The 221062-nt window shown below is 70.4% G+C and carries 199 protein-coding genes, 2 tRNA genes, 1 other RNA gene and 2 pseudogenes; 77 read left to right on the forward strand and 127 right to left on the reverse strand.

The window, feature by feature from the left end; translation table 11 throughout:
- Positions 1-445: 445 nt before the first annotated feature.
- The 4 genes from BCF74_RS02465 to BCF74_RS02480 are packed head-to-tail and all read right to left on the reverse strand — an operon-like array spanning position 446 to position 4347.
- A complete protein-coding gene (locus BCF74_RS02465; RefSeq protein ID WP_106296382.1) occupies positions 446-814 on the reverse strand; it encodes a VanZ family protein in 369 nt (122 codons plus the stop codon).
- 29 nt (positions 815-843) lie between these two features.
- Entirely contained in the window at positions 844-2319 is a 1476-nt protein-coding gene (locus BCF74_RS02470) for an NAD-dependent malic enzyme (protein ID WP_106296559.1), read from the reverse strand.
- Between the two features lie 49 nt (positions 2320-2368).
- The gene (locus BCF74_RS17675) at positions 2369-3586 is read right to left on the reverse strand and encodes a lytic transglycosylase domain-containing protein (RefSeq protein WP_106296383.1); all 1218 of its coding nucleotides are present in this window, start codon (positions 3584-3586) and stop codon (positions 2369-2371) included.
- Entirely contained in the window at positions 3583-4347 is a 765-nt protein-coding gene (locus BCF74_RS02480) for a phosphate ABC transporter ATP-binding protein (RefSeq protein WP_106296560.1), read from the reverse strand. The genes BCF74_RS17675 and BCF74_RS02480 overlap by 4 nt, the downstream gene beginning before the upstream one ends.
- Positions 4348-4818: 471 nt before the next feature.
- Here BCF74_RS02480 and BCF74_RS02490 point away from each other — a divergent pair, with 471 nt between their 5' ends.
- A complete protein-coding gene (locus BCF74_RS02490; RefSeq protein ID WP_106296385.1) occupies positions 4819-5790 on the forward strand; it encodes a PstS family phosphate ABC transporter substrate-binding protein in 972 nt (323 codons plus the stop codon).
- Between the two features lie 368 nt (positions 5791-6158).
- Here the strand turns inward: BCF74_RS02490 and BCF74_RS17235 are convergent, their stop codons facing one another.
- Positions 6159-7328 (reverse strand): hypothetical protein, encoded by a 1170-nt coding sequence (locus BCF74_RS17235; RefSeq protein ID WP_170070108.1) that lies wholly within the window; start codon positions 7326-7328, stop codon positions 6159-6161.
- 304 nt (positions 7329-7632) lie between these two features.
- Between BCF74_RS17235 and BCF74_RS02510 the strand changes: the two genes are divergently transcribed.
- The 4 genes from BCF74_RS02510 (at position 7633) to BCF74_RS02525 (ending at position 11114) form a co-directional block, all read left to right on the forward strand.
- The gene (locus BCF74_RS02510; protein WP_106296389.1) at positions 7633-8157 is read left to right on the forward strand and encodes a hypothetical protein; all 525 of its coding nucleotides are present in this window, start codon (positions 7633-7635) and stop codon (positions 8155-8157) included.
- Positions 8158-8395: 238 nt separating this feature from the next.
- Positions 8396-9259 (forward strand): nucleotidyltransferase domain-containing protein, encoded by an 864-nt coding sequence (locus BCF74_RS02515; protein ID WP_106296390.1) that lies wholly within the window; start codon positions 8396-8398, stop codon positions 9257-9259.
- Between the two features lies 1 nt (position 9260).
- The gene (locus tag BCF74_RS02520; RefSeq protein ID WP_106296391.1) at positions 9261-9788 is read left to right on the forward strand and encodes an SLATT domain-containing protein; all 528 of its coding nucleotides are present in this window, start codon (positions 9261-9263) and stop codon (positions 9786-9788) included.
- 363 nt (positions 9789-10151) lie between these two features.
- A complete protein-coding gene (locus tag BCF74_RS02525) occupies positions 10152-11114 on the forward strand; it encodes a hypothetical protein (protein WP_106296392.1) in 963 nt (320 codons plus the stop codon).
- Positions 11115-11390: 276 nt separating this feature from the next.
- Here BCF74_RS02525 and BCF74_RS02530 read toward each other — a convergent pair whose 3' ends face one another.
- The gene (locus tag BCF74_RS02530) at positions 11391-12548 is read right to left on the reverse strand and encodes a hypothetical protein (protein ID WP_146132857.1); all 1158 of its coding nucleotides are present in this window, start codon (positions 12546-12548) and stop codon (positions 11391-11393) included.
- Between the two features lie 386 nt (positions 12549-12934).
- Between BCF74_RS02530 and BCF74_RS02535 the strand changes: the two genes are divergently transcribed.
- The 3 genes from BCF74_RS02535 to BCF74_RS02545 are packed head-to-tail and all read left to right on the forward strand — an operon-like array spanning position 12935 to position 14842.
- Complete coding sequence (locus BCF74_RS02535) at positions 12935-13594, forward strand: PIN domain-containing protein (protein WP_170070109.1); 660 nt, start codon at positions 12935-12937, stop codon at positions 13592-13594.
- Complete coding sequence (locus BCF74_RS02540) at positions 13591-14214, forward strand: SIMPL domain-containing protein (protein ID WP_106296394.1); 624 nt, start codon at positions 13591-13593, stop codon at positions 14212-14214. Before BCF74_RS02535 ends, BCF74_RS02540 begins: the two co-directional genes overlap by 4 nt.
- A 10-nt stretch (positions 14215-14224) precedes the next feature.
- Positions 14225-14842 (forward strand): hypothetical protein, encoded by a 618-nt coding sequence (locus BCF74_RS02545; protein WP_106296395.1) that lies wholly within the window; start codon positions 14225-14227, stop codon positions 14840-14842.
- Positions 14843-14858: 16 nt separating this feature from the next.
- Here the strand turns inward: BCF74_RS02545 and BCF74_RS02550 are convergent, their stop codons facing one another.
- The 3 genes from BCF74_RS02550 to BCF74_RS02560 form a co-directional block, all read right to left on the reverse strand.
- A complete protein-coding gene (locus BCF74_RS02550; RefSeq protein ID WP_106296396.1) occupies positions 14859-15740 on the reverse strand; it encodes a phosphatase PAP2 family protein in 882 nt (293 codons plus the stop codon).
- Positions 15741-15834: 94 nt separating this feature from the next.
- Positions 15835-16200, reverse strand: a transfer-messenger RNA (tmRNA) gene (gene ssrA, locus BCF74_RS02555).
- A gap of 158 nt (positions 16201-16358) precedes the next feature.
- Positions 16359-17249, reverse strand: coding sequence for an SDR family oxidoreductase (locus BCF74_RS02560; RefSeq protein WP_106296397.1), 891 nt, complete (start codon positions 17247-17249; stop codon positions 16359-16361).
- Between the two features lie 115 nt (positions 17250-17364).
- Between BCF74_RS02560 and BCF74_RS02565 the strand changes: the two genes are divergently transcribed.
- Positions 17365-17763, forward strand: coding sequence for a winged helix-turn-helix transcriptional regulator (locus tag BCF74_RS02565; RefSeq protein ID WP_245889177.1), 399 nt, complete (start codon positions 17365-17367; stop codon positions 17761-17763).
- 173 nt (positions 17764-17936) lie between these two features.
- On the opposite strand, the gene BCF74_RS02570 is transcribed toward BCF74_RS02565, so the two are convergent.
- Positions 17937-18872, reverse strand: coding sequence for a phosphatidylinositol-specific phospholipase C/glycerophosphodiester phosphodiesterase family protein (locus BCF74_RS02570; RefSeq protein ID WP_342747534.1), 936 nt, complete (start codon positions 18870-18872; stop codon positions 17937-17939).
- A gap of 222 nt (positions 18873-19094) precedes the next feature.
- On the opposite strand from BCF74_RS02570, the gene BCF74_RS02575 reads away from it, so the two are divergent.
- Positions 19095-22502: a pyruvate carboxylase gene (locus BCF74_RS02575; RefSeq protein ID WP_106296399.1), complete on the forward strand. Its 3408-nt coding sequence runs from the start codon at positions 19095-19097 to the stop codon at positions 22500-22502.
- A gap of 339 nt (positions 22503-22841) precedes the next feature.
- On the forward strand, positions 22842-23015 hold the full coding sequence (locus BCF74_RS02580; RefSeq protein WP_106296400.1) for a CsbD family protein: 174 nt from the start codon (positions 22842-22844) through the stop codon (positions 23013-23015).
- Between the two features lie 93 nt (positions 23016-23108).
- On the opposite strand, the gene BCF74_RS02585 is transcribed toward BCF74_RS02580, so the two are convergent.
- The 9 genes and pseudogenes from BCF74_RS02585 to BCF74_RS02625 all read right to left on the reverse strand — a co-directional run bounded on the left by BCF74_RS02585 (position 23109) and on the right by BCF74_RS02625 (position 31875).
- Positions 23109-23630, reverse strand: coding sequence for a type 1 glutamine amidotransferase domain-containing protein (locus tag BCF74_RS02585; RefSeq protein ID WP_106296401.1), 522 nt, complete (start codon positions 23628-23630; stop codon positions 23109-23111).
- A 141-nt stretch (positions 23631-23771) separates the two neighbouring features.
- Positions 23772-25778: a DUF2207 domain-containing protein gene (locus tag BCF74_RS02590; protein ID WP_245889178.1), complete on the reverse strand. Its 2007-nt coding sequence runs from the start codon at positions 25776-25778 to the stop codon at positions 23772-23774.
- 4 nt (positions 25779-25782) lie between these two features.
- Positions 25783-26277 carry an SsrA-binding protein SmpB gene (gene smpB / locus BCF74_RS02595; protein ID WP_106296402.1) on the reverse strand — a complete coding sequence of 165 codons (495 nt, stop codon included), beginning with the start codon at positions 26275-26277 and terminating at the stop codon, positions 25783-25785.
- Positions 26278-26405: 128 nt separating this feature from the next.
- Positions 26406-27782, reverse strand: coding sequence for a M23 family metallopeptidase (locus tag BCF74_RS02600; RefSeq protein ID WP_146132858.1), 1377 nt, complete (start codon positions 27780-27782; stop codon positions 26406-26408).
- 125 nt (positions 27783-27907) lie between these two features.
- Positions 27908-28810, reverse strand: a complete 903-nt coding sequence (gene ftsX, locus BCF74_RS02605) for a permease-like cell division protein FtsX (protein WP_106296404.1) — start codon at positions 28808-28810, stop codon at positions 27908-27910.
- Positions 28811-29031: 221 nt separating this feature from the next.
- A pseudogene (gene ftsE / locus BCF74_RS02610) lies at positions 29032-29706 on the reverse strand (cell division ATP-binding protein FtsE); the annotation flags it as partial.
- 260 nt (positions 29707-29966) lie between these two features.
- The gene (locus BCF74_RS02615; RefSeq protein WP_106296406.1) at positions 29967-30431 is read right to left on the reverse strand and encodes a TY-Chap domain-containing protein; all 465 of its coding nucleotides are present in this window, start codon (positions 30429-30431) and stop codon (positions 29967-29969) included.
- Complete coding sequence (locus BCF74_RS02620; protein ID WP_106296407.1) at positions 30428-31459, reverse strand: DUF6177 family protein; 1032 nt, start codon at positions 31457-31459, stop codon at positions 30428-30430. The genes BCF74_RS02615 and BCF74_RS02620 overlap by 4 nt, the downstream gene beginning before the upstream one ends.
- A complete protein-coding gene (locus BCF74_RS02625) occupies positions 31456-31875 on the reverse strand; it encodes a hypothetical protein (protein WP_106296408.1) in 420 nt (139 codons plus the stop codon). Before BCF74_RS02625 ends, BCF74_RS02620 begins: the two co-directional genes overlap by 4 nt.
- A 137-nt stretch (positions 31876-32012) precedes the next feature.
- Between BCF74_RS02625 and BCF74_RS02630 the strand changes: the two genes are divergently transcribed.
- The 6 genes from BCF74_RS02630 (at position 32013) to BCF74_RS02655 (ending at position 37329) form a co-directional block, all read left to right on the forward strand.
- Positions 32013-32348: a hypothetical protein gene (locus BCF74_RS02630; RefSeq protein ID WP_106296563.1), complete on the forward strand. Its 336-nt coding sequence runs from the start codon at positions 32013-32015 to the stop codon at positions 32346-32348.
- Positions 32349-32362: 14 nt separating this feature from the next.
- Positions 32363-32671 (forward strand): pore-forming ESAT-6 family protein, encoded by a 309-nt coding sequence (locus BCF74_RS02635; RefSeq protein ID WP_106296409.1) that lies wholly within the window; start codon positions 32363-32365, stop codon positions 32669-32671.
- A 59-nt stretch (positions 32672-32730) separates the two neighbouring features.
- Positions 32731-33081 carry a DUF6507 family protein gene (locus BCF74_RS02640; RefSeq protein ID WP_106296410.1) on the forward strand — a complete coding sequence of 117 codons (351 nt, stop codon included), beginning with the start codon at positions 32731-32733 and terminating at the stop codon, positions 33079-33081.
- Between the two features lies 1 nt (position 33082).
- Complete coding sequence (locus tag BCF74_RS02645; RefSeq protein WP_106296411.1) at positions 33083-35359, forward strand: DNA/RNA non-specific endonuclease; 2277 nt, start codon at positions 33083-33085, stop codon at positions 35357-35359.
- Positions 35356-36822 carry a hypothetical protein gene (locus tag BCF74_RS02650; protein ID WP_106296412.1) on the forward strand — a complete coding sequence of 489 codons (1467 nt, stop codon included), beginning with the start codon at positions 35356-35358 and terminating at the stop codon, positions 36820-36822. The genes BCF74_RS02645 and BCF74_RS02650 overlap by 4 nt, the downstream gene beginning before the upstream one ends.
- A gap of 96 nt (positions 36823-36918) precedes the next feature.
- Complete coding sequence (locus tag BCF74_RS02655) at positions 36919-37329, forward strand: SseB family protein (protein WP_106296413.1); 411 nt, start codon at positions 36919-36921, stop codon at positions 37327-37329.
- A 3-nt stretch (positions 37330-37332) separates the two neighbouring features.
- Here the strand turns inward: BCF74_RS02655 and eccCa are convergent, their stop codons facing one another.
- The 4 genes from eccCa to BCF74_RS02675 are packed head-to-tail and all read right to left on the reverse strand — an operon-like array spanning position 37333 to position 44055.
- On the reverse strand, positions 37333-41328 hold the full coding sequence (gene eccCa, locus BCF74_RS02660; RefSeq protein WP_106296414.1) for a type VII secretion protein EccCa: 3996 nt from the start codon (positions 41326-41328) through the stop codon (positions 37333-37335).
- Positions 41325-42404 carry a MinD/ParA family ATP-binding protein gene (locus BCF74_RS02665; RefSeq protein ID WP_106296415.1) on the reverse strand — a complete coding sequence of 360 codons (1080 nt, stop codon included), beginning with the start codon at positions 42402-42404 and terminating at the stop codon, positions 41325-41327. Before BCF74_RS02665 ends, eccCa begins: the two co-directional genes overlap by 4 nt.
- Positions 42404-43756, reverse strand: a complete 1353-nt coding sequence (locus BCF74_RS02670) for an EsaB/YukD family protein (protein WP_106296416.1) — start codon at positions 43754-43756, stop codon at positions 42404-42406. The genes BCF74_RS02665 and BCF74_RS02670 overlap by 1 nt, the downstream gene beginning before the upstream one ends.
- A complete protein-coding gene (locus BCF74_RS02675) occupies positions 43753-44055 on the reverse strand; it encodes a hypothetical protein (RefSeq protein ID WP_106296417.1) in 303 nt (100 codons plus the stop codon). The genes BCF74_RS02670 and BCF74_RS02675 overlap by 4 nt, the downstream gene beginning before the upstream one ends.
- A gap of 187 nt (positions 44056-44242) precedes the next feature.
- On the opposite strand from BCF74_RS02675, the gene BCF74_RS02680 reads away from it, so the two are divergent.
- Positions 44243-44698: a hypothetical protein gene (locus BCF74_RS02680; RefSeq protein WP_106296418.1), complete on the forward strand. Its 456-nt coding sequence runs from the start codon at positions 44243-44245 to the stop codon at positions 44696-44698.
- Positions 44699-44722: 24 nt separating this feature from the next.
- On the opposite strand, the gene prfB is transcribed toward BCF74_RS02680, so the two are convergent.
- From prfB to BCF74_RS02720, 8 genes and pseudogenes are all read right to left on the reverse strand, one after another.
- Complete coding sequence (gene prfB / locus BCF74_RS02685) at positions 44723-45835, reverse strand: peptide chain release factor 2 (protein ID WP_106296419.1); 1113 nt, start codon at positions 45833-45835, stop codon at positions 44723-44725.
- Between the two features lie 56 nt (positions 45836-45891).
- The gene (locus tag BCF74_RS02690; protein ID WP_106296420.1) at positions 45892-46341 is read right to left on the reverse strand and encodes a pilus assembly protein TadG-related protein; all 450 of its coding nucleotides are present in this window, start codon (positions 46339-46341) and stop codon (positions 45892-45894) included.
- A complete protein-coding gene (locus tag BCF74_RS02695) occupies positions 46338-46832 on the reverse strand; it encodes a TadE/TadG family type IV pilus assembly protein (RefSeq protein ID WP_342747535.1) in 495 nt (164 codons plus the stop codon). The genes BCF74_RS02690 and BCF74_RS02695 overlap by 4 nt, the downstream gene beginning before the upstream one ends.
- Positions 46810-47226, reverse strand: coding sequence for a TadE family protein (locus BCF74_RS02700; RefSeq protein WP_106296421.1), 417 nt, complete (start codon positions 47224-47226; stop codon positions 46810-46812). The genes BCF74_RS02695 and BCF74_RS02700 overlap by 23 nt, the downstream gene beginning before the upstream one ends.
- Entirely contained in the window at positions 47223-47438 is a 216-nt protein-coding gene (locus BCF74_RS02705; protein ID WP_106296422.1) for a peptidylprolyl isomerase, read from the reverse strand. The genes BCF74_RS02700 and BCF74_RS02705 overlap by 4 nt, the downstream gene beginning before the upstream one ends.
- Positions 47439-47458: 20 nt before the next feature.
- Entirely contained in the window at positions 47459-48391 is a 933-nt protein-coding gene (locus tag BCF74_RS02710; protein WP_106296423.1) for a type II secretion system F family protein, read from the reverse strand.
- Positions 48388-49257, reverse strand: a complete 870-nt coding sequence (locus BCF74_RS02715; protein ID WP_106296424.1) for a type II secretion system F family protein — start codon at positions 49255-49257, stop codon at positions 48388-48390. Before BCF74_RS02715 ends, BCF74_RS02710 begins: the two co-directional genes overlap by 4 nt.
- Positions 49254-50153: pseudogene (locus BCF74_RS02720) on the reverse strand (TadA family conjugal transfer-associated ATPase); the annotation flags it as partial. The pseudogene BCF74_RS02720 and the gene BCF74_RS02715, both read right to left, overlap by 4 nt.
- A gap of 70 nt (positions 50154-50223) precedes the next feature.
- Between BCF74_RS02720 and BCF74_RS02725 the strand changes: the two are divergent.
- The 5 genes from BCF74_RS02725 (at position 50224) to BCF74_RS02745 (ending at position 56258) form a co-directional block, all read left to right on the forward strand.
- A complete protein-coding gene (locus BCF74_RS02725) occupies positions 50224-51393 on the forward strand; it encodes a tyrosine-type recombinase/integrase (protein ID WP_106296425.1) in 1170 nt (389 codons plus the stop codon).
- Positions 51390-53753, forward strand: coding sequence for a tyrosine-type recombinase/integrase (locus BCF74_RS02730; protein ID WP_106296426.1), 2364 nt, complete (start codon positions 51390-51392; stop codon positions 53751-53753). The genes BCF74_RS02725 and BCF74_RS02730 overlap by 4 nt, the downstream gene beginning before the upstream one ends.
- A gap of 228 nt (positions 53754-53981) precedes the next feature.
- A complete protein-coding gene (locus BCF74_RS02735; protein WP_146132859.1) occupies positions 53982-54713 on the forward strand; it encodes a hypothetical protein in 732 nt (243 codons plus the stop codon).
- Between the two features lie 168 nt (positions 54714-54881).
- A complete protein-coding gene (locus BCF74_RS02740; RefSeq protein ID WP_106296428.1) occupies positions 54882-55076 on the forward strand; it encodes a hypothetical protein in 195 nt (64 codons plus the stop codon).
- A 153-nt stretch (positions 55077-55229) separates the two neighbouring features.
- A complete protein-coding gene (locus BCF74_RS02745) occupies positions 55230-56258 on the forward strand; it encodes a hypothetical protein (protein ID WP_106296429.1) in 1029 nt (342 codons plus the stop codon).
- 42 nt (positions 56259-56300) lie between these two features.
- On the opposite strand, the gene BCF74_RS02750 is transcribed toward BCF74_RS02745, so the two are convergent.
- Together BCF74_RS02750 and BCF74_RS02755 are read right to left on the reverse strand one after the other, a co-directional pair.
- Positions 56301-56801 (reverse strand): DUF6650 family protein, encoded by a 501-nt coding sequence (locus BCF74_RS02750; RefSeq protein WP_342747536.1) that lies wholly within the window; start codon positions 56799-56801, stop codon positions 56301-56303.
- Positions 56802-56898: 97 nt separating this feature from the next.
- Positions 56899-57273, reverse strand: coding sequence for a hypothetical protein (locus BCF74_RS02755; RefSeq protein WP_425432797.1), 375 nt, complete (start codon positions 57271-57273; stop codon positions 56899-56901).
- A gap of 481 nt (positions 57274-57754) precedes the next feature.
- On the opposite strand from BCF74_RS02755, the gene nagZ reads away from it, so the two are divergent.
- From nagZ to BCF74_RS02795, 8 genes are all read left to right on the forward strand, one after another.
- A complete protein-coding gene (gene nagZ / locus BCF74_RS02760; RefSeq protein WP_218279185.1) occupies positions 57755-59218 on the forward strand; it encodes a beta-N-acetylhexosaminidase in 1464 nt (487 codons plus the stop codon).
- Entirely contained in the window at positions 59215-60432 is a 1218-nt protein-coding gene (locus tag BCF74_RS17020) for a glycoside hydrolase 5 family protein (protein WP_146132861.1), read from the forward strand. The genes nagZ and BCF74_RS17020 overlap by 4 nt, the downstream gene beginning before the upstream one ends.
- A gap of 9 nt (positions 60433-60441) precedes the next feature.
- Positions 60442-61710 carry an alpha-L-fucosidase gene (locus BCF74_RS02770; protein ID WP_245889188.1) on the forward strand — a complete coding sequence of 423 codons (1269 nt, stop codon included), beginning with the start codon at positions 60442-60444 and terminating at the stop codon, positions 61708-61710.
- Between the two features lie 242 nt (positions 61711-61952).
- The gene (locus BCF74_RS02775; RefSeq protein WP_106296432.1) at positions 61953-62996 is read left to right on the forward strand and encodes an AurF N-oxygenase family protein; all 1044 of its coding nucleotides are present in this window, start codon (positions 61953-61955) and stop codon (positions 62994-62996) included.
- Between the two features lie 79 nt (positions 62997-63075).
- Complete coding sequence (locus BCF74_RS02780; protein WP_106296433.1) at positions 63076-64632, forward strand: FAD-dependent oxidoreductase; 1557 nt, start codon at positions 63076-63078, stop codon at positions 64630-64632.
- On the forward strand, positions 64629-65420 hold the full coding sequence (locus tag BCF74_RS02785; RefSeq protein ID WP_106296434.1) for a TetR/AcrR family transcriptional regulator: 792 nt from the start codon (positions 64629-64631) through the stop codon (positions 65418-65420). The genes BCF74_RS02780 and BCF74_RS02785 overlap by 4 nt, the downstream gene beginning before the upstream one ends.
- A 24-nt stretch (positions 65421-65444) precedes the next feature.
- On the forward strand, positions 65445-66353 hold the full coding sequence (locus tag BCF74_RS02790; protein ID WP_106296435.1) for an SDR family oxidoreductase: 909 nt from the start codon (positions 65445-65447) through the stop codon (positions 66351-66353).
- Between the two features lie 23 nt (positions 66354-66376).
- Positions 66377-67909: a flavin-containing monooxygenase gene (locus tag BCF74_RS02795; protein ID WP_106296566.1), complete on the forward strand. Its 1533-nt coding sequence runs from the start codon at positions 66377-66379 to the stop codon at positions 67907-67909.
- 71 nt (positions 67910-67980) lie between these two features.
- Here the strand turns inward: BCF74_RS02795 and glgP are convergent, their stop codons facing one another.
- A complete protein-coding gene (gene glgP, locus BCF74_RS02800) occupies positions 67981-70581 on the reverse strand; it encodes an alpha-glucan family phosphorylase (protein WP_106296436.1) in 2601 nt (866 codons plus the stop codon).
- On the opposite strand from glgP, the gene BCF74_RS02805 reads away from it, so the two are divergent.
- Genes BCF74_RS02805 through glgB form a run of 4 tightly spaced genes read left to right on the forward strand, consistent with a single transcriptional unit; the run spans position 70571 to position 78281 of the window.
- Positions 70571-72790, forward strand: a complete 2220-nt coding sequence (locus tag BCF74_RS02805; protein ID WP_425432798.1) for an alpha-1,4-glucan--maltose-1-phosphate maltosyltransferase — start codon at positions 70571-70573, stop codon at positions 72788-72790. The two genes, glgP and BCF74_RS02805, sit on opposite strands and share 11 nt — an antisense overlap.
- A 16-nt stretch (positions 72791-72806) precedes the next feature.
- Positions 72807-74522, forward strand: a complete 1716-nt coding sequence (treS, locus tag BCF74_RS02810) for a maltose alpha-D-glucosyltransferase (RefSeq protein WP_106296437.1) — start codon at positions 72807-72809, stop codon at positions 74520-74522.
- The gene (locus BCF74_RS02815; protein WP_106296438.1) at positions 74515-75987 is read left to right on the forward strand and encodes a maltokinase N-terminal cap-like domain-containing protein; all 1473 of its coding nucleotides are present in this window, start codon (positions 74515-74517) and stop codon (positions 75985-75987) included. Before treS ends, BCF74_RS02815 begins: the two co-directional genes overlap by 8 nt.
- Entirely contained in the window at positions 75984-78281 is a 2298-nt protein-coding gene (glgB, locus tag BCF74_RS02820) for a 1,4-alpha-glucan branching protein GlgB (RefSeq protein WP_106296439.1), read from the forward strand. The genes BCF74_RS02815 and glgB overlap by 4 nt, the downstream gene beginning before the upstream one ends.
- On the opposite strand, the gene BCF74_RS02825 is transcribed toward glgB, so the two are convergent.
- The gene (locus BCF74_RS02825; protein WP_106296440.1) at positions 78250-78546 is read right to left on the reverse strand and encodes a DUF1905 domain-containing protein; all 297 of its coding nucleotides are present in this window, start codon (positions 78544-78546) and stop codon (positions 78250-78252) included. The two genes, glgB and BCF74_RS02825, sit on opposite strands and share 32 nt — an antisense overlap.
- 61 nt (positions 78547-78607) lie before the next feature.
- Here BCF74_RS02825 and pgm point away from each other — a divergent pair, with 61 nt between their 5' ends.
- Entirely contained in the window at positions 78608-80272 is a 1665-nt protein-coding gene (pgm, locus tag BCF74_RS02830) for a phosphoglucomutase (alpha-D-glucose-1,6-bisphosphate-dependent) (protein WP_106296441.1), read from the forward strand.
- Between the two features lie 34 nt (positions 80273-80306).
- On the opposite strand, the gene BCF74_RS02835 is transcribed toward pgm, so the two are convergent.
- A complete protein-coding gene (locus BCF74_RS02835; RefSeq protein ID WP_106296442.1) occupies positions 80307-81509 on the reverse strand; it encodes a M12 family metallo-peptidase in 1203 nt (400 codons plus the stop codon).
- A 189-nt stretch (positions 81510-81698) separates the two neighbouring features.
- Between BCF74_RS02835 and BCF74_RS02840 the strand changes: the two genes are divergently transcribed.
- Both BCF74_RS02840 and BCF74_RS02845 read left to right on the forward strand, forming a co-directional pair.
- Positions 81699-81929 carry a type II toxin-antitoxin system Phd/YefM family antitoxin gene (locus BCF74_RS02840; RefSeq protein WP_106296443.1) on the forward strand — a complete coding sequence of 77 codons (231 nt, stop codon included), beginning with the start codon at positions 81699-81701 and terminating at the stop codon, positions 81927-81929.
- Positions 81926-82297: a type II toxin-antitoxin system VapC family toxin gene (locus BCF74_RS02845; protein WP_106296444.1), complete on the forward strand. Its 372-nt coding sequence runs from the start codon at positions 81926-81928 to the stop codon at positions 82295-82297. The genes BCF74_RS02840 and BCF74_RS02845 overlap by 4 nt, the downstream gene beginning before the upstream one ends.
- Before the next feature lie 22 nt (positions 82298-82319).
- Here the strand turns inward: BCF74_RS02845 and BCF74_RS02850 are convergent, their stop codons facing one another.
- The 14 genes from BCF74_RS02850 to BCF74_RS02915 form a co-directional block, all read right to left on the reverse strand.
- Positions 82320-83582 carry an ATP-grasp domain-containing protein gene (locus tag BCF74_RS02850; RefSeq protein WP_106296445.1) on the reverse strand — a complete coding sequence of 421 codons (1263 nt, stop codon included), beginning with the start codon at positions 83580-83582 and terminating at the stop codon, positions 82320-82322.
- A gap of 41 nt (positions 83583-83623) precedes the next feature.
- A complete protein-coding gene (locus BCF74_RS02855; RefSeq protein WP_106296446.1) occupies positions 83624-84370 on the reverse strand; it encodes an esterase family protein in 747 nt (248 codons plus the stop codon).
- Positions 84371-84375: 5 nt separating this feature from the next.
- Entirely contained in the window at positions 84376-85428 is a 1053-nt protein-coding gene (locus tag BCF74_RS02860) for an alpha/beta hydrolase (protein WP_106296447.1), read from the reverse strand.
- 1 nt (position 85429) lies between these two features.
- Entirely contained in the window at positions 85430-86479 is a 1050-nt protein-coding gene (locus BCF74_RS02865; RefSeq protein WP_106296448.1) for a tetratricopeptide repeat protein, read from the reverse strand.
- A gap of 41 nt (positions 86480-86520) precedes the next feature.
- Positions 86521-87516 (reverse strand): hypothetical protein, encoded by a 996-nt coding sequence (locus BCF74_RS02870; RefSeq protein ID WP_106296449.1) that lies wholly within the window; start codon positions 87514-87516, stop codon positions 86521-86523.
- The gene (locus tag BCF74_RS02875) at positions 87513-88145 is read right to left on the reverse strand and encodes a hypothetical protein (RefSeq protein ID WP_106296450.1); all 633 of its coding nucleotides are present in this window, start codon (positions 88143-88145) and stop codon (positions 87513-87515) included. The genes BCF74_RS02870 and BCF74_RS02875 overlap by 4 nt, the downstream gene beginning before the upstream one ends.
- A 154-nt stretch (positions 88146-88299) precedes the next feature.
- A complete protein-coding gene (locus BCF74_RS02880; protein WP_106296451.1) occupies positions 88300-88821 on the reverse strand; it encodes a MarR family winged helix-turn-helix transcriptional regulator in 522 nt (173 codons plus the stop codon).
- A gap of 44 nt (positions 88822-88865) precedes the next feature.
- Positions 88866-89552, reverse strand: coding sequence for an ATP-binding cassette domain-containing protein (locus tag BCF74_RS02885; RefSeq protein WP_106296452.1), 687 nt, complete (start codon positions 89550-89552; stop codon positions 88866-88868).
- Positions 89539-90393, reverse strand: a complete 855-nt coding sequence (locus tag BCF74_RS02890) for an ABC transporter ATP-binding protein (protein ID WP_245889179.1) — start codon at positions 90391-90393, stop codon at positions 89539-89541. Before BCF74_RS02890 ends, BCF74_RS02885 begins: the two co-directional genes overlap by 14 nt.
- A gap of 29 nt (positions 90394-90422) precedes the next feature.
- Positions 90423-93590, reverse strand: coding sequence for an FtsX-like permease family protein (locus BCF74_RS02895; protein ID WP_106296454.1), 3168 nt, complete (start codon positions 93588-93590; stop codon positions 90423-90425).
- A 171-nt stretch (positions 93591-93761) separates the two neighbouring features.
- Complete coding sequence (locus BCF74_RS02900) at positions 93762-94064, reverse strand: thiamine-binding protein (protein WP_106296455.1); 303 nt, start codon at positions 94062-94064, stop codon at positions 93762-93764.
- A gap of 150 nt (positions 94065-94214) precedes the next feature.
- Positions 94215-95903 carry an NAD(P)/FAD-dependent oxidoreductase gene (locus BCF74_RS02905; protein ID WP_218279186.1) on the reverse strand — a complete coding sequence of 563 codons (1689 nt, stop codon included), beginning with the start codon at positions 95901-95903 and terminating at the stop codon, positions 94215-94217.
- A 10-nt stretch (positions 95904-95913) separates the two neighbouring features.
- Entirely contained in the window at positions 95914-96825 is a 912-nt protein-coding gene (gene meaB, locus BCF74_RS02910; RefSeq protein ID WP_245889180.1) for a methylmalonyl Co-A mutase-associated GTPase MeaB, read from the reverse strand.
- 117 nt (positions 96826-96942) lie between these two features.
- Positions 96943-98148 carry an acetyl-CoA C-acetyltransferase gene (locus BCF74_RS02915; RefSeq protein ID WP_106296458.1) on the reverse strand — a complete coding sequence of 402 codons (1206 nt, stop codon included), beginning with the start codon at positions 98146-98148 and terminating at the stop codon, positions 96943-96945.
- Positions 98149-98273: 125 nt separating this feature from the next.
- On the opposite strand from BCF74_RS02915, the gene mce reads away from it, so the two are divergent.
- Both mce and ccrA read left to right on the forward strand, forming a co-directional pair.
- Positions 98274-98747: a methylmalonyl-CoA epimerase gene (gene mce, locus BCF74_RS02920; RefSeq protein ID WP_106296459.1), complete on the forward strand. Its 474-nt coding sequence runs from the start codon at positions 98274-98276 to the stop codon at positions 98745-98747.
- A gap of 124 nt (positions 98748-98871) precedes the next feature.
- Complete coding sequence (ccrA, locus tag BCF74_RS02925; RefSeq protein WP_106296460.1) at positions 98872-100212, forward strand: crotonyl-CoA carboxylase/reductase; 1341 nt, start codon at positions 98872-98874, stop codon at positions 100210-100212.
- A 208-nt stretch (positions 100213-100420) separates the two neighbouring features.
- Here the strand turns inward: ccrA and BCF74_RS02930 are convergent, their stop codons facing one another.
- The 5 genes from BCF74_RS02930 to BCF74_RS02950 all read right to left on the reverse strand — a co-directional run bounded on the left by BCF74_RS02930 (position 100421) and on the right by BCF74_RS02950 (position 107958).
- Positions 100421-101473: a hypothetical protein gene (locus BCF74_RS02930; RefSeq protein ID WP_146132862.1), complete on the reverse strand. Its 1053-nt coding sequence runs from the start codon at positions 101471-101473 to the stop codon at positions 100421-100423.
- A 192-nt stretch (positions 101474-101665) separates the two neighbouring features.
- Entirely contained in the window at positions 101666-102970 is a 1305-nt protein-coding gene (locus BCF74_RS02935) for an AI-2E family transporter (RefSeq protein ID WP_106296462.1), read from the reverse strand.
- An 84-nt stretch (positions 102971-103054) separates the two neighbouring features.
- Complete coding sequence (locus BCF74_RS02940) at positions 103055-105535, reverse strand: GcvT family protein (protein WP_218279187.1); 2481 nt, start codon at positions 105533-105535, stop codon at positions 103055-103057.
- Positions 105536-105665: 130 nt separating this feature from the next.
- The gene (locus BCF74_RS02945; protein WP_106296464.1) at positions 105666-107444 is read right to left on the reverse strand and encodes a 3-hydroxyacyl-CoA dehydrogenase family protein; all 1779 of its coding nucleotides are present in this window, start codon (positions 107442-107444) and stop codon (positions 105666-105668) included.
- A gap of 97 nt (positions 107445-107541) precedes the next feature.
- Positions 107542-107958: a hypothetical protein gene (locus BCF74_RS02950; protein ID WP_106296465.1), complete on the reverse strand. Its 417-nt coding sequence runs from the start codon at positions 107956-107958 to the stop codon at positions 107542-107544.
- A 64-nt stretch (positions 107959-108022) separates the two neighbouring features.
- Between BCF74_RS02950 and nucS the strand changes: the two genes are divergently transcribed.
- On the forward strand, positions 108023-108718 hold the full coding sequence (gene nucS, locus BCF74_RS02955; RefSeq protein ID WP_106296466.1) for an endonuclease NucS: 696 nt from the start codon (positions 108023-108025) through the stop codon (positions 108716-108718).
- 11 nt (positions 108719-108729) lie between these two features.
- On the opposite strand, the gene BCF74_RS02960 is transcribed toward nucS, so the two are convergent.
- Positions 108730-109353: a histidine phosphatase family protein gene (locus tag BCF74_RS02960; protein ID WP_170070111.1), complete on the reverse strand. Its 624-nt coding sequence runs from the start codon at positions 109351-109353 to the stop codon at positions 108730-108732.
- A 71-nt stretch (positions 109354-109424) separates the two neighbouring features.
- Here BCF74_RS02960 and BCF74_RS02965 point away from each other — a divergent pair, with 71 nt between their 5' ends.
- Positions 109425-110750 (forward strand): GNAT family N-acetyltransferase, encoded by a 1326-nt coding sequence (locus BCF74_RS02965; protein ID WP_106296468.1) that lies wholly within the window; start codon positions 109425-109427, stop codon positions 110748-110750.
- Positions 110751-110754: 4 nt separating this feature from the next.
- Here the strand turns inward: BCF74_RS02965 and BCF74_RS02970 are convergent, their stop codons facing one another.
- The 5 genes from BCF74_RS02970 to BCF74_RS02990 all read right to left on the reverse strand — a co-directional run bounded on the left by BCF74_RS02970 (position 110755) and on the right by BCF74_RS02990 (position 117716).
- Positions 110755-111657: a carbohydrate ABC transporter permease gene (locus tag BCF74_RS02970; protein ID WP_106296469.1), complete on the reverse strand. Its 903-nt coding sequence runs from the start codon at positions 111655-111657 to the stop codon at positions 110755-110757.
- Complete coding sequence (locus tag BCF74_RS02975) at positions 111654-112640, reverse strand: carbohydrate ABC transporter permease (protein ID WP_106296470.1); 987 nt, start codon at positions 112638-112640, stop codon at positions 111654-111656. The genes BCF74_RS02970 and BCF74_RS02975 overlap by 4 nt, the downstream gene beginning before the upstream one ends.
- Before the next feature lie 79 nt (positions 112641-112719).
- Complete coding sequence (gene ngcE, locus BCF74_RS02980; protein WP_106296471.1) at positions 112720-114138, reverse strand: N-acetylglucosamine/diacetylchitobiose ABC transporter substrate-binding protein; 1419 nt, start codon at positions 114136-114138, stop codon at positions 112720-112722.
- Between the two features lie 241 nt (positions 114139-114379).
- The gene (locus BCF74_RS02985; protein ID WP_106296568.1) at positions 114380-116425 is read right to left on the reverse strand and encodes a protein meaA; all 2046 of its coding nucleotides are present in this window, start codon (positions 116423-116425) and stop codon (positions 114380-114382) included.
- Between the two features lie 202 nt (positions 116426-116627).
- Positions 116628-117716: a heparan-alpha-glucosaminide N-acetyltransferase domain-containing protein gene (locus tag BCF74_RS02990; RefSeq protein ID WP_170070112.1), complete on the reverse strand. Its 1089-nt coding sequence runs from the start codon at positions 117714-117716 to the stop codon at positions 116628-116630.
- A gap of 40 nt (positions 117717-117756) precedes the next feature.
- Here BCF74_RS02990 and BCF74_RS02995 point away from each other — a divergent pair, with 40 nt between their 5' ends.
- Positions 117757-118440: a cob(I)yrinic acid a,c-diamide adenosyltransferase gene (locus BCF74_RS02995; protein WP_106296473.1), complete on the forward strand. Its 684-nt coding sequence runs from the start codon at positions 117757-117759 to the stop codon at positions 118438-118440.
- A 34-nt stretch (positions 118441-118474) separates the two neighbouring features.
- On the opposite strand, the gene BCF74_RS03000 is transcribed toward BCF74_RS02995, so the two are convergent.
- The 11 genes from BCF74_RS03000 to BCF74_RS17240 form a co-directional block, all read right to left on the reverse strand.
- The gene (locus BCF74_RS03000) at positions 118475-118903 is read right to left on the reverse strand and encodes a DUF2550 family protein (protein ID WP_106296474.1); all 429 of its coding nucleotides are present in this window, start codon (positions 118901-118903) and stop codon (positions 118475-118477) included.
- 15 nt (positions 118904-118918) lie between these two features.
- A complete protein-coding gene (locus tag BCF74_RS03005) occupies positions 118919-119188 on the reverse strand; it encodes a F0F1 ATP synthase subunit epsilon (RefSeq protein WP_106296475.1) in 270 nt (89 codons plus the stop codon).
- Positions 119189-119353: 165 nt separating this feature from the next.
- The gene (gene atpD, locus BCF74_RS03010) at positions 119354-120811 is read right to left on the reverse strand and encodes a F0F1 ATP synthase subunit beta (protein WP_106296476.1); all 1458 of its coding nucleotides are present in this window, start codon (positions 120809-120811) and stop codon (positions 119354-119356) included.
- A gap of 12 nt (positions 120812-120823) precedes the next feature.
- Positions 120824-121729: a F0F1 ATP synthase subunit gamma gene (locus tag BCF74_RS03015; RefSeq protein WP_106296477.1), complete on the reverse strand. Its 906-nt coding sequence runs from the start codon at positions 121727-121729 to the stop codon at positions 120824-120826.
- Positions 121730-121864: 135 nt separating this feature from the next.
- On the reverse strand, positions 121865-123502 hold the full coding sequence (gene atpA / locus BCF74_RS03020; protein ID WP_106296478.1) for a F0F1 ATP synthase subunit alpha: 1638 nt from the start codon (positions 123500-123502) through the stop codon (positions 121865-121867).
- A 108-nt stretch (positions 123503-123610) separates the two neighbouring features.
- A complete protein-coding gene (locus BCF74_RS03025; RefSeq protein ID WP_106296479.1) occupies positions 123611-124420 on the reverse strand; it encodes a F0F1 ATP synthase subunit delta in 810 nt (269 codons plus the stop codon).
- A complete protein-coding gene (locus BCF74_RS03030) occupies positions 124420-125091 on the reverse strand; it encodes a F0F1 ATP synthase subunit B (RefSeq protein WP_106296480.1) in 672 nt (223 codons plus the stop codon). The genes BCF74_RS03025 and BCF74_RS03030 overlap by 1 nt, the downstream gene beginning before the upstream one ends.
- Before the next feature lie 49 nt (positions 125092-125140).
- Positions 125141-125341: an ATP synthase F0 subunit C gene (locus BCF74_RS03035; protein WP_035902262.1), complete on the reverse strand. Its 201-nt coding sequence runs from the start codon at positions 125339-125341 to the stop codon at positions 125141-125143.
- 111 nt (positions 125342-125452) lie between these two features.
- On the reverse strand, positions 125453-126262 hold the full coding sequence (gene atpB / locus BCF74_RS03040) for a F0F1 ATP synthase subunit A (protein ID WP_245889181.1): 810 nt from the start codon (positions 126260-126262) through the stop codon (positions 125453-125455).
- A gap of 85 nt (positions 126263-126347) precedes the next feature.
- A complete protein-coding gene (locus tag BCF74_RS03045; protein ID WP_106296481.1) occupies positions 126348-126620 on the reverse strand; it encodes an AtpZ/AtpI family protein in 273 nt (90 codons plus the stop codon).
- Positions 126620-127051 carry a hypothetical protein gene (locus BCF74_RS17240; RefSeq protein ID WP_170070113.1) on the reverse strand — a complete coding sequence of 144 codons (432 nt, stop codon included), beginning with the start codon at positions 127049-127051 and terminating at the stop codon, positions 126620-126622. The genes BCF74_RS03045 and BCF74_RS17240 overlap by 1 nt, the downstream gene beginning before the upstream one ends.
- 127 nt (positions 127052-127178) lie before the next feature.
- On the opposite strand from BCF74_RS17240, the gene BCF74_RS03055 reads away from it, so the two are divergent.
- A complete protein-coding gene (locus BCF74_RS03055; protein WP_170070114.1) occupies positions 127179-128597 on the forward strand; it encodes a sugar transferase in 1419 nt (472 codons plus the stop codon).
- A 73-nt stretch (positions 128598-128670) separates the two neighbouring features.
- Here the strand turns inward: BCF74_RS03055 and BCF74_RS03060 are convergent, their stop codons facing one another.
- The 5 genes from BCF74_RS03060 to rpmE form a co-directional block, all read right to left on the reverse strand.
- Positions 128671-129945 carry a serine hydroxymethyltransferase gene (locus BCF74_RS03060; RefSeq protein WP_106296484.1) on the reverse strand — a complete coding sequence of 425 codons (1275 nt, stop codon included), beginning with the start codon at positions 129943-129945 and terminating at the stop codon, positions 128671-128673.
- Positions 129938-130693 (reverse strand): L-threonylcarbamoyladenylate synthase, encoded by a 756-nt coding sequence (locus BCF74_RS03065; protein ID WP_106296485.1) that lies wholly within the window; start codon positions 130691-130693, stop codon positions 129938-129940. Before BCF74_RS03065 ends, BCF74_RS03060 begins: the two co-directional genes overlap by 8 nt.
- 85 nt (positions 130694-130778) lie before the next feature.
- Positions 130779-131648 carry a peptide chain release factor N(5)-glutamine methyltransferase gene (prmC, locus tag BCF74_RS17525; protein WP_218279188.1) on the reverse strand — a complete coding sequence of 290 codons (870 nt, stop codon included), beginning with the start codon at positions 131646-131648 and terminating at the stop codon, positions 130779-130781.
- Positions 131645-132727, reverse strand: a complete 1083-nt coding sequence (gene prfA, locus BCF74_RS17530; RefSeq protein WP_106296486.1) for a peptide chain release factor 1 — start codon at positions 132725-132727, stop codon at positions 131645-131647. The genes prmC and prfA overlap by 4 nt, the downstream gene beginning before the upstream one ends.
- A 91-nt stretch (positions 132728-132818) precedes the next feature.
- Positions 132819-133040 carry a 50S ribosomal protein L31 gene (gene rpmE / locus BCF74_RS03080; protein WP_106296487.1) on the reverse strand — a complete coding sequence of 74 codons (222 nt, stop codon included), beginning with the start codon at positions 133038-133040 and terminating at the stop codon, positions 132819-132821.
- Positions 133041-133361: 321 nt separating this feature from the next.
- On the opposite strand from rpmE, the gene BCF74_RS03085 reads away from it, so the two are divergent.
- On the forward strand, positions 133362-134303 hold the full coding sequence (locus tag BCF74_RS03085) for a hypothetical protein (RefSeq protein ID WP_106296488.1): 942 nt from the start codon (positions 133362-133364) through the stop codon (positions 134301-134303).
- Positions 134304-134407: 104 nt separating this feature from the next.
- On the opposite strand, the gene BCF74_RS03090 is transcribed toward BCF74_RS03085, so the two are convergent.
- Positions 134408-135583 (reverse strand): trans-sulfuration enzyme family protein, encoded by a 1176-nt coding sequence (locus BCF74_RS03090; protein WP_106296489.1) that lies wholly within the window; start codon positions 135581-135583, stop codon positions 134408-134410.
- Positions 135584-135693: 110 nt separating this feature from the next.
- On the opposite strand from BCF74_RS03090, the gene BCF74_RS03095 reads away from it, so the two are divergent.
- The 3 genes from BCF74_RS03095 (at position 135694) to BCF74_RS03105 (ending at position 137630) form a co-directional block, all read left to right on the forward strand.
- Positions 135694-136197: an Lrp/AsnC family transcriptional regulator gene (locus BCF74_RS03095; protein WP_170070115.1), complete on the forward strand. Its 504-nt coding sequence runs from the start codon at positions 135694-135696 to the stop codon at positions 136195-136197.
- A 117-nt stretch (positions 136198-136314) separates the two neighbouring features.
- Positions 136315-137169 carry an LLM class flavin-dependent oxidoreductase gene (locus tag BCF74_RS03100; protein ID WP_106296490.1) on the forward strand — a complete coding sequence of 285 codons (855 nt, stop codon included), beginning with the start codon at positions 136315-136317 and terminating at the stop codon, positions 137167-137169.
- Positions 137166-137630 (forward strand): GNAT family N-acetyltransferase, encoded by a 465-nt coding sequence (locus tag BCF74_RS03105; RefSeq protein ID WP_106296491.1) that lies wholly within the window; start codon positions 137166-137168, stop codon positions 137628-137630. Before BCF74_RS03100 ends, BCF74_RS03105 begins: the two co-directional genes overlap by 4 nt.
- 215 nt (positions 137631-137845) lie before the next feature.
- Here the strand turns inward: BCF74_RS03105 and rho are convergent, their stop codons facing one another.
- From rho to BCF74_RS03140, 7 genes are all read right to left on the reverse strand, one after another.
- Positions 137846-139813 carry a transcription termination factor Rho gene (gene rho, locus BCF74_RS03110; RefSeq protein ID WP_281257166.1) on the reverse strand — a complete coding sequence of 656 codons (1968 nt, stop codon included), beginning with the start codon at positions 139811-139813 and terminating at the stop codon, positions 137846-137848.
- A 243-nt stretch (positions 139814-140056) separates the two neighbouring features.
- Positions 140057-140941 carry a homoserine kinase gene (gene thrB / locus BCF74_RS03115; protein WP_245889182.1) on the reverse strand — a complete coding sequence of 295 codons (885 nt, stop codon included), beginning with the start codon at positions 140939-140941 and terminating at the stop codon, positions 140057-140059.
- A gap of 40 nt (positions 140942-140981) precedes the next feature.
- Positions 140982-142070, reverse strand: a complete 1089-nt coding sequence (thrC, locus tag BCF74_RS03120; protein WP_106296494.1) for a threonine synthase — start codon at positions 142068-142070, stop codon at positions 140982-140984.
- Position 142071: 1 nt separating this feature from the next.
- Positions 142072-143382: a homoserine dehydrogenase gene (locus tag BCF74_RS03125; protein WP_106296495.1), complete on the reverse strand. Its 1311-nt coding sequence runs from the start codon at positions 143380-143382 to the stop codon at positions 142072-142074.
- Complete coding sequence (lysA, locus tag BCF74_RS03130) at positions 143379-144818, reverse strand: diaminopimelate decarboxylase (protein WP_106296496.1); 1440 nt, start codon at positions 144816-144818, stop codon at positions 143379-143381. The genes BCF74_RS03125 and lysA overlap by 4 nt, the downstream gene beginning before the upstream one ends.
- A gap of 11 nt (positions 144819-144829) precedes the next feature.
- Positions 144830-146476 (reverse strand): arginine--tRNA ligase, encoded by a 1647-nt coding sequence (gene argS, locus BCF74_RS03135; protein WP_106296497.1) that lies wholly within the window; start codon positions 146474-146476, stop codon positions 144830-144832.
- Positions 146477-146486: 10 nt separating this feature from the next.
- Complete coding sequence (locus BCF74_RS03140) at positions 146487-146918, reverse strand: response regulator (RefSeq protein ID WP_106296498.1); 432 nt, start codon at positions 146916-146918, stop codon at positions 146487-146489.
- Between the two features lie 76 nt (positions 146919-146994).
- On the opposite strand from BCF74_RS03140, the gene BCF74_RS03145 reads away from it, so the two are divergent.
- Positions 146995-147066 (forward strand) — tRNA-Arg (locus tag BCF74_RS03145).
- Positions 147067-147345: 279 nt separating this feature from the next.
- On the opposite strand, the gene BCF74_RS03150 is transcribed toward BCF74_RS03145, so the two are convergent.
- Both BCF74_RS03150 and BCF74_RS03155 read right to left on the reverse strand, forming a co-directional pair.
- Positions 147346-148395, reverse strand: coding sequence for a hemolysin family protein (locus tag BCF74_RS03150; protein WP_106296499.1), 1050 nt, complete (start codon positions 148393-148395; stop codon positions 147346-147348).
- On the reverse strand, positions 148392-149738 hold the full coding sequence (locus BCF74_RS03155) for a hemolysin family protein (protein ID WP_106296500.1): 1347 nt from the start codon (positions 149736-149738) through the stop codon (positions 148392-148394). The genes BCF74_RS03150 and BCF74_RS03155 overlap by 4 nt, the downstream gene beginning before the upstream one ends.
- A 158-nt stretch (positions 149739-149896) precedes the next feature.
- On the opposite strand from BCF74_RS03155, the gene BCF74_RS03160 reads away from it, so the two are divergent.
- The 3 genes from BCF74_RS03160 to BCF74_RS03170 all read left to right on the forward strand — a co-directional run bounded on the left by BCF74_RS03160 (position 149897) and on the right by BCF74_RS03170 (position 155914).
- Complete coding sequence (locus BCF74_RS03160) at positions 149897-150952, forward strand: ABC transporter ATP-binding protein (RefSeq protein WP_106296501.1); 1056 nt, start codon at positions 149897-149899, stop codon at positions 150950-150952.
- Positions 150952-151743: an ABC transporter permease gene (locus BCF74_RS03165; protein WP_106296502.1), complete on the forward strand. Its 792-nt coding sequence runs from the start codon at positions 150952-150954 to the stop codon at positions 151741-151743. Before BCF74_RS03160 ends, BCF74_RS03165 begins: the two co-directional genes overlap by 1 nt.
- Before the next feature lie 238 nt (positions 151744-151981).
- Entirely contained in the window at positions 151982-155914 is a 3933-nt protein-coding gene (locus tag BCF74_RS03170; RefSeq protein WP_106296503.1) for a multifunctional oxoglutarate decarboxylase/oxoglutarate dehydrogenase thiamine pyrophosphate-binding subunit/dihydrolipoyllysine-residue succinyltransferase subunit, read from the forward strand.
- A gap of 56 nt (positions 155915-155970) precedes the next feature.
- On the opposite strand, the gene BCF74_RS03175 is transcribed toward BCF74_RS03170, so the two are convergent.
- The gene (locus BCF74_RS03175; RefSeq protein WP_106296504.1) at positions 155971-156741 is read right to left on the reverse strand and encodes an SDR family NAD(P)-dependent oxidoreductase; all 771 of its coding nucleotides are present in this window, start codon (positions 156739-156741) and stop codon (positions 155971-155973) included.
- 82 nt (positions 156742-156823) lie between these two features.
- Here BCF74_RS03175 and BCF74_RS17245 point away from each other — a divergent pair, with 82 nt between their 5' ends.
- Together BCF74_RS17245 and BCF74_RS03180 are read left to right on the forward strand one after the other, a co-directional pair.
- Entirely contained in the window at positions 156824-157000 is a 177-nt protein-coding gene (locus tag BCF74_RS17245; RefSeq protein ID WP_170070116.1) for a DUF6104 family protein, read from the forward strand.
- 3 nt (positions 157001-157003) lie between these two features.
- Positions 157004-157699 carry a GDSL-type esterase/lipase family protein gene (locus BCF74_RS03180; protein ID WP_106296505.1) on the forward strand — a complete coding sequence of 232 codons (696 nt, stop codon included), beginning with the start codon at positions 157004-157006 and terminating at the stop codon, positions 157697-157699.
- Positions 157700-157720: 21 nt separating this feature from the next.
- On the opposite strand, the gene BCF74_RS03185 is transcribed toward BCF74_RS03180, so the two are convergent.
- Positions 157721-158692: a zinc-binding dehydrogenase gene (locus tag BCF74_RS03185; RefSeq protein ID WP_106296506.1), complete on the reverse strand. Its 972-nt coding sequence runs from the start codon at positions 158690-158692 to the stop codon at positions 157721-157723.
- A 47-nt stretch (positions 158693-158739) separates the two neighbouring features.
- Between BCF74_RS03185 and mmuM the strand changes: the two genes are divergently transcribed.
- On the forward strand, positions 158740-159624 hold the full coding sequence (gene mmuM / locus BCF74_RS03190) for a homocysteine S-methyltransferase (protein WP_106296507.1): 885 nt from the start codon (positions 158740-158742) through the stop codon (positions 159622-159624).
- A 37-nt stretch (positions 159625-159661) separates the two neighbouring features.
- Here mmuM and BCF74_RS03195 read toward each other — a convergent pair whose 3' ends face one another.
- Positions 159662-160843 (reverse strand): NAD(P)-dependent malic enzyme, encoded by a 1182-nt coding sequence (locus BCF74_RS03195; protein ID WP_106296508.1) that lies wholly within the window; start codon positions 160841-160843, stop codon positions 159662-159664.
- Between the two features lie 169 nt (positions 160844-161012).
- On the opposite strand from BCF74_RS03195, the gene BCF74_RS03200 reads away from it, so the two are divergent.
- Entirely contained in the window at positions 161013-161399 is a 387-nt protein-coding gene (locus tag BCF74_RS03200) for a S24/S26 family peptidase (protein WP_218279189.1), read from the forward strand.
- A 63-nt stretch (positions 161400-161462) separates the two neighbouring features.
- Positions 161463-161864: a superoxide dismutase, Ni gene (gene sodN, locus BCF74_RS03205; protein ID WP_106296510.1), complete on the forward strand. Its 402-nt coding sequence runs from the start codon at positions 161463-161465 to the stop codon at positions 161862-161864.
- Between the two features lie 67 nt (positions 161865-161931).
- Here the strand turns inward: sodN and BCF74_RS03210 are convergent, their stop codons facing one another.
- From BCF74_RS03210 to BCF74_RS17860, 3 genes are all read right to left on the reverse strand, one after another.
- Positions 161932-163212, reverse strand: coding sequence for an HD-GYP domain-containing protein (locus BCF74_RS03210; RefSeq protein WP_106296511.1), 1281 nt, complete (start codon positions 163210-163212; stop codon positions 161932-161934).
- On the reverse strand, positions 163209-164315 hold the full coding sequence (locus BCF74_RS03215; protein ID WP_146132863.1) for an HD domain-containing protein: 1107 nt from the start codon (positions 164313-164315) through the stop codon (positions 163209-163211). Before BCF74_RS03215 ends, BCF74_RS03210 begins: the two co-directional genes overlap by 4 nt.
- Before the next feature lie 142 nt (positions 164316-164457).
- Entirely contained in the window at positions 164458-164586 is a 129-nt protein-coding gene (locus BCF74_RS17860; protein WP_281257167.1) for a hypothetical protein, read from the reverse strand.
- Positions 164587-164761: 175 nt separating this feature from the next.
- Here BCF74_RS17860 and BCF74_RS17945 point away from each other — a divergent pair, with 175 nt between their 5' ends.
- Positions 164762-164836, forward strand: a complete 75-nt coding sequence (locus BCF74_RS17945; protein WP_009775747.1) for a 50S ribosomal protein bL37 — start codon at positions 164762-164764, stop codon at positions 164834-164836.
- Positions 164837-164937: 101 nt separating this feature from the next.
- On the opposite strand, the gene rsrA is transcribed toward BCF74_RS17945, so the two are convergent.
- Together rsrA and BCF74_RS03230 are read right to left on the reverse strand one after the other, a co-directional pair.
- Entirely contained in the window at positions 164938-165243 is a 306-nt protein-coding gene (gene rsrA / locus BCF74_RS03225) for a mycothiol system anti-sigma-R factor (RefSeq protein WP_106296514.1), read from the reverse strand.
- Positions 165240-165875, reverse strand: a complete 636-nt coding sequence (locus tag BCF74_RS03230; RefSeq protein ID WP_106296515.1) for a sigma-70 family RNA polymerase sigma factor — start codon at positions 165873-165875, stop codon at positions 165240-165242. Before BCF74_RS03230 ends, rsrA begins: the two co-directional genes overlap by 4 nt.
- A 180-nt stretch (positions 165876-166055) precedes the next feature.
- On the opposite strand from BCF74_RS03230, the gene BCF74_RS03235 reads away from it, so the two are divergent.
- Positions 166056-166595 (forward strand): ferritin, encoded by a 540-nt coding sequence (locus tag BCF74_RS03235; RefSeq protein WP_106296516.1) that lies wholly within the window; start codon positions 166056-166058, stop codon positions 166593-166595.
- Here BCF74_RS03235 and BCF74_RS03240 read toward each other — a convergent pair.
- Positions 166592-167230, reverse strand: a complete 639-nt coding sequence (locus BCF74_RS03240; RefSeq protein ID WP_106296517.1) for an alpha/beta hydrolase family protein — start codon at positions 167228-167230, stop codon at positions 166592-166594. The two genes, BCF74_RS03235 and BCF74_RS03240, sit on opposite strands and share 4 nt — an antisense overlap.
- Positions 167227-168069 carry an SOS response-associated peptidase gene (locus BCF74_RS03245; protein ID WP_106296518.1) on the reverse strand — a complete coding sequence of 281 codons (843 nt, stop codon included), beginning with the start codon at positions 168067-168069 and terminating at the stop codon, positions 167227-167229. The genes BCF74_RS03240 and BCF74_RS03245 overlap by 4 nt, the downstream gene beginning before the upstream one ends.
- A gap of 103 nt (positions 168070-168172) precedes the next feature.
- Here BCF74_RS03245 and BCF74_RS03250 point away from each other — a divergent pair, with 103 nt between their 5' ends.
- From BCF74_RS03250 to rsgA, 3 genes are read left to right on the forward strand one after another with little or no spacing between them, the layout of a single operon-like run.
- Positions 168173-168712 carry a DoxX family membrane protein gene (locus BCF74_RS03250; protein ID WP_245889183.1) on the forward strand — a complete coding sequence of 180 codons (540 nt, stop codon included), beginning with the start codon at positions 168173-168175 and terminating at the stop codon, positions 168710-168712.
- Positions 168699-170015 (forward strand): 3-phosphoshikimate 1-carboxyvinyltransferase, encoded by a 1317-nt coding sequence (gene aroA, locus BCF74_RS03255; protein WP_106296519.1) that lies wholly within the window; start codon positions 168699-168701, stop codon positions 170013-170015. The genes BCF74_RS03250 and aroA overlap by 14 nt, the downstream gene beginning before the upstream one ends.
- The gene (rsgA, locus tag BCF74_RS03260) at positions 170015-171055 is read left to right on the forward strand and encodes a ribosome small subunit-dependent GTPase A (RefSeq protein WP_106296520.1); all 1041 of its coding nucleotides are present in this window, start codon (positions 170015-170017) and stop codon (positions 171053-171055) included. Before aroA ends, rsgA begins: the two co-directional genes overlap by 1 nt.
- A gap of 50 nt (positions 171056-171105) precedes the next feature.
- On the opposite strand, the gene BCF74_RS03265 is transcribed toward rsgA, so the two are convergent.
- From BCF74_RS03265 to BCF74_RS03285, 5 genes are all read right to left on the reverse strand, one after another.
- Entirely contained in the window at positions 171106-172329 is a 1224-nt protein-coding gene (locus BCF74_RS03265; protein WP_106296521.1) for an ABC transporter ATP-binding protein, read from the reverse strand.
- Positions 172322-173353 carry an ABC transporter ATP-binding protein gene (locus BCF74_RS03270; protein ID WP_106296522.1) on the reverse strand — a complete coding sequence of 344 codons (1032 nt, stop codon included), beginning with the start codon at positions 173351-173353 and terminating at the stop codon, positions 172322-172324. Before BCF74_RS03270 ends, BCF74_RS03265 begins: the two co-directional genes overlap by 8 nt.
- 16 nt (positions 173354-173369) lie before the next feature.
- Complete coding sequence (locus BCF74_RS03275) at positions 173370-174290, reverse strand: ABC transporter permease (RefSeq protein WP_106296523.1); 921 nt, start codon at positions 174288-174290, stop codon at positions 173370-173372.
- Positions 174283-175212, reverse strand: coding sequence for an ABC transporter permease (locus BCF74_RS03280; protein WP_106296524.1), 930 nt, complete (start codon positions 175210-175212; stop codon positions 174283-174285). Before BCF74_RS03280 ends, BCF74_RS03275 begins: the two co-directional genes overlap by 8 nt.
- Before the next feature lie 299 nt (positions 175213-175511).
- Entirely contained in the window at positions 175512-177167 is a 1656-nt protein-coding gene (locus BCF74_RS03285; RefSeq protein ID WP_106296525.1) for a peptide ABC transporter substrate-binding protein, read from the reverse strand.
- Between the two features lie 217 nt (positions 177168-177384).
- Here BCF74_RS03285 and hisN point away from each other — a divergent pair, with 217 nt between their 5' ends.
- Positions 177385-178167 (forward strand): histidinol-phosphatase, encoded by a 783-nt coding sequence (gene hisN, locus BCF74_RS03290; protein WP_170070117.1) that lies wholly within the window; start codon positions 177385-177387, stop codon positions 178165-178167.
- Positions 178168-178173: 6 nt separating this feature from the next.
- Here the strand turns inward: hisN and BCF74_RS03295 are convergent, their stop codons facing one another.
- From BCF74_RS03295 to BCF74_RS03320, 6 genes are all read right to left on the reverse strand, one after another.
- On the reverse strand, positions 178174-179529 hold the full coding sequence (locus tag BCF74_RS03295; protein WP_106296526.1) for a M16 family metallopeptidase: 1356 nt from the start codon (positions 179527-179529) through the stop codon (positions 178174-178176).
- A complete protein-coding gene (locus tag BCF74_RS03300) occupies positions 179526-180812 on the reverse strand; it encodes a M16 family metallopeptidase (RefSeq protein ID WP_106296527.1) in 1287 nt (428 codons plus the stop codon). Before BCF74_RS03300 ends, BCF74_RS03295 begins: the two co-directional genes overlap by 4 nt.
- A gap of 9 nt (positions 180813-180821) precedes the next feature.
- A complete protein-coding gene (locus BCF74_RS03305; RefSeq protein ID WP_218279190.1) occupies positions 180822-182237 on the reverse strand; it encodes an NAD(P)/FAD-dependent oxidoreductase in 1416 nt (471 codons plus the stop codon).
- Between the two features lie 31 nt (positions 182238-182268).
- Complete coding sequence (locus tag BCF74_RS03310) at positions 182269-183063, reverse strand: N-formylglutamate amidohydrolase (protein WP_106296529.1); 795 nt, start codon at positions 183061-183063, stop codon at positions 182269-182271.
- Between the two features lie 200 nt (positions 183064-183263).
- Positions 183264-183337, reverse strand: a tRNA-Met gene (locus BCF74_RS03315).
- A 79-nt stretch (positions 183338-183416) separates the two neighbouring features.
- Positions 183417-186569 (reverse strand): UPF0182 family membrane protein, encoded by a 3153-nt coding sequence (locus BCF74_RS03320; protein ID WP_106296530.1) that lies wholly within the window; start codon positions 186567-186569, stop codon positions 183417-183419.
- Between the two features lie 94 nt (positions 186570-186663).
- On the opposite strand from BCF74_RS03320, the gene BCF74_RS03325 reads away from it, so the two are divergent.
- The gene (locus BCF74_RS03325; RefSeq protein WP_245889184.1) at positions 186664-187200 is read left to right on the forward strand and encodes a PPA1309 family protein; all 537 of its coding nucleotides are present in this window, start codon (positions 186664-186666) and stop codon (positions 187198-187200) included.
- A 143-nt stretch (positions 187201-187343) separates the two neighbouring features.
- On the opposite strand, the gene BCF74_RS03330 is transcribed toward BCF74_RS03325, so the two are convergent.
- Positions 187344-188534, reverse strand: a complete 1191-nt coding sequence (locus BCF74_RS03330) for a YlbL family protein (RefSeq protein WP_245889185.1) — start codon at positions 188532-188534, stop codon at positions 187344-187346.
- Complete coding sequence (locus BCF74_RS03335) at positions 188531-188986, reverse strand: molybdenum cofactor biosynthesis protein MoaE (protein ID WP_106296533.1); 456 nt, start codon at positions 188984-188986, stop codon at positions 188531-188533. The genes BCF74_RS03330 and BCF74_RS03335 overlap by 4 nt, the downstream gene beginning before the upstream one ends.
- An 87-nt stretch (positions 188987-189073) precedes the next feature.
- On the opposite strand from BCF74_RS03335, the gene BCF74_RS03340 reads away from it, so the two are divergent.
- Both BCF74_RS03340 and BCF74_RS03345 read left to right on the forward strand, forming a co-directional pair.
- On the forward strand, positions 189074-190531 hold the full coding sequence (locus BCF74_RS03340) for a zinc-dependent metalloprotease (protein ID WP_106296534.1): 1458 nt from the start codon (positions 189074-189076) through the stop codon (positions 190529-190531).
- A complete protein-coding gene (locus BCF74_RS03345) occupies positions 190528-191154 on the forward strand; it encodes an NUDIX hydrolase (RefSeq protein ID WP_106296535.1) in 627 nt (208 codons plus the stop codon). The genes BCF74_RS03340 and BCF74_RS03345 overlap by 4 nt, the downstream gene beginning before the upstream one ends.
- On the opposite strand, the gene BCF74_RS03350 is transcribed toward BCF74_RS03345, so the two are convergent.
- Positions 191151-191717, reverse strand: coding sequence for a M48 metallopeptidase family protein (locus BCF74_RS03350; protein WP_106296536.1), 567 nt, complete (start codon positions 191715-191717; stop codon positions 191151-191153). The genes BCF74_RS03345 and BCF74_RS03350 overlap by 4 nt on opposite strands.
- A gap of 266 nt (positions 191718-191983) precedes the next feature.
- On the opposite strand from BCF74_RS03350, the gene BCF74_RS03355 reads away from it, so the two are divergent.
- The 3 genes from BCF74_RS03355 (at position 191984) to BCF74_RS03365 (ending at position 194236) form a co-directional block, all read left to right on the forward strand.
- On the forward strand, positions 191984-192145 hold the full coding sequence (locus BCF74_RS03355; protein WP_106296537.1) for a DUF5679 domain-containing protein: 162 nt from the start codon (positions 191984-191986) through the stop codon (positions 192143-192145).
- 148 nt (positions 192146-192293) lie between these two features.
- Entirely contained in the window at positions 192294-192905 is a 612-nt protein-coding gene (locus tag BCF74_RS03360) for a TOMM precursor leader peptide-binding protein (protein ID WP_106296538.1), read from the forward strand.
- Positions 192902-194236 carry an ABC1 kinase family protein gene (locus BCF74_RS03365; protein ID WP_106296539.1) on the forward strand — a complete coding sequence of 445 codons (1335 nt, stop codon included), beginning with the start codon at positions 192902-192904 and terminating at the stop codon, positions 194234-194236. Before BCF74_RS03360 ends, BCF74_RS03365 begins: the two co-directional genes overlap by 4 nt.
- A gap of 124 nt (positions 194237-194360) precedes the next feature.
- Here BCF74_RS03365 and BCF74_RS03370 read toward each other — a convergent pair whose 3' ends face one another.
- A complete protein-coding gene (locus BCF74_RS03370) occupies positions 194361-194936 on the reverse strand; it encodes an HhH-GPD-type base excision DNA repair protein (protein ID WP_106296540.1) in 576 nt (191 codons plus the stop codon).
- Positions 194937-194997: 61 nt separating this feature from the next.
- Between BCF74_RS03370 and BCF74_RS03375 the strand changes: the two genes are divergently transcribed.
- Complete coding sequence (locus tag BCF74_RS03375) at positions 194998-196500, forward strand: fused MFS/spermidine synthase (RefSeq protein WP_245889186.1); 1503 nt, start codon at positions 194998-195000, stop codon at positions 196498-196500.
- Between the two features lie 69 nt (positions 196501-196569).
- Here the strand turns inward: BCF74_RS03375 and BCF74_RS03380 are convergent, their stop codons facing one another.
- The 6 genes from BCF74_RS03380 to BCF74_RS03400 all read right to left on the reverse strand — a co-directional run bounded on the left by BCF74_RS03380 (position 196570) and on the right by BCF74_RS03400 (position 201012).
- Positions 196570-196971, reverse strand: coding sequence for a rhodanese-like domain-containing protein (locus BCF74_RS03380; protein ID WP_106296542.1), 402 nt, complete (start codon positions 196969-196971; stop codon positions 196570-196572).
- On the reverse strand, positions 196968-197468 hold the full coding sequence (locus BCF74_RS03385) for a cysteine dioxygenase (RefSeq protein ID WP_106296543.1): 501 nt from the start codon (positions 197466-197468) through the stop codon (positions 196968-196970). The genes BCF74_RS03380 and BCF74_RS03385 overlap by 4 nt, the downstream gene beginning before the upstream one ends.
- A gap of 347 nt (positions 197469-197815) precedes the next feature.
- Positions 197816-197947, reverse strand: coding sequence for a hypothetical protein (locus BCF74_RS17865; RefSeq protein ID WP_281257168.1), 132 nt, complete (start codon positions 197945-197947; stop codon positions 197816-197818).
- A 51-nt stretch (positions 197948-197998) separates the two neighbouring features.
- Positions 197999-198286 (reverse strand): WhiB family transcriptional regulator, encoded by a 288-nt coding sequence (locus BCF74_RS03390; protein WP_106296544.1) that lies wholly within the window; start codon positions 198284-198286, stop codon positions 197999-198001.
- Between the two features lie 156 nt (positions 198287-198442).
- Complete coding sequence (locus BCF74_RS03395) at positions 198443-198673, reverse strand: hypothetical protein (RefSeq protein WP_106296545.1); 231 nt, start codon at positions 198671-198673, stop codon at positions 198443-198445.
- A gap of 140 nt (positions 198674-198813) precedes the next feature.
- The gene (locus BCF74_RS03400) at positions 198814-201012 is read right to left on the reverse strand and encodes an ATP-dependent DNA helicase UvrD2 (RefSeq protein WP_106296546.1); all 2199 of its coding nucleotides are present in this window, start codon (positions 201010-201012) and stop codon (positions 198814-198816) included.
- Between the two features lie 94 nt (positions 201013-201106).
- Between BCF74_RS03400 and BCF74_RS03405 the strand changes: the two genes are divergently transcribed.
- Positions 201107-201331, forward strand: coding sequence for a mycoredoxin (locus tag BCF74_RS03405; RefSeq protein ID WP_106296574.1), 225 nt, complete (start codon positions 201107-201109; stop codon positions 201329-201331).
- Between the two features lie 71 nt (positions 201332-201402).
- Here BCF74_RS03405 and nudC read toward each other — a convergent pair whose 3' ends face one another.
- Entirely contained in the window at positions 201403-202419 is a 1017-nt protein-coding gene (nudC, locus tag BCF74_RS03410; RefSeq protein ID WP_106296547.1) for an NAD(+) diphosphatase, read from the reverse strand.
- Between the two features lie 40 nt (positions 202420-202459).
- Between nudC and BCF74_RS17250 the strand changes: the two genes are divergently transcribed.
- A complete protein-coding gene (locus tag BCF74_RS17250) occupies positions 202460-204046 on the forward strand; it encodes a macrolide 2'-phosphotransferase (RefSeq protein ID WP_106296548.1) in 1587 nt (528 codons plus the stop codon).
- Here the strand turns inward: BCF74_RS17250 and BCF74_RS03420 are convergent.
- The 3 genes from BCF74_RS03420 to BCF74_RS03430 all read right to left on the reverse strand — a co-directional run bounded on the left by BCF74_RS03420 (position 204012) and on the right by BCF74_RS03430 (position 212083).
- A complete protein-coding gene (locus BCF74_RS03420; protein WP_106296575.1) occupies positions 204012-207338 on the reverse strand; it encodes an ATP-dependent helicase in 3327 nt (1108 codons plus the stop codon). The genes BCF74_RS17250 and BCF74_RS03420 overlap by 35 nt on opposite strands.
- 68 nt (positions 207339-207406) lie before the next feature.
- Positions 207407-210565, reverse strand: a complete 3159-nt coding sequence (locus BCF74_RS03425) for an ATP-dependent helicase (RefSeq protein WP_106296576.1) — start codon at positions 210563-210565, stop codon at positions 207407-207409.
- A 252-nt stretch (positions 210566-210817) separates the two neighbouring features.
- Positions 210818-212083, reverse strand: coding sequence for a ThiF family adenylyltransferase (locus BCF74_RS03430; RefSeq protein WP_106296549.1), 1266 nt, complete (start codon positions 212081-212083; stop codon positions 210818-210820).
- A 99-nt stretch (positions 212084-212182) separates the two neighbouring features.
- Here BCF74_RS03430 and BCF74_RS03435 point away from each other — a divergent pair, with 99 nt between their 5' ends.
- From BCF74_RS03435 to BCF74_RS03445, 3 genes are all read left to right on the forward strand, one after another.
- Positions 212183-212824, forward strand: a complete 642-nt coding sequence (locus tag BCF74_RS03435; protein ID WP_106296550.1) for a TetR/AcrR family transcriptional regulator — start codon at positions 212183-212185, stop codon at positions 212822-212824.
- Between the two features lie 70 nt (positions 212825-212894).
- Positions 212895-213119: a DUF3107 domain-containing protein gene (locus BCF74_RS03440; RefSeq protein ID WP_106296551.1), complete on the forward strand. Its 225-nt coding sequence runs from the start codon at positions 212895-212897 to the stop codon at positions 213117-213119.
- Positions 213120-213290: 171 nt separating this feature from the next.
- On the forward strand, positions 213291-213560 hold the full coding sequence (locus tag BCF74_RS03445) for a GlsB/YeaQ/YmgE family stress response membrane protein (RefSeq protein WP_106296552.1): 270 nt from the start codon (positions 213291-213293) through the stop codon (positions 213558-213560).
- Positions 213561-213684: 124 nt separating this feature from the next.
- Here BCF74_RS03445 and BCF74_RS03450 read toward each other — a convergent pair whose 3' ends face one another.
- Positions 213685-214437, reverse strand: coding sequence for a ferritin-like fold-containing protein (locus BCF74_RS03450; protein WP_106296553.1), 753 nt, complete (start codon positions 214435-214437; stop codon positions 213685-213687).
- 227 nt (positions 214438-214664) lie between these two features.
- Here BCF74_RS03450 and BCF74_RS03455 point away from each other — a divergent pair, with 227 nt between their 5' ends.
- Positions 214665-216293 (forward strand): DEAD/DEAH box helicase, encoded by a 1629-nt coding sequence (locus BCF74_RS03455; RefSeq protein ID WP_106296554.1) that lies wholly within the window; start codon positions 214665-214667, stop codon positions 216291-216293.
- A gap of 84 nt (positions 216294-216377) precedes the next feature.
- Here the strand turns inward: BCF74_RS03455 and BCF74_RS03460 are convergent, their stop codons facing one another.
- From BCF74_RS03460 to BCF74_RS03470, 3 genes are all read right to left on the reverse strand, one after another.
- On the reverse strand, positions 216378-217442 hold the full coding sequence (locus BCF74_RS03460) for an NAD(P)-dependent alcohol dehydrogenase (protein WP_106296555.1): 1065 nt from the start codon (positions 217440-217442) through the stop codon (positions 216378-216380).
- An 80-nt stretch (positions 217443-217522) separates the two neighbouring features.
- A complete protein-coding gene (locus tag BCF74_RS03465) occupies positions 217523-218305 on the reverse strand; it encodes a ParA family protein (RefSeq protein WP_106296556.1) in 783 nt (260 codons plus the stop codon).
- A 227-nt stretch (positions 218306-218532) separates the two neighbouring features.
- Complete coding sequence (locus tag BCF74_RS03470; protein ID WP_106296557.1) at positions 218533-220137, reverse strand: glycoside hydrolase family 68 protein; 1605 nt, start codon at positions 220135-220137, stop codon at positions 218533-218535.
- A gap of 253 nt (positions 220138-220390) precedes the next feature.
- Between BCF74_RS03470 and BCF74_RS17870 the strand changes: the two genes are divergently transcribed.
- Positions 220391-220780 (forward strand): hypothetical protein, encoded by a 390-nt coding sequence (locus BCF74_RS17870; protein WP_106296558.1) that lies wholly within the window; start codon positions 220391-220393, stop codon positions 220778-220780.
- Between the two features lie 18 nt (positions 220781-220798).
- On the opposite strand, the gene BCF74_RS03480 is transcribed toward BCF74_RS17870, so the two are convergent.
- Positions 220799-221062, reverse strand: a 264-nt coding sequence (locus BCF74_RS03480) for a transposase (protein WP_177426623.1), incomplete at its 5' end; no start/stop codon positions are given.

Below are 221062 nucleotides of genomic sequence, written 5' to 3' on the forward strand. Positions count from 1 at the left end.
CCCACCCCCGCCTGTCCCTAAGCGTCCAATTGGGTGACTTCGGGACGGGCGAGGAGGCGAGTGGCGACGAACCAACCGAGGCGTGCGCTGTCCCTAGGCGTCCAATTGGGTGAGTTCGGGACGGGTGAGGAGGCGAGTGGCGACGAACCAGCCGTGGGTGCGCTGTCCCTAAGCGTCCAATTGGGTGAGTTCGGGACGGGAGACGAGGCGGGTGGCGACGAGCCAGCCGTGGGTGCGCTGTCCCTACGCGTCCAATTGGGTGAGTTCGGGACGGAAGGCGAGCCCACGGCATACCCCACCCCCGCGTGCCTAAGCGTCCAATTGGGTGAGTTCGGGACGGAAGGCGACCCCACGGCATACCCCACCCCCGCGTGTCCCTAAGCGTCCAATTGGGTGACTTCGGGACGGAAGGCGACCCCACGGCATACCCCACCCCCGCCTGTCCCTAGGCGTCCAATTGGGTGAGTTTTTCACGGGGGAGGAGGCGGGTGGCGACGAACCAGCCGAGGGCGACTCCGACGAGGTCGGCGACGGCGTCCCACACGTCCCCCGAGCGCTGCGACAGCATCGTCCCCTGGACGATCTCGCTCACCGGCGCGTGCGCCGCCATCACCGCGACGACCGGAAGCCACGGCAGCCGCGCAAGGATCGCCAGCCCGACCGGCAGGGCGAAGATCACGACGTGGATCACCTTGTCCGCGTTCGGGAAGAGCGGCGGGCCGCCACTCGACGGGGCATAGACCAGTACCAGCTGCACGACCACCGCGACGACAGCAGCCGCGAGCCACGGCCACCGCAGGCGCGCGGCCGGCATTCGCGAACCTCGTTGCGCCACAGGCGCGCTCACGGCGCCGCGTCCACCGGCACCTCGACGAGCGGTTCCACGTCGGCCGCGACAGCCGCTGCCTCCGAGGTATTCGCGCCGGACGCCGCCGCAGCAGCCTTGACCGCGTCGGCGACGACGTCCGCGACGTCGGGGTGGAAGACGCTCGGGATGATGTAGGTCGCGTTGCGCTCGTCCTCCTTGACGACGGCGGCGAGCGCGTCGGCGGCGGCGAGCAAGACGTCCGGGGTGAGCACCTTGGAGCCGGAGTCGAGCAGCCCTCGGAAGACGCCCGGGAACGCGAGCACGTTGTTGATCTGGTTCGCGAAGTCCGACCGCCCCGTCGCGACGACGGCCGCGTGCTCGGCAGCCGCGACGGGGTCGACCTCCGGCGTCGGGTTGGCCATGGCGAAGACGACGGCGTCGTCGGCCATCGTCGCGATGTCGTCGCCGGTGAGGATGTTCGGGGCCGAGACGCCGAGGAAGACGTCAGCCCCGGCGAGCGCCTCGCGCAGCGTCCCCGTGAAGCCGCCGGGGTTGGTGTGCTCGGCGATCCACACGAGGTTCGGGTCCTCACCAGAGCGGACGTCCTCACGCCCCGGGTGGATGACGCCGTACATGTCGGCGACGACGACGTCGCGCGCACCGGCATACAGCAGGAGCTTGAGGATCGCGGTCCCGGCCGCGCCCGCCCCGCTCATGACGAGCCGCACGTCCTCGAGCTTCTTGCCGACGACGGCCAAGGCGTTGCGCATCGCCGCGAGCGACACGATGGCCGTGCCGTGCTGGTCGTCGTGGAAGACCGGGATGTCCAGCTCGTCACGCAGCCGCGCCTCGATCTCGAAGCAGCGCGGCGCCGAGATGTCCTCAAGGTTGATGCCGGCGAACACCGGCGAGATCGCCTTGACCGACGCGATGATCTCCTCGGTGTCGGTCGTGTCGAGGCAGATGGGGAAGGCGTCGATGTCGGCGAACCGCTTGAACAGCGCGGCCTTGCCCTCCATGACCGGCATCGCCGCGAGCGGCCCGATGTCACCCAGCCCCAGCACTGCCGTGCCGTCGGTGACGACCGCGACGGTGTTGCGCTTGATGGTGAGGCGGCGCGCGTCCTCGGGGTTCTCGGCGATCGCCTGGCACACGCGCGCGACACCCGGGGTGTAGATGAGCGAGAGGTCGTCGCGGTTGCGGATCGGCACCTTGGACTCGACGCGCAGCTTGCCGCCGAGGTGCATGAGGAAGGTGCGGTCGGAGACCTTGCCGATCTCGACGCCCTCGACGCCGCGCATCAGCTCGACGATCTCGTCGGCGTGCTCGGGGTCGCGCGTCATCATCGTCACGTCGACGCGGACGCGCTCGTGACCCGAGGCGGTGACGTCGAGTCCGGTGACGACTCCCCCGGCCTGCTCGACGACGCCGGTGAGCTCACTCACCGCCGTCGCGCGGGCCGGGACGATGAGGCGGACGGTGACGGAGTTCGCGGCAGACGGGATGGCCATGTGCATGATTCAACCGCCTACCGGTGAGTTCGCCGCAATCGGGACCGGCTCAGCTGTCGCCGGCCGCGGGCGCGGCCCCGTCCGTCACCGCACCTGTCGCCGCCACACCCGAACTCGAGGTCGCGTCCGTCGAGCCCGTCGACCCCGAGGCACTCGACGTCGGAGTCGGCGTCGGCGTCGGACTGGGCCCGGTGCTCGGCGTCCCGGTCGGCGTCGGCGTTCCCGTGGGCGCCGGGGTGCCTGTGGGCGTCGTCGTCGGCTCCGGTGTCGACGTGGTGGGGCTCGGCGTGGACGTCGGCCGCGGTGTCGGCGTGGTCGACGGCCGTGGCGCGGGCGTCGCAGGCACCCCCGGACGTGCCGGTCCCGACGCCGTCGGCGCAGGCACGGGCGCCGGCGTCACCGGTGGGGCGGCCGTCTTCGCCGCGGTCGTCGCGTCCCCGGCCACCCGGCCCGCGAGCGGCGCGATCGTCGCCAGCCCGTCGCGATACGCGACACCCCACCCGACGACCTTCGCGAGATAGTCGCTCGAGTTGTTGTAGCGCAGCACCGCGGCGGTGAGGTCGGCCTCGCGGCGCAGGTCCCCGCCGCCGGCGCACAGGTACCGGCCCGCGGCGAGCGCGGCGTCATACACGTTGTGCGGGTCGGCGACCCCGTCGGCGTTGCCGTCCGCGCCGTACATCGCCCACGTCCCGGGGAGGAACTGCATCGGCCCGACCGCGCGGTCATACGACCGGTTCCCGTCGAGGCGTCCACCATCGGTGTCCCGGATGGTCGCGGTCCCGGCGAGGCTGCCGTCGAGCAGCGGCCCGAGGATCTCGCCGCGCGTGCGTCCCGTGGCGTCGACGCGTCCGCCGGAGGCGTGCCCGGACTCGATCTTGCCGATGCCGGCGAGCAGCCACCACGGCAGTCCGCACCCGGGTGCCCGGTCGGCCATCGTCTGCGCTGCGCGTTGGTATGCCGGCAGGACCGTTGACGGTATGCCGCCCACTCCCGGCGCGGCGCGTCCGCGCAGGAGCGTCGTGGTCACCTGGGTGTCCGCGGGCTTCGGTGCCGTCGTCGAGATCGGTTGTCCCGCAGGCGAAGTCGCCGGCCACGTCGCGAGGACGGGCTCGAGGTCGGCGACGGCCGCCGCTGCCGCCTCCGCGGCGTCGGCGCGCGGCGCGTCGGGGTTGCGGGCGAAGCCGACGGCCTGCGTCGAGACGGCGCTGGCGAGGACGCCGAGGCCGACGACGACTCGGACGAGCTGTGCGGAGAGGGTGATCCTCATCCGAACCGGCCGTTGACGTAGTCGTTGGTCCTCGGGTCGCTCGGGTTGCCGAACATCTGCTCGGTCGGTCCCTGCTCGACGATGTGGCCCGGGCGGCCCTCGGCGGCGAGGAAGAACGCACACCGGTCGGAGACCCGCGCGGCCTGCTGCATGTTGTGGGTGACGATGACGATGGTGACCTCGCTGGAGAGTGCGTCGATCGTCTCCTCGATGCGGCGGGTCGACGTCGGGTCGAGCGCGGAGCACGGCTCGTCCATGAGCAGCACCTCGGGCCGCACCGCGAGCGAGCGGGCGATGCAGAGGCGCTGCTGCTGGCCGCCGGAGAGGGCGCCGCCGGAGCTGTCGAGGCGGTCCTTGACCTCGCGCCACAGGCCGGCCTTGGTGAGGCACTCCTCGACGAGCACGTCGCGCTCGTCGCGGGTGACGCGGCGGCCGATGAGCTTGAGCCCGGCGGTGACGTTGTCGGCGATGGACATCGTCGGGAAGGGGTTCGGCTTCTGGAAGACCATGCCGATCTTGCGGCGGGTCTCGGTGATCCGCTCCCCCGCGTCGTAGATGTCGATGCCGCCGACGCGCACCGACCCGGCGAGCGAGGCGCCGGGCACGAGCTCGTGCATCCGGTTGAGGATCCGCAGGAACGTCGACTTGCCGCAGCCGGACGGGCCAATGAGGGCGGTGACCTCACCGGCCTTCATGGTGATGTCGACCTGTTCGAGGACCTTGTGGTCACCGAACCAGGCCGAGATGCCCTCGGCGATCATCGTCGCGCCGGACACCGGTCCGGAGCGCTCCTCGCGGCGCGCCGCGACGGGTGAGAGCACGGTCGTGTCGTCGGCGACGGCGACCGCCGTGGAGGTGGCGGGAGCCGGTACGGCGGGGATCGTCGTCGTCGCGTCGACGGTATGCGGCATGGCCGCCGTCTCGGGAGCGCGCGGGGTCGTCGTGTCATCGGGAGAGGTCACGAGCGGTGAGGTTACGGAGCGTCGGAGCACGGCAGGGGGCCGCACCCTGAACGCGACATGAACCGCGCACCGGTCGCCGGTCGGCCCTGGTTTCCCTCGCTCAGGGTGCGGCCATGTCTCGTTCCCCGCGTCGTGGTGGTGACGTCTCCCGGCGCGGCAAGGGTGTGACGCGTCCCGCCTCGTCGGCCACGGCCGCCGAGGCGGGAGGTCCTGTCGGGCACGGCCGTGCCCGACGTCACGCAGCACACTCACGGAAGGTTCCACCAGCACATGAGCATCACTGCGAAGTCCCTCGCCGCCGCCGCCTGTGGTGTGGTCGCCCTCGTCGGCGTCACCGCCACCTCCGCGCAGGCGGACCCGCCGGCCGGCACGGTCCCGGCCCTCACCGACATCGTCGGCGTCGGCTCGGACACCACCCAGGACGCCCTGAACAACCTCTCCGAGGCCTACAACGCGACGAGCCCGGCGAACAAGGTCTACTCGTGGGACGCGACCGGCACCTCGCCGATCGTGACCAAGCAGGACGCCGCCCCGATCGAGCGCCCGAACGGCTCGTCGGCGGGGATCACCCTCCTGCAGAACACGACGACGAGCGTCGTCGACTACGCCCGCTCCTCGCGGGTGCGCAAGACCTCGGGCGCGGACGCGGGGACGATCTTCCTGCCGTTCGCCAAGGACGTGCTCAAGTACGCGTCGGCGACGACGACGAACGCGCCGCAGAACCTCACCAAGGCCCAGCTCACGTCGATCTACAACTGCACCGCGACCACCTGGAACCAGGTCGGTGGCACGAGCACCGCGACGATCCAGCCGAAGCTCCCCCAGGCCGGCTCGGGCACCCGGGCGACATTCCTCGGTGACCTCGGCATCACCACCCCAGGCAGCTGCGTCGACGACACGGTGCAGGAGCACGACCCGGCCGCCGTCGCGGGCAACCCCGATGCGATCGCACCGTTCTCGGAGGGCCGCTACAACGCACTGCCCGACCCGAAGACGGTCAAGCTCAACACCAGCGGCTACAGCCTGACCCGCAACCTCTACAACGTCGTCCGCGACATCAACGGTGGTCCCGTCGGAAGCGAGTGGGTCAACGGTGGCGTCGAGCCGCGCCTCCAGGCCTTCTTCGGCGACGGTCTCGGCACGAACCGCGGCTGGATCTGCGGCTCGGGTGCCACGTCGGCCATCACGGCTGCCGGCTTCGTGCAGCTCACCGCCGCCGAGAACTGCGGCAAGGGCGAGTGACCTCACGTCACTGACCAGCTCCTCGAGGAGGCCCCGGCGTGCACGCGCCGGGGCCTCTTCGCAGGCTGTCGTGCTTCTGCGTGCGCTCAGCAGCCGAAACGGAGCAAGACCACGACGCGGAGCAGCATCGGGGCGCTTCGTCGGACGTGCCGTCCGAGAGCGTCTCGACGACGTTCCGTGTCCACTATGGAACTCAAGGCCAGTGCGACCCTCCGGCTGGCTCGCGGTGCGAGTCACGCCTGATGCCGTCGTCACAGCACTGATTGCCGATTCCGTGCGCACGTCACAGCACTGATTGCCGGTTCCGTGCGCGCGAAGCGTGCATGGAACCGGCAATCAGTGGTGGTGCCCGCCTGGGGTCCGGGCGGTCAGGTGCGGCGGATCCTCAGGACGTGGCCGACGTCGCGCAGGAGCTGGCTGCCGACGACGCGCACGGGGTGGCCGGGCTGTCCGGTGACCAGACCGAACGGGATCCCGACGCCGGCGAGCAGGCCGGTGAGCAGGACGCCGGGGAAGACCCACTTCGTCCAGCCACCCTTCTCCCCGCGGGTCGTGCCCAGGCTCTCGGGCATCGCGACCGTCCGACCCTTCGGTGCCGCGCTCGGAGTCGTGCCCGCCGGGGCCGCGACCGCCGCGGCTGGCGTGCCCGCTGCGGCCGCCGGCGACCCGGCGCCCCCGCCCGGCGTCGTCCCGCCGGGGAGCGTCCCGCCCCCGCCCGGCCCAGCACCGCCGCCACCGCCGGTGCTGGGCGTGTCCGGGTTCTTCGGGTCGACCGGCACCACCGGCACAGCACCCTTCTGTGCCTGGACCGCGTCGGCGACCTTCGCCGCCTGCGCCCGGAACGCCGCCGGCAGCGGCACGTACCCCTCCGGCAAGGTCCCCGGCGCGGTGCCCGGGGTCTGGCCCGTCGTCGTCGCGTAGCGGACGAAGTCCGCGTACTTCGTGGCGAGCTCCTTGTCCAGGCCGCTCGTCGGCAGGGCGAGGTACTGCAGCATCGTTCCGGGATACGCCCCCGCAACCATCGACGAGTAGTCCTGCTTCAGCAGACCGGTCGCCTTGTCCTGGGTCATCGTCGACACCGCTGCGGCCATCGAGACCGGCGACGGCGCCGCGAAGGTCGCGGACCCGTCCTTGCTCGGCGCGGCCAGCTGCGCCACGTCCAGCCCGAAGCGGCGCGCCGACGCCAGGTCCGTCAGACCCATCGTCCACCGCTGCGACAGGTCCTGCGCGGAGTCACGGACGTAGTTGTCGACGAGTCGGCCGGACTCGGTCACCTCCTGCCTTGTCGTCGTCAATGGCCGACTGATGACGATCTGGTCGGCAATCCGGGACAGACTCTGCGACCGCTGCGCGTTCGCCTCGCCCCAGCTGCGACCGAAGAGCTTGCAGTGGGTGTACCACGTGGCGGTCGGGCCGTTGCTCGTGAGGAGGTCCTCCGAGGTGCAGGTATGGGTCTTGCCCGACTTGGCGTCCGTGACGGTCGACGGGAACCGGTACTGGTCACGCCACTCGAACTGGTCTCGCGGCGGTTGGCCCACCCATCCTGGGTCGGCACCGTGTGAATGTTCTTCTTGTCGGCCATCACAGTTCCCCTTCCGGCGCCCTCCGGTGAGGGAGCCATGGGCGCCATCATCGCAGTCCTGTCGGACCCGCAGCGGCATTCCGCGCGGGACGAGTGGGAGTATCGCTGAAGCCTCCATGGCTGCCTGTTTTCATCCTGGTGCTGTCACGCCGAGGCCACTACCGGGCACCGCGTGACCCACCGGCGGCGGGGACCCGACCCAAGACTGTCGGTCTCGCGTGAGACCATTTTCTCGCAATCGACCAGGGGAGAACAGCGCTGTGGGCAAGGGCTTCGAGATCAACAAGCAGGCAATCCGCAAGATGAGCAGGGAGATCGAGAGGGAGTTCGCCAAGAACCCCGTACGGGTCCCGTTGGAGGCGGACGCGAGCGGCGTGACTTTCCCCGCCGGCCCCATCACGAACAACTACCACGGTCCCGTCGTCACGGTTCACGGCGACAACGCTCAGCTGGCCTGGGACAACCAGACGGCGAACCAGACGCAGAACCAAGACATCGCTCCGGGCTACGAAGAGCTCGCGAAGTTGATCACCGGCCTACTTGCGTCGCTCCCAGCGCTGGGTCTCTCCGGGGACGACGAGCACGAGGCCAAGGCTACGGCCGAGTCGGTGCTCGGCGAAGTGGTCAAGGACGAGCCAGACCAGGGCCGCATCAAGCGCGGCATCACCATGCTCAGGGGCCTGCTGGCTCCCATCGCGACTGGAGTCGGAGTCACCGTCTCGGGCGAGGCCGCTGAACTTTCCAAGACGCTGATCGAGGGGCTCGGCAGCACGCTGCCGTTCTAGGCGAACTGAGCCCGGCGCCGCCGCGGAGCCCCCGCCCGCCCATTGGCGGGGTGGGTGAAAGCGTGTGGTACGCCCATGAAATGTCCGGCGGTCCATCGTCACGCGGGACGGCGCTCCAGTCAGGTTCCTCCTGCGCGGTGCCGGTCGGCACCTGTACCCTCGCATCAGATTGCCGACGCAGCATGACTCGGGACGGGGGAGCGGACGTGCAGGTTACCAAGGTTAAAGCGACAACCTGATGGCCGACGACGAACTCGTGGCGTTCGCCAAGCAACTCGCTCCGCAGCCATTCGACCGGTCCACCGTCAGCGAGCGACGCAACTCGATCGAGGAGCACATCAAGAAGCACACGTCCTCGGCCGGCTTGGTCGAGTCGGGCTCATGGAGCCACGGCACCGCAGTGACCGGGCACAGCGACGTCGACTACATGGCCTTTTTCCCCGACAGCTCCCGACCAGTCAGGCCGAGCACCGCGCTCACGAACCTCAAGGGCACGCTGGACGGAGCGCACTGGGGTATCACGAGCCGACACATCTCAAGCCCGACCGTCAAGGTCGGCTTTTACAGCGTGCCGAACTTCGAGATCGTCCCTGCCTACTACAAGGGAGAGAAGGACGAAATCGCGGTCTTCCGCATTCCCGGACCCGGCGACGAGTGGGCGGAATCCGTTCCCCTCGGGCACAACGGGTTCGTGTCCGCCGTGAACGACAAACACGGCAAGAAGGTCAAGCCCATCGTCCGTCTGGTCAAGGCATGGAAGTACCACGTGGGAGCGCCGGTCTCGTCGTTCTACCTCGAGATGCGCACGGCCAAGCACGCCAGCACGGAATCGGCCATCATCTATGACATCGACCTGCGCATGATCTTTCGCGAACTGGTCAACACCGGCATGCGAGCCATGAACGACCCACTCGGCATCGTCCCTCGCATCAACGCCACGTCCTCCGAAGCCAACCGGGTCACAGCGCTCAGGCAAGCCAAGGAGGCACTGGACTGCCTCGTCGCCGCCAACGAAGCGAAGGAAGCCAACGACCGCAGCGCCTACTGGACCAGCATGTACCGGGTCTTCGGTTACGACTTTCCCTACCCGAGTTGGGGCTGACGTGACAGACGTACGCAACGCCGTCGAGGATGAACTCAAGCGGCTCGAAGAGGACATCCTCTACACCGAGAAGGGTCACTTCTCTGCTTCCAACGAACATGGCCGGATCCACCTCGCCCTCGGCCTCCTCGCCACCATCACTTCCGCTGTCGCCGCCACGACAATCATCGGTAAGAGCGACCCGTGGATCCCCGGAGTCCTCGCCCTGATCGCAGCCGTCGCCTCCGCTGTCCTTACGTTCGTCAAGCCCGACGAACGCGCCGCACAACATCTTCAAAGTGGCCGAGCCCTCGGAGCGCTCCGAGTCCGGATCCGCCAAACGCGAACCATCGACCTACCGGCGGACCATGACGTGGACGCCGCCACGTGGAAGGCCACGATACAAGACCTGACTACCCTGAAGGCCGACGTGGACAACTCCGCACCGCCGGTGAGCGACCGGATCTTCAAGAAGGCGCAACAGAAGATCCAGCAGGGTGACTTCAAGCACGACACCGTCCCCGACGCCGAAGAACCACCACGGCCCTGATGCAGTCCAGTCCCTAACCTCGATCTTTCATGGGGCGCGGCTGGTGGGTTGTGATGGCGTCTCGGTGGCCGTCGGCGTCTGATTCTGGCAGTCGGGTACGACACAGAGTGGCCGGAGGGCGTTCCGGGGCAGGACGTCATACGGCACGACCCGCGACCGCTGAACATGAACAAGCTCACCCTTACCTTGCACGAAGACGTGCATCAACGTGATTCATGCGAGGTCTGGTGTGGATGGCTGTGCAACCTTCGCTGCATCTCGACATTGGCGCGGCGATGTGGATGGGCTGCTTGAGTTCGCGTGGGCCTCGCACCTGACTGTCAGTGACGCGATTTAGGCTCCGGACCTGTCATGGTTCCTACCATGATGGTCAACACCATGACTGCGACCAACCAGCAGCCCGCAAAGGACGTCCCGGGCGTCATTGAGGTCACGGAGGGCCTGCGCTACTGGGCGCGGACCTCCAGCGGTGACCCGACGGCGATCGCAGCTTCGAGGGCAATCACGCATCACAACTGGCATGCTGCCGACTCGATGCCCGCTCCCCGGCACTACGATTCATCGGCGGCGCGCTCTGCCCTGGAAGCCGTGAGAGCAGGCGTGCTCCCGCGCGAGGCCTTCAACGACGAAGCCGACGGCGACGTACCCCGCACCACCACCGGCATGCAGGCTGCCGTCACGCTGAAGCTGCTGCACGACGCGGGTGCTCCACTCGAGCTCATGAGCGTGCTGACCGACGCCTATGGCGTGGACATCCACGACGTGAGCCTGGTTTGGGTGCGGCCTGGGTCCGATGAGCACGAAGTCGTGGAGCAGAACCGGATCGAAGGGACCGGTTCGGATGGATTCCAGCGAGGCGGCAGGCCCTACGTGGAGCCCTCTCTTGAGGACGAGGACGAGGAGTCGAGCGCAGAGCCAGCGTTCGTCCCTTGGAACAGCGATGCGATCGACCGCGGCACCAAAGCGCACAAGAAACTTGAGAATGAGCTCGCCCAACTCGTCCGCGAGAGAGGCCTGCTGCCCCTCTCACCTCATGGCGGTGACGAGCCGTTCGACGTGGCGTGGGTGGCAGATGGGGTGCTGCATATCTGCGAGGTAAAGAGCCTCACCCAGGCGAATCAGGAGTCACAGCTGCGGCTGGGCCTCGGTCAACTGCTCGGCTACCTGTACAGGACGAAGGCCGAGCACTGGCCCGGCATCGACCGGAAGCGCGGCGTACTGGCAGTCGAGGGTGCTCCGAAACATCTCGACTGGGTGGATGTCTGCGCGGAGCACGGCGTCACGCTGACCTGGCCCGAGCACTTCTCCGAACTGTTTGGCGCCTGAACAGCGGCAGTGTCCGCGCTCCTGGGTCGCGACGGACTTTGCGCCAGCCAGCCAAGATCGCGGATATGCGCAAAGTGCCCCGCACGCGATCGTGCAGTGCTCGCTGCATCTCGACACGAGATGCAGCGAAGTCTGTAAGAAGTGCCGTTGATTCCATGAATTAGCCGACGTTATGCACTTCGTGCATGTTGCATCACGGTGTTTGGTCGACCTAGACCGTCTACAGGCTTGCGAGGATTGGGCTGGCGGCCCGGGGTGCAGGAGCCAGTTGGCGGCTTAGTAGTCCATGTTGTCGATCATCGCTTGCCGGTAGGCGTGCGCCTCGACCAACTTCTCCACGTCGCCCTCCGACTCGAGGCAGTCAGCCACCTGCGTCCTGAACTCTGCGTCGAATCGAACGTCGAGTCCGGAGTCGATCCACGCCATCGCGTGCGGAACCGACTTGGCCAGGTAAGCATCGATCTCGTCGAACAGCGCGAAGACGCCCTCGATGTCGGTCTCCGAAACCGAGTGGAACGAGAACAGCGGGCTGTCACGGATGCTTGACAGCCCGACTGGCAGCGCCCCGATGCCCGGCGTGTGCAGGTACACGGTTGCGCCGTGACCCTTCTCGAACCCGCCGTGCGAATAGGGGTTCCGCCACCGCTCGACCACCTCGGCCAGCCGCTCCCTCAGGCGCACCGCCTCCGGGTCCGAGTGGCCGATCACTCGCCGCCACTTCTCGCCCCAACGGTCGCCGATGATCTTGGTCAGGTCGTCCGCGGTCGGGTCGAAATTGAGGAAGGGCAGCGCCAGGACGAGGTCGTGCTCGAGCGAACTCAGGAAGGCTGAGATCGCAGCGACGAGGTCGTGGGATGCATTCAGCGCCATGACGTTCTTGCCCAGCAGGAAGGATGACCAAGTGCCGAACTCACTCGTCCCGCTCTCGCTCACGTCCTCGACCACGTCGGGGTTGGTGGCCCGCTCGCGGAAGTAGCTATACGCCCGACGCAATTGCCGGTGCTGATTCACAACCGTGACATTCCCTGCGTTGAGGGTGTCGCCCGCACTCTCTGCCAACAGCGCCTCGACGGTCCTTACTGCCGACACCAACTTCTTCCGCATCTGAGTAAGTAACTCGTCCGCCTGCTCTTCGGTGAGGTCACCGGCGATGCGTAGCCGGAGGCCGAACTTCTGGTGGGCGAGTTCGCAGGGATACCCCTTGTAGGTGAAGGTCATCCACCACGCGACCTTCTCGCCCGGCCCGTTGTGCCGTATCCCGATGAGCGTGAGCGCGTGCCGGAACAACACCGGGATCGGCGCCTCGTTGGGCAGCAGCGTCACTCGGTAGGACGGTTGGTCGTAGTTGCGCTCCTCGTGCGGGATCGGCTGGCCGAAATCCCGTAGCGCAGTCTTGGACAGGCGTTCGCCTGTCCCCTCTTCCGTTGTTGACACCCCCAGAGGATGCCAGGTGACGGTCCTGCGGACGATCCGCTTCCGGCTTTAGATCCGGTGGGTCGGTCACAGGAGGCAACCAGACGCACGCGGTCTGTTGAACCGTGTCTCGTCTTGCCCATGAGCGTTGGCGCAGTGGCGCTACGAATCTACGTCCTTGTGGGCGCAGTGACGCGTGCGCGGCCCGTGGCGCGCACAGCCCCACTCTTCATGATCGTCGTGAGAGACCGCTCCTGTGCAATGTGCAACGCCCGGGCTCGCGCAACCTTTGATGCATCTCGACAGATGCAGCCAACAAGATTGAACTTTGGCCCGGAGATGCCGACGAACAACTTTGAGCCGCCATGGACCCCGCGAGCCGGGAAGTGCGCAGCTAGGGTCAACCGATGCTGCATTTGCTCGTTGACACATCGACGTGGCTGGACCTGGCGAAGCGGCGCGACGGCCAGCGATGGATCGTGGCCATCCGCCTGCTCGTGCACCAGGGCGCACTGGAGCTGCTCGTGCCCTCGGTGGTGATCGACGAATACGAGCGCAACCGTGCACGGGTTGAAGCCTCCATGACGGCGAGCATCGAGCAGCGCTTCAAGCTCATCAAGCAGGACCTCGACGAGTACGGCGGCACCGACTACGAGCAGGCGCTAAAGCTCATCGACGAACTCGCCCACGAGGTGCCGCTCATCGGCGCCATGACCACGCGCAACTTCGACGAGGTCCTGGACTTGTTGCGCGCCGGTCGCCCGGTCCACGCGACAGACGATGCCCACCGGCGGGTCGTGGAGCGCGGCCTGAGCAAGCGTGCCCCCTTCCATCGCTCCCGCAACAGCGTGGCCGACGCCCTACTTATCGAGCTGTTCGCCTCTCACACTCGCAAGGCCGACCTCTCCAATGAGCCGCATGCCTTCGTCACCTCCAACAGCGACGACTTCTCCCTGACCAAAATACCGGGAGTCGGTACGCTGAACGCGCCATGGTCTCGTGCTGTGACCGGCACGTCTGGGCGTGACCTCGCCTACACTGCCGCGCCCGTAGGGTGTTCACCATGACCGACCACGTCGAAGTCACCGGCCACGGCTCCCACCTCGTCGTTCCCGACCTCGTCCTCGTGCGCGCCCGCGTGCAGGTGCAGGCGGACGATGTCGCGAGCGCCCTTGGGCAGGCGTCCGAGCGCACCGCCGCCGCGCTCCAGGCCGCGGCCGACCACGGCGTGGAGGCCACCGACCGGCGCACCGCGGACGTGGGCATCCACCCGCGCTACGACCGCGAGGGACAGGTCGTCGCGGGCTACACGGCATACCAGGCGTTCGTCCTCACGGTCCGCGACCCCGACCGCGTGGGCGACCTCATCCAGGCTCTCGCGGGGGCGGCCGGTGACGCGCTCGCCGTCGACGGGATCGAGATGACGGCGGAGCAGACGCCGGTCGCGAACGAGGCGGTGCGCGAGGCGGCCTTCGCCGACGCACGCGAGCGCGCCTCCTTGTATGCCCGCCTCGCCGGCGCCTCGCTGGGGCGGGTCCTCGAGGTGCGCGAAGGCGCGGTCGACCCGGGACTCCCTCGGCCGATGATGGCGCGGGCGGCGGCGTTCGATGCCGGCTCCATGCCGATGGAGGGCGGCACGCACGAGCTGACGACGACGATCACCGTGCGGTGGGAGCTGGTGTCATGAGTGGCGGCGCATGAGCTGGGTCGACGCGCTCGGCTGGTTCGGCTCGGCCCTGCTCGTCTTCTCGCTGCTCCAGGCGCGGATCCTGCGACTGCGGGTCCTCAACACGATCGCGTGCCTCATCCTCGTCGGGTTCAACGCCCTCGTCGGGGTGTGGCCGATGGTCGCGATGAACGTCGTGCTCGCCCTCATCAACCTGTGGTTCATCGCGCGGATGCTGCGAGAACGCCGTGACGAGAACGCCTTCCGCGTCCTCGAGGTCGAGGAGGACGACGCCTACCTGCAGCACTTCCTCGACGTGGAGCGGGCCGACATCGCCCGCTTCAACCCGGGCTTCGTCGGCGTCACGGAGTCGGCGACGCGCTACGCCTGGCTCGTCCTGCACGGCCACGAGACGGTCGGCGTCGTCATCGTGAGCGATGCCGGCGACGGGGTCGGACAGGTCGAGCTCGACTACGTCACGGAGCGCTATCGCGACTTCACGCCGGGCGAGTTCGTGTGGCGCTCCAGCGGACTGCTCGCGGGGCACGGGTGGCGCTCCATCCGCACTCCGGCGGGCATGGTGGGCGCGTACTACGAGCGGCTCGGGTTCCGCCGCGACGGCTCCGCCTGGGCCCTCGACCTCCCCTGACCCCGACGGGAGGGCGTCAGCGGTCGGTGCGGGCGCCGCGGTCGAGGGTGATCTTGACCCGGTGTCCGGTGATGACGGTCGCGAGCCACCCGAGGCCCACCGCCCAGCCAGCGATGACGTCGGTGAGCCAGTGGTGGCCGAGGAAGACGCGGGACAGGCCCATCCCGACGACGAGCACCGCGGCGACGGCGACGACCGTCACCCGCCACCACCTGCGCGTCAGCCAGATCACGAGCAGGTATGCCGCGATGCCGAGGACCACGGTCGCGTTGAGTGTGTGCCCCGACGGGAAGCTCGGTGAGCTCTCGAAGGGCGGGACCGCGAGCGCCTGCGGCGGCCGGGCCCGAGCCGTGAGCTCCTTGCCGGAGACGGTGATGGCGAGCCCGCCGAGACCGGCGATGGTCATGAGGACGACGGGTGTCCAGCGGCGCTTCCACAGCGCGAGTCCGACGGCGACGACGACAGCGATGACGGGCATGAGCACCTGTCCGCCGAGGTCGGTGAAGTCGGTCGCGAGGGCGTCGCGCATCGGCGTGCGCAGCGAGACGGCAGCGTCGAGGACGGGCTGGTCGACGGTGGCGATGCCGTCACCCGCAGCCACGTCCTCGTAGACCTCGGCCGCGACCGAGTTCAGCCCGACGGCGATCGCGAGGCCGATGCCGGCGGTGAGGACAAGCGCGACGTTGGCGATCGACCAGCGCACGAGCCGGGCCACCTGGGCCGCGGCGAGTGTCACGAGGCGGGCGAACGCGCGCCCAGCGCCGCTGCGCCAGTGCCCGAGGTCCCGTTCGCCGATCCACTCGTCCTCGTGGCGGTCCGCGGGACCGCGGTCCGCGGGGCCGCGACCCTCGGGGCCGCGGCCCTCGGTGACGGGCGGCTGGGAGGAGGCGGACGGCATACGCGATTGTCACACCGCTCCCCCGCGCCGAACGTGAGCGACCCCCGGGCGGCGCGGGGCCGACCGGGGGTCGTCGATCGTGGGATGGCCACGGTGGTGGAGGTGGCGGGAATCGAACCCGCGTCCACTGACGGGAAACCAAGGCTTCTCCGGGTGCAGTGCGCTATGGAGTTTCTCGGCCCCAGGGCTCGCGCGCACACGTTCCCTGACAGGCCCAGTCGCGTAGGAGTCCCACTGCGTCCCGCGACGTGACGCAGCAGCGAGTTCTCTAGCTGATGCCAGGCACTGAGTCGAGAACTAGCTCAGGCTGACAGACTTCGGGCTCGCTCAGGCGGCGAGGGCGAAGTCGGTGCGCTTGGAGTTGGCACCTATGGGTTTGCACGGAGCGTTGACGAGATGACCGTGCATCCTCGACCCGCTTCCCTTGATCCGCCGACCAATGTCGAAACCGATCACCCCCATGAAGGGGGCCCATCCCACGCTGTTCAGTTGTGGTTCAACTGTATCTCCCAACGCACGGGCGGTCCGAATCATTTCGGGTGTGCGTATGCCGGGTGCGCCGGTTGGGCGTGCGTATGCCGGGCGGGGGCGTGCGCGGGCGTGCGCGGCGTGGCGGGGTCAGGCCGAAGGCGACGCCGCGACGCGGGTCTCGACGAGTGCCTCGTCGAGGGCGGCCCCGAGGCTCGTCGTCGGGCGGCCGAGGAGCCGCGAGAGGTCGCCGGTCTCGATGAGCAGCGCCCCCTCCTTGATGCTGGTGTCGCTCGCGGCGAGCAGCGCCGCGTACCCCTCGGGGAGACCCGCGCCGACCAGCGCCGCCGCGAACTCCGCCTCGGGCAGGTCGCGGTGGGCGACGGCCGTGCCGGAGCGGCGGGCGAGCTCCGCGGCATACTTGGCGAGGGTGAACGACTCGTCGCCGCCGAGTTCGTAGACCGCCCCCGCGTGGCCGTCCTCGACGAGCGTCAGGGCCGCCGCCTCGGCGTAGTCGGCGCGGGTGGCGGCACTGATCCGGCCGTCACCGGCCGCGCCGAGGACGACGCCGTGCTCGAGCTGGACCGGGACCTGCGCGGTGTAGTTCTCGAGGTACCAGCCGTTGCGCAGCACCACCGTGGGCAGACCCGACGCCGCGAGCGCCTCCTCGGTGACCTTGTGCTCGGCGGCGAGCGCGAGCGGCGAGATGTCGGCGCGGGTGATGCTCGTGTAGGCGAGCAGCTCGACACCGGCACGGACCGCGGCGTCGATGACGTTCTGGTGCTGGACGGCACGGTTGCCGACCTCGCTGGCCGAGACGAACAGCAGCCGGTCGATGCCGACGAGGGCGGCGTCGAGGGACGCCGGGTCGTCGTAGTCGCCGACCCGGACGTCGATGCCGCGGGCGGCGAGGTCGGCGGCCTTGCCCGGGTCGCGGACGAGGGCGGCGACGTGGCCGGGCTGCACGCCCCGGGCGAGAAGGGCGTCGATGGCGAGGTGGCCGAGCTGGCCGGTGGCTCCGGTGACGAGGTAGGTGGTCATGGGGTGGCCTTTCGCGGGTTCGGTGGGGGTTCGGTGGTGCTGACGCGAGGAGGAACCCGGACCGGACGCCCATACTTCCCAAGGGGAAGTACCCACTTTGAAGTAAGGTACCCACGTGAAGGTGAGTCACGAGGTCAGCGCCCTGCGCCAACGGTTTCCCGACCTCGTCTTCGAGGCCGGCTGCCCCAGCCGGGTCCTGCTCGACCACGTCATGAGCAAGTGGAGCCCGCTCGTGCTCCTTGCGCTCGCCGAGGGCGGGACGCTGCGCTGGAGCGAGCTGCGCCGTCGGGCCGAGGGGGTGAGCGAGAAGATGCTCGCGCAGACGCTGCGCACCCTCGTCGACGACGGACTGGTGGCTCGCGAGGCCCACCCGGTCGTCCCGCCCCACGTCGACTATGCGCTCACGCCACTCGGCCGGGAACTCACCGACCTGTTGAGCCCGCTCATGGTGTGGGCCTTCGACCACGCCGGCGCCATCCTCGGCGTCGAGCCGCCCCCCGCCCGCCGCGACTGATTGCTGGTTCCCGGCACCCAGCCTCCCGACTGAGTGCCGGTTCCGGCCGGCCTCCCGACTGAGTGCCGGTTCCGGCCGGCCTCCCGACTGAGTGCCGGTTCCCGGCACCGGCCTCCCGACTGATTGCGCACAGTTCGCATGCGAGCGCCAGCGAGCATGCGAACTGTGCGCAATCAGTCGCGGTTCTGCGCCTCTTGGGGATCCTCGGCGAGGAGGAATCGCTGCAGCCCGGCGAGGTCGTCGGTGTTGATCGCGTCCACGTCGGCGGCGACGAGCTCGCGCCACAGCGCGTCGCGGGCCGGACCCGGCAGGTCGGGCGTCGCCCAGAACCGCACGTCCTGACCGTTCGCGTGCGCGGTCGCGACGATCTGGCGCAGCCGCGCGCGCTCGGCCTCGGGCATGGGGCCGATCCCCTGCCAGGTGAAGAGCTTGGTCCAGTTGTCGCTGATGAGCGGCACGAGGCTCGCCGGCAGCGGACCACCGAGGTCGCCGATCCGCCCGTCGTAGAACGAGAACCGCGTCGTCGCCGCCTGCATCGACGCGAGGTCGCGGTTGCCGGAGATGACCGCGGTCACCGCGCGCTCGTGGACCTTGCCACCCCGGTATGCCGTGAACAGCTGCGGGTATGCCGCGAGCTGCTTCTCGATCGCCGCCCAGGTCGTCGTCGCGTCACCCTTGACATCGATGAGCAGCCGGAAGTCCGGACGCCAGCGCGGGTAGATCGCGCCGCCGTTCTGCCGGAAGCGCTGGGCGAGGGGCTCGAGGTAGTAGTCGCGCAGGGTGCGGGTGAGGTCCGGGCCGTCATGACCGAGGTAGAGCTCACCGCCGACGATCCACACGTCGGCCTCGACGGAGGTGAAGCCGCGGTCGAGGGCGTCGAGCAGTGGGCGTGGGTGCTCGTAGTCGTTGTGTGCGTGCGCCCGCTCGAGCGGCTGCACCGTCAACGCGAGTGGGCGCCGGGTCGGCGTCTCGTCCGCCGATGCGGCCGACACCACCCGGGTGGCGGACGCCGTCGCAACCGGCGCCGCAGGCGCGGCGGGGGTGGCGAGAGCCAGCCCGAGGACGGCGGTGACGAACGCGAGCAGGGTGCGCAGCGGCATACCGGACATGACGGCACTCCCCTCCCCCAAGGTGAACACCGGCCATCCGGGACACCACCGATCCCGGACCTGCTGGCGTCTGATTGCGCACAGTTCGCATCCTCGCTCCGCGTCGGAGGCGAACTGTGCGCAATCAGTCGGGGGTTCGTCCGGAGTGTGGTCATGGGGTCTCGCGATGCGAGCGGTCACTAGGATTTCGTGATCCCCGTCACCGCTGCCAGGAGGTATGCCGTGTTCCGCAAGGTGCTCGTCGCGAACCGAGGTGAGATCGCCGTCCGGGCCTTCCGGGCCGCCACCGAGCTCGGCGCCAAGACGGTCGCGATCTTCCCGCACGAGGACCGCAACTCCGAGCACCGGCTCAAGGCGGACGAGTCCTACCAGGTCGGCGAGGAGGGCCACCCGGTCCGCGCCTACCTCGACCACGAGGAGATCGTGCGCGTCGCCGTCGAGTGCGGCGCCGACGCGATCTACCCCGGCTACGGGTTCCTCTCGGAGAACCCGCTGCTCGCCGAGGAGTGCGCCCGCCACGGCATCACCTTCATCGGCCCGCCCGCCGAGGTGCTGCACCTCACCGGCAACAAGGCGCGCGCCATCGAGGCGGCCCGCGCCGCCGGGCTGCCGACGCTGCGCGGCTCGGAAGCCGGCACCGACCTCGACGCGCTCGCGGCCGCGGCCGACGAGATCGGCTTCCCCGTCTTCGTCAAGGCGGTCTCCGGTGGCGGTGGTCGCGGCATGCGGCGCGTCGACTCCCCGGACAACCTGCGGGAGGCGCTCGAGGCGGCGCAGCGCGAGGCCGACGCGGCCTTCGGCGACCCGACGCTCTACATCGAGGAGGCGGTCGTCGACCCGCGGCACATCGAGGTGCAGATCCTCAGCGACGGGACCGCGGGCTCGGGCGGCGAGGGCGATGGGGATGGCGGTGTCCTGCATCTCTACGAGCGCGACTGCTCGGTGCAGCGCCGCCACCAGAAGGTCGTCGAGATCGCACCCGCCCCCAACCTCGACCCCGCGCTGCGCGACCGGATCTGCGCCGACGCGGTGCGCTTCGCCCGCGAGATCGGCTACGTCAACGCCGGCACGGTGGAGTTCCTCCTCGGCAAGGACGGGCGCTACGTCTTCATCGAGATGAACCCGCGGATCCAGGTGGAGCACACCGTCACCGAGGAGGTCACCGACGTCGACCTCGTCGTCGCGCAGCTGCGGATCGCATCGGGTGAGACCTTCGAGGACCTCGGGCTGCGCCAGTCCGACATCGTGCTGCGCGGCGCGGCCCTCCAGTGCCGGATCACGACCGAGGACCCGGCCAACGGCTTCCGCCCGGACGCCGGCACGATCACCATCTACCGGTCCGCCGGCGGCGGCGGGGTGCGGCTCGACGGCGGCACCGTCTTCGTGGGTGCCCGGATCAGCGCCCACTTCGACTCGATGCTCGTCAAGCTCACCTGCCGTGGGCGGGACTTCCCCACCGCGGTGCGTCGGGCGCGAAGGGCGTTGGCGGAGTTCAGGATTCGCGGCGTATCGACGAACATCCGCTTCCTCGAGGGCGTGCTCGCCGACCCCGTGTTCCAGGCCGGCGAGGCGACGACGTCGTTCATCGACGAGCGCCCCGAGCTGCTCCACGCGCGCACCCCTGCTGACCGCGGCACCAAGCTGCTCACCTACCTCGCCGACGTCACCGTCAACCAGCCGAACGGCCCGGCGACGACCCACCTCCGGCCGCGCACCAAGCTGCCCGAGCTCGACTTGGCGCAGCCGGTCCCGCCGGGCACACGCGACCTGCTCCAGCGAGTCGGCCCGGCCGAGTTCGCCCGTCAGCTGCGCGAGCGCACCGACGTCCCCGTCACCGACACGACGTTCCGCGACGCGCACCAGTCCCTGCTCGCGACCCGCATGCGCACCCGCGACCTGCTCGCCGTCGCCGGCCACGTCTCGCGACTCACCCCGCAGCTGCTCTCGGTCGAGGCGTGGGGTGGCGCAACCTACGATGTCGCGCTGCGCTTCCTCAGCGAGGACCCGTGGGAGCGGCTGTCCCTGCTGCGCGAGGCGATGCCGAACATCCCGATCCAGATGCTCCTGCGCGGCCGCAACACCGTCGGCTACACCCCGTACCCGACGCGCGTGACCGACGCTTTCGTCACCGAGGCCGCCCGCAGCGGGCTCGACATCTTCCGCATCTTCGACTCGCTCAACGACGTCTCGCAGATGCGGCCGGCGGTCGAGGCGGTCCTCGCGACCGACACCGCCGTCGCCGAGGTCGCGCTCTGCTACACCGGCAACCTCTCGGACCCGGGCGAGCGGCTCTACACGCTCGACTACTACCTCCGCCTCGCCGAGGAGATCGTCGACACCGGCGCGCACGTCCTCGCCATCAAGGACATGGCCGGGCTGCTGCGGGCGCCCGCGGCGCGCACCCTCGTCACCGCACTCCGCGAACGCTTCGACCTGCCGGTGCACCTGCACACCCACGACACCGCGGGCGGCCAGATCGGCACCCTCCTCGCCGCGATCGACGCCGGCGTGGACGCGGTCGACGCGGCCTGCTCGGCGATGGCCGGCACGACGAGCCAGCCCTCGCTGTCGGCCCTCGTCGCCGCGACCGACGGCACGGAGCGCCCCACCGGTCTCGACATCGACAACGTCTTCGCGCTCGAGCCCTATTGGGAGGCCGTGCGACAGGTCTATGCCCCCTTCGAGTCCGGGCTGCCTTCCCCCACCGGGCGCGTCTACTTCCACGAGATCCCGGGTGGCCAGCTGTCGAACCTGCGCCAGCAAGCCATCGCCCTCGGGCTCGGCGACCGCTTCGAGGACATCGAGGACATGTATGCCGCGGCGAACCGCATCCTCGGCAACCTCGTCAAGGTGACCCCGAGCAGCAAAGTCGTCGGTGACCTCGCCCTCGCCCTCGTCGGCGCGGGCGCCGATCCGGCGGACTTCGAGCAGAACCCGACGAAGTACGACATCCCCGACTCGGTCATCGGCTTCCTCGAGGGCGAGCTCGGCGACCCGCCCGGCGGCTGGCCCGAGCCGTTCCGGTCCAAGGCGCTCGAGGGCCGCACCGGCAAACCCCGCGTCACCGACCTCACCTCCGAGCAGGAGGCCGCCCTCGAGTCGTCGCCGCGCGAGACGCTCAACGAGCTGCTCTTCCCCGGACCGACCAAGGACTTCCTCGCCGCCCGGGACCGGCACGGCGACCTCTCGGTCCTCGGGACGGTCGAGTTCCTCCACGGCCTCGAGCAGGGCCGCGAGTACGAGGTCGAGATCGAGGCCGGCAAGCGACTCCTCCTCGCCGTGACCTCCGTCGGCGACGCCGACGCCAAGGGCATGCGCACCGTGATGTGCACCCTCAATGGACAGTTCCGCCCCATCACCGTGCGCGACGAGAGCATCTCGGTCGACGTCAAGGCCGCCGAGAAGGCCGAGCCCGGCAACGCCAAGCAGGTCGCGGCACCCTTCGCGGGCGTCGTCACCCCGGTGGTGGCCGAGGGTGACGAGGTCGAGGCCGGTGCGGCCGTCGCGACGATCGAGGCGATGAAGATGGAGGCCAACATCACCGCCCCGTCGGCGGGCACCGTGGTCCGGTTGGCTATCGGCGACCACCAGCAGGTCGAGGGCGGAGATCTCATCCTCGTCCTGGAGTGACTCGCGCACGTCTGCGTGGCGGAGGGGTGGAATTGGCGAGTTGTTCACGCGGCGAGCCCGACCACCACAGGTGTCCCCAAGCGTCCAATTGGGTGAGTTCGGGACGGGCGGTGAGCGGACGGCATACCGCCCCGCCGTCCCCAAGCGTCCAATTGGGTGACTTCGGGACAGGAGGTGAGCGGACGGCATACCCGCACCGCATACCGCCGCGTTCAGCAAACTCCCAGTTCAGGGGCTTGACCGGCAGCGTCGGACGCGACATATGGTGGAGAAGCATCCTCGCGTCAAGACGTGGCGCCTTCCGGTTGCAGATTCCTATCCACGAGAAGGAGATGTGCCATGGGCATCGGAGACAAGATCGAGAACATCAAGGACGACGTCGTCGGCAAGGCCAAGGAGGCCACCGGCAAGGGCACCGACAACGAGCGCCTCGAGGCCGAGGGTGACATGCAGCAGCGCAAGTCGGACGTCAACCAGGCCGGCGAGAAGATCAAGGACGCCTTCAAGAACTGAGGCGGTCCCTCACCTCTCGCGAGGTGAGAGCCACGACGCCCCGTATGCCGTCCGGCATACGGGGCGTCGTCGCGTGCGAGGCGCCCGGCAGGGTCAGGAGAGGGCGTCGAGGAGGGACTTCGTGAAGGCGGGGATGTCGTCGGGGTTGCGGCTCGTGATGAGGTTGCCGTCGACGACGACCTCCTCGTCCTTCCACGTGCCGCCCGCGTTGCGGATGTCGGTCTGCAGGCTGGGCCAGGAGGCCAGGGTGCGGCCGTCGAGGACGCCGGCCTCGACGAGGGTCCACGGGGCGTGGCAGATGGCGGCGACGGGCTTGCCGGACTCGACGAACGCCTTGACGAACGCGACGGCGTCCTCGTCGGTGCGCAGGGCGTCGGGGTTGGCGACGCCGCCAGGGAGGACGAGGGCGTCGAAGTCGTCGACGCTGACGTCACCGACGACCTTGTCGACGGGCCGGGTCTCGGCCTTGTCGAGGTGGTCGAAGGTCTGGACCTCGCCGGACTCGGTGCTGAGCAGGGTCGGCTCGTGCCCCGCCTGCTTCACGCCGTCCCACGGCTCGGTGAGCTCGACGCGCTCGATGCCTTCGGTTGCGGTGAGGAATGCGATCTTGGCCATGCCTCCACGCCATCACGCCCTCCGGCGTCCAGCAACCCCCTGAACGCGAACCTCGTTCTCGTATGCCGGCCGGTTCCGTATGCCGGCCGCTCACCGTGGCGGTCCGCTCACCACGAGCGGCTGCTCACCACGACAGGCTGCTCACCAGGAGCCGCCGCCGCCTCCCCCGCCCCCACCACCGGAGAAGCCACCCCCGCCGGAGAACCCGCCGCCACCGAGGCCGGACCCCCCGGACGACCCGGGCGTCGAGACGAAGGTGCCCGCGGCCTGGGTCGAGAACGAGTCCATGCTCGAGGCGACGTTGCCGAAGTTCCAGCCGGTCATCGGCCCGACGTACCAGACCGGCGGCGCAATCGTCATGCCAGCGGCCTGCGCCGCCGCCGCGACCTCCTCGAAGACCGCGGCCCAGCGGTCGGCGAGCCCGAAGACGATGGCGTAGGGCAGGAACTTCGAGAAGATGTCCTGCGCCTCCTCCCACTTGATCTGGTTCGCCTCGGCCGTCGCGATGTACTGCTCGAAACCCTTGGCCTGGGCGTAGACCGCGCTGCCCTCGGCCGTGCGGGATGCCATCCGGTTGCCGAGCAGCCACACGATGACGCCCGCGACGACGAGTCCGATGCCGAGCACCCAGCCGTTGAGGACGAGTCCGCCACCACCGAGCGCGGCGAAGAACCCCGTGCCGAAGAACGCGATGACCGCACCGCCGACCATGAGCAGGATGCCCAGACCCTTCCACCCGGCGCGCTGGGTGTCGGGTGAGCGACGGAACCAGTGCCGCTGCACGGTCTCGGTGTAGAGCATCGACTGGACCTGTCGCAGCGTCGGGGCGAAGGTGTTCCTCAGGCTCGACAGCAGGCGCTTGTCCGAGGACCCGAAGACCCCACCGAGCAGCTCCGCCTCGTAGCCCGCGAGCGGCGCGGCGTCCGCGGGCGGCGTCGTGCGCTGCAGCATGAAGTCGTCCTTGCGGAAGGTGCCGCGGTCCTCGGGAGAGATGGTGAGATGCCCGCGCACCGCGAGGTCGATGAGGGTGGCGGTGACGTCGACGACGTCGGCCTTCTCGTCCATGATCGTGCCGACGAGGCCGGGCGCAACCCCCGGCGGTGGGGTGAACTGCACGGTCACCGTCGGAGCCCTCCCACGCACGACGGGGGCGCTCTCCCCCGCTCCGGGCGTGAGCCCCGGAGTCAGCCCCGCATACATCTCGTCGCGGCCGCGGTTCCACACGAGCAGGCCCATGAGCCCGCCCGCGAGGAGCGGGGCGAGGATGCCGCCGCCGGCGAGGGCATAGCCGAGGTACTGCGACTGGGTGTCCGAGAGCCGCGGTCCCGAGCCGAGGTCGCCGCCGTAGCCGCCGTCCCCACCGGAGCGCAGGTCCGGGGTGAGCTCACCGAACGCCGTCCGCGGCCACGAGACGACGATCGTCGCGCCCTGCCCCGGCTCGAGGTCGGGGACCTGGAAGGTCGACGTCGCCCCGGCGGTGCCGGTGCACGTCGTGTCCTCCATGAGACGGCCGTAGTAGCAGGCCACTTGGGTGGCCGGCACCGGGCCGGTCACCGTCGCCGTGACGTCGCGGTAGACGTACTCGTTCGAGGGGTCGACGTGGTTGTAGTAGAGCTCGGCCGTGCCGTCCCCGATGTCGTTGACGACGTTGGCCAGCCGATAGGACAGGACGTACTCCTGGAGGCCCTCGACGGTCTCGTCCGGGCTGCCGATGCGCACCTGCTTGTAGGCGCCGAAGTCGGAGATGTCGGTGTCGGTCGGCGCACCCGTCGGTGAACTCACCTCGACGTCGGACAGCTCGTAGTAGCGGTACTGGTCCTGCGACTCCTGGTACCCCGCCCGGACCTGGATCGTGCGGTAGATGCCGTGCCGGCCAGCACCCGCGGGGAAGTCCCAGGTGATCCGCTGGGTGACCTTCATCGACCCGTCGGCCTGCACGTCGTAGGTCACGTCGAACTTCGTCGCGTCGTCGTCCATCGGGACGAAGCCGGCGAGCGAGACCGGTTGTGCACGCACGCCAGCGGACGGCATACCGGTCGACGTCGTGGCACCCCACGCGAAGGAGGCCGGCAGCAGCACCGCCGCCACCGCCGCGAGGAACGCCAACCGGACTCGCAGCCGCAGCCGCCCCTGCCGACTCGAGCCCATGTGCCTATCCCCTCACTGCGCCGAGCGCGCGCTCGGCCTCTCGTCGGTCCTGTCGCTCACGCAGCGCGTGCCGCTTGTCGTACTCGCGCTTGCCCTTGGCGAGCGCGATCTCGACCTTGGCCCGGCCGTCCTTGAAGTACAGCTGCAGTGGCACGATCGTGTGCCCGCTCTCGCGGCTCTTGGAGGCCAGCTTGTCGAGCTCCTTGCGGTGCAGCAGGAGCTTGCGCTTGCGGCGCGGCGTGTGGTTGGTCCAGGTCCCCGAGACGTATTCGGGGATGTGCACGCCCTCGAGCCACAGCTCGTCACCGCTGAAGCTGGCCCAGCCGTCGACGAGGCTCGCCCGCCCCATGCGCAGCGCCTTGACCTCGGTGCCCATGAGCACGAGGCCGGCCTCGAACGTGTCCTCGATGAGGTAGTCGTGGCGGGCCTTCCTGTTGCTCGCCACGAGCTGACGCCCGTCGTCGTTCTTCTTCTTGGCACCCTTGGCCACCGCACTCACCTCCTGACATGTGCGAACACAGGCTACGTGAGCGTATGCCGTCCGCGCGCCGTGGTTTCCCGCGTGCCGGTGTGCGTGTCGCCCGCCGATGCGCGGCCTCCGCGCCGAGGGCGCGAGCGGAACGCGGGTCAGAGGTAGTTGCGCGGGTCGGTGAACTCGCCGTCCTCGTAGACCTCGAAGTGCTCGTGGCAGCCGGTGGAGTTGCCGGTCGTGCCCACGTAGCCGACAGTCTGGCCGCGCTTCACCCGGCCACCCCACACCTTGATGCTCTCCATGTGGTTGTAGGTCGTCGCGAGCGAGACACCACCCATGACACCGTGGTCGATGACGACCCGGTTGCCGTAGCCGCCGCGGTCACCGGACTCGATGACGACGCCGTCGGCGGCAGCCTTGAGCGGGGTCCCGCACGGGGCGGCGTAGTCGCGGCCGGAGTGCAGGCGCCACTCGCGGAAGATCGGGTGGAAGCGCATGCCGTACTCGGAGCTGATCCAGCCGACGGTGGTCGGGGGGCTGAGCGGCCCGCCACTGCTGCTCGACGCCGGCGGCTTGGACGACCCGCTGTCGCGGTTCTTGCGCGACGCCGCAGCGGCCGCTGCCGCGCGGGCGGCCGCTGCCGCCTTGGCCTTGCGGTTCGCCTCGGCCCTGATCTTCGCCCGGCGCAGGGCTTCCGCCGCGCGGGCCTTGATGACCGCGGAGAGTCGGGACTGCTCGGCCTGCATGCCGGCGAGCCTGGCCTTCTCGGCGGCCTGCTGCGACTGGACGGCGGCGGCCTGGGTGGTCTGCTGGGCGGCCAGCTGGTCGAGGGCCGCCTTGGCCGCGCTCGCCTTGTCGCGGGCGGCGTTCGCCGCGGCGAGAGTCGACTCGGCCTTGCGCTTGGCCCGCTCGGAGTCGGCCCGCAGCGCGGAGAGCCGGTCCTCCTGCGCGGTGAGGCTCGCGCGCGAGGTGGCCAGCTCCTCGATCGAGCGGCTCTGCAGGTCCATGACCGTGCCGATGAGGGCGATGCGGTCGGCGAACTGCTGCGGGCTCGTCGACGTCATCGCCATGTCGAGCTCACCGAAGCCCTGGTCCTGGTAGATCTGGGCGGCGAACTGGGCGACCTGCTCGCGGCTCCTGCTGATCTCGGTGGAGGTCGCCTTGAGCTCCTCCTGGGCCTTGGTCTCGTTGGCCTGGGCCACCTCGAGCTCCTGGGCGGCAACGGCGTTGGCGTTCTCAGCGCGCGCGGCGGCCGACTGCGCCTGACTCAGGGCGGCCTGGGCACCGGGCAGCTTGCCCTGCGTGGTCTTGAGCGCGGTGTAGGCGGCCGCGAGCTGGGCGTTGGTCTCGTGCAGGTCCTCCTTGAGCTGCTCGACCTGCGCGTCCACCTTCTTCTTCTGCTTGCTGGGGTCCGGGTCGGCGCTCTGCACGGCGGACGTCGGGGCCACGACGGCAAGGGACAGGAGCATCGCTGCCGACACACCGGCATACCGGCGGGCAGCAGTGTGTCGGGGCGCAGGGGTTCGCCACATGATCACCATTGGTAACACGAGTCACGCCGAAATGGAACCTTTGCGCCCACGCGGGTTGCCTGTGAATCGGTGACCGGTCCGGGTGGCGTGGGTCAGCCACGGCGGCGCGCGGCCGGCATACGGCCCTAGACGCGCAGGTAGCGCCGGAGCGTGAACAGGCTGGTCAGGACCGCGATGACGATGACTCCTCCGACGAGCCAGGGCGTCAGGGCCCAGACATCGCCGGACCCGATGAGGGCGCTGCTGAGGACGGTGTTGAAGCCGCGGTTGAAGATGAACCGCAGACCGAGCCAGAGGAGGAAGATCGCGAGGGCGACACCGAGGGTGGCGACGACGAGCATCTCGAGGATGAACGGCATCCGGATCGTCGCGTTCGAGGCGCCGACGAGCCGCATGATGCCGATCTCGCGGCGTCTGATGAAGGCGGCCTGCCGGATCGTCGTCGCCATGAGCAATGTCGCGCAGACCACCATGAGGGCGGCGAGCGCCACGGAGAACGCGGTGATCCAGTTGATGATCTTGAAGAACCGTTCGAGCACCTGCTCCTGGTCCTGGACGCTCGCGACCCCGGGTGCCGCCTCGAACTGGCTCGTGACGATGGGGAACTTCGACGGATCGTCGAGCTGGACGCGGAAGCTCTGCGGGATGTCGCCGACCCGCACGTTGCCGGTGACGGGGCTGTTGCGGAACTGCTCCTTGAAGCGGTCGTAGGCCTGCTGCTCGGTCTCGTGGAAGACCTCCTTGACCTCCGGCATCGCTTTGAGCTGGGTCCGGATGGCCTGCTGTTCGGCGTCGGTGGCGGCCTTGCCCTGACAGTTCGGGGCGGTGGCCTTGTCGTTGCAGAGGTAGATCGAGACCTGGATGCGGTCGTACCAGTAGCCCTTCATCGTGTCGGCCTGGCGCTGGGCGAGCAGGCCCATGCCGAGCAGGAACATCGACACCATCGTCACGAGGACGACGGACAGCGCCATCGAAAGGTTGCGCCGCAGACCCGACCACACCTCACCGGCGATGAACCGTGCCCTCATCGGCCCTCCTCCCCTCGGGAGCCGAGCCGTCGGAACAGGGCGAACCGGGAAGCGCTCGCTCCGGGGCCGCGCGAGTCGTCGTCCTCGTCGCTCTCACCGAACCGGACCGCGTCCGGGCCCGCGGCGAGGTCCTCGTCGAGGTCGACCGGGCGCTCACCGTCGGCGACGGGCGGACCCACCGGACCCGGCTTCTCGGGGCTGGTGAACTGCTCGGTGGCGAGGTAGGTGCCCTCCTGCTCGTCGCGCACGAGCGTGCCCTCGTCGAGCTGGACGACGCGGCGGCGCAGGTCGTTGACGATGTGCGCGTCGTGCGTGGCCATGACGACGGTCGTGCCGGCGCGGTTGATGCGGTCGAGCAGGTGGACGATCTCGATGCTGATCGCCGGGTCGAGGTTGCCGGTCGGCTCGTCGCAGAGCAGGATCTGCGGCTTGTTGACGACCGCGCGGGCGATGGCGACGCGCTGCTGCTCACCACCGGAAAGCTGGTGCGGCAGGCGCTTGCCCTTGCCCTCGAGCCCGACCATGTCAAGGGTCTCGGGGACGAGCTGGCGGATCGCGGACGAGGACTTGCCGATGACCTGGAGCGCGAAGGCGACGTTCTGGTCGACGGTCTTGCCCGGCAGGAGCCGGAAGTCCTGGAAGACCGCGCCGATCTCACGGCGCAGCCGCGGGACCTTGCGCGTCGAGAGGGTGCCGAGGTCCTGTCCGGCGACGAACACGGTGCCCGACGTGGCCTGCTCTTCGCGCAGGGCGAGGCGCAGCATGGTCGACTTGCCGGACCCGGACGGTCCGACGATGAAGACGAACTCGCCGCGCTCGATGTTGAGGCTGACGTCGTTGAGCGCCGGCCGGGTCGATCGGGGATAGACCTTGGTGACGGTGTCGAAGCGGATCATGCGCGGGGTCGGGCCTTCGGGCTCGGGGGCGGATGCCCGACGAGCATAGGTTCCGCGGCTGTGCGGTTGTCGGAGGTTCGGTGGACGGCGCGCCCGGTGGGCCCTCCCCTTCCCTCGCTGGCGCCGCGGACCGGCGGACGTGCAATGCCGACCTCCCACGCCGACTCGGCGGTCCGGTGAGCACGCCGAGCCCCGGCGTGCGCCCCTATTGCATGTCCGTCGGTTCGCCGGGGGGCCATCGACACGACCCAACCGGTCGGTCAGTCGAGGAGGAGTCGCAAAGTGGCGGTCACGAGGTCGGCCGCCGCTCGAGCGTCGCCCAACGGCAGGTATGCCGCGTCGGTCACGTCGTCGGGGAACCACCGGGACCACACGCGGTCCTCGATGGGGTCGCCTCCGGGCGCGCGCCAGCCGAGCGCCTCGACCTGCTGCTCCTCGAGCTCGGCGAAGAGGAAGTCCCCGCCGAAGGACTCGCTGCCGACGAGCTCGGCGATCGCGTGGTCCTCGTCCCGGCGCACCCGAACCCACGGGCTCGTGTCCTCGTGCCGGGCGGGGACGAGGCCGAAGAAGCCGGAAGCGCGCACCTCGTGCGGCCGAGTGACGGACGGGACCGAGATGACGACATCCTCCTCCGGGCCGAGGGCCCGGATCCGGTGGGCGAGGTCACGCGACCACGCACCCCAGTCCGCAGGCCCCTCGGCCGGCAGCTCCACGGCATACGTCATGAATTGCCTCGCTCGGGTGGAACGCCGACGCGTTCCGCGACGGCCTGGGCGAAGCGGTAGTGCCGCATGATCGGGTTGTCCTCGGGCCCGGAGTCACGACCCCCGTCACCTTGAAGGGCCTCGCCGGCCCTCTCGGGGAGGTCGTAGTCGAGACGTAACGCGGGCGGAGGCCCCGGAAGGATCGTGGCCTCGTCTCCCGCGACCTCGGCTGCCTCGGTCACGGCCATCCCCAGCAGCGTCTCGGCCGTGATCATGAGGTGCGGCACGACCGGCCCGGTGAGCCTCGGGGGGACATAGCGTCCACCCACGGCGCGGTGGTAGCCGACCATGAGGTAGCGGGCGCCCAGTCGCACGGCGAGACCGGCCAGCCGCTCTCTGTGCTCGTGGGTGAGTGGGCGCTCGAGAGCGGCCTCGATGTCGACGCGTTCCAGGATGCCGACCGGCTCGGGCGTGATGCGAACCACCGCCTCTGCGCGAGGCGCGACCACGACGAAGGTCGTCCCTTCGGGGGACGCCGCACGCGCCGACTCGGTGATCCAGTCCGGGGAGAAAGCCTCGCTCGTCGGCTCGACCACTCCGCAGGAGAGCGGGTGGTCGAGCTCCAGGGTCTCGAGCACTTCCGCGACCACTCCCCCGACCGTGAGGTCGCCGGTCATGGGATGGAGCACCTCGAGGGTGAGGGTGAGCGTGAACAGATCGACGTCGGGCTGGGGCGTGAAGTCGGGGTGCAGGTCCTCACCGAGCTCGTAGGTCCGACCGGTCCATGCGACCCGCCGGCCACCGAAGCCGTCGTAGGGACCCTTGCCGCCGTCGACGATCCACCGCGTCCCGGTCTCCGCGAGCAGGCTGGCCGTCGCGTGCGTCAGCGCAGTATGCGGCGGTGTGACGACGAAACCCTGCCGCCCTGCGGTCAGTGCCTCGGTGATGAACGCCACCAGCCATGGCGACTTGGCGACGACACGCCGCTGCTGCACGAGGACATGCGCCTCGGGCGTCGCGACGTCGGCGACGCCCGGTTCCGTGGTCACGACTCGTCCTCCTCGACCTGCAACGCCGAGTCGGTCGATGGGTCGACCGGCTGATCACGCGTGTCGGAGCCGGCGAGGTCGAGGGCGTTGCCGTCGAGCTGCCGGGCCAGCGCTTCGGCGAGCCTTGGCGCCGCATCGGAGCGGGTCGCGGCATGCGCTGTCACCTCGACCCACCACCGGGCGTCGTCGGAGGCGGAGTCGTCAAGCCACGAACACAGGCGTACTCGTTCGAGGGAGGAGGCAAGTCGCTGTGGGACGCCGATGTGCAGAGTGTGACTGCCCGTCGAGCCTTTCAGAGTCAAGTGGGTGAGAGCGGAAGCAGAGAGCGTCAGCTCGGGGTGCGCGAGGCCGGCGGCGAGCACGACGTCCTCGAAGCGCGGCTCGCGCGGGGACAGGACGACCCAGTCGGTGGACATGGCCACATCCTGACAGCACGGCGAACAGGAGTCGTCAACGTCGGCACCCGGTTGCGTATGTCGGCGGCTTGGGTTTCCATGGGGAGGCAGTGTTCACGCCCCCGGGGGACCGTCGGGCCAGACGAGTTGGAGTGATCATGAAGTTCGACATGGGGTCTTCGACCCTGAGCACCCTGTCTTCGGGAACCGAGGGTTCGCATCAGGACCTCGGCTCTCTCGTGCTGCGCCTCGTGGCCGCCGCCGAGCCGCTGGAGGGCAAGTTCAACGGCGCTGGCCGCGCTGCCTTCGATGCCTTCAAGGCGCGCTCGGACGAGGTCGCGGCTGACCTCAACACCTCCTTGGGGGCGATCCTTCAGGGCCAGGGCGGCATGGACGTCGCCTTCCAGACCGGGGACCAGGAGGCGAGCGACAACGCCATGCGCGCTCAAGGTTCCGCCAACTTCGACGGCGCGCGCTTCGGCGCCCGCGCCTGAACGGGGGAAAGACCATGGGAACCACGGACCGCATCAGCTTCGACACCGGCGCCTCCGCAGGCGTCCAGGGCGACATCGGCACTCTCATCGGCCAGATCGAGTCGGTGATGGGCCAGCGCGACGCGCAGGTCGCTGCCGCGATGTCCGACTTCCAGGCTGACGGCGTCTCGGAGGAGTACCAGGCCGTCGAGCTGCGCTGGAAGAACGCAGCGTCCGAGGTGCGCAACATCATCGCCCTCGTAAAGTCGACGCTTGCCGAGAACGACTCGACCGCGAGCAGCGCTCAGGCCCGCGCCCGTGCCGCTGTCCAGAACATCGGCTGACCACGCGCGCGAGATGCTTGGGTCGCGTCGTCAGCTGACGCGACTGGGAGGGGACACACATGACGAGTTGGGACATCGACTACCCCGCGACAATGGGCGTCGCCATGCGCACGAGCGAGTCGGTGCAGGGATATGAGGCGGTCGTGCGTGAGATCGAGGCTGCCATGGCTGAGGGTCTTGCACCCGTACTACCGAACAGCCCTGCAGTCGTCCATGCCCTGGCTGCCTTCTCGGACGAGGTCATGAGTCCGGCTCTCACCACGGTCATCGGCCACTCGGCGTCAGCGGTGCGCGGCACCGCGGACGCGGCCAATGCCTACCTTCAGGGCGACCTCGAGATGGCGGCGACCTCCCAAACGGCAGCTACGCAGGTGACGTATCCCGACGCGCCCGGCGGGCAGGGGCGCTGAGGTGGCGCTCAGTGCTGCCGGGCTCCCGGCGATCGATGATGCCCAGGCGGTGCGTGCCGGGGCTGAGAGCTACCTGTCGAGTGTTGCCGGTCTGCTCATCCGTGCACGTGACATTCGTGCCGGGTGGCAGGCGCTCGGTGCGTCGTACCAGGCGCCAGAGGCCAGCCTGGTGCTGCGCGCGATGGACCGGCCAGAGCAGGTTGCCGATGGCGTGCACACCCAGGTGTTGGGTGTGCGCAAGGCGCTGGACTCCTACGCCGACCGGTTGACCGAGCTGAAGGCCCGGCGGGACCAGCTCGCTGCTGACATTGCGACGTACCAGGCGGATGTGGCGCGCGACGATGCCGAGGTCACGTTGAGCGATCTCGATGCTGACTTCTGGAAGCTGCGGCGGGAGAACGCGCTCGAGGCTCGGATCGAGCAGCTGGCGGCGGATCGGGATGCTGCGTACGTCGAGTGCGGCAACGCGATCCGGGCGTTGTTCAGTGATGTCCGGTACAGCGTGCAGGGCCAGACCTCGGTGAACGACCCGTACCAGTTCGGGATGACTGCGGACGGGTATGCCGAGCTGGCCGCCAGCGGGGACGCGCCATGGGGTTTTCCGTCGACGTGGAAGACGACCAACCCCCTCTTGGGTGGCTACCAAGCCTTGAACGCGATCACCGTCGGCACGGTGCAGACCATTGGTCAGCTGGGCGGGAACATGCTGGGCCTCAACGGTGAGGGTGCGTTCGACGCGACTTGGTCAGGTCTGTGGCAGCTCACCCAAGACGTCGCGGTGTTCTCCTCCCCCGCTCTGATTCTTGCTGGGTACCAGAGCGACGCCAAGGCCATGAACGAGTCCGCGCAGCGTCTCAAGAGCGTCGCCGGGTCGATAATCGGGTGGGGCAAGTACGACGCCTCACCGTGGGCCACCGGTGGTCAGGTCGGCACCGACATTCTCCTGACTGCGGTCGGTGGTGCCGGCGTGGTCAAGGCCGGCGCGACCGGTATGGCCCGGGGTGCGTCGGTGATCAACAAGCTCTCCGACATCGGAACCCTCGGCAAAGCGGTCGACCTCGCCGGCGCCGCCAGGGTCATGCAGACCGGCTCGCTCAAGGCCCTCGACGGCCTCGAGAAGCTGCAGATGGCCAAACGCACCCAGCTCGGCGCCCTGCAGACGTTCACCACCAACACCTCGGTGCGGATCACCGACACGGCGACCCAGACCGCGCACCACCTCAAGCGCAGCGCCACGGATGCGGTGCACCGGTTCACCGACACGTTCCGGCCGCCACCGGTGGCGGTTGCCGGCATCGGCGACCTCGGCGACATCGCCCGCGCTGGCCGGGCCTCGGACCCAGTCGTGGACTCGCGAGTGGTGTTGCGCGAAACCGACCCAGTCGACCCGCGCGCCCGGACCGCCGCTGATGGCAGTACCTACATTGAGGGCGGCAAGGGCGACCCACGCCACACCGACACCCCACGAGAGTGGGCCGGCAGCAAGCGCACCGGCGCTTTGGGGGGCCCACCGGCAGGTCGCGGCGACCTTGTGGCGCTCGAGGACATCCGCCCGGACCTGGCACCCAAGGCCCACCGCGCCTTCGGGCAGGACCCACTCACCGGTGAGCGCACGGTGTTGCCCGAGGAGCTGTGGGGCAAGACGGTCCGGATCGAGGAACGCGGCGCGACGTACTACATCAATGACGAGGGCGTGGTCGACTACGTCGACATCGACCGCGCTGCTAATCCACGTACGCAGCGCGCGGACCTGAACTCGCCCATGCCGGGGGTGACCTACCGGGTCAACGGCAACGTCACCTTCACCACCGACAAGTACGCCCGCACCATCCACACCCACGTTGAAGGCGCCACGTATGAGGCGGCGAAGATCACCCGCAACACTGCAGGGCAGGCCGCGGTGCGCGGTGAGGTCGACGGTGAGAAGTACGATGCCGGGCACCTGTTGGCGCACGCGATGGACCCCATCCCTGAGAAGATCAACCTCGTCAAGCAACACCCCAGCGTCAACCGCAACGGCCCCCGCTGGCAGTCGATCTACCAGTTCGAGCTCGATGTGCGCCGGCAGAGGAAGATCGACCCCAGCGCGTACATCGTCTACGACATGACCGTCACGCACGGCCGCCGCCCGACCAGCCTCCTCAACCCCTGGGAAGTCCCACCACGACGCTTCCGTTTGAGCGCGACCGCGGTCGACCCCGTCACCGGAGCAAGGGAGAAGTTCATCAAGGACGAGGAATTTCCGAACACCGCGACAGCGGACCTAGCCACCTCATGATCCAGGTGTCGGCGGAGGAGCTGGTGTCGTGGGTGCGGCTTCGGGATCGGGAGTACGCCCGGGAGCAGGTGGAGGAGCTCTTCGGGTATCTGTCTGCGTGGGGCAACGGTGATCACGAGAGCCGGGAACGCACGCTGATGAAGACCTGGGTCGGTGGCCGGGCAAATTCGTGGTCGATGCTTGATGGTGAGTACTTCGACAACGGGGCTCTCGAGGACGAGGGGGATTTCGAGACGTCGTATGACGAACGGCGGGCCAGCGACGCTGCCTCTGAGCTGCGTGAGTTGTCGTGGCGGGAGGGGGTGGGGGCGTGGATGACCGGACGGTTCACCATCACCCCCGAGGGTGAGCAGGTCATCGAGGTTGACTTCGACAACCCGCCACCGGTCCGGCCGACGGACTACTCCGACGATCTCGGGTACGGCGGCTACGGGTACGCCATCGAGCTGCGGATGTTTCCTCGCCCACCTGAGCATGTCCCGGACTGGATGAAGGACCAGCTCGTCAAGATCCACGCGTGGGACCCGGTCGCCGATGTGTTGACGGTGGACAAGGACGGCACCCCCAACGGTGACGGCGTCACCGGCTCGTGGCCCACCCCGCAGCGCGGGGTCGATCCAGGCGAGTTCGCGGACGCGATCGCGGCGTGGGAGGCTCTCGCGACCAAGTGGCCGCAGTTCGTGGCCCCGCTCGGCCCGGCCACGATCCTGAAGTCGGGCAAGGTCCGCCGCGGCGGCCGCAAGGCCCTCGACGAGCTGGAGTACCCACCAGCGTGGCGTGACGTGATCACCACGTTCACCGGGGTGCAGATCGACACCGGCGGCACCGGCTTCCGGGTCGACCTGCTCGCCCGCGACACCGACAACAGTGCCCTGCCCGCGATCTGGCACCTCGGCCCGCGCCGCTCCCACCAGCCCGTGCACACCGACGGCCGCTACTCACTCACCGTGCTCATCGACCCCGACACCGGCCTACCCGGCGCCGTCCTCGGCGCCGGAGAAGCGGGCCGGTTCATGCACGCCGGTGCCAGCCTTCCCGAGTTCCTCACCAACCTCGCCACAGCGGTCGATGCCGCGTTCACCCGAGCCGTCCGCGCCGTGACCGGTCCCCCGATCGTGCCCGCCAGCGACGACGCAGAATCACCAGTGCAGCCGGTGAAGGTCTCCCGCCGCGACCGCGCCACCTTCCTCGAGAACGCGGACGTCCTCAACGCTCCCCTGATCGCATCCGTCCTGGGCTACGACCCCGACCAGCCAGACCACGAACCCACCCCGCGAGGGCAGGCCGACCCCGACGACCAGCCACTCCAGGCCGCCCTGAGCGCGACTCCCGACGCCACGGCATACCTCGACCACCGCCACGCCCCCATCGGGCACGCGACCGAAATGCCCGGCTCCACCGACGTCCTGCACCCCCACTACGGCGGACTCATCCTCACCCTCACCCCCGGCACGACCCGCTAGTAAGGTGAGGCCCTGACCACGGCGACCGAGCACACGGCGCGCACCCGGGCACGGCGTAGCCGTCACCCGCACCTTCCGCTGAAGGGAAACTGAGCCATGGAATCGGAATCTGCATCAGCCGGGCGTATCCCCACCGTGGCCGAACTGGCCATCGCTCGGGGTCAGCAAGGGAAGCTGAGCCCAGCCACCACGCTCTGGACACTGGCAGCGTCGGAACTGTGGATCGCCTCTGATGACGAGCCACAGGGCAACCAACTCCCCACGTCACCACTGATCGTCGCGGCAGAAGGTCGCGACGTCCAACTCCTTGCGGTCTTCACGGACCCAGGAGTCATGGCCCCGATGCTCGGGCAGCGGGTGGCAGTGCGGGTGCCCGGTCTCGAACTCATGCGCCGGATGCCCCCGGGAGCGGGCATGGTCATCAACCCCGGCCATCCCGTGGGCATGGAGCTGCCGGCCGAGACCATCTCCCAGTTCGTCGCGGACGTGACCAGTCCCCTCGCATAGGCATCACTCCGAGCCGCCACCGGATGCGTCCGACTCTCGGCAATGCACCGTCTGCACGACCGTGACTGGCGCTCCGGTGCGGACCAGCTGGGCCCGACCCACCGGCAGTGCCCGAGGCCGCACCGACCCCAACAGCTGCCCTTCGGCCCGGTCGCCGCTGAACAGCAGCCCTGTGCCTCCCGCCTCGCGGACGGCGGACATGACCGGATCGAAGACACCCCGCGAGGCACCCGCCGTGCGCCGTGTCAACACCACCGAGAGACCGAGCTCGTGGCCCATGGCGATGAACGGCAGGAGTGGTGCCAACGGCGCGTTCCCCCCGGCAGTGAGCACGTCGTAGTCGTCGACCAGCAGCACGATGTTCGGCCCCTCCTGCGCGGACGCACTCTCACTCGCCGCCGCAACCCGCTTCTCCAGCTCGGGCACGATGGCGGCCACCAGACGTGACGCGAGAGCCGCACTGCTGGCATACCCTCCGAGGTACTCGTCTGGAACGACGTCGACCATGGTGCGCCGAGGGTCGACCACCGCGATCACGAGCTCGTCCTCGGACAACTGCGCCACGAGAGTGGAGGCGAGCAGACGCAGCAGGTTCGTGCGACCCGTGCCGGGGTCACCAATGGCGAGGAGGTGCCGGTCCGCCCCCAGGAGGTCGAGTGTCACCGAAGCGAGGTCAGCCTCGCTGAGACCCAAGGGCACGAGACCCGACCGCGCTGGCTGCTCCACCAGATCGGGCGTCACCTCATGCGGCAGGAGGCGGACGGGAGCCGCCCTCTCAGGCGCATGCGCCGAGACCGAGCTGACGAGCTGACGCAGAGCCGCAGCGACGTCGTCGCTCGAAGCCACGCCGTCGATGCGTGGCAGAGCGACGTGAGCGAAGAGACCGCCGGCAACGATGGCACGACCCGGACGCTCGGCCGAGATCGTCTCGGAAACCTTGCGGCCGTGAGCCGACTCCCCCGGGTCAGCGAGGCGCAGTTCCACCCGGTTGCCGAAGAACGACTGCATCGCCAGCCGAACCTCGTTCCAGCGGGTCGCCGTGGCAACGACGTGCACGCCGAAACCCGAGGCGCGCCGCACCAGGTTCGCCACCGAGTCCTCCAACGAGTCGAACTCACTCGACAGCTGCCCAAACCCATCGATGACGAGCACGACCTCGGCCAGGCTGGTCGACATCAGCTCCGGTCGATCGCCCTGTGCAGCCAGCTGTCTGAGCCCATCCATGGAGTCGACACCGTGCCGTTGCATCAGCTGCTCACGTTCGGCGACAAGGTTCTGCACCTCCTCCACGGTCCGCCGGACGACATCACGGTCTGTCCGGGATCCGACCCCGGACACGATCGGCAGCTCGGCCAGCCCATGCAGGTTGGCGCCGAGCAGATCCAGGCCATAGACGACGAACTCCGCCGGTCCGCGCGTCAGCGCAAGAGACGTGATGAACGTGCGCAAGAACGTGGTCTTGCCAGAGCCGGGGGCCCCCAGCACGAGGACGTGACCACCGGCAGCGCCGAGATCGACGATCCACGGCATCTGCCGCTGTGCAGCGGGATCGTCCACGCGGCCCACGAGGACCCGCAATCCACCAGGAGCGCGGGCACGCAGACCGTCCCGAGTCGGCTCCACATGCCCCAGGACCGAGTCGAGAGTGAGGACGTCCGGCAACGGCGGCAGCCAGACCGGTGCCGTGATCCGGGGACGGTCCCTGAGCCGGTCGACGATGGTGCTCAGCACCGTGGGGCCGTCCGGTCGCGGCGCCTCCACCCGGGTCGATCGCACAGGCTCCCCCTCATCGGTGACCTCAACGGCATACCGAGGAAGGCGAAGAGGCCGGGGCAGATCCACCGGCACCTCCTCGGCGGGCATCACGCTGGGCAGCTCACCGGAGACGAACCCCGCGCGGAAGCGGGCATACGTCGTCGTGTCGACCTTGAGGTACGCGTAGCCCGGGACCGGCGGCAGCGCGAACGCGTCGGGAGTATCGAGCACCGAGCGACTCTCGGCCTCGGACAGCGTGCGCATGCCGATCCGGTAGGAGAGGTAGGTGTCGAGGCCACGCAGCTTGCCGCCCTCGATGCGCTGGCTCGACAACAGCAAGTGCACCCCGATCGACCGGCCGATGCGTCCGATCGACAGGAAGAGCTCGATGAAGTCCGGCCGAGCTGTAAGCAGCTCCCCGAACTCGTCGATGACGACGACGAGATGGGGCAACGGCTCCAGACCGTCCTCCGGTGCGCTCTCGCGGCGGGTCCGGTATGCCGTGATGTCGGGGAGGTTGCCCGCGTCACGGAGCACCTTCTGTCGCCGCTGCACCTCTCCGTTGAGGCTGGTGTAGACGCGCTCGACGAGGCTGACGTCGTCGGAGAGGTTCGTGATCACACCACTGACCTGAGGCGCCTGCTCGAAGGGTGCGAAGGAGGCGCCGCCCTTGTAGTCGACGAGCACCATGTTGAGATCCTCCGGGCCATGGGTCGCGAGCAGCCCGAGGATGAGCGTGCGCAGCAGCTCGCTCTTCCCGGAGCCCGTGGCGCCGACGCACAGACCGTGCGGGCCCATGCCGAACTGTGCCGCCTCCTTCAGGTCGAGCATCACCGGGTTGCCGGCATCGTCGATGCCGATCGGGACGCGGAGGAACGTCGTCGCCGACCGCTTGCCCCAGGTCTCCTCAGGGTCGTAGTGCACTGGGTCGGGCACGCCCATGAGGTCGGTGAACTTCAGCGAGCGTCGTCCAGCGTCGTGTTCGAGCGAGTCCGCTGACAGCCTGAGCGGCGCGAGCTCACGCGCCAGCGCTTCGGCTTCGGCTTCGCTAAAGGGGTCGAGGACGCCACGCCCCGCCTCGGCCCCACTCCCTACAGTGACCGGCTCGAGTCGAAAGCGCGAGCCGGACTCCTGCCGGATGCGGAGGTCGACGGATTCGGGTTCGTCCACCTGGCGCGCGACGAGATGGACCGTGGTGATGCCGAGATCGGCAAGGCTGAGTTCGGGGTCCTGGCTCGACAGCTCCGACGACGGAGAGCCATGTTCGTCGATGACGGCGAGGTAGCGAGCATGTCTGGTCGGGTCCCCCGCTGCCGTGAGGTTGCGGCGGCCCTCGGCTGCCGTGTTAGCCCGCCGGTCGAGCTCGGGTGCCCAGGCGCGGTGCAGTTCTGCGGTGTCACGATAGAAGCGCCGGACCGGTCCTGACGCCGTGGGGCGGCTTTGATCCGCCAGATGGGGCAGCCACTGCGCCCAGTCCCACTCATCACGCCGGTCCTCACCTGTCACGACGGCGAGGAGCGCGTCCTCGGGCGCTGCCCGCGTGCAGACCATGGAGACGAGCGCTCGTGCGGCCTGCTTCACAAAGTCCCGGTCGCCGACGACGGACACCACGCCGACATTTGCGAGGGGAACGGTGACCGGCATGTCGTCGCTGCGGCCGAAGCGGCGCTGCACGTTGTCGAGCTCCGCGGTCATGAAGTCGTCGGTGTCGGCCAGAGGGCTGTCCTCTCCCCCGAGTGCGAAGCGGCGTGTCGCAATCAGACCCGAACCCACCCGAGTCACGAGGAAGTCTGGGTCGCCTCGCCGCTGCTCCCAGAGCCGTTGAGCCGTCCGAGTCAGTTCAAGCAGCCCTGCAGCCTGCGGGTGCAGCTCACGCGCGGTGGACCTGAGATTGGACTCGGCCTCGGCAAGGGTCGAGCGGCTGTTCTCGAGGTAGGCCAAGTACCGGTCCCGTTGAAGGCGGCGAGCCCGCACCGTCTTCCCCCGCTGGCTGAACATCATCACCACTGAGGCGAGGATGGTGACCACCATCATCAGAGCGCCCACGGCCGCGAGACTCGAGCCCCGGAACAGCATCATGACCGTCATGGACGCGCCAGCGCCGAGCAACGGCACGAGCATGAGCAGGCTGCGTGCCCCGCTGTCGCCTTCCGGGAGCGCGGGGGGCCGCTCCACCGGGTAGTCGGCGAGCGCCGACACCGGTTGGCTGCTACGAGCCGGTCGATGAACGAGCCGGGTGGTCATGGCGCCTTGTGCCCTGCGGGCTCGTCGACCGCCGCCAACACGTCGGTCAGGGCCGCGGCAGCCAGCTCAGCGAGAAAGACCCGAGTGCGTTCCGCCATGAGACGATGCACAACACGAGCCCCGGCTCGCAGGTGCGCGTCATGAGGTAGGACGGAGACAGGCACATCGAAATCGGCCAGCGCCTCGGTCTCCCGACGGGCCTGGACCGTGCGGTCCCGGTCTCGGTCGACGAGTACGACGCGGACGTGCTCCGGGCGCCCGGCAGCGGTCCAGTACTCGAGGAGGCTGCGTGCCGAGCTGGCACCCTGAATTCCGAGAGGCGCAACGAGGAGCACGCCGTGTGGTTGCCCCGCGCGTGGAGGCTGAGCCGTGGCTCGTCCACCATCGACCAAGGTGACCGGGAAGATTCGACTCATGGTCCGCATGAGCAGGTCGAGCTCGACGTCGCCCTTGGACCCCGCCGTCACCGCCGACACACGCCCGTCCACGTCGGCGAAGACCGAGACGGACTGCTCCGGATCCGCGGCTGAGGTGAGCCGGGCCAGCACATCCGTGGCCGCGAGGTCAGGTGCCACCCCGAGGCGAGAGGCAATGGACCCCAGGTCAGTATCCAGCGAGGCGACGCCGACCCGGTCCTGACGCAGGGCTGCGAACGTGCGGGCCAGGGCCACGGTCGTCGTCGTCGTCCCGGCACCCCCTCGTGCTCCAACGACGAGAAGCCGTCGCCCCGTCGAGACCGGGCGGTGGGCTTGCTCGCCGGCCTCGGCGAGTCGGCGCGGCAGGTCGTTGCCGACGAAGGCTCGCCCCGTCTCGGCCAGCAGTCGCTTCCCGCCGTTCTGTGCAGGTCTCATCGACAGGGCTCGGTACAGGGTGTGGGTCGTGGCCGGATGCGGGATGCCGTGAGCGCCAGACTCAACCGACCCTGTCGCGCGGGCCTGCTCGTCGTCTCGCGTGGCGGCGAACGATGGCTGGGTCACGTGGTCTGCGACGGGGTTCTGGAGACGCTGCATCATCGCGTCCTGCCACGCTCCGGGATCGCGCTGGGAAACGCCGGACGGGGACGTGTCGTCAGTCATCAGAAAGTCTCCAGGAGGTCGCGGTAGACGCCGAAGGCACCGATCACGAGCGGGATGGATGCCACCACGCAGACTGCCTCGGCACGGGCGTTGAGCTGACGCAGCAGAGCCTTGTTGTAGTCCGACAACCGGAGCATGGGCGTGACGAGGACGACCAGCCCAATGGCGACTGCGCCGAGCGCCAGGAGCCCCCGGTGCTCAAGGTTGAACTCCACGGCCCCTGCTGCCGCACCGGCCAGCGAAGCGACGCTGGCGCCCCACATGGCGAGCCTCTCGGCGGCCAGGGGGAAGAGTCGCGCCCGCAGTGACCAGGCCACGATCGAGACCACGAACACACCGGCCAGCCATGCGTCGGCGAGCCCGTGTCGGCCGAGCGTCCACCCGGCCATACCGAAGAACGCGCTGCTGACAGCGACGGCAGCCGCCAGCGTCCAGTGCGCCGCAGCGACGGCTGCACCGGCGTCACCGCGGGGCACATCAGCGTCGCCCGCGACCATGGCGTCAAGCCGAAAGATCTCAGCGGAGTTGAGCGCCAGCCGCGGCAGGGTGCCCACGACGAAGGTGACGACGACTGCCAGGACGGCTCCAGTTCGGGCGTTGTCGCCAGTGAGGAGCCACACTCCCCACCACAGTCCTGCGAGCGCCAATCCCAGGATGGCTGCCGTCACGGCGGCCCTCAGTTGTCGGGTGAACACACCGAGCACGAGGAGCACGAGTGCGAGGAGCACGACGACCCTGACGGCACGCACCACGCCTGAGTCCCCGTCGGCCAGCGCGACGAAGGGAACGAAACTGACACCGCCGAGGGCGATCGGGCCGGCCGCAGCAACAGGGTCGCTGCCGCGCCCGACGAGGGCAGCGAGAAGCAACAGTCCCACCGCGGACCCTGCGAGCGCCCACACCGCGCGGTCAGGAGCCAACGTGAGGGACCACTGCAGCAGCCCCGCGACGACGGCGGCCGTGCCGATGAGACCAACGACGGCGCGTTTCGCCGACCCCTCCCAACGTCCAGGCACGTCGGACGACTCCACCGTCTCGGCGAGGTCGTGGACGAGCGGCTCGGGCGGCATCTCGCCGGTGGTGGTCAGCCGGAGGATGGTGCCGTCCAGCACGCCAGCACTCGCGAGCGACTCCGCTGGGGCGATGACACGACCCTCCAGCGTCGCGAGTACGAACCTGCGCCCCTCCGTGCCCTCCGAGGGGTCGACCAGCTCGAGGATCCTGGGCACAAGCAGAGCCGTGGGCTGATCGGCGGGGAGGACGACATCGGCGCGCTGGCTGGCTCCGTGCACCGTGAGGCGGACGTACCCCGTCGCGGACTCCGAGCCCGCTGAAGTGAGGCTGGCAGTCATCGATCGGCCACCACCCTGTGGTCGGAGCTCGCAGACCCAGGAGTGAGCACGCTGTTCGACGTCCCCGACATGCGTTGCTGCTGCTTGGCTCGCTCGGACTCCAGGAGGTTGGTCACGAAGGCCACTCCGATGCACCCGGCACACACGAGCACCCCGACGAAGGCGCTGACCACGAATGTCCCCACCCGGTCGTTCCAGACCCGGCGCGAGCGCTCGACCCCGAACAAGAGCGCAGAGATCAGGCGGCTGCGCCTCACGCGCACGCTGTCGATGAGCTGGTCGTCGTAGGTGACCGGCATTCTGGCCGTCCTCCCCAAGTGGGCATGTCTCGTCCGCAACACGAGACGAGTCCGGGTCCCTCCCGAGAACCCAAAGGGCAGCCTAATGCGGTCCGAGCCTGCTCCGCTCCCCGACCTTGGCCACCGCCCTGGCCCGCGCACACCTGTCGGACGCACGGTCTAGGTTGTTCAGGACAGAGGAGGGCTTGTGGACGAGATCACGCAGCAGCAGAAGCACATCCGAACCATCTCCGAGTGGCTCATGTACGACCTCGGCGTCCAACCGGGATGGGACTCGATCACGCTGTGGGCCAAGCCCACACCGGATGCCGTCGTCATCCGGGTGCTGGTCGCCGGACCGCAACCCGACGACCTGTCCGGCACGTTCGCTGCCGGTAGCACCCAGGACGCGGCCGTGCGTGACCTGCAGCGGCTCATGTACCGCAAGCCCGGCGGCACCTGGCTGAGCGCCCGCTTCATGGTGACCGCCACGGGCTGGCCCTCACCGCAGATCGCCACCGACGCCGAGTTCAACTACGAGGAGAACCCCGGCCAGTTCACCGCCGACGACGGCCCGTTGACGGCCGAGCAGGTTGCGGCCCACCTGCGCGAATTCCCGCGCTCGGCCGAGGCCACCCCGGAGTGGATGCGCGAGGCGCGCTGACCGGCATACGTCACGACGACCTGCTCAGTCCTCTGCCTTGCGCTCGGCGATCTGCCAGCGGATGCCGGCCTCGATGAAGCCGTCGATGTCGCCGTCGAAGACGGCGGCGGGGTTGCCGGTCTCGAACTCGGTCCGCAGGTCCTTGACCATCTGGTACGGGTTGAGGACGTAGGAGCGCATCTGGTCGCCCCAGCTCGCCTTGACGTCGCCGGCGAGCTCCTTGCGCTCGGCTGCCTCCTCGGCGCGCTTGAGCAGCAGCAGCCGGGACTGCATGACGCGCAGCGCCGCCGCCCGGTTCTGGATCTGCGACTTCTCGTTCTGCATCGACACGACGGTGCCGGTCGGGAGGTGCGTCATCCGGACCGCGGAGTCGGTCGTGTTCACCGACTGGCCGCCGGGACCGGACGAGCGGAAGACGTCGATCTTGAGGTCGGACTCGGGGATCTCGATGGAGTCGGTGCCCTCGATGAGCGGGATGACCTCGACCGCGGCGAAGCTGGTCTGGCGCCGGCCCTGGTTGTCGAACGGGCTGATCCGGACGAGCCGGTGGGTGCCGCCCTCGACCGACAGGTTGCCGTAGGCGTAGGGGACGTTGACCTCGAAGGTCGCCGACTTCAGCCCGGCCTCCTCGGCGTAGGACGTGTCCATGACCTTGGTCGGGTAGCCGTGCCGCTCGGCCCAACGGAGGTACATCCGCATGAGCATCTCGGCGAAGTCGGCGGCGTCGACACCCCCGGCGCCGGCGCGGATCGTCACGACGGCCGCTCGCTCGTCGTACTCCCCCGACAGCAGCGTGCGGACCTCGAGCTCGCCGACAGCCTTCTTGAGGCTGGTCAGCTCGCGCTCGGCCTCCGCGAGGGTCTCGGCGTCACTCTCCTCCTGCCCCATCTCGACGAGCACCTCGAGGTCATCGACGCGCGCGTCCATGCCGGTGACCCGGTCGTACTCGGACTTCGCGCGCGACAGCGCGGACGTCACCTGCTGCGCCTTCTCCTGGTCGTCCCAGAGGTCGGGCGCCGCCGCCTGGGTCTCGAGGTCGGTGATCTGCGCCTCGAGCGCCGACAGGTCGGTCACCTCACGCACCGACGCCATGGTCGCGCGGAGGTCCTTGATCTCTTGGGTGAAGTCGACTGCCACGAGGGTCAAGACTACGTGCCCGTATGCCGTGCGCTCGCCACGCGCGGTGCGCGCGCCTACTCCTCGAGGTCGGCGCGAGCTCGCGAGACCACGGTGACGCGGACGCCATCGCCGAGCATCCACCCGATGAACGGCACCTTGGCCGTGCCGGTCATCTCGACGACGGCCAGCTCGCCGTCCGGGGTGCCGGTGCGTCCGCCGAGGCTCCAGCCGTAGAGGGTGCCCGGCAACGGCCGGGACGAGACGTACTCGCTCGCCTCCTGCCGGACCGTCGCGTCCGTCAGCGGCACCGCTCCCCTGACGCCGCCCCCGTATGCCGTCCCTTCGTCGAGCGCGTTCGCCGCCGCGAGCGCGGCCCCGTCGGAGACGTCGAGCAGCTTCATCCGGGAGAGGTGGACCGAGGTGACGGCGATGACACCGGTGATGAGCAGGATGCAGATCATCGTGAAGACGAGGATGAGCGGGATGACCCGCCCCTCCTCGTCGCGCTGGGATCGTGTCGTCACTGCGCCCCCCGGAAGCGGTCGACGGTCGAGAGCTGGCTCGCCGTCAGCGGCACGCGCAACGGGACGACGTCGCGGGCGAACTGCGGCACGAGCGGCAGCGGCACCGACACGCGAGTCGTCGTCTCGACCCGGGCGTCCGGGGTGAGGCACGGGGTGGCCGAGCAGGTGATCTCGAGCGAGCCCAGACCGTCGAAGCCCTGGTCCGCGAAGGCGATGTTCGCGGCGGCCTCCGCCCGGGCGCGGGCGTCCTCCCCCTCGCCGGTGGTGACGAACGCACGGCCCGCCTCGCGGGCCGCGGTCGTCACGGCGTACGACCCGGCCTGGATGCGGCCCAGCACCATGACGAGATAGATGAGCGGGACGAGCATGAGGACGCCGAGGAAGATGAACTCGATGACGGCACTGCCGTCCTCGCTGCGGAGCCGACCCAGCCGCTCCCGCCACCCCCACATGGTCATCGCCGCCTCGTCACTGCCGCTCGAGGAACGCACGACCGGTCACCTGGAGCCGCCCGGAAGGACCGATGAGACCGATGACGGGCAGCGGCGCCGAAACCCGCACCTCGACGACCTGGACTCCCCCGACGGTCGTGGTCCCCACGGTGACGTCCTCGGCGTACTTCCTCGACAGGGACGAGGAAATCAGCTCGCGGGTGCGCACCGCTCCCATGCCCGGCTCGGCGTCGGCACGGGCGCCGAGGCGCGCCCCCTCGCTCGCGCACGAGATGAGCGTGTTGCGGATGTGCAGGAACAGCCCGACCTGGAGGACGGCCATGAAGAGGAAGACGACGAGCGCGGAGACCATGACGAACTCCGCGATGGCCGACCCCCGCTCCCGCTCGCGCCCCGGTGTCGACCGCTCGCCCGCGCGGGCGAGCCGGCTCATCCGATGTCGGAGACGCTGTTGATGGCGCGCTCGAACAGGGCCGTGAACTGTCCCCTGGCCGCGGTCCAGATGACGGCGACGAGGGCCGCCGTCATGAGGGTGATGAGGACCCAGCCCGGGACGTCGCCACGCTCACGCCGGCGCATGCCGTCGTCGGCGAGACGCAGGGCGGCGAGCTGAGCTCGTACGAGGGATCGGGTGATGGTGTTCATGGTGCTGCCTTTCGGTGGTGTCACATCGTGAAGTTGAGGAACGAGAAGCCGGGGTAGATGGCGAAGAGGATGGTGATGGGCAGGACCATGAAGACCACCGGAACCATCATGGCGATCTCCTTCTTGCCCCCCGCCTCCATGACGGCACGCCGCCCCTCTTCGCGGACGTCCTGTGCCTGCGCGCGCAGCACGTCGGCGAGTGGGGTGCCGCGCTCGACGGCGATGACGATGCCGTCGACGAAGCGGGTGAGGCTCATCAGCCCCGTGCGGTCCGCGAGGCCTTGGAGCGCCGACGGCAGGCTGGCGCCGGCACGGGCGTCGGCGAGACAGCGGCGCAGCTCATCGGAGAGCGCACCCTGGGAGAGCCGGGTGACCCGTTCGAGAGCCCCGACGGCACCCTCGCCGGCGCCCACGGCGAGCGCGAGCAGCTCTGCGACAGTGGGGAACTCGGCGAGCATGCGCTCCTCGTGCTTCTTTGCGCGATGGCTGAGCCAGAAGTCGGCAAGGACGAGACCCAGGCCGGCGCCGAGGCCGATGAGGAGCACGACGAGTACGGGGTTCGCGCCGCCGGTGAGGGCCATGACGGCCGAGACGAGCAGCATCAGCAGCCCACCGACCACGCCCCAGATGGTCTGCTGGGCCCGGAACCGGTCGACATCGGGCGCCAAACCGGCTCGGAGCAGCCGGCGCCGCACCGACGGCGCACCGCCCATGATCGCCTCGACCGCTCCGGACAGCTGGGACAGGAGCGGAGCGAAGGCGACGGAGAAGGCGTTCCGCGGCACGAGGTCGGACGCGAGCAGCGTCGACGGGCGAGGCGTGTCCTTGAGGTAGGGCAGGACCCGGTCCGAGAGCCCAGCCCGCCGGTGTCGGGGCAGCCCGAACCACACGAGCAGCAGCCCGAACCCGACGAGCAGGCCCAGCAGCGCGCCGGAACGGGTCAGCTCGCTCATCGCAGCACCCGCTCGTCCTCGGGGAGACGACCGATGCGCAGCATCAGCCAGTAGGCGATCCCCGTGACGATGCCACCCGCGACGAGAACGAGCGCTCCCCTCGCCGACGAGTAGGCCGCCACCGACTCGGGTCGCGTCGACAACATCGCGAGGATGAGCCATGGTGCCGCGACGGCGAGTCGGGCCGCGTTGACCGTCCACGACTGACGCGTCTCGAGCTCGGCGCGGGTGCGGGCGTCCTCGCGCAGGAAGACAGACAGGGTCCGCAGCAGGCGGCCCAGATCGCTGCCGCCGACCTCCCGGGCGATCCGTAGCGACTCGATGAGCCGGTCTGCAACCGGGTCGCTGAGTCTGGCCTTGAGCCGGTCGAGGCTGTCCTGGAAACGGCCGCTCACTCGGTAGTCCTGGGCGAAGGCGGCGAATGCCGGGCGCAGCTCCTCGGGTCCCCGGTGGGCAAGCTGCGAGACCGCCTCGGGCAGGGACATGCCGGCCCGCACGGCTGACGTGATGTTGTCAACGGCGTCCGGCCAGAGGTCACGCAGCCGACCGCGGCGCTGGCGCGCGCGCATCCGCACCACGGCATACGGGCTCCATGCCGCCATGAGCGCGAAGCACAGCGCGATCGGCAGAACGCCGACGACGGCATACACGAGGAGGAAGACGAGGACGAACGCCGCCGCGCACCCGAGGAGCAGGGTGCGCGCCGACGTCGACGCGAAGCCCGCCTGGACGAGCTCGTCGCGCAGCACCCGGATCAGACGCGGAGGCTCCTTGGTGCGGTCAGGGTCCTGCTCGCGCACCCAGAAGCTCCACCAGATGAGGAAGAGGCCCGTACCGAAGACCAGGCCCAGGACGACGCCGGTCATGACGCCCCTTGGGCGAGCAGCGCGGGCAGGTCGTAGCCCGCCCGCTCGAAGCGCTCGCGGTGCGGAGGGTAGCCGTCGGCGCGCACGAGCTGCCCGCCGCGCTGGACGAAGAGGTCGGCGATCTCGACGACGTCGCCCTCCACGCGGCCCGGCACGGCAGCGATCTCACGCACCCGCCGCGTGCCGTCGCGCTCGAGCGCGGCGTGCACGACGATGTCGATCGAGCCGGCGACGGTGGGCACGACGAAGCGCGACCCGACGTTCTCGCCGGCAAGCAGCGGCAGGGTGCACATCTTCGTGATGGCCTCGCGCGCACTGTTCGCGTGGATCGTGCACATGCCGGGGAGGCCGGAGTTGAGTGCGATGAGGAGGTCGAGGCTCTCGGCCTGGCGCACCTCGCCGACGATGATGCGTGACGGCCGCATCCGCAGGGCCTCCTTGACGAGGCGCCGCAGCGGCACCTCGCCGGTGCCCTCGAGGGACGGCTGCCGGCACTGCATCGACGCGACGTCGCGCAGCGGGATCTTGAGCTCGAAGACCTCCTCGCACGTCACGACCCGCTCGCGCGCCGGGATCGCCGCGGCGAGGCAGTTGAGCATCGTCGTCTTGCCCGCCTGGGTCCCGCCGGCGACGAGGACGTTGAGGCCGGAGGCGACCGCGGCCTCGAGGAAGGTCGCGGCCTGCTTGGTCAGCGTGCCGAGCCGGACGAGGTCGTCGAGGCTGTCGGCCTTGACGATGAACTTGCGGATGTTGACGTGCCAGTGCTCGCGGGTGATGTCGGGGATGACGACGTGCAGGCGCGAGCCATCGGGCAGGACCGCGTCGACGAACGGGCTGGACAGGTCGACCCGGCGCCCGGAGGACTTGAGCATGCGCTCGACGAGGTCGCGCACCTCACTTGTTGACTGCACTGGTGGTGCGCGCGTCGAGTAGCCCTGAAGTTGTGCACGCTGTCAGGGTGCGATTGTGACTGAGGTTCGCGACATCACGCTGATCTCGCCGCCGGCGAGTATGCGGGTGCAGGCCGCCCCGATGCTGTGCTGGCTGGTCGTCGACGACGACGACACCGTGGTCGAGCCGATTCGGGCCTTCATGGTGGAACTGGCCGCCAATGGCACCTCGCCATCCACCCGGCGCTCGTACTGCCACGACCTGCTTCGCTGGTGGCGATTCTGCAGGGCGATCGACACCACGTGGGACGCAGCCACGAGCATCGACGTTCGCGACTTCGTACGGTGGCTGCAGGCAAAGCCGAACCCGCAACGCAGCCGCTCGGGCGCCGGATCCCGCCCGCCGGCTGGCACGGTCAACGCGATCACCGGGAAGAGCTACCTGCGGGCCGGGTACGCACCGCGCACCATCAACCACGCACTGTCGGTGTTGTCGGCGTTCTACACGTTCACGTACGAGGCGGGTCTGGGTCCGTGGAACCCGGTGCCGGGCTCTCACCAAGAGCGTCGAGGGGTGCCGGTGCGCCGGGCTCGGTACCGACAGAAGGTCCCGGTGTTCCAGCCACGGGCGATCTCTGAAGAGAACTTGCAGGATCTGTTCGCCACCTTGGGCCGCGACCGCGACCGCGCCTTGGTCGCGGTCGCGCTGTCTTCGGGGGCTCGCGCCGGGGAGTTGCTGTCGATGACCGTGAGGGGAATCGAGCATGGCCAGGGCGTGGTCGCGGTTGAGCCGAAGGGCGGTATGGGCTCTCGGATCTGGATCCCGGCCGCCCCGGAGTCCTTCGTCTGGATCGCCCGCTACCTGGCGACCCGGCCCGTGGACGGGACCGATGGGCCGCTCTGGCTCACCCTCCGCTCACCCCACGCCCCGATGGACTACTTCGCCCTGCGGCAGGTGCTCGAGCGCGCCAACCGGCGCCTGGGGACCAACTACACCTGGCACGACTTCCGTCACACCTTCTCCCACCGCATCCTCGCCGACGATCGGATGACCTTGACCGACGCCCAGGCGCTGATGCGCCACCGCCACCTCGACACCCTGAACAACTACGCGGCCGCCCGCCTCGACGAGCTCGTCACGGCGTTGCACCGCCACCTCGCCACGCCACCACCGGAGCCACCCAGGACAAACATCCGCTACGACGCGGACGACCTCGCGGTGCTGTTCCCCGGGCTGCAGCAATGACCGGCAAGTCCCCGGTGCCTGAGGTCGCCGCAGCCATCGCCTCTGGTCGGATGCCCACCGCGCTGCGCGGCGAGCTCGCCGGCGTCCTGGAGGCGCTGACCACCACGACCCTGCCCGCCGGAATGAAGGTCAACCCGGTGGTCCGCTCCAAGAGGCTGGTCGGTCGGCTGCTGGACTGGCTCGAGGAACAGCCCGGGGACACGTGGCAGGACCGCTGGGAGAGCTGGATCGGCCAGGGCGAGCAGGACTGGCGACCCAACCCGGGGTCCTCGGGACAGGGCATCAAGTGGGAGACCGCGTACGCCATCAACGCCCTCATCGTCGTCGGTGCCGTGGCCCCGACCTACGACTGGATGCTTTCCCAGCGGCGGATGAGGCTCTACAAGGACTGGGCGTCCTACCACGAGCCCGAGGTGTTCCAGCAGGTCGTCGACGCCGTCGTCGCTCGAGGTGGGTTCCGCGACACCACCCGCGTCACCACCCTGCTGGCGATGATGTCGATCCACCTGCGCAAACCCGTGAGCGAGTTGACCGCGCAGGACTTCGGAGACCTCCGCGCCGTGCACCTGGCGCGAGGGGTCAACTACCACGGCCTGCCTGGGGCATGGGTGGCCTGCAAGGCGGCCGGTCTGTTGGCCGACGAGCCCGACAGCTACGCCGAGCTGGTCCACGTCGAGAGACGCACCGTCGAGGAGCTGGTGGACCGCCACGGCGTTGACAATGCCGAGATCCGCCAAGTGTTCATCGCGTACCTGACCGAGATGTCGGTCTCCATGGATTACCACACTCTGTACGCGCTCGAGCAGCTGCTGGTGAAGAACTTCTGGGGCGACATCCAGGCACACAACCCGGGCATCGCCACCCTGCAGCTGACCGCTGAGCAGGCGTCCGCGTGGCGGACGCGGATCAAGACGATGCCCAACGGCAAGCTCCGTAAGGGCGAGGCCCAAGTCATGGACCGGGTCAGGACCTTCTACAACGACATCGCGGCTTGGGCCCTGGACGACCCCGGCCGGTGGGCGATGTGGGTGGCCCCCAACCCGGTCCCGCGCGCGGTGATCAAGGGCGCCCGGACGAAGACGACCCGCCGGCAACAGAACCATTTCAAGGCCCGCACCCGCTCCCTGGCTCCTTGGGTGCCCCAGCTGGTCCGCTCGGTCACCGCGGAGAAGGACCGCATGCAGGCGCTGCTGGCCGCGGCCGGATCGGTCGAACCCGGGACGACCTTCGACGTCGAGGGTCAGCAGTGGCTGCGCCGCGAGGACCGGAAGAACGTCCTCGGCAAGGCGACCTACACCCTGACCACGATGCTCGTCGTCGACCCGGCCGGCGACGAAGTCGACCTGACCCACCTGGAGCACAAGGCGTTCTGGACCTGGGCGGCTCTGGAGGTGCTCAGGAACACCGGGCTGAGGATCGAGGAGATGCTCGAGCTCACGCACCTGTCGGTCCGGCCGCTGCGCAAGCAGAGCGGTGAGGTCGTGCCCTTGCTGCAGGTGGCGCCGTCCAAGACTGACGAAGAGCGCATCCTGCCGATGAGCCCGGCGTTGGCGAAGGTCATCAGTGAGATCATCAGCCGGCATCAGGGCGAGCATGGGTCGGTTCCGTTGCTGCGCCGCCTCGACCGGTCCCAGCGTGAGTACAGTCAGCCTCTGCCGTTCCTGTTCCAGCACCACTTCCGCTCCGGCGCTGGGTTCGTCTTCAGCGACGGCACCATTCGCAAGTACTTGGCCCAGGCGGCCGCCAAGGCCGGGGTGCGCGACAGCGACGGGACCCTGATCCGCCCGACTCCGCACGACTTCCGCCGGCTCTACTTGACCGAGCTGGTGGCCAACAAACTGCCGATCCACATCGCCGCGCAGCTCGCCGGCCACCGCAGCCTCAACACCACGCAGGGCTACGTGGCCATCTATCCCCAGGATGTCTTCGACCACTACGACCAATACCTCGAACGCCGCCGAGCAACCCGGCCCGGCGAGGAGTACCGCCAACCCACTGCCGAGGAGCTCCAGGTCTTCGCTGACCACTTCGGCCGCCGACGAGTCGAACTCGGTGACTGCGTCCGCCCTTACGGCTCGGGGTGCACCCACGAGCACGCCTGCATCCGCTGTCAGTTCCTCACCGTCCATCCCAGCAGCAGCCCCCGATTGCGAGAGATCGAGACCGACCTGCACCAGCGGATCGAGACCGCGCAGGCACAGACCTGGCTGGCCGACGTAGAGCAACTCCGGATCACCCTCCGGCGGCTCGAGGAGAAGCAGGCGACCCTCAACGACGCGAGTCCCCCGGTGTCACTTGGGCCGCTGGCAGCTCACCCGGTCTGGGAGATTCCGTACGGCGATGAGGTCAGCATCGACTAGCGACTTGAGAAACCGATCCTCGCGACGCGCCGACAACCATGGGGTCCAACACCACGCTGTCCGCTTTTGCAACCATGGAAGTCGTTGGGGAAAGTTGCACCCAAAATCCGGTAGGCCCTCTGATTGCAGGAGGGCCTACGCCATGTCTGACCTGCAGTTATGCCACGATCAGGTCATCCCGGAGTGGCGATCACCAACTCTGTCCCGTTGCGGCGTCACACTTGCGTCATGGCCCGGGATCGCGTCCATCAGGCGGCCGCTCGGCTGAACGTCTCCAGCCGACGTCTCTTGGTGTTCCTCGATGCGCACGGGATGCCGCACGGCACTGCAAGCAGCGCCCTCTCTATCTCCGCTGCCGACCTGCTTCGGCGAGTCACGACGTCAGACGTGTTGATCGACAGCGCCCGCCACTTCCGCTATCGCGCACCCCGTCGGCCCACGTTCTGGCTGTGGGAGAGCGATGACGACTGGTACTGGGACGCCGACCGCACCTGGCTCAACTGGGTCGGCCCGGACGAGTTGACGACCCTCGAGGCCGCGATGGCCTATGACGTCGCCACCAGCACGATCCGTCAATGGATCCACCGCGGGCACCTGGTACCCCTTCGCCGACAGGACCGAACCCTCATCTTCTCGGCTCGCGCAGTGCACGATGCCGCGATGTCGACCGGCGAGCGGAACACGCAACCCGGAGGACCGCTGACGAGAGCCCACCGCCGCCACGTCGAACCCGCGGGCAAGCACATCTCAGCCCAGGCCATGGCCAGGCTAGTGACGGCTGAGACAGCCGCGAACGCTGTGGGCGTAGCCGCCTCGACTGTGCGCTCTTGGCGCCACCGCGGTCTCCTGAAGCCGAGACAGCAGCAGGGCCGGACGCCGCTCTACCTACTTGCTGACGTCGTTGCGGCGGCGCGTCGATCGCCGTACAGCTCGCCGCGAAAGCCACGCCCTCTGATCTAACGATCACCCCTTGAGGGGAGGTAGCTATGCGACCTCCCTAGGCACAGCCATGCCCTGACACGACTACGAGCAAGACACCGGCGCACTCAGCGCCCCAAACGCACGACCAAGGCCCGCTGGCAACGGCGGGCCTTTTGCATGCCCGAACGCGGGCAGGAGGACAAACCCATGGCTCTCGCCACCTCGATCGTCGTCCCGCAGGAGATGACGATCACGACCGCCCTTGCAATATCCATCGTGATCGCAACGATCGCGCTCAGCACGATCCTCGCCGTCTGGCTCTTCTGCCGCCTCACACCGGCCCGTCGCCGAGATGTGATCAGGCTCGCCAGGGCTGTCATCCGAGGCGGGCGCCGGCCCTGAACGCCAGCCACACCCCCGGTCCGATGACCGGAACCGGTGATGTCTAACCCCGCTTATCGTTTTGATAAGCGGGGTTAGACATCGCTAAGAACGCTGTCCGCTCGTGCCGCCAACGGGGCACGATGCTGTGTCGGATCTGACAGAGTCATACGCATGGCCGACGTGGAGGTGACCGTTCCCGAAGTCGCGTACTACTACCCCGCGCCCTACTGGGGGTCCGGCGAGGTCGATGCGGTAAAGACCCTCTTGCTCTTCTTCGATGAGATCGCGATCCTCCGTCCGCAGTACATGGCTGGGATCGAAGTCATCAGCGACCCGGTACTAGCCGGACCGCTAACTGACCTCGGTCTTCTCCGCGTGTTGGAGCCCGAAGCCTTCGTTGACCAAGAGATGACCGAGGACCTTGCCACCGCCATGGTGGCCTTGCTGACCACCGACGCGTTCGAGCACCTCGACCCCACCGTGCACTTCCAAGAACTGTCACAAAGCCGAGTCGGCTGGGGCGCGGATGTCGGCCTCGCGTCGATGCTCACCGAGGAACTGACCCAAAGAGGTCTCGCCCGCCCGAGTGAGGACGGGCTCTCGATCCCGATGCACCCCGAGGTGCGAACCACCATCCTGGTCCTCCTCGCTCAGCTCGCCCGCGCGGCCGGGCGTCGGCAAGGCATCGACCTCCACCCCGCAACGTCCCAGCAGCAGCCTGCCGCGGCACTCGTCAGGACCCTCACAAGAGAACAGATGCCCTCCGCCGGGCACCTGGTTGCTCTCGACCTCGAGGCGGTCAGCCTGGACCTCTCCCGGGTTCCCCTCGACGAACTGCTGGACTTCCGCAGGCAACACGCGACCGAGTACCGGCTCTACGCCCGCCAACTCCGTAGCGTCCTTACCCAGCTCGGCCCCATGGAAGAGGTCGACCGTCAGGCCGCCCTCGCCGACCGACGAGAGGAACTTGCCGAGAGGGCCTTCGGATTGCGCCGAACCTCACGGGGGTCTTGGACTCCCGACGCCGTCGGCCTCACCAGCGTGTCGCTTGGACTTGCGGGGGCCTCGTGGGAGCTGGCCGGCAACGGCGACCCGGTGAGCGCCGCCCTCGCTCTGGCGGCCGGCCTCACCGGCCTGATCCCTGCGCGGACGGTCGACGCCTACAGCTACCTGATCTCAGCCGGGCGCAACTTCACGTGACTCGCAGGGCCACCCACCTCGCGAACCCGCGTCGACCCCGCCTCAGGCCTCGAACCGCTCAAAAAACCAGCCTGCTTGATCTGGGACGATAGAGGCGAGTTCCTCCGACACGTCGAGATCGTGCTCAGCGGCGAGTTCGCCGATATGCACCCCCACCAGGCCACGGAGCCTGCCGAGCGCTACCGAGAGCGGATCTGTGCCGTACGGGCTGCGATGCCTGTCCCACTGCTGTTCCGAAGGACCCACTTCGTCGACGAAGTCTCTGAAGTGCCGTTGAATCGCCTGCAGGCGCTGGGCCATGGTCGAGCTGCCCTCGGGATTGTCCATCAACTCACCGAGCTTCTGGCGCGCGATGTTGGCGGACTGCACGCAGTGTTCCTCGATCTCGAGGGAGAAGTCCCTCCAAAGCATCCGACGGTCGCCGAGCATGTTGAGCACTCGACGGGCTATTTCGCGGTCATCGTCCTTCCGCTCCCACTGGGCGCCCGCAGGCCCAGCTGTCACGCCCGTAAGCCGGTACCGAACCATCCCTAGTCCCTCCATGTCGGGGGCGCCGCCCCCTGCGTGCTAGCTCTGGCGGCGAGGGCGGCGCCTTCTCCGACTGCCCTAAGCGGGCTCCCCGCACTGTACGTGTATCGCATCAGGCAACGACGAGTCCGACACGACCTTGACAAGTGCAGAGAACGTCACTCGTGAGCAGCGTCGTGGTCAGCTCGGCGACGCCGCCGCGCGCGACGAAGACGCGCGTCGGCTCGTTGATCCAGATCTCCTCGATCGTCGGGTCGTCGAAGTACTGCTGCAGCGGCCCGAAGCCGGCGACGGTGTCCCACACGGACTTCTCGGCGAGCGCGAGGTCGTCGAGGACCGGCATACCCCCGTGCATGGAGCGCTGGTCGTAGTCGGCGACGGCGTCGCGCACGAGCCGCTGCACCTCGCGCGGCTCGCGCGTGGGGTCGAGACCGGAGCGACGAATGAGCTCGCGGACCTCGGCCTCGACGGTGCGCACAGCGTCCACTGCAGGAATCCCCCTCCGGCGCGCGCCTCCACGGCGTGTGTGCGCACCCTGTCGACCAGTTTTCAGATCCGTATGCCGTGGTGCAGCAGCACTGTAGGCGGGATCGCTGATGTCGCTGAAGAGTTTTCCACAGTCCTTGACGAAGTTTTTAACCGAGGGTAGGGACCGGATCAACACGATGGCGACGCCGGCGATCCGGAGCGCACCGTGACCAGCCGACGTGCGGACGGCTCGGAGTCCGACAACACCACGACACAGGTGGACAAAGATTCCCTTGTCGGCCAGTCATCGCGCATCTCGTGGTCTAGTCCATTACCGTCCGAAGGCACCACGACCAGCGTCGTGGTGGGCACCGGACCTCGCGCCGCCCGCGGCCGTGGAGACTGCAACGGAGGAGTCGACATGCACACCCTGATCGGCACACACCCTTGATCGGCGCCAGCGGGCGGAAGGACGAGCCGGCCACGCGGCTGGTCACCTCGTGACGGACGTCGCACGCGCCGACGCGGCCCTGCGTCGCGATGCGCTCGGTTCGCTCATCGTCGGCCTGCCTGGCCACGAGGCCACCGATGAACTGCGCCGGGCGGTCGGCGACGGGCTCGGTGGCGTCGTCCTGTTCACCCGCAACGTCCGTGACGCCGACCAGCTCACCGGGCTCGTCGCGTCACTGCGAAGTGAGCGGCCGGACCTCCTCGTCGCCATCGACCACGAGGGCGGGGAGTTCAGCCACCTGTCGGCCGTGAACCCGTGGCCCCTCGCCGCGCCGCGCACCCTCGGCGACCTCGACGACATCGCGCTGACCCGCGACAGCGCCCGCGACGCCGCGGCCATGCTCGACTCCTTCGGTATCGACGTCATGCTCGCCCCGTCGGCCGACGTCAACAGCAACCCCGGCAACCCGATCATCTCGACCCGCGCCTTCGGGACGACGGTCGAGCGGGTGAGCCGTCATGCCGTCGCGTTCGTCGAGGGAGTCCACGACGCGGGGATCGCCGCCTGCGCCAAGCACTTCCCCGGTCACGGCGACGTCTCCGTCGACTCGCACGTCGACCTCCCCCGTGTCGACCGCACCGCTGCCGAGGTGTCGACCCTCGAGCTGGAGCCGTTCCGTGCCGTCATCGACGCGGGGGTCGACGTCATCATGACGGCGCACATCGTCTTCTCCACCTTCGACGACGCGCCGGCGACCCTGTCGCACCGCATTCTCACGGGCGTGCTGCGTGACGAGCTCGGATACGAGGGAGTCCTCACCACCGACGCCCTCGAGATGGGTGCGATCACGCGGCGGATGACCATCGCCGACGCGACGGTGCGCTGCCTGCGGGCGGGCGCCGACCTCGCCATGATCGCGGTCGGCGACGCCGACGCCCCCGGCACCGCAGCCCGGCTCGTGGACGCCGTCCGCGCCGGAGACCTCTCTCGCGAGCGGCTCGCCGAGGCGTCAGAGCGTGTTCGCCGCCTCGCCCGCACTCTCGCCGACCGGCCCCGAGGTGGTGGGCTCGACGGAGCTCCGGCGCGAGAGGTCGCCGCCCGTGTCGTGGCCGCCAGCGATGTCCCCGCGATGGGCCGCGACACCTTCGTCGTCGACCTCGCACAGCCCCTGCACCCGGCGTGGTACCCGTACTTCGATGGCCTCCCCGCACTCTTCGGCACCGATGGCGTCGTCGTGCGCGAGGACGACCCCGACGCGATCGCGGCAGCCCGCCGCCGGGCCGCGGACCGGCCTCTCGTCGTCGCCGTCCAGGACGCCGTGCGCACCCCCTGGATGCTGCGCAGCCTCGACGAGCTCACGCGGAACCGCGACGGCGGCGTGCTCGTCCTCGTCACCGGCATCCCCGAAGACCGCGACGTCCTCCCCGCCCACCTGCCGGTCGTCGTCACCGGCGGCCGGAACGTCCTGGCGCTCAAGGGTTTTGCCGAGATCATCACGAGGCGACAGCAATGAGGTTCGGGGCCAACTACACCCCGCGACGCAACTGGTTCCACCACTGGCTCGACTTCGACGTGCAGGAGCAGCGCGAGGACTTCGAGGTTCTCGCGGGTCTCGGGCTGGACCATGTCCGCGTCTTCTGTATCTGGCCCGTCTTCCAGCCCAACCGCGGCCTGGTCAACCGGCGGGCGCTCACCGATCTCACCACCCTCGTCGATGCCGCCGGCGAGGCCGGGCTCGACGTCACCGTCGACGTCGTCCAGGGTCACCTCAGCGGCTTCGACTTCTACCCCTCGTGGACCGACACCCACCGGTTCCGCAACATCTTCGCCGACGCCGGGGCGGTGCAGGCCCAGGCCGAGCTCGTCGGGACCGTCGCCGGGCACCTGCGGGACCACCCGGCATACCTCGGCGTCTCGCTCGGCAACGAGCCCAACAACCTGCTCTTCCGCGACCCCGCGACGGCCGAGCAGGTCGACACGTGGAACCGCACGCTCATGGAGGCGGCCCACGAGGCCGACCCCGACCACGAGCACCACGCCTCGGCCTACGACGCCGTCTGGTACGACGAGGGGCACCCGTTCACGCCGCAGCAGCTCACGACCGTCGGCGCCCGCACTGTGATCCACCCGTGGGTGTTCTCCGGCGGGATCGGTGCGCGCTACGGCGGGCTGAGCCTGCAGGCAACCCGCACCGCGGCGTATGTCGCCGAGCTCGCCCGCGCATGGTCGCCCGACCCGCGGCGGGGAGTGTGGGTCCAGGAGGTCGGCGCGCCCGAGGGGTCGGTCTCGGCCGAGCAGGCACCGGACTTCGCCGAGCGGACGGTGCGCGCCCTCGCCGCCGGACCGGACGACATCTGGGGCGTGACATGGTGGTGCAGCCACGACGTGAGCCGCGCGCTGCTCGACTTCCCCGAGCTCGAGTACACCCTCGGTCTCTGTGACAGCGACGGTGAGCCCAAGCTGCTCGCCCGGCGCCTCCAGGAGGTCTTCGCCGCGCTCGCCGACGAGCCCGCCACGCCGGCACCGCGTGGCCCGGCGCTCGTCCTCGACGTCGACGACGAGCCGCGCCGCGCGAGCGCCCCCGGCGGACGCCTCTTCGACGCCTGGATGGCCCGCGCGGCGGACGGCGAGCTGGCACCCATCGTGACGAGCGAGCGCGCCGACGACACGGCATACCTGATGGCTCGTGGCATCACCGACACCGCCGACATCGCGCGAGGAGACTGACCCGTGGCCATGCAGCCCTGGTTCGAGCAGGCCAAGCTCGGCATCTTCATCCACTACGGCATCTATGCCGTCGACGGTGTCGCCGAGTCGTGGTCGTTCTTCAACGGCGAGGTGAGCCACGAGGACTACCTGGCGCAGCTCGACGGCTTCACCGCGGCGAGCTTCGACGCCGACGCGTGGGCCGCCCTCTTCGCCGCCTCGGGTGCCCGCTATGCCGTCCTCACGGCGAAGCACCACGACGGCGTCGCGCTCTACGACACCGCGCAGAACGCCCTGTCCACGGTCAGGGCGACTCCGGCCCGGCGGGACATCGTCGCCGAGTACGTCGACGCGCTGCGCGCCCACGACCTCAAGGTCGGCATCTACTTCAGCCACCTCGACTGGACCCACCCCGACTACGCCAGTGTCCGCCCCGCGTCTATGTCCGACGACGAGCGCGGCAACCCCTTCGCCGTGCCGGCCGCGGGCGAAGAGGACCCGGCCGCGTGGGAGCGGTTCCTCACCTTCCACCGGGCCCAGCTCACCGAGATCCTCGAGCGCTTCCTCCCCGACCTGCTGTGGTTCGACGGCGACTGGGAGCGCGACCCGGAGCAGTGGCGGATGGACGAGGTGCGCGACCTCATCCACGCGATCACCCCCGATGCCGTCATCAACGGCCGGATGAGCGGCGGCTTCGGCGACTACGCGACACCCGAGCAGGGGGTGCCGATCGAGCCTCCGCACGGACCGTGGGAGCTGTGCCTCACGATGAACGACTCGTGGGGCCACCAGGGCCGCGACACGAACTACAAGTCCGTGCGCCAGCTCGTGCGCATCTTCGCCGAGACGATCGGCGGCGGCGGAAACCTGCTGCTCGACGTCGGCCCGCGCGAGGACGGCTCGATCCCGGAGGAGCAGGTCGAGCGGCTCACCGCGCTCGGCGACTGGATCGGCCGGCACGACACCGCGATCCACGGCACCGTCCGCGGGCTGCCACCGGGCCACGTCTACGGACCGTCGACGATCTCGGCCGACGGGACGCGGCTCTTCCTCTTCTGCTTCGACCGCCCGCGTGAGTTCGTCGTCGTCCGCGGGCTGCGCACCGAGGTCGTGGGCGCGCGGCTGCTCGGCGCGCAGCCGCGGGAGCTGCGGCGCGAGCGCGTCGGCGGGCTCGGCGACGTGCCCGGCTGGGAGTACATCCACGTGCCCGACGACGTCGAGCTCGACCCGGTGTGCACCGTCATCGAGCTCACGCTCGCGGGTCCGCCCGACATCTACCGGGAACACACCCGCGACTGACGTTGGATTCCTCGACCGTATGCCGTCCGCGCGCCTCGCGCGGACGGCATCGCCTCGCGCGAACGGCACACGAGCGCGCGGTAACGCCTCGCGCGGACGGCATACGTGCATGTGGTCCGTGCGACCCACACCACACCTACTCGGGGTCGGAAGGGGGTTGCCGCGACACCATGTTGCGGTTATGTTTGGTGCAACACGATGTTGCACTCTCCTCCAGACCACCTGAGAAAGGCGCGACCGCCATGAGCACGGCACACATCGAGAAGACCGCGACAGCCGCCGGGACGACCGCCCCCCTCACCACCGACGGTGAGCTCGACCTCGTCGCCCTGCGCGAGCTGGACTTCGAGAAGCGGCTCCAGGTCCTGTCCGAGGCCTCGGTCGAGCAGCACTTCGACGCGTTCGTCGACATCGCGTGGGACGACCCCGACTTCGCCATCGACCCGAAGGACCCGCGCTGGGTCCTGCCCAAGGTCGACCAGCTCGGCCAGACGCAGTGGTACCAGTCGCTGCCGCTCGAGGAGCAGATCCGGGTCGGCCTCTACCGCCAAGCCAACGTCGTCAAGGTGGGCCTGCACTTCGAGCAGGTGCTCGTGGCCGGGCTCATGCAGTTCGCCATGACGCTGCCGAACCGGCGCCCGGAGTTCCGCTACTCGACGCACGAGGCGACCGAGGAGTGCCACCACACCCAGATGTTCCAGGAGTTCGTCAACCGCTCCGGCCAGGACGTCTCCGGCGCTCCGCGCTGGTTCCGCGCCGTCGGGCCCGTGCTGCCGTTCTTCGCGAGCCGCTACCCGATCATGTTCTTCATCGGTGTCCTCGCCGGCGAGGAGCCGATCGACCACGTGCAGAAGGCGATCCTGCGCACCGGCGAGGACCTGCACCCGCTGCTCAAGCGGATCATGCAGATCCACATCGCCGAGGAGGCCCGCCACATCGGCTTCGCCCACCAGTACGTCGAGCACAACGCGCCGCGCCTCGGTCGCCGCGACCGGATGGTCGTCTCGGTGCTCACGCCCATCGTCATGCGTGCCCTCTGCGACGTCATCATGAAGCCCAGCCCGCAGGTCCAGAAGGCTCTCGGCATCCCCGACGAGGTCATGGAGGAGGTCTGGTGGAAGGGCAGCGACTCCCAGAAGATGCTGCGCGACATCTTCGGTGACGTCCGGATGCTCGCCGAGAAGGCCGACCTCATGAACCCGGTCTCGCGCCGGGTGTGGCGCCGCATGGGCATCGCCGGCCGCGCCTCGCGCTTCCGCAGCCAGCCGGCCACGGCGGCGAGCTGACAGGCATACGCGCCGGACGGCATACGCCCCGATCTGCCTCTCCCCCAACGGAACTCGACACCGAAGACCCAGGTGCCCCATGCCCTATGTCGTCACGCAACCGTGCTGCGCCGATGCCTCGTGCGTCGCCGCGTGCCCGGTCAACTGCATCCACCCTGCCCCCGGTGAGCCCGGCTTCGGGCAGGCCGAGATGCTTTTCATCGACGCCAAGACCTGCGTCGGGTGCGGCGCCTGCGTCACCGCCTGCCCCGTCGGCGCGATCGTCCCGGAGAACGCCCTCGACCCGAGCCAGTTCGCGTTCAAGGACCTCGCTGCGGAGTACTACGCCGACCAGCCGCACGACGACCGGTGGCCGCTCGCGATCATCGAGAGCCAGCGCCGGATCGCGCGGCCCGGGCCTTTCCGGGTTGCCGTCGTGGGCGCGGGTCCGGCCGGTCTCTACACCGCCGACGAGCTGCTCGCCCACCCCGAGGTGGAGCAGGTCGACGTCATCGAGCGGCTCGACGTGCCGCACGGCCTCGCCCGCCACGGCGTCGCTGCGGACCACGGCTCGACGCGTCAGGTGACGCGCCTGTTCGAGTCGATCGAGTCCGAGCCGCGCTTCCAGTACGTCCTCGGTGTCGACGTCGGCACCGATGTCACTCTCGCGCAGCTGCGTTCGCGCTACGACGCGGTCGTGTATGCCGTGGGCGCGTCGTCCGACCGCAGCCTCGACATCGAGGGTGAGGAGCTGCGTGGTTCGCTCGGCGCGGCGGAGGTCGTCGGCTGGGCCAACAGCCACCCCGAGCGCGCCGGGCTCGACGTGCCGCTCGACCACGAGCGCGCCGTCGTCATCGGCAACGGCAACGTCGCGCTCGACGTCGCGCGGCTGCTCACGCGGGACACCGAGACCGTCCTCGCCGCCACCGACATCAACCGCGACGCCCTCGCGCAGCTGCGGGCGTCGTCGGTGCGTGAGGTCGTCGTGCTCGGTCGCCGCGGGCCGAACGAGGCCGCGTTCTCCACGCCGGAGCTCATCGGCCTCGCCGGGCTCGAGGACGTCGACGTCGTCGTCGAGGCCGACCCGGCCGACATCGACACGAGCACGGCGGGTGGCCGCGTGCTGGCCGAGCTCGCGGGCCGACCGGTCCCTTCGACCGACTCGGGGCGTCGCCGGATCGTGCTGCGCTTCCAGACCTCCCCCGTCGAGCTGCTCGGCGACGACCGCGTGACCGGCGTGCGAGTCGTGCACAACGACCTCGTTCCCGACGAGGACGGCGTCGTCCACGCCATGGCGACCGAGCTCGAGACGGTGATCGACGCCGGGCTCGTCGTGCGCGCCATCGGTCACCGGGCTCTGGCGGTCGACGGACTCCCCCAGGACCCGCGCACCGGCGTCGTCGAGAACGAGCGGGGCCGGGTGGAGCCGGGCGTCTATGTCACCGGCTGGGTCAAGCGTGGCCCGTCCGGCTTCATCGGCACGAACAAGTCCTGCGCGCAGGAGACCGTCGCGAGTCTGCTCGACGACCTCGACGCCGGACTGCCGGTGCCGACAGAGCCGGCACTCGCATCGGTCGGAGCCGCGGCCACCGCGACCCCCACCCGGACGCGCCGTCCCCGTATCGCCCAGCTCACCACCCTCGGGAGGACCCGATGAGCCCCCGCCGTCCCTCCTCATCCCAGCCCTCCTCATCCCGGTCCTCGTCGAACCCGAAGCACGGAGGCAGCGACGGCCGCAGCCGCCGCTGGGCGGACCACAAGGCCGAGCGCCGCCAGCACATCCTCGACGCGGCCCTCGTCACCCTCGACGAGCTCGGCCCCGGTGTGGAGATCCATGTGCAGGACATCGCCGACAAGGCCGGCATGCACCGCACCGTGGTCTACCGGCACTTCACCGACCGTGCCGAACTCGACCAGGCCGTGCAGGAGGAGATCTGCCTCCGCCTCGCCGCCGCCATCGAGCCCGCCGTCCGTCTCGAGGGCACTCCGCTCGACATCGTCCGCCGCATCGTCACGGCATACGTCTCATGGACGATCGCGCACCCGGCGCTCATGGACTACCTCGAGCGTGACGCGCCCGGAGCGAGCGACACCCCGCTCGAGCGCACCCTCGAGGACCTGGCCCGCAGCGTCGCCGCGCTCATGGGCGCCTTCCTCGACGTCCTCGGCCACGAGCTCGACGCCGACGACACCGCGGCGCTCGACCCGTGGATCTTCGGCCTCATCGGCGGGGTGCGCGAAGGTGTGCGTCGCTGGTTGCAGCGGGAGGTGCTGGCCCCCGGGGCGGAGCACTTCACCGAGATGGTGAGCCAGAGCGTGTGGTTCCAGATCCGCGGCTTCGCCGACCAGCGCGGCATCGTCTTCTCGAGCATCCCGGTGGAGGAGCTGGTCGCCCAGTTCGCCGCCATCCAGAACGCCCCGACCACCGACGGCCCGCTCGCCTGAGCGCATCCCCCACCAGTAGCTCACATGACCACCACCACACTGTCCGGCAAGGTCGCCTTCGTCACCGGCGGCGCCCAGGGCATCGGCCGCTTCACCGCCACCGCTCTCGCCGAGCGCGGTGCCCGTCTCGTCCTCACCGACATCGACGAGACGGCACTGCGCGAGGTCGCCGCCGAGATCGGCGAGGACCGCGTGCTGCCCGTCGTCGCCGATGTCCGTGACCTCGGTGCGATGGAAGATGCTGCCGCACAGGCGATTTCGCGCTTCGGCTCGATCGACTACGTCCTCGCCAATGCCGGCATCGCGTCCTACGGCTCGATCCTCCAGGTCGACCCGGAGACGTTCAGGCGGGTCGTCGACATCAACCTCGTCGGTGTCTTCAACACCGTGCGCGCCACCCTGCCGAGCATCATCGACAGCAAGGGCTACGTCCTCATCGTGTCCTCGCTCGCGGCCTTCACCCCGGCACCCGGCCTCGCGGCATACAACGCGACGAAGGCGGGAGTGGAGGCATTCGGCAACGCGCTCCGCTTCGAGGTGTCCTACCAGGGCGTCGATGTCGGGACCGCGCACATGTCGTGGATCGACACCCCGCTCGTGCAGGACGCCAAGCGCGACCTGTCCGCCTTCTCGAAGATGCTCCGGATCATGCCGCCTCCTCTGGGCAAGACCACCGACGTCCAGGCCTGCGTCGACGCCTTCGTGCGGGCTCTGGAGAAGCGCAGCCGTCGCGTCTACGTCCCCGGCTGGGTGGCCGCCATCGCGCACACCCGGATGAGCGCGTCCGGCCGGCTCGTCCAGAAGATCATGGAGCGCCACACGCCGACGATCCTCCCGCAGATGGACGAGGAGGTCCGCCGCATGGGCCGCTCGACCAGCGACCGCAACCTGCGCAACGAGGCCCGAGCCGACGTGACAGCGGGCTCGCGATGACCACCCACTCCGAGGAGTCCCCGATGACCACCGACCGCACCACCGCCGAGAACGCCCCCGAGCACCTCGACTGCATCGTCGTCGGCGCCGGCCTGTCCGGGATCGATGCGGCCTACCACGTCACCAAGGCCTTCCCCGAGCGCAGCCTCGCCGTGCTCGAGGCCCGGGACAGCCTGGGTGGCACCTGGGACCTGTTCCGCTACCCCGGGGTGCGGTCGGACTCCGACATGTTCACCCTCGGCTTCTCGTGGAAGCCGTGGACCGGCAAGAAGGCCATCGCCGACGGTGCGGACATCCTCGACTACCTGCGCGAGGCGGCCGACGAGAACGGCATCACCGAGCGGATCCGCTTCGGGCACAAGGTCGTTCGCGCCAACTACGTCTCCGACGAGGGGCGGTGGCACGTCACCGCCCAGCGCACCGACACGGGCGAGGAGGTCGAGCTCACCGCGAACTTCGTCGTCGCGACGACCGGCTACTACCGCTACGACGAAGGCTTCACTCCCGAGTTCGCCGGACGTGAGGAGTTCACCGGTGAGGTGCTCCACCCGCAGCACTGGCCGCAGGACTTCGACGCGACGGGCAAGCGCGTCGTCGTCATCGGGTCCGGCGCGACCGCCGTCACCCTCGTGCCGGCTCTCGCCAAGGCCGGTGCGGCTCAGGTGACCATGCTCCAGCGCACCCCGAGCTACATCCTCAGCGCTCCCGACGAGTCGCCGCTCGCCCCGCTCCTGCGCCGCCTCCCCGAGAAGACCGCATCGAAGATCATCCGTGCGCAGTACGCGACCGTGAGCATCGGCCTCTACGAGTTCTGCCGCAAGTTCCCGGACCGCTCGCGTTCCATCCTGCGTTCGATGGTCGCCAAGCAGCTGCCCGACTCCATCGACGTCGACGAGCACTTCCGCCCGCCGTACGACCCGTGGGACCAGCGGCTCTGCCTCGTCCCGCGCGGCGACCTCTTCCGGGCCCTGCGCCGGGGCGACGCCGACATCGTCACCGACCACATCGACCGGTTCACCCCGAACGGCATCCTGTTGAAGTCCGGCCGCGAGATCGAGGCCGACGTCATCGTCACGGCCACGGGGCTGAACCTCCTGGCCGTCGGTGGGGTCCAGGCCTCGATCGACGGCGAGCCGGTCGATGTGCCGTCGACGATGGTCTACAAGGGCATGATGCTCAGCGACATCCCGAACTTCGCCTTCATCGTCGGCTACACCAACGCCTCCTGGACGCTCAAGGCCGACCTCGTCTGCTCCTACCTCGTGCGGATCATGGAGCACCTGCGCGACACCGGCACCTCGGTCGTCGTGCCGCGGCGCACCCCCGGGGTCAAGGAGGAGCCGTTCCTCGACTTCGCGGCCGGTTATGTCCTGCGGTCGCTCAACGAGTTCCCGAAGCAGGGCGACGTCGAGCCGTGGCGTCTCAAGATGAACTGGTTCAAGGACCGCAAGGTCTTCGCCCAGCCCGTCGACGACGGCACCCTCGAGTTCACCACCCCGGCCCCGTCGTCGACGAGCCTGCACGAGGCCCGCGAGCGCGAGTCCCTCCCCGTCTGACTCCACTGATTGCCGATTCCGTTCGCCCGACCCCGCACCAAACCAGCAATAAGTCGGGGATGGGGGGCTCGTCAGGCGGTGGCGACGAGGCCGAGGGTGGCTGGGGTGGCCAGGCCGTCGTGCTTCGGCAGGATCCGCACGGTGTAGCCGAAGGCCCCGCTCGTGCCGAGGGTGACCTCGCCGACGAACTTGCGTCGGCCCTGCTCGTAGCTCTCCTCGAGCCGCATCGGCACCGTCGTCACGTCGTGCAGCTCGTCCCCACCGTTGGCGCGGCCGTGCACGATCTGCACCTCGACGTCCTCCGGTGACAGCTCCCCGAGCGAGACGTAGGTCGCGACGGTGAGCGTCTCGCCGATCTCCGGGCTGTCGCCGAGACCTGAGGACTCGACATGGTCGACGCGCACGCCGGGCCAGGCGCTCCGCGCCTTCTCGATGTATGCCGCGAGCGCGCGGGCCCCAGCGTGGTCGTCTCGCGAGAGAGCCCAGCCGGCGCGGGCCGCGGGGACATAGAGGCGTTCGGTGTACTCCCCCACCATCCGCGTCGCGAGCACCTTCGGCCCGAGCGTCGACACCGTGTGCAGCACCATGGCGAGCCAGTTCTGCGGGAGGTCCTCCTCGTCGACGTCGTAGAAGCGCGGCGCGACCTGCCCCTCGATGAGGTCGTAGAGCGCGTTCGCCTCGATGTCGTCGCGGCGGTCCGGGTCGTCGACGCCGTCGGCGGTCGGGATGGCCCAGCCGTTCTGGCCGTCGAACCACTCGTCCCACCAGCCGTCGAGGATCGAGAGGTTGAGGGCACCGTTGAGTGCGGCCTTCATGCCCGACGTGCCGGACGCCTCGAACGGGCGGAGCGGGTTGTTGAGCCAGACGTCGCAGCCCGGGTAGAGGTGCTGGGCCATCGCGATGTCGTAGTTGGGCAGGAAGGCGATGCGGTGGCGCACCTCCGGGTCGTCGGTGAAGCGCACCATCTGCTGGATGAGCTGCTTGCCCGTGTCGTCGGCCGGGTGCGACTTGCCGGCGATGACGATCTGCACCGGCCGCTCGGGGTCGGTGAGGATCTTCTTGAGGCGCTCGGGGTCGCGCAGCATGAGCGTGAGCCGCTTGTAGGTCGGGACGCGGCGCGCGAAGCCGATGGTGAGGACGTCCGGGTCGAGGATCTCGTCGGTCCAGCCGAGCTCGGCGGGCGACGCGCCGCGCTCGATCCAGGACGCGCGCACCCGGGCACGAGCCTCGTCCACGAGCTGGGAACGCAGCTCACGCTTCGTCGTCCAGACGTCGGCGCGCGGCAGGTCCGCGAGGCGGCTCCACGCGTCGCGGGTCTCCAGCGGGTTCGCGGCATCCTGCTCGAGCACGTCGGCGTGGCTGCTCGCGAGGTCGTAGACCTTGCGGTCCACCCAGGTCGGTGCGTGGACACCGTTGGTGATGCTCGTGATCGGCACCTCATCGGAGTCGAAGCCCGGCCAGAGGCCGTCGAACATGTCCCGGCTCACGACGCCGTGCAGCTTCGAGACGCCGTTGGCGCGCTGGGCGATGTGCAGCCCGAGCACGGCCATGTTGAACACGGCCGGGTCGCCGCCCTCGTACTTCTCGGCGCCGAGCTCGAGCAGTCGGTCGACCGGCACGCCCGGCAGAGCGAGGTCGCCGCCGAAGTAGACCTCGATGAGGCTGCGCTCGAAGCGGTCGATGCCGGCAGGAACCGGGGTGTGGGTCGTGAACACCGTTGCGGCGCGGACCTGTTCGAGCGCCTCGTCGAAGGAGAGGTCGTAGCCCGTGACGAGCTCACTGATCCGCTCGATCGCGAGGAAGCCGGCATGTCCCTCGTTGGAGTGGTAGACGTCCGGAGCCGGCGCCCCCGTGAGGCGGGACCACAGACGCAGGGCGCGCACGCCACCCATACCGAGAAGCAGCTCCTGCTGGAGGCGCTGCTCACCGCCGCCGCCGTAGAGGCGCTCGGTGACGGCGCGCATCGCGTCGTCGTTGCCGGGGACGTCGGAGTCGAGCAGCAGCAGGGGTACCCGGCCCACCTGGGCGCGCCACACCTGGGCGCGCAGCTCTCGGCCACCCGGAAGGCGAAGGGTGACGATCGACGGGGTGCCGTCCTCCTCGCGCAGGAGCGAGAGCGGCAGGTCGTCGGGGTCGAGGACGGGGTAGGTCTCCTGCTGCCAGCCGTCGCGGTTGAGGCTCTGCCGGAAGTAGCCGGTCTTGTAGAACAGGCCGACGCCGACGATCGGGACACCGATGTCGGAGGCCGACTTGAGGTGGTCGCCGGCGAGGATGCCCAGTCCGCCGGAGTACTGCGGCAGGGCGGCGGCGATGCCGTACTCGGGGCTGAAGTAGGCGATCGACCGGGGGGCGCCCGCGTCGCCCTGCTCGGCGGAGAACCGCTGGTACCACCGGTCCTCGCCGAGGTAGCGGTCGAGGTCGGCCTTGGCCTCGTCGACGCGCACCGCGAAGCCCTCGTCGGCGGCGAGCTCGTCGAGTCGCTCGACCGATGTCGCCGACAGCAGCGCCACCGGATCGGCGCCGACCTCGGCCCACCGCTGCGGGTCGATGGACTCGAAGAGGTCCCGCACCGGTGGGTGCCAGCTCCAGCGGAGGTTCATCGCGAGGTCGCCGAGAGCGGCGATCCGAGGGGGCAGGACGGGACGGACGCTGAAGCGACGGATGGCCTTCACGAGGACGCATCCTAGGGGTGCTCCACGGCGTGGCGGAAACGTTTCCACGAGACTTCCACCGAGCGAACCGGAGGCTCGTCGTCGGGCCGGTGGGGCAGGTAGCGTCGGGCGCGTGACCTCGACGCCCCTGCCCACCGACCCCCCGGCCAGCCCGTCGAACCCCAGTGTCGACCCAGACCCCGCCGAGCAGACCGTCCCCCTGAGCACGCCCCCGCAGACGCCGATCGGGCGGATCCCCGTGCTCGACGTCACCCCGGTCGTCGACGGCGGTGCCCGCCCGACGAAGTCCGTCGTCGGCGAGGCCTTCCTCGTCACGGCGACGGTGCTGCGCGAGGGACACGACGCCGTCAACGCGAGCGTCGTCCTCACCGACCCCGACGGCACCGACCACGTGCAGCCCATGGTGTGCACGAACGTCGGGCTCAACCAGTGGGAGGCCGTCGTCACCGCCGACCGCACCGGGCTGTGGACCTTCCGGGTCGAAGGGTGGTCGGACCCCTACGGCACGTGGGAGCACGACGCCACGGTCAAGATCCAGGCCGGGGTCGACACCGACCTCATGCTCGCCGAGGGCGCCCTCTTCCTCGAGCGCGCCGCCGAGACCGAGAACCGCACCCCCGAGGGCGCGGCCCTGTTGCGCCAGGGCGCCGCCACCCTGCGCGACGAGTCCCGCCCCGCCCAGGTCCGTCTGTCCGCCGTGACCCACGGACCCGTGCACGACGAGCTGACGACCACTCCGGTGAGGGACCTCGTGAGCCCGAGTGCGGCATACCCGCTGCTCGTCGAGCGCGAGCTCGCCCTCGCCGGCGCGTGGTACGAGTTCTTCCCCCGCAGCGAAGGCGCGACCTACGACGAGACAACGCACACATGGCGCTCCGGCACGCTGCGCACCGCCGCCGAGCGGCTCGACGCCGTCGCGGACATGGGCTTCGACGTCATCTACCTCACCCCGATCCACCCCATCGGCAGCGCCGCGAAGAAGGGCCCGAACAACACCCTCGACGCCGGCCCCGACGACCCCGGCAGCCCCTACGCCATCGGCTCCCCCGATGGTGGGCACGACGCGATCCACCCCGACCTCGGGACGTTCGAGGACTTCGACGCGTTCGTCGCGCGCGCCCGCGAGCTCGGCCTCGAGGTGGCGCTCGACCTCGCCCTGCAGTGCTCCCCCGACCACCCGTGGGTCGCCGAGCACCCGGAGTGGTTCACGACCCGCGCCGACGGAACGATCGCCTACGCCGAGAACCCGCCGAAGAAGTACCAGGACATCTACCCGCTGAACTTCGACAACGACCCCGCCGGGATCTATGCCGAGGTGCGCCGCGTCGTGCAGGTGTGGATCGACCACGGGGTCACGCTCTTCCGCGTGGACAACCCGCACACGAAGCCGGTCGAGTTCTGGCAGTGGCTCATCCAGGACGTGGCCCAGGACCACCCCGACATCATCTGGCTCAGCGAGGCGTTCACGAAGCCGGCGATGATGCGCACCCTCGCCAAGGTCGGCTTCCAGCAGAGCTACACGTACTACGCGTGGCGCAACACCAAGCCCGAGCTCGAGGAGTACGTCACCGAGCTCGCCGGCGAGACCTCGCCCTACATGCGGCCCAGCTTCTGGCCGACGACGCACGACATCCTCACGCCCTACATGCAGTTCGGCGGGCCGGCGGCCTGGAAGCTGCGCGCCGCCCTCGCCGGGACGCTCGTACCGACCTACGGCATCTATGCCGGCTACGAGCTCATGGAGCACGTCGCGCGACCCGGCGCCGAGGAGCAGATCGACAACGAGAAGTACCAGTACAAGGACCGCGAGTGGTCCTCGTATGACGCGGGCGGACCTCGCGAGGGACAGTCGCTCGCCTACTACCTCAAGCGGCTCAACGAGATCCGTCGAGCGCACCCGGCGCTGCAGTGGCTGCGCAACATCGCCTTCCACCACGCCGACGACGCGAACATCATGGCGTTCAGCAAGCGCCGCATCCTCGACGACGGCCGCGAGGACGTCGTCATCGTCATCGCCAACCTCGACCCGCACTCGACCCGCTGGAGCCGCGTCGTCTTCGACATGGAGGCGCTCGGCCTGCACCCGGACGAGGGGTTCCGCGCCCACGACCTCGTGACCGACCAGTGGTGGGACTTCCACCGCGAGGTCATGGTCCAGCTCGGCCCGGACCACGAGCCGGTGCACATCATCGAGCTCGTCCGCTGGTAAAGGAGGACCTGACCCCATGACGACCACGACCCAGGGCCTCGGCCTGCACCAGCCCGGCCTCAAGCACGACCCCGAGTGGTTCCGCACCGCCGTGTTCTACGAGGTGCTCGTGCGCGCCTTCGGCGACTCCAACGGCTCCGGCGCCGGCGACTTCCAGGGCGTCATCAACCGCCTCGACTATCTGCAGTGGCTCGGCGTCGACTGCCTCTGGCTGCCGCCGTTCTATGCGAGCCCGCTGCGCGACGGCGGCTATGACATCGCCGACTACACGCAGGTGCTGCCCGAGTTCGGGACGCTGCCGGAGTTCAAGCAGCTCATCACCGAGGCGCACGCGCGCGGCATCCGGATCATCACCGACTTCGTCATGAACCACACGAGCGACCAGCACCCGTGGTTCCAGGCCTCGCGCAGCGACCCGGACGGGCCGTATGGCGACTTCTACGTGTGGTCCGACACCGACGACAAGTACACCGACGCGCGGATCATCTTCATCGACACCGAGGTGTCGAACTGGACCTTCGACCCGATCCGGCGGCAGTTCTTCTGGCACCGCTTCTTCAGCCACCAGCCGGACCTCAACTTCGAGAACCCGGCCGTGCACGAGGCGATGTTCGAGGTCGTCCGCTTCTGGATGGACATGGGCATCGACGGGTTCCGTCTCGACGCCGTGCCCTACCTCTACGAGGAGGAGGGGCACAACGGCGAGAATCACCCGAAGACCCACGAGTTCCTCGCGAAGCTGCGCGCGATGGTCGACGAGGAGTACCCCGGCCGGATCCTGCTCGCCGAGGCGAACCAGCCACCGAAGGACGTCGTCGACTACTTCGGCAGCGACGAGTCGCCCGAGTGCCAGATGTGCTTCCACTTCCCGGTCATGCCGATGCTCTACTACGCCCTGCGCGACCAGCGGGCGCAGCCGATCGTCGACGTGCTCGCCGAGACGCCGCCGATCCCGGCCGGCACGCAGTGGGGCACCTTCCTGCGCAACCACGACGAGCTCACCCTCGAGATGGTCACACCGGAGCAGCGCGCCGCGATGTACGGCTGGTACGCCCCCGACCCGCGGATGCGCGCCAACGTCGGCATCCGCCGCCGCCTCGCTCCCCTGCTCGACAACAGCCGCCCCGAGATCGAGCTCATCCACGCGCTCGTCCTCTCGCTGCCGGGCTCGCCGTGCCTCTACTACGGCGACGAGATCGGCATGGGCGACAACATCTGGCTCAACGACCGTGACGCCGTCCGCACGCCGATGCAGTGGACGCCGGACCGCAACGCCGGCTTCTCCGAGGCCGACCCGGGCAAGCTCTACCTGCCTGTCATCAGCTCGCTCGTCTACCACTACAACGGTGTCAACGTCGAGGCGCAGATGGCGACCGGCCACTCGCTGCTGCACTGGTTGCGCGGCATGCTCGGGGTGCGCCGGCTGCACCCGGCGTTCGGTGTCGGCGACTTCCAGATCGTCCCCACCGACAACGAGTCGATCCTCGCCTACACCCGCTCCTACGAGGGCGACCGCGACCGGCACGGAGAGACCTTGCTGTGCATCAACAACCTCTCCGACAAGCCGCAGGCGGCAACTGTCCAGCTGCCTGAATCCCTTGGGGGACAACAGCTCTTCGACCTCTTCGGTGGCGCCAACTTCCCGTGGGTCGCGGCCGACGGACGGGTGACCTTCACGATGGGCAGCCGGGACTTCTTCTGGCTGCGCGTCGGTCAGGAGAGCCGTGGCTGAGATCCTCCACGCCGACCTCGAGCCGACGCGCGCCCAGCTCGTCGAGTCGTGGATCGCCCACCAGCGGTGGTATGCCGCGAAGGGCTCCCAGCCCCGACTGCGGCTCGTCGACTCCTGGCGTCTCGACGACCCCGAAGGGCGCAGCGGGGTCGAGACCCTGATCGTCGCGGACGGCTCCGGGTCGACGCCGGTCCACTACCAGGTGCCGGTCACCTATCGTGACGCACCGCTCGAGGGGCACGAGGACCACCTCATCGGCACGACCGAGCACTCCGTCCTCGGCACGAGATGGGTCTACGACGGGGTGCACGACCCCGCCTACACCGGGGCACTGATGCTGTTCGTCACCGGCGCCGCGGAGGCGCAGTCGGGGTCGGTCTCCGACACCCCCGACCCACGGGTCACGTCGAGCCAGGTGCGCCCGATGCGACCGGTGGTGCGCAGCGCGCGAGTCCTCTCCGGCGAGCAGTCGAACACCTCGATCATCTACGACGCCACCGATGAGGACGGTTCGCCGGCGCCGGTGATCATCAAGGTCTTCCGCATGCTCGCGGACGGTGAGAACCCTGACGTCGTCCTCCAGTCGGCGCTCGTCAGGGCAGGGTCCGACCGCGTCCCCGCCGTCCTCGGCTCGATCGCGGGCGAGTGGACCACGGGCGACGCGCGCACGGCATACGGGCACTTCGCGTTCGCGCAGGAGTTCCTGCCAGGAGTCGAGGATGCATGGCGGGTCGCGCTCCGAGCCGCCGAGGACGGCGAGGACTTCACCGAGCCGGCGCGTGAGCTGGGCGCAGCGACGGCCGAGGTGCACGCGACCCTCGCCGAGGCGCTCGGCACGAGCGAGACCACGCCCGAGGTGGCGCGCGACCTCGTCTCGGGCATGCGCGCGCGGTATGCGGCGGCTGCCGCCGAGGCTCCCGCGCTGCACCAGCACGAGGACGCCGTCATGGCCCTCCTCGATGCCTCGCTCGACGCGAACTGGCCTGCCCTGCAACGCATCCACGGCGACTACCACCTCGGTCAGGTGCTCCGCTCCCCCGAGCGCGGCTGGATCCTCCTCGACTTCGAGGGCGAGCCGCTGCGTCCCCTGTCCGAGCGCACCGAGCCGGACCAGTGGCTGCGCGACATCGCCGGGATGCTCCGCAGCTTCGACTACGCCGGCGGCGCCGTCGAGCACGCCGGCAGTGGCTCGGCCCGCGACTGGGTCACGGCGGCGCAGCAGGCGTTCCTCGACGGCTACACGGCGACGAAGGGTGACGACCCGCGCGACCACGGCACACTGCTCGACGCTTTCGAGCTCGACAAGGCGATGTACGAGGTCGTCTACGAGGTGCGCAACCGCCCGTCGTGGGTGGACATCCCGCTCGCGGCCGTCGAGCGCCTCGCCGCGCGCACCCACGACGGCGCGACGGGCACCCCGGCGCGCACCCGGCATACCGACAAGACCGAGGAGGACCCGACGTGACCCCCACTCCGGAGAACGAGGTCGGCGGCGCGATCAGCGCCCTCATCCAGGGCCGCCACCAGCAGCCCCACGACCTGCTCGGCCAGCACCTCGAGCCCAACGGTCTGCGCATCCGCGCCCTGCGGCCGATGGCGTCGAGCGTGCGCGTGCGCTTCGCCGATGGTGAGGAGCTGCCTCTCGAGCACGAGGCTGAGGGGGTGTGGTCGGCGGTGCGCGAGGGCGCGACCGAGACGATGGACTACCGGCTGCTCGTCGACTGGGGCGACGGCTACGAGCACGTCCAGGACGACCCCTACCGCTTCGCGCCGACGCTCGGCCAGGTCGACCTCCACCTCGTGAACGAGGGGCGCCACGAGCAGCTGTGGAACGTCCTCGGTGCGCGGGTGCACGAGTATGCCGGTCCGCTGGGGCCCGTGCGCGGCACGAGCTTCGCGGTGTGGGCGCCGCGCGCGAAGGCCGTGCGGGTCATCGGTGACTTCAACGGCTGGGACGGCCGGATGCACCCGATGCGGCTCATCGGGTCCAGCGGCGTGTGGGAGCTGTTCGTCCCCGGCGTCGAGGCCGGCGCGACCTACAAGTACGAGATCCGCGGCGCCGATGACGTCGTGCGTGCGAAGGCCGATCCGATGGCCCGGCGCACGCAGGCGCCCCCGGAGACGGGCTCGGTCGTCGAGGAGTCCCGCCACGAGTGGGGTGACGCGGCGTGGATGGAGCGGCGCGCGCAGAGCAACCCGCACACCGGGCCGATGAGCGTCTACGAGGTGCACCTCGGGTCGTGGCGGCAGGGCCTGTCCTACCGCGAGCTCGCCGAGCACCTCGTCAACTACGTGCGCGACCTCGGGTTCACGCACGTCGAGTTCCTGCCGGTCATGGAGCACCCCTATGGGCCGTCGTGGGGCTACCAGGTCACCGGCTACTACGCGCCGACCGCCCGCTTCGGGACGCCGGACGAGTTCAAGTACCTCGTCGACGCGCTCCACCAGGCCGGGATCGGCGTCATCCTCGACTGGGTGCCCGGCCACTTCCCGCGCGACGACTGGGCGCTGGCACGCTTCGACGGGCTGCCGCTCTACGAGCACCCCGACCCCCGTCGCGGCGACCAGCCCGACTGGGGCACGCACATCTTCGACTTCGGCCGGCTCGAGGTGCGCAACTTCCTCGTCGCCAACGCGCTCTACTGGCTCGAGGAGTTCCACGTCGACGGACTGCGCGTCGACGCCGTCGCCTCCATGCTCTACCTCGACTACTCCCGCAAGGACGGCGAGTGGCTGCCCAACGTCCATGGCGGGCGCGAGCACCTCGAGGCGATCGGGCTGCTCCAGGAGACCAACGCCACGGCATACAAGCGCGTCCCCGGCATCGTCACCGTCGCCGAGGAGTCGACGTCGTGGCCCGGCGTGACGAAGCCGACGAGCGGCGGCGGGCTCGGCTTCGGGCTGAAGTGGAACATGGGCTGGATGAACGACTCGCTGCGCTACCTGCACGAGCGGCCGATCGACCGGCAGTTCCACCACCACCTGCTGACCTTCGCGCTCATGTATGCCTACAGCGAGAACTACCTCCTGCCGATCAGCCACGACGAGGTCGTCCACGGCAAGGGCTCACTCGTGAACAAGGCGCCGGGCAACCGCACCGAGCAGCTCGCGACGGTGCGCGCGTTCCTCGCGTACATGTGGGCGCACCCGGGCAAGCAGCTGCTGTTCATGGGCTGCGAGTTCGCCCAGCCGAGCGAGTGGGCCGACGGGCGATCGCTCGACTGGTGGCTCCTCGACCAGCCGGCGCACTACCGCGTGCACAACCTCGTCAAGGAGCTCAACCGGATCTACCGCGAGCACCCGGCACTGTGGGCCCTCGACTCGGTGCCGGCAGGGTTCGAGTGGCTCGACGCCGACGACAACAGCGGCAACACCTACTCGTTCGTGCGGTTCGCGGACCCAATACGGCAGAGCGGTGACGTCGTTGCCTGCGTCGTGAACTTCGGCGGCGAGGACAAGGAGTGGATCCGGGTCGGGCTGCCGCGGGGCGGCCAGTGGCGGGTCATCCTCGACACGAGTGGCTACGACCAGCACGGCTCGCCGAGCCAGGCCGACGTCGTCCTCGACGCGGTGCAGGAGCCGTGGAACAACCAGCCGTTCCACGTCACCGTGCGCCTTGCCGGGCTGAGCGCGCTCTACCTCGCACCGGTCGTGGACGAGGTCGTCGAGGAGGTCGTCGAGGAGGTCGTGGACGACGTCGCCGAGGTCGTCGAGGCGCCGGCTGAGGTCACCCCGCCGCCACCTGCAACGACAGGGTGACGCTCACCGTCGCGCCGACCTCGACGCCCTCGGCGCGACGGACCGCGTCCTTGAGCGGCAACAGGTAGCCGCCGTCCTTGGGGAACAGCGACGTCGTGAACTCGGTGTCGCCGAGCCGTGCGGTGACGGGGATTGCTCCCCACCCATAGGTGAGCAGGCGCTTGTGGTCCTCGACGACGCCCGCCTCGTTCTCCGGCAGCGCGACGAAGACGTAGGGCGCGGGTCCCCGCCACTCGATGACCTCACCACTGAACTCGAGCTCCACGAGCCTCACCCTAGGCGCCGAGGGCATGGCGCGGCCCCGGGGCGACTGACACGATGGGGGCATGACCGACCCGCGCGCAGGACAGCCCGCCCAGCCCAGCGACCTCGTCGACGTCCCCCACCTCGTCACGGCGTACTACGCGCTCGAGCCCGACCCCGACGACGTGAGCCAGCAGGTCGTCTTCGGCACGTCCGGGCACCGCGGCTCGTCCCTGAAGACGGCCTTCAACGAGGCGCACATCCTCGCGACGACCCAGGCGATCGTGGACTACCGGCGCGAGCAGGGCTTCGACGGGCCGCTCTTCCTCGGGCGCGACACCCACGGGCTGTCGGAGCCGGCGTGGACGACGGCGCTCGAGGTGCTCGGTGCCAACGACGTCACCGTCCTCGTCGACGCGGCCGACGGCTGGACGCCGACACCTGCGGTGTCGCACGCGATCCTGCGCGCCAACCGGGGCAAGGTCACCGGAGTCGACGGTATGCCGTCCGGTGCCGGTCTCGCCGATGGCATCGTCGTCACACCGTCGCACAACCCGCCGACCGACGGCGGGTTCAAGTACAACCCTCCCCACGGCGGTCCGGCCGACTCGGATGCGACGAAAACCATTGCGGCGCGGGCGAACGAGCTCATCCGCGGCGGCCTCAAGGACGTCAAGCGGATCCCGTTCGCGCGCGCCCGAGCCGGCGCGACGGCATACGACTTCCTCGGCACCTACGTCGACGACCTGCCTTCCGTCGTCGACGTCGACAAGGTGCGCGAGGCCGGAATCCGGATCGGCGCCGACCCGCTCGGCGGGGCGTCCGTCGACTACTGGGGCGCCATCGCCGAGCGGCACCGCCTCGACCTCACGGTGGTCAACCCGCTCGTCGACGCGACGTGGCGGTTCATGACCCTCGACTGGGACGGCAAGATCCGGATGGACTGCTCGTCGCCGTACGCCATGGCTTCGCTCATCGGGCGCAAGGACGAGTACGCCATCGCCACCGGCAACGACGCCGACGCCGACCGGCACGGCATCGTCACGCCCGACGGCGGGCTGATGAACCCCAACCACTACCTGTCCGTGGCGATCCAGTACCTCTACGGTGGCGCGCGGCCGCAGTGGCGTGAGGACGGGTTCGTGGGCAAGACGCTCGTGTCGAGCTCGATGATCGACCGGGTCGCTGAAGACCTGGGCCGGCGCCTCGTCGAGGTCCCGGTCGGGTTCAAGTGGTTCGTGCCGGGCCTGCTCGACGGGTCCGGGCCCTTCGGTGGCGAGGAGTCGGCGGGCGCCTCGTTCCTGCGGATGGACGGGTCGGTCTGGACGACGGACAAGGACGGGATCATCCTCGCCCTGCTCGCCTCCGAGATCCTCGCGGTGACCGGCAGGAGCCCGAGCGAGCACTACGGCGAGCTGACCGCGAAGCACGGCTCACCGGCATACGCGCGCATCGACGCACCGGCAGACCGCGAGCAGAAGACTCGCCTTGCCGCCCTCACGCCCGACGCCGTCAGCGCGGAAACCCTTGCGGGAGAACCGATCACGGCCAAGCTCACCGAAGCGCCCGGCAACGGCGCCCCCATCGGCGGCCTCAAGGTCGTCACGGAGTCGGCGTGGTTCGCGGCCCGACCGAGCGGCACCGAGGACGTCTACAAGATCTATGCCGAGAGCTTCAAGGGCGAGGAGCACCTGGCGCAGGTCCAGGCCGAGGCCAAGGATGTCGTGAGCGCCGCCCTCGACGGCTGAGGACGGCGCTCACGAATGCTGGCGAGAGGCAGGGTCACCGGAAGGCGCCGACCGTGGCCGCGCGCTCGGTGAGCTTGCGGGCGTTGTCGTTCGTGGTCGTCGTGCCCATCGGGACACCGCCGTAGGTGATGCGCGGGTTCGACCAGTAGTTGAGGCGGGTGCAGCCCGACGTGCAGTTGTAGGCCATGATCGTGCGCCACTTGCCGGCCGGGTACTGGTAGCCGTGCGCGTAGCCGGACGTGCCCGAGTTCGCCGGGTCGTGCTCGGCGCCCTGGTTGTGGCCGATCTCGTGACCGAAGCTGTAGTAGCCGGTGGCGCACGACGTCGCGACGACGGAGAAGGCGGTCGCGGCGGTCGCGTTGAGGTATCCGATGCCGCAGTAGGCCGTGCCGGTCGTCAGGAGGACGTTGACGTCGGCGCCGACCTGGTCGCGGACCGCGTGCATGTCGTCGAGGTAGCCGTCGTTCGTGCCGCTGAACCGGTTGAGGTCCGTGCTGAAGTTGCCCGTCTCGCTATAGGGCGAGTTGCGGTAGCCGGCGAGCTCCATCGTGATCGGGATGCCCGAGTTCGCGTAGCCGGTGTTCGTCTCGGCGACGGCCTGCTCGGCGATGGCCTGTGCCGACCCGCCGTTCTGCGCGGCCGCCTGGGCGGACGCGACGACGAGGACGCGGATGACGGTGTTGGCCGTCGTGCCGCCCGGAGTGGTCGGAGCGGGCTTCTTGGCCGTGAGATTCCTGCCTCCACCGTCGGGCAGGGTGTCGGGGTGTTCGGCAGGCATCGCGGCGAGGTCGACCTCGGTGAGGACATGGCTGCCGCGGGCCCCGGGGGCGATCCGGAAGAGTCGCTCGCCGAGCTGGACGCTGGCGGTGACCTCGTTGCCGCGGCGGACGAACGTCACGTCGTACTGCGTGCCGGAGATCCGGCCGGACCAGACCTTCGAGCCGCTCGAGTTCGTTGTGGCGCGGGTGCGCTCGGCGACGACGTGACGGTCACCGAGGTCGATCGCGACCGTGCCGGACTCGAGCGCGCGGGCGTCGAGGCGGATGACGCTGCGGTCCTTGGCGACCGGGTCCTGGGCGCCACGGGCGTTCTCGGCGGACTGCGCGGAGGCGGAGGCGGCACCGAGGACGAGCTCGGGCGGCGCGTCACCCGAGGCGCTGGCGGCACCGGTGACGGCGAGCGGCGCGGCGGTGAGCGCGGCGATGGCGGGAATGCTGAGTCGACGCAGCAGGGTCATGGCATCTCCTGTCGGGGCTGCGGTGACGGTCGTCACCGCGTCCTCCTGACGCTAGGAGCCGGCCCACAAAGGCACGGTCAAGAACGCACCAAGCCCCGGTCAACACTGGACTCGGCGACCGTGAGGTCACCCCTCTCGAGCACGCCACTGGTCTGGCCAGACCTGACCAGACCCGCGTAGGATCCCACCATGACGACCGTCAACATCTACGAGGCGAAGTCCTCCTTCAGCAGGCTCATCGCCGCGGCTGAGGCGGGCGAGACGGTCGTCATCGCGCGCAACGGCAAGCCCGTCGCCCAGCTCGGTCCCGTGCCGACCCGACAGCCCGTGCGCTTCGGTGACCTCGCGGGCATGGTCGTCATCTCCGACGACTTCGACACGTGGGACGAGCAGGACGAGGCCGACTGGTACGGCGCATGAGGCTGCTCCTCGACACCCACGTCGCGCTCTGGGTCCGAGTCGATGCGCCGGAGCTCCCTGACGCCTTCCGCCAAGCCCTGCTCGACCCGGGCAACGAACCGTTGGTCTCCACCATCTCGCTCGCGGAGATTGCGGTGAAGAAGGCCGTCGGCAAGCTCGCTCTCGACCAGGACTTCCGCGTCGGCCTCGGGGCCGTGGGACTGGACGAGCTGCCGTTCACCGGGGCTCATGCCTCAGCTCTCGACGTCCTGCCCCTGCTGCATCGCGACCCGTTCGACCGCATGCTCGTGGCCCAGGCGATCGCCGAGGACCTGACCTTCCTCACCGTCGACGAGCAATGCCTGCGCTACGACGTCCGCAGACTGTGACGTCGTAGCGCCGCAGCACCGCTCAGGCCACCACCCCCGAGAGGCGGTGCTGTTCGTCGTTCAGCCACATGCCGAGCAGGCCGCCGAAGTGCGCCTCGAACCGCTCCCACTCGTGCGGCGGGTAGGTCTGCTGGATCGTCGACTGGAGCATGACCCGGAACTCGTCCGACCCGACCCACTCATGCACCATCTCGTCGACGTGCGGCAGCGAGGTCGCGCAGAACTCGGCGTACTGCTCGCTCGTGAAGTGCTCGTCCGCGAGCCCTTGGTATGCCGCGAGCTTGCCTTCGTAGTCGAGCGCGTCGTCGTCGGCGACCGCGAACCACGGGTCGGTGTCGACCTGGGTGCGGGCGACGCGGCCGGTGACGGTGCAGAACACCGACCAGCGCAGCAAGGCCTTCATGGCCCACGGGAAGTAGTAGTGCAGCGACGTCACCGCGACGTCGGGGCACGCGTTGGCGTAGTCGATGGGGTACACGACCCCGTCGCGCACGAGCATCTCGCACGAGTTGAACTCCCACCGGAAGAACGCGTTGACGGTCTGCGCGATGGTGACCGCCTCGCGGCCGGTCGACTCCGACAGGAAGCCGTGGTCGACGGCATACCGGTGGTGCATCGGCTCGTCGGGCTGGAACTTCATCACCATCGTCTCGGGCCCGATGGTGAGCGCCCGGGCGAAGACCTCGAAGCCGTCGACGGCCTTCTGCAGGTGCATGAGCATCTCGCCGGAGTCGTCGTAGGCCCGGTGCAACGCGTCTCGGTCCTTGATCATCGAGACGCCGCGCCAGGCACCGCCGTCGAAGGGCTTCATGAACATCGGGTAGCCGAGGTCGTCGGCGATGGCGTCGAGGTCGAAGCCACGGTTGTAGCGGCTCGAGGTGTAGGCCCAGCGCGCGTTGTCGACAGGGTTCTTGTAGGGCACGAGCACCGTGTCGGGCACGTGCATGCCGAGACGCATGAGGGCGCAGTAGGCCGAGTGCTTCTCCATGGACTGGAAGGTGAACGGGCTGTTGAGCAGGTAGACGTCGTCCATGAGCGAGGCCTTCTTGAGCCACTCGCGCGGGTGGTAGTACCAGTGCGCGAGCCGGTCGATGACGAGGTCCTGCCGGGGCCGGTCGCGCAGGTTGAACGGCTCGATCGTCATGCGCTCCGTCGTGACCCGGTGGTCCGCACCGTCCGCTGTCCGGATGACTCCCAACCTGCGGGCCAGCGCCTCGAAGACGGTGGGCCAGTCGTCCTCCGCCCCGAGCAGGAGGCCGATGAGGTGGTCGGTCTGCGGTGCCATGAGGGTGTCCTTCCGGGTGGGGGGGTCGGCAGGTCGAGAGGTCAGACGAAGCGGGGCAGGTGGTGGGCGAGCTGGCGCTGCCACCATGGCCAGTCGTGGGCGCTGTCGTGGCCCCACACGTCGAGCTCGTGACGAATTCCCTTCTCCCCCAACAGTCCTGCGAAGTGTCGAGTCGACGGCAGAGCCTGCGTGGGGCTCACCTCGAACGGCCCTTCTCCGACGACGAGCAGCACCGAGAGCCGTTCGCGCAGCCAGTCGAGGTGGTCACCGTGGAGTCCGGGCACGTATGCCGTGGGGTTGGCGAAGTAGGTCGCGTCACCGACCTCACCCCACGAGTTCCACGTCGTGGGGTCGTAGTTGCCGGAGAAGCCGAGGGCGAGCGGGGCGAGGTCGGCGCGCTGGAAGGCGAACTGCACTGCATGGTAGGCGCCGAGTGAGACCCCGAAGGTCATGAGCTCGGGTGGGCCCCCGACCTCTTCGGCGATCCACGGGATGACGGCCTCCTCGAGCCATGCCTGGTAGCAGGCGTGGCGGTTGGCGCGCTCCTCCGTCGGCACGTCACGCGCGGCCCACGTCCACCCGTCGAGCGAGTCGACGGCGAAGACGCTGACGCGCCCGGCGTCCACGAGGTCACGGACCGCGTCGAGCATGCCGTGGCCCTCGAAGTCGACGGCGCTGCCGCCCTCACTCGGGAACGCGAGCAGCGGGCGCCCCCAGTGACCGTGCCGCACGACACTCAGCTCGGTGTCGAGCCCGGGCACCTGCAGACTCACCTCGGCGTGGGGCATGCGCCCTATCCTTGCCTGTTCCCCCACACGTCTCGCAAGACTTCGGTGAGATGCGGGTCGAGCGCATCGCGCCACGCGGTGTAGTTGTGCAGATCCGCGACCTCCGTGTAGGTCACCGTGTGACCGGCCCGCTGGAGCGCGGCGGCCATGTCGCGGTTGTTCGCGGCGTTCTCCTCCAGGGCTCCACAGGTCATGCCGATGCGCAGCGGTCGCGCGGTCTCGCGGGTGTCGAGCACCTCCTGCACACGGCGGGAGATCCGTCCGAACCACGGGAAGTCGCTCTCCTGCCCGTCGAGGCGCGTCTGGAAGAACGACCCCGACTGCGAGAACACCCCACCGATCTCGTCGACGTCGAGCAGCCCGACGAGCAGCGCCGTGAGACCGCCGAGGCTCGCACCCATGACGACGACGGGACCGTCGACCGGTGCCACCTCGGCGATGCGCGAGATGCCTTGTCCCGCAATGGTTCTCAGATACTGCGGCGACCCCGAGTACCACGCGTCACGCAGCACCGGGTGCGCCAGCGCGAGCCGGTGCGGAGGCAGCGAACCGGCCGCGATCATCGCCGCCGAGTACTGCGTGAGGGAGGCCAGCGTGGCGTACTCCGGACCGTCGTGGACGAAGAGCAGCGGCAGCGCGGCCCCGTCCGTCCCCTCGGGCGACCACAGCGTCACCGGCACGTCGTCGGCGGTCTCCCCCTCGAGCGCCAGGTCGGTGACCACACCGGGAACGCCCGTCGCCGACAGCCACGACGGCGCGGCATACCCGGGAAGCTCCATGACCGAGCGTGAGCCGAACGCGGTCTCGACGGTGACCGGGTTGTCGGGGTCGAGCACCGTCTCGGTCGTCGAGCCGTCCAACCCGTCGCGGGTCACGGTGAAGCGGTACTCGAACCGGTCGAGCGGGGGCCGGGGCAGGGCGAGCTCCCAACCGTCACCCGCGCGCATGAAGTGCCGCGATCCGGCGATGGCCGAGTCGCAGTCGAGCGCCACGGAGACGACGTCGTCCGCCCCGGCGAACCGGAAGCGGATGTGGTCGTCGAGGAGCTTGGGCGCCACCTCAGAAGAGGGCGTTCATTAGCGCCGTGCGGCCCTGGCGCACGCGCTCGTCGTGGTTGCCGACGACGTTGAAGAGCTCGAGCAGGTGGGTGCGGGCCTTGTCGCGCTCGTCCCCCGTCGTCGCCTTGACCGTGTCGATGAGACGGGTGAACGCGTCGGCGACGTGACCGCCGAGGACGTCGAGGTCAGCGACGGCGATCTGCGCGTCGACGTCCTCGGGCGAGGCAGCTGCCGCAGCCCGAACCGCCTGTGCGTCAATGCCGTCGGTGCGCTGCATGAGCCGCACCTGCGCGAGCCCGAGCTCCGCGTCGTGGTCCTTCGGGTCGGCCGCGAGCGCCTTCTCGTATGCGGCGATCGCGCCGTCGAGGTTGCCCGCCTCGATCGCGTCGTAGGCCTCCTGGTGCAGCGGCGGCAGCGGCGGCATCTCGTCATCGGCGCCGTCGCCGTCAGCGCCCCCGCCGCCGGGGCCGAGGTCGACCCGGCCGGTGATGCCGTTCTGGATCGCGGCCTGGACGAGCTGGTCGAGGACGGTGCGGATCTCCTCGTCGCCGGGCAGCCCGGGGAAGAGCGGGACCGGCTGGCCCTGGAGGAGTCCGAACGTCACCGGCACGGTGAGCTGCCCGAAGGCCTGGACGACGACCTGCTGGAACGCCTGGAGGATCGACGGGGAGGCCTGCACGTCGACCGAGGCGACGAAGAGCCGCCCCTCGAACCCGGCGGCGACGCGGGCGACCCGCTCGGCGAACCCGACCGTCGCCTGGTGCGCCGAGGACCACAGGACGAGCACGGCCGGCACCTGCAGGGTCCGGTTCATGACCTCGGAGAAGGTCGCGTCGGTCACCTCGACGAGGATCCCGCTCGGCAGGCCGGCGCCCGCACCGCCGGCGCCCGAGGCACCGGCCGCCGAGGCGCCGAGCGCACCCGAGCCCGCGGACGGCATACCGCTCGATCCGGGCGCACCACCGGCGCCGGGAGCGGGGGCACCCGAGGCGAGGGCGGAGAGGTCGACGGCGCCGCGCGCGCCGGAGGGCGGAGTCGGGGTCGTGCTCATGGGCACAGTCTGTCAAACCCGTCGACGGGCCGACGATCGCCTCAGCTGGCCGACCCGGAGACGACCTGCTCGTCGGCGGCCACGGTGCGCGCTGCACCCTTGGGCGGGACGACCATGACGATGCTCTCGAGGTTGTTGATGACGATGTTCTTGGTCGCCGTCGTCTTGCCCACGAGCTTGCTGTATTTCGCCGGGATCTTGAGCTCCTTGGCCTTCGCCGTGGCGGTGATCGTGTCCTTGCGGGCGAGCTGCCCGAAGGTGACGGTCCCACCGTCGGCGAGACGGAAGGCGATGACGGACTTCGGGTCGAGGGTGTGCACCTGGGTCAGCGTCGCCAGGCCGTTCAGCGCCTTCGCCTGGGCCTCCGCGGTGGTCCGCAGCCGCGTGGCATAGGCGTCCTTCGTCGCGACGGCCTTGTTCGCGGTCGGCTTGGGGTAGTTGATCGCCGCCGCGTATGCCGCGAGCGCGGCCTGCGGAGCGAGGGTGCCGCCCGCCTTGTCGGTCGGCTTCGCGAGCGGGGCGCCTGCGGCCAGGTCTCCGAGCGCCGGGACGCTCGTGCCGGCCAGCATGTCCACGGACGCGTACACCTTGAACGGCTCGGTCGCCTTGCCGGACAGCAGCACGTGCAGGGTCTGCGTCTTGCTCGCCTCGTCCAGCGTGGCGGCGAGGATCGCACGCGGGAACTGCTGGCCCTGCGAGATGGCGATGACCTGCGGGTCGGCACCCTTGCTGAGCGGAGCGGCCTTGGGCGCGGACCCGACCTTGGTGGCGGCCTGGGCCTGGCTCAGGGCCGAGCCCGCGAGCACGGCGGACTGGGCCTTCGCCGCGCCGGCACCAGTGGCGGACCGCGCCGCCGAGGCGGATGCGAGCACGCGCGCGGCCACCGTCTCGGCGCCGTCGACGTTGAGGGGGGCGACGTCCTTGCGCTCGGCGGGGGCGTCGTGGAGGCCGACGACGGCGCTGCCGACGCCGCACCCGGTGAGGCCGGCGACGAGAGCGGCGGCGGCGATGGTCGTGGTCAGCGTGCGGCGGGTCATGCGGAGTGCTCCGGGGTCGTGGTCGTGCGTCGCGGCCGGGCGCTCCAGAGGAGGCTGGCGCCGCTGAGGAGGAGGAAGAGGCCGACGAGGGCGAGGATGACGGCCTGGAGGAACCAGGACTTGCGCTCCCAGGTCAGCTCGATCGTCTGGATGCCGCCCTTCGCCGCCTGGACGATGACGGTCTCGGGGGCGTTGGACTGCTCGATGGTCATCGTCGCCGCGCGTCCGGCCTCGCCCGTGACGGTGTTGCGCCAGACGTCGGTGCCTGAGAGTGGCGGGGTCGCGCCGGAGCCGCCGGTCTCGGTCCGCAGCTCCCAGGGCCGCGTGTCGACGCCCGTGACCGTGGTGTGCGCCGTCTTGCCGACGACCGCCTCGGCGTCCGAGGGCGACGCGGCGGCCATCCAGACCGTGCCGCCGGGCACGGGCGTGGCACGCACCGTGACGAGGTCGTCGGTCCGGTTGAGGACGGTCTGCGGCACGAGCACCGGGTTCGTCGCGGTGGGGTTGGCGGTGAAGGTCGCGGTTCCGGAGCCACCGAGGTGGGTGGCGTACCAGAGACCGATCACGGTGAGCACGAGGCCGAGGACGGCCAGGACGCCACCGACGACCCGCTTGGCGAGCGTGGGCATGCAGGGGTTCCTTTGTCAGGCAGGGAGCGCGCCGAACGAAGACGAGATCACGGTGAAATGTCTCATTTCGGTCACGGACTGACGTCCACCATGACAAACGGACGGCCTCGAGGCCAAATCCGCTGCTGTGGACCTGCTGTGACGTATGCCGTCCCTAGACCTCGTCGTCGAAGTCGCCGGCCGCGACCCGAACGTCCCTGAGCAGGGCGAACAGCATGTCCTGTCCCGGCTCGTCGAGGCTGCCGAGCCCGAACCGCGCCTGCTCGAGGTCGGCCGTCGTCGCCTCCATCGCCGCTCGTCCGGCGTCGGTGATCACGGCGAACGCGCCCCGTCGGTCGGCAGGGTTGGCGACGCGCTCGACGAACCCTTGGGCCGCGAGCCGCTGGACGATGTTCGTCGCACTCGTGGGGTGGACCATGAGCCGTTCGCCGATGCGCCCCATGGAGAGGCGGCCCTCGCGGCTGAACGCGAGCAGGACGAGCGCCTCGTAGCGCGCGAAGGTCAGGCCGTGCCGGCCGGCGATGGCGTCGAACTCGCTGAGGAGCAGCTGCTGCACGCGCATGATCGACGTCGCGGTCATCATCGGGCCGGCGGCACTGTCGTCGCCCCAGCGGGCGCGCCACAGCTCTCCGGCCCGGGCGATCGGGTCGAACGGCAGCTGGAGGTCCTTGGGCACGGGAGAACGCTAGCCGCCGGGTCGGCGACGCTGCGGTGGGTCCGTCACGTCGACCCGACGACAACGCCGTCGTCGAGCTCGATGACCCGGTCGGCGCGGGCGGCGGCCTCCGGGTCGTGGGTCGTCATGACCACCGCGGCACCGGCGTCGGCGCGGGCGCGCAGGAGGTCGAGGATGCGCTCGCGGTTGTCGTGGTCGAGCTCGCTCGTCGGCTCGTCGGCGAGCAGGACGGCGGTCGCGAGCGCGAGGCCACGCGCGACCGCGGCGCGCTGCTGCTGACCGCCGCTGAGCTCCTCGACGAGGTGGCTGCCGGACTCCCCCAGCCCCACCGACGCGAGGGCGGCGGTCGCCATCTCGTGGGCTTCCGCAGGCGCGTGCCCCCGCGCGCGCAGCGGCGCGAGGACGTTCTCGTATGCCGTGAGCACGCTCCCGAGACCGTTGCCCTGCGGGATGACCCCCACCGCCCGTGGTTGCGGTGCGGAGGAACCGTCGCCGAGGTCGACCTGACCGGCGGCGAGCGGGACGATCCCGGCGATGGCGTTGACCAACGTCGTCTTCCCCGCACCGGAGTGTCCGGTGACGGCGACGAACTCGCCGGGTGCGACGTCAAGGCTCACCCCGTCGAGGGCGACGACGTCTCCGTAGCGAACGAGCAGTTCGCGGGCGTCGACGCGGGTCGCCTCGCCGGGTGTCGTGGCGCGCAGACCGCGGGGCCGCTCATGCCTGCCCATCGGGTCCCTCTCCCTCGGCTAGTGGGGTGTCGCCGGGTTCGTCACGGACGAGCGTCCAGCCCGACTCCGCCTCGACGAGGCGGACGAGCGTGCCCGGCGCGAGGGTCGTGAGGACGTGCGGCGGGAGCGGCACCGAGCCGTCCGCTGAGACGACGGCGAACTCCTGGCCGGCGCGACCCTCCGCACCGACACGGCCGTCACGAATGGTGACGGTGCGCGGCATACGGGAGGCGACGTCGGGGTCGTGAGTGACGACGATGATCGTCGTCCCCCACGCCTCGTTGATGTCGGCGAGCGTGGCGAGCACCTGGTCGCGGGCGTCGTGGTCGAGCTGGCTGGTCGGCTCGTCCCCGAGGAGCAGCCCGGGTCGGGTCGACACGGCCACGGCGAGGGCACCGCGCTGGAGCTCACCGGGGGTGAGCGAGGTGAGTGGGGCGTCGGCCCGGTCGCGCAGGCGGACGAGGTCGAGCACCTCGTCGACGGAGGCCGCGTCGCCACCTCGGCGGCGCTGGGAACCCTGGGCGAACAGCACGTTGTCGCGAATCGTCTTGTGCGGGATGAGGTTTCGCGAGGCACCCTGCAGGACGATGCCGACGTCGCGGCCGCGCAGTGCGTCCAGGTCGGGCTCGGACATCTTCGCCAGCTCGTGGTCGCCGACGCGGATCCTGCCGGCGCTGGGACGGAGTAGGCCGCCGAAGAGGGTGAGCAGCGTCGACTTGCCCGCGCCGCTCGGCCCGAGGAGGGCGAGCATCTCGCCCGCCTGCACGGAGAGGTCGACGCCGGAGAGTGCCGCGACGTCGTGCCCCTCGGCCCGGTAGATGTGCACGAGTCCGGCGGTCATGACGGGTAGTCCGCCCATCGCTGGTCCGCTCACCATGCCTCCCTCAGCCGGTCGGAGTCACCACGCCGGGCCGCCCTGAGGCCGAGGACCGCGGCGACGACGCCGAGGACCGCGATGACGACGAGCCAGGCGAGCGCCATGACCACCCACGCGGGCACGAGGTCGAGCGCGGGCACGGCGGCCGGGGTGTCGAAGAGCGGGATGAGCGGCATGGCGAGCCACGAGCCGGCAATCCCGCACAGGCCGCCGACGAGGGCCGCCGCGAGGACGGGCAGGAGCGCCTCTCGGAGCGCCGCGCGTCGGAGGTCCGCGCCCGAGACACCCGCGACGCGCAGCGCCGCGATGTCGCGGGTCACGACCCGGCCGGTCGTCATGGCAACGACGACGAGCATGACCGCGGCGAGGACGAGGGCGAGCAGCGCCGCGAAGACACCGAGCAACAGCCCCCAGCCCGTGGCGGACTCGTCGAGGAGTCGCTTCTCGTCGGCGTAGGTCCGGGTCTGCAGGATCTCGAAGCCCCCGGCGCGCAGGGCGCGCTCGGCTCCGGCGACGCCGCCGGGGAAGTCCTCGTCGACCCACATCTCCATCGCGCCGCTCGCCGGCAGCGTGCCGCCGACCCTCAGCATGAGGTCGAGGTTGACCAGGGCCCCGCGCTCGCCCACGAAGGGCAGCGCCGGGACGCGTTGGGTCGCCCGTGCCGGAGTGGTGAGCCCGGCGAGGTTCTGGATGGCGAAGCGGTCCGGCTTCCCGCCGACCGGCACCGGCCCGGCGAGGACCGAGGGCACGACCGCGGGGGTGTCGGCGCGGTCCGTGCCGAGCCGCCGGCCGGTGTTCTCGAAGTCGAGCCGCAGGCCACCACCCGGCGCGGCCGCGATGGCGAGCCGATCGCTCACGACGGGGTTCTCGTTCGAGTACGGCAGACCGGTGGCGGGGTCGATCGAGTTCGACACGACGCCACTGGTCGGGCTCTCCTCGGGCGGCACCGGCTTGAGCCAGCCGTCCACGCCGTCAATCCCCAGGCTCGTGCCGTCGACCGCGATCCCTGACAGGTCGAGAGTGCCGCTCACCGCCTCGAGACCCCACGGGCTCTGGGGCTGCTTCACCTGCAACCACAGGCCCTGGAGTCGGCAGCCCTGGTCGCAGAGCACCGGGGCGTCGACGGCGATCGTGCCCTTGCCGGTGTGCGGCACGTCGGTCAGGTCGCGGCTGAGCACCTGCCCGTCCGGCGTCGTCACCGTCATGCCGAGTCGGAGGGGCTTGGGGTCGACCTCGGCCTTCGCAGGCCCCTGCCCCGGGGGCTGGGGGCTGAACGCGTACCCGCGAGGGGTGGTGTCGTAGACGAGCTTGGCCGTGATCCTCGTGCCGGAGAGCATGACCGGCTCCTGGTCCGGCAACGCGAGCGGGCCGAGCCGCAGGCTCTCCTGGGCCGGGGGCGCATAGGCGATCCGACGCAGCTGGTCGGGCCGGGCCGCGAGCGTGGGAGTCGACTGGGCGTCGCGCTGGGTGACGATGCCCACCGGCATGGCGTGCTCACGCTGGCCGGCCGGGAGGCCGTCGACGAGCCGGGCGACGGCGGTCGGGTCCTTCGAGCCCGTCCGCAGTGCGGCGAAGGCACCGGCGGTGAGCTCGGCCCGGTTCTGCCGGTTGCGATCGGCGACGGCGACCGCGTTCGTCGCGAAGACGACGAGTGCCGAGACTGCGGTCACGACGAGCAGGATCTGCCGGGTCGCGGGACGGCGTGCGATCGCGAGGGAGGCGAGGGCCGGGCCGAGCCGTCCGCGAGCGAGGCCTCGGCGGCCGAGTCGTGCGGCCCCCACGACGGCGAGGGTGCCGAGCAATGCGCCCGCAGCGAGGGCCAGCAGTGTCGGTGTGAGGACGGCCATGGGGCCGGTGACCTGGTTCGTGAGGAGACCGACGATGCCCACCGCGGCGAGCACGATGAGGATGACGTCGACCACGCGCAGCCCGCGAGAGGCCGTCGCCGGCGGGACGCGGCGGAGCAGCGAGGCGATCGGTTCCCGCAGGACCGGCCGCGCGGCGGCATACACGACCGCGAGCGAGGCGAGCCCGGCGGCGGCCGCAGCGGCAGGCACCTGCCAGCCCAGCTCGAACGGCACCCCCGGCGGGAGGACGAACCGGCGCACGATCTCGCTCAGTGCCACCGCGAGGAGGACCCCGAGGGGAAGCCCGAGCAGGACCGTCGCCCCCAGCTCGGCCATGACCAGGCGGCGGCTGCCCTCGCGACTTCGGCCCCGCAGGCGCGCGACGGCGATTTCGGGGCGGCGCTGCGCGACGGCCGCCGACGCGACGAGGACGAGCACGGCGAGGGCCACGGCCACGAGCTGGGCGATGAGCAGCGGGACGAGCTGGCGCACGAGCGCCTTGCCGTTGTCGACGGTCTCCGCGATCTGCGGGAGGGGGCTCGTGACGCCCGCGCCGCTGATCGGCTCGATGGCGGCGACGGCCCGACCCGCTGCCGCGAGCGAGTCGAGCGTGATCGTGTCCGTCCTGAGGGGGTAGTCGACCGTGATCTGGACGTTGTCGCGGCCCTTCTTGAGCGCCTCGGGAGTGACCACGAAGTCGTCGATGCCGGGGACGAGGTCGCCGTACTGCACGATGACGCCGGACTTGCCCTGGAGCTCGGTCCGCAGCCAGTAGCCCGGGTCCTCCTTGACGGTGTACGTGCCGGACACGACGAAGTCGTTCTGGGCATCCTTGGCACCGGGCACGGTGAGTGGCGTGCCGACCTTCCACCCCCACAGTTTGGCGTCGGCGGCCGAGACGAGCAGGTCGTCGGGAGCGCTGGGGCACGTCCCACTGTCGAGGGTCAGGTGCTCGCAGACCTCGTCACGCGCGACGAGGCGCACCGGAGAGGGCTTCTTGCCCGCCGTGGGGACGACGTTGCTCTGGTCGGTCGTCATCGCGATGCCGGGCTCGTACCACTGCATGAGCTCTGGCGGCATCGACTCCTCGACGGTCGAGGCCTCGAGCGAAGCGTCGCCCTGCGCACGGGCACGCGACGCGAGGACGCCGAGCTTGAGGTCGGCGGGCTCGAGCCGGCCGATGGTCGCGCGCAGCAGGGCCTGGTCGATCGCTCGTGAGAAGAGCGGTGCGAAGACGGCGCACGTCGTGACGAGGGCCGAGATGAGCACGAGTACGAGGGACTGCCCACCGCGGTAGCGGATGGCCTGCCACATCGCGGCCTCCTCGTCCAGACACGTCAGCGGTCGCCGGGAGGCGACCGCCCGTTCACGCTAGCCACGCTCCGGGGCGTGACGGCCAAGCCCGTCGACACCGTGACCGATTCGCAACAAAGGTGCGCACCGGCATACGGCGCCGGAAACCTTTCACGCGCGCGGCGAGGCGGTTCAGCCCTCGTTCAGGGCGTCCTCGAGACGGGTCAGCTTGGCGTCGAGCTCACCGGTGCGACCGGCGCGGATGTCGGCCTTGAGGACGAGCGAGACGCGGGGGCCGTGCTTCGCGACGGCGTCGACGCAGGCCTTGACGAGCGACATGCACTCGTCCCACTCCCCCTCGATCGTCGTGAACATCGCGTCGGTGCGGTGCGGCAGGCCGGACTCGCGCACGAGCCGGATCGCGTCGGCGACGGCGGGGGCGACCCCGCCCTCGTCGTCGCTGGTGGACGGGGCGACGGAGAAGGCGACGAGCATGCCTTCACCGTATGCCGTTCGTCCGCCTGCCGCTGCTGCGCCCACCTCCCGCCGGGCAGGCGAGGCGGCAAAGGCCCCAGCAACGGCATGGGCCGTGCTGGCAGCTCGCTGGCTACCGTCGGATGCCGCCTGCGGTGCGCTCGAGCCGGTTCAGGGAGCGTCGGGCGCGAGGAAGGCGTGGACGAGCGGCACGACGCCGGCACCCTCACCGCTCGCCGACGCGACCCGCTTCATCGAGCCGCACCGGATGTCCCCCGCGACGAAGACGCCCGGCACCGTCGTGGCGTAGGGCGCCGGTGGCCGGCCGCCCTGCCACGACTGCCACGGCGTGTCGGCCCCGGAGAGCACGAATCCCTTGTCGTCACGGGCGATCTCGCGCGGCAGCCAGTCGCACGTCGGCGCCGCCCCGAGCAGGAGGTAGAGGCCCGCCGCCTCCACCCGCTCCTCGCTGTCGGAGTCGAGGTCGCGCAGGGTGAGCCACTCGAGCCGTCCCTCGCCGCCACCGTCGGTGACGATCGTGCGCGGCCGGACGCTGATGCGCGGGTTGCCCTCGATCTCGCGGATGAGGTAGCTCGACATCGTCGCGCCGAGCCCGTCGCGCCGGACGAGGATCGTGACGGACCTGGCGAACCGGGACAGGTGCACCGCCGCCTGCCCGGCGCTGTTGCCGCCGCCGACGACGTAGACGTCCTTGTGCTTGACCTCGCGCGACGTGCTCGCGGCCGCACCGTAGTTCACGCCGCGTCCGACGAGGTCCTCGAGGGTGTCGACGCCGAGCCGCCGGTAGTCGACGCCGGTCGAGATCAGCACCGCCCGACCCCGCACTCTTGCGTCACCGAGCTCGACAAGGTGGGAGCCGCCCGGACCGTCACCGAGCCGGAGCCCGGTGACCTGCTGCCCCGCGAGGAACCGCGCCCCGAAACGCACCGCCTGCGACCGGGCCCGCTGGGCAAGCCGCATCCCGGAGATCCCCCGCGGGAAGCCGAGGTAGTTGCGGATCATCGAACTCGTCCCGGCCTGACCGCCGATCGGTCCCTGGTCGATGACGAGGGTGTCGAGCCCTTCGGACGCGGCGTAGACCGCGGCGCCGAGTCCCGCGGGTCCCGCGCCGACGACCACGAGGTCGCACACGACGTCCTCGCCGATGTCCGTCGGGCGACCGTAGAGCGCGGCGCCGAGGTCGGCGTTCGACGGGCGCGACACGACGAGCTCACCCCCGGGCGCCTCGAGCACCGGCAGCTCGGCGTCGGGCCCGGCCATCGCGAGGATCTCCTGTCCTGCGGGGCTGTCCGGCGTGTGCACGGTGTTGGGCATGCCCATGCGGTCGAGGAAGTCGCGGATCCGGGACAGGTCCGGCGAGGGCCCGTCGGCGATGATCCGGGTCCCATCGATCTCGGAGAGATTCACCGACTGTGCCCAGTCCGAGAGCGTCTCGGAGATCGCGGTGTGGAACTCCTCGTCGCGCGGACCCTGCGGCAGCATGAGGTAGAGGTCGAGGCGACCCTCGGCGAGGCTCTCCCGCATCACCGCGACCGACCCCCGGAACCGCTCCGCCGGGATGTAGACGAGGCGCCGCGCGCTCGGCATGAACTTCTGGAACTTCGCCAGCAGGTGGGTTGCCTTCTCCCCGCCCTCGAAGAACTCACAGGCCGCGAGCGCGACGGGGCGCCGCCCGCTCTTGAGGTCGATGAGGACCTCGAGAGCCTCCTCCATCGTCGTCGGTGCCACAATCTCGTAGTCGGCTGAATACCGTTGCGAGAGAACGTCGACCATCGCCTGGCGGTACTCGCCACCGAGGACGAGGATGACGGGTGTCGGCCTGGTCACGGGAGGGTTCACAGCAGCCACGCTACTGGCGTCGCGGCTCCTGCGTGAGCCGCTGCACGACACGGTGCGCGGCGGCATACGGGTCGGAGTCGCCGGAGGCGACCGCGGCGGCGAGGTCGGTCGGGACGAGTCCGCACTCGGCACCGAACCCGCGACGCAGCTCGGCGAGCGCGAGCGCCTCGACCTCGGCCGCAGCGCGACGCTGCCGCCGCGCGGCGAGCTCGCCGGACGACGCGAGCCAGTTCCGGTGCGCCGCAAGGGATTCCACGAGATCGGGTATGCCGTCCGCGGAGGTTGCGACGAGCCGCACCACCGGGGTCCGCCAGTCGACGGACTGCTCCCGGTTGCCCAGCTGGATCATGTGCCTCAGGTCGCGCACCGTGTCGTCCGCGCCGTCCCGGTCGGCCTTGTTGACCGCGAAGATGTCGCCGATCTCGAGGATGCCGGCCTTCGCTGCCTGGATGCCGTCACCAAGCCCGGGGGCGACGACGACGACCGTGGTGTCGGCCCGCGAGGCCACCTCGACCTCGGACTGGCCGACACCGACCGTCTCGACGAGGACGACGTCGAACCCCGCCGCGTCGAGGACGCGCAGCGCCTGCGGGGTCGCCGCCGACAGCCCGCCGAGGTGGCCGCGCGAGGCGACCGAGCGCAGGAAGACGCCGGGGTCGGTGGCGTGGCTCTCCATCCGGATCCGGTCGCCGAGGAGCGCTCCCCCGGTGAACGGCGACGACGGGTCGACGGCGAGGACCGCAACGCGCTTTCCCTGCGAGCGCAGCGCCGTGATGAGCGCGGAAGTCGTCGTCGACTTGCCGACCCCGGGTGCCCCGGTCAGGCCGACGACATGCGCTCCGCCCTGGTGCGGGGCAAGGGCCGCCATGACCTCGGGCAGGGCCGGGTGGCCGTCCTCGACGAGGGAGATGAGCCGGCCCACCGCACGCGAACGCCCCTCCCTCGTCTGGGCGACGAGGGATGGGACGTCGACGGTGCGCGGTGTCGTCGCGATGGCGCTGGTGGTTTCGCCGGGTGCGGCGGGCGTGCCGGTGACGGGTTACTTGCCGGCGGGGACGGTGATGATGAGCGCGTCACCCTGGCCGCCACCACCGCAGAGCGCAGCCGCACCGGTGCCGCCGCCGCGACGCTTGAGCTCGTTGGCGAGGGCGAGGGTGATGCGCGCGCCAGACATGCCGAGCGGGTGTCCCATGGCGATGGCCCCGCCGTTGGGGTTGACCCGCTCCGCGTCGACGCCCAGCTCCTTGGTCGAGGCGAGCCCGACCGCGGCGAACGCCTCGTTGATCTCGATGACGTCGAGGTCCTTCACGTCGATGCCCTGGCGCTCACAGGCCTTCTTGATCGCGTTGGCGGGCTGGGACTGCAGGCTCGAGTCGGGGCCGGCGACGACGCCGTGCGCACCGATCTCGGCGAGCCAGGAGAGACCGAGCTCCTGCGCCTTCGACTTCTTCATGACGACGACCGCGGCGGCACCGTCGGAGATCTGCGACGCGGAGCCGGCCGTGATCGTGCCCTCCTTGGAGAAGGCGGGACGCAGCTTCGACAGCGACTCGGCGGTCGTGTCGGCGCGGATGCCCTCGTCCTCCTTGAACTCGACCGGGTCGCCCTTGCGCTGCGGGATGGAGACGGCGACGACCTCGTCGTCGAAGTAACCGTCCTTCCACGCCTTCGCGGCGTTCTGGTGGCTGCGGGCGGCGAAGGCGTCCTGCTCCTCGCGGGTGAACGCCTTGTCTCCGGCGTTGTTCGCCTCGGTGAGGGCGCCCATCGCCTGGTTCGTGAGGATGTCGTAGAGGCCGTCGTAGGCCATCGAGTCCTGCAGCGTCACGTCGCCGTACTTGAACCCGTCGCGGCTCCCCGGCAGCAGGTGCGGGGCGTTGGTCATCGACTCCTGGCCACCGGCGACGACGACCTCGAACTCACCGGCGCGGATGAGCTGGTCGGCGAGGGCGATGGCGTCGATGCCGGAGAGGCACACCTTGTTGATCGTGAGCGCGGGCACGTCCATCGGGATGCCGGCCTTGACGGCGGCCTGCCGCGCGGGGATCTGGCCCTCGCCGGCGCTGAGCACCTGGCCCATGATGACGTAGTCGACGTCCTCGGGCGCGACGCCGGCCTTCTCGAGGGCACCCTTGATGGCGAAGCCGCCGAGGTCGGACCCGGTGAAGCCCTTGAGGCTGCCGCTCATGCGCCCCATCGGGGTGCGGGCTCCGGCGACGATGACGGTGGGGTCTGCGTTCTCGGTCATGCGGCCGATGCTAGTCCGGCCCCGCGTCGCGCCCCACCCCTGCTGTGACCGATCTCCCCTAGGTGTCCATTGCCACACCGTCAGGGCCTGTATGCCGTCCGCTCACCTCCCTAGGCTCGCTTCCCATGAGCGCGACCCCCTCTGCCTCCGCCGCCGCGACCCCCGGCGTGGACACGTCCCTCTTCACGGCGATCGACCACGTCGGCGTCGCCGTGCCCGACCTCGACGAGGCGATCGCGTTCTACCGCGACACCTACGGCATGACCCTCGCCCACGAGGAGGTCAACGAGGAACAGGGCGTGCGCGAGGCGATGATGGCCGTCGGCGACTCCGGCTCGCACGTCCAGCTGCTCGCACCGCTCTCCCCCGAGTCGACGATCGCGAAGTTCCTCGACCGCTCCGGCCCCGGTGTGCAGCAGGTTGCCTACCGCGTCACCGACATCGAGGCCGTGAGCGAGGTCCTGCGCGAGCGGGGCGTCCGGCTGCTCTACGGCGAGCCGAAGCGCGGCACGTCGAGCTCGCGGGTGAACTTCATCCACCCCAAGGACGCCGGCGGCATCCTCGTCGAGCTCGTCGAGCCCGCCCCCACCCCCCACTGATTGCCGATTCCGATCACCCCCACCCCCACTGATTGCCGATTCCGTTCACCCCGGCCCCGACTGATTGCCGATTCCGTTCACCCCGGCCCCGACCTGGCCCCACCCACCAAGGAGCACGACCAGCATGGACCAGATCCGCGACGCCATCCTCAGCGGCGACCGCACCGAGGAGACCTACGCGAACCTCGCCATCCCGGAGACCTACCGGGCCGCCACGGTGCACAAGGACGAGGTGGACATGTTCGAGGGCGTGCCCACCAAGGAGAAGGACCCGCGCAAGTCCCTCCACATCGACGACGTCCCCGTCCCCGAGCTCGCACCGGGTGAGGCCCTCGTCGCGGTCATGGCCAGCGCCATCAACTACAACACCGTGTGGACCTCGATCTTCGAGCCGGTGTCGACATTCGGCTTCCTCGAGCGCTACGGCCGTACGAGCGAGTACGCCAAGCGCCACGACCTGCCGTACCACGTCGTCGGCTCCGACCTCGCCGGCGTCGTCCTGCGCACCGGCCCCGGCGTCGGCAAGTGGAAGCCCGGCCAGGAGGTCGTCGCGCACTGCCTCTCCGTCGAGCTCGAGGACGCCGACGGCCACAACGACACCATGCTCGACCCGCAGCAGCGCATCTGGGGCTTCGAGACGAACTTCGGGGGCCTTGCCGAGCTCGCCATCGTCAAGGCGAACCAGCTCATGCCCAAGCCCACCCACCTGTCCTGGGAGGAGGCGGCCTCCCCCGGTCTGGTGAACAGCACGGCATACCGGCAGCTCATCTCCAAGAACGGTGGCGCGCTCAAGCTCGGCGACCGCGTCCTCATCTGGGGCGCCTCCGGCGGCCTCGGCTCCTACGCGACGCAGATGGCGCTCGCCGCGGGCGCGACCCCGATCTGTGTCGTGTCCTCCCCCGACAAGGCCGAGATCTGCCGCTCGATGGGCGCCGAGCTCATCATCGACCGCAACGCCGAGGGCTACCAGTTCTGGAACGAGGAGGGCACGCAGCAGAACCCCAAGGAGTGGCAGCGCCTCGGCAAGAAGATCCGTGAGCTCACCGGCGGGCACGACGTCGACATGGTCTTCGAGCACCCGGGCCGCGAGACGTTCGGCGCGAGCGTCTACGTCACCCGCAAGGGCGGCACGATCACGACGTGCGCGTCGACGTCTGGGTACATGCACGAGTACGACAACCGCTACCTCTGGATGAACCTCAAGCGGATCATCAGCTCGCACTTCGCGAACTACCGGGAGGCGTGGGAGGCCAACGACCTCATCGACCGCGGCATCGTCCACCCGACGCTGTCGAAGACCTACCGCATCGACGAGGTCGGGCAGGCCGCACTCGACGTCCACAAGAACGCCCACCAGGGCAAGGTCGGCGTGCTCACCCTCGCCCCCGAGGAGGGGCTCGGCGTCTCCGACCCCGAGAAGCGCGCACAATTCGAGGACGCCATCAACCGCTTCCGCAACGCCTGACCCGAGCGACTCGCCTCCCGCGCGCCGCTCACCTGCTGCGCGCGAGTCACCTCCCGCACGAAGGCCGACCGCCCGAGCACGTATGCCGGCCGGTCGGCCTTCGTCATCCGCTCACCACTGATTGCCGATTCCGTTCGCCCCCGGTCCCACTGATTGCCGATTCCGTTCGCCCCCGCTCCCACTGATTGCCGATTCCGTTCGCCCACGGTCACCAGAAAGTGCGCTCCAGCTCCTTCGCCACCCGTCTCCGCCACGCCCGAAGTCCCGCATCGACCTCGCAGTCCCGCAAGGGTGCATGACAACACGAACAGGTGAAAACCGCGTGGGGCGCGGGACGCGACGCCCGCAGATGCGGCACCAGTCGCAGGTGCAGCTCATCCCCGGGCGCAACGTCGAAGCTTGCCCACCGAACCACCGTGAGCCCCAGCCCCTCCAGCTCTCCCTGCCGCTCGGCCTCCGCCGTCAGAACCGACGACACGGCATCCTCCGAGGTCCCGTCGAGGAGGTACTTGCCCAACCCGTCCGCCTCGCCCACGACGCCGGCGCCCTCCCAGAGGTTGTCGACCCGCGCCACGAACCGGCCGTCCGGCGTCCACACCTCGACCTGCGGCACGGGCATGGGCACGTCCCACCGCCACATCGCCCACGCGGAGGCTGACTCGAGCCAGCTCTCACGCCGCGCGTCAGCCACGAGGAGCACGGGATCCAGCTTCGTGATCTCGGGCCAGCGCCGCTGGTGCCTGCGCATTTCGAGCAACCCGTCGAGTGTCACCTGACCACTCCGGAGAGCCCCGTCGGCGATCGCCATCGCGTCGCGTCCGTGCAGGGTTCGAGCGCAGTCGGCGACGGTGCGAGTGGCGTTGAGCAGCGCATGCTTGCCATGGATCTCGATGTGTTCCAACGGCGTTCGGCCACGTCGGAAGTCACGCCAGTCATTGGTGTAGGTCGTCCGGCCGTCACCGCGCAAGGTCATCGTCACCCGTTCGGGAGGGTATGCCGGGTGCGGCAGACCCAGCCACAGCGCTGCGCTCGCGTGGCTCACCAGCGCGTCGGGTGTCAGTCGCGCGGCAGCGCGACTGAGCTCAAGGTGCGCCTCCCACGGCGCGAGGGACGCCCAGCGCGAGCGGACGGCATACAGGCCTCTGCCGAGTTGGGTGAGACCCTCGCGAGCGAGCGCCCGATGCACTCGAGCGGCGGAGAAGCCCCCGGTGCGGGCCTCGCCGATCGAGAACGGTTGAGGCAGCTGCTCGAAATCGTCCATGTCGGCGAGCATCCGCGGCAGAGAGTGGGTTTGTCATCGGCGAGGCCGCCCGCCTGTGGACAACGCTGATGCGGCCGCGTCCCTGTGGACAACTCAGACTGAGTCGGCGCTACCCCCGAAACCCGAACGGAATCGGCAATCAGTGGCCCAGCAGCCGAACGGAATCAGCAATCAGTGGGGGATCTGGGGCGGCTACTGGTGGCGTTGACGGGGGATGATGACCTCGTCGACCAGCAGCAGGGCCGCGGCCGCGACGGGGATCGCCAGCAGCGCGCCGAGCACCCCGAGCAGGGTGCCACCAGCGAGCGCCGCCACGACCGTGACCGCTCCTGGCACCGACACCGTGCGCTGCATGATGCGCGGCGCGATGACGTAGTTCTCGAACTGCTGGTACACGAGGTAGTAGATGCCCGCGAACAGCGCCAGCTTCGGCTCGGTGAAGAACGCGACGAGGCACACGACCGCCGCACCGAGGGTCGCACCGACCATGGGAATGAGGCCGAGGAAGCCGACGACGACCGCCAGCACCGCGGCATACGGGATCCCGAGGACGGTCATCATGACGTAGCTGAGGATCGCGTTGACCGTCGCGATCGCGACCTGGCCGGTGGCGTAGGAGCCGGTCCGGCGCATGATCTCCTCGCTCAGCTGGACGACCCGGTTGCGCCGGCTCGCCGGGACCATGGAGTACGCCGCGCGCTTCATCTTCGGCAGCGAGGAGAGGAAGTACAGCGTGAGGATGAGGATCGTGAACGTCTGGAAGACGCCGTTGAGCACCGCCCGCCCGGCGCCGAGGACGCCACCGAGGACCGAGCTGATGAACGTCTCGTCGGTGAGGCGCTTGTTCATCTCCGCCTGCGCCTTGTCGACGATGTCGTAGTTCTTGTCGAGCTCCTGCACCCATCGGGTGTTGAGGACCCGGTCGAGGTAGTTCGGGGCCTGCGCGATGAGGTCCTGGCCCTGGGTGAGGACCGGCGGGACGACGAGCATGCCGAGGAAGAAGAACACGACGAGGACGCCGAGGAAGACCAGACCCACGGCCAGGGCACGCTTCATGCCGCGACGACCGAGCCACTCGACCATCGGGTTGAGCGCGAGCGTGAGGAAGAGCGCCACGATGAGGATCGTGATCGTCGTCGCGAGCCGGCCGAGGGAGTGCCACAGGCCGATCGCGATGAGGGCGCCGAGCGCGCCCACGAAGCCGAGGTAGAACGGTGAGCGCCGGTTCATCGGCCGACCCATCTCGCCGAACTGCGTCGCGCCGCGCGCGTCCGCCGCGACATCCGCCGGTGCGGTGCCGGCGGTCGCGGGGTCACCCGGACCGCTGGTGCCACCGGCGTCGGCCTGCTCCTCGTCACCGAGCACGTCCTGCAGCAGGCTGTGCTCGAGGTGCTCGTCCTCGCGATGGATGCGGTTGCTCTCGCGCAGCTGCGCCCGCTGCCGACGACGGTAGGCGCGCAGCCGTCGCACCGAGTTCTTGCCCCAGCTCAGATCCACGTCTCTCCTCCTCCGGCGCTCACCCTAACCCGCAGGTCAGGGCCGTGTGGGCCTCCCCCACAGCAGGTGTTCACCGCGTCGGACTCAGCCGCGGACCCGACTGCTCGTCGGGTCATGGAGCGGCCTCAGCGACACCGTCGCCGGCACCCGCACGCCGGCCACGTCGACCTCCCAGGTCCCCGCGTCCAGCCACTCCTGCGTCACCGGCTCGCCGGGCAGACCGGTGTCGACCGACGCGAGGCCCACCGCTCCGCCGAGCGTCCAGCCGTAGGACGCCGACCGCACGTCACCGACCGCGACGCCGTCGCGCAGCATCACCTCCGCGCCGAACATCAACGGCTCGGGATCGGTGAGCAGCACCTGCACCAGTCGGTCGCTGCGGGGCGAAACCTGTTCTGCGACAACGGCATCACGCCCGATGAACTCGTGTCCGAGGTCCACGGCGAACCCGAGCCCTGCGCTTCCCACGGTGTCGGTGTTGTCGATGTCGTGGCCCCAGTCGCGGTAGGCCTTCTCGAGCCTGAGCGAGCCGAGAGCGCGCAGCCCCACCGGGCGCAGTCCGTATGCCGTCCCGCGCGCCCTGAGTGCGCGCCACACCTCCGCGGCCCTCTCGCCGGGGACGTGCAGCTCGTAGCCGAGCTCCCCGACATAGGTGATGCGGACACACAGCACCTCGACGCCGGCGACGGTGATGGTTCGGGCCGCCCGGAAGGGGAAGGCCTCGTCGGAGAGGTCCGCGTCAGCGAGCAAGGCGAGCAGGTCACGTGACCGCGGCCCCTGGACGTTGAGCTGGCCCAGCCGCTGGGTGACGTCCTCGACCCGGACATCGGCGTCACCGAGCCCCCGTCGCAGCCACGCCAGCGCGTGGCCACGCGCGGTGTCCGACACGACGACGAGGAAGTCCTCGTTCGAGCGCTTGGTGACCGTGAGGTCCGCCTCGATGCCACCGTCCGGGCCGAGCCACTGTGTGTAGGTGATCCGACCCTCCTCCCCGTCGACCGAACCGGCACTGAGACGCGACAGCACCGCACCGGCGTCGGGGCCCGTGACCGCGAGGCCGCCCATGAAGGACATGTCCGTGAGCCCCACCGCCTCACGGACCGCCCGGTGCTCGGCCTCCCAGTGCGCGAACCACGGCTGGCGACCCCACGACGGCATGAGCTCCGCGACCTCGCCGTCACCGGCATACCAGTCCGCGCTCTCCCAGCCCGAGACATCCCGCAGCCATGCCCCCGCAGCCACCATCTCGTCGAGCACTGGCGAGACGAACATCCCACGGCCGGAACGCAGCTCGGCACCCGGTGTGTGCGCGGCATACGTCGTTCCGAGCACCTCGGTGACGCGATCGCGGCGGTAGTCGGGGCGCAGCTGGTGTGGCTGGAAGCGGGCCACATCGATGGCCGAGATGTCGACGTCCGGACGTCCGGTGGCGATCCAGTGCGCCAGAACCCGACCCAGACCGCCACTCGACAGCACCCCGACCGAGTTCAGCCCGGCCGCGACGAAGTAGCCGCGCAGCTCCGGCGCCTCCCCCACGGCCGGCAGCCGGTCGGGCGTGAACGACTCCGGTCCGCAGAAGAACGTTCGCACCCCGACGTCGAACGTCACCGGTACCCGTGACATCGCCGTCTCGAGCGCCGGGCCGACCCGCTCCCAGTCGGGCGGGAGCGTGCCGAAGGAGAAGTTGTCGGGGATCCCCTCCGGTCGCCATGCGGCGGCCTCCGGCTCGAACAGGCCCACCAGGAGCCCGCCGCCCTCCTCGCGGTAGTAGCCGTAGCGCCCCGGGTCCTCGAAGACCGGTCCGTCCGGGTCGATCCCGTCGAGGCGGTCGGTGATGAGGTAGTAGTGCTCGGCCGCCTGGTTCGGGATGACGACGCCGTGCCGCTCCCCGAGCTGGCGGGCCCACATGCCCGTGCAGTTGACGACCACCTCGCACTCGACGTCGCCGGCGGTCGTGCGCACACCGGTCACCCGCGGCAGGGCGCCGTCGCGGCGCGTGACGACGTCGCCGACGCTGATCCCCTCGATGATCCGCACCCCGAGCATGCGCGCACCGCGGGCGAGCGACATGGTCAGGTCCACCGGGTTGACCCGACCGTCGCCGGGGACGTGGAACCCGGCGACGAGCCCGTCCATCGACGCCAGTGGGAAGAGCTCGGCCATCTCCCGGACGCCGATCTCCTCGACGTCGAGCCCGAGCCGTCTCTGGTAGGCCGCGACCCGGCGGTACTCCTCGAGCCGGTCGTCATCACCCACCGCCTCGACGAGACCGACCGGGCGGAAGCCGGTCGAGAGCCCGGTCTCGGCTTCGAGCCGCCTGAAGAGCTCGCGCGAGTACAGCCTGATGCCGGTCAGTGTCTCGCTCGTCGTGCCGAAGCACGTCATCAGTCCGGCGGCGTGCCACGTCGTGCCACTCGTGAGCCGGTCCCGCTCGACCAGCACGATGTCCTGCACACTCTCGTGGGCGAGGTGGTAGGCGAGCGAGGTCCCGATGACGCCACCTCCGACGATCACGACCCGGGCTCGGTCGGGCAGCGCCACGGAGGGCGGCGACGTTGCACTCACGCCGCGAGGCTACCGGCGCCGGCCGGGGAGGTGTTTTGCTCCTGGGGAGCAAATCACGAGGGTCCGGACGGAAAGTTTCCCTCCGGACCCTCCGGGTTCCGTCCGGACCCGCGCGATGGACCCGCGGCCGTCAGGCGTAGGTGCGGAACCCACGCCCGGTCTTGCGGCCGAGGTAGCCCGCCGTCACGAGGTGCTCGAGCAGCGGCGCCGGGGCATAGCCGCGCTCGCGGAACTCGGTGTAGAGCTCCCGCTCGATGGCCAGCGACACGTCGAGGCCCACGACGTCGAGCAGCTCGAACGGGCCCATGGGCAGGCCACAGCCGGTCTTCATCGCCGTGTCGATGTCGTCGGCGCTGGCGTAGTTCGCCTCGAGCATCTTGATGGCGTCGTTGAGGTAGGGGAAGAGCAGCGCGTTGACGATGAACCCCGACCGGTCGGCGCAGGTCACCGGGTGCTTGCCGATCTCGTGACACAGCTGCTGGACCGTCGCGATGACGTCCTCGCCCGTCGAGACCGTGTGCACGACCTCGACGAGCTTCATGACCTGCGCCGGGTTGAAGAAGTGCATGCCGATGACGTCCTGCGGCCGGGAGGTCACCTTGGCGCAGTCGATGATCGGCAGCGAGGAGGTCGTCGTCGCGAGGATGGCGCCGGGCTTGCAGATCTCGTCGAGCTCGCGGAAGAGCTCCTGCTTGATGTCGAGGTCCTCGGCGATCGCCTCGACGACGAGGTCGACCTCGGCGAGGTCGGCGCGTGACGTCGTCGGGTGCAGGCGAGCCAGGAGGGCGTCGACGTCCTCCTGGGTCGTGCGGCCCTTGTCCAGCGCGCGGGCCTGCGACTTCTCGATGGCCGCGCGGACGCCAGCGAGCTTGTCCTCACTGCGGGCGACGAAGGTGACCTCCTTGCCCGCCTTGGCGAAGACCTCGATGATGCCGGTCGCCATCGTGCCGGAGCCGACGACGCCGACCGAGCTCACCTCGCGCAGCGTCGTGCCCTCGGCGACGCCGTCGGTGGGCGTCTGCCGGTCCGCGACCACCTCGGGCGAGCCGGGACCGGCATACGTGTAGAAGCCCTGTCCGGTCTTGCGCCCCTTGAGACCCGCGCTCACCATCTGCTTGATGATCGGGCTGGGTGCGTGCAGCCGGTCGCGGCCCTGCTTGTACATCGTGTCGAGGATCTCGTATGCCGTGTCGAGACCGATGAGGTCGAGCAGCGCGAGCGGCCCCATGGGGTAGCCGCAGCCGAGCCGCATCGCGGCGTCGATGTCCTCGCGGGTGGCATAGCGCGACTCGTACATCGCGACGGCGTGGTTGAGGTAGCCGAAGAGCAGCGCGTTGGCGATGAAGCCGGCCTTGTCGCCGACGATGACCGGCTTCTTCTCGAGCCGCTCGGCGAGTGCCTTGACGTCCTCGAAGACGTCGTCGGCGGTGATGACGGTCCGAATGACCTCGACGAACTGGAGCACCGGCGCCGGGTTGAAGAAGTGCATGCCGACGACGCGCTTGGGGTTGCTCGTCGACGCCGCGATCTCGGTCACGGGGAGTGACGAGGTGTTCGTCGCGAGGATGGCGTCGGGAGCGACGATGGCGTCGAGCCGCCCGAAGATGTCCTTCTTGAGGTCGAGGTGCTCGGGCACGGCTTCGACGACGAGCTGGCAGTCGGCGAGCGCCTCGAGCTCGGTCGCGTAGGTCACGTGCCCGTGCAGCGCGTCGTAGGCGGCCTGGTCGATCTTGCCGCGCTCGAGCGCGCGCCCCGTCGACTTCGTGAGGAAGGACCGGCCCCGCTCGACGGCCTCGTCGTCGGTCTCCACGGCGACGACGTCGATCCCGTTGCGCGCGAACACCTCCACGATGCCGGCACCCATGGTGCCCAGACCGATGACGCCGACCTTGGTGAACTCCCGTGTCATGGCGGCGAGTCTGTCATCCGCCCGTATGCCGTGTGGAGGGCTTGGGTGCGTGAGAGTCCTCTCACCGGTCGGTCACCCTGCGTACCGGTCCGTGTCGTCACCACTCGAAGCCGGACGCGAGCAGCGCCGACTCGGTGCGGAAGCGGTCGTCCGGGCTCATCCCGCTGCGCGCGCCCTCCGGCGTCCCGACGTGCAGCTCGCGACAGGCTCGCAGCAGCGCGTCGTCGTAGGCGAGCAGCGCAGCCCGCAGGTGCAGCGCCTTGGCCGGGCGCGAGCTCGCCGTGACGGCCTGCACCTCATCGGCGAGCCGCCGCAGGTCGGCCGAGAGGGCCTGGGGCGTCGGCGGCGCAGGAGGCGGGATCTGCGCGTCGCGCCACTCCTCCCACCGGTCCGTGACGGCGGAGTACGGCCGCGGCGCGTGCCCCGTGGCGGCGTACCGCAGCACCGCGTGGGCGGCGTCGAGCGCGAGGACCACTCCCGCGGTCACGGCGATGTATGCCGGCAGGTAGGTCATGCGCTCACCTCACCTCGAGTGTGCGCCGGGTTCCCGGGCGGGGCAACCCTCTAGGGTTGGCTGCGTGCGAGTGGTGATTGCGACGTGCAGTGTCGACTACGAGGGCCGGCTCACGGCTCACCTGCCCCTCGCCACCCGGCTGCTCATGGTCAAGGCGGACGGGTCGGTGCTCATCCACTCCGACGGCGGGTCCTACAAGCCGCTCAACTGGATGTCGCCACCGTGCGCGATGGCCGAGGTCGAGCCGAGCGAGGACGAGGCCGCCGACGGCGTCACCGCGGTCTGGGTGGTCCAGCACGCGAAGTCCGAGGACCGGCTGCGGGTGCGCCTGCACGAGGTGCTGTCGGACACGAGCCACGCGCTCGGTGTCGACCCGGGACTCGTCAAGGACGGCGTCGAGGCCCACCTCCAGAAGCTCCTCGCCGAGCACATCACGACCCTCGGCGACGGCTGGACGCTCACCCGGCGCGAGTACATGACCGCCATCGGCCCCGTCGACATCCTGTGCAAGGACGCGAGCGGCGCGACCGTCGCCATCGAGATCAAGCGGCGCGGCGAGATCGACGGCGTCGAGCAGCTGACCCGCTACCTCGAGCTGATGAACCGCGACCCGCACCTCGCACCGGTGACCGGCATCTTCGCCGCACAGCAGATCAAGCCGCAGGCGCGCACCCTCGCCGAGGACCGCGGCATCCGGTGCGTCGTCCTCGACTACGACGAGCTCAAGGGCATCGACAACAGCGAGCACCGCCTGTTCTAGGACCTCGCCCCCTACACGACGGAGCGGTCGGCGCTGCCGGGCCAGCTGCGCACGACGATGCCGTCGGCGTCGACGGCCACCTCGGCCACGGCACAGTTCGGCATGAACATCCGCTCGGCGAGGTCGGCGCGCACGTTCGCACCCATCCGCGGCAGCGCGAACGACATGACGCCCCCGTGCGAGAAGACCAGCACGCTCTCGCCGCGGTGCAGGTCGGCGATCTCCTGCAGCGCCTCGCGGTAGCGGTCGAGCACCGCCTGCCCGCTCTCGCCCCCGGGCACGAACGTCCCGAGGTCACCGGCCTTCCATGCCTCGAAGACCGCGAGCAGCTCGGGGTCGTCGTGCTCGCGGCCCGCGAGGGCGCCGACCGAGAACTCCTCGAGCCCCTCGACCACCCGGGACTGCACTCCCAGCACCTCTGCCGCCACCGCGCCGGACTCGACGGCGCGCTGCATCCGGCTCGTGCAGACGGCGGCGATGTTGCGCCAGCGCACCGACTCGGCGAGGTCGCGCACCTGCGCCTGCCCCTTCTCGGTGAGCCAGCCGCCCTCGTCGGACAGCACCCGCGCGTGCGGGTAGTCCGCGTCACCGTGCCGGGCGATGAGCAGCGTTGCGGGACAGTGCAGATCGCTCACGTCCACGAGGGTATGCCGTCCGCGCGCCAATTCGGTCGACAGTGCGCCTTCGCGTGCGCTTGGCTTGCGCCGTGAGCGACGACACCGCCATGAGCGAGCGCGAGGTCATGCACCTTGAGAGCAGCGATCTCGAGCGCATGGACCTCGAGGTCGTCGACCTCGACCTCGACGACGACTCGGACGCGATGGTGCACAGGGTGAACGGCTGGCTCGAGGCCGTGCTGCGCTCCTTCCACGAGAAGCGCGCGGACGACGAGCACCGCGCGAAGTGGGTGGCAGCGCTGCGCGCCGACGGCTCCCGGCTTCGCGGCGTCTACGAGCGGGGCGGCCTGCCGTTCGCGACCGACGTCCCGGTGGCGACCTTCAGTCACCTCACCAAGCGACTCAACACGGGCTCCCGACAGCTCCCGGTGCGGATGATCACCGACGTCACCGTCGCGCCGACCCATCGTCGCCGGGGCATCATGCGCCGGCTCATGACGGCGAACCTCGCCGACGCGGCCGCCCAGGGCCTGCCCCTCGCGGTGCTCACCGCGAGCGAAGGGTCGATCTACGGAAGGTTCGGCTTCGGCGTCGCCACCCACGAGGACGCGGTCCGCATCGACACGACGTCACGGTTCCGGCTGCGCGAGCGGCCGGACGACGGCGAGCGGATCGTCATCGTCGACCCGGACGCGTCGGATGCCGTGCGGACGGCATACGAGCGGTTCCACGAGGTGACCCGAGGCAGCCTGGAGCGACCCGCGTACTACGAGGGCTGGCTGCGCGGCTACGACTGGGAGGAGCAGGGCGAGGACCGGGCCCACCGGGTCGCGATCCGACTGGACGCGCAGGGGCGCCCGGACGGGTTCGTCGCGTGGAAGTTCAAGGACGCCGGCGACCACCGCGAGGTCAGCGTGGGCGACCTCGTCGGCGCGACCCCGCCGGCGCGAATCGCGTTGTGGCAGTTCGTCGCCGACCTCGACCTCGCCGACATTGCCGTTGCCCGGACGGCGAACCTCGACCCCCTCCCCTGGGCGGTCACCGACCCGCGCGTCATCACGACGACTGGACGACCGGACCACGTCTGGGTGCGCATCCTCGACGTCGCCGCCGCACTGAGCGCCCGTCCATGGTTCGCCGACGACGAGGTGACGATCCGCGTCCGTGACGCCCTGGGTCACGCCGACGGCACGTGGACGGTCACCGCCTCGGGCGGCACCGCGGTCGTGCGCCGGTCAGCTGCCACAGCGGACGTCGAGCTCGACGTCGAGGCACTCGGCGCGCTCTACCTCGGGGACGTCCGGGTGGACGACCTCGCGGAGGCGGGCCGCATCGTTGGCCGCGCGGACGGCATACGACGCTTCGCCCAGCTCACCGACGGCGGCCCCACGCCGCACTGCGCGACGCACTTCTGACCGGCTACTTCATCGTGCCCTGGGAGAGCGATCCCTGGAGCTGGCGTTGGGTGAAGATGTAGACCGCGAGCACCGGGACGATCGTGATGACGACCGCGGCGAAGAGCTGGCCGAAGTCCACGGCATACCCCGCCTGTGAGGCGAAGCGCGCCATCCCCTGCGAGAGAACGTAGTTGTCCTCGTTGGTGTTGAGCGCCACGGGCAGGAGGAACTGGTTCCACAGTCCGAGGAAGTTGAAGATCGCGATCGCCACGATGCCGGGACGGGCCATCGGGAGCATGACCTGGAAGAAGGTCCGCCACTCCCCGGCCCCGTCGAGCTCCGCAGCCTCGGCGATCTCGCTCGGCAGTCCCCGGAAGAAGGGGTAGAGGAAGAACACCGTGAAGGGGAACGCGAAGGCCACATAGGTGGCGATGAGCCCGGGGAGGGTGTTGAGCAGCCCGAGGTTCTTCAGGACGAAGAACAGCGGGACGATCGCGAGGAAGATCGGGAACGTCAGACCGGCGAGGATGAGGTAGTAGACGATCTGGCTGCCGAAGAACGTGAACCGCGCGAGGGTGTAGGCCGCCGCCGCGCCGAGGATCATGACGAGCACGAGCGAGCATCCGACGACGATGACGGAGTTGAGCATGTACTTGCCGATGCCGGAGTCGGTCCAGGCCCCGACATAGTTGTCGAAGCTCCACGTCTGCGGCAGCGCGAACGGCGAGTCGAAGATCTCGCGCGTGGTCTTCCACGAGGAGAGGAACACCCACAGCAGCGGCAGGATGACGATGATCGACCAGATCGTCAGGACGATGTGCGAGACGACGGTGACGACCTTGTCCGACCCCGCGGTCGGACTTTCGTTGCGGGACTGGGTCGCCCGGCCCGACGTGGCCCTCGCGGAGACGTCCGTGGCACTCATCGGTTGTCCTTTCCCTTGATCGCCCGGATCACGACAAAGACGATCGCGGCGAAGAGCAGGGTCATCACGGCGAGGACGACGCCCATGGCGCTGGCCATGCCGAACTGACCCTTCTTGAACGCGGTGTTGAAGAGGTCCTGCGTCATCGTCAGGGTGGAGTTCTGCGGGCCACCGCTGGGGTTGAGCGCGGCCATGTAGACGAAGGCGTCGAGAGCGAGGATGCCGAGGTAGACGTAGGCCGTCTGGATCGTGTCGCGCACCATGGGGATGGTGACCATGAAGGTCATCCGCAGCCGGCCGGCGCCGTCGACCCGGGCGGCGTCGTAGAGCTCGGCGGGAATGCCCTTGATCGCGGCGATGAAGAGCACCATGTAGAACCCGACGAACCCCCAGATGATGACGAACATCGTCGCCGGCATCGCCGTCGAGACCTCGCCGAGCCAGGCGAAAGAGCGGAACTGGTCGAGCCCGACCGCGGTGAGCAGCCCGTTGATGAGGCCGCTGCTCGGGTCGAACATCTGCGCCCACACGAGGCCGATGACGATCGCGGGGATCGTGTACGGGAAGAACGAGACGATCCGGTAGAAGGACGACCTTGAGAGCCCGCGCACGGCGCCCGTGCTCGAGCCACCCACGGTCACCATCGTCGCGAGGGCCAGGGCGAGCGCGATCGTCACGATGGGGATGACCACGGCCATGAGCAGGTTGTTGCGCACCGCCTTGAGGAAGGTGGCGTTCTGCAGCAGCGCGGTGTAGTTCGACAGGCCGACGAACTCGAAGTTCGGGGAGAACCCGCTCCAGTTCGTCAGCGAGTAGATGAACGCCTGCGCGAACGGCCACAGCACGAAGAGGGTGTAGAACGCGAACGGCAGCCCAAGCGTCACAAGGATGAAGACGAGCCGGTTCGCGGACATGCGACGGCGGGCCGAGCGCGGGGCCCGACCCACCGTCTGTGGTGGGGCCGAGGGAACGGCGGAGCTCATGGGGTGAGGAGTCCTTCGAGGGGAGAGTGAGGCAAGGGTGTGCCCGACCCGGCACGGGCTGCCGGGTCGGGCACGGGGGTCAGCTGACCTTTTCCTTCTTGACCTGCGGGTCGTTGCGGACCTTGTCCGTGATGCCCTGCAGCTGTGTGGTGAGCCTGGCAGCGTCGATCTGGCCGGACAGGAAGGCGTTCCACGGCACGAGCATGTCCTGGTTCATGCCGTAGTTGTCGACGAACTTCCACGTGAAGACGTTGTCGCCGGCGTCGCTGAGCATCTTGCTCTGCGACTGCAGTGCCGTCGACCCGAAGCCGTCCGCCGGGACGGTGTCCTTGACGATGGTCGGCGCGAGCTTCGTCTTGGCGAAGTTCGTCGCGGCCTCCTTCGACAGCATGACCCGCAGCAGTTCCTTGCCGCCCGCCGGGTTCTTGCTCTTGGAGGGGACGATGAAGGGCTCGCCGGCTGCCGCGTGCAGGGCCTCGTAGGGCATCTTCGAGTTGCCCGTGAGCGTGAACTCGGGGGCCCCCATCATCTTGAAGCCGTCCTTGGTCTGGTCCTTCATCTCGTTCTCGATCCACGAGCCCGAGGGGTAGAGCAGGGCCTCCTGGCCGTTGCTCCACTGCGCCTGGGCTGCGGTGAACTGGGTGCCGCCGCCGCCGGGCTTGACGTAGCCGTTCTTGATGACCGTCTCCATGGCCTTGAACACGCCCTGGACCGCCGGGTTGGACCAGCACTTCTCCTCGAGGTTCTCGAGGGCGAGGCGGACCTCGTCGCCGCCCTCCTTGATGGCCGAGGCGATGGCGAGCGTCTGGTAGTACGTCGCCGCCTCCTTGCCCCAGAGGAAGAGGAACTTGCCCTTGGACTTGGCCTGAGCGCCGAGGGCGATCGCCTCGTCCCACGTCTTGGGGACGGTCCAGCCGTTCTGCTCGAAGAGCGAGCCGGAGTACCAGAGGGCGTACACCGTCTGGACGTAGTTGATCGCGACGAGCTTGCCGTTGAGGGTGCCCGGTGCCTCGACACCCGGGTAGAGAGTGTCCTTGATCGTCGTGCCCTCGAGGTTCTTGGCCTCGAAGACGTCGCTGAGGTCCTCGAGCTGCTCGGCGATCGTGGTCAGACCGATCTGGTTCGCGCCGGAGTTGTCGATGAGGTCCGGCGGGTTGCCGCCGACGAAGCGGGGCTGGAGCTCCTGCGCGATCTGCGTGGAGGGCTTGACGTCGAACGTCACGCCGGAGTGGTTCTTCTTCGCGACGTCGGCCGCGAAGGTGACGTAGTCGAAGCCGTAGCCACCGTTGAAGATGACCGCCTCGACGGTGCCACTGTCGGCCATGCCGAACGGGTTCTTCTCGCTCTTCTCGCCCGCGGCGCCGCCGCCGGTGTTCGTCTCGCTACCGCCGCCACCGGTGGCGCATCCGGTCAGGGCGAGGGCCGGCAGTGCGACACCTCCCGCAAACGCCAGCCGGAGGACCGAGCGCCGGTCCATCTGGTTCCCTCGAGGGTCCATCGTTTCCCTACTTCCTCAGGTCCCGGACGGCGTCGTTACCGTCCGCGTGAGCCGCACTGCGTGGGTGGCGCAGTGGAGACACTGTGCCACGAAAGTGAGCGACTATGTCAAGGATTCCGCCAAAAGCAGTCACGATCAATCACATCGCGCACTTCAGGGTGCGTGCCGAGGTCACCGTCCCACACGACGATCGTGGGCGGGTGTGTTTGGGCTCTCAGTCCGGTTGCGGCCCGATAACGGTCTAGACCGGAGCGGGGCTGGGCGCCTTCTCGTGCGGTCGCCCGTCCGTCCCGTCCGTATGCCGTGCCTCGCGGATGACGTCGACGAAGCGGCTCATGATGTCGTTGAGTCCGAAGTCCTTGGGCGTGAACACCTCGGCGACGCCCGCCTGCTTGAGCCGAGCCGCGTCGGACTCGGGGATGATGCCGCCGACGATGACCGGGATGTCCCCCGCCCCGGCCTCGCGCAGGCCGTCGAGGACCTCGGGCACGAGCTCCATGTGCGAGCCCGACAGGATCGAGATGCCGACGAGGTGGACGTCCTCGGAGACGGCGGCCGCGACGATCTGGTCCGGCGTGAGCCGAATCCCCTGGTAGATCACCTCGAACCCGGCGTCGCGGGCCCGCACGGCGATCTGCTCGGCACCGTTGGAGTGGCCGTCGAGGCCCGGCTTGCCGACGAGGACGCGCAGCGTCTCGCCCAGCTCGTCACGCAGTTCGGCGACCCGCTCGCGGACGGCGGCGAGCTCGGTCCCGGCTGTTCCTCCGGCAAGGCCCACGGACCCGCTCACGCCGGTCGGTGCACGGAACTCGCCGAAGACGTCGCGCAGCGCCTGGGCCCACTCCCCCGTCGTCACCTCGGCGCGGGCGCACTCGAGCGTCGCCTCCATGAGGTTCTCGTCGGTCGCGGCGACCTCGCGCAGCCGCTCCATCGCGGCGGCAGCCCGGTCCCGGCGCTCGGGGTCGGCGTCGCGCTGCTCGCGCCACTGGCGCACCGCAGCGGCCGCAGCCGCCTCGACCCCGGGGTCGACCGTCTGGATCGCGGTGTCGAGGTCGGCGGTGAGCGGGTTCGGCTCGGTCGACTCGAACTTGTTGACCCCGACGATGACGTCCTCGCCGGCTTCGATCCGCTGTCGCCGCAGGGCATGCGAGGCGACCAGGGCCGACTTCATGTAGCCACTCTCGACGGCCGCGACGGCGCCACCCAGCTCGGACACGCGGGCCATCTCGGCCCGAGCCCCGGCGACGAGCTCGGCGACCTTGGCCTCGACGACGGTCGAGCCGGCGAAGAGGTCGTCGTACTCGAGCAGGTCGGACTCGAAGGCCAGCACCTGCTGCATGCGCAGCGACCACTGCTGGTCCCACGGCCGGGGCAGGCCGAGCGCCTCGTTCCACGCCGGCAGCTGCACCGCGCGAGCACGCGCGTCCTTGGACAGCGTGACCGCGAGCATCTCGAGGACGATGCGCTGGACGTTGTTCTCCGGCTGGGCCTCGGTGAGGCCGAGCGAGTTGACCTGCACGCCATAGCGGAAGCGCCGCTGCTTGGCGTCGGTGACGCCGTAGCGCTCGCGGGTCAGCTCGTCCCAGAGCTCGACGAAGGCGCGCATCTTGCACATCTCCTCGACGAACCGCACCCCGGCGTTGACGAAGAACGAGATGCGGGCGACGACCTCGCCGAACCGCTCCGGCGGCACCTGTCCCGAGTCACGCACCGCGTCGAGGACGGCGATGGCCGTCGACATCGCGTACGCGATCTCCTGCACGGGCGTGGCGCCGGCCTCCTGCAGGTGGTAGCTGCAGATGTTGATCGGGTTCCACTTGGGGATCTCGGCGACCGTGTAGGAGATGACGTCGGTGATGAGCCGCAGCGAGGGCCCGGGCGCGAACACGTAGGTCCCGCGCGACAGGTACTCCTTGATGATGTCGTTCTGCGTCGTCCCGGCGAGCGCCCGGACGATCCCGGCAGGGTCCTCACCCGCGGCCGCGGCCTGCTCCTCGGCCGCCACCTGGTAGAGCGCGAGCAGCCACATCGCCGTCGCGTTGATCGTCATCGACGTGTTCATCTGCCCGAGGGGGATCTGGTCGAAGAGCGCGCGCATGTCGCCGATGTGCGAGATCGGCACCCCGACCTTGCCCACCTCGCCGCGGGCGAGGACGTGGTCGGGGTCGTAGCCGGTCTGGGTCGGCAGGTCGAAGGCGACCGACAGCCCCGTCTGGCCCTTCTCGAGGTTGCGCCGGTAGAGCGCGTTGCTCGCCGCGGCACTGGAGTGACCGGCATACGTCCGCATGACCCACGGGCGGTCGCGCTCCGGACGCGCAGGCTCGGCCGCCTCGGTCGTGGCAGCAGCCTCGGCGGCCTCGGGTGCCGTGGCGGAGTCGGCGGCGGCAGCGGCGTCGGGACGGTCTTCGGGCATGCGCTCGACGCTACCGGCGGCCCCACGGGCGGGACAGTGGCTCAGGCGGTGAGAGTGCTCACGCGGGTGACGGTCCTCACGCGGAAGCCGCACTCCGGCCCCGCGACACCGCAGGTGGGCGCCGGGACGGCGAGATGCGGTCGAGCAGCCACTCGATCGGTCCGGGACCGATGAACCGCGCCCATGCCCACGACACGAAGAGGCACCCGACGACGAAGATGACGAACGGGGTCCAGCTCGGCGGGGACCACCGGTCGATGAGCGGCACGAGGAAGAGCACGTGCCCGACGTAGAGCGAGAGTGCCACCCGCCCGATGAGGGCGAACGGCCGCAGCAGGCGGGCACCCACACCGTCGGCGCGGCCCTCACCTCCCAGCGCGACCACCGTGACGAGACCGTATGCCGCGAGCGCCAGACCGTTCTCCTGCAGCTGGTCGGGGAAGTCACCGGAGAAGACGACGGCGACGCCGAGCAGCTCGAGGGCGTAGCTGAGCCAGGCCATCGTGAGGCCGCCGATGAGGCACCACCACGCGGCGCGTTCGTCCCGGAGCCCGCGCCGCGCGAGCACCGCGCCGAGGAGGAAGAGCGGCAGCAGGGTGAGCACCCGGTAGTGGGTGTTGAGGACGAGCCACTCGACGAGCGGGTTGCTCGCCCAGTCCGCGGTGGGCGGGAGGCCGCCGGGCTCGCCGCCACCGGCCCGGGTCACCGCCGTGATGACGAACGGCGAGATCGCGACGAGGGCGAGCGCCACGCCGAGCAGCCAGCGCGTCCCGAGCAGCAGCAGTGGAGTGCCGACGATGAGCAGGACACCGAGGATGTGCAGGATGACCGCGGCCCAGTGGTCGAACTGCTCGAGACCGACACCGAGCGCGACGAGGGCGAGGCCACGCACGAGCGCCCGCGCGAATCCCCGACCCGCGGACGGTCCCGGGAAGACGAGACCGGCGGAGATGCCCATGACGAGCGCGAAGAGCGGCGACGCCGTGTCGTTGACCTGGGCCAGCACGAAGTTCGGCAGGGACGACAGGAGCGGCGTGATCCAGGGCAGTCCGTGGGCGACGACCATCGCCACGACGGCGAGGCCGCGCGCGGCGTCGAGCGACAGGACCCGTTCGGCCGGTCGGGACACGGGCGCAGGCCCAGCGGTCGGGGCGTCGGTGACCATGGCCACGAGTATGGAGCAGCGGGGGTGAGAGGGTGGGCCCATGGTCAACCTCACCCGCATCTACACCCGCACCGGCGACGACGGTACGACCGGGCTCGGCGACTTCAGCCGCACGCGCAAGACCGACCCGCGCCTCGCGGCATACGCCGACGCCAACGAGGCCAACGCCGTCATCGGCGTGGTCCTCGCAACCGGTGAGCTCACCGACGACGTCCGCGCGATCCTGCGGCGAGTGCAGAACGACCTCTTCGACGTGGGCGCGGACCTCTCGACGCCGCTGCAGCGCGACCCCGAGTACCCGCCGCTGCGCGTGCAGCAGGAGTGGGTCGACGAGCTCGAGTCCGACTGCGACACCCAGAACGCCAAGCTCGAGAAGCTCCGGTCGTTCATCCTCCCCGGAGGCACGGTGGCGGCAGCCCACCTGCACCAGGCGACGACCGTCGTCCGTCGCGCCGAGCGCACGACGTGGGCGGCGATCGAGGAGCACGGCACCGAGGAGGGCACCGGCAAGGGTGTCGGTGGCGTCAACCCGGTGGCCGCGGCCTACCTCAACCGGCTCTCGGACCTGCTCTTCATCCTCGCGCGCGTGGCCAACCTCGACGCCGGCGGCGACGTCCTCTGGCAGCCCGGCGGCGGCCGCTCCGAGGCACCGGAGAAGGAGCGCCGCTCCCCCGCCGCTGCGGGTGTGCCGGACACGGACGACCCCACCACCGACGACGACTGAGCGCCGGAATCGGGCCGTGCGCCGGCCCGGCGGGTCAGGCGACGTTGACGTTGAAGCCGGGCGGGCTGCTCTCGAGCCAGGCGCGCAGGGCGGTGTATGCCGCCGGGCTGAGCGCCAGCTCGCACGCGTGGTCGTGGGTGCGCCCGGCGACGCTCACGGCATCCGAGGGCAGGCCGGGCACCGGCTCGGCGAGTCGCTTCGGGGCACCGAGGTCGAGGTCGCGACGCCGCCACGAGTGGCCCGGCCGCAGGGAGGGGCCGACGACCGAGAACCAGTCGAGCCGGTCGTCGGCGATGCGGGCCAGGCCGAGCCGCCAGCGCCGGTCCGCCGTCCGGACGGCACAGATCATCAGCGGCTGACCGCCGGAGATCCAGCGTCGCCGCAGCCAGACGAAGACCACGCAGAGCGCGACGAGGGCGAGCGCCACCGCGAGAACGATCTCGGCGGTGACGATCGGCGACATGGTCGGCTCCGCTGACTACTTCGCGAGTTCGGCGGCGTCGACCGACTCGGCGAGGATCGTCACCCGGTCGTGGTCGACGGACAGGAACCCGCCGTCGATGCGGACCGTGCGCTTGCCGCCCTCACCGTGGATCGTCACGTCGCCCTCGACGAGCACGCCGAGGAGGGGCGTGTGCCCGGGCATGATGCCGAGCTCGCCCTCGATCGAACGGGCGCTCACCTGGCTCGCCTCGCCCTCCCAGACCTTGCGGTCCGCGGCGACGAGTTCGACCTGAAGCTGGCTCACGTGGTCCTCCGTGAAGTGGTGTTGGGGTGAAGTCTAGCTGCGCCTCGGGAGTGCTCCGCAGCAGCGGGTTCCCGCGTGGTCGGCTCCCGACCGATACGTCCGGTATGCCGCAGGGCCGACACCGCGTGCGGCACCGGCCCTGCGATCGTCACCGAGAGGCTCGGCTCACAGGTTCTTCTGGATCTCGGCCCACTGGCGCTCGACGTCGTCGAGGCCACCGCACATGAAGAAGGCCTGCTCGGCGACGTGGTCGTACTCGCCGTCGGCGATCTTCGTGAACGCCTCGATGGTGTCGGCCAGCGGGACCGTCGAGCCCTCGATGCCGGTGAACTGCTTGGCGACGTAGGTGTTCTGCGACAGGAACCGCTGGATGCGACGGGCCCGGTTGACGAGGATCTTGTCCTCTTCGGAGAGCTCGTCGATACCGAGGATGGCGATGATGTCCTGCAGCTCCTTGTTGCGCTGGAGGATCTGCTTGACGCGCACCGCGGTGTTGTAGTGGTCCTCGGAGATGTACCGACGGTCGAGGATGCGCGAGGTCGACGTCAGCGGGTCCACGGCCGGGTAGATACCGAGCGAGGCGATCTCGCGCGAGAGCTCGGTCGTCGCGTCGAGGTGCGCGAACGTCGTGGCCGGGGCCGGGTCGGTGTAGTCGTCGGCCGGCACGTAGATCGCCTGCATCGAGGTGATCGAGTGACCACGCGTCGAGGTGATGCGCTCCTGGAGGACGCCCATCTCGTCGGCGAGCGTCGGCTGGTAGCCGACAGCGGACGGCATACGACCGAGGAGGGTGGACACCTCGGACCCGGCCTGGGTGAACCGGAAGATGTTGTCGATGAAGAGGAGCACGTCCTGGTTCTGGACGTCGCGGAAGTACTCCGCCATCGTCAGCGCCGAGAGGGCGACGCGCAGACGGGTGCCCGGCGGCTCGTCCATCTGGCCGAAGACGAGGGCGGTCTGGCCGAGGACGCCGGCCTCCTCCATCTCGTGCATGAGGTCGTTGCCCTCACGGGTGCGCTCACCGACACCGGCGAACGTCGAGACACCACCGTGGTCGCGGGCGACGCGGGCGATCATCTCCTGGATGAGGACGGTCTTGCCGACACCGGCACCACCGAAGAGGCCGATCTTGCCACCCTGCACATAGGGGGTGAGCAGGTCGATGACCTTGATGCCGGTCTCGAACATCTGGGTCTTGGACTCGAGCTGGTCGAAGCTCGGAGCCTTGCGGTGGATGCCCCAGCGCTCGGTGACGTCGAGGGTCTCGCCCGGCTCGAGGTTGAGGCAGTCACCGGTCGCGTTGAAGACGTGGCCGAGGGTCACGTCGCCGACGGGCACGGTGATCGGGCCACCCGTGTCCTGCACGCGCGAGCCGCGGACGAGGCCGTCGGTGGGCTGCAGGGAGATGGCGCGGACCATGTTGTCGCCGATGTGCTGGGCGACCTCGAGGTTGAGGTTCTTGGCCTCGCCACCGAGCTCGACCTCGGTGGTCAGCAGGTTGTACTGGTCCGGCATCGCGTCGACGGGGAACTCGACGTCGACGACCGGGCCGATGATCCGCGAGATCCGGCCGACGCCGCCCTCGCGGGTGTCCTGGGTGCCTTCAGTGACAGTGGCAGTCATTTCGGTTCTCTCTCACTTGCTCTCGGCCAGGGCGCTGGCGCCACCGACGATTTCGCTGATCTCTTGGGTGATCTCGGCCTGACGGGCCTGGTTGGCCAGTCGGGTGTACTTCTTGACGAGCTCCTCGGCGTTGTCCGTCGCGGACTTCATCGCGCGCTGGCGCGCCGCGAGCTCGGAGGCGGCCGCCTGCAGCATGCAGTTGAACAGCCGCGAGTTGACGTACTTCGGCAGGAGGGCGTCGAGCACCTCCTCGACGGACGGCTCGAACTCGTAAAGCGGGAAGAGCTCCGCGTCCGCGGCCTCGGCCATCTCCTGCTCGACGATCTCGAGCGGCAGCAGCCGGATGACCTCGGGCTCCTGGGTCACCATCGACACGAAGCGCGTGTAGACGACGTGGACCTCGTCGACGCCGCCCTCGGTGTCGGAGTCCTTGAGGAAGTCGTCGACGAGGCGGCGACCGATCTCGCGGGCCGTCTCGAAGCTCGGCTTCTCGGAGTCCCCGGTCCACTCGGCGGCGAAGGGCCGGTCACGGAACGTGTAGTAGCCGACCGCCTTGCGCCCGACGAGGTAGGGCACGGGCTCCTTGCCCTCGTCGCGCAGCCGCTGCAGCAGCCGCTCGGACTCCTTGATGACCGCCGAACTGTACGCCCCGGCGAGGCCGCGGTCGGAGGTGATGATGAGCACCGCGGCGCGCTTCACCGTCTCCTTCTCCGTCGTGAGCACGTGGTCCTCGTTCGAGAACGTCGCGACGGCCGAGACGGCACGGGTGATGGCGCGCGCGTACGGGGTGGACTCGCGCACCGCCTGCTGCGCCTTGACGACGCGCGAGGCGGCCATGAGCTCCATGGCCCGCGTGATCTTCTTCGTCGCGCTGACGGAGCGGATGCGCTGCCGGTACTCCCGGATCTGCGCTCCCATGGCGTTCCGCCTTTCGTGGTGTCTGTGTTGCCTGGAAAGTCTGTGTGTCCGACGCGTCCGGTATGCCGTCCGCGTGCGAGCCGCTGCCCGCTCCCGGTGCCGGGTGGTCACCGAGGTGACCACCCGGCATACGGGTCAGCGCTTCTGGCGGACGATCTGCTCCTGGTCGGAGTCGAGAGCGTCGTCGCCGCTCTCGGACTCGTCACCGACCGGGACGGTGTCCTTGTTCGAGGGCTCGAAGCCCTTCTTGAAGGAGTCGATCTCGGCCTTGAGGGCCTCCTCGGTCGACTCCTCGAACTTGCCCGACTCACGGATGGCCGCGAGCAGGTCGCCCTTGCTGCGGCGCAGGTGGTCGAGGAACTCGGTCTCGAAGCGGCGGATGTCCTCCACCGCGACGTCGTCGAGCTGGCCGGTCGTGCCCGCCCACACCGAGACGACCTGCTCCTCGACCGGGTAGGGCGAGGACTGCGGCTGCTTGAGCAGCTCGACGAGGCGCTCACCCTTGGCCAGCTGGGCCTTGGAGGCCGGGTCGAGGTCGGAGGCGAACATCGCGAACGCCTCGAGCGCGCGGTACTGGGCGAGGTCGAGCTTGAGGCGACCGGAGACCGACTTCATCGCCTTGGTCTGCGCGGCACCACCGACGCGGGAGACGGACACACCGACGTCGACAGCCGGGCGGACGTTCGCGTTGAACAGGTCGGCCTGGAGGTAGATCTGGCCGTCAGTGATGGAGATGACGTTCGTCGGGATGTACGCCGAGACGTCGCCCGCCTTGGTCTCGATGATCGGCAGGCCGGTCATCGAGCCGGCGCCGAGCTCGTCGTTGAGCTTCGCGCAACGCTCGAGCAGCCGGGAGTGCAGGTAGAAGACGTCACCGGGGTAGGCCTCGCGGCCCGGCGGGCGGCGCAGCAGCAGCGACATCGCGCGGTAGGCCTCGGCCTGCTTGGACAGGTCGTCGAAGACGATGAGGACGTGCTTGCCGTCGTACATCCAGTGCTGGCCGATGGCCGAGCCGGTGAACGGCGCGAGGTACTTGAAGCCGGCCGAGTCCGAGGCGGGCGCCGCGACGATGGTGGTGTACTCCATCGCGCCGGCCTCCTCGAGGGTGCCCTTGACGCCGGCGATGGTCGAGCCCTTCTGGCCGATGGCGACGTAGATGCAGCGAACCTGCTTCTCCGGGTCGCCGGTCTCCCAGAACTCCTTCTGGTTGATGATCGTGTCGACCGCGACCGTGGTCTTGCCGGTCTGGCGGTCGCCGATGATGAGCTGGCGCTGGCCACGGCCGATGGGCGTCATGGCGTCGACGGCCTTGAGGCCGGTCTGCAGCGGCTGGTGCACCGACTTGCGCTGGACGACGTTCGGCGCCTGGAGCTCGAGCGCGCGGCGCTCGGTGCTGTCGATGTCGCCGAGACCGTCGATGGGGTTGCCGAGCGGGTCGACCACGCGGCCGAGGAAGCCGTCGCCGACGGGGACGGAGAGGACCTCGCCGGTGCGCTTGACCTCCTGGCCCTCCTCGATCTTGGAGAAGTCACCGAGGATGACGACACCGATGTCGTGGACGTCGAGGTTGAGCGCGAGGCCCAGCGTGCCGTCCTCGAACTCGAGCAGCTCGTTGGTCATGGCCGAGGGCAGGCCCTCGACGTGGGCGATGCCGTCACCGGCGTCGATGACTCGGCCGACCTCTTCGCGGGAGGCCGCGCCGGGCTCGTAGGACTGGACATAGCTGTCCAGCGCGTCCCGGATGTCCTCCGGACGGATCGAGAGCTCCGTCATTGTGATCTCTTCTCCTTGTTGCGGCTCCTGCTGAGCCGGAAGTGTGGTGTCGGTGGTGCGTGTTCTCTTGTATGCCGTGCGTGCCGGTCGCGTGGACGCGACCCGGGGTCAGCCGCTGAGGTCCTGGCGGACCGTGTCGAGGCGCCGCTGGACGGTGCCGTCGACGACCTCGTCGCCGACCTGGACGCGGATGCCACCGATGACGCCTTCGTCGATGACGCTGCGGATGCTGACCTTCTTGCCGTAGATGTCACGCAGCGCGTTCGCGAGCCGGTGCTCCTGGCGAGCGTCAAGAGGGACCGCGCTCGTCACGAGGGCGGTGAGCTCGTCACGACGGGTCGTGGCGAGGCGCAGGTACTCCTCGAGCACCCGGTCGAGCCGGCGGCCCCGGGGGACGAGGACGGCCTGCTCGGCGAGGCGCACGGTCTCGGGCGAGGCCTTGCCCTCGAGCAGCTTGCGCACGACGCCGGCCTTGCCGGTGGCGTCGGTGTTGCGGCTCGAGAGGATGTCGCGCAGCTCGGCGTCGGCGGCGACGACCCGCTCGAAGCGGAAGAGCTCGTCCTCGACGTCGTCGATGCGCCCGGCCTTCTCCGCGCTCGCGAGCAGCGCGCTGACCGCGAGGGCCTCGAGCGTGTCGCCGAGGTCGCCCTCCTCCGACCAGCGCTGGGCGACGACCTCACCGGTGAGGGTGCTCGCCGCCTCGCTCACCTTGCCGCCGAAGAGACGGTCCGCGAGAGCGCGCTTGGCCTCTCCGTCGCGGGAGGGGTCGGCGAGTGCGCGACGCAGCGACACGTCGCTGTCGATGGTGCGACCGATCGCGAAGAGCTGCTCGGCGAGCTCGGCCCGGTCGACGCCGTCGAGCGCGCGGCCGAGGGCCTCCTCGGCCGCGCGTCGTGCGCCACGGGAGCTGCCACGCATCAGGCGTCCCGCCCCGCGGTGCCATCCGTGCCGAGGTCGAGCTGACCCTGCTCCGTCGCGCCGGCCGAGGACGCCGGGGCCGCGACGGTCGCCTCCGCGCTGACCTTCTCCGGGCGGACGGTGCCGCTCTCGAGGTCGGCGAGGAAGCGGTCGATGATGCCCTTCTGGCGCACCTCGTCCTCGAGGGACTCCCCGACGATCCGGCTCGCGAGGGTGGTCGACATGGTGCCGACCTCCGAGCGGAGCGAGACGAGGGCCTGCTGGCGCTCGGCCTCGATCTGCCGGCTCGCGGACTCGGTGATCCGGTTCGCCTCGGCCTGCGCCTTGTCGCGCATCTCGGCGACGATCGAGGCACCCTCGGCACGCGCCTCCTCACGGATGGCGTTGGCCTCGGTGCGGGCCTCGTGCAGCTGCGCCTCGTACTGCTGCAGTGCGGCCTGGGCCTGGGCCTGGGCCTCCTCTGCCTGCTCCATGCCGCCCTCGATGGCGGCGCGGCGCTCCTCGTAGGCCTTCTCCAGGTTGGGGACGACCTTCTTGGAGACGACCAGGTAGAGGATCCCGATCATCACGAAGCCGAAGATCAGCTCGGGGATGTACGGGATGAGCGGCATCTTGGGGCCCTCGGACGCTGCCAAGGACACGACCGACGATGCGGTGTCGGTGAACTGCACGGGGTACTCCTAGTGCTTCGTGCCGGGTCGGAGGTGGTGATCCTCAGGATCAGAGGAAGAAGAGCACCAGGCCGAAGATCGCGAGCGCCTCGGCGAGCGCGAAGCCGAGAATGGCGATCGGCTGCAGGAGGTTGCGGGCCTCGGGCTGACGGGCCACGCCGTTGATGTAGGCGGCGAAGATCAGGCCGACGGCGATGGCCGGGCCGATGGTCGCAAGGCCGTAGCCGACGAGCGAGAGGTTGCCTTCCACGATGAATCCTCTTTCGTGTTTCTGTGGTCCCTCCGTGGCCGAGTGCCGCGGAGGAAGAACGGGGGTGGAGCTATGCAGTTGTACGGGTGGAGCAGCGGGTGGGTCGACGGCTCAGTGGTCGTCGGCGAGGGCGCCGGCGATGTAGCTCGCCGACAGGAGGGTGAAGACGTAGGCCTGAAGGAACTGCACGAGCGCCTCGAAGACGACCATGACCGCGGCCATGAGGAAGGTCGGCACCGAGAGCAGCTTGAAGAGCACGTCTTGGGTGAGGAAGTAGGCGCCGGCGCTGACGAAGAGCACGATGAGCATGTGGCCAGCGAACATGTTGCCGAAGAGTCGCAGGGCGAGCGTGAGCGGCCGGGTGACGAAGTACGTGATGAGCTCGAGGACGAAGATGGCGGGGCGGATCCACCCGGGCAGACCGTCGGGCACCATGTGCGCGAAGTAGCCCTTGACGCCGTGCTTCTTGAAGCCGATCCAGTGGTAGACCACGTAGACGACGAGCGTCAGCGCGATGGGGAAGCCGATCTTGCCGAACGTCGGGTTCATGACCGGGGGGAGGATGCCGAACCAGTTGTTCAGCAGGATGAGCGAGAAGAGGCTGAAGAGCAGCGGCGCGAAGCGCAGGAAGTCCTTGGACCCGATCATGTCGCGGGCGATGCCGTTGCGGGCGAGGTTGTAGAAGCCCTCCATCATCCACTGGCCCTTGGACGGGACGACGGCAGCGTTCTTCGACAGGGCGACCATGACGACGCTGAGGATGAGGACGGAGATGCCACCCCAGACCATCTGCTCGGTGATGAAGGTGCCTCCGACCGGCAGCCAGAAGATGTCCGGAGTCGGTGGCGAGAAACCACCCTCCCCGCCTTCGGCTCCGGGGACGGCGGTCGTGGTCCCTGCGGTGAGCGCAGTCAGGATCACAGGTCGATCTCCTCGTTCATGGTGATGGGCGCACCCTGCGATGGCGGCTCGGTCACGAGTCGCGTGCGTCCGGCGGTCAGGGGCGTCACGACGTACCGTACCGGAGCCAGATGGTGTACAGCGACAGCCCCATCCCGACGAGGATCCCCACGACGACGAGGAAGCCGGTGCCGAGCAGGCGGTCGAGTCCCCAGCCGATCGCCCCGAAGAGCGCCGGTCCGGTGATGAGGTAGGCGATGACGGTCGCGCCGAGCGCGTCGGCCCGCGCGGTCGCGCTGGGCTTCTCGGGGTCGTCGTGCCAGGTCGAGAACGGCTCGTGCCCCTCGACGCCCTTGGGGATGCGGCGCTCCTCGACCATCACCGGGCTCCCCCGTCGAGCGCGCCGGGGTGGATCTCCTGGCGGGAGCGGATGTAGCCGGCGATCTGGCCGACCTGCATCACGAGCGTCTGGACGATGGCCGCGAGCGCGAACGCCCGCCCGTCGAGCCAGTCGACGCGACGCAGCACGAGGACGACGGCGGCGATGAGGATGAGCTGGCCGAGGTAGACGACACCCGCCCCCGCCATGGACGTCGCAGTCGACCCCATGACGACTGCCGTGATGCCGAACAGCCCCGCGAGCAGCACGACGAAGACGGTCGCGGCACCCGCGAGAGCCGAGAGCGCGGCGTGCTCACCGGCATACGCCCAGAAGGCTCCGGCGAGGACGATCAGGGCGATCATCCCGGGGACGAGAGCGCCGCGCAGCATCATCCGGACCGGGGTCCGTGGCGCGCGGTTGGTGGTCACTGGTGGCTCTCCGTCGAGGTCGTTCCGGGTGCTTGTGAAAACTATCACAAGCGCCCCCGGGCGGGCCAACTGGCCGTCGAACCGAGCGTCCGCGGGCGTTGCAGGGCAGCGCAATACACTCGCCTCCATGAGACAGCGGATCCTCGTCGGCTTGGCCATGGCCGACGCGGTCCTGCTGCTCGTCGCCTTCGTGCTCGGTACCGCTCTGGTGTTCGACCGGCTGCCGGCGGCGACACCGGGCGAAGCCGTGCAGGTGCTCGCCCGGCTGTGCGCGATCTGGGTGCTGAGCTCCTTCATCGGGAGCTTCATGACCGGCTTGGTCGTCTCCCAGGGCCCGCCGCGGCCGACCTATGGACGCGGCGTGCTCACGACGATCTTCGCGTTCTTCGCCCTCGCCGGCCAGATCATCGTGCTGCGGCCCTACTTCTCGCGCCCGCTCGTGCTCGCCGTCGGAGTCATCTGGCTGCTCCTCGTCCTGCTGCTGCGCTACGTGCTGCGCCGACGTCCGTGGAGCGAGCGCATCGTCGTCATCTCGAAGTCCGACGAGCTCATCGGCGAGGTGCGCCGGGCGCGACACATCACGGTTCTCGACGTCATCGACCCCAACACCAGCGGGCCGATCCCCCCTCCGCCACCGGACGCCTCGATCGTCGTCGACCTCAGCGTGCCGTGGTCACGCGACGTCACCCGTTACGTCTCGGCGACCTCCGTCGCCGGCCGCGAGGTGCGCTCCCTCGGCGAGATGTACGAGGCGCACACGGGACGGGTGCCGCTCGACCACCTCAGCGAGGGGTGGGAGATCGAGAACTCCCTCACCCGCAAGCTGCCGTTCCTCCCTTTCAAGCACGCGATCGACCTGGTCCTCGTCGTCCTCACCGTGCCGCTGTGGCTCCCGATCGTCGCCGTGGTCGCACTCCTCGTGCGGGTCATCGACGGGTCACCGGTGATCTTCAAGCAGGTCCGGGTCGGACGGCGCGGCGAGCTCGTCGAGCTGTTCAAGTTCCGCACGATGCTCGTGGATGCCGAGGCAGAAGGTGCGAAGCAGGCCGTCGGTCACGACCCACGCATCACTCGTCTCGGGCGCATCCTGCGAAGCATCCGCCTCGACGAGCTCCCGCAGCTGTTCAACGTCCTGCGCGGGGACCTCTCGATCGTCGGCCCGCGCCCGGAGCAGGTGGCGTTCGTGCAGACCTACCGCGAGGCCATCCCGTTCTACGAGCAGCGCCACCTCGTGCGACCCGGCATCACCGGCTGGGCCCAGGTGTGCCACGGATACGTCGCCTCCGAGGAGGAGACGATCAAGAAGCTCTCCTACGACTTCTACTACCTCAAGCACATGTCGCCGCTGCTCGACCTCGAGGTGCTCGCGCGGAGCGTGAAGACGATCCTCACTGCCTCGGGCACGACGCCGCGTGACCTCGCGCAGGAGCAGGCAGAGATCGACGAGGAGGCCGTCGACCTCGCCGAGGACACGGCGACGCACCGTCCCATCAGTCCCGCGGATGGACCTCGGAAGCAAGAGCACCGCCCGAAGCGCGCCAGCTGACCTCCCCGACTGACTGCCGGTTCTCGGCTGTGCTCTCCCGACCGTCAGCGGGTCTGCCGTCCCCGCCCGGGCATCAGCGGGGGTATGCCGGGAAGCGCGTCACGAGGTCGCTCACCTGTGCGCGCACTTCCTTGGAGACCGCGTGCTCGGGGTCGGCGTCGCCGTCGATGACGGCTCGGGCGATGAGGTCGGCGATGGTGCGCATCTCGTCCTCGCCCATGCCCTGGGTCGTGACGCACGGCGTGCCGACGCGGATGCCGCTGGCGATGTTGGGCTTCTGCGGGTCGAAGGGGATGGCGTTCTTGTTGAGGGTGATGCCGGCGGCGTCGCAGCGCGCTTCAGCGTCGACTCCGGTGACGAGCACCGGCTGGAGGTCGTGGAGCGACAGGTGGGTGTCGGTGCCGCCGGTCGTGGGACGGATGCCCTTCTCCCCCAGCGCTTCCGCAAGCACCTTGGCGTTGGCGACGACCTGCTTGGCGTAGGCGGCATACTCCGGAGTCGCGCACTCCTTGAAGTTCGTCGCCTTCGCCGCGATGGTGTGCATCTGCGGTCCGCCCTGCATCATCGGGAAGACGGCCTTGTCGATCGCGGCGGCGTGCTCCTCGCGGCAGACGATGGCGCCGGAGCGGGGACCGCGCAGGACCTTGTGGGTCGTGAAGCTGACGACGTCGGCGTGCGGCACCGGGCTGGGGATGGCCTTGCCGGCGACGAGCCCGATGAAGTGGGCTGCGTCGACCCAGAAGATCGCGCCGACCTCGTCGGCGATGGCCCGGAACCGCTCGAAGTCGATGAGCCGCGGGATCGCCGAACCACCGGCGAGGATGACCTTGGGCCGGTGCTCCTTGGCGAGGCGCTCGACCTCGTCGTAGTCGATGTCCTCGGTGTCCTTGTCGACGCCGTAGTGGACCGCGTCGAACCACTTGCCCGAGAACGACACCTTGGTGCCGTGGGTGAGGTGGCCGCCGTGGGGCAGGCTCATCGCGAGGATGGTCTCGCCCGGCTTGAGGAAGGCGCCGTAGACCGCCTGGTTGGCACTCGCGCCCGAGTGCGGCTGGACGTTCGCGTGGTCGGCGTCGAAGAGCGCCTTGCACCGCTCGATGGCGAGCGACTCGGCCCGGTCAACGACCTCGCACCCGCCGTAGTAGCGGCGGCCGGGGTAGCCCTCGGCGTACTTGTTCGAGAGCGTCGAGCCGAGGCTGGTCAGCACCGCGGGCGAGGACATGTTCTCGCTGGCGATGAGCTGGAGACCGCCGCGCAGCCGGGCGAGCTCGTCGACGAGCACCGACGCGATGTCGGGGTCGAAGGACTCGAGGGCCCCGAAGTCGGAACCGTAGAACGTCTCACTCATCGCTGTTCTTCTCCTGGTGGGCGGGCTGTGCGTCGGTGGCGGCGGGCTCCTCGGCGGGCGGCTCCGACGACGCGGTGGCCGGCCCGTCCTCGACCTGCTCCGTCGGCAACTCTAGGTGCTCGGCGGCGACGGCCATGATCTCGTCCGCGTCGATGGCACCACGCCGGAGGACCACTGGCTCCGCGCCGGTGCAGTCGACGATCGTCGAGGGCAGGCCGCCGGCGACCGGCCCGCCGTCGAGGTAGAACTCGACGGACGCACCGAGCTGGGTGGCCGCCTCGACGATGGTGCGCGACGCGGGGTGCCCGGTGCGGTTCGCGCTGCTCACGGCCATGGGCCCCACGCTGCTCAGCAGCTCGAGTGCGACCTCGTTGTCCGGCATCCGCAGGGCCACGGTGCCACCGGTCTCGCCGAGGTCCCACATCAGCGACGGCTGCGCCTTGAGGATGACGGTGAGCGGCCCGGGCCAATAGCGCTCGACGAGAGCGCGCGCGTACTGCGGCACGTCCGTGGCGAGACCGTCGAGGGTCCGGGTCTCCGCGACGAGCACGGGCGGAGGCATCTCGCGACCGCGACCCTTGGCATCGAGGAGGCGCTGCACGGCATCGGGCGAGAAGGCGTCGGCACCGATGCCGTAGAGCGTGTCGGTGGGGAGGACGACGAGGTCGCCCTGGCGCACCCCTGCCGTGGCCTTGGTGACACCGTCGAGGCGCCCTTCAGGGGTGGTGCAGTCGAAGACCGGACTCATGCGGACCAGCCTAGGACCGGGGCACCGCTCCCCAGACCTCGACCCGCGCTCGAAGCGCCGATCGGCAGGCTCCCGGTCGAGGGTCTCAGGCTCGGACGGCGACGACGGCGCGAGGGCGGCCGGTGAGGTCCGCACGGTCCTCGACGTGGGCCCACGACCCGGTGGCCCGCAACGCTGCCGGCAGGGACTCGCCTTGGACGTCGGCGTGCTCCATGACGAGGACGCCTCCGGGGCGCAGCAGGCTCGCCGACCGGGCCGCCACGAGGCGCGGGATCGCCAGGCCGTCCTCGCTCCCGCCGTAGAGCGCGACGTGCGGGTCGTGGTCGCGGACCTCGGGATCGACCGGCTCCGCGGTCGTGGGGATGTACGGCGGGTTGCTCACCACCACGTCCACGAGACCTTCGAGCTGCCCGTATGCCGTGATCGCATCGCCGTGGTCGAGCTCCACTCCCAGCCCGGTCGCCTCGACGTTGCGCCGGGCCCAGGCGACGGCCAGGTCGCTCACCTCGACGGCGTGCACCCGCGCGTCCGACACCTCGGCCTTGACGGCGAGCGCGATGGCGCCGGAGCCGGTACACAGGTCGACGACAACGGGCTCGACGACCCCCTTCTCCATCGCGGCCCGGGCAGCGTCGACGGCCCAGCCGGCGACGACCTCCGTCTCGGGCCGAGGGACGAAAACCCCTGGCCCGACGTGTAGTTCGAGCCCGCGGAACCAGGCCCGCCCGGTGAGGTGCTGCAGCGGCACCCGCGCCGAGCGCTCGGCGACGAGGCCGGCATACCGCTCGGAGAAGGCCGCGTCGACCGGCGAGCGGAGCACCATCCGACGACGCACCTCACCCGCGTCGACGCCGAGGACGAACGCCGCGAGCTCGACCGCGTCGGCCTCCGGCGAGCCGATTCCCGCTGAGGAGAACGCTTCTCGCGCCGCGACGACCTCGGCGTGCAGGGTCACGAGCCCTCGCCGAGCGCCTCGAGCCGGGCCTCCTCGTCGGCGGTCATCGCGGACTCGACGACGGGGTCGAGCTCGCCGCCGAGGACGACGTCGAGGTTGTAGGCCTTGAACCCGGTGCGGTGGTCGCTCACCCGGTTCTCGGGGAAGTTGTAGGTGCGCACCCGCTCGCTGCGGTCGACGGTGCGGACCTGGCTCGCCCGCAGGTCGGCGTTGGCCTCGGCTGCGGCATCGGCGGCCATCTGGTGCAGGCGCGAACGCAGCACCCGCATCGCCGCCTCGCGGTTCTGCAGCTGGGACTTCTCGTTCTGGCAGGTGACGACCGTGCCGGTCGGCAGGTGGGTGATGCGGACGGCCGAGTCGGTCGTGTTGACGCTCTGCCCGCCCGGACCGGAGGAGCGGAAGACGTCGATGCGCAGGTCGTTGGGGTGTAGCTCGACGTCCGGGGTGTCCTCGACCTCGGGCATGACCCAGACGCCGGCGGCGCTCGTGTGGATGCGGCCCTGGGTCTCGGTCACCGGCACACGTTGCACGCGGTGGACGCCGCCCTCGTACTTGAGCCGGGCCCATGGCCCCTCCCCTGGTGCGGGGTTGCCGCGGGCACGGATCGCGACCTGGACGTCCTTGTAGCCACCGAGGTCGGTCTCGGTCTCATCGAGCACCTCGGTGCGCCAGCCGCGGCGCTCGGCGTAGCGGAGGTACATGCGCAGCAGGTCACCCGCGAAGAGCGCCGACTCGTCGCCACCCTCGCCGGCCTTGACCTCGAGGATGACGTCGCGGTCGTCCTCGGGGTCGCGCGGGACGAGCAGGCGGCGGAGCGTGTCGGCACTGCTCTCCACGGTCGCCTCCAGGGCGGGCACCTCCGCGGCGAAGGTCGGGTCCTCGGCGGCCAGCTCGCGGGCCGCCTCGAGGTCGTCACTGGCGACCTGCCACGCGCGGTATGCCGTCACGGTCGGTCCCAGCGCGGCATACCGCTGGTTGACCTCGCGCAGGCGGTCCGGGTCGGAGGCGATCGCCGGGTCGGCCATGCTCGCCTCGAGCTCAGCGTGCTCCTGCACGAGGGCGGCAGCGGACTCGAACATCGGTGACCTCTTTGCGGGAAGGCGGGTGTGGAGACACGAATGCGCCGACCCGGATCCGGTGTCGGATCGACGGGTCGGCGCATCGAGCGGGCTACTTGCTGGCGTCCGCCTTCTTGCCGTAGCGGGCCTGGAAGCGGGCGACGCGACCACCGGTGTCGAGGATCTTCTGCTTGCCCGTGTAGAACGGGTGGCACTGGCTGCAGACCTCGACGTTGATGACGCCGTTCTCGGCCGTGCTGCGGGTGGTGAACGTCGAGCCACAGGTGCAGGTCACCGTGGTCTCCGAGTAGCTCGGGTGGATGTCCTTCTTCACGATTCTTCTCCTTGGATGTCTCCGGGTCGGCGGGCCCATCACCGTGATGCAAGCCCTGTGGCGCCCCGACTGCATCCGCTCGTGAGGGCGGTGCTCAGGAAACGCGTCTCGTGCCGTGAACCGGTCCAGCGTGCAAGTGTGCCAGAGCAGGCACACGAATCCCTAAACGGCGGATGCCGCCCCGCCATTCCCCTGCGCCTCCACCCGCCGTCACCACGAGCGTGCTGCAGAACGCGCGACATGCTGCGCCTTGTGCAGCACACAACCCGCGCCTGTGGATGACGGCGGGGCCGCCACGGCGACCCGCGGCACGCTGGTGGCATGACCCCGAGGCAGCGCCGGCGCCTGTCGCGTGACGAGCGAGCTCGTCGCGCGGCAGAGGTGGCGGTCGCCCACTGCGGGGTCGCGCACCGCCGGGACCTGAGGCAGGCCGGGGTGTCTCGGGACGACGTCCGCTCGGAGGTCACCGCCGGACGATGGACGCTCGCCGGGAGGCACACCGTCGTCATCAACGCCTCACTGCCCCTGACGGGCGAGGCCGCGCTGTGGCACGCCGTCTGGGAGAGCGGTTCCGGTGCCGTGCTCGACGGGGTCAGCGCCCTCGTGGCCGGCGGGCTGACCGGGTTCGCGCCAGACCACATCGACGTCGCCGTGCCGGCCAACCACCGGGTCAACCGGGTGGACGGAGTGCGGACCCACCGTCGACGCGAGCTGGGCCCGACGCGAGGGGCGGGGCTTCCCCGGGTCCACCCGGAGTGGGCGGTCATCAGGGCCGCCCGATGGGCGCGGACCGACCGCACCGCGGTGCTCCTGCTCTGCCTCGTGATCCAGCAGCGCCTCGTCAGCCCGGAGCGACTGCTCGCAACCTGGCGCGTCCTGCGGGCCGGGCCACGCCAGCGGTTGCTCGAAGCGGTGTTGCCGGACATCTGCGACGGCGCCCACTCCCTGGGTGAGCTCGACTTCGGCGCACTGTGCGTGGCCCACGGCGTCCCTCGACCGAGCCGCCAGGTGGTGATGAAGGGGCACAACGGTCGTATCCATCTCGATGCGCTCTGGGAGGACATCGGGCTCGTGGTCGAGGTCGACGGCGGCCACCACGCCCTCGCACTGGCCCCGGTCGACGACGCCCTGCGCCAGAACGAGGTCACCCTCTTGGACAAGGTCGTCCTGCGGGTCCCGGTGCTCGGGCTGAGGCTGACCCCGGAGGCGTTCATGGCGCAGGTGGCCCGGGCACACGCCCAGCTCACCCAAGCCGCGGCCTGACCGCCGCCGCCGCCACCCCGCCGTCACCCACGAGTGTGCTGCAGGACGCGCGACATGCTGCGCCTCCTGCAGCACGGTTCCGCACGGCCGCAGCGGCTCACCGGTCAGGGGAGGTTGGCGAAGGCCTTCTCCAGATCGGCGATGACATCGCCTGCCGCCTCGAGCCCGCACGACAGCCGGACGAGGTCGGCGTCGGGCCGGGCATCGGCCGCGACGAACCGGTGGGTCAGGCTCGCCGGGTGCTGGGCCAGCGACTCCACCCCACCGAGGGAGACGGCATGGGTCACGAGGTCGAGCCGGTCCAACAGGGCCGACGCGGCGGCATACCCACCGCGCAGGCGGAAGGCGACGAGCGCACCCGGTCCGGCGAGCTGGCGACCGACGAGCCCGCGCGGGTCCCCGCCGGGCAGCCCCGGGTAGTGCACGACCGACACCTCGGGACGCTCCGCGAGCCAGGCCGCGACGACACCGGCGCTCTCCTGCTGCGCACGCACCCGCACGTGGATCGTCTGCAGCCCGCGGTGCAGCTCGTAGGCCGCGAGCGGGTGCAGCACGGCACCCGTGATCGCCCGCACCTGGCGCAGCCGCGCGACCCAGTCCGAGCTGCCCGCGACGACACCGCCCATGACGTCGCCGTGGCCGCCCATGAACTTCGTCGCGGAGTGCAGCGCGAGCGTCGCGCCGTGGCGGACCGGCTGCTGCAGCACCGGCGTCGCGAAGGTGTTGTCGACGACGAGCGGCACCTCGCCGACCTGCGCCGCGACCGCCTCGATGTCGACGAGGTCGAGCGAGGGGTTCGCCGGTGTCTCGAGCAGGACGAGCCCGGTGTCGGGACGCAGCGCATCGGCCACGGTGTCGGCGGTGGCCCAGGTGACCTGCGTGCCGAGCAGGCCGGTCGCGAGGAGGTGGTCCGATCCGCCGTAGAGCGGTCGCACCGCGACGACGTGCGGCGTACCGGCGGACACGGCGGCGAGCAGCGTCGCGGTGAGCGCCGCCATCCCGCTCGCGAACGCCACGGCGCCGTCGGTCCCCTCGAGTGCCGCGACCGCGCGCTCGAACCGGTCGACGCCGGGGTTCCAGAGCCGCTGGTAGACGAGGGTCGCCTCGCCGTCCGGGCTTCCGCCCGCGGCGAGGGTGTCGTATGCCGTCCCGCCCGCCTCGATCGTCGGCATGGGGTAGGTCGTGGCCAGGTCGATGGTGGGGACGTGGAGGCCGAGCCCGGCGAGGTCCTCCCGGGCTACGTGCACGGCGGTCGTCGCCACGTCTGCGGAGCGAGTCATGTCCCGATCCTCCGCAGGATCCGCTGGAACGCGCCACAGTCCCGTGGAAACCGCGGTGAGCGGGCGGCATACGGCATGAATCCGCACTGCAGCGCGGCTAGCGTGGCGCCATGCCGAAGAATCCGCACCCACTCACCCCGGGCCCGGCTCCGGTCACCCCTCCCCTGCTCGACGAGGTGGACCGGGCCATCCTCGCCGTGCTCGTCGAGGACGGGCGCATCTCCAACGCGGCCTTGGCGCGCAGTGTCGGGATCGCCGAGTCGACCTGTGTCGGGCGGGTCCGGTCGCTGCGCGAGCGGGGCGTCATCACCGGCTTCCACGCGAGCGTCGACCTCGCCCGCGTCGGCCGGCCGTTGCAGGCGGTCGTCGCGATCCGGCTCGCCGGGCACGACCGCGGCCAGGTCGAGGAGTTCGGCGAGCAGATGGCGGCCCTGCCCGGCGTCCTTTCCGCGGCGAACATCAGCGGGGCCGACGACTTCCTCGTCCACGTCAGCGCGGCTTCGCCCGAGGATCTGCGCGACTTCGTCCTCGACAACATCTCGAGCCGCCCGGGCGTGAACCACGTCCAGACCTCCCTCGTCTTCCGGGAGCATCCGGGGCGGCCCTTCGCCTGACCCGCAGCGGCCCATCGGCGTGTGCTGCAGGAGGCGCGACATCCTGCGCTCCGTGCAGCACACCACGCGGCGAAAAGCGCGCGACCACCGTCCGCCCACCCGCTAGCGTCCCGTGCCATGAGATTCGGAGTCGTCGTCCCGTGGGCCAGCGAGCGCGAGTTCGCCGACCTCGCCGCCCGGGCCGAAGCCGCCGGCTGGGACATGGTCTTCACGTGGGAAGCCGTGTGGGGCCAGGACGCGTGGGCGACCCTTGCGGCCGCCGCCATGACGACCGAACGCATCCGGCTCGGCACGCTGCTGACCCCGGCCGCGCGCTACCGGCCGTGGGACCTCGCGAGCCGGGTCGGCTCCGTCGACCGGCTCAGCGACGGGCGCGTCACGCTCGGCGTCGGCCTCGGCGCGCTGCACGGCAACTGGCTCGCCTTCGAGGCCGACGAGGGCCGACGCATCCGAGCGGAGAAGCTCGACGAGTGCCTCGCCATCTACGCGGGACTGTCTGCGGGACAACCCTTTGCGTATGCCGGCCGGCACTGGTCCGCGTCGGAGGTCACCGAGCTCGTCCCACCACCTCCGGTGCAGCGGCCGCACCCTCCGGTGTGGTGCGTCGGCGCGTTCGTGCCCGGGCGGGACTCCCAGCCGTCGCTGGCCCGAGCGGCGCGCTGGCAGGGCATCCTCCCGGCGATGGCCGGCGGCTCCTTGGAGGACCCAGGGTCCCGGCTCACCCACGACGGGCTGCGCGAGATCGTCGAGCGGGTGCGCGTGCTGCGGGACGAGGCGGGACTGCCGTGGGAGGACTACGACGTCGTCGTCGAGGGCGACAGCCACGGCGAGTTCGGAACGACGCGGCCGCCCGTGGACGCCTGGGCCGACGCCGGGGCCACGCGGTGGGTGGAGTCGTGGTGGGACCTGCCGGACTCGCCAGAGGGGCGCGCCGAGCTGGTGCGGCGCAACGACCTCGGGCCGCAGCGGTGACACGGCTCGCGACACCCGCCGACGTCGACGTGCTGCTCGACCTGCGGGTGCTCATGTTCACGTCGATGGGCACGCCGCTCGAGGCGCTCTCCGACCCCGCCTGGCGCGCCGAGGCCCGGGCCTGGCTGGCGGCCCACGTCGACCACCCGGCGACCCGCATCGTCGTCGTCGAGGACGGCGGAGAGGTCGTCGCGGGCGGGGTGGCCGAGGTGCTCGCCGGTATCCCGGCGCCCTCGATGCCGCGCGGACGTCTGGGCTTCATCTCCAACGTCGCGACGTTCGAGCATGCGCGAGGGCGGGGGCACGGCCGCGCGGTCATGACCGACCTCGTCGGCTGGCTCGAGGGTGACGGCGACGCCGACCGCATCGACCTCGCGGCGACCGAGGACGGTGCGCACATCTACCGGACGATGGGCTTCACCGACGCAGCCTTCCCGACGATGCGCCGCTTCCGCCCGTGAAGAAGTCACCCAATTGAACGGCATACACCTGCTCTGCCCCACGTGAAAAAGTCACCAATTGAACGGACTCAGGCACCCGGAGCCCGCGTGAAAAACTCACCAAGTGAACGAATGAGCGACTGTCTCCGCAGCGGCGCGCGGACGGCATACGAACTCGTTTGAAGAACGCCGATGGCGCGCACCCCGTTCGGTGCGCGCCATCGGGACGCAGCGGGTCAGTCCTCGCCTTCGTCGTGCAGCTGCATCGACGACGTCTGCTGGACTTGGGTGAGGAACTCGTAGTTCGTCTTCGTCTTGCGCAACCGGTCGAGCAGGAGCTCGAGGCCCTGCTGGGTGTCGAGGGCAGCGAGGACGCGGCGGAGCTTCCACATGATCTTGAGCTCCTCGGGCGCGAGCAGGATCTCCTCGCGCCGGGTGCCCGAGTTGTTGACGTCGACCGCCGGGAAGATGCGCCGGTTCGACAGGCCCCGGTCGAGCTTGAGCTCCATGTTGCCGGTGCCCTTGAACTCCTCGAAGATCACCTCGTCCATGCGCGAGCCGGTCTCGACGAGCGCCGTCGCGAGGATGGTGAGCGAGCCGCCGTTCTCGATGTTGCGCGCGGCCCCGAAGAACTTCTTCGGCGGGTAGAGCGCGGCCGAGTCGACACCACCGGAGAGGATGCGCCCGCTCGCGGGGGCCGCGAGGTTGTAGGCGCGACCGAGCTTGGTGATCGAATCGAGGAGGACGACGACGTCGTGCCCCATCTCGACGAGACGCTTCGCCCGCTCGATGGAGAGCTCGGCGACCGTCGTGTGGTCCTCGGCCGGCCGGTCGAAGGTCGAGGCGATGACCTCACCCTTGACCGCGCGCTGCATGTCGGTGACCTCTTCGGGCCGCTCGTCGACGAGGACGACCATGAGGTGGACCTCGGGGTTGTTCGTCGTGATCGCGTTGGCGATGGACTGCATGACCATCGTCTTGCCGGCCTTCGCCGGGGCGACGATGAGGCCGCGCTGGCCCTTGCCGATCGGGGCGACGAGGTCGATGACCCGCGTCGTGAGCTGGGTCGGCTCGGTCTCGAGGCGCAGGCGGTCCTGCGGGTAGAGCGGCGTGAGCTTGCCGAACTCGGCGCGGCTGCGGGCCTCGTCGGGCGTCATGCCGTTGATGCTGTCGAGGCGTGCCAGCGGCGTGTACTTCTGCCGGTTGTTGCGCGAGCCGACGGTCTGCTGCTGTGGCTCCTCGCCCTCGCGGGGCGCTTTGGTCGCGCCGACGACGGCGTCACCCTTGCGCAGGCCGTTGCGCTTGACCATGCCGAGCGGCACGTAGACGTCGTTCGGGCCGGCGAGGTAGCCGGAGGTCCGGACGAAGGCGTAGTTGTCGAGGATGTCGAGGATGCCCGCGACGGGGACGAGCACGTCGTCCTCGGTGATCTGCGGCTCGTCCGCGAGCTGGTTCTCCTGACGACCTTGGCGACCCTTGTCACGGTTGCGGTTCCGGTTGCGGCGGCGACGGCCGCTGCGGCCACCGCCCTCCTCGTCGTCGCCCTGCTGGTCCTGCTGGGCGCGCGCGTCCTGCTGCTGGCCCTTGTCACGGTCATTGCCCGCGTTGCGGTCGTTGCCGGCGTTGCGGTCCTCGCGGTCGTCCGCGCCCCCGCGGCCGCGGCCGCCCTGCTGGTCACGGTTGCCGCGCTGGTCACGCCCGCCCTGCTCGTCACGGCCGCGCTGGGAGCGACCGTTCTCGGCGCCCTCACCCGACTCGCGCTCGCGCAGCTCTCGGGCCAGCTCGGCCTTGCGCTCGGCGCGCTCGTCGGCGTCGGAGCGCTGGCCCCGGGTGTCGTCGGCCTGCTCACCGCCGCGTGGAGCGCCCGCACCGGAGGAGGCACGACGGGATCGGCCCTGCGCAGGCGCGTCGTCGCTCCGGGCGGCACCAGTCGTCGTGTCCGCGTTCTTCGACGCGTCGTCCTTGGCCGGGGTCTGCCTCCCCGCGTCGCCCTTGGCGGCGGCGTCGGCGGCCGGGCCGCTCTCACCGTTCTGGCGCGCCTTGATGGCGGCGACGAGGTCGCCCTTGCGCATCTTGGCCGTGCCGGTGATGCCCATGCTCGAGGCGAGCCCCTGGAGCTCCGCGAGGCGCATGGCCGTCAGCGAGCCGGAGCGGCGCGGGGCCTGCCCCGACGACGATGCCTCAGCGGTGGTGGTTTCTGTCACGAAGGATCCTTCCCCTCGTTCATGGCCCCGCGGGGAGGCGAGGCCGGAGGTGGGTGTCAGTGATCTGACCAGGTGATCCACGAAGAGCACGCGCGCGGCACGTGGCACGGCCATGGCGGGCCCGACTGTGGTGGATGCGGATCGCGGTGGGCTCGGACGAGAGACGCTCGTCCGGCAACAACTGCGACCGCGGCTCCACAGTAACACCACGGAACTCCCGGACTGCTGGCGAGCGAGGGCCAGTCAGACGAGGCGCACCCCGTGTTCCGGTATGCCGGGCAGCAGCACGCGCCACTGCTCACCGCCCGCGCTGCTGACCTTCTCGACCGAGTCACGGGTGGTCAGGGCGAGGACGGACGGGCCGGCGCCGGAGATCACGGCGGCATGCCCGGCGGCACGCAGGGTGTCGACGAGCGCCATCGACGCCGGATAGCTCGGCCGGCGCGGCTCCTGGTGCAGCCACTCCCGGGTTCCGTCGAGCAGGTGCTCCGGGGCCGTGGTGAGGGCATGGACGAGGAGCGCCGCCCGCGCCGAGTTGGCCGCCGCGTCAGCAAGCCGAACCTGTTGCGGCAGAACGGCTCTCGCTGTCGCCGTGGAGAGCTGGGACTCCGGAGTGAAGACGACCGGCACCACCTCGGGGTGCGGCTCGAGGCGCAGCGTCGTCGTCCTGACCCCCCGGTCGTCGGACCACGAGAGCGTGACCCCGCCGTGGACGCTCGCCGACGAGTTGTCGGGGTGACCCTCGAGCCGGGCGGCAAGGTCACCGAGGGAGGTGAGGTCGAGCTGAGCTGGTCCACCGTCGCGCTGCGAGGCGAGAGCGTGGGCCAGCGCGACACCGGTGACGATTGCCGTCGCCGAGGAGCCGAGGCCACGACCGTGGGGGACCTCGTTGACGCACTCGAGACGCAGTCCGGGCGGCTCCTCGGCGCCCAGCTCGGAGAGGGCGTGGACGAGGGTGCGGTAGACGAGGTGCGACGCGTCGGTGGGCACCGCGCCAGCGCCCTCCCCCGAGACCGAAATCTCGAGAGCGTCGGACTCGAGAACCGTTGCGCGACAACGGTCCCAGAGCCCGAGTGCCATCCCGACCGAGTCGAACCCTGGTCCGAGGTTGGCGCTGCTGGCAGGCACTTCGACGGCGGCGCTCGTGCCGGGACGCCAGTGCGACACGTCAGCCCTCGAGTCCGAGGACCTCGGCCACGGCGCGCGCTTCCGCGGCCACGCGGACCGGTTCGACCTCGGTGCCGTCGGCGAGCCGGAGCGCCCACTGCGGGTCCTTGAGCCCGTGACCGGTGACGGTGCAGACGATGGTGGCGTCGACCGGCACCTCACCGCGCTCGCTCGCCTGGATGAGCCCGGCGATGCTCGCGGCTGAGCCGGGCTCGACGAAGATGCCCTCGGTCGATGACAGGAGCCGGTGCGCGGCGAGGATCTGCTCGTCGGTCACGGACTCGATGCGGCCGCCGGACTCGTCGCGCGCGGTCTCGGCCTGGCGCCAGGAGGCAGGGTTGCCGATCCGGATGGCGGTGGCGATGGTGTCGGGTTCGTCGACCGGGTGCCCGAGGACGATCGGTGCCGCGCCCGCCGCCTGGAAGCCCCACATCTGCGGCGTCCGGGTCGCGACCGCGGGCAGGTCGGGGGCGTCGGTGGCGTACTCGGTGTAGCCGCGCCAGTAGGCCGTGATGTTGCCGGCGTTGCCGACGGGCAGGATGTGGATGTCGGGGGCGTCGCCGAGGGCGTCCACGACCTCGAACGCCGCGGTCTTCTGGCCCTCGATGCGCGCCGGGTTGACCGAGTTCACGAGCTCGACCGGGTGGGTCTCGGCGAGCTTGCGCGCGACGGTGAGGCAGGCGTCGAAGTTGCCGTCGACCTGGACGAGGGTGGCGCCGTGAGCGATGGCCTGGCTGAGCTTGCCCATGGCGATCTTGCCCTCGGGCACGAGGACGACACAGGACATCCCGGCCTTGGTGGCGTAGGCCGCCGCGGACGCGCTCGTGTTGCCGGTGCTCGCGCAGATGACGGCCTTGGCGCCACGCCCCTTGGCGTGCGAGATCGCGGTCGTCATGCCGCGGTCCTTGAAGGAGCCGGTGGGGTTGAGCCCCTCGTACTTCACGAGGACGTTGGCGCCAACCAGCTCGGAGAGGTTCTCGGCGGGGATGAGCGGGGTCCCACCCTCGTGGAGGGTCACGACGGGCGAGCCGGCAAGCGTCGGCAGGCGGTCGGCATACTCGCGGATCACGCCGCGCCAGAGGTGGGCCACGTCAGGCTCCTTCGACTCGCATCCAGGAGACGACCTCGTCGACCGTCTCGAGTCCGGTGAGCGCGTCGACGGTCGCGCGCAGCGCGGCGTCGGGCGCGCGGTGGGTGACGACGACGAGCTCGGCTCGCGAGGCACCGTCCTCGAGCACGCGCTGGCGCACGGTCTCGATGGACACACCGTTGTCGGCGAACGCCCCCGCGACCTGCGCGAGGACACCCGGGCGGTCGGCCACCGCGAGGCTGATGTGGTAGCGGGTCGCCGCGTCCCCCATCGAGACGACGGGGAGGTCGGCGTAGGCGGACTCGACCGGACCGTGCCCACCGGCCAGTCGGTGCCGGGCCACCGCGACGACGTCGCCGAGGACCGCGGAGGACGTCGGGTCGCCCCCGGCGCCCGGACCGTAGAACATGAGCTCGCCCGCGGCGGCCGCCTCGACGAAGACCGCGTTGTAGGCATCGCGCACCGACGCGAGCGGGTGGCTGCGCGGGATCATCGCCGGGTGCACCCGCACGCTGACGCCCGAGGGCGTGCCGGACTCGTCGCGCAGCAACTCGCAGATGGCGAGCAGCTTGACGACGCTGTCCATCTCACGCGCGGCCCGCACGTCGGCGGCACTGACCTCGGTGATTCCCTCACGATGCACCTGGTCACTCGCGACGCGCGTGTGGAAGGCGAGCGAGGCGAGGATAGCCGCCTTGGCCGCCGCGTCGAAACCCTCGACATCGGCCGTCGGGTCGGCCTCGGCGTACCCCAGCGCCTGGGCCTGCTCGACGGTCTCGGCGAAGCCGGCGCCCGTGGTGTCCATCTTGTCGAGGACGAAGTTCGTCGTGCCGTTGACGATGCCGAGCACCCGGTGCACGTCGTCACCGACGAGGGACTCTCGCATCGGCCGGACGATGGGGATCGCGCCCGCGACGGCCGCCTCGTAGTAGAGGTCGACACCGTGCTCGGCCGCGGCGGCGTAGAGCGTGGGACCGTCCTCGGCGAGGAGCGCCTTGTTGGCGGTGACGACGGAGGCTCCGTGCTTCATGGCGGTGAGGATGAGCTCGCGCGCCGGGTCGATGCCGCCGATGACCTCGATGACGACATCGGCGGAACGCACGAGGGTGTCCGCGTCGCTGGTGAACAGACCTGGGTCGACGGGCACGTCCGGACGCGGCCGGTCGGGGCGACGCACGGCGATGCCGATGAGCTCCAGCCGAGCGCCCACCCGGGCGGCGAGGTCGTCGCCGTTGTCGACGAGCGCCCGCGCGACGGACGAGCCGACCACGCCGCAGCCGAGCAGCGCGACCTTGAGAGGGGCAGACATCATGACTCCGCGACGTCGAGAGCGAGCAGGTCGTCGATGGTCTCACGACGCACGATGACCCGTGCCTCGCCGTCTCGCACCGCGACCACGGGCGGGCGCGGAGTGTGGTTGTACTGGCTGGACAGGGCCCGGCAGTACGCGCCGGTCCCCGGCACGGCGATGAGGTCCCCGGGTGCGAGGTCGGCCGGGAGCCATTCGTCGAGCACGACGATGTCGCCACTCTCGCAGTGCTTGCCGACGACCCGAGCGAGCATCGGCTCCGCCTCGGAGGAGCGGTCCGCGAGCGTGCAGGAGTAGTCCGCCTCGTACAGCGCGGGGCGGACGTTGTCGCTCATGCCGCCGTCGACCGAGACGTAGGCGCGCGTGTGGCCGTCGCCGAGGTCGACCTGCTTGATCGTCCCGACCTCGTAGAGCGTGAATGTCGACGGGCCGACGATCGCGCGCCCCGGCTCGATCGAGACACGCGGAACCTGCCTGAGGTCGCCGTCGCCGACCACCTTGAGCTCGCGCCCGACGATGTCGGCCAGCTGCTCCCCCAGCTCACCCGGGCTGAGCGGGGTGTGCTGCGAGGTGTAGGCCATGCCGAACCCGCCGCCGAGGTCGATCTCGGGGCTGTGGTGGCCGAGCTCGTCGGCGATCCGAGCGTGCAGCCCGATGAGCCGGCGGGCGCTCATCTCGAAGCCGCCCGTGTCGAAGATCTGGCTGCCGATGTGCGAGTGCAGCCCGCGCAGGTCGAGGCTGTCGCGCTCGAGGACGTCGCGCGCCGCCTCGAACGCCTGCCCGCCCGACAGGCTGAAGCCGAACTTCTGGTCCTCGTGCCCGGTCGCGATGAACTCGTGGGTGTGCGCCTCGACGCCGACGGTCACGCGGAGCATGACGGGGGCGACCACCCCGAGCTCGGTCGCGACGTCGGCGACGCGCTGGATCTCGGTGAACGAGTCCAGCACGATCCGGCCCACACCGTAGTCGAGCGCGGCCCGGATCTCGTCGAGCGACTTGTTGTTGCCGTGGAAGCCGACTCGCTCCGCCGGGAAGCCGGCCCGACGCGCCACCGCGAGTTCTCCGCCACTGCACACGTCGAGCGAAAGCCCTTCTTCGGCAACCCATTTCGCGACAGCCGTGCACAGGAACGCCTTGCCGGCGTAGTAGACGTCGGCGCCACCGGTCACCGCATCGAAGGGCTTCGCGAAGTCGTCGCGGAACGCCCGCGCCCGCGCACGGAAGTCGTCCTCGTCGATGACGTATGCCGGCGTGCCCACCTCGTGCGCGAGCGTCACCACGTCGAGCCCGGCCACGGTGAGTCGACCTTCGTCGTCGCGGCGCACGGACTCCGGCCACAGCTGCGGCAGCAGGGCCATGACGTCCTGCGGGTAGGGCAGGTAGAGCGGCGGGCCGCCGTAGCCCTCGGCGTGGAGCGCACCGGCCTCGTGAGAACGCATCGGTCAGGTCCTCACATGCGCTCGGGCGCGCTGACGCCGAGCAGGTCGAGTCCGTTGGCGAGCACCTGGCGGGTGGCGTCGTTGAGCCACAGCCGGGTGCGGTGCAGATCGGTGACCTCCTCGTCGGCGTTCATCGGCCGGACGCGGCAGGTGTCGTACCACTTGTGGTAGCGGCCGGCGAGGTCCTCGAGGTAGCGCGCCACCCGGTGCGGCTCGCGCAGCCGCGCTGCCTGGGCGACGACCCGGGGGAAGTCGCCGAGCGTCGCGAGCAGCGTCGCCTCGGTCGGGTCGGCGAGCAGCGAGGGGTCGAAGCCGTCCTCGCGGCGCACGCCGTCCTCGGCCGCCAAGCGGGCGACATTCGCCGTGCGGGCGTGGGCGTACTGGACGTAGAAGACCGGGTTGTCATTGGTCTGCTTGCGCAGCTCCTCGCCGTCGAGGGACAGCGGGCTGTCGGCCGGGTAGCGCGCGAGCGAGTAGCGGATCGCGTCGGTGCCGATCCAGTCGATGAGGTCACGCAGCTCGATGATGTTGCCGGCGCGCTTGGACAGCTTGGCACCGTTGAGGTTGACCAACTGCCCGATGCGGACCTCGATGTTGTGCCCGGGGTCGTCGCCGGCTGCGGCCGCAATGGCCTTGAGCCGGTTGATGTAGCCGTGGTGGTCGGCGCCGAGCAGGTAGATCTTCTCGTCGAAGCCGCGGTCCTTCTTCGACAGGTAGTAGGCGGCGTCTGCGGCGAAGTACGTCGGCTCGCCGTCCTTGCGGATGAGGACGCGGTCCTTGTCGTCGGTGAAGTCGGTCGTGCGCAGCCACACCGCGCCGCCGTCGTCGAAGACGTGGCCCTGCTCGCGCAACCGCGCGACAGCCTGCTCGACGGCACCGGAGTCGTGCAGCGTCTTCTCGGAGAACCAGGTGTCGAAGGTGACCCCGAAGGCCTCGAGGGTGTCGCGGATGTCCTTCAGCTGCAACGGGTATGCCGCGTCGCGGGCCACCGCGAGCGCCTCGCCTTCGGGGAGCTCGAGCAGGTCGGGACGCTGCTCGAGGACTGCGGTCGCGAGGGTGTCGACGTACTCCCCCGGGTACCCGCCCTCGGGCGTCGGCTCGCCCTTGGCGCGAGCGAGGACGCTGCGCGCGAAGTTGTCCATCTGCGTGCCGGCGTCGTTGAGGTAGTACTCGGTCGTCAGCTCGGCACCCGAGGCGCGCAGGAGGCGGCCCATGGCATCGCCGAGCGCGGCCCACCGGGTGTGACCGATGTGCAGGGGTCCGGTCGGGTTGGCCGAGATGTACTCGAGGTTGATGACGTGGCCGGCCTCGGCGTCGTTCGTGCCGTATGCCGTCCCGCTCTCGACGATCGTGCGTGCCAGCTCGCCGGCGCTCGCCGCGTCGAGGGTGATGTTGAGGAACCCGGGCCCGGCGACGTCGACCTTGGCGATGCCGTCGACGTCGGCGAGCCGGGAGGCGAGCGCGGTCGCGAGGTCTCGCGGCGGCATACCGGCACGCTTGGCCAGCTGGAGGGCGATGTTGGTCGACCAGTCGCCGTGGTCCCGGTTCTTCGGTCGCTCCACGCGCACGACATCCGGCAGGTCGGCGGTGAGGTCACCGGCGTCGACCGCTGCGACGAGGGCAGCCCGGATGGCGGAGGAGAGTTCTTCGGGTGTCACCCGCGCGAGTCTATTGGCCGCGCCGGCGGGGCCTGCCCTGGGCCGCGAGTCGTGAGACGACCTCGACGAGCTCGAAGGGGTCAAACGGTTTGGCGACGAACGCGTCGAACCCGGCGAGGTCGGCCTCGCTGCGGTCATGGGCGGTCGTCGAGGCCGTGACGAGGATCGTCGGCACGTCGGCGAGGCGAGGGTGGGACCGGATCGCGGCGATGGCCCACCAGCCGTCACGCCGGGGCGTCTGGGCGTCGAGGACGATGACGGCCGGGACCGGAGCCGCGGGGTTGATGAGCTGGCTCATCGCCTCGTGCCCGTCGGCGGCCTCGACGACGTCGAACCCCTCGAGCTCGAGGTTGATCCGGATGACCTCCCGGATCGAGGGGATGTCATCGCACACCAAGACGAGGGGCCGGGTGGCGGTCGCCGTGCCCGGTCCGGATTCCATGAACTCAACTCTAGGCTGCTACCCTCCGTGGGCAGCCCAGAACGGTGGATTCGGCGCCCCGACGTCCATCAGTTGAGCCCCCGTAGCTCAGGGGATAGAGCACCGCCCTCCGGAGGCGGGAGCGCAGGTTCGAATCCTGCCGGGGGCACAGTTGCGACGCAGGGCCTGATCGGCGCGAAGCGCCTTTCAGACCCTGCGTCGCTTTGTGCCCCGGCAGAAGCAACAGGTGCTCGAACGAAGTGAGAGCGCCGACGGGAGTCTGGTCGAGGCAGTGAGGGACGAGCTGGCTCGACCAGCGGCTCCTGCCGGGGGCACCAGGTGAAAAACTCACCCAATTGGACGCCCCACGGTCGGCAGGGCCGTTCAATTGGGTGAGTTTTTCACCACTCCCACGACTCGGGTGGGTCGGGTGACCACCGCGAGGAGGTCAGCGCGGCTGGCGGCGGACGTGCGCGGCGTCGGTCACCTCACCGACGAGCTCCTCGATGACGTCCTCGAGGAAGACGACCCCGAGCACCCGCCCGTCGTCGGCGACGACCCGCGCGAGGTGCGACCCGGTGCGCTGCATCGTCGTCAGGACCGACTCGACCTCGTCGTCGCGGCGCACGTTGGCCATGCGCCGGATCCGCTTGGCCGGGATCGGCTGGAGCCGCTCCTCCTCGTCGGCGAAGAGGACGTCCTTGAGGTGGAGGTAGCCGGTGAGCGTTCCGTCGGCGTCGGCCACGGGGTAGCGCGAGAAGCCGTGCTTGGCGACGAGCCGCTCGATGTCGTCGGGGGTGGTGTCGCGAGAGACGGTGACGAGCCGGTCGACGGGCACGCCGACGTCTGCGGCGTCCTTGTCGCTGAACTCGAGTGCGGCGTCGAGCAGGCCGTACTGCTCCGCCTCGACGAGCCCCTCCTTGTGCGACTCGGAGACGATCTGCGCGACCTCCTCGGCGGTGAAGGCGGAGGCGACCTCGTCCTTGGGGTCGACGCCGAGCATCCGGACGAGCAGCTTGGAGATCCAGTCCATCGCACCGATGATCGGCTTGACGACGCGCGAGACCTTGACGAGCGCGGGCACGAGCGCGACGGCAGCCCGCTCCGGTGTCGCGATGGAGATGTTCTTGGGGATCATCTCGCCGACGACGACGTGCAGGAAGACGACGATGAGCAGGGCGAGGACGAGGGCGAGGACGTCCGCCGCGGCTTCCGGAGCACCGAGCGCCTCGACCGGCCCGACGAGCGCGTGGTGGAGCGCGACCTCGGAGACCGCGCCGAGCAGGACGGAGCACACCGTGATGCCGAGCTGTGCGGTCGCGAGCAGGATCCCGGTGCGCGACAGCGCCTCGAGCGCCTGCTGGGCGCGCTTGCTCCCCTGCTCGGCGATCGGCTCGAGCTGGCTGCGACGCGCCGACATCGCGGCGAACTCGGCTCCGACGAAGAACGCGTTGGCGAGCAGCAGCACGACGGTGATGGCAATGATGCCGGGGCTCATGCGGGTGCCCCCTCGTCCTCGTCACGGTGGTCGGGGTCGGCATCCGACTCCCCCGCTGGGACGAACCGCAGCCGGTCGACGCGCCGCGCCTCCATGTCGACGACGCTGATCCGCCAGCCGGGGATCTCGATGACGTCGCCGACCTCGGGGACGCGGCCCAGCTCGGCCATGACGAAGCCGGCGACGGTCTCGTATGCCGGCCCTTCCGGGATCTCGATCGCGGTCCGGCGGGCGACCTCGTCCGGTCGCCAGAGGCCGGGCACCGTCCAGGACCCGTCGTTCATCCGCCGTCCCGTGGTCTGGCTCCGGTCGTGCTCGTCGGAGACCTCGCCGACGATCTCCTCGACGAGGTCCTCGAGCGTGACGACCCCCGACGTGCCGCCGTACTCGTCGACGACGATGGCGAACTGCTGGCCGCTGTCGCGCAGCTCGATGAGGAGCGGGTCGAGGCGGATCGTCTCGGGGACGACGAGCGGCGGGGTCATGAGCGCCGACACCGGCACGTCGGCCCGGCGGTCGTGCGGGACGGCGATGGCCTTCTTGACGTGGACGACGCCGTCGACGTCGTCCCAGTCGTCGTCGATGACCGGGAACCGGGAGTGCCCGGTGCGCCGGGCCAGCTCGACGCAGTCACGCGCCGACGCGCCCCGGTCGATGGCCGTGGCGCGCGAGCGCGGCGTCATGACGTCGGCCGCGGTCTGGGCACCGAAGCCGAGTGAGGCGGTGACGAGCCGAGCCGTCCCGATGTCGAGCGTGCCGGCCTCGGCCGACGTCCGCACGAGCGAGGCGAGCTCGGCGGGGCTGCGGGCGGCGGACAGCTCCTCCTGCGGCTCGACCCCCATCCCCCGCAGGGCCGCGTTGGCCGCGCCGTTGAGGACGGCGATGAGCGGCTTGAAGACGATGCCGAAGACCCGGACCGGGAGGGCAGTGAGCTTCGCCGTCGCGAGCGGTGCCGAGACGGCGAGGGTCTTGGGCACCATCTCGCCCACGATCATCGAGAAGCCGGTGGCGATCACCATCGCGAGCGTGGACGCGGTCCGCGACGCCGCCGAGGGCGAGAGGCCGGCCGACTCGAGCGGTCCGCTGAGCAGGGCGCCGATCGAGGGGTTGGCGAGGTAGCCGAGGACCAGGGTGGTGACGGTGATGCCGACCTGGCACGCGGACAGCTGGGTCGACAATGAGCGCAGCGAGGTGAGCACCGAACCGGCCCGGCCCTCCCCGCGCTCGACGGCCTTCTCGACGGTCGGGCGGTCGAGGGCGACGAGGGAGAACTCGGCCGCGACGAACAGCGCGGTCCCCAGCGTCAGCACGATGCCGGCGAGGACGAGTAACCACTCGGTCATAGTGCGGCCATCCTACGGTCGCCCGCACAGACGCCCCACAGGTCATCCTTGCGGCGGATGCGCACGCGGCCAGGTTCAGCCGCGAGGTTGACCCTCACGCGGCGTCGGGCTGGAAGACTGCCGCGCATGGCCAGACTTCAGCCCGCAGGGGGCCACCGATGACAGCCGCCACGACGACGACATCGACGCAGGGGACGCCCGGGGGCGCCCACATCGAGATCCGCGACCTCACCAAGTCGTTCGGCTCGTTCACCGCCGTCGACAACCTCTCCTTCGAGGTGCAGCCGGGCCGGATCACCGGCTTCCTCGGGCCGAACGGCGCGGGCAAGACGACGACGCTGCGCATGCTGCTCGGCCTCGTCCACCCGACATCCGGCACGGCCCGCATCGACGGCCGCGACTACCGCGACCTCGATCGCCCGCTCTCGGTCGTCGGCTCGGCGCTCGAGGCGACGAACTTCCACCCGGGCCGCAGCGGTCGTGACCACCTCCGCGTCATCGCCGCCGCCGGTGGCCTCCCCGACAGCCGCGTCGACGAGCTGCTCGAGCTGACCGGCATACCGGCTGCCGCGCGCAAGCGCGCGGGTGAGTACTCGATGGGTATGCGGCAGCGGCTCGGCCTCGCGGCCGCCCTCCTCGGCGACCCGCGCGTGCTCATCCTCGACGAGCCCGCGAACGGTCTCGACCCCGAGGGCATCCGGTGGCTGCGCGGCTTCCTGCGCCACCTCGCCGGTGAGGGCAAGACGATCCTCGTCTCGAGCCACCTGCTGCAGGAGGTCGAGCAGACCGTCGACGACGTCGTCATCATCGCCAACGGCCGGCTCGTGCGCTCCGGCACGATGGCCGAGCTGCACGGTGCGCCGACGACGATCGTGCGCACCTCCGACAACGACCGCCTCGTCGGCGCCCTGCGGGTCGCCGACGTCATGGCCGCCCCGGGCGCCGACGGCGAGCTCGTCGTCGAGACCGGCGACAAGCGCCTCGTCGGCGACGTCGCCCTCCAGGCCGGGGTGCCGGTCTGGGAACTGCGCGACCGCCGGACCGACCTCGAGGCGCTGTTCTTCCAGCTCACCGAGGGCACGAACCGCAACCTCGGCGACGGCGCCACCAGCCTGCCCGGCGCCACCCAGCCCGGCGCCACCCAGCCCGGCGCCACGGCCGACGCGCCGACCGAGACCGATGCCATCTCCGGCAGGGAAGGGGCGAACGAGTGATGGGCGCCGCGATCAAGAGCGAGTTCCGCAAGTTCTTCACGACCCGCCTCTGGTGGGGTATGGCCATCGGCATCTTCCTCGCGGCGGCTCTCTTCTCCGCGTTCTTCGCGTACTTCACGACGAGCGCAACCGCCACGGAGGAGGGCGCGCCCACCGGAGACCCGGTCCAGATCGTCAACAGCGTGTACACGGCCGGCCTCGGCGTGGGCTACCTGCTGATGCTCACCGTGGGCATCCTGCAGATCGGCTCGGAGTACCGGCACAAGACGATCACGTCGACGCTGCTGTCCACCCCGAACCGGGTGCGGGCGATGCTCGCGAAGATCGTCGCCCTCCTCGGCATCGGTGCGCTCTACGGGCTCGTCAGCCTGCTCGGCTCGGTGACCGTCGGCGCCATCACCCTCATGGTGCGCGACGTGGACCCCTTCCCATCCATCGAGGTCCTGCGCACGCTCGCCCTGAGCCTGCTCGCCCTCGGTCTGTGGTCGCTCATCGGACTCGGGCTCGGCATCCTCATCCCCAACATGGTCGCCGCGATCCTCGTCGGCGTCGGCGTCGCCTGGATCGTCGAGCCGCTGCTCTCCTTCGGGCTCAGCAACCTCGACTGGGGCGCGAAGATCGTGCCGTACTTCCCGAGCAACGCGACGAACGCGATGGTCAATGGCGTCACGGCGCAGGGCACCGACGTCACCTTCCTGTCCTGGTGGGCGGGCGCCCTGGTCCTGGCCGCGTATGCCGCTGCGCTGAGTGCGTTCGGCACGTGGCGGACGGTGCGCCAGGACGTCTCGTAACAAGCCACCTCGCGCGGTGGTCGCCGGAGGTCAGGGGCCGGCGACGCACACGACGCGAGGTCACGGAGGCGGGCCGGTATGCCGGGTGGTGACCACGCGGCATACCGGCCCGTCTCTCGCATGCGCCTTCGGCGCCGCGAGCGGCGCCATACCGCACGCACGGCGTACGCACGAGGGAGATACGCTTGACGGCACACGTGAACGTCGATGTCGACACGCAGAAAGAGGCGTATCCGCCGTGCCTGACCAGCCCGCTTCGAGCGACCCCCTGACAGCCTTCGGACCCAACGAATGGCTCGTCGACGAGCTCTACGAGCAGTACAAGGTGGACAAGAACTCGGTCGACAAGGCGTGGTGGAGCTTCTTCGAGGACTACGACCCGACGACCGGCCACGCCGGGTCGGGCAACGGCGTGACCCAGGACGGCTCGGACCGCGCGCCGGCGCCACAGCAGAAGGCGGCCCAGCAGGCGCAGTCGGCGAAGCAGCAGGACGCCTCGCCGAAGACCGAGGCGTCGACGCAGGCGACCTCCGCGCAGCAACCGGCCAAGACCGAGGCGCCGAAGACCGAGGCGTCGACGCAGCAGGCCCAGCCCGCACAGCAGTCGGAGACGACGAAGGCCGAGTCCAAGAAGGCCGAGCCCAAGAAGGCCGAGCCCGCGAAGGCGGAGCCGAAGAAGGATGAGCCCAAGGCCGACGTGCCCAAGCCGCGCGACGCCGCCCCGAGCAAGGGCGAGAGTGAGCTGAGCGGCCCGGTGCAGACTCCGATCCGTGGCGCCGGCGCTCGCGTCGTCGCCAACATGGAGACCTCGCTCGAGGTCCCAACCGCGACGAGCGTGCGCGCCGTCCCGGCGAAGCTGCTCGTCGACAACCGCATCGTCATCAACAACCACCTCGCCCGCTCGCGCGGTGGCAAGGTGAGCTTCACCCACATCATCGGCTTCGCGATCGTGCGCGCCCTCGGCCTCATGCCCGCGATGAACGCCGGGTTCGCCACCGACGAGAAGGGCAAGCCCGCCCTCGTCACGCCCTCCCACGTGAACTTCGGCCTCGCCATCGACCTCGAGAAGTCCGACGGCACCCGCCAGCTCCTCGTCCCGTCCATCAAGGCGGCGGAGACGATGGACTTCGCGCGGTTCTGGACGGCCTACGAGGACATGGTCAAGAAGGCCCGCGGCGGCAAGCTCACCGTCGAGGACTTCCAGGGCACGACGATCTCGCTGACCAACCCCGGCACCATCGGCACCGTCCACTCGGTGCCGCGGCTCATGGCCGGCCAGGGCGCGATCATCGGCGTCGGCGCCATGGACTACCCCGCCGAGTGGCAGGGCGCGAGCGAGGAGACCCTCAACCGCAACGCCGTCTCCAAGATCCTCACCCTCACGAGCACCTACGACCACCGCATCATCCAGGGTGCCCAGTCCGGTGAGTTCCTGCGCATCGTCCACCAGCTGCTCCTCGGCGAGGACGGCTTCTACGACGACATCTTCGAAAGCCTGCGCATCCCCTACGAGCCGGTGCGCTGGGTCCAGGACATCTCCGCCTCCCACGACGACGACATCAACAAGGTCGCGCGGGTCCAGGAGCTCATCCACGCCTACCGCGTCCGCGGCCACCTCATGGCCGACACCGACCCGCTCGAGTACAAGCAGCGTCGCCACCCCGACCTCGACGTCACGAGCCACGGCCTGACGCTGTGGGACCTCGACCGGCACTTCGCCACCGGCGGCTTCGGCGGCCAGCCGTTCCTCAAGCTCCGCAAGATCCTCGGCATCCTGCGGGACAGCTACTGCCGCACCATCGGTGTCGAGTACATGCACATCCAGGACCCCGAGCAGCGCAAGTGGATCCAGGACAAGATCGAGGTCGGCTACGCCAAGACGACGCGCGAGGAGCAGCTGCGGATCCTGCGCCGGCTCAACGCCGCCGAGGCCTTCGAGACATTCCTCCAGACGAAGTTCGTCGGGCAGAAGCGCTTCTCACTCGAGGGTGGCGAGTCGGTCATCGCCCTTCTCGACCGGGTCCTCTCGCGTGCCGCGGAGGACGACCTCGACGAGGTCTGCATCGGTATGCCGCACCGCGGTCGCCTCAACGTGCTGGCGAACATCGCCGGCAAGTCGTACGGCCAGATCTTCCGCGAGTTCGAGGGCAAGCAGGACCCGCGTTCGGTCCAGGGCTCCGGTGACGTGAAGTACCACCTCGGCACCGAGGGCGAGTTCACCGCCGAGAACGGCGCGAAGACCAAGGTCTACCTCGCCGCGAACCCGTCGCACCTCGAGGCGGTCAACCCCGTCCTCGAGGGCATCGTGCGGGCCAAGCAGGACCGCCTCAACCTCGCCGGCGAGGACTTCACCGTCCTGCCCGTCCTCCTCCACGGTGACGCAGCGTTCGCGGGCCAGGGCGTCGTCGCCGAGACCCTCAACCTCTCGCAGCTGCGCGGCTACCGCACCGGCGGCACCGTGCACGTCGTCATCAACAACCAGGTCGGCTTCACCACCTCGCCGAGCTCATCCCGTTCTTCGACCTACTCGACCGACGTCGCCCGGATGATCCAGGCGCCGATCTTCCACGTCAACGGCGACGACCCGGAGGCGTGCGTGCGCGTCGCCGAGCTGGCCTACGAGTTCCGCAAGGAGTTCGCCAAGGACGTCGTCATCGACATGGTCTGCTACCGCCGTCGCGGCCACAACGAGGGCGACGACCCGTCGATGACGCAGCCGCTCATGTACAACCTCATCGAGGCCAAGCGCAGCGTCCGCAAGCTCTACACCGAGTCCCTCATCGGGCGCGGCGACATCACCGTCGAGGACGCCGAGGCCGCCCTGCGCGACTACCAGCAGCAGCTCGAGCGGGTGTTCGTCGAGACCAAGGAGGCGCTCAAGGCCAACGAGCGTGACGCCGCGAAGGCCGCCGACGACAGCTACACCGGCACCGACGTCGAGGGCCACACGGGCCTCGAGCCGCCGACCGCGCAGACGTCCGACCAGACCGACCGGTCGGCCACCGAGACGGCCATCACGCCCGAGGAGCTCAAGGCGATCGGCGAGGTCTTCGCCAACCCGCCGCAGGGCTTCACCGTCCACCCCAAGCTCCAGCAGATGCTCGACAAGCGCGTCGCGTCGGTGAGCCAGGGCGGCATCGACTGGGCCACCGGCGAGCTCCTCGCCTTCGGCTCCCTGCTCAAGGAGGGCACCCCGGTGCGCCTCGCCGGGCAGGACAGCCGCCGCGGCACCTTCGTGCAGCGCCACGCCGTCCTCATCGACAAGGAGACGGCGCTCGAGTGGACGCCACTGCTCTACCTCGGCGAGGGCCAGGCCCGGTTCTGGGTCTACGACTCACTGCTGTCGGAGTTCGCGGCGATGGGCTTCGAGTACGGCTACTCCGTCGAGCGTCCTGACGCGCTCGTGCTGTGGGAGGCGCAGTTCGGCGACTTCTTCAACGGCGCGCAGACGATCATCGACGAGTTCATCTCCAGCTCGGAGCAGAAGTGGGGCCAGCGCAGCTCGGTCGTGCTGCTCCTCCCCCACGGCTACGAGGGCCAGGGCCCGGACCACTCCTCCTCGCGCATCGAGCGGTTCCTCCAGATGTGCGCCGAGGACAACATGACGGTCGCCTACCCGTCGACGCCGGCGTCGTACTTCCACCTCCTGCGTCGACAGGCGTACGCCCGTCCGCGCCGCCCGCTCATCGTCTTCACGCCGAAGTCGATGCTGCGCCTCAAGGCTGCGTCGAGCATGCCGGAGGACTTCACCACGGGCACCTTCCGACCGGTCCTCCCCGACCGTCCGGACTCGACCGAGGGCACGGTCGACCGCGTCCTCATCGCGGCCGGCAAGGCGGTCTACGAGCTCGAGGCCGAGCGTCAGAAGCGCGGCGACAAGAACACCGCGATCCTGCGCCTCGAGCAGTACTACCCGCTGCCGGGAGCCGAGCTCGCGGCCGAGCTGGCGAAGTACCCCGACGCCGAGGTCGTCGTCGTCCAGGACGAGCCGATGAACCAGGGCGCGTGGCCGTTCCTCGCGCTCAACCTGCCGGCTGCCCTCGCCGAGAACGGCGAGACGCGGCCGCTGCGGGTCATCGCCCGACCGGCGTCGGCATCTCCTGCCACCGGCTCGACGAAGAAGCACCAGGCCGAGCAGGCCGAGCTCGTCAAGGCGGCGTTCGACCGCTGACGGCACCTCGAACGGGCCCGGACGCAATACGCGTCCGGGCCCGTTCGCGTCGGTCGTCAGAAGACGCTGTAGCCGCCGTCGATCGTCACGACCGACCCGGTCATGAAGCTCGACGCGTCGGAGGCGAGGAACACGACGGCCGGTGCGATCTCCTCGGGCATCGCGAAGCGCTGCATCGGCGCATCGTCGATCCAGCGCGCCCGGAACGCCGGGTCGTCGACGGGCGCCATCTCGGTCTTGACGTAGCCGGGCGCGACGGCGTTGACGCGGATCCCGAGGGGTGCCCACTCCGCGGCGAGCGACTTCGTGAGGTGGTGCACGGCCGCCTTCGAGGCGTTGTATGCCGGTTGCCACTGCGGGCGGTTGACGATGCCTCCCGACATGGAGCCGATGTTGACGATCGTGCCGCTGCCCGCCTCGGCGAAGTGGGTGCCGGCAGCGCGGCTCATCTTCCAGAGCCCGCCGACGTTGACGTCCATGACGGCGTCCCAGTCCTCGTCGGTGACCTCGAGGGCCGGGGCGTGGATGCACGCGCCGGCATTGTTGACGAGGATGTCGAAGCGGCCGGTGCGCCCGAGTGCGACCTCGACGGCGGCGACGCACGACTGCGCGTCGGTGACGTCGAGCCGGGTCCCGACGACGGTGCGTCCGGTCTCCTCCGCGATCTGCCGCGCCACCTCCTCACTGGCCTCGCCGTCCCGAGCCCCGATGACGACGTCGGCGCCGGCCTCCGCGAGTCCCCGCGCGAGGGCGAGGCCGATGCCCTTGTAGCCGCCGGTGACGAGGGCGGTGCGACCGGAGAGGGAGAAGGTGTCGAGGATGCTCATGGCCGTCAGGCTAGACCTCCACGACCGCCCGGGCGCCGCGTCGGTCCGCTGGGGGGCCTCACCTGCGCGTTAGGCTCGCGAGGTGTACTTCACCGACCGCGGGATCGAGGAGCTCGAGGCGCGCCGTGGTGACGAAGAGGTCACCTTGGCCTGGGTCGCCGAGCAGCTGCGGACCTTCGTCGACCTCAACCCCGACTTCGAGACACCCGTCGAGCGGCTCGCCACCTGGCTGGCCCGGCTCGACGACGAGGATGACTGACCGATGACTGACCTTCCCCAGACAGCGCACACCGAGGCCGGCCCCGGCGACGACGGCGCGGCCGACATCGAGTTCCGTCCGAGCGCCGAGTTCAGCGTCCCCACCGAGGGCCCCCGCGACGTGGCGGTCGTCTTCATGGGCGCGTCGATGGTTGCCGGCGTCGGGGACCCCAAGGGTCAGGGCTGGGTGACCCGGGTCGTGGGCCGCACGCAGCACCCGGATCTCGAGCTCACGGCATACAACCTCGGCGTCCGCGGCCAGACGAGCGGTGACGTGCTCACCCGTTGGCACACCGAATGCCCGCCGCGCTGGAAGGACCGGGGCGAGCGCCGTCTCGTCGTGTCCGTCGGCGCCAACGACATCGCCGCGGGGGTCACCCTCGCGCGCCACCGCCTCAACCTCGCGAACATTCTCGACGACGCCGCGAGCACGGGGGTCTCGACGTTCGTCGTGAGCCCTCCCCCGACGAGCGACCAGGCGTTCAACGACAAGCTCGCCGTCCTCGTCGACGCCCAGGCGGACGTGTGCTCGCGCCGCGGTGTCCCGTTCGTCGACTGCTTCCGGCCGCTGCTCGGACACGACCAGTGGCGTTCCGAGCTCGCCGCGAGTCGCGACGGCCACCACCCCGGTCAGGCCGGCTACGGCCTCATCGCCTGGCTCGTCCTGCACAACGGCTGGAACGAGTGGCTCCAGATCTGAAGGAGCTCACGGCGTCCCGGCTCATGCGGTCGTGAAGACGACCTTGCCGGTGACGTTGCCGTCAGCCATCTTGGCGAAGCCGTCGCGGGCGTCCGCCAGCGGCATGACCGAGTCGATGAGCGGCTCGATCCCCTGTCCGGCAACGTAGTTCGCGAGACGCTCCAGCTCCTCGCGACTGCCCATGGTCGACCCGACGACCCGCAGCTGCTTGAAGAAAATCTTCGTCAGCTCGGCCTTCTCGGGCGCGTCGCCCGACGTCGCGCCGGAGATGACGATGGTGCCGCCGGGACGCAGCGAGTTCACCGAGTGTGACCACGTCGCCGCACCGACCGTCTCCATGACGGCGTCGACCCGGTCGGGCAGCCGCTCCCCCGAGCCGAAGGCCCGGTCGGCGCCGAGGGCGACGGCCTGCTCACCCTTGGCCTCGTCGCGGCTCGTGACCCACATGCGGATCCCGGCCGCGCTGCCGAGCTGGACGAGCGCGGTCGCCACGCCGCCGGCCGCCCCCTGCACGAGAACGGTCCCGCCCGGCTTCACCCCCGAGTTGGAGAAAAGCATCCGGTATGCCGTGAGCCAAGCCGTGGGGAGGCATGCCGCCTGCTCCCAGGACAGGGACTGGGGCTTGGGCACGAGGTTGGCCCTGGGCACCGCCACCTTGGTGGCGAGGGTGCCGTCGTGGAGCTCGGAGAGCAGCGTGCGCCGCGGGTCGAGGGTTTCCTCGCCGGTCCAGCCGTCGGAGGGGATGACGGCGTGCACGAGGACCTCGTTGCCGTCGGGGTCGACGCCGGCCCCGTCACACCCCAGGACCATCGGCAGCCGGTCCGCCGGCAGGCCGACCCCGCGGAGCGACCAGACGTCGTGGTGGTTCAGGGCTGACGCCTTGAGGTCAACGACCACCCAGCCGTCGCGCGCCTCGGGGTCGGGACGCTCCCCGACCTCGAGCCCGGACAACGGGTCGTCGGCGGACTGGGACACGGCATACGCGGCGAGCATGTTTCGACCCTATCGAGACGTCAGGCGACCGGTGAGACGATGTGGCGATGACCATTGCCGAGCAGCTCGCCGACGGGCCTGTCGTCCTGGACGGCGGCCTCTCCACCGCGCTCGAGGCTCGTGGCCACGACCTCTCCGGACTGCTCTGGTCGGCCCGGCTGCTGCGTGAGGCGCCCGGCGAGCTCGTCGCCGCGCACCGCAGCTTCGTCGACGCCGGGGCACAGGTGGTCATCACCGCGTCCTACCAGGCGAGCCACGCGGGCTACCGGGCCGCCGGGCTCACCGACGAGCAGTGCGACGCCGACCTCGATGCCTCGGTGCTGCTGGCCCGGGAGGCGGCTGGCGACCGCGCTCTCGTCGCGGCGTCAGTCGGGCCGTATGGCGCCCATCTCGCCGACGGCTCGGAGTACACCGGCTACCCCGACGTGAACCGGGCACGCCTGCGGGACTTCCACGCCCGCCGGCTCGAGCGCCTCGTTGCCGCTGAGCCCGACGTCGTCGCCGTCGAGACCCTCCCGGAGGTCCTCGAGGCCGAGGTCGTCGTCGCCCTCCTCGAGGAGCTGGCGCCCGAGCTGGCCTACTGGGTCTCGTTCTCGGCCACCGAGGGCGCCCGCGTCACCGGTGGCGCGTCGTTCGCCGAGGCGGCCACCGTCGCCGGACCGGGCGCCGTCGCAGTGGGCGTGAACTGCACGGCGCCACAGCACGTCGACGCCCTGCTCGAGTCGGCGACGGCGAGCGTGCCCTTCGTCGTCTACCCGAACGCGGGCGCGACCTACGACGCCAGCACCAAGACGTGGACCGCAGACGGCACCACGACCTTCCCGGCGCAGACGGTGCAGGGCTGGCGCGACCGCGGTGCGTTGCTCATAGGCGGATGCTGCGGCATCGACGTCGACGGCGTCCGCAGCATCGCGGACGCCGTCGACGGCTGAGCGGCAGCTGACGCGGCCTCAGCCGGCTGACCCGGCCTCAGCCGCGGGCCAGACGAGCCACGGCAGCGGCGACCGTGTCGGCGACTCCGGGAGCGAAGACGCTCGGCACGATCTCGTCCGCCGTCGGCTCGGGCACCATGGCAGCGATGGCCTCGGCAGCCGCCAGCTTCATCGCCTCGGTGATCTGCGCAGCGCCCGAGTCGAGGGCACCGCGGAAGATGCCCGGGAAGGCCAGCACGTTGTTGATCTGGTTCGGGAAGTCCGACCGGCCCGTCGCGACGACGGCCGCGTGCCGGTGTGCCACGTCCGGGTGCACCTCCGGGTCCGGGTTGGCGAGCGCGAAGATGATCGAGCTCGGCGCCATCCGGGCGACGTCCTCCTCCGGGACCGTCCCGCCCGACACACCGACATAGACGTCCGCGTCCTCGAGCGCCGTGGCGAGGGTGCCACTGAGGCCCCGCGGGTTGGTCGAGGCGGCGATGCGGTGCTTGTGACCCGTGAGGTCGGCCCGGGTCGGCGAGATGATGCCGCGCGAGTCGCACACGACGATGTCGCGCACACCCGCCCGCTGCAGCAGCGCCGTCACGGCGACCCCGGCGGCACCGGCGCCCGCCACGACGACGCGAAGGTCGGCCAGCTCGCGCCCCACGACCTTGGCGGCGTTGATGAGCCCAGCGAGGACGACGATGGCGGTGCCGTGCTGGTCGTCGTGGAAGACCGGGATGTCGAGCCGCTCCTTGAGCCTGGCCTCGATCTCGAAGCACCGGGGCGCCGAGATGTCCTCGAGGTTGATGCCGCCCCACGACGGCGCGAGCCGCGCGATCGTCTCGACGAGCTCGTCGACCGTGCCGGTCTCGAGGCACACGGGCACGGCGTCGATGTCGCCGAAGTGCTTGAAGAGGATGGCCTTGCCCTCCATCACGGGCATGGCCGCGAGCGGTCCGATGTCACCGAGGCCGAGAACGGCCGTCCCATCGCTGACGACGGCCACGGTGTTGCCCCGGGCGGTGTAGCGGCTCGCGAGCTCCGGCTCGACCGCGATGGCCCGACAGACGTCGGCGACCCCGGGTGTGTAGAGAAGCGAGAGGTCCTCACGACCCCTGAGCGGCTGCGTCGCGTGTACCCCGAGCTTGCCGCCCTCGTGGGCCCGGAACACCGGACCGTCGAAGTCGACGTTCGCGCGCACGGCCTCCGGCCGCTGCTGCGGGGACACGGACATGACAGGGACTCCCAACGTGGTGGTGGCCGCCCGCACCGGAAACGATGGGGCGCAGGCCGGACCGAGGTGCCGGTCGGCAAGGGGCGGGAGGTGTGCCGCGCGCCCATCCTCGCACGAGGGTCACGGCCACGTCAGCGCCTCGCCGCGTGCGCAATGCCACAATCGCCCCGTGCTGCCGCTACCCCATGCCTCCTTCCGCTGGGGCCGCTCGCTGCCGAGGCCGTGGCTGGTGCGCGTGCGCGGACGCTCGATGGAGCCGACCCTGCACGAGGGTGACGTGCTCCTCGCACTCCGCGGGGCCGGCATACGACCGCGGGACGTCGTCGTCGTGCGACTGCCACCCGACCCCGCCGGCCTCCCTCGACCGGTGGCCGTCAAGCGGATCGCCGGCCGCGATCCCGACGCCCCCGAGCGCTGGTGGGTCGACTCGGACAACCCCCGCGAGGGAGTCACGTCGTTCGATGTCGGCTCACTCGAGCAGTCCGCCGTTGAGGCCCGAGTCATCGCCCGGATCTGGCCGCGCCCCGGGCTGCTGGGTCGACGCGAGCGCCCCTGACCAAGAGCGCCGCTGCAGGGTAGGTTGGACGACGGCAGACACCCCATCAAGGAAGGGACGTTCATGCGCCTCCCCGCTCTGTTCCGCATCACCGACGTCAGCGCTCACTGCGACCTGCCGTGCGGCGTCTACGACCCCGCCCAGGCCCGCATCGAGGCCGAGTCGATCAAGGCGATCATCGCCAAGGTCGCCGACAACGACGACCCGGACTTCCGCACCCGCGCCATCCTCATCAAGGAGCAGCGCTCCCAGCTCGTCAAGGAGCACCTCTGGGTCCTGTGGACGGACTACTTCAAGCCGCCGCACTTCGAGAAGTACCCCGAGCTGCACACCCTCATCAACGAGGCGACGAAGCTTGCGGGCGCCTCCGGCACCAAGGGTGAGTTCGACGCCGCCAAGGCCGACGAGCTCCTCGCGAAGATCGACGAGATCGACAAGATCTTCAAGGAGACCAAGAAGGCCTGACCCGCCTCACGCCGAGGGCCCCGGACGTATGCCGTCCGGGGCCTTTCGCGTTCCTCCTCGCCGGGCGCTACGGCTGAGCGGGGATCGACCGGATGAGGGCGTCGACGACCTCGGGGTCGTACTCGTAGCCGAGTCCGAGGTTGATGCGCTCGAGCGCCGCGGCCACGGCGTCGGGGTCGGTGCTGCCGTGCGAGAAGTCGTCGAAGGCGTTGGCCACCTTGATGATCCGGCTCGGGACGGGAATCTCCTCGCCCCACTCGCGCACGTGCCGGAACGGCATGGTCTGCCGCTCCATGAGGTCGGCGACCCGGTCGAGCACCTCGGTCCGCCGAACGATCGTCGCCCCCTCAGAGGCGATGCGCCGCTGGTCGTCGGGGGCGGCGAGGACCGTCGCTCCTTCGGGGATCGGCGAGCGCAGTCCGACCTGCCCGAGGTCATGCAGCAGCGCCGCGTACTCGAGGTCCTCGACCTCTGCCGAGGGCAGGTCCATGGCCCGGCCGATGCCGACGGAGAGCGATGCCACCCGTGCCGCGTGCCCTGTCGGGGTGTACCCCGCGACCTCCGTGAGACGCGACAACGTCGCGATGGTCTGGCGGTAGGTCTCGCGGTTGGTGACGAACCGACGCACGGCGATGTGTGTGAGCACGACGGGTAGCAGCCCGAGAGGCAGGCCAGCCAAACCCACGATGGGCGCGAGCAGGGCGACCAGCGGTCCAGCCGCCAGCAGCCCCAGGGTGAGGCTCTGGGCCTCGCCGAGTTCCTCGGCGAGAGCGCGACGCATCGGCATCGAGCGTCGCTGCGCCCGGACGAGACCGGTGAGGACGAGGTCGACGTACAGTCCGGCAGCCGCGACTCCGAGCATGATGACCGCGATGAGCCAGCGCGGCTTGTCCGGGTTGAGCTGCCAAGCCCACGGGCCGCCGTCGGCGAGCGGCAGGTTGCGCATGAGGGCCGCGGTGATGCCGACGCCGATCGTACGGACAGCGCCCGCTGTCCAGTCGACAGGTCGGCCGAACAGCCGACAGAGCCCGAGACCCACGCCGGACGCGGCGGCGACGATGATGAGGACGACGCCCGCAGGCACGTCGAAAGGCGCCTCCCCCTCGACCGGGCCGAGCACGGCGAGGCCGATGGCCGAGGATGTGGCCACCGGGGTCATGACCCTGCCGGACGGCATCTGCACCCGGAAGACGTCCCCGATGGCGATGGCCGCGACGAACGCCGCGATGACGAGCCAGTGCTCGGTCAGCGCTTCCTCCAGGCTGCCCAAGGCGGTGAGGAACGCGCCAAGGATGCTTGCGATGGCAAGGCCGAGGATGAGCGGCTCGACGCGACGTCCTGGAGTCATCGGGCACCGACCGATGTGGTTGGGTCACGGACCGCCGCCTCGAGGACGGAGAGAATTCGCTCGTCGCGAAAGCGACCAGTCACTCGCAGCGAGGCGAGCGCCTGCGTTGACGGCACAGCAGTCTCGCCATGGGTCAACAGGTCGTAGGCGTCGGCCGCGAGGACGATCTCGGCCCCCAGGGAGCGAGGCGTCGTCGCAGAATCCCCGAGGGCGACCTCCTGCATGACCAAAGTGGCCCCGGAGAGGAAGGGCAGCTCACGCAACATCTCGGCCTCACGCCGTGCCGCACTTGTCGCTCCGTCCGCATCGTCGTAGCCCGGCGCCACCACCACACGGCCCAGATCATGAAGGAGTCCCGCCGTACGCACGTCCGCGACCTGTTGCGGTCCGAGACCAAGGGCTTGGGCCATTCGGGCGCCCAACTCCGACACGCGCCCACCGTGACCCGTCAGGCTGGGGGCGCGAGTCTCTATGGCCGACACGAGAGCGCCCAGTGCACGCTCCCGCGCGTTGCGTTCCTCGCCGTACTGAACAAGCGCCCATCGGGCACCTGCGAGTGGGGCCAAACCGACGAGGAGAGCCACTGGGCCGAGTCGTCCCGGCTGCCACATCAGGACGACGAGAATCGCAATCACGCCGTAGGCGAACTGCGCGATCCCGCTGCTCGTCAGCATGTCCACCACCTGGAGACGCAGGGGGACTCCCGCAGTGATCCTGATGACGCCTGCCACGAGAACGGCGTTGACCAGGAGATAGACGGCATCGGCAACGAGCATGGGAAGTGCAACGCTGAACAACGCCGCGCGCGCCCCGCGAAGCTCCGAGAGGTCGAATGACCCACCGACCAGGTCGTAGGCGAGGCCAGCCACCATGCAGGTCGTCGCCAGCACGGCCACGTTGAACACCCGGCGTCGGGGGTCACTGCGCCGCCGCATTCCGCCCATGAAGGCACCGACCAGCCCGGCACCCAGCGGGTTCGCCAACGTGATGGCCGTGAGGCCCACGACGTGCCCTGCGGAGAACGCACTTCGGCCATCGCTCGTGGTCGCCGGAAGCCGCCACGTGAGCGCACCGAGCAACGAGAGCAGCACGACGGCGACCATGTCCTCAGGCCATCCGTAGATCAGCCAACAGAGGACCAGCAGCCCACAGGCGAGGACCGTCGTGAGCCCGATGTACCCGGGCGCACCGAGTCGTAGAAGACGAGGGGACGTCGCTGACTGCATCAACACCGTCCGGACATGATCACCACGTCCAGTCGTCGGCCTTGAACACGATCTGCTGCGAGGACGGGGCGGCCTGGGCGGAGCCGGCGCCGATGACGGAGACGGCGGCGAGCGTGACGGCAGCGGCGATGAGACGGAGGGCGCGCATGGAGGAACCTTTCGGAAGAGCCCGGCAGGGGGAGCCGGGCGGGGGTGGCTGCATCATCCCACGAGCGAACCTGTGCAACAATGAGTCGGACGAACTTGGGTTCGCCGCCGATGGATCGTGTACCGACGGCCGGCCGCAGGACCCGCGTCCGACCCCGACGACGAGGAGATCTGTCATGAGCAAGCGCGCCCGCAAGCGTCGCTCGCGCAAGGGCAACAAGGCCAACCACGGCCGCAAGCCCAACGCCTGAGCGTCAGCACGGCATACGCCGCAACGACGAAGGGGCGGTCACCCACCACGGGTGACCGCCCCTTCGTCATGTCCGGCCTGCGACGCAGACCGAACGCGACCTCAGCGGTCGAGTTCGAAGCGCACCATCGTGATCCGCTGCACGATCTGCAGCCGCAGCGCGTCGGGGCACGCCGCCGGGTCACCCTCGCTGGAGCGCCGGACCGCAGCCTTCACGGCACGGTCGAGGTCGTGCTCCTCGAGACAGGGTCCGCACGCCTCGAGGTGCTGGGCCACGCGGGCCACGTCGCCGGGAGCCATCTCGCCGTCGAGGTACTCGTAGATCCGGTGCAGGACCTCCGAGCACTCGGCGTGCGAGTGGGCGTGCGAGGCGCCGTCGCCCGGCGTGCTGTTCTGGCTGTCGTTCACGACGAGGCCTCCTTGCCGAAGCCGCGCTCGGCGGCATACTCGGTCAACATCTCGCGGAGCTGACGGCGCCCGCGGTGGAGCCGGGACATCACGGTGCCGATCGGCGTGCCCATGATCTCGGCGATCTCCTTGTAGGCGAACCCCTCCACGTCGGCGAGGTAGACCGCCATCCGGAAGTCCTCGGGCAGCTCCTGGAGCGCCCGCTTGATCTCGGTGTCCGGCAGGCGGTCGAGCGCCTGGGCCTCGGCCGACTTCAGCCCCGTGCTCGTGTGCGACTCGGCGCGGGCCAGCTGGTAGTCCTCGACCTCGGCGGCGTCGGACTGCTGGGGCTCGCGCTGCTTCTTGCGGTAGCTGTTGATGTAGGTGTTGGTGAGGATGCGGTACATCCACGCCTTGAGGTTCGTCCCCGGCTTGAACTGGTGGAACGCCGCGAACGCCTTCGCGTAGGTCTCCTGCAGCAGGTCCTCGGCGTCCGCGGGGTTGCGGGTCGTGCGCATCGCGGCGGCGTAGAGCTGGTCGAGCAGCGGCAGCGCCTCGGCCTCGAAGCGGGCCTGCCGCTCCTCCGGAGTCTCGCTCGCGACGTCGACCGTGGGCTCATCGCTCGTGGCGGGCGTGGTCTGTGGTGTCGTCATCGCACTCCAGCCTAGCCCGGTCTGCTCGGGGGACGTCGTGTGCAGCACCAACACCGAAGCACCTCTCCTCAGGACGTGTGCACCTCGGCCGCGGGCCGCGGCGGGTGCGTGGACGGCCGGTCCAACGCCCTTCGGGAGCACCCGCATTCCCCTGCGGAGGGCGCGTGTAGTTTTGGCGCCATGGCCAAGCAGTCGCCGCAGTCGTTCGTCACTCTCCTCGGCGAGCAGGTCCGTCACGAGTTCACCGCGAGCCAGCAGTACATCGCCATCGCGGCCTGGTTCGACGACTCCGACCTGCCTCGCCTCGCCGAGCGCTTCTATGCGCAGAGCGTCGAGGAGCGCAACCACGCCATGATGATGGTGCGCTACATGCTCGACCGTGACTGGGAGGTCGAGATCCCCGGCGTCGACGCGGTCCGCAACGACTTCGTCAAGCCGGCCGAGCCGATCGCGCTCGCCCTCGCGCAGGAGAAGAAGGTCACCGAGCAGTGCGAGGCGCTGTTCCGCGCGGCGCGTTCCGAGGGTGACGTCCTCAGTGAGCAGTTCATGCTGTGGTTCCTCAAGGAGCAGGTCGAGGAGGTCGCCTCGATGAACTCGCTCCTCACGATCACCGAGCGTGCCGGCGACGACTGGTTCCAGGTCGAGGAGCACCTCGCCCGCGAGAACCAGGCCGAGCCCACCGACAGCTCCGCCCCCGAGGCCGCCGGCGGCGCGCTCTAGTCGAGCGTCTCGACGAACGACCGGGCCGCGTCGACGAGCGGTCCGGTCACCCGGATCGTGTGCTCTCCCACGACCGCGGTGACGTATGCCGTCCGCTCCGGTCCCAGCGCCGTGCGCACCTCCGCGGGGGTGCCGAAGGGGTCCCGCTCCCCCTGCACGACGTGCAGCGGGATGCCCGCCTCGACCGGTTGAAGGAGCTCGTCCGCCCGGGAGGTCTCCGGCTTGCCGGGCGGGTGCAGCGGGAACGACAGGCAGAGCACCCCGTCGGCGTCGAGCGTCGCCGCGGTCCGGCACGCGACCCGGGCGCCGTTGCTCTTGCCGGACAACACGAGCGGACCGGGCAGCCGGCCGCGACCAGTGCGCAGTGACTCGACCACAGGGAGCCAGGCGGCGTCCTGCGGCACCGGACGCGGCGGCATACGGCGACCGGCGACACCCCACGCCTGCTGCACGAAGGCGACCGCCCACCCCGCGTCGACGAGACCGTCACGGACGGCGAGCAGGTCCCCGCCCGTGAGGCGACCACTCGCGCCGTGGGTGAGCACGACGGTCCCGCGAGCGCGCACGGGACGGCTGACGTGGGCGTGCGCGACCCCGAGCGGGGTGTCGATCTCGACGAGCCGCGTCGTCGTCATGAGGGGCTGCCGATGATCTCGCCGGTCGTGGGGTCGACCACGCCGTGCAGCTCGGATGCCGGCAGCGGGTCGAGGAGCTGCGGCCCGTTCGAGCGGTTGCTGCTCACCGCGCGCGAGACCGGGTATGCCGTGAAGCGTCCCGGCCGCCGCGGCTCGAGGAGCGCGGCGACAGCTCCGGTGTCGGTGAGCGTCGGGTCGAGCCACTGCTCCCAGTCGGCGCGGTCGAGGACGAGGGGCTGGCGGTCGTGGATGCGGTCCAAGCCCGGCTCGGCGGCGCTCGTGATGATGGTGAACGTCGTCAGCCAGGCGGCCGGGTCGTCGTTGTCAGCGACCGACGGGTCACGCCAGAACTCGTAGAGCCCGGCGAACGCGCAGCTCTCGCCGTCGGCCCGGTGGGTGAAGAACGGCTGCTTGAGCGGCTTGCCCTTGGCGTCCGTCGCGGTCGGGGAGACCTGCCACTCGTACCACCCCTGGGCCGGGACGAGGCAACGGCGGCGTGCGGCCGCCGTGGCGTAGGCCGGCTTCTCGAGGACGGTCTCGGCGCGGGCGTTGATCATCCTCACCCCGCCCTTGGAGTCCTTGGCCCACGCGGGGACGAGGCCCCAGGTGAGGAGCCGGAGCTGGCGGGTCGGCGCGGCACCTTCCTCACCACGGGGGACGCGCGTCAGGACGACCGGCGCCTGCTTCGTCGGCGCCATGTTGTGGTCCGGCGTCCCGGCTGGCGGCGACTGCGGATTGGCCAGGATGCTGCGGGTCGGGTCGCTCGTCCGATCGTCGTCGACCTCGAACTCGAGCGTGAGCTCGTCGGGGTTGGCCGTCGCCGCGTATCGCCCGCACATGGGACCCATCCTTCCACCGGACGGGGACAAGGGACGCGGGCCCGGCGTGCGGCGACTACGGTAGGAGAAGGTCCAGGAACCGAACCAGAAGTGAGGAGGACGCATGTCCCTCGTGCGTCGCATCGCCCGCCCCATGCTCGCCGCCATGTTCGTCGCCGGTGGGCTCGACCAGCTCAAGCACCCCGGCGCCAAGGCCAAGGCAGCCAAGCCGGTCGTCGACCAGGCGGCCAAGGTGGGCCTGCCGGACGACCCCGAGCTCCTCGTGCGCGCCAACGGTGTCGCCATGCTGGGCGGCGGTGCGCTGCTCGGGACCGGCACGCTGCCCCGACTGGGCTCGGCCGTGCTCGCCGGGTCCTTGGTGCCGACAACCCTTGCGGCACATGCGTTCTGGAACGAGACCGACCCGCAGGCCCGCGCCCAGCAGAAGATCCAGTTCCTCAAGAACCTCGGCCTGCTCGGTGGCGTGCTCCTCGCCGCGGTCGACACGGACGGCAAGCCGAGTCTGGCGTGGCGAGCCCGCCGCGCGAGCCACGACGCGCAGCGCTCGGTCAGCACCACCAAGCGTGAGGCCAGGATGGCGGCCCGCGCCGCGAAGCGTGAGGCCAAGCTCAAGGCGGCCCAGGCCAAGAATGCCCTCACCTGACCCATTCGACTGGTCTGCCCCTGCTGCCTCGGGCCCCGTCGACGCGACCGTCACTCTCCCGGGCAGCAAGTCGCTCACGAACCGGTTCCTCGTCCTCGCGGCCAGGGCGAGCGGGGTCTCACGCCTGCGCGATCCACTACGCTCCCGCGACACCCTGCTCATGGCGCAGGCGATGCGCTCGCTCGGCGCCGCCGTCGAGGACGTCGAGGACGGGGACTGGCTCGTCACCCCCGGCGGCTCGACCGGGGATGCCACCGTGGACTGCGGACTGGCCGGGACGGTCATGCGGTTCGTCCCGCCGCTGGCTGCCCTGTCGTCGGGCGTCGTGCACTTCGACGGCGACCCCCAAGCCCGCACGAGGCCGATGGGACCGGCCCTCGACGCGCTGCGCGCGCTCGGGGTCGGCGTCGACGACGGCGGCCGTGGTGCCCTGCCGTTCGACGTCCTCGGCTCCGGTTCGGTGAAGGGCGGTTCGGTCACCCTCGACGCGTCGGCGTCGTCCCAGTTCATCTCGGCACTCCTGCTGTCCGGCGCCCACTACGACGACGGTGTGACCGTCCACCACGACGGCAAACCCGTGCCGAGCCAGCCACACCTCGACATGACCGTCGAGGCCCTGCGCGACGCCGGAGCCGACGTCGACGACAGCGAGCCGAACACGTGGCGGGTCGAGCCCGGCCCCCTCAACCCGCTCGACGTCCAGATCGAACCGGACCTCTCGAACGCCGCACCGTTCCTCGCCGCCGCCCTCGTCACCGGAGGTCGCGTGCACGTGCCCGGCTGGCCGCAGCACACGACCCAGGCCGGCGACGACATCCGCGACATCCTCGACCAGATGGGCGCGGAGGTCACGCTCGGCCGTGACGGGCTCACCGTCAGCGCTCCGGACGGGTTCGGAGGCGTCGACCTCGACCTCCATGACGCGAGCGAGCTCACGCCGGTGGTCGCCGCCCTCGCGGCCCTCGCCCAGGGACCGAGCATCATCCGCGGCGTCGCACACATCCGCGGGCACGAGACCGACCGGCTCGCTGCCCTGGCCCACGAGTTGACCGCTCTCGGGGCGACGGTGGACGAGACCGAGGACGGGTTGCGGATCAACCCGCGTCCCCTCTCCCCCGGCACGTTCCACACCTACGCCGACCACCGGATGGTCATGGCGGCCGCGGTGTTGGGGCTCGCGGTGCCAGGGCTCGTGGTCGAGGACGTCGGCACGGTCGCCAAGACGCTGCCCACCTTCACGGACCTGTGGGACCGCATGCTGCTTCGCGAGCAGGCCTCCGCCGCAACGGATTCCGTGCGCTGATGGCACGGTCGGCGCGGGACTACGACGAGTCCGACGTCCGGGTCCGCCCGAACAAGCGCGGCAGCCGTCCGCGCTCGAAGGACCGTCCGGCCCATCTCGACGCCGTCCCGGGCATGGTCATCGCCGTCGACCGTGGCCGCTACACCGTCCTCGTCGCCGGGGGCGCCGAGGACGAGCGCGTCGTCACCGCCATGCGCGCCCGCGAGCTGGGCCGCAAGGGCATCGTCGTCGGTGACGACGTCGCCCTTGTCGGGGACGTCACGGGTGACGACGGATCGCTCGCCCGGATCGTCCGGATCGAGGACCGCCGCACCCTGCTGCGCCGAACCGCCGACGACACCGACCCCGTTGAGCGCGTCATCGTCGCCAACGCCGACCAGCTCGTCGTCGTCTCGGCCCTGGCCAACCCCGAGCCGAGGCCGCGGCTCATCGACCGGTGCCTCGTCGCCGCCTACGACGCCGGTATGGACCCCCTGCTCGTGCTCACCAAGGCCGACCTCGCCGACCCCGAGCCGTTCCTGCGCGACTACGCCCCGCTCGAGGTCCGGGCCGTCGTGACAGCGACCCCCAGCGGTGACAGCGACGGCGGTACCGATGGGCTCGACGCCGTCCGGGACGCCCTGCGGGGCCGGGTGAGCGTCCTCGTCGGCCACTCCGGAGTCGGCAAGTCGACCCTCGTCAACGCCCTCGTCCCCGACGCTGCCCGAGCGACGGGTGACGTCAACGACGTCACCGGGCGCGGACGGCATACGTCAACGTCCGCCGTGGCACTGCGGCTGCCCGATGACGACGGGTGGGTCATCGACACCCCGGGGATCCGGTCGTTCGGGCTCGCGCACGTCGACCCCGAGCGGATCATCACCCACTTCCCCGACCTCGAGGCCGGCACCGAGGGCTGTCCTCGGGGGTGCACGCACGACGAGCCGGAGTGCGCCCTGGACGACTGGGTCGCGCAGGGGCACGCCGGCCCGGCCGGTGCGTCACGGCTGGAGTCGCTGCGGCGGTTGCTGCGGACCCGCAAGCCCCAGACCGGCGACTGATTGCGCAGGATTCGCGGGTCGCCTGCGAACTCTGCGCAATCAGTCGTGGCTCAGACGGGCGGGCGCGGGTTGTCGCCCTCGCGGTTGTCGATCATCCGTCCGACACCCGTGGGCTGGTCCTCGGGCGCGTAGCCGTCCGCGACCTCGGTCCGGTCGACCTCGGCGGTCTCGTCGTCGGGCAGGGCGCCGGGCGTCTGACCGAAGGCGTCCACGTCGACGGTGTCCGTCGTCGCGAACCGGGTGTCCGGCTCGACGTCGGTGACGTCGACGGTCTCGACGATGACGCGCGGCTCGGCGAAGAGGCAGGCCGACCGGTGCTCGCCGGCACCGTCCGGACGCGGGATGAGCTCGGGGTCCTCGACGGAGCAGACCTCCTGCGCCTTGAAGCACCGCGTGTGGAAGCGGCAGCCCGACGGCGGGTTCGCCGGCGACGGGACGTCACCGGTGAGGACGATCTGCTCGCGCTTGCCACGCATCGTCGGGTCCGGCACGGGAACGGCCGACAGCAGGGCCTGCGTGTAGGGGTGCGTCGGGCGCTGGTAGATCTCGGCCTCGGTGCCGAGCTCGACCATGCGACCGAGGTACATCACGCCGACGCGGTCGGAGATGTGCCGGACGACCGAGAGGTCGTGCGCGATGAAGATGTAGGACAGGCCGAGCTCGTCCTGCAGCTTCTCCATGAGGTTGATGACCTGGGCCTGCACCGACACGTCGAGCGCCGACACCGGCTCGTCACAGATGAGCACCTTGGGCTTGAGCGCGATGCCGCGGGCGATGCCGATGCGCTGGCGCTGGCCGCCCGAGAACTGGTGCGGGTAGCGGTTGATGTGCTCCGGGTTGAGGCCGACCATGTCGAGGAGGTCCTTGACCGCCTGCTTTCGGCCGCCCTTGGGCACGACGTCCGGGTGGATGTCGAAGGGCTCCCCGATGATGTCGCCGACCGTCTTGCGCGGGTTGAGCGAGGTGTACGGGTCCTGGAACACGATCTGGATGTCGCGGCGCAGCTTGCGCATCGCCGAGCCGCTCTGGGCATACATCTCGACGCCGTCGAAGTTCACCGTGCCCGACGTCGGCTCCTCGAGGCGCATGAGCACGCGGCCCAGCGTCGACTTGCCACAGCCGGACTCGCCGACGATGCCGAGGGTCTCGCCGCGGTGCAGCTCGAACGAGACCCCGTCGACGGCCTTGACGTGCCCGGTCGTCGTGCGGAGGATGCCGCCCTTGATCGGGTAGTGCTTGACGATGTCATCGGCCTTGAGGATGACGTCAGCCATTGAGGACCTCCTCGGCGAAGTGGCAGCGGGACTCCTGGTTCCCGACGCGGCGCAGCTCCGGCTCCTGCTCGCGGCAGATCTCCTGGGCCATGCGGCAGCGCGGGTTGAACGCGCAGCCCGGCGGGATGCGCATGAGGTTCGGCGGCAGGCCACCGATGGCCGCGAGGGTCTGGCCCTTCTGGTCCAGGCGCGGGATCGACTCGAGCAGGCCCCGGGTGTAGGGGTGCGCGGGCCGGGCGTACAGGTCGTCGATGTCGGCCTTGGCGACGATGCGCCCGGCGTACATGACGGCGGCCCGGTCGGCGACGTCGGCGACGACACCCAGGTCGTGGGTGATGAGGATGAGCCCCATCTGCCGCTCCTCCTGGAGCTCGGCGAGGAGGGCCATGATCTGCGCCTGCACGGTGACGTCGAGCGCCGTCGTCGGCTCGTCGGCGATGAGCACCGCCGGGTCGAGCGCGATCGCCATGGCGATCATGATGCGCTGGCGCATGCCGCCGGAGAACTGGTGCGGGTACTGCTTGACCCGCTCCTTGGCCGCCGGGATGGCGACCCGCTCCATGAGACGCACCGCCTGGGCGTAGGCGTCGGACTTGTTCATGCCCCGGTGCTGCCGGAACATCTCGCCGATCTGCCAGCCGACGGGGAACGTCGGGTTCAGCGAGCTCAGCGCGTCCTGGAAGATCATCGAGATCTCCGGACCGCGGACCTTGCGGCGCTGCTCCTCGGGCATCGTCAGCAGGTCGTGCCCGGCGTAGCGGATCGCGCCCTCCGGGATGACGGCCGGCGGCATGTCGAGGATGCCCATGATGGCCTGGGCCGTCACGGACTTGCCCGAACCGGACTCGCCGAGGATCGCCAGGGTCTCGCCCTGGTGCAGGTCGAACGACGCGCCGTTGATCGCGCGGGCGATGCCGTCCGGGGTGTGGAACTCGACGTGGAGGTTCTCGACCTCGAGCAGCCGACCGTTTGCGTCGGGCTGGTACTGCGACTGCGGCGCAGCGGACTTCGTTGTGGTGCTCACGTGTGACTCCTCGCGCTCATCGAGACTTCGGGTCGAAGGCGTCACGCACGGCGTCGCCGAGCATGATGAACGCCAGCACCGCGAGGCTGAGGAACAGGCTGGGGAAGAGAAGGATGTGCGGGTAGGTGCGGATCGCGACGAGCGCGTCGGAGATCGCGACACCCCAGGAGATCGCCGGCGGGGTGAGCCCGATGCCGAGGAACGACAGGGTCGCCTCCGCGACGATGTAGGCACCGAGGTTGATCGTCGCGACGACGATGGCCGGGGCCAGCGCGTTCGGCAGGATGTGCGAGCGGATGATCCGCCACGGGCTCGCGCCGAGGGCGCGGGCCGCGAGGACGTACTCGTTCGGCTTCACCTGGAGCACGCTCGAGCGCATGAGCCGGGCGATCGACGGCCAGCCGAAGATCGTCAGGGTGAGCACGACCTTGCCGACGATGACGAAGTACGGCGTGTTCGCGTCGTTGGGGAAGCTCGCCATGAAGAGGATGCCGCCGAGGAGCAGCGGGATGGCGAAGAAGATGTCCGTGATGCGCGAGACGACCGCGTCGACCCAGCCGCCGTAGAAGCCGGCGATGATGCCGATGACACCACCGACGAGAAGCGTCGCGATCGACGTGCAGATGCCGACGATGATCGAGGCGCGGGCGCCGTAGATCGTCCGGGAGTAGATGTCGTAGCCCTGGCCGTCCGTTCCGAACCAGTGCTCCGCACTCGGCCGCTGCCGCACCCGGCTGATGTCGCCGTAGGTCGGGTCCTGGTTGGTGAAGAGCGAGGGCCAGATGGCCATGAGGACGAACAGGACGATGAGGACCACGGAGGCCCAGAAGAGCTTGTTCTTCTTGAGGGCCCGCCACGCGTCCTGACCCAGCGACCGCGCCTCGCCGACCTCGTCGGGGGCGGTGGGCTGCACTCCGGCAGCGATGGTGTCAGTCATGGCTGATCCTCGGGTCGAGCACGCCGTAGAGCAGGTCGACGAGCAGGTTGACGAGCAGGTAGACGATGACGAGCACGGTCACCGCGGAGACGACGGCGACGCCGTCACGCGAGTTGATGCTCCGGAAGATGTAGCCACCAACGCCCTGGATGTTGAAGATGCGCTCGGTCACGATCGCGCCACCCAGCAGGGCACCGAAGTCGGCACCGATGAAGGTGATGACCGGGATGAGCGAGTTGCGCAGGGTGTGCACGCCGACGGTGCGCTGCTTGGACAGGCCCTTGGCCGCGGCCGTCCGGACGTAGTCCGCACGCAGGTTCTCGACGAGGTTCGTGCGCGTCAGCCGGGCGACATACGCGATCGACAGCGCGCCAAGCACGAACGCCGGGAGGACGAGCGACCACGTCGAGGCATCGAGGCTCGGGACGGTGGCCGGGAAGATCCCCCACTTGATGCCGAGGGTGTACTGCATGAACACACCGATGACGAAGACGGGGATGGAGATGACGAAGAGGGTGCTCACCGTGACGAGGTTGTCGATGAACCTGCCCTTGCGTACTCCGGCGAGCACACCGGCGAGGATGCCGATGATCGCCTCGAACGCGATCGCCATCACGGCCAGCCGGCCGGTGATGGTGTAGCGCTTGGCGAGGTCCTCCTTGACGGGGATGCCGTAGTAGTTCGTCCCGAGGTCTCCCTGGACGAGCTTGCCGAGGTACTTGCCGTACTGCACGGGCAGCGGGTCGTTGAGGTTGTGCTCCTCGCGGAACTTCGCGACGTACTCCGGCGAGCAGGGGCGCTCACCACACTTGCCGGCCGTCGGGTCTCCGGGCAGGGCGAAGACCATGGCGAAAATGATGAAGGTTGCTCCCAGGACCACCGGGATCATCTGGAGCAGTCGCCTGACGATGTACTTGCCCATGTCACCTCCTGTGGTCAGGTTCGGCCTCGACCCGGGGTGACGGGCGGGCACGGTCGATGCGTCGGCGCATCTCGTGGGGGTCTGTCATGGCCTCGTGGGCCGACCAGAGAAGCAACATACCTGACGCGTTCGTGACGCTGAGGCAGGTCGCACTTCTGGTGGAGGGGCCGGCTGGAGCAGGCCCCGGGAGGGGGCCCCGCGCTCGGCCGGGCCCCGGCATGCTGTCGGCCTGCCGGCGAGTGCCGGCAGGCCGACAGCCTGCTCTGTATCGGGTCAGGTGCTCACCCGACACCGTGCGATCACTTCAGCGAGATGCTCGCGTAGTCCGGGACACCGAACGGCGTGATCTTGACGTTGGTGACCCTCTCGGACCAACCAGCCGTCGTGGTGGAGTACCACAGCGGGATGCTCGCCATGTCGTTGGCCAGCATCTGCTCAGCCTCCTGGTAGAGCTTGTTCGACTCAGCGGTGTCGGTCGCCGCAGCGGCCTCCTTGAGCTTGGCGTCGAACGCCGGGTTGGCGTAGTCACCGTCGTTGGACGAGGCACCCGTGGCGTAGATCGGGGTGAGGAAGTTCTCGATCGACGGGTAGTCCATCTGCCAGCCGGTGCGGAACATGCCCTTCATCTTCCGGTCGCGGATCTGCGTGCGGAAGGTCGAGAAGTCGACGACCGGGGTCGCGACGCACTCGACGCCGAGGGCGTTCTTGATGCTGTTGCAGGTGGCCTCGGTCCACTCCTTGTGCGACGCGTCAGCGTTGTAGGAGAGGGTGATCTTGCCGCCCTTGAAGCCGCCGGCCTTCGCCAGCTGCTCCTTCGCCTTGGCCGCGTCGAAGGTGCAGAACTCGCCGCAGACGTCCTTCTTGTAGCCGTCGACGACCGGGGAGACCCAGCCGGTGGCGGGCTCACGCGTGCCGTTGAAGACGGCGTCGATGATGCCCTGGCGGTCGATGGCCATGGAGATGGCCTTGCGGATCTCCGGGCCGTAGTTCGGGTCGACCTTGGTCGGCGCCGTGGTGATCGTCTGGATGACACCGACAGGCTTCTGGATGTTGCGGTCCGGAAGGTCCTGCTTGTACTTCTCGTCGACCTGGGCGCTCGCCGGGATCTCGTCCGTGAGGTCGAGCTGGCCCGCGAGGACGTCGGCGTAGGCCGCGTTGGCGTCCTGGTAGATCTTGAAGGTGATGGTGTCGGCCACGCCCTTCTTCTCGCCGCTGTAGTCGGCGAACTTGGAGAGCTTGATCTCGGCGTTCTTCGTCCAGTTGTCGACCTTGTACGGGCCGGCGGCGATCGGCTTGTCACCGAACGTCTTGGGGTCGGCGAAGAAGGCGTCGGGCTGCGGCGCGAAGGCCGTGTAGCCGAGGCGGATCGGGAGGTTGGCGACCTTCTCGGCCGTCTTGATCGTGAACGAGTAGTCGTCGACGACCTTGAGACCGGTCATCTCCTTGGCCTTGGGCTCGGGCGCCTTCTGCGGGCCCTCCTCGCCGTCCGGGTCCTCGGACTGGAGGTCCGCGTAGCCCTCGATCGGCTCGAAGAAGTAGGAGCTGACCTGCGCGTTCGGACCGTATGCCGTGTAGTTCCAGGCGTCGACGAAGTTCTTGGCCTTGACCTCGGTGCCGTCGTGGAACTTGTAGCCCTTCTTGAGGGTCACGGTGAAGTTCTGGTTGTCCGTGGTCTCGATCTTCTCGGCGATGTCCATCTCGGGCTGCGCCGTGTCGACGTTGTACTTGACCAGCTTGGCCGTGATGACGTCGAGGACGTTGCCACCACAGGTCTCCGACGTGTTGCCCGCGACGAGCGGGTTCTCCGGGTTGCAGCCGCGGACGGTGATGTCGCCGCCCGTCTTCGCGGCGGCGTCCGTGTTTTCGCCGTCGTTGCCGCCGCCACCACAGCCGGCGAGCACCAGGGCTGCCGCCGAGATACCGGCAACGGCCACCTTGCGAGTGGTTCCTCGCATGGATGTCCTCCTACGTGTCAATCCGCCCCAGGGAAGCGACGGACGTTTCAAAGAGAGCCGGGCCCGGTCGGGCGGCTCCGCGCCCTCGTGTGCGACGGCGCGGTCCCATGTAAGACCAGATCGGGGGCATCTGGGGACGGTGTGACCGAGCCGAGACCCGATTGTGACCCTCGTGACGTCCGCCGGTCTCCGTCGTCCGACCGATACGGTGACGCACGTGCCGAGCTACGACGACGACCTGCGCCTCGCCCATGTCCTCGCGGACGCCGTGGAGCGCGTGACGCTCTCGCGCTTCCGCGCCGAGGACCTCCAGGTCGAGTCCAAGCCCGACCTCACCCTCGTCAGCGACGCCGACCGCAGCGCCGAGGAGCTCGTGCGATCCCAGCTGAAGCGGACGCGTCCGCGCGACGCCGTCGTCGGCGAGGAGATGGAGCCCACGGGTCACGGGCCGCGCCAGTGGGTCATCGACCCGATCGACGGCACCCACAACTTCGTCCGCGGCGTGCCCGTCTGGGCGACGCTCATCGGCTTGGTCGACGCGGGACGCGCCGTGCTCGGTCTCGTCGCAGCGCCGGCCCTGGGCCGCCGGTGGTGGGCGGCCCAGGGTAGCGGCGCCTGGGCCGGGCGCAGCCTCACGTCGGCCAAGCGCCTCCAGGTGTCCGGAGTGAGCCGGTTGTCCGACGCCTCGCTCTCCTACAGCTCGGTCACCTCGTGGGAGGCGGTCGGTCGGGAGGAGGCGATGCTCAACCTCGCCCGCGACTGTTGGCGCGAGCGCGCGTTCGGCGACTTCTGGTCCTACATGCTCCTCGCCGAGGGCGCTGTCGACATCGCTGCGGAGCCCGAACTGGGACTGCACGACATGGTTGCGCTGGCCCCGATCGTCACCGAGGCGGGCGGCCGGTTCACGTCGCTGCGTGGCGAGGACGGTCCCTTCGGCGGCAATGCCGTCGCGACCAACGGGCTGCTGCACGACGAGGTCCTCGGCCGGATCGGCTTGTGAGACAGGTCAGTTCGGGACGACGGTGACCGGTCCGAGGCCGAGCCCCTCGATGCCGTCGCGAAGGCTCGCCGCGTCGCCGACGACGACGATGACCCACTCGCCCGTCACGACGCTGTCGTATGCCGTCCGCAGGCGGTCTGCGTCCAGCTCGCCCATCGCTGCCAGCGTCGTGGTCTGGAAGTCCAGCGGGAGGCCTTCGATCGCGAGGGCCGAGGCCTCGTCCGCGACGGTGTCCGCGGTGGCATAGCGCCCCGGAGCGGTCTGCACGACGAAGTCGACGCCTGCTCGGATCTCCTTGTCGGAGAAGCCTTCCCGCGCATCGTCGAGGATGCCCACCAAGAGACGCAGGGCATCGACGGTGGAGTCGGCCCGTACGGAGCCGGCCGTGACGAACGAGCCTCCCCTCGCCCGCGGCCGGAAGCTGGACCGGATGCCATAGGTGTAGCCCTTCTCCTCGCGCAGGACGGCGTCGATCCGCGCGTTCGGGGCACCGCCCACCATGAAGGACAGGACGGGGTAGGGAGCCCAGCCGTCCGGGGTCGACCGGTCGGGGCCGGGGACGGCGACACCGAGCTCGCTCTGCACCGAGCCGGGTCGGTCGACGAGCACGACCCGGGTGCGGCCGCCGGCGGGCACCGGCGCCCGCGGCGGTGTGGCCGGGACCTGGTCCGGGTTGACCCACTCCCCCAACCCCTCGGTCACGAGACCGTCGACGTCGACACCGGCGAGGTCGCCGGCCACGACGAGCGTCGCCTCGCGCGGTCCGACGTGGGTGCGGTGGAAGGTGACGATGTCGTCCCGGGTGATGGCCGAGACGGTGTCATGGGTGCCGGCTGCCGGACGGGATGCGCGGTCGTCGCTGGACCACAGTCTCGCGCTGAGCTCGCGCGCCGCCCGGTGCGGGGCGGACGCGCGCTCCTGCTCGATCTCCGCGAGGCGGCTGCGCAGGATCCGACGCACCTCGGCCTCCGGGAAGGCCGGCTCGGCCAGGGCCTGCCGGAGCAGGTCGAGTGCCTGGGGCAGGAAGCGCTGCGGCACGTCGACGTCGACACTCAGTGCGCCGTCCGAGGCGGAGGCGCCGAGCGCCATGCCGGTGCGCTCCATCAGCTCGGCGAACTCGTCGCTCGTGTGCCTCGCCGTGCCCTCATCGAGGAGGCGCGCCATCATCACGGCGACACCTTCACGATCACGAGGCTCGTCCGTGAGCGAGAGGGGCACGACGAGGCGCAGCGAGATGACGTACTGGCCGGGGACGGCATACGAAAGAACGCGAATCCCGTTGTCGCTCAGCGACTCCCGCGGCATCGGGAAGGCCCACGGGCGCGGCGGCGCGACTTCGGGACGGGGAACGTCGACGGTCATGCGACCTCCTCCTTCTCGCCGGCAGCGAGGTAGGCGACGACCGCTCTACTGTCCGGCCGGAGCCAGGTCGCCGCGGCGTCGCGGACCTGCTCGGGGGTCACGGCACGCAGCCGGTCGAGGTGGGTGTTGACGCGACCGGGGTCGCCGTGGAGCAAGGCGTAGCTCGACAGGGCGTCGGCTCGCTCCTCCTGGCTGGCGAGCATGGAGAGCCACGAGCGCTCGGCCTGCGCCAGGGCGGCGTCGAGCTCGGCTTCCGTCGGCCCGTCCACCGCGAACCGCTCGAGCTCTTCGAGCACCGCTGCCTCGACCGCCGCGGTGTCGGCCTCGGGTACGACGTCGAGGACGACGAACCCCAGCGAGACCCCGTCGACGAACCCCCACGCGGTCGCGTGGACGCCGAGCGCGATCTGCTCACGGCGCACGAGCCGGCGCACGAGTCGGGACGAGGCGAGGCCACCGAGCGCGTCGAGGGCGAGCGAGGCCGCGTCGAACTCCGGCGTCTCGTCGACGGGCAGCCGGAACGCGAGGTGCAGCCGGTCGTTCGGCACGTCCTCGGTGCGCTCGAGCCGCACCGGAGCAGCGAGCGGACCGAGCGCGTCCACCGGCCCGCGCCGGTCACGCGGGTTCGCGGCGATGTGGCCGAAGTAGCGCTCGACGAGCGCGAACCCGTCCTCCACCTCGATGTCGCCACAGAGCGTGACGACGGTGTTGTCCGGCGCATAGTGCTCGGTGAAGAACGCGTGGACGTCCTCGACACTCGCCGCGTCGAGGTCCTCCATCGACCCGATCGTCGGGTGGTGGTAGGGGTGCCCCTCGGGGAAGACCGTGGCGTAGACGTCGGTGAGCGCGTTGCCGTAGGGCTGGTTGTCGTACCGCTGGCGCTTCTCCTCCTTGACCACGTCGCGCTGGTTGTCGAGGTTGGCCTGGTTCACCGCGTCGAGGAGGTGGCCGTGCCGGTCCGCCTCGAGCCAGAGCGCCAGCTCGAGGGCCCCCTTGGGCACGGTCTCGAAGTAGTTCGTCCGGTCGAACCACGTCGTGGCGTTGAGTCGCCCGCCCTGCGCCATGAGCGCCTCGAAGTGCTCACCGCTCGCGACACTGCGCGAGCCCTGGAACATCAGGTGCTCGAAGAGGTGGGCGAAGCCGGTCCGGCCCGGCGTCTCGTGCCGGGAGCCGACGCCGACCCAGATGTTGAGGGTGACGTTCGGGACGCTGGGGTCCGGCGAGACGACGACACGCAACCCGTTGGGCAGCGTGCGCTCGTGGACCGGGTAGTCGAGCGGCATGCCGCCACCCTACGTGGCGCTGCGCACGTCCTTCTCGAGCCCGGCGGCCGGCGGCTCGTGGTCCGAGGCGACGACCGGGAGCTTCGGCAGCTCGTCGGGCGACATCTTGCGGATGATGTTGCGGGCAAGGATCTGCTGCGCCGTCACGGTGCGCTCCGAGCGGCCGCGGCCGATGAAGCTGACCACCCAGTGCAGCAGGGTCGTGATGCGGTGCTTGAAGCCGATGATGTAGACGAGGTGCACCGCGAGCCACAGCACCCACGCGACGAACCCGGAGAAGCGCGCCTTGCCGATGCTCGCCACCGCACTGAAGCGCGAGATCGTCGCCATCGACCCCTTGTCGAAGTAGCGGAACGGCTCCGGCGCGGGCTTGCCGTCGAGCCGCGCACGCAGGTGCTTCGCGGCATACCGGGCACCCTGGATGGCCACCTGTGCAACACCGGGAAGGTTGTCCAGGGCGATCATGTCGCCGACGACGTAGACCTCGGGACGGCCCGGGAGGGTGAGGTCGGGGTTGACCTTGACGCGGCCGGCGCGGTCGAGCTCGGCATCGGACTGCTCGGCGAGCATCGCGCCGAGCTCGGAGCCTTGGACACCGGCGGCCCACACCTTGGTGGCGGCCTCGATGCGGTGGTGCGCCCCGTCCTGGGTCTCGTACTCGATGCCGGTCGAGTTGATGTCGACGACCTTCGCGCCGAGCTCGACGTCGACGCCCATCTTCTCCAGACGAGCCTTGGCCGCTCCCCCGAGCCGGTCACCGAAGCTCGGCAGCACCTGCGGCGCGGCGTCGAGCAGGACGATGCGCGCCTCGCGGGTGTCGATCGACCTGAAGTCCCGCTTGAGGGTGCGGTGCGCGAGCTCGGCGATCTGGCCGGCCATCTCGACGCCGGTGGGACCTGCGCCGACGACGACGAAGGTGAGGTAGCGGTCGCGCTCGGCCGGGCTCGTCGCGAGCTCGGCGAACTCGAACGCCCCGAAGATCCGGCCGCGCAGCTCGAGCGCGTCGTCGATGCTCTTCATGCCGGGGGCGTACTCCGCGAACCCGTCGTTGCCGAAGTAGGACTGACCGGCGCCGGCCGCGACGAGCAGGGTGTCGTAGGGCGTGACCGTGGTGCGCCCGAGGACCTCGCTCGTGACCGTCTTCGCGTCGAGGTCGATGTCGACGACGGTGCCGAGGATGACCCGGGCGTTCTTCTGCTTCGCGAGGATCTCGCGGGTGCTCGGCGCGATCTCGCCCTCGGAGAGGATGCCGGTCGCGACCTGGTAGAGCAGTGGCTGGAAGAGGTGGTGCGTCGTCTTGGCGATGAGGGTGACCTCGACGTCGTCGCGGCGCTTGAGTGCCTGCGTGCCGAAGAGCCCACCGAAGCCGGAGCCGATGACGACGACGCGATGTTTCGTATGCCGTGCAGCCGGTGGGGTGCCCATCTGACCTCCTCGAACCTGTGTGTTCATTGTGTCAGGAGGTGTCCGCCCTCGGGAGCCCGGGGATGGCGTCGACGAGTGCCGCCGCGGCCCGCTGCAGGTGGGGCATCCGACTCGCCACGACGTCACGCCGGATCTCGAGCATGACCGCGGTGACGTCGGTGTTGCGCCCGAACTGGTCCAGCGGCACGTAGCAGCCAGCGAAGGGCGAGTCGAGGCCCACCTCGCCGGTCGGTCCCGCCGAGGACATCGCCGAGACGGCCGCGTCGACGAGCGCCGGCGGGGTGTGGAAGTCGTCGGTGCCGACGCACACCTCCGGCCGGGGCCCGTCGCCGTGGCGCTCGTACAACAGGGCCTCGACGGGATACGAGTGGACGTCAACGATCGTCACGGCACCCACGGCCTCGAGCCGCTCACGGACGAGTGCAGCGAAGGCGGCCGAGTAGGGCGCGAAGTAGCGCTCGACGAGCCCCTCACGCTCGCCCTCCGTCGGGGACCGCAGGACGCGCAGGTCGCTCGTCCCCTCGTAGACCGCCCCCATCCCGACCTCGTTCATCTCCTCACGCTCGTCGGGGAACCGCTCCGGGTCGACGACGAGTCGCGACAGCCGGTTGACGAAGATCCACGGACGGATCGCCGCGAGGTCGGCGGCGCCCGCGGCGACGACATCGGTGTCCGCGTCGGTCATGGCCGCGAGCTCGGCGGTGAGCTCGTCGTCGGAGAGCACGATGCCCGCCCGCACCTCGTCCGGGATCGCGGTCGACGAGTGCGGCACGTGCAGGACGACCGAGGAAGTGGGGTCCCCCGGGATGATCTCGAACGACGCCACGACGACTCCCCCTGCTCTCGACTGTCCAGTGCCCCCTCATCCAAACGCGGGTGACCGACACCGGAGGCGAGCTGCCCGGCATACGAGAACAGCCCCTGCCCGGCCCGACCGCACACGCCGCCCCCCACCCCCCACCGCACACACCCCCGGGAACGGCGACGACCCCCTGACCAAGTGTCCCGGTCAGGGGGTCGTACTCGTAGCGGGGGCAGGATTTGAACCTGCGACCTCCGGGTTATGAGCCCGGCGAGCTACCGAGCTGCTCCACCCCGCGTCGGATGAGGATCGTTGCGATCGCTCGGTCCCACTAGGTTACGCGACGGTGACCCGTGGGCCAAATCCGGTCGCCGGCGTCACGGGGAGCTGCTCGGGCTCGGGCTGGGGCTCGCCCCCGATGTCGCGGTCGGCGCCGGCGTGGCACCGGATGCCCCGAGCTGGGGCGCGAGCGCCCCGGCGCGGTTGATCGCGTCCTGGAGGTCCTTCTGGGCCTGCCCGTATGCCGCGAAGTCGCCCTTCTTGAGCGCCGCCTGCCCGGCCGCGTTGGCGGCCTCGATGTCGCGGATGACCTCGGCCAGCTGAGCACTCGGCGACTGCGTCGAGGGAGGCTCGCCACCCGGCGGCGGGGAACCACCGCCGGTGTCGGTGCCGCTGTCCCCGGCGCTCGCCCCGGAGTTGCCGCCGAAGACGCCGTCGAGCGCCTGGTCGAGCGTCTCGCCCCACGCGATGCGCTTGCCGAAGACGGCGACGGTCGCCTTGTTCTGCGGGAACGACCCGCCCTCGCGGGAGGCCTGGACGTACATCGGCTGCACGTAGAGCAGCCCCTCGCCGACGGGCAGGGTCAGCAGGTTGCCGTACGTCAGGGTCTTGCCCGACTGTCGGTTCTGCGCGATGAACTGGCTGAGGTTGAGCGGCTCGCTCGGGCTCTGCGATCGCGCCGTCGAGACCTCGATCTGGTTCTGCACCTGGCCAGGACCGTCGACAGCGGTGTTGCGGGGCAGCTCCAGCAGCCGCATCGTCCCGTAGCTCTCGGACGGCTTGCCCGCGGTCGAGCCCGCGTCGGAGTCGACGGCGAGGAAGCCGCGCAGGATCTCGCGGCTGCCACCCGACGGGATGAACGTCGTCGTCAACGAGAACGCCGGCGCCTTCTGGTCTGGCATCGCGAGCGACTGGTAGTAGACCGGCTGGTCCTGGGTGGCGTGCGTCGGGTCCTTGGGGACGCGCCAGAAGTCGCCACCGCCGTAGAACGAGTTGGCGTCCGTGACGTGGTAGCTCGACAGCAGCTGCCGCTGCACCTTGAGCAGGTCCTGCGGGTAGCGCACATGCGACATCAGCTGGGCCGACATCTCCGACATGGGCGAGACCGCCTCGGGGAACGCCTTGCTCCACGCCTTGAGGATCGGGTCCTCGGTGTCCCAGCCGTAGAGCTTGACCGAGCCGTCGAACGCGTCGACCGTCGCCTTGACCGAGTTGCGGATGTAGTTGATCTTGCCGCGGCCCGCGACGACGACGCTGTTGGCCCGCTGGCTCACCGAGTCCGACGTCGCCTGCTCGAGGTCCTCGAGCTTGCTGTTGGGGTACTGCGCCGTCGTCGTGTAGGCGTCGACGATCCACTTGATGCGGCCGTCGACCAAGGCGGGGTAGGCGTTGCCGTCCAGGGTCAGCCATGGCGCGACCCGCTGGACCCGCTCGCGCGGCGTGCGGTAGTCGAGCAGCCGGGACTCCGGGTTGACCGCGTCCGACAGGAGGAACTTCGGCTCGCGGTACTTCACGGCATACGCGAGCTTGCGACCGAAGGACCCGATCGCGACCCCACCCTTGCCCTCGTAGGTGTTGTTGGCCTGACCGCCCTCGCCCTGGTCGTCCGGGTAGTCGAACTCGCGCGGCTTGGCGCCCTCCGGAGCACCCACGATCGAGTACTGCGTCGACTCCTCGCCGAAGTAGATTCGCGGCTCGTACTCGACGCCACCCGGACCCTTGGTGGAGAACCCGCTCGTGAAGAACTGCGGGTCTCCCTCGCTCGTGCGGCGGTTGCCGTAGGCGCCGATGAAGCCGAACCCGTGGGTGTAGACCGTGTGGTCGTTGAGCCAGTTGCGCTGTCCGTCCGGAACCCCGTCGAGGCGCAGCTCGCGGACGGCGACGACGGAGTCGCTCTTCTGGCCATCGATCGTGTAGCGGTCGACGTCGAGGATGTCGGGGAACGCGTAGTACTGTCGCAGGCCCTCGAACTGTCGGAAGGTGGGCGAGACGACGTTGGGGTCGACGAGGCGGATCCCGGGGATCGTCTCGGCGTCCGCGCGCAGCTGACCCGGGGCCGCGTCGGTCGTCGCGGCGTAGGGCGTCTTCTTGATCCCGTCGAGGCCGTATGCCGTGCGCGTCGCGTCGATGTTGCGCTGGATGTACTGCGCCTCGAGGGACTTCTCCGAAGGCCGGACCTTGAGCGACTGCACGGCTGCGGGGTAGAGACCGCCGGCGACGACGGAGAGCACGGTGAGCAGCCCGACGCCGACGAGCGGCAGCCGCCAGCTGCGGGTCCAGATCGCCGCGATGAAGAAGCCGGCGCACATCAGGGTTGCGACGGCGAGGATGGCCTTGATCGGCAGCACCGCGTTGGCGTCGGTGTAGGTGATGCCGGTGATGAGCCGCGACTCGCTCGTCGTGAGGCTGTAGCGGTCGAGCCAGGAGGACGCGGCCCGCACGAGCGCGAGCAGCGAGGCCAGCGTGGCGATCTGGACGAACGCGGCACGCGTCGTCCGGCCACGACCGGGGAGCTGCAACCCGCCATAGACGTAGTGGGTGAAGGCGGCCGCGATGAGCGCGAGGACGAGGACGATGGTGAGGAAGCCGACGAGGAAACGCAGCCACGGCAGGGTGAAGACGAAGAAGCCGACGTCGAGGCCGAACTGCGGGTCTTTCGTGCCGAAGGGGACGCCATTGCGCCACAGCAGGAACGTGCGCCACGCACCCATCGCGGCGGCCCCGGCGAGGAGGCCGAGCACGCCCGGGACGACGAAGGTGGCCAGCCGGCGCAGGGGGTCCAGCGCCTCGCGGTACTGCGCCAGCACCTGCGCCGACGGCGTCTGCGGGAACGTCAGCGGCCGCGTGCGGTAGGCGATGACGAGGCTGGCCGCGACGGCGCCGGCCGTGATGACGAAGGCCCCGACGAAGAGGATGACCCGGGTCCAGAGCTGGGTGAGGAAGACGTCCCGGAAGCCCACCGACTCGAACCACCAGAGGTCCGTGAGCAGGCCGGCTCCCATGAGCAGGAGCAGCCCCAGGCCGGCGAGGATGCCGACGGTGATGCCGAGCGGACTGCGCCGACGCGGGCCGGAGCCGCCGGGCGAGCCGGGGCGGCCACCGAAGCCCGGGACGCGGGGACCTGCGGGTCCGCCGGGTCCCCCGGCGCCTGCGGGACGTCGCCCGGGGCCCTCACCGCGACGTTCACCCGCGCCGGATCCATTGTCGGCGTCGTCGGGGTCGATTCCGTCGAACCACTCTGACCGGCTCACGTCACAGGCTCCAGATCGGTGTTGCGGCCCGGCCGTGCCGGGCCCTTGAGGGGCACAGCCTAGGTGGCGAAGTTGAGTGCGGCACGATGGGTCCGTGACTTCGCCCACCCAGCCCGTGACCGATCCGCTCGCGATCGCCGCCCTCGACACCGAGCGTCACGTCGCGGCCGCCGGCTGGGACCAGCCGCCCCGGCTCTTCGCCCTCGTGGACACCGCCGACCTCGTGGCGCGCGAACCGCAGCTCGCTGCCGGTCTCGGCGCGGCCGACCGCGCCGAGGGTGCGCTCACCGCGATCGAGCAGGAGGAGCTGCCGGAGGCCGACAGCATCGAGGCCCTCCTCGGTCAGATCGCCTGGCCGGACACGGTCACCGGGTGCGCCTTCGTCCTCGAGCGGCTCGTCGTGCCCCCGGACGCCGAGCGCGACCTGCCCGAGGACCAGGACGCCGCCGTCGAGGCGCTCGCGGCACACCCGGACCGCCGCGACGTGCGCCTCCTCGCTGCGGTGACGCGGGACGGGCGCAGCATCTGCCTGCTCCGTCAGCGTGACCACGACAGCGACGACAAGGTGGCCACCGGTCCGGACATCGCACCCGGCCTCGTCGCCGCGCTGCAGGCGACATTCGCCGACTGAGACTTCGCGGTGCGCGGTGGGCGGACGGCATACGGCGTGATCGTGTCCCCATCCCTCCACTTGGGTGAGTTCGGGACACACCCGTCCAATTGGGTGAGATCGGGACACACCCGTCCAATTGGGTGAGATCGGGACGGCGAAGGTCAGGGGGAGCTCGCGCAGGACGGGAGGTCGTTGCCCTTGCCCGCGGCAATGGCCTCGACGGCGTCGAGTGCCTCGGTGAACGTGCCGACGCGCACCACCCGCAGCCCGTCGGGGACGTGGCCGACGACCTCGCCGCAGTTGTCCTCAGGCGCGAGGAACCACTCGGCTCCCCCGTCCTTGGCGCCGGAGAGCTTCTGCCGGATGCCGCCGATCGGACCGACCGTCTCGTCGGGGCTCATCGTGCCGGTGCCGGCGATCTGCTTGCCGCCGGTGAGGTCTCCCGGGGTGAGCACGTCGTAGACCGCGAGGCTGAACATCGTTCCGGCGGAAGGGCCCCCGACTCCCCCGGCGGTGATCGTCACGTCGACCGGCAGCTCGTAGTCGCGGCCGAGGAGGACGCCGATGATCGTCGTCCCGTCGTTGTCGCGGGTGGGGACCGAGAGGGTCTGCTCCTTGCCGTCCCGGCGCACGACGACGCTCACCGGGGTGCCGGCCTTCGTGGCGCGCACGGCCCCCTGGACGGCGCTCGCGTCGTCGGCGGGCTTGCCCGCGACACTGACGAACTGGTCCCCCGCCTTGAGGACGCCCGTGGCGGGCGAGCCCTCGGGCACCTGCGAGACGACGACCTTCTCGGGCACGGTGCGGCCGGTCTCGCGCAGGGCGACCGCGGCCGCCACCTCCTGCGAGTCCACCATCTCCGCGGCGTTCTCCTGCTGGATCTGCTCACGGGTCGTGGCCTCGGGGTAGATCTGCTCGCGCGGGAAGATCTCGTAGTCCTTGCGCAGCGCCGCCTCGGCGAGGTCGAACGCGTTGACGCGCACGCCGGGACCACCGACGACGCGGACCGTCGTGAAGTCCAGCGTGCCCTTGGCCGGGTATGCCGTGGCCCCCTTGACCTGGATGATCGGCTTGCCGTCGAGCTCACCGAGGGTGTTGGTCACGGGACCGGGCTGGAGGACGACGTAGGGCAGCGGGATGAACGAGACGACCCCGCCGGCGACGATGAGGACGAAGAGCAGGGTGAGCAGGGTCGAGCTGCGACGCCCCACGGCATACGGGTCGGCCTGGGTGACCGGTCCCCCGACCGGTGACGTCGGTCCGTATGCCGCGTCGTGCGTCGGTGAGAGCGGGTCGCCACCGGGCTGGGTCGCCTGCGGGGTCCACGGCCGGTTGCGGCGCAGGCGCCTCACGACAGCCCCACCCATTCGGCGCCACCGTCACCGAGGTGCTGGTGCTTCCAGATCGGGACCTCGGCCTTGAGCGTGTCGATGAGATCCCGGCACGCGGTGAAGGCGGCGTCGCGGTGCGGGGCCGAGGCCGCCACGACGACGGCCACGTCACCGACGCCCAGGTGCCCGCTGCGGTGCACCGCCGCGAGACGAACGGCGCCGGACCGGGCGGCGACGGCCTGCGCGACCTCCGCGAGACGCTGCTCTGCCGACGGGTGGACCGAGTAGTCCAGGGAGTCGACCTCCTGCCCGCGGTCGTGGTCGCGGACGACGCCGAGGAAGACCGCGACTCCCCCACATGCGGGGTCCTGGACGGCAGCGACGACCTCGTCCAGCGAGAGGGCGTCCTCGCGGATGTCGGTCAGCACGACCTCGCCGGTCGCCGCTGCGGGTCCGGTGACGTTCTCGGGCACGCGCTCCTCCTCGGAACTATCGCCGGGCCATCCGTGGTTGTGTACTGATGAGACCACATCACCTTGCCAGTCCCCTCAGGAGCCACCGTGAGCAACTCCCCCGACCGCCCCGACGAGCCCGAGGACAGCGGGCTGCCGCCGGAGCTCGAGCAGGTGCTGCGGGGCCTGACCGGTGGTCGTGACCTCGACCCGCAGATGGTCGAGATGATGCGCGGCATGGGCCTGGACCAGGTCGACCCGCAGATGCTCCAGATGGTTGCCGGCCAGGTGCAGCAGATGTTCGCCGGGAGCGGTGACGACACGGGCTCCGTCGACCTCACCGTGGCCACCGACATGGCTCGCCGCACCGCGTCGGCGGATGCGGATCCCGTTGTCGCAGAAGCGGACTCGGCGGCAGTGCGTTCTGCCGTGGACGTCGCCGGCCTGTGGCTCGACGCCGTCACCGACCTCGACCACTCCGGTCTCGTGGGCCGGGCGTGGAGCCGGGCCGAGTGGGTCGAGGCGACGATGCCCGTGTGGCGTGAGCTCGTCGACCCGATCGCCGTCGGAGTGAGCGCCGCGATGGATGCAGCCCTCACCAAGCAGCTCGGCGCTCTCGGCGAGCAGGGCCTGCCCGAGGGCATGGTCCCGCCCGGCATGAACCCGGCCGCGATGATGGGCCAGATGGCACCGATGCTGCGCCGCATGCAGGGCTCGATGTTCTCGGTCCAGCTGGGCCAGGCGGTCGGCACGCTCTCCGGCGAGATCCTCACCGGCGACGAGGTGTCGCTCCCGCTCGTCTCGGCGCCCGACGTCGTCCTCATGCCGGCGGCGGTGGCGCAGTTCGCCGACGGCCTCGACATCGACCTGCCCCAGGCCCGCCTGCTGCTCGCCGTGCGCGAGACCGCGCGCACGCGTCTCTTCCACGCCGTGCCGTGGATCGGGCCGCAGCTGCTCACCGCCGTGCAGGACTACGCCCGGGACACCTCGATCGACACCGACGCCATCGAGGAGGGTCTGCGCACCATCGACCCCTCGGACCCCGAGGCCATGCAGCAGGCGCTCTCCGGGCGGCTCTTCGCGCCGCAGCAGTCGCCGGCGCAGAAGGCGGCACTCGCCCGGCTCGAGACCCTGCTCGCCCTCGTCGAGGGCTGGGTCGACGTCGTCACGGCTGCCGCGGTGAAGCAGCACCTCCCCCAGGCAGAGGCCCTCGGCGAGGCCGTCCGCCGTCGTCGCGCGAGCGGCGGACCTGCCGAGAAGACCTTCGCCGCGCTCGTCGGCCTCGAGCTGCGACCGCGCCGGCTGCGTGACGCCGCGAACCTCTTCGCCGCGCTGGAGTCCGCCGGTGGCGCCGAGCTGCGCGACGGTGCGTGGGCCCATCCGGACGTCGCTCCGGACGCGAGCGATCTCGACGACGTCCTCGGCTACGTCGAGCGCGTGCGCGCCCGGTCGACGGACGGCGACGACCTCGACGCCGAGCTCGACGCGCTGTTGCGTGGGGAGCCGGGTGACGACGCGGCACGGGGTGACGAAGGCAGGCCGGGCGACGGGCCCACCCCCGCATGACGGTCGGCGACACCGACGCCGCCGCCCCCGCCACCGGCGCGGTGAATCTGGCCCGGCGGTTCGCCCACCTGAGGTCCGACGCCATCGCGACGCTCGGTACGTGGCAGGCACCGGACGCATCCCAGGAACGGTTGCGGACGGCATACCTCGACCACCTCGAACGGCACCCCGCCGGTGTCGCCAAGGGCGGCCCGGAGGTCGGTGGTGTCCCCGCGCACCTCACCGCGAGCTGTCTCGTGATCTCCCCCGACGGCGGGCACGTCCTGCTCACGCACCACAAGCGCGCGCGGCAGTGGTTCCAGTTCGGCGGGCACCTCGAGCCCACGGACTCGACGCTGCTGGCCGCCGCAACGCGGGAGGGGCGTGAGGAGTCCGGGATCCCCACGGTGGCGCCCGCTCCGTACATCGTGCAGCTCGACCGACACGAGCTCCACGGCGACTTCCCGTGGTGCCGCGAGCACCTCGACGTGCGCTTCGCCGCCGTCATCGAACGCAACGCCGTGCCCGAGACGAGTGCCGAGTCCCTCGACGTCGCCTGGTGGCCGGTGGACGCGTTGCCCGAGGGCACGCGCGACGAGCTGAGCCGGCTCGTGGCGGCGGCGCGGGCGGCCCTGTCGCTCTAGGGAGCCGGCGAGTCCCCGTCGGCGGCCGCGTCGGCGCCGTCGTCGTCGCTCTCGTCATCGATGTCGAGACCCTGCGCGAGCGCGACACCGTCGAGGAAGCCGCGCGCCCGCTCGAGCTTGGGATAGGACCGCAGCAGCGTCCAGAAGTCGCGTCCGTGGCCCCCGACGAGCAGATGGGCGAGCTCGTGGAGGATGACGTAGTCGACGACGTAGTTCGGCATCCCGCGAAGCCGGTCCGAGAGCCGGATCGAGCCGTCCGACGGCGTGCAGCTGCCCCACCGCGAGCGCTGGTTCGAGACCCAGCGGATGCTCTGCGGGCGGGCGTGACCGCCGAGGTAGCGGTCGGAGAGGGCCGCCGCCCGCGCCCGCAGGTCCTCGTCGCTGGGACGGCGTCGCTTCTCGCCGGCGGCGAGCCGCCGCAGCATGCGGTCCACCCAGAGGCGCTCCTCGGTGCGGGACATCGAGGCGGGGATGAGCACGACGACCCGGCCCCCCTCACGGCGTGCGCTCACCGTGCGGCGGCGCCGGGCGCTGCGCCGGACCTCGACGTCCTCGGTGCTCACGCACCCACGGTAGCCACTGGGGCGACACCCATCCCGTGTCGGCGACACTCAGCGTGGCGTGAGCGTGCCCACGCAGGCGCGCGGACGGCATACCGTGTGACACAAGTGGCGAATGTGATCTGTGAGGTGTAAGTGACCCATGAGGCGGCAGGCGGCGCGGCACGCCCGCCCGCTGAGCGTGGCTGAGCACGAATCCGTGCTCAGGCTGGTCTAGGGTTGATGCCGTCCTCGCCGCACACCTGCGGCACCACGACCAAGGAGTTCCAATGGCTGACGAGACCTACAAGGGCGAGTTCTACTGCGTGAAGTGCAAGGAGAAGCGTGAGGCCGAGGGCAAGGTCGTCGTCTCGGACAACGGCCGTCGCATGGCCAAGGGCAAGTGCCCCGTCTGCGGCACCAACCTCAACCGCATCCTCGGCAAGGCCTGAGCGCCGCCCTCTCGTAGCAACGGCCCCGGTCCTCGTGACCGGGGCCGTTCGCTGTCCGCGGGCGGGTGCGCGGTGGCCTGTGGATGACGCCCGCGCGGGTGGGCCGGCCTGTGCGAGATTGGGCGGCACGAACCGGAGAGGGGGCCCGATGACCGAGCCACTCATCGTCGTGGACGGCCGAGGGGGTCTGCCCGATGAGATCGTGCGCCAGCTGCGCCTGGCCGGCGCCGCGCGCATCCAGGGTGGTCCGTATGCCGCGGACGCCGCTGAGGCGCTGCTCGCCCTGAGCCCTCGCGAGCGTCCGCGCGTCGTCGTGTTCGTGGCCAACCGCACCGTGCCGACTCAGGCCACCGGACCGTGGCAGCACGCCGGGGTCCCACACCTGCCGGTCACCTGCGACGGTCGGGTCGCGACCGTCGGACCGCTCGTCGTGCCGAGCCGCAGCGCGTGCTGGGGCTGTCATGCCCTCACGATCCGCGACCTCGAGGCGGTGAGCAGCCTGCGCTCGAGCGGGTTCGTCCTCGACCCCGTCGCGCTCCCACCCGGCGGCCTCGGGCTGCTCACAGCATCGATCACCGCGACCGTGGCGCTCGCCGTGCTGGGCGGGGCCGTGCACCTCGCGGGAGTCTCGACCGAGATCGAGGTCGACGGGCCGACGGTGACCCACCGCCACTGGCCACGCCATCCCCTGTGCCGGACGTGCGGGGACCGAGGAGCAGCCGCGTGGCCGGCCACGGCACAGGACACAATGGCTGGGTGAGCGACATCCCCCGGCGGTCCCTGAGCCGCACCGCCCGGCTCGTCGGGCTGCCGCTCGGGCACGCGGGCCGGGCCGCGGTCGGGCTCGGCCGACGGGTCGGTGGCGCTCCCGCCGAGGCGGTGGCCGCCGAGCTGCAGGCCCGCACGGCCGAGCGGCTCTTCGCGGTCCTCGGGGAGCTCAAGGGCGGCGCGATGAAGTTCGGGCAGGCGCTCTCGGTCATGGAGGCGGCCATGCCCGAGGAGCTCGCCGGCCCGTATCGCGCCACCCTCACCAAGCTGCAGGAGGCCGCGCCCCCGATGCCGGTGGCGCGCGTGCACGCGATCCTCGCCGACCAGCTCGGCCCACGATGGCGCACCTCGAAGTTCGAGTCCTTCGAGGACCGGCCTGTGGCGGCGGCCTCGATCGGCCAGGTCCACCGCGCGGTCTGGCGGGACGGACGCGACGTCGCGGTCAAGGTGCAGTACCCCGGGGCGGGAGCGGCGCTGCTCTCCGACATCAACCAGCTCTCCCGCGTCGCCCGGGTGGCGGGCGCGTGGATCCCCGGCATCGCGATGGGCCCGATCCTCGACGAGGTCCGCGCGCGGATGAGCGAGGAGCTCGACTACTCGCTCGAGGCGAAGAACCAGCGGGTCTTCGCGCGGGCGTTCCGTGACGACGAAGACGTGTTCGTGCCCGACGTGCTGGCGCAGTCACCGCAGGTCATCGTCTCGGAGTGGGTCTCGGGGCGGCCGCTGTCGGAGGTCATCGCGTCGGGGACCCCCACCGAGCGCGACGAGGCGGCAACGCTCTACCTCGAGTTCCTGCTGCGCGGGCCGAACCGGGCCCGGCTGCTGCACGCCGACCCCCACCCGGGGAACTTCCGGATCATGCCGGACGGCCGGCTCGGCGTGCTCGACTTCGGTGCGGTGAACCGGCTGCCGGACGGCATGCCCTCGACGACCGGCGAGCTCATCACGCACACGCTGGCCGGTGACGCCGCCGGGCTCGGGGCGGTGCTGCGGCGGGACGGGTTCATCCGCCCGGGCATCGAGGTGTCCGACGAGGCGCTGCTCGGCTACCTGTCGACGTTCGTCGAGCCGCTGGAGCACGAGGAGTTCACCTTCAGCCGCAGCTGGCTGCGGGCGGTCTCGGCGACGATCCAGGACCCGCGGCGCGAGGAGTTCATGGTGGGGCTGCGGTTCAACCTGCCGCCGGAGTTCATGCTCATCCATCGCGTGTGGCTCGGCAGCATCGGCGTGCTGTGCCAGGTCGGCGGGACCGTGCCGATGCGCGAGCTCGTGTTCGCCCACGTCCCGGGCATCGACGAGTCGGCGATCCCCCCGGCTCGCTGACCTTTCCTCCCGCCGGCCGGCCGACCTCGGTGACGTCGTCGCGCAGGTGCGCGGACGGCATACGACACAGTCCGGCGTGTGAGCCCGTATGCGGCCCGCGAGCCATTTCGGGTCTCGGCGCCGGTCAGGCGTTGGCGGCCTTGGCTGCCGCCTTGGCGGACTTCTTGAAGTCGCGCACCTTCTGGAGGGACTCGGCGTCGACGACGTCGGCGACGGAGCGGAAGCTGCCCTCCTCGGCGTAGGCGCCGGCCGCCTTCTCCCAGCCGTCGGGGCGGACCTCGAGCTGCTTGGCGAGGAGCGCCACGAAGATCTTTGCCTTCTGCTCACCGAAGCCGGGCAGGGCCTTGACCCGGGCGAAGAGCTCCTTGCCGTCGGCCGCGTCGGTCCAGATGCGGCTCGCATCGCCGTCGTAGTCGTCGCGCACCGTCGTCGCGAGCGCTTGGATGCGACCGGCCATCGACCTGCCGTAGCGGTGCACGGCGGGCGGGGTGGCGCACAGGTCGGCGAACGCCTCCGGCTCGGCCGCAGCGATGGCGTCCGGGTCGAGAGTGCCGAACCGCTCGAGCACCTTGGCCGGGCCGGCGAAGGCCCGCTCCATCGGGAACTGCTGGTCGAGGAGCATGCCTACAAGGAGGGCGAACGGGTCCTCGCTGAGCACCTTGTCGGCGGCCGGGTTCTGGGCGATGGTCAACGACACCATGGGGTCAGCGTAGGCCCGGGGGTTCGGCGCGCCCCAAGGAAGGCCTGTCATGATCGGCCGCGTGACCGCGTCGCAGCAGGACCCCTCGCCGCTCAGCCACCGCGCCGCGGTGGCGCTCGTCTTCGGCTCGTCCGCCGCGGTCCTCGTCGTCGAGATCGTGGCGCTGCGGCTGCTGGCGCCCTACCTCGGGCTCACCCTCGAGACGAGCACCCTCGTCATCGGCATCGCGCTCGCCGCGATCGCGCTCGGCTCATGGGCCGGCGGCCGGGCCGCCGATGCGACCGACCCGCGGCGGCTCATCGGCCCGGCGCTCGGAATCTCCGGTGCCGTCGTCGCGCTCACCCCGGCGCTCCTGCGCACCGTTGCCGAAGCCAGTCCGCCGATGCTGCTGTTCGCCGCGATGGTGGCGATCATGGTTCCGGGCACGCTGCTCTCCGCGGTGACGCCGATCGCGACCAAGCTGCGACTGGACAGCCTCGAACGCACCGGCAGCGTCGTCGGCCAGCTCTCGGGTGTCGGCACGCTCGGTGCCATCGTCGGGACCGTCGTCACCGGCTTCGTGCTCATCTCGCGCGTGTCCGTCAGCGCCATCCTGCTCGGTCTCGGTGGCGTGCTCGTCCTGGCCGCTCTGCCGCTGCTGTGGCGCGCGCGGTCTCGTGCGGGTGCCGCCGCGCTCGCCGTCGCCGTCGGCGCCGGCGCACTGACTGCGGCCGTCGCACCGGGCGGCTGTCAGGTCGAGACGACCTACCACTGCGCCAACGTGACCACGGCGGGCAATGACACCCGCACCCTCCAGCTCGACAACCTCCGCCACTCCGCCGTCGACCTCGACGACCCGACGTACCTCGAGTTCGAGTACATCCGGGCAATGGCCGCGGTCGTGGACACGGCCTTTCCCTCCGGTCAGGCGCTCGACGCCTACCACCTCGGCGCCGGCGGCCTCACCATCCCCCGCTACCTCGCGGCGCAACGTCCGGGCACGCAGAGCGTCGTGTCGGAGATCGACGGCGGGGTCGTGCGAATCAACCAGGAGCGCCTCGCCATGGCCGATGTGCCGGGGCTCGACGTACGCGTCGAGGACGGTCGCATCGGCATGCGCCGCCTCGCCGACGACAGCCGCGACCTCGTCGTCGGCGACGCCTTCGGCGGCGTGAGCGTGCCGTGGCACCTCACGACCCGCGAGGCCCTGGGTGAGGTGCAGCGTGTGCTGCGACCCGATGGCGTCTACGTCGTGAACCTCATCGACTACGGCGGGCAGGACTTCGCCCGCGCCGAGGTGGCGACGATGCGAGCCGTCTTCGACACCGTCCTCGTCGCCGGCGAGCCGCGCGACGTCGGCCTCGATGAGGCCACCGGCTCCGATGGTGGGAACCTCGTGGTCATCGCCTCCGACCGCTCGCTCGACCGGGCCGCGATCCAGGCGAGCCTCGACGAGAGGGACACCGGCTGGACCGTCCGCGACGAGGCCGGGACGCGCGACTGGGCCGGGGACGCCCGGGTGCTCACCGACGACTTCGCGCCCGTCGACCAGCTGCTGCAGCCCTATGTGGCCACCGCCAGCTGAGTGGTCGGGCGCGGACGAGCGGGCAATTGACCGAGGCGACGGTCAGGGCGAGCACCGTCCCCGGTTCAGCTACGCGACGGTGCGGGCGACGGGCAGGCCCTCACCGCGCCATGCGGCGAACCCGCCGATGACGTCGGTGGCCCGCTCGATCCCGATGGAGCGCAGGGCATCCGCAGCGAGGCTCGACGAGTAGCCCTCCTGGCACAGCACGATGACCCGCAGGTCGTAGGAGGCACCGGGGAGCGAGGCCTCCTGCCGCGGGTCGAAGCGCCACTCGAGGACGTTGCGCTCGACGTGGATCGGGTTCAGCTCGGGCGCCACCTCGCCTTCTTCGGCTCGCTGCGCGGCCGGTCGTGTGTCCACGAGCCACGCTGCGCCGGACCGCACCTCGCGCCACGCATCGCGCGCCGAGACCCGGTCGAGCCGTGAGCGCGCCTCCTCGAGCAGGTCGTCGATTCCCTTGCCGCTCACCAGCTCTCACCTCTCTGCTCGACGCCGGCGGGCACGAGAGCGCCGCCGACGAGGTCGTAGTGCGTCATCTGGTCCAGCCGCGGCGAGTACGCGTGCACGCTCAGCGCGGTGACGTCGCCGTCGTTGGCCACGTCGTGGACGTGGTTCGGGCCGAAGGTGCGGCCTTCACCCGCAGGCAGGGACCGGTCGTGAATGGCACCACGCACGACCTGGCTCTCGGTGAGGACGCCACGAACGACCGTGAACGCCCCGCGCGAGCCGCCGTGGTCGTGGAAGCCGGTCGAGGCCCCCGACGGCCACTCGATGACCCACAGCTGGAGGTGGTGGGTCTGGGCGAGCTGGTGCCAGCGCCGCCCGCCCGGGTCCTCGTGGCGGGCGGGCAGGAGGGCCGGCAGCTCGGGGTCCGCGGCGAAGAGCCGCGCGACGCGGAGCAGCTGGACGGCAGTGAAGCTGTTGACGCCGGGCAGGGCGTCGGCGACGGGACGTGCGAGGGTCATGGGATTCTCCGAGAGGTCGTCATGGGCCCGCGGCGACGCGGGCGGGGCTGTGGGCTGTGTGAAGGGCGTGCGGCTGGTTCAGCGGCAACAGCGACAGCGACAGCACATGACGGCAGCGGGCATGACCGGGAGTGTCCGGAGCGCTGCGGTCGACGACATGCCGGGAGCACATCACGACAGCCCCGGGGTGGTCCACCACGAACCGTGGCCATCTCACGGACTGGGCGGGACGGCATACGAGGGGCGACCGGCCGGCCTACGCGTCAATCGGGCCGCGGACAGGACAACGGCGCCGCATCCCGGGATGGGAAGACGGCGCCGTTGTCGGACTGGCTCGTTCGGTCGGCTCAGCGCACGAGCATGCGGGCCTCGACGCGCATCCGTTCGCGCTCGAGGTGCTGCTGCGCCCGGCGCTGCGCCTCGTGGGCGCGGCGCTCGTGCACGGTGCGACGAACCTGCTGCATTCGCCTGCGGTACATGGTTGCTCCTTGACGGGATGTCGATGGTCATGGCGGTCGGCGCCGGCCAGCTCAGGCCGCGACCGTGTCCTTGCGGGGCCGGCCACGCGGCCGCTTCCGCGGGATGACGACGCCGTTCTCGAACAGCTCGCCTCCCCAGACCCCCCACGGCTCACGCCGCTCGAGGGCTCCGGCAAGGCACGCGGTCCGGATCGGGCACGTGACACAGAGGGTCTTGGCGAACTCGACACCGTCGGGGGTGTCGGCGAACCAGATCTCCGGGTCGTACTCGCGACACGGCACGGCGTCACCGAGGTCGGCAGTGCACTCCTGTGCGTCGATGAGGTCGGTCAGCTGCACGTGGAGTCACCTCCTTCTCCGCCTTCGTGGGGCGGGGTTGTCGTTGCGTCGGGTGAAAGGTGGTCGTGTGGATCGACGGACTTTCGACAACGGGACACGAAAAAGGCCGCGGATCCCGGGTGGGTTCCGCGGCCTCGTGGCCTTGTCGCTGCTGGTCTACAGCGGCGACGCCAAGGAGGCGGCGGACAGATCACCCGTGTTCAGGTCGAAGGCACCATCGGCGCGGCGGCCGGCCGGGGAAGCGGCGGCGGCCTTCATGCCGGCAGCGGACACACCGGTGCCCTGAACCGGGACGGCGATGGGCGCGAGGGTCGGCAGGGCGCCCTGGTGCTCACGCGTGCGGAACGGGACGGTGTAGTCCGTCGCGATGCTCTTCGTGCTCTCCATAGCGGCCAACCCTCCTCACTGCTCTCGGATGAATATCTGACGCAAGACGCGACAACTCGTCGCGGCTTGTGCGTTCAGGCTAGGGGACCGCGAGGACGGCGTGCAACGCAATTAATCGGTTGATTTTGCGCCAGCAAGCGTCAGCGGCCGGATTCCGTTGCAGGAGAGTCGGATTCGTCGTCAAAAATTGTTGGCGAATCCGCGGTCCGTTCGGGCGGTTCGGGCTCGCCGCCGGAGAGGATCGCAAGCACCTGCGGGCCGTAGAGGTCGAGCTTGCGCTGCCCGACCCCGCGGATCGTCGCGAGCGAGCCGAGGTCCGAGGGCGTGTGCTCGGCGATCGCGGTGAGCGTCGCGTCGGTGAAGACGACGTATGCCGGCACGCTCGCCTCTCGGGCCGTCTCGAGTCGCCAGTCGCGCAGGCGCTCGAACAACGCCTCGTCATAGGTCGCGGGACAGGCCGCGCACCGGCCGACGGTGCGCTCCGCCGCACTCGTCAGCTCGGCGCCGCAGGTCCGGCAGGTGCTGCGGCGCGGGGTCGACGCCGCACGCCCCGACGACCCGCCACCGCGCCGCGACGAACCCTTGGGACGAGAGCGCGCGCCTTCGCCGAGGATGCTCGCCGTGCCGTCGAGGAAGCGCGACGGGCGCCGGGTGGCCCGTGCGCCCGGCGTGCGCGCGCCAGCCCAGGACAGGACGAGCCGGTCGCGCGCACGGGTCACGCCGACATAGAGCAGGCGCCGCTCCTCCTCGATCTCGTCGGGTGTCTCGGCCATCGTGATCGGCAGGTAGCCGTCGGAGCAGCCGATGAGGAAGACCGTCCCCCACTCGAGCCCCTTGGCGGCGTGGAGCGAGGCGAGGGTGACCCCTTGAACCGAGGGGGCGTGCTGGGCGGCGATGCGCTCGTCGAGCTCGCGCACGAGGACCGGCATTCGCGCCTCGGCGTCGGCCGCGTGCACGTCGTCGGCGAGGGCGGCGAGCGCCGACAGCGACTCCCAGCGCTCGCGCGCCGCTCCACCGGCTGCCGGGGCCTCACGCGACCAGCCGGCGCCGAGCAGGACGTCGCGCACGAGGTCGGGCAGCGGCACGGAGCCGTCGTCGGAGCGGGCCGCACCGCGCAGCAGGACGACGGCGTCGCGCACCTCCTTGCGCTGGAAGAACCGCTCACCGCCGCGCACGAGGTAGGGGATGCCGCGCTCGGCGAGCGCCGACTCGACGGCCTCCGACTGACCGTTGGTCCGGAACAGGACGGCGATGTCCGCCGGTGCCGTGCCGGAGCCGATCAGCTCACCGATGCGGGTCGCGACGGCGGCCGCCTCGGCCGGGTCGTCGGGGTGTGACAGCAGCTCGGGGCCAGGACCGCCGGGTCGCTGCGCCTCGAGCACGACCGACCCACTGCGCCGGCCTCCGCCGGGGGTGCGCAGCACGAGGTTCGCCAGGCCGACGATCTCGGGAGTCGACCGGTAGTTGCGCACGAGCTCGACTCGCTGCGCCCCCGGGTGACGCGAGGTGAACCCGAGCAGGTGCGCCGGGGAGGCGCCGGTGAACGAGTAGATCGTCTGGGCCGGGTCGCCGACGACGCAGACGTCGTGCCGCCCCCCGAGCCAGAGCTCGAGCAGCCGCTGCTGGAGCGCGTTGACGTCCTGGTACTCGTCGACGACGAACGAGCGGTACTGCTCGCGCACCGCCCGCGCGACCGTGTCGTTCTCCTCGAGGATGCCGACGAGGACGAGCAGGACGTCCTCGAAGTCGATGACGCCGCGCTCGGCCTTGACCTCCTCGTAGGCCGCGATGACCCGGGCCATCGCGGTGAGGTCGAGACCGGGCGCCTCACGCCCCACGCGACGCGCGCCCGCGGCATACGACTCGCTCGTCAGCATGCTCACCTTGGCCCACTCGACCTCGGCGGCGAGGTCGCGGATGCCGGTGCGGTCGAAGCGCATCCGCAGTCGCGATGCGGCCTCGGCGACCGCGCCGGCCTTCTGTGGCATGACCTCCGGCGCCGCCCCGCCGATCGCCTGCGGCCAGAAGTAGTGCAGCTGCCGCAGGGCCGCGGCGTGGAACGTGCGCGCCTGCACGCCACCGACGCCGAGGTCGCGCAGGCGGGTGCGCATCTCCCCCGCCGCGCGCGCGGTGAAGGTGACCGCGAGCGTGCGCTGCGGCTGCACGGCACCGGAGAGGACGGCATACGCGATGCGGTGGGTGATGGCGCGAGTCTTGCCCGTGCCAGCACCGGCGAGGACGACCATGGGCCCGGTGGGGTTGGCGGCGACCTCGCGCTGCTCCGGGTCGAGGCCCTCGAGCACCGCGTCGGCGGACGGGTGTGCAGGCAGGGAGGTCATCGATGCGATCCTAGGTGCCGGGTCCGACGACCCCCTCAGACCATCCACAGGAGCCCTCGTGAGCCAGAGCATCCCCGCCCCCGGAACCGTGACGATGTACTCGACGACGTGGTGCGGCTACTGCCGCCGGCTCAAGTCGCAGCTCGACCGCGAGGGCATCGGCGTCGACGTCGTCGACATCGAGCGCGACGAGGACGCGGCCGTCTACGTGATGCAGGTCAACGGCGGCAACCAGACGGTGCCGACGGTCGTCTTCCCCGACGGGACGGCAGCCACGAACCCGTCGCTCGCCGAGGTCAAGCAGCGCCTCGGCGCCTGACTCCGCTCTCCCGGCAAGCGCCCGGGACCACGCGGCTCCGCCACTGACGCGACCACGCGGCACACCGGTCGTCAGCGACGCAGTGACGTCTCGGGAGCGTCGATCTCCTCGCCGAACCAGTGCTCGATGAGCCGGCGGGCGATCGAGATGCGTGAGCTGATCCGCAGCGACCCGTCGGCGACGGCTGCGGCCAGCTCGTCGCGGGTGAACCACCGTGCGTCCTCGATCTCGCTCTCCTGCAGGGTCAGCGCGGTCGACGTCGCCCGCGCCGTGAACCCGACCATGAGCGAGGACGGGAACGGCCACGGCTGGTCGCCGAGGTAGGTCACGTCCTCGACGACGATCCCCACCTCCTCGTGCACCTCGCGGGCCACGGCTGCCGCCAGACTCTCCCCCGGCTCGACGAACCCCGCGAGCACGGACATACCCTGCGGCGCGAACCCGACGCCGCGCGCGAGCAGCAGCCGGTCGTCGGCGTCGACGACGGACATGATGACGGCGGGGTCGGTGCGCGGGTAGTGCTCGCTCTCGTCCACGGGGCAGACCCGGATCCACCCGGAGTGCGCCGGCTCCGTCGGCGCCCCGCACTGCGAGCAGAACCGGTGTCGCCGGTGCCAGTTCGCGAGCCCGGTGGCCGTGGTGAGGATGCCCGCGTCGAGGTCGCCGAGCCGGGCGCCGATGCCGCGCAGCCCCCGCCGCCTCGGGTCGTCGGGTCGCGCCGTGGTCTCGTCCGCGACGGAGAGCAGGTATGCCGTCCCGCCCACCTCTGCGTCGTGCCCGAGGTACACCACGAGCCGGTCGCGGTCGACCGGCTCGGGCGAGCGGTAGCGGAGCCGGAGCTCCGCCGGCTCGGCCGGCTCGCTCAGCCCGGACGCCGTGCCGGAGACCCCACGGTCACGGCCCGTCGAGCCGTCGCTGCCACCGACCTCCTCGACCTCGGCGCGACCGTCGACGAGCTCGAGGACGCGAGTGGCGACGTCGTCGAGGAGGACGTCGAGGAGACCGGGTTCGGTGCGCAGCTCACTGTGCCGGTCGAGACCACCACGAGAGAGCGCCAGGGACGGAAGACTCGCTGCTGCACGGGCCACGTTCACCACCCTAGAGGGGCACACGGCATACGGTGAACGGGTGGAACGCACCCCGACCCTTCTCGCCGCCCTGGCGAGCGCCGCCGTCCCGGGCCTGGACCCGGTGAGCGTCGAGGCGCTGCCGAGCGTGCCGCACCAGGACTACGACGTCGCCTTCGTCTCGGACAGCGAGCACCGGCGCTGGGTGGTGCGGGCGCCGAGAAGCGAGGCGGCGGGGGCGCGCATGGACCTCACCGTGCCGCTGCTCCAGCTCATCGCCCGCCGGCTGCCGTTCGCGGTGCCGTCGCCGCGCGGGTTCGTCGAGCTGCGCGAGGGCGGCCGGGCGATGGTCTACCCGTTCCTGCCGGGGCACAACCTCGCCTTCGACGAGCTGCCGCCCGGGGCCGGCCCGGCCGCCGACCTCGGCCGCTCGCTCGCCGCGCTGCACAACCTCGACGTCCGGCTCTTCGACGAGGCCGGCGTCCCGACCTACGACACCGACGCCTACCGCACGCGCCGACTCGCCGAGCTCGACCGGGCAGCCGAGTCGGGCCGCGTCCCCACTGCTCTGCTCACGCGCTGGGAGAAGGCGCTCGAGGACGTCGCGCTGTGGCGGTTCGCCCCGACCCCGACCCATGGGGACCTCACCGGCGACCAGGTGCTCGCGGTCTTCGAGGACGACCACGACGCCGCCACCGGCCGGATCCGCGGGCTCACGGGCTGGGAGGACGCCAAGGTCGCCGACCCCGCCGATGACTTCGCCGCCCTCGTCCACGAGGCCGACGAGGCCACGGTCGAGACGGTGCTCGAGGCCTATGCCCACTCGCGCGTCGAGCGGCCCGACCCCAACCTGCTCGTGCGCGCCCGGCTCGTCGGCGAGCTCGGCATCCTCGGCGAGCTCATGCGCGCCGAGGCGCGCGGCGACGTCGCCGCGGTCGACGCGCTGTCCACCCAGCTGCGCCGGCTCGACGACGAGGTGCACGCCGAGGACCCCAGCGACGACTACCGCCGCACGTCCCTCACGCCGGTCGCGCTGCGGCAGCGGGCCACCCCGCCGCCGGTCGTGGTCGAGGAGGACGACGACGACGAGCTGGTCGACGTCACCGCGGACGACGAGTACACCGACGACGAGACCGTCGAGGACGAGAGCGCCGAGGACGACGTGCTCGTGGCGGACCACGATCTCGAACCCGACGGTGAGCCCGACGACGACCTGCAGGACGACGCGTTCCCCGACGACCACCTGCGGGACAACGAACTCCAGGACGACGAGCTGACCGACGTCGTCGAGGTCTCCCACGAGGAGGTCGTGCCGGTGTCGGTCGACGAGGACGTGCCCGATCCCGAGGGCGTCCCGAGCCGAGCTGAGGTGACCGGCCACGAGAAAACCGCGGACCCCGAGGACCTGGCCGAGTCCACCTCCCTGGACCCGCAGGGTGCGCCGGACTCGGCGAACGAGCCGGACCCGGAGGACCTCACACAGGATGTCCCGGACGACGAGGCGGTCACCCGCGAGATCCCCATCCGACCGGCCGCCGCGACTCCCGACGTCGAGGAGGTCGAGGAGGTCGAGGACGTGGAGTTCACGCCTCGCAGCTTCGGTCGCGACGACCTCACGGACGAGGAACCGCCGCGAGGAGAGCGCTGAGCTCGTCCTCGCCCGGGAGGTCGGGCCAGACCGTCTCCCCCGTCGTGGCGTAGTAGAACGCACCCTTGATGCGTTCCGGGGCGATACCGCGCAGCCGCGCCCACGCGAGCCGGTATGCCGCGAGCTGCAGCGCGCGCACGCGTGCCGCTTCCCCGGTCGGTCGGGACCCGGTCTTCCAGTCGACGATGACCCAGTCGGCGTCGGCCACGTCCCGGAAGACCGCGTCCACGCGCCCGCGGACGGCGATGCCGTCGATGACGGTCTCGAGCGCCGTCTCGATCTCGACCGGCTCACGTCCGGCCCACTCGCTGGCGAGGAACCGCTCACGCATGGCGGGGAGGTCCGCGTCGGCCATGGGGTCGTCGTCGGCGTTGCCGGGCAGGTCGAACAGGTCGACGATCGCGGCCCGCGCGTAGTGCTCCTCGACCCAGGCGTGGAAGGCAGTCCCCCGGCGCGCCGCGGCCGCGGGGGCGGCCGGCATCGGGCGGCGGAGCTGGGCGGTGAACTCCTCCGGGTCCCGGGCGAAGGCCACGAGCGCCGAGGTCGACAGGTGGGGCGGCAGCTCGACGACCTCGGCATGCCGTGAGGCCCGTGCTTCGCGCTCCGCGAGGAGCACGTCGAGCTCGTCGCCGTAGGGGTCGGCACGCCTGCTCTCGTCGGCCTGGCCGCCGGACCCATCGGCGCCGTCCTCGGCTGCGGCGATGGCCACCGCCGCAGCTGCGGCTCGCGGTCTGCGGTGGGCGACGTGGTCGACCGGCCAGTGGAACTCGGCGCCGTCCTCCGCGCCCGGCTTCTCCAGAGGTGAGTCGTCCGCCGGCGGGACCGGGAGGTCGGTCCACGGACCGCGACGCACCGGCATACGACCGGTGTCCTCGGCACCCTCGGCGAGCTCGACGACCTCGTCGAGGAATCGGGAGGTGACCCGCGGGGTCTTGGGGCGACTCCAGACGCTCGCGGTGAGGAGCAGGGCGTGGCGGGCCCGGGTCGCCGCGACGTAGGCGAGACGGCGCTCCTCCTCCAGCGCGTGCGCCCCACCGTCGAGCGCGAACCGCTCGAGCCTGGCGTGGAGGTCGTCCCACCCGTCGGCGCTGAGCCAGCCGAGGTCGGGCAGGCCGTCACGGTCACCGCGCAGGGCGTGCGGGAGGCCGCCGTCGCGCAGCCCGGCGAGCCACGCCTTGTCCTTGGGCTCGCCGAGGCGCCACTGCCCGTCCTTGAACTGTGGCGTGTGCAGGTTGTGCGCGGGGAACGTGCTCTCGACGAGGGCGGGCACGGCGACGACATCCCACTCCAGCCCCTTCGCGGCGTGGACGGTCATCACCTGGACGGCGTCCGGGGTGGCGTCGGCGTAGCCGCGCTCGAGGCCCCGCTCCTCCTCGATCGCGGCGGCGACCCAGTCGAGGAACCCGCCGAGCGTCGCCCGGTCGGCACTCTGCGCGAACTGGGCCGCGACGTCCGCGAAGGCGTCGAGGTGCGCCCGGGCCGCCGCCGGCGTGTACTCCGGCCGGCTCAGCACCTCGATGTCGAGACCGAGCTCCTGCTCCGCCTCGAGGACGAGGTCCGCGAGCGGGAGGAAGGTGAGCGAGCGCAGCCGACGCACCACGTCGCGCAGCCCTGCGAGGCGCTGGCGCGCGACGTCTCCGAGGTGCTGACCGTCCTGTCCCACCCAGCCGATCGGCGGCGGGTCGTCGAGGGCCTCGACGATGCTCGGGCTGTCGGCCGCGTCGGGTGCGAGATCCCGTTCGCGCCGGTCGATGCCTCCGCTGCGGTGGTGCTGCTGCTCGCGCGACCAGGCCGCGAGCGCGTCGAGGTCGGCGATGCCGAGGCGCATCCGCGGTCCCGTGAGCAGCCGCATGAGGTGGTCGCCGCGCGCCGGGTCCTGGACGACGTGGAGCAGCGCGACGAGGTCCTCGACCTCGGGGGTGAGCAGTAGACCGCCCAGGCCGACGACCTCGTGCGGTATGCCGTGTTCCTCCAGTGCCGCGGTGACCGTGGCGAACTCGGCCCGCTTGCGGCAGAGGACGGCGGCGCTCACCGGGCCCCGGGAGCGCTGCGCGGTCAGCCACCGGGCGATGTGGTCGGCCTCGTCAGCGGCGGTGAGGAGGCGGGCGACCTCGACGGTGCCGGTGTCGGCGCCGGGCCGGGCCGAGAGGGGCTGCACCGGGACCCGAGATACCTCGCGCAGCGGGGCGGCGACGTGGTTGGCCGCGTCGAGGATGGCGGTGTCGTTGCGCCAGCTCGTCGAGAGGCTCAGGACCTGCGCCGGCTCGGGGTCGGCGAACTCGTCGGCGAACCGGGCCAGCGTCGTCGCGCTCGCCCCGCGCCAGCCGTAGATCGACTGGTGGGGGTCACCGACCGCGGTGACGGCGCCAGTCGCCCCGGGCGATTGGTAGAGCGCCTTGAGCAACATCAGCTGCGCCTCGGACGTGTCCTGGAACTCGTCGAGGAGGACGACCCGGTGGCGAGCACGCTCGATCGCGCCGATGTCGTCGAAGTCCATCGCCAGCCGGGCCGCGAGGGCGAGCTGGTCGGCGAAGTCCATGGCGTCGCGACTGCGCTTGAGCTGCTGGTATCGCTCGACGATGGGGACGATGGCCCGCCGCAGACGCAGGTTGGTGATCTCGGCCCGGGCTGGGTTGACCTTGCGCTTGGTCTCGCCGGGCTCCATCGTCTCGAGGTGCTGGATTACCCGATCCAGGTGTGCCGCAACGGATTCCGGCGTCTGCAGGTGTTCGGCCATCTCGCCGGCGAGGTCGACGACCGCGGCGGTGACGGTGGACTCGGCCTTCTCGACCTCGTCCATCGGCCCGTCGTAGCGGGACACGGCCTCGTGGGCGAGCTGCCACGCGGCCGCCTCGGACAGCAGGCGCGTGTCGGACTCGTAGCCGAGTCGGAGGCCGTGCTCGCGAACGATGCGGCCGGCATACGAGTGATAGGTCGAGACGGTGACGGCGCTGCCGAGCGCCGCGGCACCGTCGACCTCGGGAGGCGTCCACAGACCGGCGGTGCGCAACTGGGCGAGGCGTCCGCCGATGCGTTCGGCGAGCTCGGTGGCCGCCTTGCGGGTGAAGGTGAGGCCGAGGACGTCCTCCGGCTCGAGGAACCCGTTGGCGACGAGCCAGACGACGCGAGCGGCCATCGTCTCGGTCTTGCCGGAGCCGGCCCCGGCGATGACGAGCAGCGGCCGCATCGGGGCCTCGATGACGGCAGTCTGCTCGGGGGTCGGCCGGTGTGGGAGTCCGATGGCGTCGGCGACTTCGGCTGCCGTGTAGCGAACCTTCTGCGTGCTCGCCATCGGGACCGAGGACGTCGCCGGCCCGGAGGCCGCATCGGAGGCTGTGGTGGTCGCCGGGGACGGCGTGGTCACAGGGCCCTCCCCTCGGGCTGGGCCGGGCACGAGGACCGGACGGGACAGACGCGGCAGTTGTCCTCGCTGGGGGTCGCCGTGAACGTCGCGCCGCCCATCGCCTCACCGGTCTCGGCGACCAGCCGGCGTGCCCAGTCCGGCTCGGGGTCCTCGCTGAGGGGCGGCTGCACCTGCATGGTGGTCTTCTGTCCGGCGGCCCGGCCGAGGTGCAGGAGCGCCGCACCGGCCGACGCCGTCGTCGGGACCTCGACGTCGGCGAAGCCGCCTTCGGTCACGGCGAGCTGGTATGCGCCGAGCTGCCCGTGCCGCGGCACATCAGCGTTGCGAGGCTTGCTCGAGCCGGTCTTGTAGTCGACGACGCGGACGGCGCCGTCGGGTCCGACGTCGAGCCGGTCGACCTTGCCGTCGAGGACGACACGGCCGAGCTCGACCCGCATCTTCGCCTCGGCAGCGAGCCGGTGCCAGCCCTGGCTCCGGCTCTCGTCGAAGAAGCGTGCGAGCCGGTCGAGCATCCGCCCGGCCTCGCGGTGCTTGAGATCCGTCGACCACCCCGGCGGAAGGCCGAGGCGAGGCCAGCGCTCGTCGAGGTCGCGACGCATCGACTCGGCGTCGCGGTCGCCCTCCTCGGCGATCTCGTGGACGAGCGTGCCGATGTCGCGCTGGCCGATCATCGGGCCGTCGCCCCCGGCGGTGGTGAGCGCCCACCGCAGCTGGCAGGAGCCGAATCCCTCGATGGCCGACGGCCCGAGCCGGACGGACGCGTCGGGCGAACGGCGGGGGCGGTCGTCCGTCGGCTCGTGCAGCACCCACCACGACTGCGGGTCCGCGCCCGGGACGCCGGCGCGGGCCAGGCGCGCGAGCCCGGTGATCGCTGCCCCGCGTCGGCGGGGGTCGGGGCCGACGACGTCCCGGCGCAGCGCTCCGACGAGAGCTGGGAGGGTGAGAGGCCGGCTCCAGTCGGTCGGCGGACGCCGGTCGACTCCCTCCGACAGGGGGTCGACCACATCGAGGTAGGGCGAGGGCTGTTCGTCCTCACTCCGCACCGCGGTGACGAGCAGCGACTGCCGGGCGCGAGACACGGCGACGTGGAAGAGGCGGGTCTCGTCGTGGCGCACTGCCGCGAGCGCGGCGCGGTGGCCGCCGTCACGACCGCGCACGACGTCGACGAGATCCTGGGACCCGAGGAGCGAGCCGCGCAGTCGCAGGTCTGGCCAGCTGCCCTCCTGCACCCCGGCGACGACGACGTGGTCCCACTCGCGACCGGCTGCGGACTGCGGCGTGAGCAGGGAGACGCTGTCACCGGCGGGCGCGCGGTCGGCGAGGGTGTCGGCCGGGACGTCCTGCCCGAGGATGTGCTCGAGGAACCCATCGGGGGTTGCCCCGGGGAGCCGTTCGGCGAAGGTCGCGGCGGCCCGGAGCAGCGCGAGGGTCGCGTCGAGGTCCCGGTCGGCCCGGGCGCCGGCCACGCCGCCCGCGAGGGCGGTGTCGCGCCAGGTCGGACCGAGACGCGAGGCGTCCCACATCGCCCAGAGGATGTCCTCGGCGGTGACGCCGGCGGCCCAGCCGCCATCGTCGCCTCGGGCCGCGTCGACGCCCGCGAGGATGACCCGGCCGACCCGCTGGACGGCGCGTCCGTCCGGGCCGAGCCGGTCGTGAACGGCCGGGCGCAGCAGCACCTCGGCGAGGAGCTCGTCGCTCGTGCGCGAACCGCCGGCGTCGAGCTCGTCACGGCGCAGGGCCCGCCGCAGCCGGCGCAGCTCGACCGGGTCGGCGCCACCGAGCGGGGAGACGAGCGCGTCGATGGCGACCTCGACCGGCACCTCCTCGGTCCGCCCCAGCGCGAGGTCGACGACGACCTGGAAGAGGGTGAGGAAGGGACGGACCGCCGGCTCGTCACGCACGGGCAGCTCTGCCTCGGCCGCGCCGACGGGGACCCCGGCCGAGCGCAGGGCGCGCCGCAGAGTGGCGCTGCGGGCCTGCCCGCGGACGATGACGGCCATCTCGGACCACGGCACACCGTCGAGCAGGTGGGCGGCCCGGAGCCGGGAGGCGATGAACCCGGCCTCGGCGCTCGCCGAGCGCAGGACATGTGCCTCGACACTGCCCGACGTCCCCGCCGCGGTGTCGGCGTGCTCGACCCGCCGGTGGGTGCCGTCGCCGAGGACCCCGACGTGGCCGGCGACGGCCTGGGCGACCTCTCGCAGGCGGCGTGGCTGCCGGTGGCTGCGCGGGAGCAGGAGGGTGGGGCCGTCACCGAGGACGGGCCACTCCCGCGCGAGAAGTGTGGGGTCGCCGCCGCGGAAGGTCTGGGTCGCGCTGTCCGGGTCGCCGACGAGGACGACGCCTGCACCCGGCGCGACACGGCGGAGCACCTCGAGCAGCCGCAGCGCCGCCGGCGTCATCTCCTGGGCGTCGTCGACGACGACGAGACGCAGGTCGGAGACGGTCGCGTCGGCGAGACCGTCGTCGTGCGCGAGGGCGTCGGCGGCGGCGCCGAGGATCCAGGCAGGGTCGAAGGCACCGGGGGTGAGCAGGGCGGTCACCTCGTCGTACTCCCGCAGCACGTCGGCGCCCGCCACCCACTCGTCACGGCCGTGCTCGCGGCCGAGCCTCGTGAGGTCGTCGGGGTCGAGCCCGAGCTCGACGGCGCGCATGAGCAGGTCACGCAGCTCGGCACGGAACGCGCGTGTCGGGAGGGCCAGCCGCACCCGCTCGGGCCACGGCGGCGCGGGGCGTTCGCCGGCGGCGTGCCCGGCGAGGAGCTCGCGGATGACCACGTCCTGTTCGGGCCCGGTGAGGAGCCGGGGTGCCGGGTCGCCGTCGAGTGCCGCGGCGGCGCGCAGGACCCCGAACCCGAAGGACGGGAACGTGCGCGCCAGCGGCTCGGTCGAGGTGCCGCCGACGCGGGCAGTGACCTGGTCACGCAGACGTGCGGCGCCGCGGCGGGAGGCGCCGATGAGGAGGCACTGCTCGGGTCGGATGCCCTCTGCCACGTGGCGGGCGACGAGCTCGACCGCGACGGTCGACTTGCCGGTGCCGGGTGCACCGAGGACGCGCAGGACACCCGTGCCGCGCCAGGACGCGACGGACTCCTGGACGGCGTCGAGCTCGGGCGCCGCGGCAGCGGCGGCGGGAGCACGTCTCAGGGTCAGCACGCGTCCGATCCCATCACGCCGCACCGACACCGGCCTGCCCACGGGTATGCCCGCTCGCCACGGTCTCGCTCACAAAGGTGCCTTTGCTCCCGTATGCCGGAGCACATGTGGTTGTTTGCTTCCGCCCGCTGGAGCACATGTGGTTGTTTGCTCCTGCCCGCTGGAGCACGTGTGGTTATTTGCTCCCGTATGCCGGAGCACATGTGGTTGTTTGCTCCCGTGTCCCGGAGCAAAGGAACCTCTCGGAGAGGGTCAGTACGTCGGCAGGCTCGGGTCGATCTCCCGGACCCACGCCAGGACTCCCCCGGCCACGTCGACCGCATCCACCCCGCGCCCGCGCAGGATCCGCACCGCCTCCGCCGACCGCCCACCCGACTTGCAGTGCACATAGACCGGTATGCCGTCCGCGGCCTCCGCGGGCAGCTCACCGCTGCCGTCGCGGACCTTCCCCAGCGGCAACGGCACCGCGCCGGGGATGACGACAACATCCCGCTCGGCGGGCTCGCGCACGTCGACGAGGACGAAGTCGACCCGACCGGCCTCCCGCGCCGCGAGGAGGTCGGCGAGCTCCGCCACCGGCACGGACGGCATACCGTCCCCCGAAGCAGCGGGATTGTCTCCTGAATCCGCGGGATCCATTGTCCCGGAAGGCAACTCGGCACCCAAGGGCCGCAACGGATCGGCCTGCGCGCCGCACACGACACACGCCGGGTCGGCCGCCACGGCGATCGTCCCCCACTCCTGGCGCCACGCGTCGTGGACGAGAACCCGACCCACGAGCGGCTCACCTCCGCCGACGAGCAGCTTGACGACCTCCTCGGCCATGACCGACCCCACCGCACCGACGCTCGCGCCGAGCACCCCGCCGGTCGAGCACGACGGCACCGCCCCTGGCGCCGGCGGCTCCGGAAAGACGCACCGCAGGCACGGCCCCACCCCGGCCCACCACACGCTCACCTGCGCGTCGTGGCGATAGACCGACCCCCACACGTGCGGCACCCCGAGGCGCGCGCACGCGTCACCGACGAGATACCGCGTCGGGAAGTTGTCGGCCCCGTCCACCACCACGTCGTGGTCGGCCATGAGCGCCAGCACGTTCTCGGCACTCAGCCGCTCTCCCACGGACACGACCTCGACCCCCGGGGCGAGCGCCGCCACGGCATCAACCGCCGACTCCACCTTGGGCCGCCCGACGTCGGCGACGCCGTGCACGACCTGCCGCTGCAGGTTGGTCTCGTCGACGACGTCGTCGTCCACCACCGTGATCCGGCCGACGCCCGCGGCCGCGAGATAGAGCAGCACCGGCGACCCGAGCCCACCCGCCCCGACGACGAGCACCCGCCCCGAACGCAACCGCCGCTGCCCCTCGTCCCCGACGCCGGGAAGGATGACGTGCCGCGCGTAGCGCGTCCGCTCCTGCGCACTCAGCTCCGCACCGAGCGGTGCCAGCGGCGGGAACGGCGGGAACGACGCCGAGCCGTCGACATGCCCCGGCAGCGCACGGCGCGCGAACGGCATACGGTCCACGCCCGCCACGATACGTCGATGCGGGACCACACCCCTCCGACGTTCCGTACCATGACACCCACCCCGCGACAGCCACACTGGAGGAGCGCCATGGACCCGAGCACCCCGCGCGGACAGCGCATGCCCCGCTCCGAACGCCGTGCCCAGCTCCTCGGCGCCGCCCAGGCCGTCTTCGTCGACCGCGGCTACCACGCCGCCGCCATGGACGACATCGCCGACCACGCCGGAGTCTCCAAGCCCGTTCTCTACCAGCACTTCCCGGGCAAGCTCGAGCTCTACCTCGCCCTCCTCGACGAGAACTGCGAGACGCTCGAGGGACTCGTCCGCGAGGCCCTCGCCCAGCCCACCGACGACAACCACGACCGCGTCGCCGCGACGGTGCAGGCCTACTTCGACTTCGTCTCGCGCGAGGGGGCGGCGTTCCGGATGATCTTCGAGTCCGACCTCACGAGCGAGCCGCAGGTGCGCGCCCGCCTCGACGCCCTCGAGCTGAGCTGCGCCGAGGCCGTCGCCGAGGTCATCGCCCACGACTCCGGCATCCCCGACGAGCACGCCATGATCCTCGCCACCGGCCTCGCCGGCATGTCCCAGATCACCGCACGCAACTGGCTCGCCGCCGAGTCCGACCTCGACCGCGACCAGGCGAGCGCGCTCGTCACCGAGCTCATGTGGCGCGGCATCGGCTCGCTGCCGATGGTGGGCGGGGAACGAACCGAACCCGCGCGCGGTTAGCCTCGTCGTGAGTTCCGAGCACCCGGACGTATGCCGGATGCTCACCCATCCGACGAAAGGTGCCAGACCCATGGAGGTCACCATCGGCGTGCAGAACGTCGCCCGCGAGCTCAGCCTCGAGACCGACGCGTCGGCCGAGGAGGTCGCGTCCGCGATCGACGCCGCCCTCAGCGACGGAGGCGTGCTGCGCCTCACCGACAGCAAGGGACGGCAGATCCTCGTCCCCGGACGCGCCCTCGGCTGGGTCCAGGTCGGCGAGTCCGAGAAGGGTCGCGTCGGCTTCGGCCAGATCTGACGGTCGGTAACGAAACCGCGTCTGACCTGCCGTGATACGGCACAGGTCAAGAAAAATCCTGCGGCGCGCTGCCACCCACGGACCCCGTCCGTGACATAGAGTCGACACCGTCCTGGTCGTCATCCCGACGACCACACTCGCGCCCGACTGGGCCAGAAAGGAGCGGTTCCCGTGATCGGAACCATCATCGGCGCCATCATCGTCGGTGCCATCATCGGAGCACTGGCTCGCCTCGTCCTGCCCGGCCGCCAGAGCATCTCGGTGCTGGTCACCGTCATCCTCGGAATCCTGGGCTCGCTCATTGCCTCCTGGCTGGTGTACCAGCTGGGTTACTCCAACGGCAACGGCGGCTTCCAGTTCATCCCGTTCCTCGCCGGCATCGTTGTCGCCGCCCTGCTCATCGTGGGCTACGGCATGGCCACCGGCAAGCGGCAGGTCTGATCCTCCGCTCGCCAACGACGACAGCGGCCCCGCACCCTCGAGGTGCGGGGCCGCTGCCGTGTCCGGGCTTGCCGTGTCCGGGCTTGCCGTGTCCCGACCCCGTGTCCGCACTGAATGGGCACCCTCAGGGCGTCAGCCCCAGACGCACCATCCGGTCGCTGTGCCGCTGGGTGAGCCGTCCGAACATGTCCCCGATCTGGGTGAGGTCGGCCTGTCCGCCGACGAGCAGCCCCGAGAGCGCGTCCCGCTCCACCGCGACCGCCTGACCCTGGCTCAGCGCCTCTCCGAGCAGTCGCCTCCCCCACAGGCTCAGCCGGCCCTTCGCCGTCGGGTCGGTCTTGAGCACGTCCCGCACGATGCCGACGACGAACTCCCCACTCCCCTCGTCGTCGAGGGCGGCGTCCATCACGGCGCGGGTCTCGTCGTCGACGAAGGCGCCCATCTCGCGGTAGAAGTCCTTGGCGATCCCGTCGCCGACATACGCCTTGACGAGTCCCTCGACCCAGCTCTTCGGCTTCGTGCGGTCGTGGAAGGTCTGCAGCGGCGCAACGAACGGCTGCATCGCCGTCTCCGCATCCGCGCCGAGCTCGCCCAGCCGCGCGACGAGCAGCTCGTACTGGTGGAACTCGGTCGCGGCGAACCCGGCCATCTGCGCCTTGATCCGCAGCGACGGCGCGAGGTCGGAGTCCGTCGCCATGCGGATGGAGGCCATGAGCTCGCCGTAGGCGAGCACCCCGAGCAGGTCGATGACGGCGTCACGGTATGCCGGGTCGTCGCCGTATGCCGGGTCGTCGCCGTATGCCGCGACAGCGCGTTCCGCGGTCGCGTCACCGTTCGTGGACGAGGTCTCGGCTGCGTCGTCGCGCTCGGTCTCCATGTCCGCAGCGTAGCGAGCGGGGCCGCGCCGACCACCTGAAGCGGGCGGACGGCATACGCACGGTATTCTGGTGACCGTCCACGGTGCCCGGTCGGCACGACGAATGCATGACGCGACTCGCGTCGGGGGCTGCTGCAGGGAGCTGCACGGCCCGTGAAGACCTCCGATCGGCCCGCCACAGCGGCGACGAGCCTCACGTGCGTGACGCCGCCGATCAGAGAGTTTCCATGACCGACATCCAGTCCACCGAGCTCGACCCTGCCGCCGAGGCCATCGCCGACGAGGCCGCCATCGAGGCGACCAAGGCAGCCACCGCCGTCGAGAAGACCTTCGCGGACTTCGACATCCACCCCGACATCGTCGGCGCCCTGGCGAAGCACGGCATCACGACGCCGTTCCCCATCCAGGCGATGACGCTGCCCGTCGCGCTGTCGGGCCACGACATCATCGGCCAGGCCAAGACCGGCACGGGCAAGACCCTCGGCTTCGGCATCCCCCTGCTCAACAAAGTCGTCGCCCGGGGCGACGACGGGTGGGACGCGCTGCCGGCGGCGGGCAAGCCGCAGGCGCTCGCCGTCGCACCGACCCGCGAGCTCGCCGTCCAGGTGGCCGCCGACCTCGAGCGCGCGGGCAAGGACCGCGGCATCCGCGTCCTCACGATCTACGGCGGCCGCGCGTTCGAGCCGCAGATCGACACCCTGCGCAAGGGCGTCGAGGTCGTCGTCGGCACCCCGGGCCGGCTCATCGACCTCGCCCAGCAGGGCCACCTCGACCTGTCCTACGTCAAGACCGTCGTCCTCGACGAGGCCGACGAGATGCTCGACCTCGGCTTCCTCCCCGACGTCGAGCGCATCCTCGCGATGACGCCCGCGTCGCGGCAGACGATGCTCTTCTCGGCGACGATGCCCGGGGCGGTCGTCGCGCTGGCCCGTCGCTACATGACCCAGCCCACCCATATCCGCGCGATGCAGGAGGGTGAGGGCGACACCTCGCAGACCGTCAAGGCGATCACCCAGCACGTCTTCCGCGCGCACGCGATGGACAAGGTCGAGATGCTGGCGCGCATCCTCCAAGCCCGCGAGCGCGGTCTGACGATCGTGTTCAGCCGGACCAAGCGGACCGCCGCCAAGGTCGCCGACGAGCTCACCGACCGTGGCTTCGCCGCCGCGGCGATCCACGGCGACCTCGGGCAGGGCGCCCGCGAGCAGGCGCTGCGCGCGTTCCGCACCGGCAAGGTCGACGTGCTCGTAGCCACCGACGTCGCCGCCCGCGGCATCGACGTCGAGAACGTCACGCACGTCATCAACTACCAGTGCCCCGAGGACGACAAGACCTACGTGCACCGCATCGGCCGCACCGGGCGCGCCGGTCAGACCGGGGTCGCGGTGACCTTCGTCGACTGGGACGACCTGCACCGCTGGACGCTCATCAACAAGGCACTCGACCTCGGCATCCCGGACCCGGAGGAGACGTACTCCTCCTCCGACCACCTCTACGAGGAGCTCGACATCCCGCGCGAGGCCAAGGGCCGGCTGCCCAAGGCGCAGCAGACCCGCGCCGGCCTCGACGCCGAGGAGATCGAGGACCTCGGCGAGACCGGCAAGGCCGGCGGTCGGCGCCCCCAGGGCGGCGGTCGCGGTGGGCGTGCTGGTCGTGGCGGTCGTGACGGCGAGCGCGGTGGCCGGGGCGGCCGTGGGGGCGAGCGCGGCGGTCGCGGTCGTGACGGTGAACGTGGTGCCCGTGCCGAGCGTTCCGATGCGCGCTCCGGCGAGAGCGGCGAGGGTGACGCGCCGCGCCGCCGCAACCGCAACCGCCGACGCACCCGCGGCGGCAAGCCGACGACGCAGGGCGACTGACCGGCATACCGGAACCAGTGCGACGAAGGGCCCGGAGCGGGAGAACACCTCCCCGCTCCGGGCCCTTCGCGCGGTGTGGACCTGTCAGGCCGACGGCGAGATCGTGCTCGTGTCGATGACGTAGCGGTAGCGCACGTCGCCGGCGACGACCTTGTCGTAGGCCGCGTCGATCGTCGTCGTGTCGCTCGCGTCGAGCGTCTCGATCGTGGCGCCGATGCCGTGCTCGGCACAGAAGTCGAGCATCTCCTGGGTCTCGCCGATGCCGCCGATGTTGCTGCCGCTCAGCGACTTGTTGCCGATGATGAGGCTGCCCGGGTTGACGGCCAGCTTGCTCGGCGGGAGGCCGACGTTGACGAGGGCGCCGTTGGGGCGCAGCAGCTTGACGTACTGCTCCATGTCGAGGTCGGCGCTCACCGTGTTGATGATGAGGTCGAAGCTCGCGCGGGCGCCCTTCATCGCGTCGGCGTCGCTCGTGGCGATGTGCCGGCTCGAGCCGAGTGCCTTGGCGTCGTCGGCCTTCGCGGAGGAGCGCGACAGGGTGGTCACCTCGGCGCCCATGGCGGCGGCCAGCTTGACGGCCATGTGGCCGAGGCCCCCGACGCCGACGACGGCGACCTTCTTGCCGGGGCCGGCGCCCCAGCGCTTGAGCGGTGAGTAGGTCGTGATGCCCGCGCAGAGCAGCGGCGCGGCCTCGTCGAGCTCAATGCCCTCGGGGATCCGCACGACCATGCGCTCGGTGACGACGATCTGCTGCGAGTAGCCGCCGGCGGCCCACTCACCGTCGTAGTTCTGCGCGTTGTAGGTGCCGACGGCGCCCTTGGTGCAGAACATCTCCTGGCCGTCCTTGCAGAACTCGCACTCGCCGCAGGAGTCGACGAGGCAGCCGACGCCGACACGGTCGCCGACCTTGAACTTCGTCACGGCGTCGCCGACCTCGCTCACGACACCAGCGATCTCGTGACCGGTGACGATCGGGTAGTGCGCGGCACCCCACTCGTCGCGGACGGTGTGGATGTCGCTGTGGCAGATGCCGGCGAACTTGATGTCGATGCGGACGTCGTCGTCACGCAGGTCGCGGCGCTCGAGCTCGATCGCCTCGAAGGGGGCTCCGGCGGACGGGACAGAGAGGGCAGGGGTGGTGGTGGTCATGCTCGCTACTTTTCGCTCGTGGACGGGGTCACGTCAAACCGGGCCCGGGGTCCGGTCGCCGCCGTCCGGCCCGCAACCCGTCAGAGCCGCGGCAGCAGGCTCTCCGCGACGTCGCGGTAGGCCTTGGCGCCCTTGGACGACTTCGCCGTGGCGAGGATCGAGCGGCCGACCGCGGGCGCCTCGGCGAAGCGCACCGTGCGCGGGATCGGCGGGTCGAGGACCGGTATGCCGTAGCGCTCGCCGACGTCGGCGAGCACCTCCTGCGCGTGGTTGCTGCGGCCGTCGAAGAGGGTGGGGAGGATGCCGACGACGTCGAGCTTCTTGTTGAGGTACTTCTTCACGTCGGCCACGGTGTCGAGGAGCTGACCGACACCTCGGTGGCTCAGCATCTCGCACGGCATGGGGATGACGAGCCCGTTGGCGGCGGTGAGGGCGCCGAGGGTGAGCACGCCGAGGCTGGGCGAGCAGTCGAGCAGGATGACGTCGTAGTCCTTCGCGACCTCCTTGAGGGCGCCCTGGAGGACGAACTCACGCGCCGGCCGACCGAGGAGGACCGCCTCGGTGCCGGCGAGCTCGATCGAGGCCGGGGCGAGGTCCACGCCGTCGTCGCACTCGATGACGATGTCGGCGATGCCCGCCTGCCCGAGCAGGACCTGGTGCATCGACTCCTCGACGGCGTCGGGGTCCACGCCGAGGCTGAAGGTCAGGCAGGCCTGCGCGTCGAGGTCGACGAGCAGGACCCGCTTGCCGAGCTGGGCGAAGGCCGCCCCGAGCGAGGCGACCGAGGTCGTCTTGGCCACGCCGCCCTTCTGGTTGGCGACGGCGAGGATGGTGGCTCCGGGAGTGCGCTTGCGTGGGGGCACGTGAGGATCCTTGCGAGAGAGTCGGTATGCCGGCCCACGCAGATCGTGGGTACTGCGCTCCAGTGTGTCAGCCCGGCGTGCCACCTGCGCCGAGCGGGCGGACCGGGTGCGCCCAGCGGTCGGGTCGGCTACGCCGCGTGGCGGCCGGGTGGGATGACGGCGCTTTGACCGAGCACAGAGGGGTGACCCCGCGGCGCGGGATCACCCCTCTGCGGTGGCGGCTCCGGTCAGCTGCGCGGGCCGAAGGTGCGGTTCGCCGGGATGTCGGCGTACCCACCGAGACCGCCGTCACCGTAGGTCCGGTCGACGGTGGCACTGTCGCCCCTGATGTCGAGCCGGACCGTCGGCCCGAGCGTCCCGCCGCGACGGAAGTCGCCCTTGGTGCCGTTGGTGTCGATGAACGACTGCACCTCACCGTTCGGCATGACGTAGTGCGAGTACGCCTGGAACTGGCCCGGGTGCTGGTTGGCGTCGGGCGCGAACGGAGTGCCCGTCGGGTAGTTGAGGTTGGTCGGGCTGCCGAGCGCCAGACCCGAACCGCGGTTCAGCGGCTGGTAGTCGCTGCGGATGCCGTCGCCGACGAACCCGTAGACGCCCTCGGGGCCGTCGATGCCCGCGGCGAACGTCGAGCGGTGGCTGATCGTGAAGAGGTAGTACTTCCCGTTCGCCATGTAGATCTGCGGCCGCTCGGTCTGGTCGGTGACGCAGTTCGCCGACAGGATCGGCGGCAGGAACGTCCACTTCGTCAGGTTCTTGTTGTCCGCGACGGCGAGCCCGACGTTGCCGATCTGGTACGTCGCACCGCTGTTCCGCACGGTCTCGAGGTCCTCGGCCTGCGGGTCACCCTTGGCGTAGCCGAGGTCCTGCTGGGTGCAGACGCTCTTGTCGCCGCGACGGTAGGCGCTGTTGCCCTCGAAGACCATGAACGTCTTGCCGGGGTACGCCGGGTCCTCGAAGGTGAACGGGTCACGGAAGTTGAAGTACGGGTTCTGCTCGCCGGTCTGGTAGTACTTCCCGTCGGCCTGGAGCAGGTCGTCGACCTTGCCGAACCCGGAGAGGCGAACCCCCTTGCTGCTCGTGTGCACGTTGCCCGTGCTGAGCGCGATCCGCGGGTCGTAGGGCCTGCGGTCACTGCCGTCGGCGTTGCGGTAGAACGCGACGTCGGTGAAGAACAGCTTGATCCGGCCGCCCTTGTCGATCCGGGCCGATCCCGACCACTGGGTCTGGTGGGTGTAGGACTGGTCCGGGAAGATCGTGCCGGTCACGCCCTCGTCGAAGACGAGACCTCCGTAGGTCCAGCCACCGTTCGCGGGACGGTCCTTCGCGGCGACGCCGGCCTTGCGGTAGAAGTAGCCGATCTTGGCGTAGACGTGCCGCTCGTCGAAGCCGAGCTTGCGGTCGGCGACGAGCGAGAAGATGATCTCCCAGCCGTTGACGCTGTACTGGTTCGCGGAGCCGTCGGTGAGCGGCCAGGTGTCCCACACCCAGACCTTCTCGTTGCTCATGTCCGGGAAGTCCTGCGACACCGTCGGCATCGTGTACTCCTCGGGCATGGAGTTCTCGCGCGGCCCGGCCTTCGGGTCGGACATCGCCTTGAGCTGACGCGCGTCTGCGCGGGTCCACTTCGAGGTGAAGTCGGCGAATGGGGAGTACGCCTTCTGCGAGTGCTTCGTCGGGGCGGGAAAGCCCCCGACCGGCGCCGGTGCGGTCGCTGCTGGTGCGGCGGCGGGAGCCGGAGCGGCTGCCGCGACGTTCGAGGTGAGCGCGGTGGCCACCGTCGCGGCCGCCGCGACGACGACGCCCGCTGCGCGCCTGAGGTGTGTGCGTTTCATGGTGCTTCGCCTTCAGTCGTGAGAGATGGATGTGAACCATCCGCCGACACGCCGATCCTCCGAAGGTGCGGGTGGGGAGGTCGCCGGGCCGGTCGGTTGACAACGTTGTCCCATGGCGTGCCACTCACTTTACAAAACGTTTTGCGTTCTGTCACGCTGAGAGTGCGACGAGGCCCTGGATGGCCTCCCCCGAACACGAGAACCGCCCCGACCCAGACCCGAGAACAGACGCACGAACAGACCCAGGAAGACGATGTCCCACCCGCAGGAGACACCCCGACTCGAGCCGCTCGGTGAGCCGACACCGCGCGGCGACCGGCCCTTCCGGTCGAGCGCAGCTCTGGACGGACCGGTGACCCGGCGCACCATCCTGGCCCTGGCGGCCCTCGCCGCTCCGGCCACGCTGGCGGCATGCACCTCCCCCACCCCCGCAGGCGGGAGGGCTTCACGGCAGCCGGTCCCACGGACCAGCGCCACGCCGGACACGCCGCCACCGAACGCGCCGCCACGGGGCGACCCGCGCCGTCCCGAGCTGCACCTCACCCCGGCACGACGCTGGATGAACGACCCACAGCGACCCGTCTTCGTGGACGGCCGCTGGCACCTCTACGGTCAAGTCCGGATCGGTGGTGTACGACGGTGATCCGTCGAGGGTTGTGGTTTAGGCGTTGATGGCGCCGGCGATCAGCTCGGTGGTCACCTCCTCGTTCCCGGCCTGTCCCTCGCGGGCGATGAGCACGGCGCGGGCGTTCTTGAGGGCTTCGAGGCCGAGGTAGCGGCGTTGTTCGGCCCATTCGTCGTGCTGCTCCGCGAGGACGGCCCCGACGAGCCGGATCACGGACTCGCGGTTGGGGAAGATCCCGACGACGTCGGTGCGGCGGCGGATCTCTCGGTTGAGGCGCTCGTTGGGGTTGTTCGACCAGAT

Origin of the sequence: Knoellia remsis (assembly GCF_003002895.1) — a bacterium.
GTDB lineage: Bacteria > Actinomycetota > Actinomycetes > Actinomycetales > Dermatophilaceae > Knoellia > Knoellia remsis.

Coding starts and splice junctions, on each gene's coding strand:
- BCF74_RS02745 (WP_106296429.1), top strand. CDS start 55,230: ATGGCCGACGTGGAGGTGACCGTTCCCGAAGTCGCGTACTACTACCCC.
- BCF74_RS02710 (WP_106296423.1), bottom strand. CDS start 48,391: ATGAGCGAGCTGACCCGTTCCGGCGCGCTGCTGGGCCTGCTCGTCGGG.
- BCF74_RS02590 (WP_245889178.1), bottom strand. CDS start 25,778: ATGGGCTCGAGTCGGCAGGGGCGGCTGCGGCTGCGAGTCCGGTTGGCG.
- BCF74_RS03345 (WP_106296535.1), top strand. CDS start 190,528: ATGACGGTCGGCGACACCGACGCCGCCGCCCCCGCCACCGGCGCGGTG.
- BCF74_RS02600 (WP_146132858.1), bottom strand. CDS start 27,782: ATGTGGCGAACCCCTGCGCCCCGACACACTGCTGCCCGCCGGTATGCC.
- BCF74_RS03025 (WP_106296479.1), bottom strand. CDS start 124,420: ATGCGTGGCAGCTCCCGTGGCGCACGACGCGCGGCCGAGGAGGCCCTC.
- BCF74_RS02945 (WP_106296464.1), bottom strand. CDS start 107,444: ATGACACGGGAGTTCACCAAGGTCGGCGTCATCGGTCTGGGCACCATG.
- BCF74_RS03125 (WP_106296495.1), bottom strand. CDS start 143,382: ATGATGTCTGCCCCTCTCAAGGTCGCGCTGCTCGGCTGCGGCGTGGTC.
- BCF74_RS03085 (WP_106296488.1), top strand. CDS start 133,362: ATGACCCCGAGGCAGCGCCGGCGCCTGTCGCGTGACGAGCGAGCTCGT.
- BCF74_RS02770 (WP_245889188.1), top strand. CDS start 60,442: ATGCAGCCCTGGTTCGAGCAGGCCAAGCTCGGCATCTTCATCCACTAC.
- ngcE (WP_106296471.1), bottom strand. CDS start 114,138: ATGGACCCTCGAGGGAACCAGATGGACCGGCGCTCGGTCCTCCGGCTG.
- BCF74_RS03060 (WP_106296484.1), bottom strand. CDS start 129,945: ATGAGTGAGACGTTCTACGGTTCCGACTTCGGGGCCCTCGAGTCCTTC.
- rsgA (WP_106296520.1), top strand. CDS start 170,015: ATGGCACGGTCGGCGCGGGACTACGACGAGTCCGACGTCCGGGTCCGC.
- BCF74_RS03355 (WP_106296537.1), top strand. CDS start 191,984: ATGGCTGACGAGACCTACAAGGGCGAGTTCTACTGCGTGAAGTGCAAG.
- atpA (WP_106296478.1), bottom strand. CDS start 123,502: ATGACGGAGCTCTCGATCCGTCCGGAGGACATCCGGGACGCGCTGGAC.
- BCF74_RS02635 (WP_106296409.1), top strand. CDS start 32,363: ATGGGAACCACGGACCGCATCAGCTTCGACACCGGCGCCTCCGCAGGC.
- atpD (WP_106296476.1), bottom strand. CDS start 120,811: ATGACTGCCACTGTCACTGAAGGCACCCAGGACACCCGCGAGGGCGGC.
- BCF74_RS03065 (WP_106296485.1), bottom strand. CDS start 130,693: ATGAGTCCGGTCTTCGACTGCACCACCCCTGAAGGGCGCCTCGACGGT.
- BCF74_RS17870 (WP_106296558.1), top strand. CDS start 220,391: ATGTCCCACCCGCAGGAGACACCCCGACTCGAGCCGCTCGGTGAGCCG.
- BCF74_RS02950 (WP_106296465.1), bottom strand. CDS start 107,958: ATGACCTACCTGCCGGCATACATCGCCGTGACCGCGGGAGTGGTCCTC.
- BCF74_RS02535 (WP_170070109.1), top strand. CDS start 12,935: ATGCTGCATTTGCTCGTTGACACATCGACGTGGCTGGACCTGGCGAAG.
- BCF74_RS02515 (WP_106296390.1), top strand. CDS start 8,396: ATGGCCGACGACGAACTCGTGGCGTTCGCCAAGCAACTCGCTCCGCAG.
- BCF74_RS02570 (WP_342747534.1), bottom strand. CDS start 18,872: ATGTCCGGTATGCCGCTGCGCACCCTGCTCGCGTTCGTCACCGCCGTC.
- mce (WP_106296459.1), top strand. CDS start 98,274: ATGAGCGCGACCCCCTCTGCCTCCGCCGCCGCGACCCCCGGCGTGGAC.
- BCF74_RS17860 (WP_281257167.1), bottom strand. CDS start 164,586: ATGCGCGCCCTCCGTCTCATCGCCGCTGCCGTCACGCTCGCCGCCGTC.
- BCF74_RS02865 (WP_106296448.1), bottom strand. CDS start 86,479: ATGAGCACGACCCCGACTCCGCCCTCCGGCGCGCGCGGCGCCGTCGAC.
- BCF74_RS02735 (WP_146132859.1), top strand. CDS start 53,982: ATGGCCCGGGATCGCGTCCATCAGGCGGCCGCTCGGCTGAACGTCTCC.
- BCF74_RS02790 (WP_106296435.1), top strand. CDS start 65,445: ATGACCACCACCACACTGTCCGGCAAGGTCGCCTTCGTCACCGGCGGC.
- BCF74_RS03195 (WP_106296508.1), bottom strand. CDS start 160,843: ATGTCCGTGTCCCCGCAGCAGCGGCCGGAGGCCGTGCGCGCGAACGTC.
- BCF74_RS03265 (WP_106296521.1), bottom strand. CDS start 172,329: ATGGCTGACGTCATCCTCAAGGCCGATGACATCGTCAAGCACTACCCG.
- BCF74_RS02775 (WP_106296432.1), top strand. CDS start 61,953: ATGAGCACGGCACACATCGAGAAGACCGCGACAGCCGCCGGGACGACC.
- BCF74_RS03470 (WP_106296557.1), bottom strand. CDS start 220,137: ATGAAACGCACACACCTCAGGCGCGCAGCGGGCGTCGTCGTCGCGGCG.
- lysA (WP_106296496.1), bottom strand. CDS start 144,818: ATGCGTTCTCACGAGGCCGGTGCGCTCCACGCCGAGGGCTACGGCGGC.
- BCF74_RS03215 (WP_146132863.1), bottom strand. CDS start 164,315: ATGGTCGCCGTCGTGCTGCTCTCGTTGCTCGGTGCGCTCACGTGGCGG.
- BCF74_RS02470 (WP_106296559.1), bottom strand. CDS start 2,319: ATGGCCATCCCGTCTGCCGCGAACTCCGTCACCGTCCGCCTCATCGTC.
- BCF74_RS02995 (WP_106296473.1), top strand. CDS start 117,757: ATGGTCAACCTCACCCGCATCTACACCCGCACCGGCGACGACGGTACG.
- BCF74_RS02845 (WP_106296444.1), top strand. CDS start 81,926: ATGAGGCTGCTCCTCGACACCCACGTCGCGCTCTGGGTCCGAGTCGAT.
- BCF74_RS03430 (WP_106296549.1), bottom strand. CDS start 212,083: ATGCCGTTCGCGCGCCGTGCGCTGCCGGGGCATGTCGACGGCTCGGCG.
- BCF74_RS02700 (WP_106296421.1), bottom strand. CDS start 47,226: ATGAGCCGGCTCGCCCGCGCGGGCGAGCGGTCGACACCGGGGCGCGAG.
- BCF74_RS02525 (WP_106296392.1), top strand. CDS start 10,152: ATGATGGTCAACACCATGACTGCGACCAACCAGCAGCCCGCAAAGGAC.
- BCF74_RS03300 (WP_106296527.1), bottom strand. CDS start 180,812: ATGCCGCTCGACTACCCGGTCCACGAGCGCACGCTGCCCAACGGGTTG.
- BCF74_RS02990 (WP_170070112.1), bottom strand. CDS start 117,716: ATGGTCACCGACGCCCCGACCGCTGGGCCTGCGCCCGTGTCCCGACCG.
- BCF74_RS03275 (WP_106296523.1), bottom strand. CDS start 174,290: ATGACTGACACCATCGCTGCCGGAGTGCAGCCCACCGCCCCCGACGAG.
- BCF74_RS03235 (WP_106296516.1), top strand. CDS start 166,056: ATGGCCAAGCAGTCGCCGCAGTCGTTCGTCACTCTCCTCGGCGAGCAG.
- BCF74_RS02985 (WP_106296568.1), bottom strand. CDS start 116,425: ATGCGGACGTATGCCGGTCACTCCAGTGCCGCGGCGAGCAACGCGCTC.
- BCF74_RS02560 (WP_106296397.1), bottom strand. CDS start 17,249: ATGACCACCTACCTCGTCACCGGAGCCACCGGCCAGCTCGGCCACCTC.
- BCF74_RS03245 (WP_106296518.1), bottom strand. CDS start 168,069: ATGTGCGGGCGATACGCGGCGACGGCCAACCCCGACGAGCTCACGCTC.
- BCF74_RS03395 (WP_106296545.1), bottom strand. CDS start 198,673: ATGGAGAGCACGAAGAGCATCGCGACGGACTACACCGTCCCGTTCCGC.
- BCF74_RS03450 (WP_106296553.1), bottom strand. CDS start 214,437: ATGGAGACCGAGCGCGACGACGCAGCCGAGACCTCGTCCACGAACGGT.
- ccrA (WP_106296460.1), top strand. CDS start 98,872: ATGGACCAGATCCGCGACGCCATCCTCAGCGGCGACCGCACCGAGGAG.
- BCF74_RS17675 (WP_106296383.1), bottom strand. CDS start 3,586: ATGAGGATCACCCTCTCCGCACAGCTCGTCCGAGTCGTCGTCGGCCTC.
- BCF74_RS03140 (WP_106296498.1), bottom strand. CDS start 146,918: ATGGAATCCGGACCGGGCACGGCGACCGCCACCCGGCCCCTCGTCTTG.
- BCF74_RS02890 (WP_245889179.1), bottom strand. CDS start 90,393: ATGACCGCCGGACTCGTGCACATCTACCGGGCCGAGGGGCACGACGTC.
- aroA (WP_106296519.1), top strand. CDS start 168,699: ATGCCCTCACCTGACCCATTCGACTGGTCTGCCCCTGCTGCCTCGGGC.
- BCF74_RS03305 (WP_218279190.1), bottom strand. CDS start 182,237: ATGGGCACCCCACCGGCTGCACGGCATACGAAACATCGCGTCGTCGTC.
- BCF74_RS02970 (WP_106296469.1), bottom strand. CDS start 111,657: ATGAGTGCCACGGACGTCTCCGCGAGGGCCACGTCGGGCCGGGCGACC.
- BCF74_RS02465 (WP_106296382.1), bottom strand. CDS start 814: ATGCCGGCCGCGCGCCTGCGGTGGCCGTGGCTCGCGGCTGCTGTCGTC.
- eccCa (WP_106296414.1), bottom strand. CDS start 41,328: ATGACCACCCGGCTCGTTCATCGACCGGCTCGTAGCAGCCAACCGGTG.
- BCF74_RS17865 (WP_281257168.1), bottom strand. CDS start 197,947: ATGTACCGCAGGCGAATGCAGCAGGTTCGTCGCACCGTGCACGAGCGC.
- sodN (WP_106296510.1), top strand. CDS start 161,463: ATGCGCCTCCCCGCTCTGTTCCGCATCACCGACGTCAGCGCTCACTGC.
- pgm (WP_106296441.1), top strand. CDS start 78,608: ATGACCGACCCGCGCGCAGGACAGCCCGCCCAGCCCAGCGACCTCGTC.
- BCF74_RS03280 (WP_106296524.1), bottom strand. CDS start 175,212: ATGGGCAAGTACATCGTCAGGCGACTGCTCCAGATGATCCCGGTGGTC.
- BCF74_RS02585 (WP_106296401.1), bottom strand. CDS start 23,630: ATGGCCAAGATCGCATTCCTCACCGCAACCGAAGGCATCGAGCGCGTC.
- BCF74_RS02670 (WP_106296416.1), bottom strand. CDS start 43,756: ATGACTGCCAGCCTCACTTCAGCGGGCTCGGAGTCCGCGACGGGGTAC.
- mmuM (WP_106296507.1), top strand. CDS start 158,740: ATGACCATTGCCGAGCAGCTCGCCGACGGGCCTGTCGTCCTGGACGGC.
- BCF74_RS03175 (WP_106296504.1), bottom strand. CDS start 156,741: ATGAGCATCCTCGACACCTTCTCCCTCTCCGGTCGCACCGCCCTCGTC.
- BCF74_RS03000 (WP_106296474.1), bottom strand. CDS start 118,903: ATGTCGCCGATCGTCACCGCCGAGATCGTTCTCGCGGTGGCGCTCGCC.
- BCF74_RS03295 (WP_106296526.1), bottom strand. CDS start 179,529: ATGACCGTCGACGTTCCCCGTCCCGAAGTCGCGCCGCCGCGCCCGTGG.
- BCF74_RS03385 (WP_106296543.1), bottom strand. CDS start 197,468: ATGACCCTCGCACGTCCCGTCGCCGACGCCCTGCCCGGCGTCAACAGC.
- BCF74_RS02490 (WP_106296385.1), top strand. CDS start 4,819: ATGAGCATCACTGCGAAGTCCCTCGCCGCCGCCGCCTGTGGTGTGGTC.
- BCF74_RS02740 (WP_106296428.1), top strand. CDS start 54,882: ATGGCTCTCGCCACCTCGATCGTCGTCCCGCAGGAGATGACGATCACG.
- treS (WP_106296437.1), top strand. CDS start 72,807: ATGACGACCACGACCCAGGGCCTCGGCCTGCACCAGCCCGGCCTCAAG.
- BCF74_RS02705 (WP_106296422.1), bottom strand. CDS start 47,438: ATGAACACCATCACCCGATCCCTCGTACGAGCTCAGCTCGCCGCCCTG.
- BCF74_RS03045 (WP_106296481.1), bottom strand. CDS start 126,620: ATGGTCGAGGAGCGCCGCATCCCCAAGGGCGTCGAGGGGCACGAGCCG.
- BCF74_RS02640 (WP_106296410.1), top strand. CDS start 32,731: ATGACGAGTTGGGACATCGACTACCCCGCGACAATGGGCGTCGCCATG.
- BCF74_RS02795 (WP_106296566.1), top strand. CDS start 66,377: ATGACCACCGACCGCACCACCGCCGAGAACGCCCCCGAGCACCTCGAC.
- BCF74_RS03210 (WP_106296511.1), bottom strand. CDS start 163,212: ATGACTCCAGGACGTCGCGTCGAGCCGCTCATCCTCGGCCTTGCCATC.
- BCF74_RS02545 (WP_106296395.1), top strand. CDS start 14,225: ATGAGCTGGGTCGACGCGCTCGGCTGGTTCGGCTCGGCCCTGCTCGTC.
- BCF74_RS03160 (WP_106296501.1), top strand. CDS start 149,897: ATGACAGCCGCCACGACGACGACATCGACGCAGGGGACGCCCGGGGGC.
- BCF74_RS03435 (WP_106296550.1), top strand. CDS start 212,183: ATGGACCCGAGCACCCCGCGCGGACAGCGCATGCCCCGCTCCGAACGC.
- BCF74_RS02805 (WP_425432798.1), top strand. CDS start 70,571: ATGGCCTTCACGAGGACGCATCCTAGGGGTGCTCCACGGCGTGGCGGA.
- BCF74_RS02625 (WP_106296408.1), bottom strand. CDS start 31,875: ATGTCCACCGACTGGGTCGTCCTGTCCCCGCGCGAGCCGCGCTTCGAG.
- BCF74_RS03230 (WP_106296515.1), bottom strand. CDS start 165,875: ATGACGACACCACAGACCACGCCCGCCACGAGCGATGAGCCCACGGTC.
- BCF74_RS02915 (WP_106296458.1), bottom strand. CDS start 98,148: ATGACCGAGAACGCAGACCCCACCGTCATCGTCGCCGGAGCCCGCACC.
- BCF74_RS03420 (WP_106296575.1), bottom strand. CDS start 207,338: ATGGCGAGCACGCAGAAGGTTCGCTACACGGCAGCCGAAGTCGCCGAC.
- BCF74_RS02875 (WP_106296450.1), bottom strand. CDS start 88,145: ATGCCCACGCTCGCCAAGCGGGTCGTCGGTGGCGTCCTGGCCGTCCTC.
- BCF74_RS02630 (WP_106296563.1), top strand. CDS start 32,013: ATGAAGTTCGACATGGGGTCTTCGACCCTGAGCACCCTGTCTTCGGGA.
- BCF74_RS02870 (WP_106296449.1), bottom strand. CDS start 87,516: ATGACCCGCCGCACGCTGACCACGACCATCGCCGCCGCCGCTCTCGTC.
- BCF74_RS02540 (WP_106296394.1), top strand. CDS start 13,591: ATGACCGACCACGTCGAAGTCACCGGCCACGGCTCCCACCTCGTCGTT.
- BCF74_RS02855 (WP_106296446.1), bottom strand. CDS start 84,370: ATGCCCCACGCCGAGGTGAGTCTGCAGGTGCCCGGGCTCGACACCGAG.
- BCF74_RS02665 (WP_106296415.1), bottom strand. CDS start 42,404: ATGACTGACGACACGTCCCCGTCCGGCGTTTCCCAGCGCGATCCCGGA.
- BCF74_RS03405 (WP_106296574.1), top strand. CDS start 201,107: ATGTACTCGACGACGTGGTGCGGCTACTGCCGCCGGCTCAAGTCGCAG.
- BCF74_RS02895 (WP_106296454.1), bottom strand. CDS start 93,590: ATGTGGCAGGCCATCCGCTACCGCGGTGGGCAGTCCCTCGTACTCGTG.
- BCF74_RS02675 (WP_106296417.1), bottom strand. CDS start 44,055: ATGCCGGTCACCTACGACGACCAGCTCATCGACAGCGTGCGCGTGAGG.
- BCF74_RS03095 (WP_170070115.1), top strand. CDS start 135,694: ATGCCGAAGAATCCGCACCCACTCACCCCGGGCCCGGCTCCGGTCACC.
- BCF74_RS02580 (WP_106296400.1), top strand. CDS start 22,842: ATGGGCATCGGAGACAAGATCGAGAACATCAAGGACGACGTCGTCGGC.
- BCF74_RS03240 (WP_106296517.1), bottom strand. CDS start 167,230: ATGACGACGACGCGGCTCGTCGAGATCGACACCCCGCTCGGGGTCGCG.
- BCF74_RS03180 (WP_106296505.1), top strand. CDS start 157,004: ATGACTGACCTTCCCCAGACAGCGCACACCGAGGCCGGCCCCGGCGAC.
- BCF74_RS03370 (WP_106296540.1), bottom strand. CDS start 194,936: ATGGTGTCGTTGACCATCGCCCAGAACCCGGCCGCCGACAAGGTGCTC.
- BCF74_RS03360 (WP_106296538.1), top strand. CDS start 192,294: ATGACCGAGCCACTCATCGTCGTGGACGGCCGAGGGGGTCTGCCCGAT.
- BCF74_RS03100 (WP_106296490.1), top strand. CDS start 136,315: ATGAGATTCGGAGTCGTCGTCCCGTGGGCCAGCGAGCGCGAGTTCGCC.
- BCF74_RS03165 (WP_106296502.1), top strand. CDS start 150,952: ATGGGCGCCGCGATCAAGAGCGAGTTCCGCAAGTTCTTCACGACCCGC.
- BCF74_RS03090 (WP_106296489.1), bottom strand. CDS start 135,583: ATGACTCGCTCCGCAGACGTGGCGACGACCGCCGTGCACGTAGCCCGG.
- BCF74_RS02650 (WP_106296412.1), top strand. CDS start 35,356: ATGATCCAGGTGTCGGCGGAGGAGCTGGTGTCGTGGGTGCGGCTTCGG.
- BCF74_RS02480 (WP_106296560.1), bottom strand. CDS start 4,347: ATGATCGCCGAGGGCATCTCGGCCTGGTTCGGTGACCACAAGGTCCTC.
- BCF74_RS02615 (WP_106296406.1), bottom strand. CDS start 30,431: ATGACGTATGCCGTGGAGCTGCCGGCCGAGGGGCCTGCGGACTGGGGT.
- BCF74_RS03055 (WP_170070114.1), top strand. CDS start 127,179: ATGAGACAGCGGATCCTCGTCGGCTTGGCCATGGCCGACGCGGTCCTG.
- BCF74_RS02975 (WP_106296470.1), bottom strand. CDS start 112,640: ATGAGCTCCGCCGTTCCCTCGGCCCCACCACAGACGGTGGGTCGGGCC.
- BCF74_RS03015 (WP_106296477.1), bottom strand. CDS start 121,729: ATGGGAGCGCAGATCCGGGAGTACCGGCAGCGCATCCGCTCCGTCAGC.
- BCF74_RS02885 (WP_106296452.1), bottom strand. CDS start 89,552: ATGGGCAGGCATGAGCGGCCCCGCGGTCTGCGCGCCACGACACCCGGC.
- BCF74_RS17020 (WP_146132861.1), top strand. CDS start 59,215: ATGAGGTTCGGGGCCAACTACACCCCGCGACGCAACTGGTTCCACCAC.
- BCF74_RS03455 (WP_106296554.1), top strand. CDS start 214,665: ATGACCGACATCCAGTCCACCGAGCTCGACCCTGCCGCCGAGGCCATC.
- BCF74_RS02730 (WP_106296426.1), top strand. CDS start 51,390: ATGACCGGCAAGTCCCCGGTGCCTGAGGTCGCCGCAGCCATCGCCTCT.
- BCF74_RS02930 (WP_146132862.1), bottom strand. CDS start 101,473: ATGGACGATTTCGAGCAGCTGCCTCAACCGTTCTCGATCGGCGAGGCC.
- BCF74_RS02750 (WP_342747536.1), bottom strand. CDS start 56,801: ATGGAGGGACTAGGGATGGTTCGGTACCGGCTTACGGGCGTGACAGCT.
- BCF74_RS02850 (WP_106296445.1), bottom strand. CDS start 83,582: ATGGCACCGCAGACCGACCACCTCATCGGCCTCCTGCTCGGGGCGGAG.
- BCF74_RS02835 (WP_106296442.1), bottom strand. CDS start 81,509: ATGACCCTGCTGCGTCGACTCAGCATTCCCGCCATCGCCGCGCTCACC.
- BCF74_RS02655 (WP_106296413.1), top strand. CDS start 36,919: ATGGAATCGGAATCTGCATCAGCCGGGCGTATCCCCACCGTGGCCGAA.
- BCF74_RS02785 (WP_106296434.1), top strand. CDS start 64,629: ATGAGCCCCCGCCGTCCCTCCTCATCCCAGCCCTCCTCATCCCGGTCC.
- BCF74_RS02900 (WP_106296455.1), bottom strand. CDS start 94,064: ATGCTCGTCGCCTTCTCCGTCGCCCCGTCCACCAGCGACGACGAGGGC.
- BCF74_RS02780 (WP_106296433.1), top strand. CDS start 63,076: ATGCCCTATGTCGTCACGCAACCGTGCTGCGCCGATGCCTCGTGCGTC.
- BCF74_RS03285 (WP_106296525.1), bottom strand. CDS start 177,167: ATGCGAGGAACCACTCGCAAGGTGGCCGTTGCCGGTATCTCGGCGGCA.
- BCF74_RS02715 (WP_106296424.1), bottom strand. CDS start 49,257: ATGACCGGCGTCGTCCTGGGCCTGGTCTTCGGTACGGGCCTCTTCCTC.
- BCF74_RS03400 (WP_106296546.1), bottom strand. CDS start 201,012: ATGACCTCCCTGCCTGCACACCCGTCCGCCGACGCGGTGCTCGAGGGC.
- BCF74_RS03460 (WP_106296555.1), bottom strand. CDS start 217,442: ATGACCACCACCACCCCTGCCCTCTCTGTCCCGTCCGCCGGAGCCCCC.
- BCF74_RS02550 (WP_106296396.1), bottom strand. CDS start 15,740: ATGCCGTCCGCCTCCTCCCAGCCGCCCGTCACCGAGGGCCGCGGCCCC.
- BCF74_RS03185 (WP_106296506.1), bottom strand. CDS start 158,692: ATGCTCGCCGCGTATGCCGTGTCCCAGTCCGCCGACGACCCGTTGTCC.
- prfA (WP_106296486.1), bottom strand. CDS start 132,727: ATGTTCGAGTCCGCTGCCGCCCTCGTGCAGGAGCACGCTGAGCTCGAG.
- BCF74_RS03155 (WP_106296500.1), bottom strand. CDS start 149,738: ATGACCGAGTGGTTACTCGTCCTCGCCGGCATCGTGCTGACGCTGGGG.
- BCF74_RS03440 (WP_106296551.1), top strand. CDS start 212,895: ATGGAGGTCACCATCGGCGTGCAGAACGTCGCCCGCGAGCTCAGCCTC.
- BCF74_RS03250 (WP_245889183.1), top strand. CDS start 168,173: ATGTCCCTCGTGCGTCGCATCGCCCGCCCCATGCTCGCCGCCATGTTC.
- BCF74_RS03150 (WP_106296499.1), bottom strand. CDS start 148,395: ATGAGCCCCGGCATCATTGCCATCACCGTCGTGCTGCTGCTCGCCAAC.
- ftsX (WP_106296404.1), bottom strand. CDS start 28,810: ATGAGGGCACGGTTCATCGCCGGTGAGGTGTGGTCGGGTCTGCGGCGC.
- BCF74_RS02840 (WP_106296443.1), top strand. CDS start 81,699: ATGACGACCGTCAACATCTACGAGGCGAAGTCCTCCTTCAGCAGGCTC.